Annotated in this window: 219 protein-coding genes, 1 tRNA gene, 1 pseudogene and 2 riboswitches (2 of these 223 only partly in view); of the genes and pseudogenes, 166 read left to right on the top strand and 55 right to left on the bottom strand. The window is 45.7% G+C overall.

Translation table 11 applies throughout. The annotated features are described in order from the left end of the window. Positions 1 to 1,239, bottom strand: the 5' portion of a protein-coding gene (locus tag MKX59_RS21165; RefSeq protein WP_069080980.1) for an Nramp family divalent metal transporter. The gene continues 81 nt to the left of window position 1, outside the view; 1,239 of the gene's 1,320 nt are visible here — the first part of the coding sequence; it begins with the start codon at positions 1,237 to 1,239; its stop codon lies beyond the left edge, outside the window. 236 nt (positions 1,240 to 1,475) lie between these two features. Continuing rightward, positions 1,476 to 1,733 (bottom strand): manganese catalase family protein, encoded by a 258-nt coding sequence (locus MKX59_RS21160; RefSeq protein WP_256026526.1) that lies wholly within the window; start codon positions 1,731 to 1,733, stop codon positions 1,476 to 1,478. 149 nt (positions 1,734 to 1,882) lie between these two features. On the opposite strand from MKX59_RS21160, the gene MKX59_RS21155 reads away from it, so the two are divergent. The 3 genes from MKX59_RS21155 (at position 1,883) to MKX59_RS21145 (ending at position 3,308) form a co-directional block, all read left to right on the top strand. Next, complete coding sequence (locus MKX59_RS21155; RefSeq protein WP_013309264.1) at positions 1,883 to 2,302, top strand: organic hydroperoxide resistance protein; 420 nt, start codon at positions 1,883 to 1,885, stop codon at positions 2,300 to 2,302. A gap of 123 nt (positions 2,303 to 2,425) precedes the next feature. Next, on the top strand, positions 2,426 to 2,752 hold the full coding sequence (locus MKX59_RS21150; RefSeq protein ID WP_025722703.1) for a hypothetical protein: 327 nt from the start codon (positions 2,426 to 2,428) through the stop codon (positions 2,750 to 2,752). 130 nt (positions 2,753 to 2,882) lie between these two features. Then, positions 2,883 to 3,308, top strand: a complete 426-nt coding sequence (locus MKX59_RS21145; RefSeq protein WP_023987611.1) for a thiol-disulfide oxidoreductase DCC family protein — start codon at positions 2,883 to 2,885, stop codon at positions 3,306 to 3,308. 192 nt (positions 3,309 to 3,500) lie between these two features. On the opposite strand, the gene MKX59_RS21140 is transcribed toward MKX59_RS21145, so the two are convergent. Continuing rightward, entirely contained in the window at positions 3,501 to 4,277 is a 777-nt protein-coding gene (locus tag MKX59_RS21140) for a DUF3153 domain-containing protein (RefSeq protein WP_075153921.1), read from the bottom strand. A gap of 236 nt (positions 4,278 to 4,513) precedes the next feature. Between MKX59_RS21140 and MKX59_RS21135 the strand changes: the two genes are divergently transcribed. The 15 genes from MKX59_RS21135 to MKX59_RS21065 all read left to right on the top strand — a co-directional run bounded on the left by MKX59_RS21135 (position 4,514) and on the right by MKX59_RS21065 (position 21,813). Next, positions 4,514 to 5,485 (top strand): metal ABC transporter solute-binding protein, Zn/Mn family, encoded by a 972-nt coding sequence (locus MKX59_RS21135; RefSeq protein WP_023987613.1) that lies wholly within the window; start codon positions 4,514 to 4,516, stop codon positions 5,483 to 5,485. A 14-nt stretch (positions 5,486 to 5,499) separates the two neighbouring features. Further along, entirely contained in the window at positions 5,500 to 6,264 is a 765-nt protein-coding gene (locus tag MKX59_RS21130) for a metal ABC transporter ATP-binding protein (protein WP_023987614.1), read from the top strand. Between the two features lie 5 nt (positions 6,265 to 6,269). Continuing rightward, the gene (locus MKX59_RS21125; RefSeq protein WP_023987615.1) at positions 6,270 to 7,199 is read left to right on the top strand and encodes a metal ABC transporter permease; all 930 of its coding nucleotides are present in this window, start codon (positions 6,270 to 6,272) and stop codon (positions 7,197 to 7,199) included. Continuing rightward, complete coding sequence (locus MKX59_RS21120) at positions 7,196 to 8,083, top strand: metal ABC transporter permease (protein WP_069080976.1); 888 nt, start codon at positions 7,196 to 7,198, stop codon at positions 8,081 to 8,083. Before MKX59_RS21125 ends, MKX59_RS21120 begins: the two co-directional genes overlap by 4 nt. A 219-nt stretch (positions 8,084 to 8,302) precedes the next feature. Continuing rightward, a complete protein-coding gene (locus MKX59_RS21115) occupies positions 8,303 to 10,630 on the top strand; it encodes a histidine kinase (RefSeq protein ID WP_028543032.1) in 2,328 nt (775 codons plus the stop codon). Between the two features lie 517 nt (positions 10,631 to 11,147). Next, the gene (locus MKX59_RS21110; protein WP_339201643.1) at positions 11,148 to 12,314 is read left to right on the top strand and encodes a ParA family protein; all 1,167 of its coding nucleotides are present in this window, start codon (positions 11,148 to 11,150) and stop codon (positions 12,312 to 12,314) included. A 15-nt stretch (positions 12,315 to 12,329) separates the two neighbouring features. Beyond that, the gene (locus MKX59_RS21105; protein WP_339201644.1) at positions 12,330 to 13,577 is read left to right on the top strand and encodes a CpaF family protein; all 1,248 of its coding nucleotides are present in this window, start codon (positions 12,330 to 12,332) and stop codon (positions 13,575 to 13,577) included. Next, on the top strand, positions 13,574 to 14,365 hold the full coding sequence (locus tag MKX59_RS21100; protein ID WP_053324906.1) for a type II secretion system F family protein: 792 nt from the start codon (positions 13,574 to 13,576) through the stop codon (positions 14,363 to 14,365). Before MKX59_RS21105 ends, MKX59_RS21100 begins: the two co-directional genes overlap by 4 nt. Positions 14,366 to 14,371: 6 nt before the next feature. Further along, the gene (locus MKX59_RS21095) at positions 14,372 to 15,256 is read left to right on the top strand and encodes a type II secretion system F family protein (RefSeq protein ID WP_339201646.1); all 885 of its coding nucleotides are present in this window, start codon (positions 14,372 to 14,374) and stop codon (positions 15,254 to 15,256) included. A gap of 13 nt (positions 15,257 to 15,269) precedes the next feature. Then, complete coding sequence (locus tag MKX59_RS21090; protein WP_013309278.1) at positions 15,270 to 15,461, top strand: Flp1 family type IVb pilin; 192 nt, start codon at positions 15,270 to 15,272, stop codon at positions 15,459 to 15,461. Further along, on the top strand, positions 15,461 to 16,129 hold the full coding sequence (locus MKX59_RS21085) for a TadE family protein (RefSeq protein ID WP_339201647.1): 669 nt from the start codon (positions 15,461 to 15,463) through the stop codon (positions 16,127 to 16,129). The genes MKX59_RS21090 and MKX59_RS21085 overlap by 1 nt, the downstream gene beginning before the upstream one ends. Positions 16,130 to 16,169: 40 nt before the next feature. Then, complete coding sequence (locus tag MKX59_RS21080) at positions 16,170 to 18,377, top strand: hypothetical protein (RefSeq protein ID WP_340858874.1); 2,208 nt, start codon at positions 16,170 to 16,172, stop codon at positions 18,375 to 18,377. Next, a complete protein-coding gene (locus MKX59_RS21075; protein WP_028543025.1) occupies positions 18,346 to 19,341 on the top strand; it encodes a TadE/TadG family type IV pilus assembly protein in 996 nt (331 codons plus the stop codon). The genes MKX59_RS21080 and MKX59_RS21075 overlap by 32 nt, the downstream gene beginning before the upstream one ends. Positions 19,342 to 19,434: 93 nt before the next feature. Continuing rightward, positions 19,435 to 19,947, top strand: a complete 513-nt coding sequence (locus MKX59_RS21070; protein ID WP_028543024.1) for an A24 family peptidase — start codon at positions 19,435 to 19,437, stop codon at positions 19,945 to 19,947. Between the two features lie 63 nt (positions 19,948 to 20,010). After that, on the top strand, positions 20,011 to 21,813 hold the full coding sequence (locus tag MKX59_RS21065) for a DUF6382 domain-containing protein (protein WP_076294981.1): 1,803 nt from the start codon (positions 20,011 to 20,013) through the stop codon (positions 21,811 to 21,813). Positions 21,814 to 22,014: 201 nt separating this feature from the next. On the opposite strand, the gene MKX59_RS21060 is transcribed toward MKX59_RS21065, so the two are convergent. Then, on the bottom strand, positions 22,015 to 22,929 hold the full coding sequence (locus MKX59_RS21060) for a TIGR01777 family oxidoreductase (RefSeq protein WP_023987629.1): 915 nt from the start codon (positions 22,927 to 22,929) through the stop codon (positions 22,015 to 22,017). Positions 22,930 to 23,226: 297 nt separating this feature from the next. On the opposite strand from MKX59_RS21060, the gene MKX59_RS21055 reads away from it, so the two are divergent. From MKX59_RS21055 to ppnP, 4 genes are all read left to right on the top strand, one after another. Then, positions 23,227 to 24,354 (top strand): deoxyribonuclease IV, encoded by a 1,128-nt coding sequence (locus tag MKX59_RS21055; protein ID WP_023987630.1) that lies wholly within the window; start codon positions 23,227 to 23,229, stop codon positions 24,352 to 24,354. Between the two features lie 22 nt (positions 24,355 to 24,376). Then, positions 24,377 to 25,276: a formyltetrahydrofolate deformylase gene (gene purU / locus MKX59_RS21050; RefSeq protein ID WP_068939910.1), complete on the top strand. Its 900-nt coding sequence runs from the start codon at positions 24,377 to 24,379 to the stop codon at positions 25,274 to 25,276. Positions 25,277 to 25,692: 416 nt separating this feature from the next. Continuing rightward, entirely contained in the window at positions 25,693 to 27,738 is a 2,046-nt protein-coding gene (gene tkt, locus MKX59_RS21045) for a transketolase (RefSeq protein ID WP_028543021.1), read from the top strand. 215 nt (positions 27,739 to 27,953) lie between these two features. Continuing rightward, positions 27,954 to 28,268, top strand: coding sequence for a pyrimidine/purine nucleoside phosphorylase (gene ppnP, locus MKX59_RS21040; RefSeq protein WP_023987633.1), 315 nt, complete (start codon positions 27,954 to 27,956; stop codon positions 28,266 to 28,268). A 108-nt stretch (positions 28,269 to 28,376) separates the two neighbouring features. On the opposite strand, the gene MKX59_RS21035 is transcribed toward ppnP, so the two are convergent. After that, positions 28,377 to 29,276, bottom strand: coding sequence for an NAD(P)-dependent oxidoreductase (locus tag MKX59_RS21035; RefSeq protein WP_023987634.1), 900 nt, complete (start codon positions 29,274 to 29,276; stop codon positions 28,377 to 28,379). Between the two features lie 251 nt (positions 29,277 to 29,527). Between MKX59_RS21035 and MKX59_RS21030 the strand changes: the two genes are divergently transcribed. The 3 genes from MKX59_RS21030 to MKX59_RS21020 all read left to right on the top strand — a co-directional run bounded on the left by MKX59_RS21030 (position 29,528) and on the right by MKX59_RS21020 (position 32,251). Next, positions 29,528 to 30,883 carry a glucose-6-phosphate isomerase gene (locus tag MKX59_RS21030; RefSeq protein ID WP_013369975.1) on the top strand — a complete coding sequence of 452 codons (1,356 nt, stop codon included), beginning with the start codon at positions 29,528 to 29,530 and terminating at the stop codon, positions 30,881 to 30,883. 148 nt (positions 30,884 to 31,031) lie between these two features. Then, the gene (locus MKX59_RS21025; protein WP_023987635.1) at positions 31,032 to 31,664 is read left to right on the top strand and encodes a YigZ family protein; all 633 of its coding nucleotides are present in this window, start codon (positions 31,032 to 31,034) and stop codon (positions 31,662 to 31,664) included. Between the two features lie 5 nt (positions 31,665 to 31,669). Beyond that, complete coding sequence (locus MKX59_RS21020) at positions 31,670 to 32,251, top strand: TetR/AcrR family transcriptional regulator (RefSeq protein WP_023987636.1); 582 nt, start codon at positions 31,670 to 31,672, stop codon at positions 32,249 to 32,251. 173 nt (positions 32,252 to 32,424) lie between these two features. Here MKX59_RS21020 and MKX59_RS21015 read toward each other — a convergent pair whose 3' ends face one another. After that, positions 32,425 to 32,826: a secondary thiamine-phosphate synthase enzyme YjbQ gene (locus tag MKX59_RS21015; protein ID WP_023987637.1), complete on the bottom strand. Its 402-nt coding sequence runs from the start codon at positions 32,824 to 32,826 to the stop codon at positions 32,425 to 32,427. A 220-nt stretch (positions 32,827 to 33,046) separates the two neighbouring features. Here MKX59_RS21015 and MKX59_RS21010 point away from each other — a divergent pair, with 220 nt between their 5' ends. Next, the gene (locus tag MKX59_RS21010; RefSeq protein WP_023987638.1) at positions 33,047 to 34,108 is read left to right on the top strand and encodes a sulfate/molybdate ABC transporter ATP-binding protein; all 1,062 of its coding nucleotides are present in this window, start codon (positions 33,047 to 33,049) and stop codon (positions 34,106 to 34,108) included. A gap of 165 nt (positions 34,109 to 34,273) precedes the next feature. Continuing rightward, positions 34,274 to 35,044: an MBL fold metallo-hydrolase gene (locus MKX59_RS21005; RefSeq protein ID WP_023987639.1), complete on the top strand. Its 771-nt coding sequence runs from the start codon at positions 34,274 to 34,276 to the stop codon at positions 35,042 to 35,044. A gap of 15 nt (positions 35,045 to 35,059) precedes the next feature. Here the strand turns inward: MKX59_RS21005 and MKX59_RS21000 are convergent, their stop codons facing one another. After that, on the bottom strand, positions 35,060 to 36,553 hold the full coding sequence (locus MKX59_RS21000) for an aminotransferase-like domain-containing protein (protein WP_340858867.1): 1,494 nt from the start codon (positions 36,551 to 36,553) through the stop codon (positions 35,060 to 35,062). A 132-nt stretch (positions 36,554 to 36,685) separates the two neighbouring features. Between MKX59_RS21000 and MKX59_RS20995 the strand changes: the two genes are divergently transcribed. Continuing rightward, positions 36,686 to 37,597: a DMT family transporter gene (locus MKX59_RS20995; RefSeq protein ID WP_013309297.1), complete on the top strand. Its 912-nt coding sequence runs from the start codon at positions 36,686 to 36,688 to the stop codon at positions 37,595 to 37,597. Positions 37,598 to 37,735: 138 nt separating this feature from the next. Here the strand turns inward: MKX59_RS20995 and MKX59_RS20990 are convergent, their stop codons facing one another. Both MKX59_RS20990 and MKX59_RS20985 read right to left on the bottom strand, forming a co-directional pair. Then, the gene (locus tag MKX59_RS20990; RefSeq protein WP_023987642.1) at positions 37,736 to 38,536 is read right to left on the bottom strand and encodes a Cof-type HAD-IIB family hydrolase; all 801 of its coding nucleotides are present in this window, start codon (positions 38,534 to 38,536) and stop codon (positions 37,736 to 37,738) included. 162 nt (positions 38,537 to 38,698) lie between these two features. Next, positions 38,699 to 39,700, bottom strand: coding sequence for a lipoate--protein ligase (locus MKX59_RS20985; protein WP_340858865.1), 1,002 nt, complete (start codon positions 39,698 to 39,700; stop codon positions 38,699 to 38,701). A 161-nt stretch (positions 39,701 to 39,861) separates the two neighbouring features. Here MKX59_RS20985 and cobD point away from each other — a divergent pair, with 161 nt between their 5' ends. The 10 genes from cobD to MKX59_RS20935 all read left to right on the top strand — a co-directional run bounded on the left by cobD (position 39,862) and on the right by MKX59_RS20935 (position 50,329). Further along, the gene (gene cobD / locus MKX59_RS20980; RefSeq protein WP_340858863.1) at positions 39,862 to 40,965 is read left to right on the top strand and encodes a threonine-phosphate decarboxylase CobD; all 1,104 of its coding nucleotides are present in this window, start codon (positions 39,862 to 39,864) and stop codon (positions 40,963 to 40,965) included. Beyond that, positions 40,955 to 41,926: an adenosylcobinamide-phosphate synthase CbiB gene (gene cbiB, locus MKX59_RS20975; RefSeq protein ID WP_340858861.1), complete on the top strand. Its 972-nt coding sequence runs from the start codon at positions 40,955 to 40,957 to the stop codon at positions 41,924 to 41,926. The genes cobD and cbiB overlap by 11 nt, the downstream gene beginning before the upstream one ends. Before the next feature lie 38 nt (positions 41,927 to 41,964). Beyond that, positions 41,965 to 42,723, top strand: coding sequence for a histidine phosphatase family protein (locus MKX59_RS20970; protein ID WP_445669763.1), 759 nt, complete (start codon positions 41,965 to 41,967; stop codon positions 42,721 to 42,723). 122 nt (positions 42,724 to 42,845) lie between these two features. After that, a riboswitch (cobalamin riboswitch) is annotated at positions 42,846 to 43,039 on the top strand. Between the two features lie 208 nt (positions 43,040 to 43,247). Continuing rightward, positions 43,248 to 44,255 carry an ABC transporter substrate-binding protein gene (locus MKX59_RS20965; protein ID WP_160789903.1) on the top strand — a complete coding sequence of 336 codons (1,008 nt, stop codon included), beginning with the start codon at positions 43,248 to 43,250 and terminating at the stop codon, positions 44,253 to 44,255. After that, entirely contained in the window at positions 44,252 to 45,298 is a 1,047-nt protein-coding gene (locus MKX59_RS20960) for a FecCD family ABC transporter permease (protein ID WP_340858858.1), read from the top strand. The genes MKX59_RS20965 and MKX59_RS20960 overlap by 4 nt, the downstream gene beginning before the upstream one ends. Continuing rightward, the gene (locus MKX59_RS20955) at positions 45,295 to 46,128 is read left to right on the top strand and encodes an ABC transporter ATP-binding protein (RefSeq protein WP_023987649.1); all 834 of its coding nucleotides are present in this window, start codon (positions 45,295 to 45,297) and stop codon (positions 46,126 to 46,128) included. Before MKX59_RS20960 ends, MKX59_RS20955 begins: the two co-directional genes overlap by 4 nt. Positions 46,129 to 46,171: 43 nt before the next feature. Next, on the top strand, positions 46,172 to 47,242 hold the full coding sequence (cobT, locus tag MKX59_RS20950; protein WP_340858856.1) for a nicotinate-nucleotide--dimethylbenzimidazole phosphoribosyltransferase: 1,071 nt from the start codon (positions 46,172 to 46,174) through the stop codon (positions 47,240 to 47,242). Next, positions 47,239 to 47,805 (top strand): bifunctional adenosylcobinamide kinase/adenosylcobinamide-phosphate guanylyltransferase, encoded by a 567-nt coding sequence (gene cobU / locus MKX59_RS20945; RefSeq protein WP_053324914.1) that lies wholly within the window; start codon positions 47,239 to 47,241, stop codon positions 47,803 to 47,805. Before cobT ends, cobU begins: the two co-directional genes overlap by 4 nt. Further along, positions 47,802 to 48,671: an adenosylcobinamide-GDP ribazoletransferase gene (gene cobS / locus MKX59_RS20940; protein WP_023987652.1), complete on the top strand. Its 870-nt coding sequence runs from the start codon at positions 47,802 to 47,804 to the stop codon at positions 48,669 to 48,671. Before cobU ends, cobS begins: the two co-directional genes overlap by 4 nt. Before the next feature lie 38 nt (positions 48,672 to 48,709). Then, a complete protein-coding gene (locus MKX59_RS20935; RefSeq protein ID WP_053324915.1) occupies positions 48,710 to 50,329 on the top strand; it encodes a cobyric acid synthase in 1,620 nt (539 codons plus the stop codon). Between the two features lie 219 nt (positions 50,330 to 50,548). On the opposite strand, the gene MKX59_RS20930 is transcribed toward MKX59_RS20935, so the two are convergent. Further along, positions 50,549 to 52,249, bottom strand: coding sequence for a methyl-accepting chemotaxis protein (locus MKX59_RS20930; RefSeq protein WP_023987654.1), 1,701 nt, complete (start codon positions 52,247 to 52,249; stop codon positions 50,549 to 50,551). Between the two features lie 502 nt (positions 52,250 to 52,751). On the opposite strand from MKX59_RS20930, the gene MKX59_RS20925 reads away from it, so the two are divergent. From MKX59_RS20925 to MKX59_RS20905, 5 genes are all read left to right on the top strand, one after another. Then, on the top strand, positions 52,752 to 54,017 hold the full coding sequence (locus MKX59_RS20925) for a PTS transporter subunit EIIC (RefSeq protein WP_340858854.1): 1,266 nt from the start codon (positions 52,752 to 52,754) through the stop codon (positions 54,015 to 54,017). A gap of 205 nt (positions 54,018 to 54,222) precedes the next feature. After that, positions 54,223 to 55,056 carry a BglG family transcription antiterminator LicT gene (licT, locus tag MKX59_RS20920; RefSeq protein ID WP_023987656.1) on the top strand — a complete coding sequence of 278 codons (834 nt, stop codon included), beginning with the start codon at positions 54,223 to 54,225 and terminating at the stop codon, positions 55,054 to 55,056. 170 nt (positions 55,057 to 55,226) lie between these two features. After that, complete coding sequence (locus tag MKX59_RS20915; RefSeq protein ID WP_340858851.1) at positions 55,227 to 57,131, top strand: beta-glucoside-specific PTS transporter subunit IIABC; 1,905 nt, start codon at positions 55,227 to 55,229, stop codon at positions 57,129 to 57,131. Between the two features lie 243 nt (positions 57,132 to 57,374). Continuing rightward, entirely contained in the window at positions 57,375 to 58,772 is a 1,398-nt protein-coding gene (locus MKX59_RS20910) for an L-cystine transporter (protein WP_025724316.1), read from the top strand. A 250-nt stretch (positions 58,773 to 59,022) separates the two neighbouring features. Beyond that, positions 59,023 to 59,721: a queuosine precursor transporter gene (locus MKX59_RS20905; RefSeq protein WP_023987659.1), complete on the top strand. Its 699-nt coding sequence runs from the start codon at positions 59,023 to 59,025 to the stop codon at positions 59,719 to 59,721. A gap of 65 nt (positions 59,722 to 59,786) precedes the next feature. Here the strand turns inward: MKX59_RS20905 and MKX59_RS20900 are convergent, their stop codons facing one another. Continuing rightward, positions 59,787 to 60,875: a M24 family metallopeptidase gene (locus MKX59_RS20900; protein WP_258297394.1), complete on the bottom strand. Its 1,089-nt coding sequence runs from the start codon at positions 60,873 to 60,875 to the stop codon at positions 59,787 to 59,789. A gap of 72 nt (positions 60,876 to 60,947) precedes the next feature. Then, positions 60,948 to 61,676, bottom strand: coding sequence for an MBL fold metallo-hydrolase (locus MKX59_RS20895; protein ID WP_028543006.1), 729 nt, complete (start codon positions 61,674 to 61,676; stop codon positions 60,948 to 60,950). Between the two features lie 203 nt (positions 61,677 to 61,879). Here MKX59_RS20895 and MKX59_RS20890 point away from each other — a divergent pair, with 203 nt between their 5' ends. Further along, entirely contained in the window at positions 61,880 to 62,392 is a 513-nt protein-coding gene (locus MKX59_RS20890) for a GNAT family N-acetyltransferase (RefSeq protein ID WP_023987694.1), read from the top strand. 121 nt (positions 62,393 to 62,513) lie between these two features. Here MKX59_RS20890 and MKX59_RS20885 read toward each other — a convergent pair whose 3' ends face one another. The 3 genes from MKX59_RS20885 to MKX59_RS20875 all read right to left on the bottom strand — a co-directional run bounded on the left by MKX59_RS20885 (position 62,514) and on the right by MKX59_RS20875 (position 64,692). Continuing rightward, positions 62,514 to 62,948: a threonine/serine exporter family protein gene (locus MKX59_RS20885; RefSeq protein ID WP_013309318.1), complete on the bottom strand. Its 435-nt coding sequence runs from the start codon at positions 62,946 to 62,948 to the stop codon at positions 62,514 to 62,516. Between the two features lie 20 nt (positions 62,949 to 62,968). Continuing rightward, entirely contained in the window at positions 62,969 to 63,724 is a 756-nt protein-coding gene (locus MKX59_RS20880) for a threonine/serine exporter family protein (RefSeq protein ID WP_013309319.1), read from the bottom strand. Between the two features lie 113 nt (positions 63,725 to 63,837). After that, a complete protein-coding gene (locus tag MKX59_RS20875; RefSeq protein WP_340858847.1) occupies positions 63,838 to 64,692 on the bottom strand; it encodes a hypothetical protein in 855 nt (284 codons plus the stop codon). A 359-nt stretch (positions 64,693 to 65,051) separates the two neighbouring features. On the opposite strand from MKX59_RS20875, the gene MKX59_RS20870 reads away from it, so the two are divergent. Continuing rightward, positions 65,052 to 65,783 (top strand): HAD family hydrolase, encoded by a 732-nt coding sequence (locus tag MKX59_RS20870; RefSeq protein WP_069081073.1) that lies wholly within the window; start codon positions 65,052 to 65,054, stop codon positions 65,781 to 65,783. Positions 65,784 to 65,919: 136 nt separating this feature from the next. Then, positions 65,920 to 66,600: a serine/threonine protein kinase gene (locus tag MKX59_RS20865; protein ID WP_023987697.1), complete on the top strand. Its 681-nt coding sequence runs from the start codon at positions 65,920 to 65,922 to the stop codon at positions 66,598 to 66,600. An 85-nt stretch (positions 66,601 to 66,685) separates the two neighbouring features. Here the strand turns inward: MKX59_RS20865 and MKX59_RS20860 are convergent, their stop codons facing one another. Both MKX59_RS20860 and speD read right to left on the bottom strand, forming a co-directional pair. Then, positions 66,686 to 68,104: an NAD-dependent malic enzyme gene (locus MKX59_RS20860; RefSeq protein WP_322155896.1), complete on the bottom strand. Its 1,419-nt coding sequence runs from the start codon at positions 68,102 to 68,104 to the stop codon at positions 66,686 to 66,688. A 273-nt stretch (positions 68,105 to 68,377) separates the two neighbouring features. After that, positions 68,378 to 69,184 (bottom strand): adenosylmethionine decarboxylase, encoded by an 807-nt coding sequence (gene speD / locus MKX59_RS20855; protein ID WP_076264349.1) that lies wholly within the window; start codon positions 69,182 to 69,184, stop codon positions 68,378 to 68,380. Between the two features lie 698 nt (positions 69,185 to 69,882). Here speD and MKX59_RS20850 point away from each other — a divergent pair. Beyond that, positions 69,883 to 70,731 (top strand): hypothetical protein, encoded by an 849-nt coding sequence (locus MKX59_RS20850; protein ID WP_075153940.1) that lies wholly within the window; start codon positions 69,883 to 69,885, stop codon positions 70,729 to 70,731. A gap of 84 nt (positions 70,732 to 70,815) precedes the next feature. On the opposite strand, the gene MKX59_RS20845 is transcribed toward MKX59_RS20850, so the two are convergent. Beyond that, positions 70,816 to 71,829 carry an RluA family pseudouridine synthase gene (locus MKX59_RS20845; protein WP_023987700.1) on the bottom strand — a complete coding sequence of 338 codons (1,014 nt, stop codon included), beginning with the start codon at positions 71,827 to 71,829 and terminating at the stop codon, positions 70,816 to 70,818. 223 nt (positions 71,830 to 72,052) lie between these two features. Between MKX59_RS20845 and recQ the strand changes: the two genes are divergently transcribed. The 3 genes from recQ to MKX59_RS20830 all read left to right on the top strand — a co-directional run bounded on the left by recQ (position 72,053) and on the right by MKX59_RS20830 (position 77,372). Beyond that, positions 72,053 to 73,951 (top strand): DNA helicase RecQ, encoded by a 1,899-nt coding sequence (recQ, locus tag MKX59_RS20840; RefSeq protein ID WP_025724305.1) that lies wholly within the window; start codon positions 72,053 to 72,055, stop codon positions 73,949 to 73,951. Between the two features lie 54 nt (positions 73,952 to 74,005). Next, complete coding sequence (locus tag MKX59_RS20835) at positions 74,006 to 75,874, top strand: B12-binding domain-containing radical SAM protein (protein ID WP_028543002.1); 1,869 nt, start codon at positions 74,006 to 74,008, stop codon at positions 75,872 to 75,874. A 184-nt stretch (positions 75,875 to 76,058) separates the two neighbouring features. Continuing rightward, positions 76,059 to 77,372 (top strand): alkaline phosphatase, encoded by a 1,314-nt coding sequence (locus tag MKX59_RS20830; RefSeq protein WP_023987703.1) that lies wholly within the window; start codon positions 76,059 to 76,061, stop codon positions 77,370 to 77,372. Between the two features lie 204 nt (positions 77,373 to 77,576). Here MKX59_RS20830 and MKX59_RS27625 read toward each other — a convergent pair whose 3' ends face one another. Both MKX59_RS27625 and MKX59_RS20825 read right to left on the bottom strand, forming a co-directional pair. After that, complete coding sequence (locus MKX59_RS27625) at positions 77,577 to 77,666, bottom strand: putative holin-like toxin (RefSeq protein WP_007429455.1); 90 nt, start codon at positions 77,664 to 77,666, stop codon at positions 77,577 to 77,579. A gap of 396 nt (positions 77,667 to 78,062) precedes the next feature. Further along, positions 78,063 to 78,338 carry a hypothetical protein gene (locus MKX59_RS20825; RefSeq protein WP_028543001.1) on the bottom strand — a complete coding sequence of 92 codons (276 nt, stop codon included), beginning with the start codon at positions 78,336 to 78,338 and terminating at the stop codon, positions 78,063 to 78,065. Between the two features lie 141 nt (positions 78,339 to 78,479). Between MKX59_RS20825 and MKX59_RS20820 the strand changes: the two genes are divergently transcribed. Continuing rightward, complete coding sequence (locus tag MKX59_RS20820) at positions 78,480 to 78,668, top strand: hypothetical protein (protein WP_028543000.1); 189 nt, start codon at positions 78,480 to 78,482, stop codon at positions 78,666 to 78,668. Positions 78,669 to 78,721: 53 nt separating this feature from the next. Next, positions 78,722 to 79,246 carry a hypothetical protein gene (locus tag MKX59_RS20815; RefSeq protein WP_049828510.1) on the top strand — a complete coding sequence of 175 codons (525 nt, stop codon included), beginning with the start codon at positions 78,722 to 78,724 and terminating at the stop codon, positions 79,244 to 79,246. Between the two features lie 553 nt (positions 79,247 to 79,799). Here the strand turns inward: MKX59_RS20815 and MKX59_RS20810 are convergent. Both MKX59_RS20810 and MKX59_RS20805 read right to left on the bottom strand, forming a co-directional pair. After that, positions 79,800 to 80,405 carry a DedA family protein gene (locus tag MKX59_RS20810; protein WP_023987704.1) on the bottom strand — a complete coding sequence of 202 codons (606 nt, stop codon included), beginning with the start codon at positions 80,403 to 80,405 and terminating at the stop codon, positions 79,800 to 79,802. A 15-nt stretch (positions 80,406 to 80,420) separates the two neighbouring features. Then, a complete protein-coding gene (locus tag MKX59_RS20805) occupies positions 80,421 to 80,996 on the bottom strand; it encodes a class I SAM-dependent methyltransferase (protein WP_053324924.1) in 576 nt (191 codons plus the stop codon). A 288-nt stretch (positions 80,997 to 81,284) separates the two neighbouring features. On the opposite strand from MKX59_RS20805, the gene MKX59_RS20800 reads away from it, so the two are divergent. The 15 genes from MKX59_RS20800 (at position 81,285) to MKX59_RS20730 (ending at position 92,311) form a co-directional block, all read left to right on the top strand. Next, positions 81,285 to 82,121, top strand: coding sequence for a hypothetical protein (locus tag MKX59_RS20800; RefSeq protein WP_068939950.1), 837 nt, complete (start codon positions 81,285 to 81,287; stop codon positions 82,119 to 82,121). A gap of 80 nt (positions 82,122 to 82,201) precedes the next feature. Further along, positions 82,202 to 82,555: a FlxA-like family protein gene (locus tag MKX59_RS20795; protein WP_340858840.1), complete on the top strand. Its 354-nt coding sequence runs from the start codon at positions 82,202 to 82,204 to the stop codon at positions 82,553 to 82,555. Positions 82,556 to 82,852: 297 nt separating this feature from the next. Then, positions 82,853 to 83,281, top strand: a complete 429-nt coding sequence (locus MKX59_RS20790; protein WP_340858838.1) for a GNAT family N-acetyltransferase — start codon at positions 82,853 to 82,855, stop codon at positions 83,279 to 83,281. A gap of 11 nt (positions 83,282 to 83,292) precedes the next feature. Continuing rightward, positions 83,293 to 83,754: a hypothetical protein gene (locus MKX59_RS20785; RefSeq protein ID WP_340858836.1), complete on the top strand. Its 462-nt coding sequence runs from the start codon at positions 83,293 to 83,295 to the stop codon at positions 83,752 to 83,754. A 154-nt stretch (positions 83,755 to 83,908) separates the two neighbouring features. Then, positions 83,909 to 84,400: an 8-oxo-dGTP diphosphatase gene (locus MKX59_RS20780; protein ID WP_023987712.1), complete on the top strand. Its 492-nt coding sequence runs from the start codon at positions 83,909 to 83,911 to the stop codon at positions 84,398 to 84,400. Positions 84,401 to 84,402: 2 nt separating this feature from the next. Continuing rightward, positions 84,403 to 85,401, top strand: coding sequence for a phosphotransferase family protein (locus tag MKX59_RS20775; RefSeq protein ID WP_076264342.1), 999 nt, complete (start codon positions 84,403 to 84,405; stop codon positions 85,399 to 85,401). Between the two features lie 45 nt (positions 85,402 to 85,446). Next, on the top strand, positions 85,447 to 85,968 hold the full coding sequence (locus tag MKX59_RS20770) for a GNAT family N-acetyltransferase (RefSeq protein ID WP_340858834.1): 522 nt from the start codon (positions 85,447 to 85,449) through the stop codon (positions 85,966 to 85,968). A gap of 28 nt (positions 85,969 to 85,996) precedes the next feature. Beyond that, a complete protein-coding gene (locus tag MKX59_RS20765) occupies positions 85,997 to 86,446 on the top strand; it encodes a hypothetical protein (RefSeq protein WP_023987715.1) in 450 nt (149 codons plus the stop codon). Between the two features lie 24 nt (positions 86,447 to 86,470). Beyond that, positions 86,471 to 86,974 carry a DUF1572 family protein gene (locus tag MKX59_RS20760; RefSeq protein ID WP_075153946.1) on the top strand — a complete coding sequence of 168 codons (504 nt, stop codon included), beginning with the start codon at positions 86,471 to 86,473 and terminating at the stop codon, positions 86,972 to 86,974. Between the two features lie 153 nt (positions 86,975 to 87,127). Next, the gene (locus MKX59_RS20755; RefSeq protein WP_023987717.1) at positions 87,128 to 88,162 is read left to right on the top strand and encodes an NAD(P)/FAD-dependent oxidoreductase; all 1,035 of its coding nucleotides are present in this window, start codon (positions 87,128 to 87,130) and stop codon (positions 88,160 to 88,162) included. A gap of 224 nt (positions 88,163 to 88,386) precedes the next feature. After that, positions 88,387 to 89,106 carry a HEAT repeat domain-containing protein gene (locus MKX59_RS20750; RefSeq protein WP_076158116.1) on the top strand — a complete coding sequence of 240 codons (720 nt, stop codon included), beginning with the start codon at positions 88,387 to 88,389 and terminating at the stop codon, positions 89,104 to 89,106. A 52-nt stretch (positions 89,107 to 89,158) separates the two neighbouring features. Further along, positions 89,159 to 89,824: an HD domain-containing protein gene (locus MKX59_RS20745; RefSeq protein ID WP_023987719.1), complete on the top strand. Its 666-nt coding sequence runs from the start codon at positions 89,159 to 89,161 to the stop codon at positions 89,822 to 89,824. Positions 89,825 to 89,994: 170 nt separating this feature from the next. Further along, on the top strand, positions 89,995 to 91,056 hold the full coding sequence (locus MKX59_RS20740; RefSeq protein ID WP_013309343.1) for an SPFH domain-containing protein: 1,062 nt from the start codon (positions 89,995 to 89,997) through the stop codon (positions 91,054 to 91,056). Beyond that, the gene (locus tag MKX59_RS20735; protein WP_023987720.1) at positions 91,053 to 92,054 is read left to right on the top strand and encodes a sugar kinase; all 1,002 of its coding nucleotides are present in this window, start codon (positions 91,053 to 91,055) and stop codon (positions 92,052 to 92,054) included. Before MKX59_RS20740 ends, MKX59_RS20735 begins: the two co-directional genes overlap by 4 nt. A gap of 77 nt (positions 92,055 to 92,131) precedes the next feature. After that, complete coding sequence (locus MKX59_RS20730) at positions 92,132 to 92,311, top strand: hypothetical protein (protein WP_023987721.1); 180 nt, start codon at positions 92,132 to 92,134, stop codon at positions 92,309 to 92,311. Between the two features lie 76 nt (positions 92,312 to 92,387). Here the strand turns inward: MKX59_RS20730 and MKX59_RS20725 are convergent, their stop codons facing one another. Next, positions 92,388 to 93,479: a LuxR C-terminal-related transcriptional regulator gene (locus tag MKX59_RS20725; protein ID WP_340859009.1), complete on the bottom strand. Its 1,092-nt coding sequence runs from the start codon at positions 93,477 to 93,479 to the stop codon at positions 92,388 to 92,390. Positions 93,480 to 93,651: 172 nt separating this feature from the next. On the opposite strand from MKX59_RS20725, the gene MKX59_RS20720 reads away from it, so the two are divergent. From MKX59_RS20720 to MKX59_RS20670, 11 genes are all read left to right on the top strand, one after another. After that, positions 93,652 to 94,455 (top strand): class I SAM-dependent methyltransferase, encoded by an 804-nt coding sequence (locus MKX59_RS20720; RefSeq protein ID WP_340858831.1) that lies wholly within the window; start codon positions 93,652 to 93,654, stop codon positions 94,453 to 94,455. Further along, entirely contained in the window at positions 94,442 to 95,527 is a 1,086-nt protein-coding gene (locus MKX59_RS20715) for a saccharopine dehydrogenase family protein (RefSeq protein ID WP_340858829.1), read from the top strand. The genes MKX59_RS20720 and MKX59_RS20715 overlap by 14 nt, the downstream gene beginning before the upstream one ends. Before the next feature lie 147 nt (positions 95,528 to 95,674). Beyond that, positions 95,675 to 96,070, top strand: a complete 396-nt coding sequence (locus MKX59_RS20710; protein ID WP_023987725.1) for a hypothetical protein — start codon at positions 95,675 to 95,677, stop codon at positions 96,068 to 96,070. A gap of 25 nt (positions 96,071 to 96,095) precedes the next feature. Next, the gene (locus MKX59_RS20705) at positions 96,096 to 96,653 is read left to right on the top strand and encodes a hypothetical protein (protein ID WP_023987726.1); all 558 of its coding nucleotides are present in this window, start codon (positions 96,096 to 96,098) and stop codon (positions 96,651 to 96,653) included. A 250-nt stretch (positions 96,654 to 96,903) separates the two neighbouring features. After that, positions 96,904 to 97,617, top strand: coding sequence for an HAD family hydrolase (locus tag MKX59_RS20700; RefSeq protein ID WP_071558992.1), 714 nt, complete (start codon positions 96,904 to 96,906; stop codon positions 97,615 to 97,617). After that, complete coding sequence (locus tag MKX59_RS20695) at positions 97,614 to 98,201, top strand: GNAT family N-acetyltransferase (protein WP_053324941.1); 588 nt, start codon at positions 97,614 to 97,616, stop codon at positions 98,199 to 98,201. Before MKX59_RS20700 ends, MKX59_RS20695 begins: the two co-directional genes overlap by 4 nt. 223 nt (positions 98,202 to 98,424) lie before the next feature. Further along, positions 98,425 to 98,907, top strand: coding sequence for a ribosomal maturation YjgA family protein (locus MKX59_RS20690; protein ID WP_076158089.1), 483 nt, complete (start codon positions 98,425 to 98,427; stop codon positions 98,905 to 98,907). A 60-nt stretch (positions 98,908 to 98,967) separates the two neighbouring features. Beyond that, positions 98,968 to 100,179: a rhamnogalacturonan acetylesterase gene (locus MKX59_RS20685; protein WP_340859008.1), complete on the top strand. Its 1,212-nt coding sequence runs from the start codon at positions 98,968 to 98,970 to the stop codon at positions 100,177 to 100,179. A 115-nt stretch (positions 100,180 to 100,294) separates the two neighbouring features. Continuing rightward, positions 100,295 to 101,239, top strand: coding sequence for a class I SAM-dependent methyltransferase (locus MKX59_RS20680; RefSeq protein WP_023987733.1), 945 nt, complete (start codon positions 100,295 to 100,297; stop codon positions 101,237 to 101,239). Positions 101,240 to 101,548: 309 nt separating this feature from the next. Further along, positions 101,549 to 102,106 carry a hypothetical protein gene (locus MKX59_RS20675; protein WP_023987734.1) on the top strand — a complete coding sequence of 186 codons (558 nt, stop codon included), beginning with the start codon at positions 101,549 to 101,551 and terminating at the stop codon, positions 102,104 to 102,106. Between the two features lie 26 nt (positions 102,107 to 102,132). After that, positions 102,133 to 102,693 (top strand): GNAT family N-acetyltransferase, encoded by a 561-nt coding sequence (locus MKX59_RS20670; protein WP_034095002.1) that lies wholly within the window; start codon positions 102,133 to 102,135, stop codon positions 102,691 to 102,693. A gap of 2 nt (positions 102,694 to 102,695) precedes the next feature. On the opposite strand, the gene MKX59_RS20665 is transcribed toward MKX59_RS20670, so the two are convergent. Continuing rightward, positions 102,696 to 103,037 (bottom strand): GIY-YIG nuclease family protein, encoded by a 342-nt coding sequence (locus MKX59_RS20665; protein WP_069080685.1) that lies wholly within the window; start codon positions 103,035 to 103,037, stop codon positions 102,696 to 102,698. Positions 103,038 to 103,192: 155 nt separating this feature from the next. Then, positions 103,193 to 103,951: a DUF2087 domain-containing protein gene (locus tag MKX59_RS20660; RefSeq protein WP_340858822.1), complete on the bottom strand. Its 759-nt coding sequence runs from the start codon at positions 103,949 to 103,951 to the stop codon at positions 103,193 to 103,195. Between the two features lie 464 nt (positions 103,952 to 104,415). Here MKX59_RS20660 and MKX59_RS20655 point away from each other — a divergent pair, with 464 nt between their 5' ends. The 3 genes from MKX59_RS20655 to MKX59_RS20645 all read left to right on the top strand — a co-directional run bounded on the left by MKX59_RS20655 (position 104,416) and on the right by MKX59_RS20645 (position 106,530). Further along, complete coding sequence (locus tag MKX59_RS20655) at positions 104,416 to 105,063, top strand: hypothetical protein (protein WP_028542975.1); 648 nt, start codon at positions 104,416 to 104,418, stop codon at positions 105,061 to 105,063. A gap of 79 nt (positions 105,064 to 105,142) precedes the next feature. Further along, positions 105,143 to 105,943: a barstar family protein gene (locus MKX59_RS20650; RefSeq protein ID WP_340858820.1), complete on the top strand. Its 801-nt coding sequence runs from the start codon at positions 105,143 to 105,145 to the stop codon at positions 105,941 to 105,943. A 29-nt stretch (positions 105,944 to 105,972) separates the two neighbouring features. Further along, the gene (locus MKX59_RS20645; RefSeq protein WP_068939982.1) at positions 105,973 to 106,530 is read left to right on the top strand and encodes a hypothetical protein; all 558 of its coding nucleotides are present in this window, start codon (positions 105,973 to 105,975) and stop codon (positions 106,528 to 106,530) included. Positions 106,531 to 106,630: 100 nt separating this feature from the next. On the opposite strand, the gene MKX59_RS20640 is transcribed toward MKX59_RS20645, so the two are convergent. Next, positions 106,631 to 106,852, bottom strand: coding sequence for a helix-turn-helix domain-containing protein (locus tag MKX59_RS20640; RefSeq protein ID WP_010349271.1), 222 nt, complete (start codon positions 106,850 to 106,852; stop codon positions 106,631 to 106,633). 344 nt (positions 106,853 to 107,196) lie between these two features. On the opposite strand from MKX59_RS20640, the gene MKX59_RS20635 reads away from it, so the two are divergent. Continuing rightward, positions 107,197 to 107,601 carry a hypothetical protein gene (locus MKX59_RS20635; RefSeq protein ID WP_340858817.1) on the top strand — a complete coding sequence of 135 codons (405 nt, stop codon included), beginning with the start codon at positions 107,197 to 107,199 and terminating at the stop codon, positions 107,599 to 107,601. Positions 107,602 to 107,642: 41 nt separating this feature from the next. On the opposite strand, the gene MKX59_RS20630 is transcribed toward MKX59_RS20635, so the two are convergent. Both MKX59_RS20630 and MKX59_RS20625 read right to left on the bottom strand, forming a co-directional pair. Beyond that, positions 107,643 to 107,948: a hypothetical protein gene (locus tag MKX59_RS20630; RefSeq protein ID WP_023987743.1), complete on the bottom strand. Its 306-nt coding sequence runs from the start codon at positions 107,946 to 107,948 to the stop codon at positions 107,643 to 107,645. Positions 107,949 to 108,132: 184 nt separating this feature from the next. Next, a complete protein-coding gene (locus MKX59_RS20625) occupies positions 108,133 to 109,404 on the bottom strand; it encodes an MFS transporter (protein WP_076264335.1) in 1,272 nt (423 codons plus the stop codon). A gap of 705 nt (positions 109,405 to 110,109) precedes the next feature. Here MKX59_RS20625 and MKX59_RS20620 point away from each other — a divergent pair. The 3 genes from MKX59_RS20620 (at position 110,110) to MKX59_RS20610 (ending at position 114,975) form a co-directional block, all read left to right on the top strand. After that, on the top strand, positions 110,110 to 113,001 hold the full coding sequence (locus tag MKX59_RS20620; protein ID WP_340858815.1) for a 2-oxoglutarate dehydrogenase E1 component: 2,892 nt from the start codon (positions 110,110 to 110,112) through the stop codon (positions 112,999 to 113,001). Between the two features lie 5 nt (positions 113,002 to 113,006). Then, on the top strand, positions 113,007 to 114,305 hold the full coding sequence (odhB, locus tag MKX59_RS20615) for a 2-oxoglutarate dehydrogenase complex dihydrolipoyllysine-residue succinyltransferase (protein ID WP_028542972.1): 1,299 nt from the start codon (positions 113,007 to 113,009) through the stop codon (positions 114,303 to 114,305). A 139-nt stretch (positions 114,306 to 114,444) separates the two neighbouring features. Next, positions 114,445 to 114,975, top strand: a complete 531-nt coding sequence (locus MKX59_RS20610) for a YfiT family bacillithiol transferase (protein ID WP_076264334.1) — start codon at positions 114,445 to 114,447, stop codon at positions 114,973 to 114,975. A 96-nt stretch (positions 114,976 to 115,071) separates the two neighbouring features. On the opposite strand, the gene MKX59_RS20605 is transcribed toward MKX59_RS20610, so the two are convergent. From MKX59_RS20605 to MKX59_RS20590, 4 genes are all read right to left on the bottom strand, one after another. Next, positions 115,072 to 116,079, bottom strand: a complete 1,008-nt coding sequence (locus MKX59_RS20605) for an alpha/beta fold hydrolase (RefSeq protein WP_053324957.1) — start codon at positions 116,077 to 116,079, stop codon at positions 115,072 to 115,074. Positions 116,080 to 116,104: 25 nt separating this feature from the next. Beyond that, positions 116,105 to 117,079: a type I phosphomannose isomerase catalytic subunit gene (locus MKX59_RS20600; RefSeq protein ID WP_023987749.1), complete on the bottom strand. Its 975-nt coding sequence runs from the start codon at positions 117,077 to 117,079 to the stop codon at positions 116,105 to 116,107. A gap of 169 nt (positions 117,080 to 117,248) precedes the next feature. After that, positions 117,249 to 117,830, bottom strand: a complete 582-nt coding sequence (locus MKX59_RS20595; protein ID WP_076264333.1) for a class I SAM-dependent methyltransferase — start codon at positions 117,828 to 117,830, stop codon at positions 117,249 to 117,251. Beyond that, positions 117,831 to 118,784 (bottom strand): TIGR01212 family radical SAM protein, encoded by a 954-nt coding sequence (locus MKX59_RS20590; protein WP_028542970.1) that lies wholly within the window; start codon positions 118,782 to 118,784, stop codon positions 117,831 to 117,833. Between the two features lie 306 nt (positions 118,785 to 119,090). Between MKX59_RS20590 and MKX59_RS20585 the strand changes: the two genes are divergently transcribed. Both MKX59_RS20585 and trmB read left to right on the top strand, forming a co-directional pair. Next, positions 119,091 to 119,288: a hypothetical protein gene (locus MKX59_RS20585; RefSeq protein ID WP_013309373.1), complete on the top strand. Its 198-nt coding sequence runs from the start codon at positions 119,091 to 119,093 to the stop codon at positions 119,286 to 119,288. A gap of 104 nt (positions 119,289 to 119,392) precedes the next feature. After that, positions 119,393 to 120,106 carry a tRNA (guanosine(46)-N7)-methyltransferase TrmB gene (trmB, locus tag MKX59_RS20580; RefSeq protein WP_023987752.1) on the top strand — a complete coding sequence of 238 codons (714 nt, stop codon included), beginning with the start codon at positions 119,393 to 119,395 and terminating at the stop codon, positions 120,104 to 120,106. A 40-nt stretch (positions 120,107 to 120,146) separates the two neighbouring features. On the opposite strand, the gene MKX59_RS20575 is transcribed toward trmB, so the two are convergent. Together MKX59_RS20575 and MKX59_RS20570 are read right to left on the bottom strand one after the other, a co-directional pair. Then, complete coding sequence (locus tag MKX59_RS20575) at positions 120,147 to 121,280, bottom strand: MGDG synthase family glycosyltransferase (protein ID WP_023987753.1); 1,134 nt, start codon at positions 121,278 to 121,280, stop codon at positions 120,147 to 120,149. A gap of 51 nt (positions 121,281 to 121,331) precedes the next feature. Next, positions 121,332 to 121,859 (bottom strand): phosphatase PAP2 family protein, encoded by a 528-nt coding sequence (locus MKX59_RS20570; protein ID WP_013309376.1) that lies wholly within the window; start codon positions 121,857 to 121,859, stop codon positions 121,332 to 121,334. A 610-nt stretch (positions 121,860 to 122,469) separates the two neighbouring features. Here MKX59_RS20570 and MKX59_RS20565 point away from each other — a divergent pair. The 9 genes from MKX59_RS20565 (at position 122,470) to MKX59_RS20525 (ending at position 131,005) form a co-directional block, all read left to right on the top strand. Then, positions 122,470 to 123,708, top strand: a complete 1,239-nt coding sequence (locus MKX59_RS20565) for a glycosyltransferase family 2 protein (protein ID WP_023987754.1) — start codon at positions 122,470 to 122,472, stop codon at positions 123,706 to 123,708. A gap of 309 nt (positions 123,709 to 124,017) precedes the next feature. Continuing rightward, a complete protein-coding gene (gene infC / locus MKX59_RS20560) occupies positions 124,018 to 124,515 on the top strand; it encodes a translation initiation factor IF-3 (RefSeq protein ID WP_013309378.1) in 498 nt (165 codons plus the stop codon). Positions 124,516 to 124,535: 20 nt separating this feature from the next. Continuing rightward, positions 124,536 to 124,736, top strand: coding sequence for a 50S ribosomal protein L35 (rpmI, locus tag MKX59_RS20555; protein ID WP_013309379.1), 201 nt, complete (start codon positions 124,536 to 124,538; stop codon positions 124,734 to 124,736). A gap of 52 nt (positions 124,737 to 124,788) precedes the next feature. Next, a complete protein-coding gene (gene rplT, locus MKX59_RS20550; protein ID WP_007429517.1) occupies positions 124,789 to 125,148 on the top strand; it encodes a 50S ribosomal protein L20 in 360 nt (119 codons plus the stop codon). 377 nt (positions 125,149 to 125,525) lie between these two features. Continuing rightward, positions 125,526 to 126,563 carry a BMP family lipoprotein gene (locus MKX59_RS20545; protein ID WP_023987755.1) on the top strand — a complete coding sequence of 346 codons (1,038 nt, stop codon included), beginning with the start codon at positions 125,526 to 125,528 and terminating at the stop codon, positions 126,561 to 126,563. A 140-nt stretch (positions 126,564 to 126,703) separates the two neighbouring features. Then, complete coding sequence (locus MKX59_RS20540; RefSeq protein ID WP_069080703.1) at positions 126,704 to 128,242, top strand: ABC transporter ATP-binding protein; 1,539 nt, start codon at positions 126,704 to 126,706, stop codon at positions 128,240 to 128,242. Next, complete coding sequence (locus MKX59_RS20535) at positions 128,235 to 129,314, top strand: ABC transporter permease (protein WP_013309382.1); 1,080 nt, start codon at positions 128,235 to 128,237, stop codon at positions 129,312 to 129,314. The genes MKX59_RS20540 and MKX59_RS20535 overlap by 8 nt, the downstream gene beginning before the upstream one ends. A 1-nt stretch (position 129,315) precedes the next feature. Then, positions 129,316 to 130,275 carry an ABC transporter permease gene (locus MKX59_RS20530; protein WP_010349245.1) on the top strand — a complete coding sequence of 320 codons (960 nt, stop codon included), beginning with the start codon at positions 129,316 to 129,318 and terminating at the stop codon, positions 130,273 to 130,275. A 382-nt stretch (positions 130,276 to 130,657) separates the two neighbouring features. After that, on the top strand, positions 130,658 to 131,005 hold the full coding sequence (locus MKX59_RS20525; protein WP_023987757.1) for a hypothetical protein: 348 nt from the start codon (positions 130,658 to 130,660) through the stop codon (positions 131,003 to 131,005). A gap of 34 nt (positions 131,006 to 131,039) precedes the next feature. Here MKX59_RS20525 and MKX59_RS20520 read toward each other — a convergent pair whose 3' ends face one another. After that, a complete protein-coding gene (locus MKX59_RS20520) occupies positions 131,040 to 131,480 on the bottom strand; it encodes a GNAT family N-acetyltransferase (protein ID WP_023987758.1) in 441 nt (146 codons plus the stop codon). A gap of 613 nt (positions 131,481 to 132,093) precedes the next feature. Here MKX59_RS20520 and ilvB point away from each other — a divergent pair. The 15 genes from ilvB (at position 132,094) to MKX59_RS20445 (ending at position 153,789) form a co-directional block, all read left to right on the top strand. Then, on the top strand, positions 132,094 to 133,839 hold the full coding sequence (gene ilvB, locus MKX59_RS20515) for a biosynthetic-type acetolactate synthase large subunit (RefSeq protein WP_023987759.1): 1,746 nt from the start codon (positions 132,094 to 132,096) through the stop codon (positions 133,837 to 133,839). Between the two features lies 1 nt (position 133,840). Beyond that, a complete protein-coding gene (gene ilvN, locus MKX59_RS20510) occupies positions 133,841 to 134,326 on the top strand; it encodes an acetolactate synthase small subunit (RefSeq protein WP_023987760.1) in 486 nt (161 codons plus the stop codon). 162 nt (positions 134,327 to 134,488) lie between these two features. After that, positions 134,489 to 135,481 (top strand): ketol-acid reductoisomerase, encoded by a 993-nt coding sequence (gene ilvC / locus MKX59_RS20505; protein ID WP_013309387.1) that lies wholly within the window; start codon positions 134,489 to 134,491, stop codon positions 135,479 to 135,481. Between the two features lie 124 nt (positions 135,482 to 135,605). Then, complete coding sequence (locus tag MKX59_RS20500) at positions 135,606 to 137,147, top strand: 2-isopropylmalate synthase (RefSeq protein ID WP_068940004.1); 1,542 nt, start codon at positions 135,606 to 135,608, stop codon at positions 137,145 to 137,147. A 203-nt stretch (positions 137,148 to 137,350) separates the two neighbouring features. Then, complete coding sequence (gene leuB / locus MKX59_RS20495; protein ID WP_023987762.1) at positions 137,351 to 138,427, top strand: 3-isopropylmalate dehydrogenase; 1,077 nt, start codon at positions 137,351 to 137,353, stop codon at positions 138,425 to 138,427. Positions 138,428 to 138,748: 321 nt separating this feature from the next. Further along, on the top strand, positions 138,749 to 139,288 hold the full coding sequence (locus MKX59_RS20490) for a peroxiredoxin (protein ID WP_023987763.1): 540 nt from the start codon (positions 138,749 to 138,751) through the stop codon (positions 139,286 to 139,288). Positions 139,289 to 139,548: 260 nt separating this feature from the next. Then, positions 139,549 to 139,965: a hypothetical protein gene (locus MKX59_RS20485; RefSeq protein WP_013309391.1), complete on the top strand. Its 417-nt coding sequence runs from the start codon at positions 139,549 to 139,551 to the stop codon at positions 139,963 to 139,965. Between the two features lie 337 nt (positions 139,966 to 140,302). After that, positions 140,303 to 141,406, top strand: a complete 1,104-nt coding sequence (locus MKX59_RS20480; protein ID WP_023987764.1) for an ATP-binding protein — start codon at positions 140,303 to 140,305, stop codon at positions 141,404 to 141,406. A 341-nt stretch (positions 141,407 to 141,747) separates the two neighbouring features. Next, the gene (locus MKX59_RS20475) at positions 141,748 to 143,889 is read left to right on the top strand and encodes a bifunctional diguanylate cyclase/phosphodiesterase (protein ID WP_028542966.1); all 2,142 of its coding nucleotides are present in this window, start codon (positions 141,748 to 141,750) and stop codon (positions 143,887 to 143,889) included. Positions 143,890 to 143,996: 107 nt separating this feature from the next. Continuing rightward, positions 143,997 to 144,067, top strand: a tRNA-Gly gene (locus tag MKX59_RS20470). A gap of 310 nt (positions 144,068 to 144,377) precedes the next feature. Then, positions 144,378 to 145,379, top strand: coding sequence for a polysaccharide lyase family 1 protein (locus MKX59_RS20465; protein WP_371917980.1), 1,002 nt, complete (start codon positions 144,378 to 144,380; stop codon positions 145,377 to 145,379). Between the two features lie 368 nt (positions 145,380 to 145,747). Beyond that, on the top strand, positions 145,748 to 147,598 hold the full coding sequence (gene abc-f / locus MKX59_RS20460) for a ribosomal protection-like ABC-F family protein (RefSeq protein WP_068940322.1): 1,851 nt from the start codon (positions 145,748 to 145,750) through the stop codon (positions 147,596 to 147,598). A gap of 449 nt (positions 147,599 to 148,047) precedes the next feature. Beyond that, on the top strand, positions 148,048 to 149,079 hold the full coding sequence (gene pheS, locus MKX59_RS20455) for a phenylalanine--tRNA ligase subunit alpha (protein WP_269321413.1): 1,032 nt from the start codon (positions 148,048 to 148,050) through the stop codon (positions 149,077 to 149,079). A 28-nt stretch (positions 149,080 to 149,107) separates the two neighbouring features. After that, complete coding sequence (pheT, locus tag MKX59_RS20450; RefSeq protein ID WP_028542963.1) at positions 149,108 to 151,555, top strand: phenylalanine--tRNA ligase subunit beta; 2,448 nt, start codon at positions 149,108 to 149,110, stop codon at positions 151,553 to 151,555. Positions 151,556 to 151,764: 209 nt separating this feature from the next. After that, positions 151,765 to 153,789 (top strand): cell division protein ZapA, encoded by a 2,025-nt coding sequence (locus tag MKX59_RS20445; RefSeq protein WP_028542962.1) that lies wholly within the window; start codon positions 151,765 to 151,767, stop codon positions 153,787 to 153,789. Between the two features lie 152 nt (positions 153,790 to 153,941). Here MKX59_RS20445 and MKX59_RS20440 read toward each other — a convergent pair whose 3' ends face one another. Further along, complete coding sequence (locus MKX59_RS20440; RefSeq protein ID WP_023987773.1) at positions 153,942 to 154,301, bottom strand: phage holin family protein; 360 nt, start codon at positions 154,299 to 154,301, stop codon at positions 153,942 to 153,944. A 152-nt stretch (positions 154,302 to 154,453) separates the two neighbouring features. Between MKX59_RS20440 and MKX59_RS20435 the strand changes: the two genes are divergently transcribed. The 4 genes from MKX59_RS20435 to MKX59_RS20420 all read left to right on the top strand — a co-directional run bounded on the left by MKX59_RS20435 (position 154,454) and on the right by MKX59_RS20420 (position 159,427). Beyond that, entirely contained in the window at positions 154,454 to 156,823 is a 2,370-nt protein-coding gene (locus MKX59_RS20435) for an endonuclease MutS2 (protein WP_023987774.1), read from the top strand. A 58-nt stretch (positions 156,824 to 156,881) separates the two neighbouring features. Then, on the top strand, positions 156,882 to 157,295 hold the full coding sequence (locus tag MKX59_RS20430) for a DUF350 domain-containing protein (RefSeq protein WP_013309402.1): 414 nt from the start codon (positions 156,882 to 156,884) through the stop codon (positions 157,293 to 157,295). A gap of 54 nt (positions 157,296 to 157,349) precedes the next feature. Then, the gene (locus MKX59_RS20425) at positions 157,350 to 158,057 is read left to right on the top strand and encodes a hypothetical protein (RefSeq protein ID WP_023987776.1); all 708 of its coding nucleotides are present in this window, start codon (positions 157,350 to 157,352) and stop codon (positions 158,055 to 158,057) included. A 116-nt stretch (positions 158,058 to 158,173) separates the two neighbouring features. Further along, entirely contained in the window at positions 158,174 to 159,427 is a 1,254-nt protein-coding gene (locus MKX59_RS20420; protein WP_023987777.1) for an MFS transporter, read from the top strand. 71 nt (positions 159,428 to 159,498) lie between these two features. Here the strand turns inward: MKX59_RS20420 and MKX59_RS20415 are convergent, their stop codons facing one another. After that, positions 159,499 to 160,737 (bottom strand): NAD(P)/FAD-dependent oxidoreductase, encoded by a 1,239-nt coding sequence (locus tag MKX59_RS20415; protein WP_068940108.1) that lies wholly within the window; start codon positions 160,735 to 160,737, stop codon positions 159,499 to 159,501. Between the two features lie 113 nt (positions 160,738 to 160,850). Here MKX59_RS20415 and MKX59_RS20410 point away from each other — a divergent pair, with 113 nt between their 5' ends. The 12 genes from MKX59_RS20410 to MKX59_RS20355 all read left to right on the top strand — a co-directional run bounded on the left by MKX59_RS20410 (position 160,851) and on the right by MKX59_RS20355 (position 169,585). After that, entirely contained in the window at positions 160,851 to 161,087 is a 237-nt protein-coding gene (locus tag MKX59_RS20410) for a hypothetical protein (RefSeq protein ID WP_013309406.1), read from the top strand. A 34-nt stretch (positions 161,088 to 161,121) separates the two neighbouring features. Continuing rightward, complete coding sequence (locus MKX59_RS20405) at positions 161,122 to 161,508, top strand: spore coat protein (protein WP_013309407.1); 387 nt, start codon at positions 161,122 to 161,124, stop codon at positions 161,506 to 161,508. Between the two features lie 143 nt (positions 161,509 to 161,651). Continuing rightward, positions 161,652 to 162,152, top strand: a complete 501-nt coding sequence (locus MKX59_RS20400) for an Lrp/AsnC family transcriptional regulator (protein ID WP_023987779.1) — start codon at positions 161,652 to 161,654, stop codon at positions 162,150 to 162,152. A 12-nt stretch (positions 162,153 to 162,164) separates the two neighbouring features. Continuing rightward, a complete protein-coding gene (locus MKX59_RS20395; RefSeq protein WP_023987780.1) occupies positions 162,165 to 163,376 on the top strand; it encodes an aminotransferase class I/II-fold pyridoxal phosphate-dependent enzyme in 1,212 nt (403 codons plus the stop codon). Between the two features lie 114 nt (positions 163,377 to 163,490). Next, complete coding sequence (locus MKX59_RS20390) at positions 163,491 to 163,697, top strand: aspartyl-phosphate phosphatase Spo0E family protein (protein ID WP_023987781.1); 207 nt, start codon at positions 163,491 to 163,493, stop codon at positions 163,695 to 163,697. A 101-nt stretch (positions 163,698 to 163,798) separates the two neighbouring features. Continuing rightward, entirely contained in the window at positions 163,799 to 164,368 is a 570-nt protein-coding gene (locus MKX59_RS20385; protein WP_209941460.1) for a hypothetical protein, read from the top strand. Positions 164,369 to 164,386: 18 nt separating this feature from the next. Further along, positions 164,387 to 164,950 (top strand): cob(I)yrinic acid a,c-diamide adenosyltransferase, encoded by a 564-nt coding sequence (locus tag MKX59_RS20380; protein WP_016820526.1) that lies wholly within the window; start codon positions 164,387 to 164,389, stop codon positions 164,948 to 164,950. A 21-nt stretch (positions 164,951 to 164,971) separates the two neighbouring features. Beyond that, complete coding sequence (locus tag MKX59_RS20375) at positions 164,972 to 165,931, top strand: RluA family pseudouridine synthase (RefSeq protein WP_254348199.1); 960 nt, start codon at positions 164,972 to 164,974, stop codon at positions 165,929 to 165,931. 43 nt (positions 165,932 to 165,974) lie between these two features. Beyond that, complete coding sequence (locus tag MKX59_RS20370; protein ID WP_023987785.1) at positions 165,975 to 166,340, top strand: arsenate reductase family protein; 366 nt, start codon at positions 165,975 to 165,977, stop codon at positions 166,338 to 166,340. A 72-nt stretch (positions 166,341 to 166,412) separates the two neighbouring features. After that, on the top strand, positions 166,413 to 167,309 hold the full coding sequence (locus tag MKX59_RS20365) for a 5'-3' exonuclease (RefSeq protein ID WP_013309415.1): 897 nt from the start codon (positions 166,413 to 166,415) through the stop codon (positions 167,307 to 167,309). A 223-nt stretch (positions 167,310 to 167,532) separates the two neighbouring features. Continuing rightward, the gene (locus MKX59_RS20360) at positions 167,533 to 168,411 is read left to right on the top strand and encodes an ROK family protein (RefSeq protein ID WP_340858804.1); all 879 of its coding nucleotides are present in this window, start codon (positions 167,533 to 167,535) and stop codon (positions 168,409 to 168,411) included. A gap of 166 nt (positions 168,412 to 168,577) precedes the next feature. Continuing rightward, positions 168,578 to 169,585: an HRDC domain-containing protein gene (locus MKX59_RS20355; protein ID WP_340858803.1), complete on the top strand. Its 1,008-nt coding sequence runs from the start codon at positions 168,578 to 168,580 to the stop codon at positions 169,583 to 169,585. Between the two features lie 161 nt (positions 169,586 to 169,746). Here the strand turns inward: MKX59_RS20355 and corA are convergent, their stop codons facing one another. Next, a complete protein-coding gene (gene corA, locus MKX59_RS20350; protein WP_053325030.1) occupies positions 169,747 to 170,682 on the bottom strand; it encodes a magnesium/cobalt transporter CorA in 936 nt (311 codons plus the stop codon). Positions 170,683 to 171,233: 551 nt separating this feature from the next. Beyond that, a riboswitch (SAM riboswitch) is annotated at positions 171,234 to 171,359 on the top strand. Between the two features lie 118 nt (positions 171,360 to 171,477). Here corA and metA point away from each other — a divergent pair. From metA to mqnC, 4 genes are all read left to right on the top strand, one after another. Continuing rightward, positions 171,478 to 172,395, top strand: coding sequence for a homoserine O-acetyltransferase MetA (metA, locus tag MKX59_RS20345; protein WP_068940112.1), 918 nt, complete (start codon positions 171,478 to 171,480; stop codon positions 172,393 to 172,395). A 124-nt stretch (positions 172,396 to 172,519) separates the two neighbouring features. Further along, positions 172,520 to 173,704, top strand: a complete 1,185-nt coding sequence (locus MKX59_RS20340) for a PLP-dependent transferase (RefSeq protein ID WP_023987790.1) — start codon at positions 172,520 to 172,522, stop codon at positions 173,702 to 173,704. Next, positions 173,701 to 174,879, top strand: a complete 1,179-nt coding sequence (locus MKX59_RS20335; protein ID WP_053325033.1) for an aminotransferase class V-fold PLP-dependent enzyme — start codon at positions 173,701 to 173,703, stop codon at positions 174,877 to 174,879. Before MKX59_RS20340 ends, MKX59_RS20335 begins: the two co-directional genes overlap by 4 nt. 433 nt (positions 174,880 to 175,312) lie before the next feature. Then, positions 175,313 to 176,446, top strand: coding sequence for a cyclic dehypoxanthinyl futalosine synthase (mqnC, locus tag MKX59_RS20330; protein ID WP_023987792.1), 1,134 nt, complete (start codon positions 175,313 to 175,315; stop codon positions 176,444 to 176,446). 96 nt (positions 176,447 to 176,542) lie between these two features. Here mqnC and MKX59_RS20325 read toward each other — a convergent pair whose 3' ends face one another. From MKX59_RS20325 to MKX59_RS20310, 4 genes are all read right to left on the bottom strand, one after another. Further along, positions 176,543 to 177,418: a YitT family protein gene (locus MKX59_RS20325; protein ID WP_340858802.1), complete on the bottom strand. Its 876-nt coding sequence runs from the start codon at positions 177,416 to 177,418 to the stop codon at positions 176,543 to 176,545. A gap of 72 nt (positions 177,419 to 177,490) precedes the next feature. Beyond that, positions 177,491 to 178,717: a cation:proton antiporter gene (locus MKX59_RS20320; RefSeq protein WP_028542953.1), complete on the bottom strand. Its 1,227-nt coding sequence runs from the start codon at positions 178,715 to 178,717 to the stop codon at positions 177,491 to 177,493. Positions 178,718 to 178,721: 4 nt separating this feature from the next. Further along, entirely contained in the window at positions 178,722 to 179,216 is a 495-nt protein-coding gene (locus MKX59_RS20315; protein WP_023987795.1) for a cation:proton antiporter regulatory subunit, read from the bottom strand. Positions 179,217 to 179,423: 207 nt separating this feature from the next. After that, positions 179,424 to 179,819 (bottom strand): hypothetical protein, encoded by a 396-nt coding sequence (locus MKX59_RS20310; protein WP_025723301.1) that lies wholly within the window; start codon positions 179,817 to 179,819, stop codon positions 179,424 to 179,426. 240 nt (positions 179,820 to 180,059) lie between these two features. Here MKX59_RS20310 and MKX59_RS20305 point away from each other — a divergent pair, with 240 nt between their 5' ends. The 12 genes from MKX59_RS20305 to MKX59_RS20250 all read left to right on the top strand — a co-directional run bounded on the left by MKX59_RS20305 (position 180,060) and on the right by MKX59_RS20250 (position 192,822). Further along, positions 180,060 to 180,941, top strand: coding sequence for a putative sporulation protein YtxC (locus MKX59_RS20305; protein ID WP_028542952.1), 882 nt, complete (start codon positions 180,060 to 180,062; stop codon positions 180,939 to 180,941). A 61-nt stretch (positions 180,942 to 181,002) separates the two neighbouring features. Further along, on the top strand, positions 181,003 to 181,578 hold the full coding sequence (locus tag MKX59_RS20300) for a 3D domain-containing protein (RefSeq protein ID WP_023987798.1): 576 nt from the start codon (positions 181,003 to 181,005) through the stop codon (positions 181,576 to 181,578). Between the two features lie 84 nt (positions 181,579 to 181,662). Continuing rightward, a complete protein-coding gene (locus tag MKX59_RS20295; protein ID WP_023987799.1) occupies positions 181,663 to 181,971 on the top strand; it encodes a hypothetical protein in 309 nt (102 codons plus the stop codon). Between the two features lie 195 nt (positions 181,972 to 182,166). Next, entirely contained in the window at positions 182,167 to 183,753 is a 1,587-nt protein-coding gene (locus MKX59_RS20290) for a S1C family serine protease (protein ID WP_023987800.1), read from the top strand. A 149-nt stretch (positions 183,754 to 183,902) separates the two neighbouring features. Next, complete coding sequence (locus MKX59_RS20285; RefSeq protein WP_013309432.1) at positions 183,903 to 184,592, top strand: response regulator transcription factor; 690 nt, start codon at positions 183,903 to 183,905, stop codon at positions 184,590 to 184,592. 1 nt (position 184,593) lies between these two features. After that, positions 184,594 to 186,072, top strand: a complete 1,479-nt coding sequence (locus MKX59_RS20280; protein WP_013309433.1) for a sensor histidine kinase — start codon at positions 184,594 to 184,596, stop codon at positions 186,070 to 186,072. A 110-nt stretch (positions 186,073 to 186,182) separates the two neighbouring features. After that, complete coding sequence (locus MKX59_RS20275; RefSeq protein ID WP_023987801.1) at positions 186,183 to 187,139, top strand: 4-hydroxy-3-methylbut-2-enyl diphosphate reductase; 957 nt, start codon at positions 186,183 to 186,185, stop codon at positions 187,137 to 187,139. 263 nt (positions 187,140 to 187,402) lie between these two features. Continuing rightward, the gene (gene aroF / locus MKX59_RS20270) at positions 187,403 to 188,440 is read left to right on the top strand and encodes a 3-deoxy-7-phosphoheptulonate synthase (RefSeq protein WP_023987802.1); all 1,038 of its coding nucleotides are present in this window, start codon (positions 187,403 to 187,405) and stop codon (positions 188,438 to 188,440) included. A gap of 271 nt (positions 188,441 to 188,711) precedes the next feature. Beyond that, positions 188,712 to 190,136, top strand: coding sequence for a type I glutamate--ammonia ligase (glnA, locus tag MKX59_RS20265; RefSeq protein ID WP_028542951.1), 1,425 nt, complete (start codon positions 188,712 to 188,714; stop codon positions 190,134 to 190,136). A 265-nt stretch (positions 190,137 to 190,401) separates the two neighbouring features. Then, entirely contained in the window at positions 190,402 to 191,493 is a 1,092-nt protein-coding gene (serC, locus tag MKX59_RS20260) for a 3-phosphoserine/phosphohydroxythreonine transaminase (protein WP_028542950.1), read from the top strand. A gap of 239 nt (positions 191,494 to 191,732) precedes the next feature. Beyond that, positions 191,733 to 192,197: a tRNA (uridine(34)/cytosine(34)/5-carboxymethylaminomethyluridine(34)-2'-O)-methyltransferase TrmL gene (gene trmL / locus MKX59_RS20255; protein ID WP_029516514.1), complete on the top strand. Its 465-nt coding sequence runs from the start codon at positions 191,733 to 191,735 to the stop codon at positions 192,195 to 192,197. Positions 192,198 to 192,573: 376 nt separating this feature from the next. Further along, entirely contained in the window at positions 192,574 to 192,822 is a 249-nt protein-coding gene (locus MKX59_RS20250; RefSeq protein ID WP_013309439.1) for an AbrB/MazE/SpoVT family DNA-binding domain-containing protein, read from the top strand. 99 nt (positions 192,823 to 192,921) lie between these two features. Here the strand turns inward: MKX59_RS20250 and MKX59_RS20245 are convergent, their stop codons facing one another. Both MKX59_RS20245 and MKX59_RS20240 read right to left on the bottom strand, forming a co-directional pair. Beyond that, positions 192,922 to 193,989, bottom strand: a complete 1,068-nt coding sequence (locus MKX59_RS20245; protein ID WP_071558977.1) for a phosphodiester glycosidase family protein — start codon at positions 193,987 to 193,989, stop codon at positions 192,922 to 192,924. Continuing rightward, the gene (locus MKX59_RS20240; protein WP_023987807.1) at positions 193,986 to 194,393 is read right to left on the bottom strand and encodes a hypothetical protein; all 408 of its coding nucleotides are present in this window, start codon (positions 194,391 to 194,393) and stop codon (positions 193,986 to 193,988) included. Before MKX59_RS20240 ends, MKX59_RS20245 begins: the two co-directional genes overlap by 4 nt. 275 nt (positions 194,394 to 194,668) lie before the next feature. Between MKX59_RS20240 and MKX59_RS20235 the strand changes: the two genes are divergently transcribed. Further along, entirely contained in the window at positions 194,669 to 195,325 is a 657-nt protein-coding gene (locus MKX59_RS20235; protein WP_023987808.1) for a response regulator transcription factor, read from the top strand. 50 nt (positions 195,326 to 195,375) lie between these two features. Beyond that, entirely contained in the window at positions 195,376 to 196,629 is a 1,254-nt protein-coding gene (locus MKX59_RS20230; protein ID WP_023987809.1) for an aminotransferase-like domain-containing protein, read from the top strand. A 19-nt stretch (positions 196,630 to 196,648) separates the two neighbouring features. On the opposite strand, the gene MKX59_RS20225 is transcribed toward MKX59_RS20230, so the two are convergent. Beyond that, the gene (locus tag MKX59_RS20225) at positions 196,649 to 197,482 is read right to left on the bottom strand and encodes a DUF2161 domain-containing phosphodiesterase (protein ID WP_071558976.1); all 834 of its coding nucleotides are present in this window, start codon (positions 197,480 to 197,482) and stop codon (positions 196,649 to 196,651) included. A 283-nt stretch (positions 197,483 to 197,765) separates the two neighbouring features. Between MKX59_RS20225 and MKX59_RS20220 the strand changes: the two genes are divergently transcribed. After that, the gene (locus MKX59_RS20220; RefSeq protein WP_023987811.1) at positions 197,766 to 199,661 is read left to right on the top strand and encodes a PrkA family serine protein kinase; all 1,896 of its coding nucleotides are present in this window, start codon (positions 197,766 to 197,768) and stop codon (positions 199,659 to 199,661) included. Between the two features lie 292 nt (positions 199,662 to 199,953). Continuing rightward, complete coding sequence (locus MKX59_RS20215) at positions 199,954 to 200,976, top strand: globin-coupled sensor protein (RefSeq protein WP_023987812.1); 1,023 nt, start codon at positions 199,954 to 199,956, stop codon at positions 200,974 to 200,976. Positions 200,977 to 201,126: 150 nt separating this feature from the next. Here MKX59_RS20215 and MKX59_RS20210 read toward each other — a convergent pair whose 3' ends face one another. The 6 genes from MKX59_RS20210 to MKX59_RS20185 all read right to left on the bottom strand — a co-directional run bounded on the left by MKX59_RS20210 (position 201,127) and on the right by MKX59_RS20185 (position 206,605). Continuing rightward, complete coding sequence (locus MKX59_RS20210; protein WP_076264329.1) at positions 201,127 to 202,023, bottom strand: aminoglycoside phosphotransferase family protein; 897 nt, start codon at positions 202,021 to 202,023, stop codon at positions 201,127 to 201,129. An 18-nt stretch (positions 202,024 to 202,041) separates the two neighbouring features. After that, entirely contained in the window at positions 202,042 to 203,052 is a 1,011-nt protein-coding gene (locus MKX59_RS20205; RefSeq protein WP_076264328.1) for an aminoglycoside phosphotransferase family protein, read from the bottom strand. Between the two features lie 206 nt (positions 203,053 to 203,258). Next, complete coding sequence (locus tag MKX59_RS20200; RefSeq protein ID WP_023987815.1) at positions 203,259 to 203,810, bottom strand: PepSY domain-containing protein; 552 nt, start codon at positions 203,808 to 203,810, stop codon at positions 203,259 to 203,261. A 119-nt stretch (positions 203,811 to 203,929) separates the two neighbouring features. Next, positions 203,930 to 204,523 carry a PepSY domain-containing protein gene (locus tag MKX59_RS20195; RefSeq protein WP_023987816.1) on the bottom strand — a complete coding sequence of 198 codons (594 nt, stop codon included), beginning with the start codon at positions 204,521 to 204,523 and terminating at the stop codon, positions 203,930 to 203,932. Positions 204,524 to 204,545: 22 nt separating this feature from the next. Then, positions 204,546 to 205,907: a sensor histidine kinase gene (locus MKX59_RS20190; RefSeq protein ID WP_068940128.1), complete on the bottom strand. Its 1,362-nt coding sequence runs from the start codon at positions 205,905 to 205,907 to the stop codon at positions 204,546 to 204,548. Then, positions 205,904 to 206,605: a response regulator transcription factor gene (locus tag MKX59_RS20185; RefSeq protein ID WP_023987818.1), complete on the bottom strand. Its 702-nt coding sequence runs from the start codon at positions 206,603 to 206,605 to the stop codon at positions 205,904 to 205,906. The genes MKX59_RS20190 and MKX59_RS20185 overlap by 4 nt, the downstream gene beginning before the upstream one ends. A gap of 306 nt (positions 206,606 to 206,911) precedes the next feature. Here MKX59_RS20185 and MKX59_RS20180 point away from each other — a divergent pair, with 306 nt between their 5' ends. From MKX59_RS20180 to MKX59_RS20135, 10 genes and pseudogenes are all read left to right on the top strand, one after another. Beyond that, positions 206,912 to 208,519: an OPT/YSL family transporter gene (locus tag MKX59_RS20180; RefSeq protein WP_053325044.1), complete on the top strand. Its 1,608-nt coding sequence runs from the start codon at positions 206,912 to 206,914 to the stop codon at positions 208,517 to 208,519. 10 nt (positions 208,520 to 208,529) lie between these two features. Beyond that, positions 208,530 to 209,597 carry a DUF917 domain-containing protein gene (locus MKX59_RS20175; protein WP_076264327.1) on the top strand — a complete coding sequence of 356 codons (1,068 nt, stop codon included), beginning with the start codon at positions 208,530 to 208,532 and terminating at the stop codon, positions 209,595 to 209,597. 72 nt (positions 209,598 to 209,669) lie between these two features. Next, positions 209,670 to 209,855, top strand: a pseudogene (locus MKX59_RS20170) (DUF1177 family protein); the annotation flags it as partial. Positions 209,856 to 209,909: 54 nt separating this feature from the next. Next, complete coding sequence (locus tag MKX59_RS20165; protein WP_034095005.1) at positions 209,910 to 210,605, top strand: AroM family protein; 696 nt, start codon at positions 209,910 to 209,912, stop codon at positions 210,603 to 210,605. Positions 210,606 to 210,631: 26 nt separating this feature from the next. Further along, the gene (locus tag MKX59_RS20160; protein ID WP_028542944.1) at positions 210,632 to 211,582 is read left to right on the top strand and encodes an aminopeptidase; all 951 of its coding nucleotides are present in this window, start codon (positions 210,632 to 210,634) and stop codon (positions 211,580 to 211,582) included. Positions 211,583 to 211,597: 15 nt separating this feature from the next. After that, positions 211,598 to 212,224, top strand: coding sequence for an aspartate/glutamate racemase family protein (locus MKX59_RS20155; protein WP_028542943.1), 627 nt, complete (start codon positions 211,598 to 211,600; stop codon positions 212,222 to 212,224). Positions 212,225 to 212,482: 258 nt separating this feature from the next. Then, positions 212,483 to 214,018 carry a PucR family transcriptional regulator gene (locus MKX59_RS20150; protein WP_028542942.1) on the top strand — a complete coding sequence of 512 codons (1,536 nt, stop codon included), beginning with the start codon at positions 212,483 to 212,485 and terminating at the stop codon, positions 214,016 to 214,018. A gap of 34 nt (positions 214,019 to 214,052) precedes the next feature. Next, positions 214,053 to 214,739, top strand: a complete 687-nt coding sequence (locus MKX59_RS20145; RefSeq protein ID WP_025723943.1) for a response regulator transcription factor — start codon at positions 214,053 to 214,055, stop codon at positions 214,737 to 214,739. Then, entirely contained in the window at positions 214,736 to 216,319 is a 1,584-nt protein-coding gene (locus MKX59_RS20140; protein ID WP_028542940.1) for a sensor histidine kinase, read from the top strand. The genes MKX59_RS20145 and MKX59_RS20140 overlap by 4 nt, the downstream gene beginning before the upstream one ends. Before the next feature lie 122 nt (positions 216,320 to 216,441). After that, positions 216,442 to 217,623, top strand: a complete 1,182-nt coding sequence (locus MKX59_RS20135; protein WP_340858801.1) for a WD40 repeat domain-containing protein — start codon at positions 216,442 to 216,444, stop codon at positions 217,621 to 217,623. On the opposite strand, the gene MKX59_RS20130 is transcribed toward MKX59_RS20135, so the two are convergent. From MKX59_RS20130 to yhbH, 3 genes are all read right to left on the bottom strand, one after another. Next, positions 217,610 to 218,641 (bottom strand): aromatic ring-hydroxylating oxygenase subunit alpha, encoded by a 1,032-nt coding sequence (locus MKX59_RS20130; RefSeq protein ID WP_023987826.1) that lies wholly within the window; start codon positions 218,639 to 218,641, stop codon positions 217,610 to 217,612. The genes MKX59_RS20135 and MKX59_RS20130 overlap by 14 nt on opposite strands. 214 nt (positions 218,642 to 218,855) lie before the next feature. Next, positions 218,856 to 220,298 carry a SpoVR family protein gene (locus tag MKX59_RS20125; RefSeq protein ID WP_340858800.1) on the bottom strand — a complete coding sequence of 481 codons (1,443 nt, stop codon included), beginning with the start codon at positions 220,296 to 220,298 and terminating at the stop codon, positions 218,856 to 218,858. Continuing rightward, positions 220,295 to 221,461 carry a sporulation protein YhbH gene (gene yhbH / locus MKX59_RS20120; protein ID WP_023987828.1) on the bottom strand — a complete coding sequence of 389 codons (1,167 nt, stop codon included), beginning with the start codon at positions 221,459 to 221,461 and terminating at the stop codon, positions 220,295 to 220,297. The genes MKX59_RS20125 and yhbH overlap by 4 nt, the downstream gene beginning before the upstream one ends. A 164-nt stretch (positions 221,462 to 221,625) precedes the next feature. Here yhbH and MKX59_RS20115 point away from each other — a divergent pair, with 164 nt between their 5' ends. The 5 genes from MKX59_RS20115 to MKX59_RS20095 all read left to right on the top strand — a co-directional run bounded on the left by MKX59_RS20115 (position 221,626) and on the right by MKX59_RS20095 (position 225,933). Next, positions 221,626 to 222,345, top strand: a complete 720-nt coding sequence (locus MKX59_RS20115) for a response regulator transcription factor (protein WP_023987829.1) — start codon at positions 221,626 to 221,628, stop codon at positions 222,343 to 222,345. After that, positions 222,342 to 223,412: a sensor histidine kinase gene (locus tag MKX59_RS20110; RefSeq protein ID WP_023987830.1), complete on the top strand. Its 1,071-nt coding sequence runs from the start codon at positions 222,342 to 222,344 to the stop codon at positions 223,410 to 223,412. The genes MKX59_RS20115 and MKX59_RS20110 overlap by 4 nt, the downstream gene beginning before the upstream one ends. 144 nt (positions 223,413 to 223,556) lie before the next feature. Next, on the top strand, positions 223,557 to 224,480 hold the full coding sequence (locus MKX59_RS20105; protein ID WP_023987831.1) for an ABC transporter ATP-binding protein: 924 nt from the start codon (positions 223,557 to 223,559) through the stop codon (positions 224,478 to 224,480). After that, the gene (locus MKX59_RS20100) at positions 224,477 to 225,184 is read left to right on the top strand and encodes an ABC transporter permease (RefSeq protein ID WP_023987832.1); all 708 of its coding nucleotides are present in this window, start codon (positions 224,477 to 224,479) and stop codon (positions 225,182 to 225,184) included. The genes MKX59_RS20105 and MKX59_RS20100 overlap by 4 nt, the downstream gene beginning before the upstream one ends. Before the next feature lie 14 nt (positions 225,185 to 225,198). After that, entirely contained in the window at positions 225,199 to 225,933 is a 735-nt protein-coding gene (locus MKX59_RS20095) for an ABC transporter permease (RefSeq protein WP_013309463.1), read from the top strand. Here the strand turns inward: MKX59_RS20095 and MKX59_RS20090 are convergent, their stop codons facing one another. Beyond that, on the bottom strand, positions 225,934 to 227,295 hold the full coding sequence (locus MKX59_RS20090; protein WP_340858799.1) for a lanthionine synthetase C family protein: 1,362 nt from the start codon (positions 227,293 to 227,295) through the stop codon (positions 225,934 to 225,936). Positions 227,296 to 227,493: 198 nt separating this feature from the next. Between MKX59_RS20090 and MKX59_RS20085 the strand changes: the two genes are divergently transcribed. The 4 genes from MKX59_RS20085 to MKX59_RS20070 form a co-directional block, all read left to right on the top strand. Then, positions 227,494 to 227,646 carry an FDLD family class I lanthipeptide gene (locus tag MKX59_RS20085; protein ID WP_023987834.1) on the top strand — a complete coding sequence of 51 codons (153 nt, stop codon included), beginning with the start codon at positions 227,494 to 227,496 and terminating at the stop codon, positions 227,644 to 227,646. Between the two features lie 76 nt (positions 227,647 to 227,722). Continuing rightward, on the top strand, positions 227,723 to 228,985 hold the full coding sequence (locus tag MKX59_RS20080) for a lanthionine synthetase C family protein (protein ID WP_023987835.1): 1,263 nt from the start codon (positions 227,723 to 227,725) through the stop codon (positions 228,983 to 228,985). 50 nt (positions 228,986 to 229,035) lie between these two features. Then, positions 229,036 to 229,713 carry a winged helix-turn-helix domain-containing protein gene (locus MKX59_RS20075; protein ID WP_023987836.1) on the top strand — a complete coding sequence of 226 codons (678 nt, stop codon included), beginning with the start codon at positions 229,036 to 229,038 and terminating at the stop codon, positions 229,711 to 229,713. Positions 229,714 to 229,822: 109 nt separating this feature from the next. Next, positions 229,823 to 230,686, top strand: partial view of a lantibiotic dehydratase gene (locus MKX59_RS20070; protein WP_340859007.1) — the 5' end (the start) only. Its footprint extends 2,256 nt past the window's final position; only the first 864 of its 3,120 coding nucleotides appear in the window; it begins with the start codon at positions 229,823 to 229,825; its stop codon lies off the right edge, out of view.

Below are 230,686 nucleotides of genomic sequence, written 5' to 3'. Positions count from 1 at the left end.
CCACATTTTATTTGCGAATTCACCCATAATCTTTTTGTCGCTGGTAAAGAGCAGTAATGGAATGATGGCAAAGGGAAGCTGGATGGACAGGATGACCTGGCTCAGCACAAGCAGTTCCTCCGCACCTTTTTCACCTGCGATAGCAGTGACGATGACCGCTGGAATGATCGCGATGAGGCGGGTCACTAGACGACGCAACCAAGGTGAAAGACGAAGATTCAAAAAGCCCTCCATCACGATTTGTCCAGCTAAAGTGCCTGTTACGGTTGAATTTTGACCTGAGGCGAGTAATGCCACCCCAAATAGTATGCTCGCCAGTGTGGTTCCCAGTAGTGGCGAAAGCAGATAATAGGCATCACTAATTTCGGCTACATCTGTTCTTCCTGCCGTATGGAATACAGCAGCTGCCACGATCAAGATGGCGGCATTAATAAATAAAGCGAACATCAGCGCTATACTGGAATCCCAAGTTGCAAATGTAATAGCTTCCCGTTTACCTGCTGAAGTCTGCTCAAATTTGCGAGTTTGTACAATAGAAGAATGCAGATACAGGTTATGCGGCATTACCGTAGCGCCCATAATACCGATGGCAATATACAGCATGCTTGGATTCGTCAAAATTTGCGAGTCTGGTACAAAGCCGCCCAATACGCCGCCCCATTCCGGTTGTGCCAAAAGGAGATTAATGCCAAAACAGCCGGCAATCGTCGCCATCAGCACAATGACGAGTGTTTCCAATGCCCGAAAACCTTTGTTTTGCAGCAGTAAAATGAGCATAACATCAAATGCTGTAATGATAACTCCGTATAGTAACGGTAGACCGAACAGCAACTTCAGCGCAATGGCTGAACCGATGACCTCGGCCAAATCCATGGCTGCAATGGCAATTTCGCACAATAGCCATAAGCCGATCGCGACAGGACGATTATAGGCATCACGGCACATTTGAGCCAAATCTTTACCTGTGGCAATGCCAAGCTTGCCAGATAAGGCTTGCAGCAGGATGGCCATCAGGTTGGAGATTAGAATGACACTAAGCAGCGTGTAGCCGAATTTCGATCCGCCGGCGATGTCTGTGGCCCAGTTGCCGGGGTCCATATAGCCGACTGCGACCATATAGCCGGGTCCAGCAAAGGCAAGAAACTTCCGAAACCAGGTCCCGTCTTTCGGGACGCTCAAGGAACGATTCACTTCCGACAGTGAAGCGATTTCCGCGAAGTTGCCCTTTGTATTTTTCATACGCTTCACCTTCTTTATTGATGTTGAAATATATTATTAGTGACATAACGATTGTGTTATCCCTATTGTACACCCACAATAGTTTTTGTCTAGTGCAACTTTTGTGTGGTCAAGCAAGTTAATCGTATTTTTGAAGCAATATAGCCATCGTATAAAGCTGAACAATAGAAAAACCAAGCTATATCACTCTGAGGGGAGCAGCTTGGTCGTTTTGGATTTTTTTAAAATTACATCTTTTAAATATTGCGGGAGAGCCGTGCAGCCAGTTCCTCAATTTCTTCCGAGGATAGTCCTGGGGAGAACATTTCTGGCTTTTCCTCCAAATCGGGGATGGGAGCTCCTTCGGGAGGACCGTCTTTAACATACAAAGGTTGTCCATCTTCCGGGTGAACGCCGTTCCATATTTTATCAATTTCCTTGTAGTCATTCGGACTGAAACGATAAATAGCCCGGTGCAATCCTTTTTCTTCGAATTTACGCGTTTCAGGTGGAATTAAACGGTAAATAAATCAGTTAACATCCATGTTTTAAATGATTCATTTTGTGTAGTTCGTTTAAAGTACATACGAGAAGGAAATCATGTATTAACATGACGATAGATTCCTGCGGAATGCAAATAATATAGAGAAGGAGAGATGAAATCATGGAAGCATTATACACAGCATCAGCAACGGTACATGGTGGAAGAGACGGTTCAGTCGCTTCATCTGATGGGGTTTTGAAGCATAAGCTCAGTACGCCGAAGGAACTGGGTGGCGCAGGTGGAGAAGCTACGAATCCGGAGCAATTGTTTGCGGCAGGTTATGGTGCCTGCTATGAGAGCGCATTGGCTAACGTGGCCCGAAAGGCTAAGGTGAAGGTGGATAATGTTGAGGTCACCAGCCACGTATCTATCGGCAAGGACCCAAGCGATGGCGGCTTCCAGCTGGCGGTACGTCTGGATGTGAAAATACCTGGTATTGAACGCGCCCAGGCCGAAGATTTGGCACGCCAAGCACATGATTTTTGTCCATACTCCAAAGCAACACGCGGTAACATTGATGTCGAGCTCAATGTCATTTGACTGCATTTCTATAACTTTTACACTCTGGCCGCCGATTTATTGGCGGCTTTTGCACATAGATCTTGATTAGCTGAGATTCGCGACCATTTGACATCATCGCCAAAATTCATTAAGATGGCTTAGGTGATTCTGGTCATCAGGTACGAAACAAATTTGAAAAATACGGGTGATATGATGTCTTACAGACCGAATATTGTTAATTTCACGCTGGCTGGCAGCAACGAAAAAGAAGGGCTTTATGAGTTTAAAATGAGTTTGGCCGATGGAACGGAGTGCCGCGTTTTTTCTCAACGTAATCCGGAGTGGACCTTGACGAATATTAGTCGACTGCTAACGACGCCTTGCCCGGTATGCCATAAGGATTTTATCTGCAAGTGTATGGATAAGTTCCATGAGGAGTTTTTAGAGCAAATTAATACGAAACAGCTGTTTGAGAAAGCATTGAGCTAGTTTTTCGAACAGGTAAAGACTATACATTTCTAAACAAGCGTCGGATACTTTCGGCGTTTTTTTGTTTATATTCATATGGTTGCGTTGCTGGTATTCATGCCGTTGATTTCTCTGGAGGTGAAATGCATTTATGAACCAGTCTGATCATGCCCATTCAGATCATTCCATTGTGTTGGTGGATGGGGTATGCCACTTTTGTCAGGGAGCGGCCCGCTTTATTATCAAGCGTGACCCTAAGGGAACATTTCATTTTGGTTCCCTGCAATCTGAGGCAGGACAAGAACTATTACGTGCAGGAGGACTATCTACAGATCAGTTGGATACGTTCGTGCTGATTGAAGACGGTACGTATTATACAAGGTCAACCGCAGCTTTGCGAATTGCCAAACGTCTTCGTTTTCCATATCCGCTGGCCTATGTGTTCATCCTGGTTCCCCGCTTTGTGCGCAATGCAGTCTATAACTGGGTGGCGCGTAACCGATATCGTTGGTTTGGCAAGGATGAAGAGGATCAATGTCAGATCCCCCCACCAGAAATTAGACAACGATTTTTTTAGAGGTTGTTCAAAAAGTCGTCTTTCCATAACGAAGCTAATCAAGAAGCGGATTCGACGTCGAATCTTGAATTCAGCCGGGCCTTCCGTTGCTCACGTAGATCTGTCTACGCTCCGCTACTCAGTCCCTAGCTTCATCCAACCTTCTCGGTCCTGAAAAGCCGACTTTTTGAACACGCACTTTTAGTTGCTTTTTTAAGTTTCTTTTTTGGAGCGATGTCTACGAATTAGTAAGATCACAGCGATCACGATCAGTATCAGGCTCGTAACAGCTACATACACGATATGTCGTACATTGGGTACGTTAACAGACAATTTTAGCTCGTTAGATTCCAAAGGAGCAATGTCCCAATATAGTGTTTTTCCGTCTTCCGACACACGGTCCGCATTATTGGTAGCAGGTTGGATGGGTAAGGATAGGCTGAAGTTAAGATCCAGCTGCCGCTCCAGTAATTTGCGCGCAAACACATTCATTTGCTCAAATTTGTCACTCAGTCCTTGAGCTTCTTTAGGAAGCATCCGTGGTAGATCGAGCTTCATGGTAAGATCAATATTCGTTGTGAAAAAATGTTGACTCACAGCACGCTTTATTTCTAATCCCTCAGGTAGATTTAATCCCTGACTGGGATTTTTTTTGTTTGTGCTCCAATCTCCTTGATAATGTCCCTTGATTTGATATCCCTTTCTTCCCTGTTCAGCTAGCGGCTGTACATCTACATTGTTGCTTTGAATACGCTTGACTAATCGATCTAGCAGCCCGGGATTGTCCAACATCATCAGTGTCTGGTTGTTTACACTGAACGTTGCATCCATATCTACACTTTGATCGAGATGAACATCTACATGGATGTCACCTCGAGCACAGGAAGTTAGGGCAAGCAGACAGCACACCAGCATAAAAATGAGCAGTATTTTTCGTATCCGAACTTGCCGACGTTTGTTCCGATAAGGGCTGTATCCTGTTGGCTCCATGACCTGCACCTCTTTATATGTATTCTTTGGTTTAATGACTGGATATCTTCTATATATTACACATTGGGAGAACGAAAATCGAACGGTATAACGAAATACACAAGAATTATATTTTATAAAATGTTTCCCTAGGTAAAAACTTTAGTGTATACTCTAAAATATAGTATTGATAAAAAATAATTGAATCAAGGAAATAGTTTGTCCCAAAACGAATATTCAAAGGAGGATTTTAAAACATGAACAAGCAGTTTAAGAAGGCTTTGCCGCGATGGGTAACGACGGTTGGAGTGTTGTCTCTAGCTCTAGTTCTAGCGACTGCATGTACCGATGCTAAGAAGAAGGAACAGGGAACTGCGAGAGAGGCGGGACAAAAAATAAAGGCTACGGCTACCATCGGTATGATCTCTGACATTGTCGGCAAGGTCGGCGGTGATCATGTGGAGGTCACGGGAATTATGAAGTCAGGCGTTGACCCGCATTTGTACAAGGCTTCTCAGGGAGATATGCGCAAGCTGGATCAGGCCGACGTTATTTTTTATAACGGGTTGCATCTGGAAGGAAAAATGCAGGACATTCTGGAGAAAATCAGCAAGCAAAAACCCGTCATATCCGTGTCCAAAAACATCGCCCAGGATCACTTGCGTGCAGGTAGCCCGGAAATGGGATCTGAGCATGATCCACATATCTGGTTTAACGTACAGAATTGGATGTCTGCGGTAGAAACCGTCAGAGATGAATTGTCGGCGCTAGACGCTGTTCATGCGGAGGAATATAAGGCCAACGCAGAAAGCTATCTTACTGAGCTGCGAGAGCTGGATGATTACACGAGAGAGCAGATTGCCAGTATACCGGAAGCCCAGCGCGTGCTTGTCACGGCACATGATGCTTTCGGCTATTTCGGAGATGCCTACCACATTCAAGTGAGAGGACTTCAAGGTATGAGCACAGAATCAGAAGCGGGTTCTCAAGATGTGACCAAGCTGCGAGATTATCTGGTCGAACATAAAATCAAGGCTATATTCGTAGAATCTAGTGTTCCGAGAAAGGCTATAGATGCGGTTATTCAGGGGGCCTCTCAGCAAGGTCATATAATTAAGGTGGGTGGCGAGCTGTATTCGGATGCCATGGGTGAAGAGGGCACAGAAGATGGAACATATATTGGAATGGTCAAGCATAACGTCAATACGATTGTTAAAGCTCTTAAATAAGGAGGCAGAGATACATGGGGCATTCACCACTTGTTGTTCGTGATTTATCGGTAGCTTATCAAAAAAAGCCCGTTTTGTTCGATGTTTCCTTTGAAGTGCCGGAAGGCAAGCTGATTGGTATTATCGGTCCGAACGGGGCTGGGAAATCTACGCTGATTAAGGCAGCGCTTGGACTGATTCCAAAGCTTAGGGGCGAGGTGCTGGTCTATGGCAAGCCCTACAAGCAACAGCTACTCAAGGTTGGCTATGTACCACAGCGGGAGTCGGTGGATTGGGATTTTCCGACGAACGCATTGGATGTGGTTATGATGGGACGGTATGGCAGATTAGGCTGGTTTAAGCGTCCGGGAGCAGCAGATCGTCAGGCTGCGATGGAGAGTTTGGATAAAGTTGGAATGAGCAAATATGCAGACAGACAGATTAGTCAATTGTCTGGCGGTCAGCAACAACGTGTTTTTTTAGCCAGAGCACTCGCGCAGGATGCTCAGCTTTATTTTATGGATGAACCGTTTGTCGGTGTGGACGCTGCAACAGAAAAAGCCATTATTTCATTGCTCAACGATCTGAAACAGCAGGGTAAAACCGTGCTTGTCGTTCATCATGATTTATCTACAGTCACGGATTATTTTGATCAGGTTATGCTGTTGAACGGGCATCTGATGGCGTTTGGAGAGACGACAGATATTTTTACCGAGGAAAATCTGCAGCGTACGTATGGCGGGCGTCTGAGTATACTCAAAACAGGCCCAGATTCCGGTACGATACTCGGAGTGAGGTGAGCAGTATGACAAGCTTGGCAACGCTTTTGACCGACCCAAACATGCAGTGGATTTTGCTGGGCTGCATTTTGCTCGGTTTAAGCAGCGGGGTGATTGGCAGTTTTATGTATTTGCGCAAGCAGTCGCTCATGGGAGATGCTTTGGCACATGCGGCTTTGCCGGGGGTATGTGTGGCTTTTATGATCACAGGTACAAAATCAGTGTTTGGATTTATGATTGGGGCCGCTATTGCGGGGATTGTTGCTACCTTTGCCATCAGTGCATTAACCCGGTATTCACGAATTAAAAGCGATTCCGCGATTGCAGCGGTGCTGTCGGTATTTTTTGGCTTCGGCATTATGTTGTTGACCGAAATTCAGCATAGTGGCGCAGGCAACCAAAGCGGATTGGATAAATTTCTATTTGGTCAAGCTGCGGCAATGGTATTGTCTGATGTCTATACGATGGCGGTAATTTCGGTGGTACTCATCGGAATATGTATATTATTTTTCAAGGAATTTAAGCTGCTCAGCTTTGATCCCGGCTTTGCCCGCGGACTTGGTTTTCCGGCAGGTTTGCTGGATAAGTTGTTGATGCTAATGATTGTCATTGCGGTGGTTGCTGGCATTCAGGCCGTGGGAGTCATTATGATGGCTGCCCTGCTGATTACCCCGGCCGTGTCGGCAAGATACTGGACAGAGAAGCTGGGTGTCATGGTATGCCTATCAGGCTTGTTTGGTGCTATAGCAGGCCTTGGTGGGACGGTCATTAGCTCTCTGGGACAAAATCTGCCTACAGGACCGTTATGCGTGTTGTGTGCGACTGTGGTGTTTGGAGTGAGCTTGATTTTTGCGCCGCAGCGCGGGATGATCTCCAAGGCTATCGTTCGGTTGAACGCCAGAAAAAATCTGGAGCAGACAGTCGGAACACAGCCAAGGGAGGAGCGTGCCCTATGAGTTCATTTTATGTAATTTTGACGGGAATGTTAGTGGCAGGGGGATGTAGTATCGTTGGGTGCTTTCTCGTGCTCCGAAAAATGGCTATGATCGGTGATGCAATCAGTCATGCGGTATTGCCGGGGATTGTCATTGCCTTTCTCATCAGCGGATCGAGGGATTCGGTGTGGATGATGTTTGGTGCGGCTGTGCTGGGTCTTCTAACGGTGTACCTGATTCAGCTATTCCAACAAAGCGGTCTGCAAAGTGATGCTGCCATTGGCGTGGTGTTTACGACATTGTTTGCTATCGGTGTTTTGCTGATCAGTGTGTTTGCTTCCAATGCCCATCTGGATATGGATCACGTTTTGTATGGGGAAATTGCTTATGTGCCGTGGAATACGTTAGAAATAGCCGGCTTCGATGTCGGTCCGAGGGCTGTGTGGATTACGGGCGCGATGTTTTTGATCAATTTGCTCGTGATAGGGGGCTTTTTCAAGCAATTTAAAATCACTTCCTTCGATCCCGCCTTGGCAGCTTCATTAGGCATTCCAGTTGTTTTATTTCATTATCTACTGATGAGTCTCGTCTCACTAACGACGGTGGCGTCATTTGAGAGCGTGGGTGCAATTCTGGTGGTTGGCATGCTCGTTGTACCGCCTCTTACCGCTTATTTGCTGACGGAGAAGTTGTCCCATATGATTGTATACAGCGTCGGATTTGGGGCGATCAGTTCGGTCGTAGGCTTTTACACAGCAAGTGTATTGGATGCTTCTATTGCAGCATGTATGCTGTGTGTATCGGGTGTGTTGCTGCTTTTAGCTTTTCTCTTTTCCCCGTCTCACGGTGTGGTATGGCAAAAGTTATTTCAACAACGGGGGCTCGTTGGCGAAGATAGCAAGTGATTGTAGGAAGTGATCCCATATGAGTTACCCAAAATAGCGTGCATTCAGGCATAAGAGACCTGAATGCACGTTTTTTTGCGCTTATACTGCCCTGTGCGGCTTTTTTTGGGGCAAGCTTGATTGATCATCTTGAATTGATTGGGACACGGGAGTACATTCATTACAACCATATAAGAATGGACGGAACAAACAAGCGGCACGCTGTGGGGAGGAACGAAAGTGGAGAGCTTCAAACGTAAATCACCAGAGGAAATACTGGATTCGATTAACAAACTGCATCGAGGCAGACTCAAAATATACATGGGTGCGGTCAGTGGCTCGGGCAAGACGTATCATATGCTGCAGGAGGGACAATCGCTGCAGCATGAAGGTATTGATGTTGTGATTTGTGCGGTCTCAACCATGCAGCGGCCTGTGACCGTGGAACAGGTCGGCACGCTGGAGCGAGTGCCTAGCATTCATTGGATAAAAGATGGTGAGGAGCAAAAGGATCTGAATGTGGAAGCTTTGGTGGCACGAAATCCCGAGGTGGTACTGGTGGATCATTTGGCACATCATAACCGGAAAGACGCCCTATTTCCAACACGGCTGGAGGATATTCGGTATTTGCTGGAGCAGGGAATTAGCGTCATTACGACGGTCAATGTTTATGAACTCGAGGGAATTACGGAGTGGGTGTATCAGCTGACAGGCTTTGAAGCGGAATATACGGTTCCGGTTGATACACTGGAGCTGGCGGATGAAATTCGTCTGATTGATGCTACCCCGGAAATGATTTTGGAACGGCTGGCGAAAGGCTACATGCATACGCCGAATCCTGAGATGTTTCACCGGGGAAATCTGGGTAAATTGCGTGAGCTTGCCCTGCGATTGGTAGCAGAGGATGTGAACGATTCGCTGGAACGGCACCGGGAGGAGTTAGGCTTACACGGGGCGTCAGGAGCAGCAGAGCGTATTTTGGTACCTGTCCAATATCATTGGAATGGGTCCATTTATGTACGTAGGGGGGAACAGGTCGCCAAGCGGTTGGGTGGAGATATGCTAGTGGTCTCCTTTGTCAGCTCGAAGCGCAAACTGTCCAAGGAATCAGCTGCCTTCAAGCGTTCAATTGAGAAATTGGCTGACAAGATCGGATCAACATTTGAAGAAATCCCGCTTTTTTCCCGCAGAAGGTTGCCTCGTCAACTGATTCATTATGCGGTGACGCACAATGTTACCCGAATTGTTATGGGGCATTCTCGGCAGACGCCGTGGCAGGAGCTGATGAAAGGATCGCTTGTGAACGGGATTTTAAAACGAATGAAAAATATGGATTTGCTGCTGATTGCGGACCGGGCCGAGCAGGAGGGTGAGCGGATTTTGCCAACAATGAGACAGGAGGAGGGAGATAACGATCCGTATCATCGTTTGAGCGTTGAGGAAGCACAGGCTGAGGCAGCCAAAATCCTGCGGGGCAAGCTCAAGGTATACATTGGCGCTGCTCCGGGGGTCGGCAAAACATACACGATGCTGAGAGAGGGGAATGATCTGCTGGAGAGTGGGATCGATGTAGTTATCGGATTGCTGGAAACGCACGGAAGAGCAGAAACACTGGCACAAGTAGGCTCTCTGAAGATGATACCCCGTCAGTCCATCGAGCGCCATGGCGCACACTTGGAAGAAATGGACACGGAATCCATTCTCAGGCGTAATCCCGAGGTGGTGCTTATTGATGAGCTGGCACATACCAACGTTCCCGGAAGTATGAGATCTAAGCGCTATGAGGATGTGCTTACCATTTTGGAACAAGGTATTTCTGTGATATCCACAATGAATGTACAGCATCTGGAGAGCTTGAATGATGCGGTAGAACAGATTACTGGTATACGAGTGAGAGAGACTGTTCCCGACCATATGATGCGTCTGGCCGATGAAGTACAGCTTGTTGATGTGGCTCCCAAATCGTTGCAGCAGCGTATGCGTGAGGGCAAAATATACGATCCTGCGAAGGTGGAACAGGCACTTAGCCATTTTTTTAAACTGGGCAATCTGATTGCGTTGCGTGAACTTGCTTTGCGGGAATTGGCAGATGACGTAGATGAGCGGCTGGAATCCTGGGATCGACACGAATCACTTCGGGGACCGTGGCGCAGGGAGGAAGTGATCTTCGTAGGCGTGACGCTAAGCGAAAATGCTGAAAGGCTGATTCGCCGCGGTTTTCGTATCGCCTTTCGTCTGAAGGCTGTGTGGATTGTGACTTATGTTCATGTCGGTGAGCGTATGCCCGAGAGACTGAACCCTCGTCTGGAACAACTAAAGTTGCTGACCCACCGACTGGGGGGAACCTTTGAGATACGGCTTGTTTCCAGCCGAAGCGAGATTGCCGACATTTTGATTGCTCCAGTGGAAGGATATTCAGGTACGCAGCTCATCGTGGGGCAGTCTTCCCGAAGTAGCCGTTGGGGGAAGGCTGCGGTTGTGCCGAGGATTCTCCGTCAAGCACGTCATATGGATGTTCTAATTGTGGCGGATTATGATCCGGATATTAAGCTGGAGGTAGATCGTTAATTCGCCCAGTAAATTCATAAATAGTCATATGATGGTTACCGATGGTTCGCTGCTTCCATAGTATATTCTATCTCAAAGAAATGGAGGCGAATTAAAAATGTTTAAACATTGTCATTTGCGTAAGCCAAAAAAACGTATCTTTAAGAAGATCATTAAGGTGACTGTCATTAAGTTTAAACCTAAATTTAAACATGATCACCGGAAACATGAAGATTTTGATAAGAAATGTCATTGCCGGAAACGTCGCCATCACCGCCATCATCGTCATCATGACTGTCATCGTCGTCACCACAAATTCTACTAAGATGAAGATGCTAGGAGGCGGGGCTAGACTGCCCGCCTTCTCCTAGTACGAGGATTTTGGAAGATACTTGCACAAAAAATACTTGCTCTAATATAAGCGCTATGCTATTCTACCAGTAAATAGATTGCACGTGACGGAAGCACCGTTCACCAACCGTATGTACTTACGGATGGATGAACGGTGCTTTTTTGCGTTGTTGTGTTAGGGAAAGGGATGAGCGTTATAGTTCCAGTGAAAGTGGTATTGGCCGTAGAAAGCCGGGATTATATTGAGCCGCTGCTGAATTATGTTCACGGAAGCGAGTACGCCAGAAGGCTGAGAATCACGGCTTTTTCGCAACCGGAGGCATTTCATCAATACATGATGGAAACCAGTGGAATGAAAAGACCGGATGTGGTGGTAGGTGAAGCGGCTTTTTTGAATCTATGGACAGACAGGGAAGCTGCTGATATTCCTTGTTTGGTATTGCATGAGGGAGAACAAGTGAGCGAATATGGACAGCCTTTATTAAAGTATCAGCCTTTATCTGAGCTGGTCGGTTTTATTTTGGAAACGGCTAGACAGAGGTCGAACGGTCGGAAAAGTGTAAACAGTCGGGAAGGTGGAATGATTATCGGCATCGTAGCAGCTTCCGGTGGACTAGGCAAGACAACGGCCGCACTCAATATGTCCAAACAGCTGGGGAATGAGGGATATTCGGTATTCTATCTGAATCTGGAGACGGTGGATTCAAGCTCGTTGTTCACTGGTTCAGGCAGTGCTAGCGGAGCAGAAGGAGAAGGGCTGTCCAGGCTGCTCTATGATCTCAAGGCGGAGGGGAGTGAGGACACTCCATTATCCATGGCTTCCTACTGTATTCGTCGCCCTGAAATTCAGGCGGATACTTTTCAGCCTGTCTATAATCGCAAGGAGCTGACGGACATGACTTGTGATGAAGCGAAAGAGCTGATTCGAACGGTTGCCGAAAGTGGGCAGTATGATGTAGTGATCGTAGATGGCGATTCTGAAAAAGGTGATCGGGCTCAAGCCGTGCTTGAAGCTAGTCATAAGCTGATTTGGCTGCTGGCAGACGATTTAATGAGCATGCACAAGTGCGGATTATGGCTGGATGTTTTAGAAACCACGCAGCCTGAAGGGCTTGAAGACATGATATGCAAAACCAGCTTTGTGGTGAACCGCTATATGGGAACTATGATCAACTCATTACCTCGTGACTTCATGGAGCTAAACGGAGCGTTACCCTATATACCTTCATGGAAGCAGATGCAGCACCATGAGCTACTGCTTAGTTCACCGATTTATCAGCGGGAAATTCGTCATCTGTGCCACGAGCTGCTGAATGTGGACAGTGTAACACATCCGCCCGCCGTTTGGTCTTAAAAGGGGCTGATGAACATGAATGAGGAACGGTTTAAGGCATTGCGAGCAGATATCCGAAACGGGCTGGACGTAACGTCTTCGGTAAAGGATGCAGATCTGGTACTGCATATTGAAAATCGAATTTTACACGATGTAGAGCTGGTGGGCTTAACTTCCCGTGAGAAGCATGCACTCGTCCGCAAGATTTTTAACTCTTTCCGTGGGCTGGATGTACTCCAGCCATTGATTGATGACCCGACCGTTACGGAAATTATGATTAACAGTCACCGGGAAATTTTTGTGGAACGGGCTGGTGAAGTGATGCAGGTACCTGATCAATTTGAGTCCCGCGAGCGGCTGGAGGATTTAATCCAGACGATTGTAGCCGGGGTGAACCGAATTGTGAATGAGGCTTCCCCCATTGTGGATGCCCGGTTAAAGGATGGGTCACGCGTAAATATTGTGTTGCCTCCAGTTGCTCTCAAGGGTCCGACGATGACAATACGGAAGTTTCCCGAGCGTCCTATGACGATGGATGACTTGATACAAATGGGTGCGCTTGATGCAGAAACCGCTGCTATGCTCAAGGACTTGGTACGTAGCAAGTACAACATTTTTATAAGCGGAGGAACGGGGTCTGGTAAAACAACTTTTCTGAATGCATTATCCCAGTTTATCCCGTCGTCTGAACGGATTATTACCATTGAAGACTCAGCAGAGCTGCAAATTGTGACGGTCCCTAATCTAGTTTCCATGGAAACACGGAATGCGAACACCGAGGGGAAGGGAGAAATCACAATTCGTGATCTGATTCGTTCCTCCCTGCGTATGCGGCCCAACCGCATTGTGGTGGGTGAGGTCCGGGGAAGTGAGGCATTGGATATGCTGCAAGCGATGAATACAGGACACGATGGATCTTTGTCAACTGGGCATGCGAATAATATTCGCGATATGGTCAGCCGGCTGGAAACGATGGTGCTCGGAGGGGCAGAGCTTCCGCTTGGAGTAGTACGGCAGCAGATCAGCTCGGCCATTGATATATTCGTTCATCTGTCACGGATGCGCGACAAATCCAGACGAGTACTGGAAATTAGCGAAGTGATTGGTTTTGAAAATGGTGAGGTGACGCTTAATCCCCTTTATCGTTTTCAGGAACGAGGAGAAAGTAAGGGGCGAATCGTAGGAGGTCTGGAACGTTGTGGCGAGGGTCTGCAACATACTTTGAAGCTGCAAATGGCCGGGATCAATCCGGAAAGCTGGCACAGGGGAGGAGTATCAGCGTGAAGCCAGGAAAAACGACTGCCAAGCAAGTATCACATGAGATCCCTTCTCTGCCAGATTATACGGTGTATACATTATCGACAGTACAAAAAAGTCTGTGCATATTGTTTAGTGGCGTGCTGTTTGCGATGATCGGCTATCTATTTTATCACCAATGGATATTATCGTTGCTGTGCGCTGCCGGGGCTGGGGTGACGCCTCGTTATTTTAGGCAATTTTTGCTGCATCGACGCAGGTCTGCTCTAAGCATCCAATTCAAGCAGGCTTTATATTCACTCTCGTCTTCTCTTTCAGCGGGAAGGTCGGTGGAGAATGGTTTTCGTGAGGCTGTAGAGGATTTGAGGTTGCTTAGTCCGGATGGAGATCACGACCTGATTTTTGAATTTAACATTATTACCGCCTGTCTCGAAATCGGACAGCCTGTAGAGGCTGCTTTGCAGGATTTGGCCCGTCGGGCGCAAATGGAGGATATTACGAATTTTGCGGACGTATTTGCGGCTTGCAAGCGAACCGGAGGTGATCTGGTGGAAGTTGTACGACGAGCTTCAAGTGTCATTGGTGAGAAGTTGGAAATTCAGCAGGAGATCGGTGTAATGATTGCACAGAAACGTTTTGAATCGAGGGTTATGTTTGCGGCGCCTTTTTTGTTTGTATTGTTTATGACGATGACAGCGGGTGATTACATGATGCCCTTATACAGCGGTACAGGTATGATTTTATCAACCTTTTGTTTATTGGTGCTTGGTGGGTGTCTTGTGTGGATCAACCACATTATGAAGATTGAAGTGTAAGGAGAGATGGGTGTGGTGATGTTGGTTTGTCTGGTCATGCTGGTTCTGCAAGTGGGAGGTTGGGTGGTGCTGAACCAGATGCATGGTGCTAAGTATGCGCATTTTCGCCATATGAAGCTGGAGGGACTGCGGCTGCAAAGACTTTCAGTCCCATTTGTACACATGATTCATGCTTCACGTGCTACTCACAGGCTGCCTTTGCTGATGTTCAAGCTCCAGCGTTCGGTGCAGAAGCTGTATGGTATGCGCAACAGCGGAGAAAAAACGATGCTTTTTCTGGCAGAAATGTTGGGTTACGGATATATGATGGCTGCTGGTGGAGTTATAATATCGCTCTTGATGGGTGGGGATGCGACCGGGCTGGTGCTCGGATTGGGACTTGGCATTCTGGTACCCATCGCGCTGATCAAGGATTTGCATGGGAAAGTACAGAAGCGGGATCAGCAAATTTTAATGGAATTGCCTGAACTGTTGAGTAAAATGATGCTTTTAGTAGGTGCAGGTGAGACGGTACAACGGGCATTGCTCCATTGCGTGGAACGTAAAGGGGCGGATACGGAACATCCGTTGTATCGAGAACTGAGGCAGACGGTGGCGGAATGGGAAAGTGGCTTTTCCTTTCAACAGGCATTTGAGCACCTGAGCAAACGTTGTGGTATTCAGGAAATGACAGTATTTACGACGACAGTTTTGTTGAATATGAGGCGCGGCGGGAGCGATTTTGTGATGGCTTTACGTGAGTTATCCCAGACATTATGGGGCAAGCGGACTTCAATTAGCCGCACAAGAGGGGAGCAGGCTTCATCTAAGCTAGTATTCCCGATGGCGCTGATTTTGCTAACGGTAATTGTGCTGGTGGGCGCTCCGGCTTTAATGATGATGAATATGTAGGAGGAATACAACGATGATGACATTAGTAACAGGCAGTATTCGTAAGTTGTACAAGGATGAGGATGGTCTGGGTACGTTAGAAATGATCCTGATCATTGCCATTCTGATTGCGGTGGCAATTATTTTCAAGGATCAGATCAAGAAAATTGTAGAAGGGCTTTTGAAAAAGGCGGATAAAAAAAGTAACGATTTTATGGATTCATAATGCTGCGCAAATTGGCACAAAAAGAGGACGGGAGCTTCTCCTTGGAAGCTTCCCTCGTCTTTCCCATTCTACTGCTGGTCATTTTTGTGATGTTATTTTTTTGCCTGTACATATATCAAAAATCTATATTGGTGCAGGTCGCTGCTACTGCTTCGGAAAGGGCCGCTTACAGTTGGGATAACAGCTTCAAGGACCCACGTACGGGAGCATTTACACAAGGGCAACGGGATTCTCTCTATTGGCGCCTGAAGGATGATGGTATGCTGGGAGCCCTGTTTGGCTGGACCGGAGCCAACAATCAGGAAAGTGTACAGGTTCCGGGCGGCAATGGCGGAGGCTCGTTACCTGCTCAGAAGCTGTCCAATGCAGAAAATAGAATGCCTGCGGGCATGCAGGGGCAGATGACATATGAGAACAGTATGATTCACCGTAAGGTGACCACAAAGTTAAATAAGATAGTGAAGGTACCTTTGTTGAATCAGTTTTTAGATCAGACAGATTTGCAAGGGAAAATGAGCTCTGGCGTGGTCGAACCTGTGGAATGGATTCGTACGGTGGAGTTGGTCCGTTATTATGGTGCGAAGTTTATGGGCAGAGGATCAGGTGAAAAGGTAGATTCGGCAGTTGTAGGGAAAGTACTGATGCAATATGGTCAAAACGGTCAGTGAGAAGTAAGTAACGGGAATGTAACTGGAAAGGAGGAAGCAGGTGTTTGGTAAGGGACACAATACAAAGGACAGGGAATCAGGTGCTGTCACGGTCTTTTTAATTCTGATTCTGGCGGTCATGTTCGGTTTTATTGCTGTATTTATTGATTACGCGAGAATTGCTGCATTGCATGTGCAGACCGAACGGCTGACCCATGCGGCGGTTCGTTCAGTGATGTCTGCTTATGATCCGACATTACAACAGGAGTACGGTTTGTTTGCTTATGGCGAAGGCGGCGGAGAACAAATTATGGTTAAAGTGCTGAATGACAGCGCGCGGCGTACGGCACACGCGGATACACTCCCGCTGATGAATACGAAGCTGGATTCAAGTTCCCTGCAAATGGAAAGAGAGCTTGGTAAATATGCCATATTTAACGAACAGATCCGTGAAGAGATGAAGTATAAAGCACCTGTCGATTTTACGTTTGAAGTGCTCGAAAAGCTAAAGCCGCTCTCTCAAAACATGAAAGAGGCTTCTCATACGGTAGATTTGCTGAAAAGGCTGCAAAAGCTGTACGACAGACGAGAGGCCCAACTGGATGACATGCTGGAGAAGCAGCGTAAGGCAGGAGCTTATATGGAAGAGGTTCGCAAGCGGATTATTAAACAGAGGGGCACCTATATGCCCAGTCAGTATATATGGGACCCGCTTGAGGTTGTAGCCGATATTGCCGCTCAATATAAGCATTACGTACATGTATATGAAGACAATAAGAAGAGTGTGGACGACGTTAAAATCATGCAGATGGAAAAATATGCACGTAGAGCGAGGGCAGCGCTTGATCGCCTGCGTCAGATCATGGTTCAGGCTGGAGAAGAACATGATAAGCTGCTTCTGGAAGCCAAGGAACCGTTAAATGAGGCCCGACAGATTAATGAAGAGATGCGCAAAGTCATTGCCCAATATAAGCAGAGGGCGGCCAATGCAGGCTACGATGAGGTTTCAGCAGCCCCTACTCCAAGCGGAGCAGGCTCCAACGCAGATCCGTCGGTAGGAAGCGCACGGCAAAAAGCAGAGGATTTGTTGATTCCAGACAAGGAATTTGAGCAATGGGAAGCAGAAATCGAAAAGCAACGGACTTCTACAAATACTGCTAACAATAGAATAACGAGCATGATGCATACCTTATCCTTTTATACAGATCCATTTTTGAATGCAGACATGCTCAAGCAAGAAGTCGCATCAACGCTCAAAGAGATAGATAAATACTTGAATGCGTATGCTTGGGCGGGACCTGCCAATGTACTCGACGGTGAAGTCAAAATGATGGATACGCGACGTGGACCGGACAAAGAACGCAAGAAAATGGAAAAAGAGGCGAAAAACAAGCTCAAACAAGCCTATCGGATCATTGAGGTTCTTTCCAAAGGTAAAGAACAATTCCAAAATCTGGAGCGGTATTACAATGAAAGTATTTCGTTTAACCAGTCTACATCCAGTTCATCTGTATCCGCTGATTTGCCCTATGACACCTATGATGCTGCGGGAGCTTCCATGGATAGTATGGATGGTCTATACGGGTCGGCATCCAATTTACTGACTCAACTGGGAGACGAGTTTTACCAGAATGAATACGCACTTTCTTACTTCCATCATGTGGATTTTAGCCGTTTTGGCAGCTTGGCCGGATCGGGTGGAAATGTGGGAAATGCTTCACAGATTTTGGGAGATCAGCTGGAGGTGAATAATCAGGAAGTTGAGTATATCCTGTATGGCTTCCATAATCCGACGGGTAATCTGGCATCCGCCTATGGAGAAATTTTTGCTATGAGACTTGCCATTCGAACAATGGAGGGATTGGTTAAAAACAGCTCAAAAGGTAATCCGCTGGTCGTTTTGGCGGCAGCTTTGTTATATGGAGTAGAAAAAGCGATAGAAGATATGATTATGCTGGCACAAAAGGGAGACGTGCCATTGTCTGATTTTCTGAAATTTCGAATGACATACAAGGATCATTTGCGATTGTTCCTGATGCTCCATAGCAATAATGAACGAAAAATGTCCCGTATGCTTGCTCTGATCCGCCTGAATACAGATGTCAATCCTGCTGAGCGGCAAACGTATGCAACGGGTGAGGTCAAGAATGGGATGAGGCTGTGGTTTCTACCTGGGGTAATGAAGATGCTCGGAACCGCCTCAAAAGAAGGCGAGAGTATTAAGGGAAGTGTGTACTATGTCACGAAAACAGCGCATTTTTCCTATTAATCGGTGTTTACGGAAAGTTTGTGGGCAGAAGCAATGTGAACAAGGAAGTATTGTTTTAGAAGCGTCACTGGTGTTGCCAATGTTTCTGTTTTTTATTATTTTTCTCATTTATATGGTTCAGATGACGCTGGTATCCACAGCCTTGCAGAACACCGCTTCAGAAGCGGTTAAGCAGGTTTCGACTAAAATTTACCCAGTTTCTCTAGCCGTGGAGGCGGCGTCCGCGAAAATAGATGCAGTCCGTGAACCGCTGGATGAATTGCCCAAGTTATCTGTGAGTGAATATGCAAGCCAATTCGCTGCCCAGTTGCCACCTCCAATTGGTGATTGGGTAGAAAGCGCTGTTCAGGGCGGTCAAAAGCCGATGGAGGAGCTGCGGGGGCGATTTACGGAAGCTGCACTCGATCCTGTTCTGAAGCCGATGCTAAAGCCTTTTATGGAGGAAAGCATTCTGGAGTATGACCGTATTCATATAACGAGTGTACATGTACCTGCTCTTACAGGAACTAAGGACCCTTATTTTAGAGTAGAGCTATCGTATGAACTGCCGATGAAGGTCCCCTTTTTGTATCGCAGCATTGTTCTTCAAGCGGCGGCAGAGGAACGTCTCTGGATTGGGAACACAGGGGAGGGGACAGGTACAGGAGAGGCAACAGCGGATAAGGATGCGCAGCATTCCATACAGTTGCTCGTCAAGCCTGAACCTGCTGTGAAGGGTGTGTACAATTTGATCAAGGCCAAGGTTGAGCCTGGGACGAATGCTAATCTTTCTGTACTTTATAAGTCGGGCCAAAGCACGGCCCAGCATTTGGGCTGGACCTCTGCCAATGCGGACGGGATTATTGAATGGAACTGGTTTGTGGGAACGAACACAACACCCGGTCAATGGAGCTTTGTGATTGAAACAGAGGACGGTCAACGTATAGAAGTTCCGTTTACCGTGGAAAAGCCAGCTGATGGATAGATAGAATCGACTCGACATAGACGGACAGGAATACCTACGATGAAAGTGATTTGGTAGTCTGCTAGTTCTATTTTATAAAGGGGGAAGATCGCATTGACGTGGATGTATATTGTATGCGGAGTTCTGCTCGCGATCGCGTTAGTTACGGATTTACGTAGCATGAAAATCCCTAATAAGCTTACATTGCCCGGCATAGTGGTAGGCTTGGTGTTCAATACTCTGTTTGGAGGGTGGCACGGTTTTTTATTTGCTGTTGCTGGACTGGGTACCGGATTTGGGTTCATGCTGATTTTGTACTGGATGGGAGCTGTTGGTGCAGGAGATGTAAAGCTGTTCGGCTTGATTGGAGCATGGACAGGTGCCGCTTTTGCATGGCAGTCAGCTTTATATTCGATTTTTTTTGCAGGTATTATTGGCATAGGAATTTTGCTGTGGAAGAGGGAAACCATCATGAGACTGCGGCGCGTGGCTTTTAATTTAGGAGGATTTTTTCTATTTCGCAGCGGCAAAGCGCTGACCGGTGGAAATGAAGCGCACCTCAGGTTTCCTTTTATGACGGCAGTCATTCCGGGAGCGATCAGTGCTTATCTTTACTTCTTGCCATGACATGTCCGCTGGGGGAGATCATGCTACCTCACGGAGATAGGAAATTGTTAAGGAGGTCATGAATTGTTTGGTTTAAGCAGGGATTTTGCCCGGAACGGCGGGACATTTATGATTCTAAACAAGGAAGACGGGCTCAAGACCGATGATTTAAATTCCGTACAGACCGGCATGATGACTGGTAATCGGATTCCCGGTCTGCTGGAACTTAGAATAAAGGAAGTCGATTTTCAGATAGAGTTACATTACGATATTTCGGGGCAACGCATGCTTTCCCAGTTATGGAAAGGTGGGAGCGTGTCGACTTCTGATTTCTACCGGATTCTTTTTGAAGTGGCAGATGCCCTCCATCGCAGCCCGCAATATATGTTAGATATCCGCCAGTTTATTTTGCACGAGGATTATATTTTTCTAAGTGGTTCAGGTACAAGGGAAACCGCCAGTTTAACCTATGTTCCTTTACGCAGTTTACAGTATGCAGGGCAAACAGGCAGTCAATTTAAGCAGATGGTTATTCGTTTAATGACTCGTGTGGCCCACCTTCAGGGAGAATATATACAACGCATACTCGATCTGTGTGATAGAAATGAATTTGAATTGGGATTGCTAAAGGAACTGCTATTGCAAGGAATGAAGGCTGGTACAGAGAGTGCTAGCGTGAAGGGAGAAAGTATGGAAGGGCGAGCTTTTTCATCAGCCGACCCTATCATATCTGCTCATACCTCACAGGGGAACTATACTGATCGTGGCGGAACATACGGGCAAGAGCATCGGGAGACTCTGCAGGAGATTCAGGAGCTTAAACGGATCAATCGGCTCAAACCGTCCGTGAAACCAGAGGAGAATTCTGAGCTTGTAACAGAAAACGAAGTAGAAGATGTGGAGCCTGGATTGCAAAAATATAAAACCTACATTACTCTCGGATGTCTGCTCGCTTCGGCCATCGTGTGGCGTTATATTTATCTGGATCATCCAGAGACGGTACCGTTGATCATTTCCGTGGTGCTGACCTTGGTACTTGCCGCTGTTGCTTATATAAGCTGGACGGGGAAATGGGAGCGCAATCGAGCTTCATCTCATATGTACAGCGATTCAGTACCTGTATTGGATTCGGAATGGTTAGGAACTACTTCTTCCTCAGCACAGCGGAAAAATGATCGTTATCAGGTAGATAAGCTGACCGGATTTGTAGCGGGACGTCATCATCAAGACAAGCAATCTTCCGATTCGAGTGATCAAGGGCAGGAGAGCTGGAGATGGACTTTTCCAAACTCAGAATCTAAAAGCGCGGGAAACCGAGTTACGGAAGATAGGGATAACACTTCAGCAAACTATGACCTACACGAGCCATCGTGGAAAGGTGCGGGACGGGGAAATGAATTGGAAGCCAGTGATACCAGTGAGGCTTATTATAAGTCTCTCTCCGGGGTAACGGAGCTGCTAAATGCTGCATCTAAGCAGGAAACGATGCTGCTTCGTCCAGATCAAGAGATACAGATTTCACCTGTTCAGCAATCACCGATTGCTTGCCTGGAACGCAAGCCACTAGGTAGTGGAGGGACCGAGCGCATCCGGTTGCAGCCAGACCAATTCGTTGCAGGCAGCTTTATCATCGGGAGAGATCCGCAATTGGTCCAGTTTGTGGAGCATACGGATGGAGCTTCCCGTTCTCATATTGAGCTTTGCATAGTTACAGGAGAACATAGCCACATTGTTAAGGATTTATCCTCGACGAACGGAACTGCTCTGAATGGAGAGCCTATGGTGCCTTATAAGGAGTACATCCTGAATGAGGGAGACACTTTTAAAATCGCTGGAGTCTCTTATACTTATCGGTTGGACTCTTCTAAATCCTCCAATGCATCATAAATGAAGGTTATATGGATAGATGTCAAGAAGAGGCCTGTTAGATTTAGGGCTTCCTTCTTTATGAATAGTGGACTATTAATAATAATAAAATGAGGCATCTTAAAAACTTGCAGTCTGCTCGATAGATTGTGTCTGACTTAAAAAATGAACCCTAAGCTGGTAGTGACACTACCTACCAGCCTGGAGTTCCTCTTTTTAAATTCAATGCTGTTTTTGGGAAGAATGGAGCTCCTCTAGAGCGTCCTTAAGTGAAGGATAGTTAAACTTAAATCCGTGCTCCAGCGCTTTGTGCGGGAGTACTTTTTGGCCATCCAAGACAAGGGTGCTCATCTCACCGAGCAGTTTTTGAACGAGAATGCCTGGAACGGGAAACCAATGCGGACGGTGGTATACCATAGCTACTGTCCTCCCAAACTGGTCGTTCGTCAAGGGATGTGGAGATGAAGCATTCACTGCCCCGACGATTTCCTTCGTATGGATGCAGTACGTGATCAGACGAACGATATCCGCAATATGAATCCAGCTCATCCATTGATGACCGCTGCCTATTTTGCCGCCGAATCCGAAGCTATAAGGCATCTTCATGAGTGGGAATGCTCCTTTTTTTCTGTCCAGCACAAGGCTAATGCGTAACTTAATTAAACGGGCATCAGAAGGGTAGGCATTGGTGGCTTCCTCCCATTGCTCCACCACCTGAGACAGAAAATCTTCCGAACGACGCGGGCCCGTTTCATCGAATGTTTCGGTCAGGGATGTACCATAGGCGGCGACAGCCGAAGCCTGAATGATAACTTTCGGTTTTTTTTGTAGAGTATTCAATGCTTGAGCCAAACGGGCAACAGATAGCAGTCGTGATTGAAGAATTCTTTGTTTGGACTTATCCGTCCAGCGCTGATTCAGCGTTTCGCCTGCTAAATTAACGACCGCATCTGTGCCTTCCAGTACTTCAGGCTTTTGTTTTAATTCGTTCCAACTCATATATTGCAAGCGGGGGCTCGCTTCGTGTCCTACCAGTGGCTTGCGGGTAACGACTTTCACGGTGTATCCGTCGTCTAGCAGGCTTTTGACCAGTGCACTCCCCACCAATCCAGTTCCTCCACATACGATGATGTTCATGGAGCCAGCTCTCCTTCCGATTCACAAAAAAATACATCTGTTATAGAATATAACCCTTTTTGAGAAAAAAACTTCATATGAATGTACCTTTATACGATTAAGGATGTCAATCCATGATTTTATTTACCCTCGTTTGACTAACATAAATTCTGATGTGTACTTTATCTACGTGTTCCCTTAATAGAGTCATTTAAGAAAGCTGCCATAAAAGCTATGTTGTTTGATTTCAATAATCACGTTAAAATGATTAAATTAAAATAAGACAAGCATAACAGGATAAGGGGATGAATCAGGATCATGCTGAAAATTGGTTCTCATGTGTCCTTCTCGGACAAAGGTCTGCTCAGCGCTACAAAAGAAGCGTCTTCTTACGGGTCCAGCTCCTTTATGATATACACGGGAGCACCGCAAAACACGCGTCGTAAGCCGATGGAGTCCATGTATTTGGAGGAAGGCAAGCAGTTAATGGCTGAGAAGGGAATGGAAGATATCGTGGTGCATGCCCCGTATATCATCAACCTTGGCTCTTACAAAGAAAATACCTATGAGCTTGCGGTCAGCTTTCTTCAGGAGGAAATTCGACGCACACACGCGATTGGTGTGAAAAATATCGTGCTGCATCCAGGCGCTTTTACCGATAAGGATGCAGAATACGGAATCGGGCGTATTGCTGATGGTTTGAACGAGGTACTAAACGGCGTGAAGGAGACAGATGTTAACATTGCGCTTGAAACGATGGCAGGCAAAGGAACGGAAATGGGTCGTAGCTTTGAGGAGATTGCCTCCATTATAGATAAAGTAGAGCATAACGAGCGTCTTACGGTTTGTATGGACACCTGTCACATTCACGATGCGGGTTATGATATCGTAAATGATCTGGACGGTGTATTGGAGCAATTCGACCGTATTGTCGGCTTGAATCGCATCGCAGTTGTTCACATCAATGATAGTAAAAATCCAGTTGGCGCTCATAAAGACAGACATACTCCTATCGGATCAGGCTGGATTGGCTATCAGACCATTCATAATGTGGTGCATCATGAAGCACTTCAAGGGCGTCCGTTTATTTTGGAGACGCCATGGATTGGCAAGGAAGCCAAAACTCAGCGTCCGATGTATGAGGTTGAAATTGCCTTGCTTCGCGGAAATGTAAAGGAGCGCTTTGGGGATGAGTTTGTGGGTCAGGTAGAGCAATTGCATTCGTTTTTCAAAAAACAGGATGTGGATGTCCGTAAATTTGTGCTGGACACCTGGGCTCTGCTAAAAAATGATGCCAAAGCAAGAAAAGCCGATCCACGTGAGCCGTTGGAGCGTCTGTATGACATGATAACGGAAGCAGCACTATTTCCAGATTTGAGCGAAGAACACATTAATCAACGGTTGATTGCCTGGTTTGCCGGCAGTCATTTGCCAGTGACGGTATAAGCTAAGGGGGATTAATAGCCACATGGAAATTCACGTAAAACATCAGCCAAATAGCACTCTGTCTGCCCATGAAAACCGCGCGCGTATGCTTGTATCTTGTCCAGACGGACCAGGTATTGTAGCGGCCGTGTCCCGTTTTTTGTACGAGCATGGGGCCAATATCGTTCAATCTGATCAATATACAATGGACCCGTCCGGCGGTATGTTTTTTATGCGGATTGAATTTGATCTACCGAATTTGAGTGCAACCCAGCCACAGTTGGAGCAGGATTTTGCCGCTGTTGCTGAGCAATTCCGTATGGAGTGGACGATTTCTGCGGTTAGCCGCAAGAAAAAACTGGCTATTTTCGTTTCCAAAGAAGATCACTGTTTGGTAGAACTGCTGTGGCAATGGCAGGCAGGAGATCTGGACGCGGATATTTCATTGGTGGTTAGTAATCATCCGGATATGAAGGAGTATGTGGAATCATTTGGCATCCCGTATCACTATATTCCGGTAACAGCCGATACCAAACCGGAGGCGGAGCGCCGTCAACTAGATGTCATTGGCGAAGACATTGACGTTATCATTTTAGCCCGTTATATGCAGATTATTTCACCCAAGTTTATTGAGCATTATCGCAACCGGATTATCAATATCCATCATTCCTTTCTGCCGGCATTCGTGGGTGGGAAGCCATATGCCCAAGCCTATAATCGCGGTGTGAAAATTATTGGTGCTACTGCACATTATGTAACTGAAGAATTGGACGGCGGCCCGATCATTGAGCAGGACGTGCAGCGTGTAAGCCACGGAGATGATGTAAATGAGCTAAAACGGATCGGTCGCACCATAGAGCGGGTCGTTTTGGCAAGAGCCGTGAAGTGGCATGCAGAGGATCGTATTCTGGTTCATGAGAACAAAACGGTCGTTTTTAACTAATCTTAAAATTTTAGAAAAAATTTGTGAGTATATATTTTTTGTTGAACAAAGCCCGCTGTATAACGGGCTTTGTTTTTTTATGTAAGGATTTTGCAAAATCCTCATGTGAGTTACTCGCCTTAATAAACAGTCAGTACATAATATTTTTTTGTGATTTTATAATTTTTTAAATGAGGTTAATACATTACGGGTATATTTATATGAGGACTCGGTACTACATTTCCACAATCATCTTTATAAACGATCTGGCAAACTTTCACGGCAGATGGTACAATACTTAAGAATGTATAAGTCATATTGAAACATTCAAGCAGATTCACTCACTTCAATAGACATCGTTTCTATATCGGACGGTGATGTTGGAGAGTATGACCGAATGCAATTGACATACTTTATACAATATGAGGAGGCAAACCATGACTGACCAGAACCAAGCGATTCAAAAGGATGAAAACTCCACGATCGACAATTTGTCCATCACAACTATTCGTACGTTGGCAATTGACGCCATCGAGAAAGCAAACTCGGGACATCCTGGGATGCCGATGGGCTCCGCGCCAATGGGATACCAACTTTTTGCTAAAACGATGAATCATAATCCCGATCAACCTACATGGGTTAACCGTGACCGTTTTGTATTGTCCGCAGGACACGGTTCCATGTTGCTATACAGCCTTCTGCACCTGAGCGGCTATGATCTTCCTATGGAAGAACTGAAACAATTCCGTCAATGGGGCAGCCTTACACCGGGACACCCTGAGTTTGGGCACACTGCTGGTGTAGATGCTACAACTGGACCTCTGGGACAAGGTCTCGCAATGTCCGTAGGTATGGCAATGGCTGAAGCTCAACTGGGTGCAACATATAATAAAGACGAATTTAAAGTTGTAGATCACTTCACATATGCGATCTGCGGCGATGGCGATCTGATGGAAGGTATTTCCCACGAGGCTGCTTCGCTGGCTGGTCGCTTACAACTGGGTAAGCTGATTGTATTGTTTGATTCCAATGATATTACACTGGACGGCAAGCTTAACCTGTCCTCTTCCGAAAGTGTTGCCAAACGCTTTGAAGCTTACAACTGGCAAGTACTGCGCGTAGAAGATGGTAACGACCTTCCAGCCATCCAAAAAGCCATTGAAGAAGCGCAAGGCGACTCGACACGCCCTACGCTGATTGAAGTGAAAACAGTCATCGGCTACGGAAGCCCGAACAAACAAGGTAAAGGCGGACACGGTGGTACTCATGGTTCCCCGCTGGGATCAGAAGAAGCCAAGCTGACTAAAGATTTCTACAAATGGGTATACGAAGAGGACTTCCACGTACCACAAGAGGTTCGCGAGCAATTTGCTAAAGTAAAAGAGCGCGGTATCGCGGCGAACAAAGCATGGGATGAACAGTTCGCGAAATACAAAGCTGCTCACCCTGATTTGGCAGCGCAGTTCGAAACAGCTGTAAACGGCGATCTTCCAGAAGGATGGGATCGTGATCTTCCGAAATACACGACTGGAGACAAAGCCGTTTCGACTCGTGTAGCATCTGGTAATGCTCTGAACGGATTGGCTCCAAACGTACCTTTCCTGACAGGCGGATCTGCCGATCTGGAGAGCTCCACGATGACACATTTGAACAACCTGACGAACTTTACGCCAGAAGACTACGCCGGCCGTAACATCTATTTCGGTATCCGCGAATTTGGTATGGCTGCTGCGATGAACGGTATGGCGTTGCACCAAGGTGTAAAAGTATTCGGCGGTACATTCTTCGTATTTACAGACTATCTGCGTCCAGCCGTTCGTCTGGCAGCTCTGATGGGATTGCCTGTAACCTACGTTTTGACTCACGACAGTATTGCTGTGGGTGAAGATGGTCCGACTCATGAGCCGATCGAACAATTGGCTTCCCTGCGTATTATCCCGAACCTGACAGTAATTCGTCCGGCGGACGGTAACGAAACTTCTGCTGCTTGGGCTTACACGCTGGAAAACAAGAAAAACCCGGTTGCTCTGGTATTGACTCGTCAAAACCTGCCAATCCTGGCTGCTAGTGCTGAGCATGCACGCGAAGGTATCAAACGCGGTGCTTATGTGGTTGCAGATGCAGCAGACGGCAAACCGGTTGCTCAAATTCTGGCTACGGGCTCCGAAGTACAATTGGCTGTTAAAGCTCAGGAAGCACTGGCAGAACAAGGTATTCAAGTACGTGTTATCAGCTTCCCAAGCTGGGATCTGTTCGAAAAACAAGACAAAGCATACAAAGATTCCGTTCTGCTGCCAGAAGTGAAAGCTCGTTTGGCTGTAGAAATGGCGTATCCACTGGGCTGGGAAAAATATGTTGGCGACCAAGGCGACATTCTCGGTATCAGCACATTCGGCGCATCCGCACCTGGCGACCGCGTGATTAAGGAATACGGCTTTACGGTAGAGAATGTTGTTAGCCGTGTGAAAGCTTTGTTGAAATAAAACACTGGAGCATCTAAAACAGACAGTCGTAACCTGAGAAAGGCTTACGGCTGTTTGTTTCATACAGTTGATGTTTTGCAAAAAAATCACTATTGAATTCCAGTGTATAGCATACGGTGATACAGTGTGTATTTTCATACTGAAGCTGGAATCAAATCTATGTTATGATGCACAAATATTCATTCAACCATTGAGAGCAGATGAGGGGATAACGAATGACACAGTTTGATGGAGTAAGCGTAGTTAAAAAAGCAAACGTTTATTACGATGGTCAGGTTACAAGCCGTACAGTCATCCTGGGTGACGGAAGTAAGGTTACACTGGGTATTATGTTGCCAGGAACGTATGAGTTCGGCACGGATTCCCGTGAGATCATGGAGATTTTAGCAGGGGATTTGAGAGTGTTGCTTCCAGGTACTGAAGAATGGCTGGAAATACAAGGGGCGGCAACCTTTCACGTACCTGCAAAGTCATCATTTAAGCTGGAAGTACGAAGTGTAACTGATTATTGCTGTTCTTATCCCGAATAATAAGCCAAAACGGGTAAGCACACTCAGCTTTCAAGCCAAGTGTGCTTACCCTAAAGCTATGCCATATGTACACAAGCACAGCCGTATGGTTACAAAGAAAGGTACAGCTTATTCGAGAGGTTGACCACCAATGGTGCGGCCAATCCATGCTTCGTATGTCTTCACGACAGCGGATAGATCCTCGTCGCCGTAGCCTTGTGTTTGCCCGGCTTGAAACAGGCTTTTGGCAATGGATAACATAGGTGCAGGGATGGACAGGCTGTCTGTTAGTGAGGAAGCAAGCTTCAAGTCCTTAAGCATCAAGGCAAGTGAGAACTGGTTGCTAAAATCATGTTCAATGATTTTGCGCCCTTTCAGGTCAGCGGCCTTGCTGCCTGCCGATCCGAGTTGTACCAATTCAAGGAAGCTGTCTGCCGGGATGCCGGATTTAGCCGCGATAGCAAAGCCTTCAGCCAGAGCGAGGTTATGAATACCAACCATCGTATTATGAGCGAGCTTGGCTACGGCTCCGCTGCCATTAGGTCCCATATGAAGTACCTTTTTGCCCAACGTATCAAAAACATCTGATTGTGCCGCAATGGCTTCTGCATTACCGCCAACCATGAACACGAGTGTGCCGTCTACAGCGGCGGGCTTACTGCCTGTTACGGGTGCATCAATGAAGGAACAGCCCAGCTTGTCCGCTTCGGCGGCCAGTTGTTTAACCAGCTCAGGTGAAATCGTGCTGTTGTCCATCACAGTCATGCCAGCCGTAAGACCGGCAAACACGCCGTCTTCGCCGTAATAGATGTCACGAATGGAGTGATCATCGCTGACCATGGTAATGACCAAGTGCTGACCTTCAGCTGCTTCACGAGGAGTTGAAGCTGTACGTGCGCCTTGCTCTGCCAGTGGTTCGCAGCGCGAAGCGGTACGATTATAAACTGTGACTCCGAATCCCTGCTTTAGCAGATTGGATGCCATCGGGGCGCCCATGGTGCCCAGTCCGATAAATCCGATGTTTTTCATTGCTAATCACCTTTCTTGTTGGAAGTTGCCGTCCGATGCAGATTGCGAGTTCGGCTTGAATTGAATATTGAAACAGGTTGATCTCAGTTAATTGTAGCATGGGCATGCTACCCTATCTACAAGAAGGGCTGTCAAGCACAGGATACACAGGTAACGCAAGCTTGTCAGGCCCAGCAAATTAAAGTATCCTATTCCTAAGTCCTTATGTTCGTATTCATGGTCTTAGTAATACCAAACAGGAGGTTCCAAACATGTCTAAAAAAGTTATTTTTGATTACACTAAAGCACTCTCCTTTGTAGGTCAGCACGAAATTGATTATTTTGCAGAGCCTATCAAGTTGGCTCATGAGCAACTGCACAACCAAACCGGTGTAGGTTCCGATTTCTTGGGTTGGATTGACCTGCCTACTAATTATGATAAAGAAGAGTTTGCGCGCATCCAAAAGGCTGCTGCTAAAATTCAAAGCGATTCCGAAGTACTGATCGTAATCGGTATCGGCGGTTCTTACCTTGGAGCACGTGCTGCGATCGAAATGCTGTCGCATTCTTTCTACAATGCGCTGCCTAAAGATCAACGCAAGGGTCCAGCTATCTATTTTGCAGGCAACAACATCAGCTCTACATATGTAAATCATCTGTTGGAACTGATTGAAGGAAAAGACTTCTCAGTGAACGTCATTTCTAAATCAGGTACGACAACAGAGCCAGCTATCGCATTCCGCGTATTCCGTGCAGCTCTGGAGAAAAAATACGGTAAAGAAGAAGCACGCAAGCGTATTTATGCAACGACGGATAAAGAACGTGGTGCTTTGAAAAAACTGGCTAACGAGGAAGGCTACGAATCCTTCATTATTCCTGATGATGTGGGTGGTCGTTATTCCGTGCTGACAGCAGTAGGCTTGTTGCCGATTGCTACTGCAGGTATTAACATCGAGGAAATGATGCAGGGGGCGGCAGACGCTTCCAAAGAGTACAGCAACCCGAATGTGGCTGAGAACGAGGCTTATCAATATGCAGCCGTTCGTAACGCTTTGTACCGCAAAGGTAAAGCAATTGAAATTCTCGTAAACTACGAGCCGTCTCTTCATTTTGTATCCGAGTGGTGGAAACAGTTGTACGGAGAAAGCGAAGGCAAGGATTACAAAGGCATTTATCCTGCTTCTGTTGATTTCTCGACAGACCTGCACTCCATGGGACAATTCATTCAGGAAGGCAGCCGCAACATTTTCGAAACGGTAATCCAAGTTGAAAATGTACCTAGTCACATCACCATCGAAGCAGATGAGGATGATCTGGACGGACTGAATTTCCTGGCAGGCAAAACTGTGGATTTTGTAAACAAAAAAGCATTCCAAGGTACATTGCTGGCTCACACAGACGGACAAGTACCGAACCTGATTGTAAATATTCCTGACTTGAGCCCTTACTCTTTCGGCTATCTTGCTTATTTCTTCGAAAAAGCTTGCGGCATCAGCGGCTACCTGTTGGGCGTAAATCCGTTCGATCAACCGGGCGTAGAAGCTTACAAGAAGAACATGTTTGCGCTGCTCGGCAAACCAGGCTTCGAAAAAGAAAAAGCTGAGCTTGAAGCGAGATTGTCTGAATAAGAGTGCTGTAATCTCTGATGCGAAACAGGATTTCGGTCAGAAGTGTTATAGTGTATAGCATTAATTAAAGTACAGGAAAGCAGTTCACCAGCTGCCAGAAGCGGGGGACTGCTTTCTTGTAAAATGAAGTAAGGAAGGTTATACGTGTATGTTGGAACAATACCGAACCGTACGCGGTGCCGGCAACAAGGAAATTGTGATCCGAAAATCTCGTTTTATCGGTCATATTCAGCCTGTTCAAACTGAGGAAGAAGCAACTGCTTTCATAGAACGTATCAAAAAAGAGCATTGGAACGCTACCCATAATTGTTCTGCTTACATGATTGGGGAAAGAGACGAAATCCAAAAGCAATCGGATGACGGAGAACCGAGTGGTACGGCTGGAAAGCCTATTTTGGAGGTGATCCGCAACCAGAAGCTGAAAAATGTCGCTATTGTTGTTACCCGTTACTTTGGTGGGATTTTGCTGGGAGCAGGCGGTCTGATTCGCGCATATTCAGATGGTGCTGTTGCAGCAATCGAGGCAGGGGATGCAATTACGCGTGTGCTGCATCGCGAAGTTTTTGTAGAATTGGATTATACCTGGTTGGGCAAAGTGGAAAATGAATTACGCAATCGCAGCATCCGCACTGGAGAAACAATGTTTACGGATAAAGTTACCTTAACCTGTCTGCCGCTGGCTGGTGATGCGGAATCCTTCAGCAACTGGATAACAGACTTGACGCAGGGGCAATCGCTTGTGTCGGAGGGAGAGCAGCTTTACTTTATTGAAGGGGAATAAATAATATGGCTAGAAGAGCAGTAGAACAGGAGTTGTCAAGAGGGCGGATTCTGGAAGCGGCCAGGCACTTGTTTATTACCAAGGGCTACCGTGCGATTTCAATGCGCAGCATTGGCCAGCATCTGGGTTACAGTCATGGTTCGTTATATTATCATTTTAAAGAGAAGGCTGAACTGTTCTATGCCATTGTGATTGAAGATTTTAATACATTGCGTGGGATTCTACTGCAAGCAGCAACAGGTACGTCTGATGATGGCTTGAGCAGACTGGAGTACTTGATGCTGGAATTTATCCGTTTTGGTTTGGAAAATCCATATCAGTACGAAATTATGTTTATGATGCACGATGAAGAACTATTTGCATACTGTCGCACAGAGCAAAATCGTTGTGTGGAACTATTTGCGTCTATGATCCGTCAAGAATTGAGTGGTCAGGGGCATTCGGAGGAAGATTGCTCAAGGGTACCGAAAAGCCTGTTTTTATCCATGCATGGCTTTGTATCCTTTTATATTCAGGACGGTTTAACATTTGAAGAAATTAGGCCCGCTGCTTTAGCGCATGTAAAGCTGCTGTGCAGACACCTATGAGCGTACCTGCATTCACACGCTTCAGCCATGAACATGTAGGGCGCTTTTCTGGGTGTATGCACTTCATGACGGTAACTTATCATTACGGTACTTTGCGAAAGCGACTGAGGATTTAACAGACGATGATGCATCCAGCAGGAAAACATCATGGTCTGTTTTTTTTACCCGGTCCGTCAGCCCTCCATGATCTTTACATGGTATTGGCGTCTGCGTGGTCCGTCGAATTCACAAAAATAAAGTCCCTGCCATCGTCCGAGCAACAGCTTTCCATCATGGATGATGATTGTTTGTGAGGGGCCTGTCGTAATGGATTTTAAGTGGGAAGCTGTATTTCCCTCCATATGGCGATATTGGGGATGCTCCCACGGATAAACTTCATCTAGTCTTAACATCACATCATGTTTGACATCTGGGTCTGCATTTTCATTAATGGCGATGCCGGCTGTCGTGTGTGGACAATAAACAAGTGCGGTTCCTTGTTGTACCCCGCTTTTTTCGATCAATGAAGCAACCTCTCGTGTAATATCGCGCATTTCATCTCGCCGTGTAGTGGATAATTCTAAAGTATGCAGCAATGACTCCATCTCCTTTCTTCTTAATACTTTACCCTTTTAATTCCTAAGATAATATATAGAGTTGACGAAAATTACTTTCCTTTGATAAAGTATCACATAAGAAAAAACAAAGTATATGCATTGGAATAATTAAATGTTTCAAATGAGGTACGTGCTTTGCGGTAAGCAAGGCTGCTGCTGTGCCTGAACAGGTCCAGAAGCGGAAAGGAAGTGTACGAATATGCATGTGGAAGTAAGAGGATTAAACAAGCATTTCGGTAATTTTCATGCAGTAAAGGACGTATCTTTTGATATTCAGGCGGGCCATCTTATTGGCTTACTCGGTCCAAGTGGTGGGGGGAAAACTTCCATTCTTCGCATTTTGGCGGGTCTGGAGCAACCGGATGCGGGAGAAATTCATTTTCATGGAAAAAGGGTAAACGAGCTGTCCCCGCAGGAACGTGGAATCGGATTTGTATTTCAAAACTATGCTTTGTTCAAGCACATGAGCGTCTACGACAATATTGCCTTTGGCCTGAAAGTGAAAAAAAGCTCCAAAACCCGCATCAAGGAACGGGTCACAGAGTTGGTCGAACTAACGGGGCTCAAAGGTTTTGAGCATCGTTATCCGCATCAGTTGTCAGGTGGACAACGACAGCGGGTTGCTTTTGCGCGTGCTTTGGCACCAGAGCCTCAACTGTTGCTGCTGGATGAGCCTTTTGCGGCTATTGATGCCAAGATTCGTCAGGAGCTGCGCACCTGGCTGCGAGAGTTGATTGAGCGGGTGGGCATTACTTCAATTTTTGTCACCCATGATCAGGATGAGGCGATTGAAGTAGCGGATGAAATTATGGTGATTAATCAGGGACGACTGGAGCAGAAAGGAACACCTTGGGATATTTATAAAAAACCGGGTACCCCGTTCGTGGCTTCCTTTATTGGGGAATCTACAGTGATTGAACAGGCAGGCAGTCTTAGAGGCTTCGAAGAAGCTGCTGGAGTGGGAACACGTGCCTTGATCCGTCCGGAGTATATTGATGTCGGGCCAAGCGAGGAATTTACGCTTCTGTCGGCGACCGAGGAAGGCATAGTGAAGCATTTGCATTTTCGTGGAAGTGAGTGGATGGTTGAAGTACAGGTCGGGGATCATCGTCTCATGACATACCGCTCACTGGAGAAGTCTACGCTGGAACCTGGTCAGCAGGTGCGAGTGTTGGTGCATCGAGCCTATCTCTATAATGACCAGTCCAGCTGGATGGTGGAAAACCGCCTGAAGGAAGATCCAATGCCTATCATCATCTAAAAATAAATACGATCACGCATGAGGGGATGTCTAGCCTGATTTCACGGCTTTGGGCATGCTCCTTTTGGCGTTGGAAGCTGGAAGGATTTACGCAGATGATTTACGTAGAATCGGTCTGTTCGTTATAATAGTAGTAAAAAGACCCATATAGATAGGAGTTAAACCATGAATCGGCTTATTTTTCTTGGCACGGGGGATGCAATGGGGGTTCCGCGTGTATATTGTGATTGTCTCGTATGCACAGAAGCTCGCACGACAGGGGCGAATGTAAGATTGAGATCGTCTGTGCTGATCGAAAGCGAGACGGAGGACTTTATGATTGATTGTGGCCCGGACTGGCGCAGACAGCTAGAATTGCGCGGTCTGCGTTTTATCCCTACGATCCTTGTGACACATGCACATTTTGACCATATTGGAGGATTACCAGAATGGGCAGATGCCTGTCGCTGGACTGGGAACAGAGGTCGCTTGTACGCGCCACAGGAAGTGATTGACACGATCTTGCGTCAATTTTCCTGGCTCTCTGGAAACTTGGATCTTATTCCAGTAGACCAGGGAGCCCAACTTGGCGGATGGAATATCCGGGGATGGCGTGTGAATCACGGGAAGAACGGATATGCCTACGCTTATCGTCTGGAAAAGGACGGCTTCTCGTGGGCTTACTGTTCGGATTCGATTGGCTTGAATGAGGCGGAAATTCTGCCCTTGCACAATCTGAATTTGCTCGTCCTGGGAACGAGTTTTTATCATGAGGAGGCCGAGTATGCCACCCGTTCCGTATATGACATGCTGGAGGCTCAGGAGCTTATAGGAAGGCTTAAGCCTGAAAGCACGGTATTTACACATATGTCCCATGATGTGGATGTCACACGCAACTATGGGCTTCTGGAAGGGATTAGCTTGGCACACACCGGCATGAGTTTGCCGTTAGAATAAAGGTGCCCTTTACCTTTACATCGTTCGACTGATACGTAGAAGTGTGGAGATTCCTTCTTTGATTTGTAGCTCGTTGGCGTATGAATAAGACAGCCGTATATGCGTTTTACCCTCTGCGCCGATGGGATCAAACACATTGCCGGTGACAAAGGATACGGACTCTTGTATACCTTTGGCAAGTAATTCATTAGGTTTCAACGTAGAAGGCAGCTGGAGCCACAGGTTGAGTCCCCCTGCCGGGCTGGTCCACGTCCAACCGGAGTCGCGGAGACTGTCTTCCATCGTTTCCTTACGAATCTGGAGCGCGATACATAGCTTTTTAATATGCTGCTGCATACGTGGAGATTGAAAGTATTCTAAAAACAGCTTTTGATTCAGCAGTGGCGATCCATTGTCCACTAACGCTTTGACGTTCAGCAGGCTGTTCATGAGCTGTGGTCGGCAGGTCACGGCTGCGATTCGTAGACCGGGTGCGACATATTTACTGTAACTTCGAATGTAGACGACGCTTCCCGAAACATCATAGGCGAAAATCGGAGAAGGGGGCTTTTGCCCAAAGCTAATGTCATAGGTGCTGTCATCCTCAACAATAAGGCAGCCATAGCTCTCGGCTAGTTCAGGCAGTCGTTTGCGCTGCTCATCGGGGACCGTAAAGCCCGTCGGGTTGTGGAATGTTGGATTCATATAAAAGAGGCGTGGTTTTTCCGTTTTCATGCACCACTCAATCTGGTCCATATCATAACCTTCTGGTCGAATATCAGTCATAGTCAGACGTGCGCCTAGTCTACGGAATATTTCCATAGCGGGGCCATAGGCAGGGCGTTCGATCAATACACGGTCTCCTGTACGGAGCAGAGATCGGGCAATTAAATCAATGGCTTGCTGTGCTCCAGAGGTAATCAGCACTTCATCCGGTGATAAAGCAAAATGCTTATCCACGCTAAAATGCTGCGCCATGGCCTCCCGAAGCTCGGCATCGCCCTGTACAGCGGAATAGGTGGCCGCTACTTTTGGATGCTTTTCAAATACCTGCATCATCAGCTCTCCCCAAAATCGGTTGGGCAGGAGAGAGGGGTCAATCAGCGCTTTGGAAAACTGGAAATTCGCATTTACCGATTGAACGCGGCTAAGTCCATCCATTCCTCTCCAGGCTGAAACTGACGGATCATCTGCCGCATGGGCAGATTCGGAGTGAATCGTGAGGTCAATGGACGAATGTCCCGAGTAGCCAGCATATTTTGCATGCCCAGTCGCTTGGGAAGCATGAACGTAATATCCTGATTTGTCTTTTACATAGACCAGTCCCCGTTGCTTCAACTCCTGATATGCCCGGAAAACAGTTAGCCGATGTACACCCAGCTCCTGAGCCAAGCTTCGTACGGACGGCAGCTTCATGTCTGTTTGCCAATCCCCGCGATCAATCCGCACAGTTACATAATGGATAACCTGCTCATACAGCTTTAAGGCATGATCGGCTGGAAAGAGTAGTTCGCTGTTGTTCTTACCCATGCTGTCCACGCTCCTTTCTGTGTATTGTACTATATAGCACTTTAAAAACGTATACAACTGTTCTGTAGTTATACATCTGTTCTGTTCGTCCCCCTGTATGCTTAAAAGCAACTGAAGGGAGAGGGACGTATCATGATAGGTATCGCGTTTACAGTAATGTGTCTTATTTTTGGCACAACGTTTTTGGCCATAAAAGTGGGAGTGGAAGCCGGACTTCCACCATTCCTATCGGCAGGTGTACGTTTTTTCGCGGCAGGGGCGATATTGTTCATTGCTATGAAGCTGACCGGAAAAGTACGATGGTCGTTATTATGGCGTAAGGAAATGTTGCTGATTGGAGCAGGAACGACCTTCGGTACATTTTCAGCCTTGTATTGGGCAGAGCAATATGTCAGCTCGGGGATCGGAGCTATTTTGTCAGCTACCGGGCCGATGATGATCGTCATTTTGCAATCTGTACTGCTACGGCAAAAAACGTCACGGATTACGGTCGTTGGCTGCATGATCAGCTTTCTTGGTGTGGTACTGGTTGTGCTGCCCGGATTGGCGGTTCAGATCAGTGGTCTGTGGCTGGCGGGATGCCTTGTCATTTTGCTGGGGGAGCTGTGTTATTCCGGGGGAGCTCTTTATTCCAAGCGAGTGATGGATGTATTTCGTGAAACGAACCCAATTGCCCTGAATGCGGCGCAAATGATCCATGGGGGATGGATGCTGCTGTTACTGTCTGCGATCACGGAACCGTGGAGTTCTGAGGGGTGGCAGTACCTTCCTGCCATGGGGTCTTTACTTTATCTGATCCTGTTTGGTTCAATGATTGCACATACACTGTTCTACTGGCTCATGGAGCGTACAAATCCCCTGTTTCCGACGACGTGGCTGTATATATCACCGCCGATTGCGGTGGGCTTGGGAGCGTTGTTGTATGGAGAGCATGTAAGCTGGTGGATGCTGGCTGGGGTGCTGCTCATTGTGACCGGACTAATCCTTATGAACAATGGAATTATCCGTCTGGTGAACAGGCGCAAGGTACGTTCTGCTGCCTGATATTTTATAGCGGTCAGGTTATTATATGATCTGACAGAAAAGGCCTCCAAACTGTCGTATGTTACTGATCATGCGACGTTTGGAGGCTTTGTTGTTGTATTACTTTATTTAAGTATTATGGGAGCAGGCACTTTTTGCTTATTCAACATTGAGTACGAATTTGTCGATGGCGTGTTTTACACCGTCTTCGTTATTGCTACGAGTGATGTAATCAGCCAGCTTTTTCAAATCAGGAATGGCATTCTCCATCGCTATGCCGAGACCAGCACATTCAAGCATTTCATGGTCGTTCCAAGAGTCGCCGATAGCAATCGTTTCCGACAGTTCACAGCCAAAATGGTTTGCAAGGAAGGTAAGCGCATGGCCCTTGGTGCCTTCATGATGCATAATTTCCAGAAAATGAGGCTTGGATTTTGTAATGTGAACTTCATTGCCAAGCAGTTCGCGAAGTTCAGGAATTAATTCATCCAACACTTCCGGCTCGTCGATGATCAGCAGTTTAGGAGCCGGTTGCTCTATAACTTTACTGAATACAGGCTCTACAAAATATTCCGTGTTGTTCAGTTCTGTGTAATCTTTGATTTTCTGATTATCTTCACGTGTGTACAATTTGTCATCTATATACGTTTGCAGATGCAGATTGCGTTCTACGCAGAATTCATACAGGCGACGTGCAGCCACGAGTGGAACATAACGCTCATACAGCACGTTTTCGTCCAGCAGGTTTTTAACCAAAGCTCCTTGGTACGTAATGATTGGCACGTTCAAACCAGTCTGACGAGCAATTTTATGTGCAGAGGCATAAGCTCGTCCAGTAGCGAGGGTAACCACCACACCTTTCGCTACAGCAGCTTCTAATGCCTGTTGTGTCGCTGGTGTAACTTCTTTCTGGTCGTTAATGAGTGTATCATCAATATCAATGGCAATTAATTTATACATATCGGTATTCTCTCCTTTATCTCTATCATGGGGCAATGTTAAAATTGTATCTTATAATATTCAAAATGACAATATCGCAATGAAAAGGGGACGGCCCCTATAAGAGCCTGTCCCCTTATAACCACTGAAGTATTGGCTTGAAACGATGGGAAAAAGTAACGGTTAGTCTTCCAAAAATACAAGTCCAACAAAATCGTCCAGCTCAATATTACCAAAATAGTGCTTCAAATCGAGAGAGGATAAGGCTTGACGTACCTCACCTTCATCATAGCGCTTGCCACGCAGGATATTTTCAATATCAGCAACGTCACCCACGCCGAAGAAATCCCCATAGATTTTAATATCACGGACATAGCCTTCCTTAAGATCCATGCGGATATCAATAATGCCGACCGGAAATTTACGTGTGTGCTTGATATTGCTCTCGGGGGATAGACCGTAGTTCCAATCCCACGATTGGTAGCGTTCTTTGGATATTTCATGGATTTTGGCCCAATCGGTATCGGTGAGCTTATATTGAGGTACCTGATCCAATTCTGCACCGAATATGAAACGCAGCAGTTCCTCGCGAAATTGCTCTATGGTCATCTCACTGTCCATCAGTTCGCTGATGTTAGCCACGCGACTGCGGACGGATTTAGTGCTTTTGGATTTGAATTTTTCGGGATTAGCATGCAACGATGCAGCCACATTGTCCAGATTCAGGTTAAACATCAATGTACCGTGGCTGAACATCCGTCCGCGTGTGGCAAATTGGGCGTTTCCTGAAATTTTACGTTCTCCGACCTGTAGATCGTTGCGGCCTGTCATTTCAGCTTCTACTCCCATTTGGCGCAGGGCATCAATAACAGGTTGCGTAAATTTGAGGAAATTATGAAAGGACTCCCCGTTATCCTTGGTAATAAAGCTGAAATTTAAATTACCGAGGTCATGATATACAGCCCCACCGCCGGACAGGCGACGAACGACTTGAATATTGTTATCTCTAACAAACTCGGCGTTGATTTCTTCAATAGTATTTTGATGCTTGCCTATAATAATAGAAGGCTCATTAATATAAAACAGCAAATAGCTGTCATCCAGCGGTAGATGCTTGAGCGCGTATTCCTCAATAGCAAGATTAATGGCTGGATCGTGTATGCCCTGGTTGTCGATGAACAGCATGTCCATTCCTCCGTATATAAACTGTGTAATTTATGTGTGCCTCCTTCTATTGTAACCCAAGTGAGCCATGTACACAAAAGCTCATTTGCATTGACGGGACGCAAAAAGCAGCCTCATAATGGAGCTAAATGATTGGGAACGGCCGGAAAGGATGAGAGGTAATGATAGAGGTTTACGGTCATGGCGGTGACAGGGAAACAGCTGCGGCGACATTCGGCGGGGCTGCTGCTGATTTTGTAGATTTTAGTGCAAATATTAATCCGCTTGGTCCACCGCCGGAGGTGCTTGAGGCGCTGCAACACTCATTTGACACTGTGATTCGCTATCCAGACCCCGGGCATCGGAATTTTAAAAATATGCTCGCACGGCGACTGCATGTTCCACCGGAGTCGCTAAGTATCGGAAACGGAGCGGCTGAAAGTATGGCGCTCCTGCTATTGGGACTGGCTCCTAAGCGTGTGGGTACAGTGGAGCCGTGTTTTTCAGAATATGCGGAGCTGGCTGGCAAATTCGGAGCTGAGGTCAACCGGGTGTACGGGAAGGCCTCGCTTCAATGGAAGGCGGACGTGGAGGACATCCTTCAGCTCATGGAGCAGGTAGATATTTTGTTTCTTGGGCAGCCGAATAATCCAAACGGTGTGCAATATGGTAAGCAGGAGCTGTGCGAACTGGCAGAAGCGGCTGGCAAAACGGGTACCGTGCTGGTGGTGGATGAAGCATTCATTGATTTTATCCCGCTGGAACGGCGAATCTCACTACTGCCTGTGCTGGATCGTTATCCTCATGTGATTTTGATCCGGTCAATGACCAAATTTTATGCCATTCCTGGCTTGCGATTGGGCTATGCGATTGCTCATCCAGATTATATCCGGCGAATGACGGCCAAACAGGTGACCTGGAGTGTGAATGGATTGGCGTTGCTGGCTGGGGAGGCGTGTTTGAGAAGTGGGCAAGCATATGAGCACCAAACACAGGAGCTGATTGCTACGGAGCGCAACCGCCTGTTGACCGCCTTGGCGGAATGGGGCTGCGGTGTCGTTCCCGGCGAAGCCAATTACGTGCTGGCAAGGGCGCCGGGTACGTGGAGCGCATCGGCGATTCAGCAGGCGCTTGGACAACGCGGAATTCTTATACGTAGCTGTGCTATGTATCCGGGACTGACGACGAGCCATTTTCGAATTGCGGTCAAGGATGCAGAAGCCAACGACAGGCTGCTGTCTGTATTGGGTGAAGTGCTGGAGGAGGAGCAGCGGCGTGACAGTTAGCTTGATTATCCTGGCAGCCTATCTTTTGGACAGGCTGATCGGTGACCCGAGGTGGTTGCCACATCCAGTCATCGGTATGGGATATGCCATTTCAGCATTGGAAAAAGCGATTCGCCGCCAGGCCCGAAGTGACCGGGGGTTGAAACGTGCGGGTATACTGCTTCCACTCATTGTGGCGGGAGGCTCCTTTACGCTCGCCTGGGCGCTATTGCACTTGCTTGCCTGGATTCATCCGTGGTTGTCTGTCGGCGTAGAAATGGTGCTGATTGCGACCACGATTGCTTCCAAAGGACTAAAGGACGCAGGAATGGCAGTATACCGAGCGTTGCAGGCGGATGACCTGGCTGCGGCACGGCGGGAGCTGGGCATGATAGTTGGGCGAGATACGCAACAGCTTGATGAGCCTGAGATTGTACGCGGTACCGTCGAAACGGTCGCTGAAAATATCGTGGACGCGATTATTTCCCCGCTTTTTTATGCCTTGATCGGGGGAGCACCCTTGGCGCTGGCTTATCGTGCTGTGAATACGCTCGATTCCATGGTTGGCTACAAAAATGAAAAGTATCTGCATTTAGGCTGGGCTTCAGCACGTCTGGATGATGTCGCTAACTACATTCCGGCACGCCTGACAGCGGCAATGCTTGTGGTAGCGGCGTGGATGTACAAGCGAGATGCTGCAAGAAGCTGGCGCACAGTCAAGCGAGACGCTCGTCTGCACCCAAGCCCGAACAGTGGCTTCCCGGAATCGGCTGTTGCCGGTGCACTGGGGATTCGTCTTGGAGGCTATAATGTGTATCATGGCGTGCGCTCCTTTCGTGCATACATGGGCGATTGGATACGACCGCTAGAGTCGAAAGATATACGGCATACGATCCAGTTGATGTTCGCCGTGTCCAGTATGTTTGTAGGATTGTGTTTGTTAGGAGCCGCAGGTTGTTTTGCCTTGGGATGGGTGCGGTGAGGAGTGACACACTGAATAATGATCGAGCAGGAAGTGACATGATCTTGAAACAAGATATAGCAGCAAAAAGGACAGTAGAATACGCACAAAGTCCGAACTCACAGGAGGATAAGGTGCCGTATGATGCTAAAGAAGATCTGCATTGGGACATGGAACTCGTGTTAGTTCGTCACGGCACAACCTTATGGAACAAGGAACGTCGATATCTAGGACACTCCGACTTAGGTTTGCTACCGGGAGCAGAGCAGGAATTAAAGCCTTTGCAAGAAAAATTGCAAGGGCAGTCCTTTGCTCGAATCTATTGCAGCGATTTAATGCGATGTCGCCAGACCTTGCAGATCATTGTGCCGGAATCAGAATTGACGTCTGGAGGTTCCCTATCTACTACGTCTCCTATGATGGAACCACGTCTGCGAGAGCTTCATTTTGGTGAGTGGGATGGAAAAACGTATGACATGCTCAAGGATGTGTCGTTGTATCGCGCTTGGATTGATGAGCCGCAACGGATAACCCCTCCTGGAGGAGAGTCTTGGGCAGATTTTGTGAATCGTCTACGGAAATTTCTTGACTCTCTGTATGAATGGCGTGTTGCTATGGAAGTTCAACCCATGGATTTGACTGCTGCGCCACCCTCTGTTTTGGTCGTTACGCATGGTGGCGTAATTCGTCAGTTAGCTTGCATGCTGATACCGGGCCATGATTTTTGGAGTTTGAATCCGAAGCCGGGAGAAGCATTTAGGATTCAATTGAGGCTGGCAGGACGGCACAATTACATAGCAGAAATGCTTCCTCATTAGGTTAGACACCAGCGGATAAAGAGGCTGTTTGGGTTGTAAGCCGCCTCTTTTTAACCTATAATCATCAAGTAAAAGAACGGCTTGACTACCACTACATCAAATATCCAGCAGACGAGGTCGGCGCAGCGTGATGAAACTATGGTTTCCCTTGCCTGCGCTGTTAAAAGGGAAGTCGGTGTGAGTCCGGCGCGGTCCCGCCACTGTAAATGGAAACATGCCCGTTAGTCCTGCTTTATGTGCTACTAAGCATATGAAAGAATTTCAGGACATGCATTTTACCATAAGTCAGGATACCTGCCCGTCCGCCTGTCACCATAATCCTTCGAGGAAAGGATGACGTGTTCGCAGTGACTGTCCATGCGGAAAGAAGCTGCCGCCTGCGCACGATCTGCGCTAACGTAACCCCTGTGTCCTGATATGAGGATGCGGGGTTTTTTTGATAGGAAAAGAAGGCTGGATTTAGAAGATATCTGATGATGTTCAAGTAACGCTCTTAACGATTTTTTTATGAAGGGGTGCAAATCATGGCAGGAAAAAAAATAAAGGTTTGGACAACAGGTCTATTGGTTCTGATTTTGGCAGTTGTGCTGAGTGCATGTGGAGCTAATGGGAAAAATGCTGAAAATAAAGAGAACCAGACTTCTTCACAGCAGCCGGGACAGACCGTAACCGCACAAGAGCCTCCGGGCAAAACAGTTTACCCACTCACAGTTAAGGATGCAACAGGACAGGAATTTACATTCAAAAAAGCGCCGGATAAAATCGTTTCCGTCTCCCCGGCAGAAACCGAGGCGCTGTTCGCCATCGGGCTGGATAAGGAAATTGTCGGTGTCTCCGACTACTCTGATTACCCAGAAGCAGCTACGAAAAAGCCTAAAGTGGGCGGTATTATGAAACCGAACGAAGAGGCGATCATTGCTGCTAACCCGGAAGTCGTTTTTGCAGGGATATCACTTAGTGAACAGGCTACGACCAAGCTGCGCGATATGGGAATTATGATTTTTAAAACGGAACCGAAGACAGTTGAAGATGTCATGGCTAACATCGAATTGTATGGGAAAATCACCGATCATCAGAAAGAAGCGAGAGCGGTGACTGACAAGATGAGAGCAGATGTAGCTGAAGTGAAAGAAGGAATTAAAAATATCGGTAAAGGGCAGAAGCTGCGGGTATACGTCGAGTTTTCACCAGGCTGGACAGTTGGTAAAGGCGAGTTTATGGACGAGCTGATCACGTTAGCGGGCGGCGAAAATGTAGGTGCCACGCAGAAGGGGTGGTACCAAATTAGTGAGGAAAATATTATTGCTGCGAACCCTGACGTGATTTTGTACAGCAAAAGTGTCAAGGACGACAAAACTGGTCAAACGCTCGGCGAAATCATTAAAGCTCGCAGTGGATGGGATCAAATATCGGCTGTTCGCCACAACCGGGTATTTGCCGTGGATGATAATTTGATTAGTCGTCCGGGTCCACGCGTAACGGAAGGTCTCAAGGAAGTGGCCAAGGGCGTGTATCCTGAAATTTTCAAATGAACCGTAAACTGATCGGCTTTGGAGGAACAGGTCTTGTCCTGCTGTTACTGACGCTACTGTTCTGTCTTGGCATCGGCTCGGCCAAGCTTCCGGTCAGCCAGATCACGGGCATTCTGGTTAACCACCTTCCATGGTTAGGCGATACGTTTACACCGGATTGGAATACATCCTCAGAGCAAATTATTTTGAAGGTCAGATTGCCACGAGTGTTACTGGGAATGTTGGTAGGAGCAGCGCTGGCGCTGGCGGGAGCCGGATTTCAGGGTGTGCTGCGTAATCCTTTGGCTGATCCGTATACACTGGGGGTATCCTCGGGGGCTTCGGTAGGAGCGGCAGTACTGATTTATTGGGGCCTTCAATTTTCATTTGTTGGCATATGGACGCTGCCGCTAGTGGCATTTACGACCGGAATGCTGACGCTGTGGATGGTGCTGACGTTGGCACGGGAAGGTGGAAAAATTCCGACACAAAGTCTCATTTTGTCGGGTGTGGTGATGCAATCCTTTCTGGGGGCGGTTGTTTCCTTTCTGACAGCCATGTCGAAGGAGACGGTCAATGAAATATTGTACTGGACGATGGGAAGTCTTAGCCTGCGCGGTTGGTCATATACAGGAATCCTTTTACCTTATGTGGTCATAGGACTGGTATTTCTATGGAACCGGGCACGTGTGCTGAATATTTTGGCTTTGGGTGAACGTCAGGCGGCTCACATGGGAGTTCATGTAGATGCGACGAAGCTATCTGTTCTGATCATTTCCACGCTGCTGACAGCAGCCGCTGTCTCGGTATGTGGAGTGATTGGCTTTGTGGGACTCGTTGTACCGCATATCATTCGTCTGGTGACAGGGCCTGATTACCGGATGATTGTTCCATTATCTGCGCTCGGTGGAGCTATTTTTATGGCTTGGGCAGATACGGCGGCTCGCACGTTGTTAGCCCCCACGGAAATTCCTCTGGGCGTGATGACGGCCTTTGTTGGGGCACCGTTCTTCGCATATCTCCTGTACCGGAACAAGAAGCTGCGCAGGGGGGAAATGCTGTGACAGAACAAAGTGAATCACAGAAGGTACATGATCGGGCGTTAGAGGTAGCGGGTCTAACACGTGCCTATGGAGAGTTCCATGCGTTAAAGAATATAAGCTGGAGCGTCGACGAAGGAACTTGGTGGGGGATTATTGGTCCGAACGGCAGTGGAAAATCCACCTTGCTGCATTTGCTTTCCGGTGTAGATCAGCCAACTTCGGGAAACGTTCATATCTATGGCAAAAAGGTCGGTAGCTACAGCAGAAAAGAGCTTTCCCGACTCATAGCCGTACTCCAACAGGAAGGGCTTCCTCCAGTGGGATACACCGTCAGGGAAGTCGTAGAAATGGGACGTTTTCCTCATCAGGACTGGCTAGGCAGGGAAAAGGGTGTTGATGTGGAGGCGATCACGGATCGCGTGCTAGAGCGATTGGGTCTTACCACGCTGGCGGACAGAGCATTGGACCGCTTGAGTGGGGGACAGCGACAGCGTGTAGCTTTGGCAAAAGTAATGGTGCAGGAGCCACGAATATTGCTGCTGGACGAGCCTACGACCTATCTGGACTTGCGCTATCAGCTTGAATTTATGGAACTGCTGGCAGATTGGCGCCAAGAAACGGGTGTGACGATCATTGCGGTCTTGCATGATCTTAACTTGACAGCCCAATTTTGCGAAGATTTGCTTGTACTCAAAGATGGAATGGTTGAAGGATTGGGAGCTTCATCGAAGTTATTAACCGAGGATCGGATTCGACGAGTATACGGTGTTGAGCCTGTGATGCTTCCGCATCCCGATAGCGGTGTGCCGCAGCTCTTGCTGCGCAGGAGTGCTTCGGATACAGCAGATTAAATAAACGATGAAACACACTTAAAAAGAGCAGGGAGTGGAAGTTATGAACAACAAGCTGCGTCAGCTGATCGATAGCATTGCCCAGCCGGATGTGGTGGCGGCCTCGGCAGCTTCATCCCATTTGGACCAATTAACAAAGCCACCGGGAAGTCTTGGAAAGTTGGAAAGTGTGGCCATCAAGCTAGCAGGAATTACAGGAGTGGACAAGCCTGAATTTGATCGTAAAACGGTTATGGTCATGGCTGCGGATCACGGTGTGTGTGAAGAGGGAGTCAGTGCCTTTCCGGCTGAGGTTACACAGCAAATGCTGTATAACATGCTGTCAGGTGGCGCGGCAATTAATGTGCTGGCACGCCATGCGGGCGCAGATGTCAAGGTGGTAGATGTTGGCGTGAATGCGGATGTCGCTCACGTGAATCTGGTGGACCGTAAGGTACGCATGGGTACTTCGAATATAGCTAAAGGGCCAGCGATGCTGCGTACGGAAGCGGAACAGGCGGTTTTGGCCGGAGCTGAAGCCGTAGCAGAAGCGGTCAAAGGTGGCACACGGCTATTCGTTACCGGAGAGCTGGGCATCGGGAATACGACAGCCAGCGCTGCGGTCGTATGTGCTCTCACCGGACTGGAGCCGGAAGTTATCGTAGGCCGGGGGACGGGTGTAGATATGGCTGGGCTTACCCGTAAAATATCGGTTGTCTGCCGCGCATTGGACGTGAACCAGCCAGATGCAAATGATGCGCTCGACGTGCTCACTAAGGTCGGCGGTCTGGAGATTGCCGCCTTGGCAGGAGTCATCCTCGGGGCAGCCGCACATCGCTGTCCAGTCGTGTTGGACGGCTTTATTTCAGGCGCAGCCGCCCTCGCAGCGCGTGCACTTGCGCCTGCAAGCGCTGCGTACATGCTTGCTTCGCATGCCTCGGACGAGCGCGGGCACGCGGCGGTGCTCCGCCAGCTCATGCTGGAGCCCATGCTTCATTTGGACATGCGGCTCGGGGAGGGCACAGGCGGTGCGCTTAGCTTGCACCTGATTGATGCGGCGTGCCGCATTATGCGCGAAATGGCGACCTTTGCCGATGCAGGCGTATCGGACGGTCAGGGAGCCGCGCAGCGATGAAAGCGCTCGTGACCGGCGGGGCACGCAGCGGGAAAAGCGGCTTTGCCGAGCGATTATGCATGTCGCGCGCGCCTGGCGCCTGCTACATTGCAACGGCGCAAGCCTATGACATGGAGATGAAGGAGCGCATCGCCCTTCATCGGGTCCAGCGCGAGTCTGCCGGATACGACTGGCAGACTCTGGAGGAAGCGCAGGCGCTGCCGGAGCTGCTGCGACGGCTTGGCGGCGATCAAGCGTCGCAGCCATCACCCGCGCCTATGGTGCTAGTCGACTGCCTAACCCTGTGGCTGTCGAACGTGCTGCTGGCCGCAGGCGAGGACGGCGAAGCTGCGTCCAGAGCTGCCATTAATGAACTGGCGGCAGCTGTGGAGCAGTATCCGGGGCAGCTCGTCATCGTGACCAACGAGGTTGGTGACGGTATTGTGCCCGAATATCCGCTTGGTCGGCTGTATCGGGATTTGAGTGGGGTTATGAATCAGCGGATTGCCCGTCTTTGTGATGAAGTATTTTTGGTGACGGCGGGCATTCCCGTAGAACTCAAACAGTTGGAATATAAGCTATGAGCCGCGAACGTCAGGCTGTTGCTGCGGCTTTTCAATTTTTAACGCGTCTTCCGGTGAAGGCGGAATTGGATTTTTCCCCGGATTTGCTTAAACGCAGTGCAAGTTATTATCCGCTGGTCGGAGTGGTTATTGGCATCATTGTCTGGGGCTTTGCGGCGCTTACTTCTATGGTGTTGCCGCCGTTGCCGTGTGCGATTCTTACGCTTGTTGTCTGGGTTTGGTTGACGGGCGGATTGCATTTGGACGGGTGGATGGATGCGGCTGATGCCTTGTTCAGCTACCGATCCCGTGAGCGGATGCTGGAGATTATGAAGGATAGCCGTGTAGGAGCAATGGGCGTTATTGCTTGTGTGTTGCTACTCATGCTCAAGGCTTCTTTGCTGTATACAGTGTTGGTTGAACGGAATGTGTCTGGCTTACTGCTGCTTCCGATGGTTTGGAGCCGCTGGTTTATGGTACATGCAATGAAGCGCTGGCCTAAAGCCCGTAATGATGATGGGCTGGCTGCGCGTTTTGCTGATATGAGTGGTGGACGCGTAGGGTTAGCCGTATTCTGGGCTGTATTAGTGACCCTGAGTGCTGCCGTAGGACAATATCTTCTGGCAGGTTTGGCTACAGCAACAAGGGATACTGGGAATCTGTCGTTGGCAGGATCAACCATACAGACGTTCCTTTCATATTCTGAGAGCCTTCCAATCTCGATAGGTTTTGTGTTGATTCCGGTCTTGGCTTACGGTGTTGGAACCTTCACGGCAAACCGTATTAACCGCCGCTTGGGTGGACTTACGGGAGATATATACGGAACTTTAAACGAATTGCTGGAGACTGTTTTATTGTTGTTTATTGTAATTTTGTACGGGTTGTGACCAGATTTGAAATGAATTCGTTAAAGGGGAAGAGGCAATTGTCAACTTTCGAACCGTCCTGCACGAACCCGGCAGCCGTATTGATGCTTCAAGGAACAGCGTCGGATGTGGGCAAAAGCGTGGTGACAACTGCGCTTTGCCGTATTTTTACGCAGGACGGATATCGTCCCGCACCGTTTAAGTCGCAAAATATGGCGTTAAACTCTTATGTTACCGAGGACGGCAAGGAAATTGGACGCGCTCAGGGGGTGCAGGCTGAGGCCTGCGGTATTGAGGCCACGACTGACATGAATCCGATTCTGATTAAGCCAGTCAAAGATATGCACTCACAAATTGTTGTACACGGTGTACCTTATGCCTATATGAGCGCCTCCGATTACCGGAAGGATTTTTTGCCAAAAGCCAAACAGACCGTTATGGATGCTCTGAATCGGTTGCGTAATACCTATGATATTGTCCTTATGGAAGGGGCAGGCAGCCCGGCAGAGATTAATTTGAAGGACCGAGATATCGTAAATATGAATTTGGCAGGTTGGGCGGATGCACCAGTGTTGCTTATTTCAGATATCGACCGGGGCGGTGTTTTTGCTTCTCTCGTAGGAACCATCGAGTTACTGGAACCCCATGAAGTACAGCGTATCCGCGGATTTATCATTAACAAATTCAGAGGTGATCTGTCTCTGCTTCAACCGGGATTAGACTGGCTGGAAGAACGGACGGGCATTCCTGTACTCGGTGTATTGCCCTATCTACCAGACATTCGCATTGAAGCAGAGGATTCGGTAGTACTGGACAAGAAGCCCAAGCAATCTGCAAAAGGTAAAGAACTGGATATTGCGGTGATACGATATCCGCGGATTTCCAATTTTACGGACACGGATGCTCTGGCCGCAGAGCCGGATGTGAGTGTTCGTTATGTCACAGAATCCGGACAGTTGGGCGTACCGGACGCCATTATCTTACCGGGGACCAAAGACACCATTGGAGACCTGCTGGAATTGCGTGAGAGAGGTCTGGAGAAAGACATTCGGCAGGCTATGAATACTGGACGCACACAGCTAGTTGGCATTTGTGGAGGTTATCAGATGCTGGGTACAGCGCTATTTGATCCCCAAGCCGTCGAATCTGGGTTGCCGCAGCAGGCAGAAGGGTTAGGTTGGCTGGCTCTATCCACGACTTTTTTAAAGGAAAAGCAAACCGTACGCGTACAGGGAACCCTGTCTAATCATTGCCCGCTTTTGCTTAGTACTGCGCCTGATTCGGGTTCTGCCTCTAAGCCAAGCATTGAAGGCTATGAAATACATATGGGCGTTACGGAGTATGTTACGGAACCATACGAACCTACAGATATAACTTTTAACCTAAGCGAAATGAAAAGGTTATTCCATATCCGGCGTGGCGAAGGAACAGCTTTTGAGGAAGGCTGGGGTACGACAGACGGTAAAGTATGGGGAACCTATTTGCACGGTGTGTTTGATAATGACCGTTTTCGTCGGTGCTGGCTGGATGGATTGCGACAAACCAAGGGCTTGGCACCTTTAGAAAGCACTTTTACTGTACGTGAAGCCAAGGAACGAGAGTTTGACCGTGTCGCAGAGGTGGTACGGGCTCATTTAGATATGGAGCAAATTTATCGTATTATGGGAATGAATTCATAAACTTCATGGATGATTATTAAAATCGCTTTTAAAAAATAAAGAGGTATTTCTACAGCCATTTTCAAGACTGTGAGATACCTCTTTTTATTCAGGATTTTGCAAAATTCGATTCCAGTCGCTCTGAAGTGCAAGATATAGACGAACTAAACCATTTCGATCTACATCTTGTCCATTGGAAGTCGTTTATGGGATTTTTGCAAAATCCTCTATTGTATCGGCTTACGTAATTTTAAATTTTTGAACTGCCTTTTGCAGCTCGGTTGCTTGTTTGCTTAATTGGCGAACAACCTCGCTGTGGCTTTCCATTTCATTTAGTTGCTCATCGGCGTTAAAACCGATTTCTTGAATCATATGCTGTGCATTGGCAGCGATGAGAGCTGTCTCTTCCACGGAAGCAGATACTTCCTCCGAGCTGGCGGATACTTGCTCCGTTGCTGCAGATACCGTTTGAATCGTAGCATTGATCTTTTGCATAAGCTCACTTAGCTGGTTAAAGGCTGAGCTCGCTTGTTGAACCATTTCCGTTCCCGAATGAATTTCACGGCTAACCTGGGTCACAGAGTCCACAGATTGTTGCGATACTTCTTGAATGGTAACCAAATAGTCAGAAATTTCTTGTGTGGCTTCTTTAGATTGCTCGGCAAGCTTGCGTACTTCTCCAGCTACTACGGCGAAGCCCCGTCCATGTTCGCCCGCACGGGCAGCTTCAATGGAGGCATTCAGGGACAACATTTGAATTTGCTTCGTAATATCGAAAATAGCCGAAACGATACTGCCAATGGCTTCTGAACGCTCATTCATACTATGGATGTATCGAAGCGATTCATCGGCAGCATGTCCTACCTGTGACATTTGAGCTACAGCTTTTTGAGCGAGCGTATTACCGTTAACCGTTTCTTTCGTTGCTTCACTGATTTGATCGGATACATCATTGGCAGAGGAGGCGATGTGCTGAACACCTTGAGCGATTTCCTCCATAGCCTGTGCATTTTCAGCAGCAGTTGTAGCTATGCTGGTACTGCCCTTTGCTACTTCCTCTGCGGCAACTGTAGAGTCCTGCACTTTTACACTCATAGCCTCAGTCCGACGAAGCAGCTCGTCCGATCCTTCAACAACCGCACCGGATGTAGAAAGCACATGGCCGATCATTTCTTTCAAGTTATGAGACATTGATTGGAAGCTGCGGGCAAGTTGGGCAATTTCATTGACTCCATGAACTTTCGCTTCTTGTGAAAGATCACCTTGAGCGATTTTTTCGCTATGACGAACCAATTCAGCAATGGGTTCTACAACTTTACGTATCACGAGGGTAGAAATAATTCCGCCCAGCAGGAGCGTTGCCACTGTAATACCTATGCAAATCCATAAAATTTGTTGGGATTTTTCCTGTACGAATCCGACATCTTCGTTCACACCCAGAACTAGATTACTACCCGATATAGCAAAGAAGGCGGTTTTGTGTACTCCGTACGAATCGCTGTAAATTTCACTGATATTCATCTCGCCTTGTTTTGCTTTTTTAATATCCTCTACAGGAATGAGTGCATCCTTGACCTTGTATACTGATTTTACATTCCTTGCGACGACTTCGGCTTTACCATCCTTTACTACTGCGATATATGCCGATTCTAATTTGAGAGTATCGACCTTGTCCTGAAGATAGGATTCCATCTGTATAGCGGAGCCGGAATCAGAACCGCTTCCTTGTTGGGCCTGAACCGCTAAGGAAATATTGAGATCCTGATACACATTTTTAGCTCCAGTTTCTAGCAATTGGTCTACTTGAGGCATGACACTGTTATTAATGATACTCATGGATATTGCATAGAAACTGATGCTGAACAAAAGGGATGCAAAGAGCTGAATCAGCAAAAACATAATTCGTAATTTCGCGCCAATGGAACGATTAAAACTCTTCATGAAAATTCTCCTCTCACATGATGGTAATAAAATCAGACGAATTCCCCTGCTTGATGTAGGCCGCTTGTCCAATAAGATACTAGGCACGCCATGATCTACTTGTTTTCCTCTCCTTGCTTGAAGAAAAGACTGAAAATGTTCGGATTCTATGTATATTTCAGCTGTATTCAAGGGACAAGAATGTGAAAGGGAAGTAATCCATGATTTACTAAAAAGTAGGTTAGACCTATTTTACATAATTAACAGGCGGTTGAATAGTCATATTTGCCCAAAAACAAACAAAAAATATATAACTATGGTCTTAGGTGTTTAGATGTAAGTTAGATGTAAATTATCAGGTGCATAAAAACGAATAGATTACTCCTTCTTTAAAACTATTGTAAAAAAGAAGTAATATAAGTAGCATAAGGAATACCGCTTTTATTACAATATTCTTCTAAGCTTGGTTTGGTAAGTTCGAAAGTGGTCTTCAATATACATATAAAAAGGGGAAAAGGTAGTTATGAATCGGGATTTACTTTCCAAAGAAATGATTTCGCAGGTCAGGGGAGAAGATGAACAGGAGCAGACTTCCGGAAGTTACAGAGCTGCCACAGGGAGAAATCCGATAAGTCGTCTATTAGATTATGTATCAGGCGTATTCACTCCGATCTTGCCGGCAATGATTGGGGCGGGAATGATAAAGGTATTAATATCTATTTTCATGTCCTTAGGTTTTTTGTTTTCAGACCAACAGGTATTTACTAGTTTGTTATCTGATCAACAGGCGTATACCATTTTATTGGTTATCAGCGATGGTTTATTCTATTTTTTGCCCATTCTATTTGCGGCAAGTGCGGCAAGAAAGCTGAACAGCAATATGTTTGTTGCGGCTGCCATCGGAGCATCAGTATTGCATCCCCGCCTGACAGAGTTGTTCCAGTCTGGTGAGGAGGTTCGCTTTGGCGACTTGTCAGTCATAGACGGGCAGTCTGCTTCTTCCATAATACTAATGCTTGTTGTCGTTTGGATGGCGTCGTATGTGGAAAAATGGTTAGACAAGCATACCCCCTATTGGCTTAAAGTAGTGGCTGTCCCGACTTTGACTCTGATGATTTTTATACCTTTGATGATGTTCGTTCTTGGCCCGTTGTGGGGGTATCTCGGTCAACATTTATCGGATGGACTCGCATGGTTATTTGATAATGCAGGAGTGTTTGCAGGGCTGCTGCTCGGGGGCGCGATGTCTTTGCTTATTATGGCAGGTATGCAATATATAATGGTACCGATTATGATCAGCTCGCTTGCAACACTGGGCTACGATCATGTCTTTCCTGTGGTAGTGGCAGCGGTACTTGCCCAGGCAGGTGCAGCATTTGGCGTGCTTTTTAAATCCAAAAATGTCAAAGTGAAAACGCTGGCCTTTTGGACAGGCTTGCTTGCCATGATGGGGGTGGTTGAGCCGGCGATGTATGGAGTCACAATGCGCTTTAAGAAGCCTTTTGTTGCGGCGTTGATCGGAGGGGCTCTCGGTGGTGCATTTATGAGTTTATTTGGAACTGAAGCAACGGCTATTGGTGGTATATCAGGTCTGCCCAGCTTGGGATTATTCGTCGGTCCTACATTTATATATGCTATTTTGGGAATGTTAATCTCATTAGTTACAGCTGGCGTAATTACGTATTTTATGGGCTTTGTGGATGAAAAAGATGAGCATTCGCAAGTAGTGTCCACATCTGGTATGAATGCTTCTCCGAACTCGGTTGTGGAAAAGAGCCCTGGCAGCTAAGGCGTGCCAATGCCCAAAAGCCTCATGAAAGTGTTTACAAAAAAACTTGTCACCTCAGTCTTTATATGATATTATGGTGTCAGTTATTCAAAACTGCACAATCGTGGATTGTTACTGAGCGTATCGGGCAAAACCATAAGCAGGCACTATGTGTCAGTTTTGGTATTGCCTTTTTTTACTACTCCAAGCGGCTTAAGGTGATGGAATGAAGATAGCAAAGGTGCTGAATAATAACGTCGTAACGGTCATTGATGAACAGCAGAAAGAATTAGTCATTATGGGAAGAGGAATTGCTTTTAAAAAAAACACAGGCGATGAGATTGAAGAAGAGAAAATCGAGAAAATTTTCAAACTTGAAAGTACCGAGGTTTCCCGCAAACTCATGACCCTGATGTCTGATATCCCTATTGAATATGTTGAAATTTCTGATGAAATCATCCAATATGCCAAAACGATACTTGGTGTAGAGTTGCATGACAGCATCTATATTTCGCTGACGGATCATATCCATTTTGCCATAGAGCGTTATCGCTTGGGTATGGATATCAAAAATGCACTTTACTGGGAAATCAAGCGAATGTACCGCAAGGAATTCACGATTGGGACCAAAGCACTGCACATGATTCAGGACAAGCTGGGAGTTACACTTCCAGATGATGAAGGAGCATTTATCGCCTTACATTTGGTGAATGCACAGCTTAATAGCGAAATGCGCGAAACGATAACCCTGACTAACATTGTCAAGGATATCATAAATATTGTAAGTCGCTTTTTTGTAATGGATCTGGATGAAGAGTCGTTAAGCTATTACCGCTTTATTACACATCTCAAATTTTTTGCTCAACGGGTAATGAATGGGACCCCTGTACAAAATACAGATAATTCCCTTCATGATATGGTTAAGGTTCAGTATAAGAATGCTTACGCCTGCGCGGAAAAAATAAGAGATTATACGACTAAAATCTATGGTCGAAGCTTGTCCCAGGATGAGATGTTGTATCTCACCATTCATATCGAGCGTATCATTAAAAATCAATGATTTTATGTATGATCAGGGATTTAGGATTGCTACTTCTAAACCAGAAGGCAAAACCTGAATGCTGAAAGAAGATTGGCTTTTTATTAAGCTGTCTGCTTTCTGTATTCAGGTTTTTTTATTGCCCATTTGCGCATTTTATTTTATACCTTAAAAGAAAAGAGGAACACCTCATGGATCGAAATCAATTATCCAAAGAGATACTTACACTAGTTGGTGGTGAAGAAAACGTAGAGCAGGTCATTCACTGCATGACCCGCTTGCGCTTCAACCTTCATGATGATAAGAAAGCTCAGAAAGAGCAGTTGCAGAAAACGGATGGCGTCATGGGAGTCATGGAGAGTGGCGGCCAGTTTCAGGTTATTATCGGTAATGATGTAGCTAACGTGTACAAATCGTTGGTGAGCAACATGTCCAAGGCTCCGCAAAGTGACTCAGGAGCAAGTACTGCATCTAAGAAAAAACAAAACCCGATCAGCAAACTGTTCGACTTTATAGCGGGTATGTTTACACCGATTTTGCCAGCGATCACCGGCGCAGGTATGATCAAAGGGATCATTGCTCTTTTAGTGGCCATGAACTGGATGTCCGATAAGAGTCAAACCTATACGATTTTAGCGGCAATAGGTGACGGTGCGTTCTACTTCCTGCCTATTATTCTGGCTGTCAGTGCTGCTAGAAAACTCGGCAGTAATATGTTTATTGGTGCGGCGATTGGTGCTTCCATTTTGCACCCGACGATTACAGCTTTACTGGCATCTAACGTGAAGGTTAGCTTTATTGGTCTTCCGGTGACAGCGGCCACGTATTCTTCGACCGTTATTCCAATCGTTATTGCGGTCTGGCTGGCATCTTATGTTGAAAAATTCATTGATAAGTATACACATGCATCACTGAAGTTGCTCGTTGTTCCGACATTGACTTTATTGATTATTGTACCTTTGACTTTGGTTGCTGTAGGGCCGCTCGGCTCCATTATTGGTAATGGCCTGTCAGGCGGTATCTCTTGGTTGTTTGAAAATACAGGTGCACTTGCAGGTCTGCTGCTAGGCGGTACCTTCTCCCTGATCATTATGACAGGTATGCACTATGCGTTGGTTCCTATTATGATTGGATCGATTGCAATGTTGGGCTTTGACTACATGATTCCAATTATGGGAGCAGCCAACTTGGCACAGGCTGGTGCTGCACTGGGTGTATTCTTAAAATCAAAAAATGCCAAAGTCAAAACAGTGGCTTTCTCGACGAGCTTGACAGCTATTATGGGTGTAACTGAGCCTGCAATGTATGGTGTAAATATGCGGTTTAAAAAACCATTTACTGCTGCGTTGATCGGCGGAGCTGTCGGCGGGGGCTTCATGAGCTTGTTTGGTACAAAAGCGTATGTCATGGGTGGATTGGTTGGTGTGCCTGGTCTGGCGATGTTTATTGGACCGACTTTCTTATACGCAATCCTTGGTCTCATTATTGCATTTGTGGTTGCTACGATTGTTACCTATTTGATCGGCTTTACAGATGAAAAGAACGAAGAAGCACCACAAGCAACAACAGACGCTGCCGGAAACATCTCTACTGATGAAATAGCACAATCTGCTGTGTCCTCACTGCCGAAAGGTGAGAAAATCCCGGTATACAGCCCGATTATGGGTGAAGTTAAGCCGCTCAGTGAAGTCAATGACCCTGCATTTTCTCAAGAAATCATGGGTAGAGGTTGGGCTATTGAACCATCCGAAGGCCGGGTTGTTTCCCCAGTGGATGGCACAGTGTTCTCCATTTCCAAAAGTGGGCATGCTGTTGGATTGGTGAGTGATTCAGGACTTGAAATGCTCATTCACGTTGGGATGGATACGGTTAAACTAAAAGGACTTCATTTTACGCCTCATCTTAAAGCAGGAGATCGCGTGAAGGTAGGAGACCTCGTGCTGGAGTTTGATCTGGTGGAAATCCGCAAGGCTGGTTACGAAACGATAACGCCTGTTATTGTTACGAATGTAGCTCAGTTTAGCGAGTTGGAGTCCGCTGATAATCAGCATAAAGTGGTTAAGGAACAGGAACTGCTATACACAGTGATCGTCTAACGGCTGATAAAAATTTTACGCCTAAGTTGAATACATGTCGTTGTGTTCAGGACAAAAAACAGCAAGTCTTCGAAAGATGAAGGCTTGCTGTTTGGCATTTTCAATAAAACCCAAAGTGGAAGCTGCTTAACTATTTTATTGTTATAAAACCTACAAAAATAGTTGGTTTTGTGATATAGTAATCTTCGGATTGAAGGATCACCTTATAAAACATATTAAGTATAAGTTTGGAGGAAATAATACATGGATACCTTCTTTATTATTTTAAATGTTATTGTGCTGCTTTTGCTGCTAGGCGTATTGGTCTGGATGCAGAAAAAGCACATCTCCTTTACAAAAAGGGTATTTGCCGGACTTGGCTTCGGACTGATCTACGGGGCTGTTCTACAATATGCCTATGGGGCAGGCTCAGAGGTCATTACAAAATCAGTTGATTGGTTCAACCTCGCAGGTAATGGTTATGTCCGTTTGCTGCAAATGGTAGTTATTCCGCTTATCATGGTGTCGATTATTTCGGCTATTATGAATTTGAAGGGAAGACAGAACCTTGGCAAAATCAGCGTGTCCATTATTGCAGTACTACTGATTACAACGGCAATTGCTGCTTCAGTTAGTATTGTAACCAGCTTGTCGTTTGATCTAAAGGCAATTGAGATTCAAGGTGGGGAGAAGGAACAAGCACAGGGCTTGAAGATGGAAGAGCGCCTTGGAACAGTTCAGGACATGACCATTCCACAGCAGGTGCTGGAATTTATTCCTTCAAATCCTTTTGAGGATATGACGGGAGCACGTCGTACGTCGACGCTGGCGGTGGTCATTTTCTCGGCCTTTATCGGTGTGGCTGTGCTCGGATTGGATCGTAAAAAACCAGAACAGGCGCAAACCTTCCGTAAAGTGATCGATGCAGTGTACGCTGTAGTGATGCGGATTGTAACTCTGGTGCTGAGATTGACTCCTTACGGCATTTTAGCACTGATCACTAAAGTAGTAGCTACGACCAATCCGGATGAAATTTTGAAGCTAATCAAGTTTGTGCTCGCTTCTTATGTGGCTCTGTTGGTCATGTTTATCATTCATCTTATTTTGCTGGCCTTGTTCGGCTATAATCCGGTGACGTATGTGAAAAAGGTATTGCCTACATTGGTTTTTGCTTTTACTTCTCGTTCCAGTGCAGCGACCATTCCGTTAAATGTTGAAACACAAACGAAAAAGCTTGGTGTGTCCGACGGCATCGCGAATCTGTCTGCGACCTTGGGAGCGACTATTGGGCAAAACGGCTGTGCTGGTATTTATCCGGCAATGCTGGCGGTCATGATTGCTCCAACCGTGGGTATTGATCCAACGAGCTGGGATTTTATCCTCACGCTTATTCTGGTCGTTACGGTCAGCTCGTTTGGCGTGGCGGGTGTAGGCGGTGGTGCCACTTTCGCTTCCCTGATCGTGCTTTCCACCATGAATCTTCCAGTGGCATTGGCAGGATTGCTCATCTCAGTCGAACCGTTGATTGATATGGGACGCACAGCGTTAAATGTCAATGATTCTATTACCGCAGGTCTCATTTCAGGCAAGGTGCTCAAGGAGAACGATCAAGACGTGTTCAACAATCATGGCATGGATTTGGATGCAACGGCACACTCCTAAGTAAATGATAAACGAAAGGTGTACGATGCCTTCCCCTATCGCATCTGTAGCCTATATAACACACGTACAGAATGTACTCAATACAAAGAGCCGGCCATAAGGTCGGCTCTTTGTATTGAGTTTAGGACAGTGTAAATTATAGCTGTTCACGAATCCTAATCTATGATACATTAAAATAATGTTTTTCCGGCTTGCTTCGGATGAACCGCGGTTCGCAACCATCCCGCGCTATCAAAACTAGGAGGATTTCATGTTTAATCTGTTATGGGGGGCAGCTTTTGTCCTCGTCAATTTTATGTTCTTTTTGTTATGTTTTCGGTTGTTCGGTAAAAAAGGGCTGTACGCCTGGATTGGTGTTGCTACTGTACTAGCCAACATTCAGGTAACCAAAACGATTGATCTGGTCGGTATTACCACGACATTGGGAAATACGATGTATGTTTCTATGTATATGGCCAGTGACTTACTGAATGAAAAATATGGGCCTAAAGAGGCGCGTAAAGCTGTGTGGTTCGGCTTTTTTACTCTGATTATGACGACGATAACGATGCAAATGGTGCTGCAGTTCCAGCCTACTGCAACGGATTTTGCCCAGACACCGATGCAACAGCTGTTTGGATTGTTGCCAAGGCTTGCGCTTGCCAGCTTGACAGCCTATGCGGTCAGTCAATTGCTGGACGTGCGTCTGTATGCCTGGATTCGCAAGTTTTTTCCGGAACGTCATCAGCTCTGGATTCGCGGCAATGGCAGCACGATGATCAGCTCGTTTATAGATACGCTCATTTTCTGTACTATTGCCTTTTACGGTTATGCGTGGGGGATATGGCTCGAGATATTATTCACCACCTACATCTTAAAATTTGTACTGACCGCGGCGGGTACACCCATTTTGTACATCGCACGCAATTTCCGCTTTATAGAAGAGGAGGAGCAAACCCTCAAGCCATAATGGCTTGGGGCTGCCCCTCCTTTTTTCATACTTTTTACATACCGATATAATGAATAGCGATGTTTTTATCCCAGCACTGTCAGTTCTTTTGGAAAAGAGGTAAGCACTTCAACACCATCAGAGGTGACCAGAACGTCATCTTCAATCCGCACACCGCCGAGGCCTGGCACATAGATGCCGGGTTCGATTGTGAACACGAAGCCTTCATGAAGCAGATCACTATTGCCTCCGTGTACAGATGGATATTCGTGAACACTCATGCCAAGGCCGTGTCCAACTCGATGGTTAAAGGCAGGGCCATATCCAGCGGCTTCAACAACAGCCCGTGCTGCCTGATCTACGGATGCGCAGGAAACTCCCGGGCGAATGGCGGCAATTCCCGCTTCGTTCGAGCGAAGAACCGTATTATAAATCGTTTCCAGCTCAGCCGATAGCTTTCCAAAAGCAAAAGTACGTGTAATATCCGAAGCATAGCCATCGGAGTATACGCCCATATCAAACATGAGCAGATCGCCATGCTGTAGCTTGCGGGTGCCTGGAACACCATGAGGCAAGGCTGTTTTGGGTCCAGACAGTACTGTTGTGTCAAAGGACGGGCCCTCTGCGCCGATCTTTTTCATCTGGTATTCGATTTCGGCCACCAGCTCGACTTCCGTCACCCCTTCACGCACATGGGTGAGACCGTGACGAAGAGCATCTTCTACCAAACGAGCTGCATGTTTCAGACGTTGTACTTCCTCAGGAGTTTTTCTCACACGCATTTCTTGAAGCACAGGGCCTAGATCCACATATTGAGCCGCGCCAATGGCAGTATGTAGCTGTTCGTAACGGAGGACGGAGACGTGCTCCTTTTCCAGCGCGAATGCTTTCACACCGGTGCCTGTACGTTGACGCAGCAGATCATATGGATTGTCTGTATCGGTGTGGGTGGATATACGAGTCACAGAAGAAGCAGCTTGGGCGGCTTCTGCATCCAGGGCGGGTACGATCAGTTCTGGTTCTTGGTCCCGAAGCAACACCAGACCAAGAAAACGCTCATGCGGATCACTGGCAAAGCCCGTCAGATAGTAAATATGTTTAGGATCGGTCACAAGCAGGCCGTCCCAAGACTGTGACTTCAGTTCATCATACAGTCGGGTTATTTTCTCATTCATAAAGTCTCATTCCTTTCTGTCTATTTATTCATTATAGCTCTTCATACATAATTATTTATAGCATTGAATGACTTATTCTCTTTCCTGACATAATGTTTGCAGTCGTGCCTGTACATTCTGATCATAGTAACCACCATGGTAGCAGAGTACCTTCTCGACATCCAATACAGTTAGTTTATCGAGGCTCTTCAGGGCCAGCGGCATATCCGGCGTAGCCGACTCTGCAGGCCCGACCAGTTCACCTTCGACTACCAGCAGTTCATCTGCTGCCAATAGTAGCTTTTGTGCGGGCACATACAAGCTGATATGCCCGGGCGTGTGACCGGGTGTATGAATAATCTGTATGCCCCCACCATAAGGCAGATGCTCACCGTCCTCAAGAATATGAGCAAAGCGCAAATCTGGCAGGCGGCGAATCATATCCTCTGCTTGCTGCTTGAGCACAGTATCCATTTGTTTAATCCGTTCGGGCGTCAGCTTCACAAACGGTCGCTCTCCTGTCATGTAAGGAACGTCATCCTTATGGGCTAACAGGGCAGTATTCGGCAGCAGATCCAGCAGTGCATGAACATTTCCGATATGGTCAATATCCTGATGTGTTAAAATAATTCTTTTCACGCGGCTGATATCCTCACCCACATCTGAGATAGCCTTGCGTAATGGCTCCAATTGGCCAAGCATTCCCGTGTCAATCAGTGTAAGTCCATCCTCGTCCTTGAGCAGTACAGGATAAATAGTCGTTTTTCCAAAAAAAGATTCCATAGGTATTTCCAAAATCAAGAGTTGAGTTCCAATATTCATATTAAGCTGCTTCAGAATCCTTAACTCCGAAACATACCTCCCGTCTCATCGTGTTAAATCGCTTTCCCCGTTTTTATTTTTCCTTATCTTCAGGCTCTATTATAAAACCCTTTGGGACTAATCCGCAAAACAACTCGATATGGCTGATCGGGCGCTTGTCTTGTACAATAAATAAATCACACAATAGGAGGCGGATACGAATAATGAATAAGGACCAATCTTTTTCCATTGAATTTGCGTGCAAAGAGGATCTTCCCGATATTGTGGACATTTATAATTCTACGATCGCAGGACGAATGGTCACGGCAGATCTGGAACCGGTGACAGTGGAGAGTCGCATTCCATGGTTTGAGGCTCATCAGGAGAACCACCGCCCTTTGTGGGTATTAAAACAAAAGGGTGCAATTGCCGGATGGGCCAGCCTTCAGTCCTTTTATGGGCGTCCAGCTTATAACGGTACAGCAGAAATTAGCATATACGTCCATGAGGATTCTCGTGGAACAGGAACAGGAAGTCGACTGGTACAGCACTTGCTAAATGAATGTCCGAGACTGGGGATTACAACGTTGTTGGGATTTGTTTTTGGTCATAATGAGCCAAGTATTGGGCTGCTGCAGAAGTTTGGTTTTGAGCAATGGGGATACTATCCGCGTGTAGCTGTGCTCGACAGCATAGAGCGAGATTTAGCGATATTGGGTAAGCGAGTGGATGAATAATAGCTTATGACAGTTAAATATTCTTTGTAATGTGTACAGAAAAAGGCTGTTTCCAAAACCTTCTCAAACACTGCGGATGATTTTAGGAGCAGCCTCTTTTACTTTGCTATTTTCATCGCTTTTAGCGCTGTGGTTTAAAACGTATACTGTGAAAAATTTGATTAAGCACCTCAGACAGCACCAAACCGACAGCAATAGCACCTGCGATCATCAGCGTGCTCATGGCCAGCTCCAGTGCCTGAGGATAATGTTGTTGTACGAACTGGCGCATGGCATTATAGGCCATTCCCCCTGGAACGAGCGGAATCATGCCTGCCACACTGAAAATAATCACAGGCATTTTGTACAGCCGCGCAAAGCCTTGACTGACGATGCCGATGAGAATCGTTGCCAAAAGGCTGGCGCTCACAGGCCCCATGCTGTCCGTGGTTGAATAATAGACAAGCCAGCCTAGCATACCAACAAAACCGCATTGCAGTAGTGAACGCCGGGGGGCATGGAAAAGTATGCCGAAAGCAGCGGTGGCAATAAAGCTTGTGAATAATTGTGCAAGCATAGACTTGAATCTCCTCCGAATCACATATAAGAAATGATAACCGCAACGCCAGCTCCAATGCCGAAAGACGTCAGGCAAGCATCGGCTCCCTTGGAAAGACCCGAAACAAGGTGCCCGGACATTAAATCACGGATGGCATTTGTAATTAACAAGCCTGGAACCAGTGGCATGACAGAGCCAATAATAATTTTATCCATCATCTGTCCCCAGCCTACTATCGTTAATAGAGCCGCCAACAAGCCGATTAGAAAAGATGCAGAAAACTCTGAGAAAAACTTAACCTTAACGAGCCTGTGAAAATACTGTACAGCTGCAAATCCGATACCTCCGCATAACACAGCTGCGGGGAAATCTCGCCAGACTCCACCAAACATGATCATGAAGCAACCGCTGGCCAACGCAGCAGCCATCAGCTGTACACGGTTGGAATAGCGGAGGGGGCCACGTTCAATCTCCGAAAGCTCCTTGACGGCAGCGCGAGGAGACAAATCGCCTGTGCTGATTTTACGTGAAATGGAATTGACCTCTGTCACCTTGTGCAAATCGGTAGTCCGCTCTACGATGCGGATAAGCTTGGCAGGCTCCGAGTCATTAATGGCAAAAAAAATCCCAGTTGGTGTTACATAGCTATGGGACTGGGATATGCCATAGGCCGAAGCAATGCGGGACATCGTGTCTTCAACACGATAGGTTTCGGCTCCATTTTGCATCATCAGTTTGCCCGCCAACAGACAAACCTCAATGATTTCAGGAGTAGGATAGGAATGATTATTCATACTCGCTCTCTTTCATTCGTACCGGGCCGTTCGACCCTATTATTTTCATTTATTGTAGCACAAAAAGCCGCCTTTTCAGAGGCGGTTATGTTAGGCGGAAGCCAAGGATTTCATCAAGATTCTATCATATCGGGAATAACGGTATAGTAGGACTCTTCCAGATATGTTGCGGCCTCAGACAGACCCATCACCTTAAGCTGTCCAGCTACAAAAGCACGAAGGGCAGAATGGGTGAACAAATGCCGTGTCTGGGCATCCCGAATAAAAGCCAGTCTGGCTTCACGCGAACCGTTGTGGAACAACTCACGCACAGCTTCGCCTTGTTGTTCCCAAAGGAAAGGCTCCGTTACGGTCAAGAGGGCACTCTCCATAGAAGAGCTATTCTTCGCAGAAGAAGATAACTGAATGCCCAACCCGTTTAGCGTAGGAGCTGCTTCATTGTGCTTCCGTTCTGTTCGCAAGCTGTCGATATACGCAGCCATATCCTGAATCGGTTCGATACCAAAGCGTTCGCGAAAGCATTCGCGTACAAACGCGGTGCGTTCATCTACAATCTGAGGCAGTCGCTGACCTGCATGTCCAGAATAGTCATCTCCACTGGCGTAGTATCGTTTTAATGAACTGTTCTCTGTATAAACAACGCTTAAAAAATCCTGCAAATGACGGGCAACCACCCATACACCCGTCCAATCGACGGGAGATACACATACTATAGGGGCCCGGGAAAGGTCCTTTTCAAGCCCAAAATCCGTTAAAAAGCCATAATGTATTCCGTCCACCCCTGCGTGGGCAAAAGGAACAACATCTGGTGGTGTAGCCATATATCGTGGCGCGTGGCCCTGCTCCATAATCAATCCCAAATCAAAACTCAGAGAATGCCGGTTCGCTTCGAGCTCTTTTTCAAATTCTATAAGTGCCTCAATCAAAGGTGTAGCTGATCCATAGGCTAGGTTAGAACCGGAATCCATCGTGTATGCCTCCCTTATCCAAGTACATCCGTAAAGCGTTCATCCCTAAAAGGTACGTGATTTTACACGAAATGTAAACCTGTATGACGAATATTTTCAAAAATGTGACCTTTTACCCGTGTGTTGTCAAATAAAACGCTTTCGGGCAAAGCAGGACAAGATACCTATGTTAGCTCGGTAGAGAAGTAAAGTGAGTTTGTGAAAATGCGGTCTTTTCAGTGTATGTTAGCAACCGTGAAGTGTGATTGCAGGATGCGCAGTGTGAAGGACAGGGTGCAACGTAACAGGCCAACGGGTATAATATCAGGACAAGGTGAAAAGGAGCGTCATCCGAAGATTTAACAGAAAGAAGTGGGCATATGAACTTGCAAAAGAAGGCTGTTTTTTTTGATGTAGATGATACGATGTACGATCATTTGCACCCTACACGCGATGCATTGCGTACAGTATTAGGATTGAGTGATCGTTTTCCTTATGAGAAAGCCTACCATCGTATTCGCTATTACAGCGATGTACTATCGGCTAAAGGAGGACTATTGGAGGGGAAGGCAGGGCCGGATGAACTGGATGAGATGAGGGAAGGCCGTTTCATTCTGGCTTTACAAGAATTCGGGGTAGAAATTACCCGTGAGCAGGCAGTACATGTTCAACAAGAATACTTGGATCGTCAGTACCGAATTGAGCCTTTTGAGGGGGCAACCTCGTTAATAAATGATTTGAGCTCGGCTGGATTTTTAGTTGGATTAATTACAAACGGTCTTGAAGAACACCAGATGAACAAGATCAAGGCCATGGCACTGGAAAATCATGTTGCAGCAGAGCATATCTTTGTATCTGGGACCGTTGGCTATGCCAAGCCTGATCCGCGCATTTTTGAAGTAGTGAACGAACGGACAGGAACGTTAGCAGAGCACTGCTGCTACATTGGGGATTCCTGGCGTAATGACGTGGCGGGAGCTATAGCTGCGAATTGGCAGGTGATCTGGTTCAATCACAGGAACGCTCCCCCGGAGACTGACGTGCTGGGGATCTATAAAACAGCAGCAAGCTATGCAGAGTTAAGAAGGTTGCTTCTGCCGGACGCTCGTTAGACACGGTACATACCGTATTTATAAAAGAATCAACCTATTTTGAAGCCATTCCAAAAGATAACCCGTAATACTATTTATCTGTTATAGAACTAACTTTATTGGTATTGGTTTAGAACAGAGAAGGAGGGGATCGCGCATGGTAGAACAATGGAGGCAGGCAGAAGACATCATAAGTCAAGTGACCGTATACAGTACGGAGGATAATGATCCGGTTACCATTAAAACAGGCACTCAAGACGTCCGCTGTATTGGCATCGGGACAGATGCGGCCGTATTTACGCTCGATACGTTGCCAGGCTACGCGTTCAAGGTGTACTCAGACATGGCGATCGAGAAGAAAGATGCGGAGGCCGACGTATATGAGCGTTTGCGAGGGTCTGACTTTTTTCCTCATTATTACGGAAAAGGCGACAAGTATATTGTCATAAGTTATGAATCCGGTATTACGCTGCTGGATTGTCTGCTGCAAGGAATTCCTGTGCCAGAGCAGGTCATTCTGGATGTGGAAAAGGCGAGGGAATTTGTCCGATCCAAGGGGCTGAATCCCCGTGATATTCACCTCAAGAATGTACTCATGCAAGACGGACGTGCCAAGGTATTGGATGTATCTGAATACGTGAAGGAAGGCGATGACAAGCGCTGGGAGCATTTGGTGTGGGCGTATCATACGTTTTATTCTGGTATCTCGGAGGTTAAGGTTCCCTCATGGATTTTGGATACGATTAAAAAATGGTACTACAAGCTGGACAACTCCAACTTTAATCTGGAGGAGTTTGCCCAGCGTGCCAGTCAATTGTTCTCTAAATGGAGGTCATAACCGCTGTAAAGAAAACGGATATGCAGACTGACCTTTCCATAGCAAAAAGGATTGCACCCGTATTTAGGGGAGCAATCCTTTTCTTTTATCTGAAATCCCGAGGCACTCTTCTGGCTGTACCGCTCGCAATCGCGGCTTGAATCACCTTTTCACGCACCCGTTGAACTGCACTCTCGTTAAATACACCAGGGATAATATACAGCTTGTTTAGTTCTTCAGGACGGATCGTGCCTGCGATGGCCTCTGCGGCCGCCAGCTTCATCTCTTCGTTGATTTCACGGGCACGGCAGTCGAGCGCCGCTCGAAAGATGCCAGGGAAACAAAGCACATTGTTAATTTGGTTAGGATAGTCCGAACGTCCGGTGGCGATGACACCCGCAATGTCCTCGACGTCCTCTGGCGCAATTTCGGGAACCGGGTTAGCCATAGTGAACAGCACCGGGGCTTCTTTCATACGTTTCACGTCTTCTCGTTGCAGTAGTCCACCTGCCGACAGCCCGATAAACACGTCAGCATCCTTCAGAACCTCGGACAGCGTGCCCGACAGCCGTTCAGGGTTGGTATGCTGCGCATACCAGTTCCACATCGGATGCTCGTATGTTTCATCAGCTGTAAGCGCTCCGTGACGATCTACGCCAATGATGTTGACTGCTCCTGCAGATAGCAAAATTTTCGTACAGGCCACACCCGCAGCCCCGATACCACAGACGACAATTTTGACGTCAGACAGGGCTTTGCCGACAACCTTGAGCGCATTGATCAGCCCTGCGTATAAAACGACAGCTGTGCCGTGCTGATCGTCATGAAAAACAGGTATGTCCAGCTCTTTACGTAACCGCTGTTCAATCTCAAAGCATCGTGGCGACGAAATATCCTCCAGATTAATCCCGCCAAAAGCTGGGGCCATTTGTTTAATGGCCTTAATGATCTCTTCGGTGTCCTGCGTATCCAGACAGATTGGAAAGGCATCGACGGAGCCGAGCTGCTTGAACAGCATGGCTTTGCCTTCCATAACCGGCATGGCTGCATAGGGACCGATGTTACCTAGCCCGAGAACAGCGCTTCCGTCAGAGACGACAGCGACCGTGTTGCGCTTGATCGTCAAGCGGAAAGCTTTGTCCGGTTCCTCGTGAATCGCCATGCATACGCGTGCCACATCGGGGGTATATACCCGGGATAAGTCATCGCGGTTTTGAATTGGGACTTTGGGCTGCATTTCAATTTTGCCCCCGAGGTGTAATAGGAAGGTACGATCAGAGATGGATAATACCTTAACACCTTGTGCTTTTTTAATGCGAGCAATCATTCGGTCGATTTCTGCTGGATCGGCAATGGTAACTGTAATATCCCTCACAGTGACCTTCTCAGAGGTGCTAATGACGTCAATGGCAATCACATCTCCGCCATGTTCGTTTACCAGCGTAATCAATTGACCAAATTGGATGTATCCGGTGGAAATTTCCAATCGCAAAATGATGTTTTTACCGCCAATACCGCCTTGCATACAAATTCCTCCTTTGTCTTCCATAACAAAATCATACGTAGGATCAATTGATTGCGCTTACAATGAGAAGCGGATGTAAAATCTATGCTGATATTTTAAATTAGTGGTTTCTTCCCCTATCATAGTGAACAATCTCTCGCTTGTACAGATCAAGTTGAGTAATATCTATTATTTTGTATTTAAAAAAGGACGAAAGCCCGGCTGTATTCCAGTCCAAGCGATCATCCTTTTTTTCAATGAAATGATCTGTTTTATTTTTACGCATTCGATCTGTTACGTCATATTTTTACCGTAGTAAATTTCGTCCATTTCGATTTTGAGACGTGTTGATATATTTTGTTGCTCTTTTTCACTCAGGCTTTCCTTGATGTAGCCGAACAGGTAATTGTCCAGATCGAATTGTTTTAGCTTACATTTGGTATGAAAAATATTTTCCTGATACACATTCACGTCGATCATGTCATACTGACTGCGCACTTCGTCTGGAATATAGTTTTGAATGGAGGCGATATCATGGTCGATGAAAAGCTTATGTCCATTCGTATCACGTGTGAAGCCGCGTACCCGGTAATCAATCGTCATAATGTCGGTGTCGAAAGAATGAGTCAAATAGTGGAGTGCCTTGAGCGGGGAGATTTCCCCACAGGTAGAGACATCAATATCAGCTCGAAACGTACTGATCCCCTCGTCTGGATGATATTCCGGGTAGGTGTGAACCGTAATGTGGCTTTTATCCAGCTGTATCACGACAGATTCAGGTAGGGGGCCTGGTGACTCGGCATAAGATTCAGTCGGTACCTCCACAATGGGTCCTTCTGATATAAGTACTGTTACGCTGGCTCCTTGAGGTACATAATCCTGCTGGGCTACGTTGAGTACGTGGGCGCCGATAATGTCAGATACATTTTTTAAAATAGCTGTCAGCCGATCTGAGTTGTATTGTTCATCAATATATTCAATATACGCCTCGCGTTCTTCTTTGGTTTTGGTGTAACAAATATCGTACATGTTGAAGCTCAATGATTTGGTCAAATTGTTAAATCCGTGCAGGGTAATCCGCTGTTCCGGTGTTATGGTCATAGGCTATTTCCCCTTATAGTCGCAGTATTCATACATAATATTCCCAACACTCCTTTTCATATACCGATTCATAAAATCAGTTCTGTAGCTGTTAGATTAAAGCCTTGAACAAGTATGTCTTACCCGTTTGGCATAATTAAAAACAGGCAGGGGAGCGTCTTTGTTTTTACATGTATGGAAATTTTAACGTATATATACTTTATTTCTTACTCAGCGATTTTTAAGTAACAGGACTTATAATGTAGACTATGCATAGGGCGAAGGAACTGAATGGACAGAGGACTCGTAGTAAAACATAAGAACCGGGTTAGTAATTCATTAATTTAATGTGTGTCACCTTCACAATGCTGAAAGCTTAACCGAATATGATTATAGACCCGAAAAAATAGTGATTTTGTATATTGCGTAAATCGAGAAAAGCAACTTCAGCTAATAATGTGCGTATAATGAAATAAACGTAAGAAGCTGAGAATTATGAAGTTAAAATGAATTTTGATAGCAAAATTTAATTTACAAACCGATCCCATGTTACTGTCAGGATTTTGCAAAATTCGATTCCAGTCGCTCCGAAGTGCAAGATATAGACGAACTAAACCATTTCGATCTATATCTTGTTCATTGGAAAGTTCATTGGAAGTCGCTTATGAGATTTTTGCAAAATCCTCTACTGTAAAAAAAACGGTGAAAGGAGTATCAAGATGCTGGCTTTGTCCGATCCGGCCTGGACTCTGCTCCAAGGCCCCTACGGTTCTTCTCAATACGTCCCAGAAATGTTGAAGCAGCTCCAAGCCGGATATGACGGCGAAATGGCTGACACCTTGTATTGGGAGGAACTGTATCACCAAAATACGTTGTATACTTGTACATTTGCGGCTGTACCTTACCTTGTAGACATTGCGTTAAAAAGTTCTGATATAGGGATTCGTGCAGATATATATAACATTTGCGGAATATTCGAAGCGAAGAATAACAATCCTCTACATACCAAAGTTCCATTGGAATTTACAAGGGATCAGGTGAAAGTGGATTCTAGTCTGGCTGAATATATTTATGCGCAATATCGGAGTGCCATTGTCCGACTTGCAGAATTGACTGAAGAAATGGTGCTCTATGCGAAGGAACACGAAGGAGATATCGGTAAACGCTATGTTCTGGCTGCGGGTGCTGCTTTTCAGGGTTATCGCTGCGTAGCTTATATGCTACAAAGCTTCGATACAGGTGACGAATATACGCTGGATTGTCCGCATTGCGGTACCCCGCTCTATATTTGGCCTGATGAACAGAATGACACCCTGGTTGTCTATGATAAAGATCCTGTAAATTCAGACAATCTGGTTCCCCATCCGATCCGCCCCCGTTCATTGGACCGTAGAGGTGCTAATATGCAGTGGTTACACGAATATGCCCAAAAAATTGAAGAGAACAAGCTGCTTGCCCAATTACCCTATTTAAACGGTTGGGTAGATTGTCCAGTGTGTAATACGCCCATATATATATGGGATGAGTTGATGAAAATGGCTGATGGTGTTCGGAGGTATACCGCTTAATCAATCAAAAAAGGGTGCTGTCTTCTACAGCCCCCTCATTTCCTCTTATATTTTTCCATCTAATCTCCGTATGCTTTGCCAATTCTACTCCCGAAACGGATTCAAAAAGGTTTTAGGAATGTCGGATTCAAAACGCAGCAATACTCCGGTGACGGGATGAATAAATGACAATACCCTCGCATGTAGGCCTAGACGCCCAATCGACTTGGATTTGGAACCGTATTTTTTATCTCCAACAATTGGATGGCCGATATCCTCCATATGTACGCGGATTTGATTTTTGCGTCCGGTTTCCAAACGTACTTCCAGCAAAGAAAAATGCCGATTGGCTTGAAGCAGCTTGTAATGAGTGACTGCGTGCTGTCCGTCATTCGGATAAGGACTGGAATACATTTTTAGCGTCTTGCTTTCTTTCAGCCATGAAGTGATCGTACCCTCAGCTTTTTTAACTTGTCCTTCGACAAGAGCAATGTATGTTCGTTCATACACAACTTCCTTCCACGCTTTTTGCATTTCCTGCTGTATGGCTTCGCTTTTCGCAAACATCATCACTCCTGATGTATCACGATCCAAACGATGCAGTACAAAAATACGATTGTACGGATGTTCGCGCCTCACATGGGCCGTAAGCTGGCGATATGCTGTTACTTCCTGCTCCTGCGCTGAAGCCACGGACAGCAACCCGGCATCCTTATGGATAACGATAATGGCTTCATCCTCATGCAAAATACGTAGCCCAGTCAGTGGTACGACGGGAGTTATTTTTTCCTTGGAAAGAGCGACAGTCTGACCTTGCTCCAGTGGAAAATTATGCACGGTACGCGGAATGCCGTTGACGGACACCTGCCCACGAGCCAGTGCTGATTTAATGGAGTTACGACCCATGCCAGTCACATGTTCTACTAAAAAGCTCAATAGCTCGGCAGGCTCCTGGACGATGTATGTTTTGGCAGGGGCTTTATCTAAAGCATTCGTTCTCCGTTGAGCTTCCGGTTTATGGGAGCCAGATCTTCCGGCAGGTTTATGACTGCGTTTGGAATGGCTTGCGTTTGACGTAGATTTTGTATGATTTTTCCGTTGGGGTTTCCGATTGTTCATGGATTCTTTCTCCTTCTTGGAACCGTGTCTCTTCATAGTTATGGACAAATTTGCGGCACCGTGTTCACTATATCATGAGAAAACAGCGAGCGCCATAAGGGACTAAACCAGATTGGCAGTCTTCTAGCGGTTGAACATTACCCTGAACCCCGGTAAACTAAAGGTAACGAAAGAAAAGCCGATATGCGTCAAGGACGCTAGAAATATGAGGAGTTTTGAAACTATGAGTGTACAAGCACCAACATTGGAACGGGCGCAGGACTTGCTGCAAAAATTTTATGGCTATCCCGATTTCCGGGAGGGACAAAAGAAAATTGTGGCCAGTATGCTGGAGGGCAACGATACGTTGGGCATCATGCCGACAGGAGGCGGAAAATCGATATGCTACCAGATCCCCGCGTTGTTGCATGAGGGGCTGACCATTGTCGTGTCACCGCTCATCTCGCTGATGAAAGACCAGGTGGATGCGCTGACCACAATGGGGATTGCTGCTGCCTACATCAATAGTACGTTGAGTGGTCGAGAAGTGAATGACCGCATACGAGCTGCACGAAATGGTGACTTGAAGTTGCTGTATGTCGCACCGGAACGACTGGAACTGGACTGGTTTCGCGATGAAATGGCTCAGTTGCCAATTTCCTGCGTTGCGGTAGATGAGGCACACTGCGTATCCCAGTGGGGCCATGATTTCCGTACCAGCTATCTGGCTGTGGCTCCATTCGTGGACGGGCTGTACGAACGCCCAATCGTGGCGGCGTTTACGGCAACGGCGACACCGCAGGTCATGGATGACATCGTGCGCCTGCTTCGTCTGCGCTCACCGGAGACGTTCGTTACAGGCCTTGGACGGCCCAATTTGGCGTTCAGTGTGCTGCGCGGGGAAGACAAACGCAGCTTTTTACTGAATTATGCCCGTGAGCATGAGGGTGAATCGGGCATTATTTATGCGGCGACACGTAAGGACGTGGACGATTTGTACCAACGGCTGCGTGACGCAGGCATGGCAGCCGGGCGCTATCATGCCGGGATGACAGATCAGGAACGTGCAGATAGCCAGGAAGGGTTTTTGTACGACGATATCCGTGTCATTGTAGCAACCAATGCCTTCGGCATGGGGATAGATAAATCGAACGTACGCTATGTCATTCACTACAACATGCCTAAAAATATGGAGGCTTACGTGCAAGAGGCGGGACGCGCAGGACGTGATGGCGACCCGAGTCAATGTATTTTGCTGTTCGGACCGCAAGATATTGTGACGCAGAAGTTTCTGATTGAGCAAAATCCACAGGATGAAGACCGCAAGCGCAACGACTACCGCAAGCTCCAGCAGATGGTTGATTATTGCTACACGACTCGTTGCCTACGTACGGCACAGCTTGAGTATTTCGGAGAAGCGGAAGAGCATGAAGCTTGCGGTATATGTAGTTCATGTACAGATGAGCGGGAACTGGTTGATATGACCATAGATGCGCAAAAGATTTTTTCGTGCATTCATCGCATGCGGGAGCGTTATGGGGTCTCGATGGTCGCCTCGGTCTTGAAAGGCTCGCGTAACAAAAAAGTGCTGCAGTATGGTTTTGACAGCCTGCCAACCTATGGCGTGATGGGCAACCGGACGGAAAAAGAAATTGCCGAAATTATCAATGTTCTTGTTTCGGAAGGCTATCTGATGTTGTCCGAGGGACAATATCCGGTCGTACGCTTGCAGCAGCTTGCGGCTGAAGTGCTGAAAGGCCAGCGAGAAGTCATGCAGCGTGTGGTGCGACATGCCACGGCTTTTGCAGGTGGAGCAGGTTCACGCGGACGACAGGGACGCGATGCATACCCGGCTGCAGTCAACGAAACCGTGTTCGAGCAATTGCGCCTGATCCGCCGCGATCTGGCCGCTCAGGAGCATGTACCGTCTTATATCATTTTCAATGATGCGACGCTGCGTGAGATGAGCGTAGCGAGCCCGCAATCCGAGGCAGACATGTTGCGGATCAAGGGTGTCGGCGAAGTGAAGTTCCGCAAGTACGGCAAGCCGTTTCTTGATTTTTTTCAAAATCAGGGGAATATCGGGGGAACGGTAAGCGAGGACGAGATTTATGCAGACGATGTGTACGAGGATTTTGAATAGCTATACTAAGGCAAGGATAGAACAGTTCATGCAAACTATAAAAGGTTGTGACCTATGAAAGTCATTTTATCAACGTTAAATGCAAAATATATTCATACCTCGCTGGCAATTCGATGCCTCAAAGCCTACAGTGAAAAGGACTTTGATATCGAGCTGGCGGAGTACACAATTAAGGACCCGGTGATGAACATCGTATCCGATTTGTTTCAACGGGGGGCAGATGTTATCGGCTTTTCCTGTTATATTTGGAACATTGAAGAGACGATTAAAGTCATTGATGTGTTGAAAAAAATTATGCCCGAGGTCAAAATTGTTCTGGGTGGTCCGGAGGTATCCTACGATACGGATCACTGGATGAAGCGTTTGGCGAATGTGGATTTTATCGTGGTTGGTGAAGGAGAGGAAACATTCCATCAACTGCTGCAGGAGCTGGAAGGGGATCGCAAGTTCCATTTTGTATATGGACTGGCTTACCGTAAGGGAGAAGAGGTTATTCAGATGCCCGGCCGCCCGAAAGCGGACTTGAACGAGCTGCCGTCGCCCTATCGTTTTGCAGAGGATATACCGGAACTCGGGAAACGGGTTGTTTATTTTGAGACGAGCCGGGGTTGTCCGTTCAGCTGCCAGTTTTGTCTGTCCAGCATTGAGGTTGGGGTACGTTATTACGATATCGAGCGCACAAAGTCAGATATTTTGTATCTGATCGACAATGGGGCCAACCTAATCAAGTTCGTGGATCGGACGTTTAATATTAAACGCGATTATGCACTGGAAATGTTCAAATTTTTGATTGAAAATCACCGTGGCTGTGTCTTCCAGTTTGAGATTACGGCAGATATTATGCGTCCTGAAGTATTGGATTATTTGGCGGAAAACGCGCCGCCGGGCGTATTTCGTTTTGAAATCGGCGTCCAATCAACGAATGATCCCACCAATGAGCTGGTTAAGCGTCGCCAGAACTTTACCAAACTTTCCCGTACTGTTACCAAGGTCAAACAAAGCGGTAAAATCGACCAGCATTTGGATTTGATCGCCGGATTGCCCTTGGAGGACTACAACACATTCCGTAAAACGTTTAATGACGTTTTTGCGCTCGGCCCGGAAGAGCTTCAACTTGGCTTCCTCAAAATGCTGCGTGGCACCGGACTGCGTATCGACGCAGACAAGTATAACTATACGTATATGGATGTTGCGCCGTATGAAATGCTGAGCAATGACGTCCTTTCCTTTGCCGATATCGTCCGGCTCAAGCGCTTGGAAGATGTATTGGAGAAATACTGGAACTCTCATCGTATGGATCATACAGTCAACTATCTGATTGAGCGTGAATTCTCGTCCGCTTTTGATTTCTTTCAGGAATTCGGAGACTACTGGGAAGGACAGGGCTGGCAAAAAATCGGACATCAGCTCGAAGACTTGTTCACGCGTCTCCAGTCCTTTCTGGAATCGCGTGGAACAAAGCGAATGGATATGGTGCTTGGACTGATGAAGCTTGATTATTTCCTGAACCATAAATACAAGCCGCGTAAAATCTGGTGGGAGCATACCTTGGAGAAGGACGATTGGTCCAGCTACATGAAAATGATTCTCCAGCACCCGGACGCGCTGTTGTCACCTGCGGTTGCAGATTTAGTGGCAGATGCGAGCAAGGAGAGTACAGGTGAGGCGAATGTAGGCAATCAACAGCCTCAGCCATACCGCGAGATTATTCCAGCCTTTGCTTCATTGAAGCTGAGTGAAAAGGAACTGCAAAAGCACGCGGTGCTGGATGTACTGCCATTTAGTCTGGATCATATCCTGAGTGGGGGAAGTCCATTGACAGCCGAAGGCCGCACGCTTCTGCTTGTAGTCTATCAGCAAAATGGACAGCAAAAACCGCTCTACTACACCATGCCGATCGGCAAAAATATCGCCGCCATTTAAATATAGACGCCAGAGGGCATCGACTTTGATAAACCAAGAGTCGGTGTCTTCTTTTGTTTTATAAAAAACAGGTGGTCACTCCAAATTTTACATTCGTGTAATCTTTTGCTTTACGATGCTTTACAAAGCAGATATATGATTACTTTATCATATATGAATATTAAATTTATTGGAGTGTGACCTTGTGAAAAAGCGTTCGATGAAAAAGAGTATCCTTGCTTTCGGTGCCATTACCGTTTTGAGTGCGCCATTGTTATCTGCTAATATCCCTAACGCTTTTGCAGCCTCATCTAGTACCAAGTCTACTACCGCACAGGTATCCAAAGGACTGAAAACCTCGTCAGCGAAAGTCGATGCTCCTAAGAATGTCATTCTCTTTATCGGCGATGGTATGGGAGAAGCAAGTCGCAACGCGATTCGCTTGGCGACGGTAGGGAAATCGGGATTACTTGAAATGGACAACATGCCTGTAACTGGCTTGGTTAGCACAAGTTCAGGGGATAATCTTGTTACGGATTCCGCCGCCGCTGCGACTGCAATTGCAACAGGTGTGAAAACGTATAACGGCGCGATCGGAATGGATTTGAATAAAAAACCAGTGACAACGATTATGGAGCTGGCTAAAAAGGCAGGCATGTCTACAGGTGTTGTGACGACAAGCCAAGTGACAGACGCAACGGGGGCCGCCTTTGGTGCGCATGTCGAAAAACGCTCCGCTCAAAGCGAGATTGCCAAGCAGTATCTGGAGAAAAGCAAGGTGGATGTTATTCTGGGCGGTGGTGAGGATTTCTGGTACCCTGCAGGAACAGTAGGCAAACATCCAGATGCTCCGGCAGAAGATCCTGAGGAAGCTAGTAAGGGAACTCAAGGAAATTTGGTAGAACAAGCGAAGAAGCTGGGTTATAGCTATGTGACAGATCAGACAGAAATGAAAGCAGCTAAAGGTTCTAAGTTGTTAGGGCTGTTCGCCAATGAAGAGATGTTTCAAGCTCACAACAAGCTGGGTAACTCTTACAACCCAACGGTTTCTTTACCGGATATGACGGCTAAAGCGATTGATGTTCTTTCCAAAAACCAAAAAGGTTTTTTCCTGATGGTAGAGGAAGAAGGAACGGATGAGATGGCGCATGACAATGAAGGTGAGTTAACGATTAAGGCTGGGCAACAGCTCGATAAGGCCGTTAAAGTAGCTAAAGAGTATGCCAAAGCGCATCCAGATACATTAGTGTTGGTGACGGCAGATCATGAAACGGGCGGTTTGGCGATTGAAGGCGAAGATGCGGAGGATGAATCCGGTGAAGGCGTCTCCAAAGAGGATGGTCCTTTTACTGTAAAAGGCTCTAATGAAAAGTTTTATATCGACTGGACCACAGGAGGACATACATCTGTTGATGTGGCGTTAACCGCGATGGGCCCCGGATCTTCTCAGTTTAGCGGGAATTACCCGAATACTGCCATTCATGACAAGCTGGTTAAGCTGCTTCAATTAAAGAAGTAACGTAGGGTGAAAGCTGCCTCTTAAAAAGATTTTCCATATTGGCAATATGGTTTTTCCTGTGATAAACTAAAGCTAATAAGTATATACTAAAAAAGAGTAAGGATGCTACCAACATCCTCACTCTTTTACAACAGCCGCTTATAAGGGCGGTGGCTGTAGGGTTGGATTAGTAAAATAGACCGCTAACCTTTTCCGGAGGGCGGTCTATTTCTTTTTGTTGAAGGAAATAATCAAGATCACCAACGTTGCAAATTGAATCATCAACATTAATGTATCTTTAACCTCCACAGGCATCACCTCCTTTGCAGGAGACTAGCCGACCGCCCATCTAAGCCATTCTGTTGTTAGTTTATAGTATATCATATGGATAGTATTGCTAAAAAGGACAAACCTGAACTAAAAAGTTACCTGTCGTGCCACTGCGCAGTCGGATGGTGCTTCCCATCGCCACCGCCCCCGGATTTCTTGAATTAGTCTTTGTTTAAGGTGGAAATCCGGGGACAAAAGCGACCGCTTCGCTTGTACAGCACCATTCCGCCTACTCCGTTTTTGTGTTTCATTTTTCGAGTTCAACTTATTTAGCCGAATTGACAATTTTGACGCAAGTAGAGCGCGCAGTTTTGGTCAAGAATATTATTTGGGCTAAAGTTCTCCTAACAGGGATAGAAGTTTCTTTTTAAAGTGAAAATATTAATCAGATAAAATTTGGTTTAAACAAACGCCATCTTTCAAGCCTTGTTCATACATAATAGATTCAACCATGCCTTGGAGTAGAGTAGTATTGGTATCATAATCGTAAAGAGTTTGTATGTATTCCTTTGGCAAGCAATCATGTAAAATAGAAAAGAGTTGATTACAGTCTTTCATTAAGTCTTTGTATTCTGGAGAATTAGCCAGCATCGACCCAGCTACATGTTCCAGGCGAATAGAAACGAATTGATTAAGGGCTTCTTGTATAGCTTTCATTTATCTTCCTCCATTATGGTGACATCAAAGTGAGATCATAATCTTATTTTAAGGTGACATCACTTTGATGTCAATAGGGTGCGTAAATGGGTTATCACAATGCTATAATAATGACATCACTATTGTGAGGAGTTTTAAACAATGACAACGAATAAAAAAGCATTTACTTTGCGATTAAAACCAGAAAACTTTGAGAAGATCAAATATATAGCTGATAAGAACAAACGATCAATTGCTAAACAGATTGAATATGTACTTGAACAGCATATTGAAGAGTTTGAAGAAAAAGAAGAAAAAGATAAGAAAGGTGATTCTATTACACAAGAATAACTTAGGGTTAATTAGTGTGGATAAAAATAAAAGATGTGTGAGGGGGAATATGCGTGAACGCTATATTAATTAATTCACGCCAAATTCCCTTTTTTACTGATCTAAAGTTGGTTTTCGAATCCATAAGTAATATCCAAACGGAATATAATTGGCTACTTACTGGGTTAGAACTGAATTGGATACCGGACGATCTTTTGGAGTATGTCGAGCAGAATCTGGCTTTTGAAGAAAACGGGTATGGAAACACGAAGTTATGGATGACTGGGGAACAACTGACACGTCTTGTACATAGATATGAGATTCAATTTATTTGGGGAATGCTCATGGGATTTGAAAAATCTGAGGCTGCAGATGTTGGTGCATTAGCTATGCAGTCCTATTCAAATGCCTATGAGGGCTGGTGGCAACTGGAATCGACAATGCAACATCCCAAAGCGAAAATTGAAGTTATTTGCTGGGATTCAACCTTAACTTTATTTCTCAGTAAGGATCAAACCGTAGTCCAGAGCTTTAAGGCTTATTTTAAAGACGCAAGAGATTTGGATGAGTATAATTTTGAGGCTAGTAACCGAGTTTAGAACAGAAGAGAATAATGAGATCTTTACCAACTGCAGTTAGCAAGCGACCATTATGGGCTGATCCTATAGCTCTGTTCTTTCATGTGAGGAATAAAGTCTATATAAGCTGAACTGAAGAAATGTACATGGAAAACGGAGTAGACGGAATGGTGCTGTACAAGCGAAGCGGTCGCTTTAAAAGCTTTCCGTAGGAAAGCTCGCTTCGGAAGCATCACCTCCCCGGATTTCTACCTATAAAAGATTTTACTTGAAGAATCCGGGAGCGGTGGGAAGCACCATCCGTCTGCGTAGTGGCACTAAGGTAACTTTTAAATTCGCTTATATAATTATCCAAGCAATAAAAACACGTAATTACGTAATATTGGTTATAATGAGGTAAGAATAATTAAGGAGCCGTGCTCTAACGCGGCTCCAGCATACAGCAACTGCATAAAGAGCAGTCGGCCGCGTAAGATAGATCGAGAATAGACCGTTGACCTTTGGTTAGGGCGGTCTATTTCTTTTTCATGTAGGTAAGTAACGCCAAAATGAACATGCCGAATAAGCTCAACCTTTACTCCTCCGTTGTTTTCTTCCCCCACACAAATTTCATTATAAAAAATATAATTGTCAGCATGATGAGAAGCAATGCCATCTGCAGGCCATAACGATGGATCAGTTCTCCTGCTGCTTGTACATGATCGCCAAAGATACGTCCGAGCAGAAAGAAGATCAGCGTCCAGATCAAGCCCGTTGAATAAGAGAACAAAGCATAGCGCTTGAAGCTCATTTTATTGATTCCGACAATATATGGAATAATGTGACGGACGATCGGTAGCAAATAACTGATGCAAATAGTGAAGTTTCCATACTTATGTACTAATTTTTCCGAAAACGTAATGTACTTGTCCATTTTTTTCTTCCGGCGCAAACGTTCTAGAATCGGTGTACCCACGGTTCTCCCCAATACATAACCTAAGGACAAGCCTGATATAACCCCAAGATATACAATTAAAAAAGCGGGTAACGGGTGAAGTATGCCCATGCTTGTTACAGCCCCGCCAGTCATCACAATGACTTCGTCCGGGATGGGCAGACCTACAATTCCGAGCCATAGAGAAAAGAATAATGCTGCATAGCCGTATTGTTCGATGATGGAAATTAAATATTCCACGTCCATACGCATACTCCTTTCTTATGCTTTCTTTCGGCATACATACACGAATGCGGGTGGAACGTTCATAGGCACAAACTTGATTTCTTCAATATCAAACCATTCACCTAACTGTTGCTTCATCTGTTTAGAGTATTGAAAGGCGACAAACATTCCTCCATCCCTGAGTGATAGATGAATTTGTTCTACAATTTGATTTCGCATCTCTTGTGGAAAATTGAAAAATGGCAGCCCGCTAATTATGCAGTCAAGCTGTTCTATTTGGGCATTTTTCATAGCAAGCTGAAGCTCACGCGAGTCGGAATAGCACAGATAATTCGGGAATCTTCTTTTTAAATTCTGCTGCATGGCCTGGTCCTTTTCAAAGAGTAAAACCTTGGGTTGAAATTTAGCAGCACAGGGGATGTATTGAGTAATTGCCCCCGTGCCAGCACCAAGCTCGGCAACAGCATGAACTTCACTCCATGGAATGGATTCTATCATATTTTTAGCTAAAAATCTGGAACTTGGTGTTACACTACCCACATATGCAGGCGAGTACAAAAATTTGAATAGGAACATAAGTCTCTCGTGAACCAAATGGCTAATACGGATCATACATCATTCTCCTACTTTCAATTTTTAGAATACGTTTATTTATTCTTTGCTAAGAGTAACAAATTATCCCTTTACTTACTCCTGTCTCGAGTAGGGTTAATCCCCCCGTCCTGCGGAGGGGATTTTCCTTGACTATGGTCTAGGAAATAAAAAAAAGGATTACGGTATTAGTGAGTCTGTATTTATTCAGTTATCATTCAGCATACCCTCAGGTTGCATTCATATTTGCTGCCGATGAAAGGTAGGTGGGCAGCTAAAAACATTATGTACACTGAGAGGGGATCTACTTTGTCACTATCCATTAACAGGCATCTCATCACGACTTCCTATGATCAATCGAATACGGTGAAGTCAAATGAGAATGGACTAAATACCACGGGTCATACCACACACAAGAAATCTAACGATTCACTCGAATTGAGCAAGGAATTTATGGAATACACGGGAGGAATGCAGGCTCCGCTTCCTACGGAAAACTACAGTAATGATTACAAGTACGACGACCAGGATACCATTGCACTAACTACAGACCAACAGAAAATGCTGTTGTCTGATCTGCAAAGTTATCTGATGTCTTCAAGTGCTTCCTCTGATACAGATGAACTCACCAATAGCACGAAGAATCCATTGGCTTCGGTTAACGATTTATTAGCCGGTGTGGATCTTTCGACGGCAACAGATGAGGAAGTATCGGAGCTATTCGATAAGATAGCAGAAACGATCCAAAATAATCGTCCTGCACCGCCGCCTGAAGGAGACCCGTCCCATCCTGAAATGGATAGCAGTGGTCTGCCTCCTATGATGCAGGCAATGGGTGGAATTATGCCTCCATTCGCATGGAATATCCAAGAGACTTCCAATCAAGAGGATAACAGCACTACATCTGAGAAAGAGCTTACAGTAGATGAAAAAAGATCCTTGCTGAGTGATTTGCAAAGCGTTCTGAGTTCCAGTCTTATATCCGGGTCAACAGCTTCGGACAAAGATCAGGAAACAGATCTGCTTTCTACATTAAAAGACGCGTGGGGAAATACAGACGAATCAAATGCCACAGATGAAGAAATATCGGCTTTATTCGATAAAATCGCTAAGACTTTTGAACAATCTATATCATCGTCGTATTAGTCATTAGAGTGCAATACCATAGCTTAGAACCGGTTAGCCCACACGTGTAAACTCATACTTTTATAAAGGGGAAATCTCGTATGAACATTTCATCCACTTCCAGCAGTTCTATATCTGTTGCAAGCACTTCGTCTTCATCCAGTACCAACGAAACAGCTAGTCTGGAAAAGCAAAAAGCTCAACTTGAAGCGGAGTACAACAAGGTACAGCAAAGTAAAGATAATAAAGATACAAAAGAAACAAAAATGAAGCAGCTTCAGCAGCAAATTAAACAGATTGAAGCTCAAATTGCACAGCAAAGTTCGCAATCCAGCAGCACGTCAACTCCAAAAATGGAAAAGCCCGCTCCAAGTAACACGGAAACAACTCGTATCAACAGCGTTAACAGTAGTGATATTACAGGAGTTGGGAAATCACTGGATATTTCAATTTAATCATCCCATCTTTTTTCCTGTAGGACAGACGATGGATACAAACGATAGCAGGCTCTCCGTTTCAGAGGGGCCTGCTTTTTTCGTTTACTAAATATTTTGCATGAATCCAGGGAGCGACTTTCAATCAGCGCTAATTAGATCGGGAATAATTCTATCCGTTAAATGAATCATGTGACTAAACATAGAAAAGTATATACAATATATAACAGTAGGAAGATGAAAGTATTTTAACCCTATTATTTTCTATATTTAAATCAGTAAGTGCTAGTAATCATTTTAAATTGGAGGATTTATGCCATGATGCTGGAACCTCAGATGAATCGAAGTAGTAGAGCTGAAGCGCGTTTAGTCAGAAACGAATTGATTGAGTTTAATGCGAAACACGTCCCAGCAGATATTCGAACCCAATACGAAGAGATTAATCTTACGCTCAAAGATGAAGACGGTCAGGTCATGGGCGGTCTCCTAAGTGTACTATGTTGGAACTGGGTGGAGGTTGATATTTTGTGGGTAGATCAGCGTTACAGAGGAAAGGGCTACGGTTCACAACTGCTTGGTGAAATCGAACAGATTGCTAGAGATAAAGGGTGTAATTTTATACAACTTAATACCTTTACTTTTCAAGCGCCCAAATTCTATGAAAAGCATGGGTATGAAGTCGTTGGTGTTATTGACGATGCTCCGAGAGGCTTTAAACACTATTATTATAAGAAAAGTATCTACTGAGGACTCTATATATGCGCGTACAGATCAAGGAAATAAATAAAGACCAGCATATCATCATTCGTAGTATTTGCGAGGAAAAAGTATACGGCTACTGGACATATTTTTGGCATGAACTGACTTCTGGATATGCGTATGTTGTCCCGTATGAACAAAGCTTGGATAAGTTGATTCCCGGTTGTGTGATTTCGGTCGAGACTTCTCAATCCAATATAGAAGGGTTCAGAAGGCTGAAGTCTACTGAAGAGACAGGGATTTTTCGGCCTCAACCAAAGCTAGGCGACTACTGGATTCAAGGAACGATACATCAAGTGATGCAGGGCGAAGCAGGCGAGATAGAATGTCTGGAGATTATAGTAGGAGACACTACGTTTATTTTGGATTCTGAAGAAATGAATGGTGATGTCAACGTTAAAGCGGGCGACGGCGTCGCCTTTGAAATCATAGGCCTACAGTTGTTTGACGAGGGACTGTGATCGCTCCAGGTTACCCTGCTAATCTAGTCTATGGTTAGAGTTATTGCGCTCTACAAAATAACGAGTTAAAGTATGGTAAATTCCATATTTAACCACAGTATGTCGGTGTGAAAGTTAAAAGCTAGATTATAGTGAATCGTGAATAAAGAAAGGTATGATCGGATTGACAACAGAAGTGACACACAAAATATATACCATGTGTATGATTCAAGACGGAAGTAAGGTATTGCTTATGAATAGACCAAATCGAAAGGGGTTTCCGGGTTATATTGCGCCAGGAGGAAAAGTAGAGTTTCCAGAAAGCATTGTGAATGGGGCCATTCGTGAAGTAAAGGAAGAAACAGGCTTAACCGTTACGGAAATTGTATTTAAAGGAATCGACGAATATTGTGATCCAAGTCAAGGGCTGAGATATATGGTCTTTAACTATTTGGCTACAGCCACTGAAGGTGACCTATTAAAAAATCCCCCTGAGGGAGAACTGCTGTGGGTGGATATGAAGGAGGCGCTAAATCTGCCGATGCAGGATTGGTTTAAGCGGAGATTTCCATTGTTTTTCGAGCCGGGAACGTTTGAGGTTAGTTTCGTTTGGCTAGCAGATACGGATGAAACCCTGGAAGCAACGATTAAGAGCTATGGTGTGTAGAGATGACGACGACCATTTATTTTTCGTCTAATCGGCTAGGCGAGGTAACAAATGATCAAATGCAAAGGATGCTGAATCGTTTTGATTTGGGACGTTTGCTGTCTTACGAAAAAACGGCAGAAGGTGTCCTAGGGCAAACTCTCTATGTTTCCTCAACGGCTGGGCAGTTTGTGCTGAAGGGGAACCCGCTTTTTCTAGGGCAATGGATAGAAGAAAAGTTTATGGTGGAGCAAATACAGACACGGACTCCAATACCCGTGCCAACACCGTATCTTGTGGATCATACGGAGGACATTTTCGGCTGGAGCTATGCAGTTATGCCCCGTCTATACGGTCAGCATATACATACACCTGAGTTGCAAGCAAAGCTGACCTCGCTGGATAAACAGCAAATGGCTGAAATGCTTGCTACTGTTCTGTTGGAGCTTCATAGCTGGAAGGTTAAGAACAGTGGAGAGCTGGATACAACAACTCTAGCTATTCGTCCTTTTGAAGTTTCTTATCGAGTATGGTTGTATGGGCGAATTCGATATTGGCTAGAGGATGCCAAAAAATACTCGAATATTTCTGTACAGGATATGGAATGGGTAGAGGAAATATTGGAAGGCTCCCGTCAAGCATTCGATCAGCTGGAAGCTGCGACCTTTGTAATGGGGGATTTTAAACCGCAAAATTTCCTTGTGCAGAATGGGGATAAGGGCTGGAGAGTCAGTGGTCTTTTTGATTTTACGACAGCCTATTTTGGGGATGGGGTTGCAGATCTTCCGAAAATAACCACCATGTATCTGGAGAACGGCGAAGAAGAGTTGGCAAAGGGTTTTCTTACTGCTTACGCACAAGGGATGGAAGCCAAAGAAGGATTTACTGAGCGTTTCCGGGTGCATATGCTGCATCAGCAGATTCTAAACTGGGGATGTGCCAAAGCGATGAAGCGAGTCACTTGGGATAATAAGCTCTCTTTTGCAGATTGGGCGCAAAAATTTATGGATATTGAAATATAAGCAATAGCAGATGAATTGAACGTTTAAAGAGGAGGCCGTGAGTGGATGCAGACCGTCAGATTGGTACAGCCGGATCAGGACTGGAAGGAAGCTTATCTTTCATTTTATGAGGAATGGAAACAGATCCAGGAGCATATGGTACCTTGGGTGATCTCTGTAGAGCCGTACGATTTTGAAGGTATGTTGACGCTTTTAAGTAATCAGGAAAATGGAATTAACCTGTCTGAAGGCTGGGTCAAAAGCTCAACATACTGGCTTGTGAATGCGAATGAACAGGTTGTGGGAGCAGTGAATATCAGGCATGACCTTAACGAACACATAATGAATGCCGGAGGTCATATCGGTTACGGTATCCGTCCTTCTGCACGAGGGAACAGGTACGCTGTTACAATGCTGGCCTTGGCGTTAGAAAAAGCAAAAGAGCTGGGGATTTCCCGAGCCCTGGTTGTATGCGACTCCGATAATATTGCCTCCAAAAAAACAATCATACAAAATGGCGGAACGCCGGACAAGGATTACATAGAGGAAGACGGAAACCGTGTAAACCGGTTTTGGATCGAACTGTGAGTGAGAAAGAAGGGAACGCGAGAAGCTCATGAAATTATGGCCTGAATATGCGCAAAACATCATTGTTGGTGTTATCTTTGAAGGGGAATGGAATTGGTATGTGACGGAAAGAGAGTATTGGTTTTTGAATACCGAGATGGAGGAACGGTTTGGTATCCCTATTTTGGATGAAACCACAGTGGGAGCATTTTTGGATCACATCTGTGAATATAAGGTGGCTACTGGGGAACTAACTTCAATGCTCCAGTTGCTTGATGGTGCTATTCAGCATCAGGATGAAGTGTTGGAGTTCTGTCCTGCTCTGTATGTTAACTTTGATGAAAAAGTTCTCTATTCGCTATTTCCTGAGCCAGCCTCGTTTGAACACTATGTCCCAGCGGGGTGGAAAGGGGAATATCAAAACTTTTTGAACGAGGTACCTTCACCTGAACAGTATTGGATGATCGAGGGAAGTAATTTTTTTGAGAAATTCACTTGATAGGACGAAGGAGGAAATAAATATATGGATTCTTCCATGCATGAGTTTAAAATCATATCCAAGCACAGAATGTACGATCAATATTTGGTAAAGTTGCGGGCATGCATTGTGCTTTTGGATGAACAGGTGCTATGGCGCGTAGGTGAGACGGAAACGAATAGCATTGGTGGGATCATCAACCATATCATGGTACATGTGCGCAGAAACGCAGCCAAGCTCATAGATCCGACGATTACATACAAGCAAGGAATGGAGGATAGCTTTATACCTTCCATGCAAAACAAGGAACAACTGATGGATGAGGTAGAAGAAGCTTTTTCATCCTTCTGTGCAGCATTGGACCATACGGGGGCGATAAATATGTATGACGTATACCATGTGGTGGAGCATACGGCTTATCATCTGGGGCAGATCATAGACCGAGTTCAGAGATTGGCAGATCACCGTTTTCAATTTGTACAGACAGGACTTAATGAAAAAGCATTGCATGCGATAGTGCAGCAATCCTTGCATAATCTACGAGAATAATGGAATCAGTAGCTATATAAACCTATAAAATGTAGTTCTAAGGTCACAAAAGCCTCTCTAATGGTCATGTTTTTATTTCTTAATTGATATTGATAATTATTATCACTTATAATAGAAGCAGACATATTACGTTATGATAGGGAGAGTTGCAGAGTGACAGTGTCCTTGGAATTATATGATGTAACGATCATCGGCGGTGGTCCTGCCGGTATGTATACCGCATTTTACAGTGGAATGAGAGATATGAAAACCAAGCTGATCGAAGCCAAGCATGAGCTGGGCGGACGAATGCGCATATACCCAGAGAAGATGATTTGGGATGTCGGGGGGGTTACCCCGGTTTTATGTGAAAAGCTGATTGATCAGCTGGAGCAGCAGGCGCGGACGTTCGAGCCTACCATTGTGCTGGGACAGCAGATCACTGGTTTGGATCGGCAAGAGGATGGCACGTTCCTGCTAACTTCTGCCACAGGGGAACAGCATTGGACACGCACGATCGTTCTGGCAGTAGGCTATGGTATTCTCAAAATGGCTAAGCTGGAGATTGAGGGGGCGGACCGCTATGAGGTTACGAACCTGCATTATACTGTACAAGAGCTGGAGCCATTCCGGGGCAAGCACGTCCTGATTTCCGGTGGAGGCGACTCGGCGGTGGATTGGGCAAATGAACTAGAGTCTATTGCGGCGAGTGTGACCGTCGTACATCGTCGGGATCACTTTGGCGGACATGAGAAAAATGTAGCTCGTATGAAATCATCCTCGGTCCGTGTCCTCACACCATACGCGGTGAGTCAGCTACATAGCAACAATGGAGAGACGATTGAACAGGTGACGATCAGTCATGTAGATACGGGCGAAATACAGGTGTTGAATGTCGATGCTGTCATCGTAAATCATGGACTTAAATCCGACTTCGGCCCGCTTCGGGATTGGGGGCTGGATATGGGTGAGTGGCATGCCCGAGTGAGCGAAAAGCTGGAAACGAATCTGCCAGGTATTTTCGCGGCAGGCGATTTTGTCGAATACGGAAGCAAACTGTATCTAATTGCCGGTACGTTCACAGATGCCGCCCTTGCACTGAACAGCGCCAAGCTGTACATTGATCCAGCAGCTGACAAAGCGGCATATGTATCTTCTCATAACAGCCGATTCAAGGAAAAAAACCGCGAGCTTGGTGTCGTGGAGTAAGAATACGGAATAAGTTATATAGGATTAGAAATAGGGTAGGGAAAATGTAAAAGAACTTCCGCGACTACGATTTGTGTGGTTTTGGAGGTTCTTTTTTTGTCAGGTTACTGACTTCTCGTTCTAAAGGTTGGATAGCATACACCATATAGAATAAAATGAAGAAAGCCTGTCCTTTTCGGTTTTATATAGTAGATTTTGAGTAGAGAAGATAAGGAGCGTGAAAAATGAGCTTACAAGAGGTACTTGAACGGCTAGCAATTCATCTGCCAGACGACATGGTGGAAGCTTTGCATGTACATAGCAAGGAACGAGAGGGACGGAACGTTCAGCTTCAACTCATGAATGAGCAAGAGCTTGCCGAGGGCATCAAGTGGATGGGGCAGATCGAGGTATTTAAACATATCGTCCCTCTATGGACGGATGACCATTCTAATTATGTTGGCATATATGTGGAGGGGCCGTTAGCATATAAGTTGTGTTATATAAGTCACGAGGAAACGGATTTGTCACCGGCGTACAGAAGTGCGTTTTCTCTGATTGCAGAGTTGGAGCAAAATCCAGCACTGGAGTGGGAACAGCTCCGTAAGGATTATCCGTCCGGCGAGGACATTAGCACAGAACAATTAGCGGAAGATATTCGCTGCATGAATGAACTAAGAGCCTTGCTAGAAAAGGATTCACCTGTGGATGATGATGTGAGATGTCAGCTTCTTTACAGCCTAATGGCGATCACGCCTATCTGCGAACTAGACTCATTGCTTCCCTATCTGGACGATGAGGATATGTATGTACAGGAACGAGCATGTGTCCTTTTGGGACATCATGGATATCAGCCAGCGACCGAATTATTAAAAGAAGTGGTGAAGCACGGAAGCCCGAATGGGAAACTGGCAGCCCGTAAGGCGCTCTCAATGATTCGCAGTAAGCAGATGGCCAAGCATTAAAAAATTAAACGAACCTACTATAGAAAGTATGGACGGGATTGAAAGGTGACATATGGAGAGACGAACGGAGCAACAGGAAGCGATTTTGGCAGATATTATTCAAAAGGCGGAGCCCTTTGTACAGCAGCAGTTGGAGCATGATCATAGTGGTCACGATTGGTTTCATATAGACCGGGTGAGAAAGCTGTCCCTTAAAATTGCTGCCAAAGAGGGCGCAGATTCGTTTATTTGTGAACTGGCAGCACTGCTGCATGATGTAGCGGATGAAAAATTAAATGATTCCAAGCAAGCGGGCCTGGATAAAGTAGAGCAGTGGCTGCTTCTGCATGTAAGTGATCCAGATGTGATCACGCACGTGATGACTATTATAGCTACGATGTCCTACAATGGTGGACAAAACCCGCCTATGGAAACGCTGGAAGGTCAAGTTGTGCAGGATGCGGATCGGTTGGATGCTCTTGGAGCGATTGGGATTGCAAGAACCTTTATGTATGCTGGCTCAAAAGGCAGTATGATGCATCACCCGGATAAAGACTTTTCACAGCATGAGTATCGTGCCGCAGGTAAAAGTGCCATATACCATTTTTACGAAAAGCTGCTCAAGCTCAAGGATTTAATGAATACCGCTTATGCTCAAGAGCTGGCGGAGGTCCGGCATCAATGGATGGAGATGTACTTGGAGCAATTTTATAGAGAATGGAATGTGGATGATAAATAAAGTGTTTCAATAAGGCTGTTTCCTCTAACCGAGCATATCGGAGGGGAAATGGCCTTTATTTTTTTATAAATGTCATATTGATATTATCGAAAATGTGTGTTATTTTATTGTTAATAACAAAATGATAATAACAAAATATTATAAACTATAAAGAAAGTGAGGAAGTGGCTATGTTTGGATTTAATTTTGTTAAATTTCAGCCCAGTGAATATGTGATGAAGGTGAAAAACGGGAAGGTGGTTCGGGAGGGTGTTGGATTATCTTTTTATTACTACGCCCCGACCACCTCGGTTGTTGTCGTGCCCGTTTCTTCCATTGATGCGCCGTTCATGTTTGAGGACATGACGAATGATTTTCAGGCGGTGACGGTGCAGGGGCAACTGACTTATCGAATTGTGGATTATCGGAGAACGACGCAGATTTTAAACTATACGTATGACTTGAAGGAACGACGCTACATTTCGGATGACCCGAGCAAGCTGGCCCAACGGGTGATTAACATCGCCAAGGTGCTTACCAAAAAGTATTTGGAGCGTGTCCCGCTCAAAGAAGCTGTTCAGTCCAGTGAACGTCTGGCCCAAAATATGACGAAGGATATTGCACAGCATACGGAAATGGAAAAGCTCGGCATTGAGGTTATGGGGCTGTCGATTTTGGCGATTCTACCCAATAAAGAGACGATGAGAGCGCTGGAGGCTCAAGCGAGGGAAGAGATTCTTCGCAACGCGGATCATGCTTTGTATGAACGTCGTAATGCATCTATTGAGCAAGAGCGGCGTGTGAAGGAAAACGAGCTGAACACTGAGATTGCAGTAGAGACGAAAAAGAAACAAATCCGCGAAACTCAACTCGATGCCGAGCGTTCTGTGAAGCAAAAGCAAAGCGAGATGAAAGAGGAGCAGCTACGATTTGACACAGCCTTGGAGGAGAAAAAACGCGAGCTGATTGAGCTGACTGTAACAAATAAAAAGGCGGAAGCCGATGCCAAGGCCTATGAGCTGACAGCAGTCATGAAATCGTTGCAGGATGTTGAGCCGAACGTACTTCAAGCTATGGCCAACATGGATATGAGCCCGGATAAGCTAATTGCGATTGCATTCCAGGAGCTTGCAGAAAATGCAGGCAAAATCGGTCAGCTGAATATTACGCCGGATCTGCTGCAAGGTCTCATGTCAGATACGGGAGCTAGCGGATCAGCAGGATCGAGAGGGTCTGGAGGAAGAACACGATGAGCAGCCGAATGACAGAGCAGAAGATCATTTTGGTGAAGCGTAAAACGCGACTGGAGGAACTGATTGTCCGATACAATACGGTGCAGCAGGCTCGCTTCTTTATGGAACGGTTGGGTGCGGATTTCAGTGATTATGTGCTGGAGGACGAAAATTACCGCAGGGCGGTGGCAACGGCAACGTCGGAGTTAACAGCCTTGGGTCGTGTTCAGATTGTGGAGCGGGAGCATGTGCCGAACTTTATTTTTGGTGAGCAGGATACAGTGGTGGTGTTGGGTCAGGATGGGCTGGTAGCCAACACGTTAAAATATTTGACCGAGCAGCCACTTATCGGTGTGAATCCAGATCCATTGCGCTGGGACGGGGTATTGCTGCCGTTTACTGTATCCGACCTGCGCTGGGTGGTGCCGGATGTGTTCGTGCACAGACGGCCAATTAAGGAGGTTACGCTGGCTAAAGCCCAATTAAATGATGGCCAATCCTTGTATGCTGTAAATGATTTGTTCATTGGGCGCAAAACTCATGTCTCCGCGAGATATGAGCTAAGGCTGGAGGATCAAGTAGAACAACAATCATCCAGCGGCATTATCGTTTCAACCGGATTGGGAGCGACAGGCTGGCTGACCAGTGTGCTGGCTGGAGCGGCCGGAATTGTCGGCAGTGCTACACGGCATCCAATCTCGCTGACTCCAGGCCAGCTGATGCCCGGTGTAGCCTTCACTCAGGAAGAGGCAGCAGACGGAATGAGTCATGATCATCGTGCAACTTGGAGTTCGCCATCGCTTTATTTTACGGTGAGAGAACCATTCCCCAGTCGAACGACTGCTGCGGAACTCGTGTTTGGTCAGGTAGCAGCCGAAAAACCGCTACGGATTGCATCGCAGATGCCGGAAAATGGAGTTATTTTCAGTGATGGAATAGAAAGCGACTTTCTGGAGTTTAATGCTGGCATTGAGGCGGTCATTGGACCGGCGGAGAAAAAAGGGCATCTGGTCGTGTAGAGGTTTGTACAGGACGGCAATGGGTAATTATGAGTAAAGTACAACCATCAGATGAAATTAAAAAAGGAGGAATCAACATGAGCGACTACACTCAAGACGAAGCGAAAATCCGCAACAAGAAGGACGAGGACGGAGATTCCTTGATGGAGAAAACGAAGCTGGAAAATGGCGTGGATATCGAGCCTGAGGCTGATGAATGGATTGCGAAGCCCTCACCAGTGTCATACGATGATACGAACTCCTCTTCGAAGAAATAAGGCTCTTGCGTCCAAATAGAGCAGTGATGCAAAGACAGATGATCCCTAATCGGGTCATCTGTCTTCTTTACATAGGTTAATTGAATCTAGAATATACCTTCCATACTAGCTCACGACGGCTGCTTACATCTGTTTTCAAGAAAATCGCTTTCAGATGATCCTGCACCGTGTAGGCAGTAATATGAAGTGCGCTAGCCAGCTCCTTGGTCGAAAAGCCCTGAACAATGAGTTGGACAATTTGTCTCTCTCGTTCGGACCATGAGTACACCTCGGTCATAAGCGGTAGCATGTCAGTTGCTTTAGCAGCCTCAAACCATACGGCTAGCTGCTTCTGACCCGTATGCTCCTGTCCGCCTTGCAGAAGGGTGGCTCTGATGGTTACCCATGGGGTGCCTGCGTCTGCGGAAGGGATACATAGTCGGGCTGGTGCAGTGGCAGTGGATAGCGCTCGCAGGCATACCGCCCGGACAGGAGCCGGAAGGCTGTCTTCATGGATTCCCTCCTGCTGCCGAAGCAGATGTAGCCACTGCTCTGCTACTGTATTGGACGAGATCGGTTCTAGCTTATCGGAAAGCATTAGAACCCCTGGCTCAAGTTCATTTTCCGTGATCATGGCAGGGGCTGGAGATAAACCGACACTGGCCTGACGCAGATGGTAGGCTATGGACGGCGCTAATGCTTCAAGCAGTTGTTGCTCTTCCTCGCTGAATACAGGCTTTCCATGATGACGGAACAACGTAAGAAATCCCCAACAGCTCCCTTTGTACATAAATGGAACACGTAGCTCGTCCCCGAATCCGGCGGGTTGCAAAACATCTCTATATCGTGTGCTCCGATCCGGTTGGCCTTGTGTAGACCCATGTAGCGTCGCTACAGACTGTCCTTCTCGCACCAACTGATCATATTTCATCATATCGTCGTGTAGATATTCGTATTCCAGCAGTTTGTTATGAATGTCCTCCACACCCGACTCTGTAAATGCCCCCGTGGAAAGCAGCGTACGCGGATCTACTGAGGTGCAGCACGCCGCATCGAAAGCAATCTGAGTACGCAAGCGGTCGATTAGGGTGTGCTTGTACGTTAGGGATGAGGGTGCTTTTCCCCCCAGATCAATGATTTGCTGTCGGGCGTCCTTAAGTTGTGCAAATTGCGTGTAGTGTGCGTTCATCATTTACTCCTATCGTGAAAGCTGGAGATTCTCAAGCGCGATTATTAAATCCCACATTTATGGGATGGTGGATATTCGTATTGTATTTATAATTGAGAATGATTCTTAATAAAATCTACAATAAACGAATGGTCTGAGAAGATCAAGGCTAAATGTTTGGAGGAAAGCACATATGAGACATACCCCTATTGGAAATACGGACTCAAACCAACCTATGAGCTGGAATCATCCGAATGTGCATAAGTACGCGGATACGATTGCTTTAAAAATACCTGGATATGCTCATTTGTATGAGATGACAGACTGTCTGATAACCGCACAGCTTGAGGCACAAGCTCATACTAGAAATATAGATCCAAATATGCTAATTGTCGGTGCTGGAGGCGGTCAGGAATTGATAACGCTCGGAGGGCGCCATGGAGCATGGTCCTTTACGGCAGTCGATCCCTCTGAGCACATGCTGGATTTGGCACGTAAGCGTGTGACACATGCGGGCATCAGTTCAAAAGTATCGTTTGTTGCAGGTACGTTGGAAGAGTTGTCTGGAGAACAGCACGAAAAGCACGGCGAAGAGTCATGCAGAGAACCGGTCTATGACGCTGCTACCTGCCTGCTGGTGCTTCATTTTCTTCGGAGCTTGGAAAGTAAACAGGCATTGCTACGCCAGATATCCGCTCGACTCAAGCCGGGTGCACCTTTTTGTCTAGCTTCTATTAATGGGAATCCGCAGGAGCCTTCTTTTTCCATCCAAATGCAGGCATGGAAAGGTCATATGCTGAGTCAGGGCATTTCACTCGAGGATTGGGAACGATTCGCTGCTTCCATCGGTCGTGAGTCAAACCCGGTGTCCAATGCGGCAATACAGGAGCTGTTGATAGAGGCAGGCTTTACCCACATCACCCGGTATTATGGCGCTTTTTTAGTAAATGCATGGTTTGCGGTTAAAGAGGGAGAGACGACTTATGACAAAGGATAACATCATCATCATTGGCGGGTATGGCCATGTTGGAAAAATTATATGCACGGAGTTAAGTGAAATGTTTCCCGGCAAGGTATTTGCCGCAGGTCGTAGTCTGGAGCGGGCCACTGAATTTAGTAGACAATCGAATGGTAAGATACGGCCCTTGCAGCTAAATATTCATGAGCCGATGGACCCGTCGATATTAGAGCAAGCCAAAATGGTTATCATGTGTCTGGATCAGGACAATACGGCCTTGGTACGTGCCTGTCTTCGACATGGGGTGCATTACATGGATATTACCGCGAATGCGGCCTTTTTGAGTCAAGTGGAGCAGTGTCATCAAGAGGCTCGAGCTTATCAGGCCACAGCCCTGTTAAGTGTAGGATTAGCTCCGGGGCTGACCAATTTGTTAGCACTGCAAGCGACACAGCTCATGGATCAGACGGATGAGTTGAATATATCTTTGATGCTGGGCTTGGGGGATCGACACGGTCAGGCTGCCATTGAGTGGACAGTAGATCAGATTCATGCCGATTTGGAGGTTATAGAACAGGGACGCCCTGTGACTCGAAAAAGCTTTACCGACGGAATAGTAGCAGACTTTGGTGCAGGAGTGGGTCGTCATCGGGCGTATCGATTTCCTTTTTCGGATCAGCAGACACTTCCTCGTACGCTCAAAGTTCCTACGGTTAGCACACGCCTTTGCTTCGATTCGCGCTTGACCACCCGGCTTCTGGCAGGGCTTCGAACGATAGGAGTATCAGGTTTACTCCGACAGAAAACTGTGCGTGATGCTGTAGTTCGCAGCTTTGGCAAGATACATCTAGGAGGGAATGCTGTAGCGGTCAAGGTAGATGCCCGAGGAACGCTCAATGGCAAGGAGACGAAGGTCGAATGTCGGCTGAGGGGGCACCATCAATCTGATTTAACCGCTAAGGCAACCGTCTTTGCAGCGCTCGCCCTGTACCGTTCAGAACTTCCATATGGTGTATTTCACATGGAGCAGGTTTTTTCGTGGAATCGCATGCAGGCTTGGATGGGGCAGCAAGTAGCCGTAGATATTCAGGTGAACGGACAGCAAGTATAGAAGTCATATATATTATAATAAAGGACTCTCATATAATCCAAGCTTATTCAGCAATGTATTGCGGATAGGTCTTGGATTTCTTTTCCTATTGAATTACACTAGAAAGAAGTACATATTTTTGGAAAAGACCTAAGGGGATGATATGAAATGTGGAACCCCTATGAAAATAGCAGACAGCATACGCACGATTTTACAATAAAGTATCGATTTTACACGCCGGAAGAAGGAGGCAGGAAACAGCTGCCTATTCAGGGGTACCGCTGCGATTTTGCCTATGAGAGCGATGATATCACGACGACGGGAATTTACGCCATACATCCTGAGTTTGAAGATGGAGATGGTCAATTGATCATGGATACCGAGCGTCCGGTTCACCGGGAAGGACAGGCGAGAATGTGGGTTTTGTTTGGAGAAATGAGGGAAAAGGTACACCGACACCGGATACAGGTAGGAACGAGGGGATATTTTATGGAAGGCCCGCGCCGTGTTGGTGAAGTTGAAGTTACAAGCTTGGTAGGCCTCTTGACCAATCCGGTCAACTAGCTAGCTGCTGAGGAGTCGATAAGAGATGGATATCGCTTATATCATAGATTTATTACGTAAACACGATGTGACCCTAGCTCCAGGCTTATCCATACAAGAGGTTACCGACGTCGAAGACAGGTATGATATTCACTTCCCGCCCGATTTGAGGGAGCTTCTGATGAGTGTTCTTCCCATCGGTAAAGGCTTTATCCCTTGGAGAGATACGTCACCACAGCGGATGGGTGTAATTCGGCAAAGGTTGAATTGGCCACTGGAAGGTATGATTTTTGATGTAGAGCAGCATATATTCTGGCCTCCCGAATGGGGCGAAAAACCGACAGATTCGGCGGAAGCCGTTGATATATGTAAACGTGAGTTTTTACGTGTGCCCAAGCTAATCCCGATCAACGGACATCGATATATCCCAGAGCAGCCATCTGAAGAAGGAAATCCGGTATTTTCAGTGTATCAAACGGATATTATCGTGTATGGGGAATGTTTGCAGGAGTATTTCAAGCTGGAATTTGGGGAGAAGCCTTATGAACAAATTGATTTTAATGCCGTAAAAAAAGTGCGTTTTTGGAGCAACTTGTGTGAGTGAGTGTCAGGAAGATGAATAAGTCGAAACGAAGGAAGGGGAGCATGATGTGAAGGTGGAGCAGGATTTGGAAGAAATCAAAGAAAGGTTGACCCAGATCGAGATCAAACTGGAACAAAAGTCGACCTCCAAGAGAATCTTGAAGTACATGATCATCGTTTTCTTGTCTGTTTTTTTTCTTTTATTTCTAATAGGAATTATTCAATTTGTTTCAGCCTAATCGGTGCAAGAAGATGAAGGAAGGGAGCTATTTATGTCCATAGAAGCGATTATTTTTGATCTGGATAATACTCTTATTCATCGTAAACAGGCGTTTGCGGCATATACAGAGCGCTTTATTGAACGATTTATTGTGGCAGAAGAACCGGCGAGCCGCGCGGCTGTTGTTGAACAGATACGTTTGGCGGATCAGGACGGGTACCGGGATAAGAGGGAACTGTATACCGAGCTGCATGCAGACTTGGAACTGAAAAATTCCGATACATCAGTACAAGAGATGCTGGGCTTTTGGTATGGTGAATTTCATAAGTTTACGGTGTTGATGGACGGGGCCAAGGAAGTGTTGTCCGAACTGCGGTCGCGTGGCTTGAAGCTGGGTATTATTACCAACGGCTCACTCCGCACGCAGCAAGCGAAAATCGACCGAGTTATGCTGAGGGATTATGTGGATTCTATTATCGTATCGGGCGGCGTCAACATCCAGAAGCCTAATCCTCGAATTTTCGAGTTGGCTCTGAATGAGCTGGACATTGTCGATCCCGGCCATGCCTGTTATGTAGGCGATCACCCGACAAATGATATTCGTGGTGCACAAAGTGCAGGATTGCATACCATCTGGCTGGAAGGCTTTATGACGTGGCAGGAAACAGGCATTGTACCGGATTATCAGATTGGGAGTTTGCGTGAAATCACAGGTTGGCTGGATCGTCGCAGTTATTCAACGAATAAGGAGGAGGGTGCATCATGAGTATGGAGCAGCAACCGAATCCCATTCTCTTATCGTTCCCTGACCAATTCCAGACGGAACGATTGACCATACGCGCTCCGCAATGGGGGGATGGGGCGGCAGTCAATGAGGCGATGAGAGAGAGTGCGAATGAACTGCGGCCTTGGCTTCCGTTTGCAAGAAATCTTCCTACGGCAGAGGAATCTGAAATCCGTTCGCGCCAAGCCAGACTTAAATTTCTGGATCGGTCTGATATGATGTTGTATATATTCGATACGGTTTCGGGAGAATTTGTAGCCAGCAGCGGTCTGCATCGTATTGATTGGGATGCACGAAGATTTGAAATTGGGTATTGGCTCAGAACATCATGGACCGGAAAAGGCATTATAACAGAGGCCGTGCACGGTATTACGGATTTTGCCATACAGCATTTGCATGCCAATCGGGTGGAGATTCGTTGTGATTCCAGAAACACGCGCAGCGCCAAGGTAGCGGAACGTGCAGGTTTTACACTGGAGGGGATTTTAAGAAACGTCGAGTATGATGAAGAGGGAAGCATGGTACACCAAATGGTTTTTGCCAAGGTGCGTGGTATTGAATTTTAGTATCCTCACACGAACAGTTTGGAAGTTGCTGATACGTTTGTACGATATTACGGAGGCTTATTATGATTAATTATATTATGAAAAATACAGACAAGTTGGTGTGCATACAATATGACATCAGCAAAAGGTTCAGCAATCTTGCAAGCGCTATCCAAGAGAGGATGCTTTACGAATTTCCAGCAGCTTGGCGGAGATGTCCCAGCATTAGGACAGGTGATTTAGCATGAGGAGCGTTCGTAAGAGCGTCATCAGGAAGGCCAATCGGGAAATAAAGGCGAAATTCAGCTGGAAGGCTCGCGCTGCGTACCTAATTGCTGTGCTGGTCACGATTTTGTTGGGTTTGGGAAGCCGGGTTTACTCCTCCCGGTTGCCTGAATTCGTTGCTGATCACTTTGGGGATGCCTTGTGGGCGTGCATGATTTATTTTGGGCTGAGAATGTTGTGGGTGAATCGTCAATTGTCTGTAGCCCTGTGGGGCAGCTTGCTGTTTTGCTTCGCCATTGAGTTCAGCCAGATGTACCAGGCTCCCTGGATTAACCATATTCGGGCAACGACGCTGGGCGGCCTGGTGCTTGGGAAAGGGTTCCTAACCGCGGATCTGATCAGGTACACGGTTGGCATTGTGGTATCCTGGGCACTGGACCAAGGCTGTCAAAAGCTGGCGGGGATCAATACACGTATAGACAATGATAAACCACTCAAATAACCTGAAAAGCGAGGGTTGCGCTTGAAACAAAAGGGAAAGCGTCACAGGTTGTTCGGTAAGATGATTGGATTATGCGCAGGGTTCAGCTTGTTGTTTGCAACCATACTTATCCCAGGGCAGGCACTGGCCGAAAGACAGCTTGCGGCGCCTCTTCGATTTGACTTTGGCCCTGGGAACGTAGCTGACGGCTACACCCAAGTCACTGCCAAGGATGTTTACACGCCTGAGCGAGGCTATGGATTTACCGATCTTTCCAAAGTGAATGAAGAGGATCGTGGTGGAAGTGATGCTATACGCTCAGATTTTGTTCGTGTTCAAGGATCATCATTTGTCGTCAATTTACCACCTGCGGATTACACGCTTTCCCTAATTGCCGGAGATACTGCCGGAAACACAGACATTACGGTTAAAGCCGAGTCCATCGTCAAGGTAGAACCTACTGCCAAAACAGCAGGACAATTTGTCGAGGCTGGATTTGAACTTGCACTCATCGATGGGCAGCTTGAATTGTATTTCTCAGGTAATGAAGCGAAGATTAACGCTTTGGTTATTACTCCAAAGGATGCTCGAACGGCTGGAGAACACCCTTCGGTATACCTTGCGGGAGATTCTACGGTTCAAACCTATAAATCCGCGATGAAGCCTCAGGCGGGCTGGGGGCAAATGATTGCTCCGTTCTTCACAGATGAGCCTATTTTTGTGAACCGTTCTATTGGTGGACGAAGCACGAAAACCTTTCTGGTACAAGGGCGGTTAGATGATATTTTACGCAATATCCGTCCAGGAGATTATCTGCTCATACAGTTTGGGCATAATGATGCCGCGATCAACAACCAAGAGCGTTATGTTTCACCCGCGGATTACAAAGTTTATTTAAAAACCTACATCCAAGGAGCTATCCAACGCGGTGCAACGCCTGTGCTAATTACTCCTGTTGGCCGACGGGATTATGATGCGGCAAGTGCCTCGTTTCGGATTAGTTTCCCGGAATATGTGCAGGCCATGAAGGAAACAGCATCGGAGACAGATGTTGCGCTGGTCGATCTTAGCCGCTTGAGTGTAGCGTACTATGATACACTTGGCCTCGAAGGAACACTCCCGTTATTTTTACATGTGGAGCCAGGGGTGTATCCTGCATTTCCTGATGGAGTGAAGGATGATACACATTTTCAGGAATACGGTGCGGAGCAAATAGCTCGGCTGGTAGCTCAGGGAATACGTGAGTTGAATATTCCTTTATCCTCTTATGTACAGGCGGAAGATTCGCAATAAAACATTATTTCCATAGTCATGGTATACTTAGAAAATAAGCTGGCCCTACCCAAAGATAGCATTGCTTAGGCTTGGGTAGGGCTTTAATGTTCTGGATCTTAAGGAGGAAGCGAGAATGACAGTCGCTCAACTTCATAATCTTATTAACGGTCAACTCCTGTACAATCAGCATCGGAGTTTATTTTATATGCGCGAGGGTTCTGTTCTGTTAGGACCTTCAACGGAAATGACGTACTGGCTGACGCAGAGAAGCTCGGAACTGATCCTCATGCTTCAAAGCTTGAAGCGCCAGCAGACGTATAACGCTTTTGTGACGGATGTAGCGGCTAAAATACTGTCCCAGTTTGTAAATACCAATCAGTATCTACATTTTCACACAGATCATGCGAGGGAGCTTACGGAGCTGTATGATCGACTTTTCACCCGGATTGAAAAACTGTTCCAGAAGAAATTTATAGATAGAGCAACCCTGGACTTGCTGCTTCAGCAGCATTACGGGCATTTGAGAGATTTTTTAACTCGTACCAATGGACGTGAAATGTTTGCTAAGTATGCAGAGTGTGAGTATACCTTTTGGATACCTTGTGAGGAGTATACGCCGGAGTTGCAAGCCAATCTACTGGGATTGGACATTGCTCGTTTGCAAGAGCCTGTTCTAGACGTTGGTTGCGGATCTGAGGCACGGTTAGTTACTTATTTACGTGCCTGTGGAATTGAAGCTTACGGAACAGATCGGTTGGCTGAAACAGAAGGTTGTGTCACTCAAGGAGATTGGTTAGAGATCACCTTTGGAGAACGTACATGGGGAACGATCGTTTCACATATGGCATTCTCCAATCATTTTATACATCATCATCTGAAGGCAGATGGTAATATTCATGAGTACGCTCGCAAATATATGGAATTGCTTAGAGCCATTCGGCCAGGAGGGAGTTTTATTTACAGTCCGTGCCTTCCGTTTATGGAAGGGCTTTTGGATGCTCGAATGGGTTATCAAGTAGAGTATATCCAGTCATCAGAAGGTTACAGGGCCACGAAAATAACGCGTATACATTCATAAGCGCAAGTAGTAGTTCATTCATTTGTCAGATTCATTCTTGGAATGGTAGTATAAGGATAGATATTACTCTATTTGGGATTCTGTTAATGATAGAGATTCTCATGACGCTAATTTGACACCATTATCGGATGATCATTAGCAGTATGGCTGCACTGAATAATAATGATTAGCTTACGGATAACGGAATTTTCAGGAAAGATTAAATCATATTTTCCTAAAAGCCGATATATGGGAATGAGGCGAGAACATACTGTTATTATACCCGCCCGAAAATGGAAGTATATAATTTGGGTTAGGAGAGTAGAAGAAGTGTCAGATCTGTATACGAAAAAAGAAGTAGAAGATTATGTAACGAACGTGGTTTTCGAACGACCTTTAGGTGTAAGCATTTCAGCCATTTTATTGATCTTTAATGGAGCACTTCTGTTGGTGACCCAGCTATTGACGCTTAATGCATTAAATGAGGCTTCTACGTTAGTAGGTATTTGTAGGGGGATGTTTCAAGGGTTTATCGCGTTACTCGGTTTGGCAGGGACCACTGCTGGTGTCGGCATGTTATTTGGTAAGAAGTGGGCTTGGTGGCTGGCAGTATTTTATTTTACATATGAGACCATGCGTTATACGTGTGCAATTCTGTTTATTCCGGATGTCCCTCCAACGTTGGGCGGTGTACAGCTAAACCCTGCTCTATACTACGTAAAATATGGTATGCGTATTATTTGGAATTTGTTGTTTACGTTGTTCATGTGTCGTAGTAAAGTGACTGTTTTTTTTCAAACAAGTGAAAGCAACAAGTGGAGAGCATGTATTGTATTATTCTTCATAAATGGAGTGATGGTTGGGATTGGCTGGTGGCTGATAAGATAGGTTCTTCGATGTGAAGGAGATGGATAATGTCAATGGAAACGTTTCCGATTTTAGAAACCGATAGGCTTCGTTTAAGACAGCTTACAGTAGGGGATGCGGAGGATGTGTTCGGCTATTTCTCCAAGGATGAGGTCACACAATATTATGACTTGGAAAGCTTTACAGAAGTAGAGCAAGCCGAAAAATTTATTCGTTCGATGCTAACCAGATATGAGAAGCAAGAGGGCTTTCGTTGGGGGATTACGTTAAAAGAAGCTCCTGAGCGGATCGTGGGTACAATTGGATTTCATAACTGGCAGAAGAAGCACTCCCGTATTGAAATCGGCTATGAGCTGGCACCGGAATATTGGCGGCAAGGTCTGATGACAGAAGCGATGAAGGTGGTCGTGAATTATGGCTTTCAATTGCCGCAGGTTCACCGTATAGAAGCCTTCATTGATCCAGATAACGAAGGCTCCAGACGGCTACTGTTCAAAAGTGGCTTCACTAAAGAAGGTCACCTGAGAGACTATTTTTATGAAAAAGGTCAGTTTGTCGACGCTGTTATTTTTGGCTACCTTCGGAAGGAGTTTTCCGTGGATCGGTAAGTTTACAAATATCCCTTGTCTCCGTATGGCTGGAGTCGATCAAGCCAGGTCTGCTCCAGCTTTGCTAGTGCATCTTTGACATCAAAGAACGCTGAGTCCTTTTTCTTCAAAACGTCCAGCACTTCAAATTCAAACGAATCTTCGCCATACTCATTCCATTCCTGTTGTAGTTGTTTATTCTTAAATCCACCCATGTTCAACTCAAAACGCCGTCCATTCAGCGACTTTAAATTCAGCGTTGAAGAGACGAAAATTTTTCCATTATGTGTATTGCGAATACAATAGATTCCTGCCTCTGTCTTCATCTCCATGTACTGCTGCACCAATTCTTTTCTTCGATTCATTGTCGAATCCTCCTATTTGAGCATTTTGCATAAATCCCATGAGCATTTTCAAATCAGCAATGTATAGATCTAAACGATTTAGTTCGTCTATATATTGTACCTACGAGCGTTGGAAATCGAATTATGCAAATTGCTGATTTTATAAACGTTGAGATTCAAGATTCCTTCAACCAATATTCACTGCCATCCGGCTTACGATCCAATAGATTGTATTCAATCATATATCTTCGCACCGTGACATAATCGTCATACACTTCCTGTAAAATCGCATTGATATCCTTCTCATGATATATTTGTCCCTTCACAAAACGGCCCGAAATTTCACGCAGCACAATCAGCTTGTGCTTTTCTTGCATTTTAAAGGTTTTCAGGCGTCCGTCTGTCCCATTCGGAAAATACTTCGTGAGTACTTTTTGCCTTTCGTCTTCCGTAATGTTGTAGCGTTCGTCCACCATCCGTGCTCCTATGGGTACTTCTACAATGGCGGGAGCGTGGCGGTCCTTCTCCTTTAGCAGCTCCATTAATGTGAGAAATACCTTGGCCTGCCGTTCTTTTTCTTTGAGACCAAAGCGATGATTACGTATAGTGGATGCGCTGCCGATTCCAGTTTCCTTTTGAATATCCGCATCGCCCATGCCTTGATAAAATAACTGAAGCAACCGATTCTGATGATCCGTCAGTCCAGTCAGCTTTTTGTCCAGACCGATCAAATAGTCAAAGACTGAACCATACGTCCGCTGAATATGAAGTCGCATATACCGCTCTGCGTCATAAAATACCCCTTGATCCTGATATATGATGCCTTGCTCATATCGCTGTCCGTCCAGCAGGCAAATGACCTGCTCTTCTTGGCGAATATATCCTCGCTTCAGTTCTTCGATACCAGCATTCCAGAATAGTTCGGAATGATCCATTTTAGCAAACACCTCAATTAAATGATGATTATTTTATAGACAATATAACATTTTGTTTATTTTAAATCAATGAGTGGATATCTCTTTAGGGTCTCGACAATGTTCGCTATATACAAAAGAGACATCGGATTGTTATCATATGTAAATTACCTCTTATCGACTTGTTAATAAATCCAAAGACCAAGGGGAATAGAGGAACACTGTTATATGCTTTAGAATTTTTTGACGTATCTACTCATGTTGTGGCGCTGGTAGATTTACTGGATGATACCTTTGAAGCGAGTAGACAATCCTATCAACTGATAAGTACCGTACAAGATAAAATTACTAAGGCGCAAAAGGACATATGTAGACAAAAGATAAGAAGAAAGCTAGCCGATTATAAAAACAAATATAAGCGTGACTTTTTGCTGGAATCTTTAGAGCTTTTTACATGATTCTTTTATTAGAGAGGTTTGGTTGGAGTGGTAAAAAAAACTGTTTTATTCGTGATCATCATTGTAATTGCATATACAGTTGTATCCATTACAACAGGAAGTCCGATAGAAAGAGTCCAATTTCGGAGTAACGTCACTGACTACCTACATAAAATGTACACTATGAACTGGAAAATTGATTCAGTTGATTATGATTTTAAGAATGATAAATTTATAGCAAATGTGATCTCTGACTCAGGGATTTCTTTTTTGGTGGAAGAAGACTATTATAGGCAAATGATGGATAACTATGCCTCTTCTGTGTGGAGGGATGAGCTAAAGACGGCAGTGGCCCAAAAAGTAAAGCAAGTTACAGGATCAGATGCAGAAGTCATCATAAATGTTTCTCATATGGGGCGGGATGCTTTAACCTACCATGACGAGGTTCCAAGATATTCTAAGGTTAGTCAAAAACTCTCCTCAGAAGCTTCAATTTATATTAAAGGTAACTTTTCAGCCACTCATTATCTTCAAGAGATGTTGGAAATAAAGCAGTGGATTGTTGAAAAGAAGTATGATGCTTCGTTAACATTTAAGTCCGAAAAGGAAAAAATTTATTTTGCAATACCTGCAGAAGATCTAAAAAAGATAAAAAGTGTAGAGGATCTCAATCCTTATCGGCTTCAAAATAATTGATTAATTCTACCCAAGAAGCTAAAAGTGATGCCTTAAAATGCTAGATTCCTTGAAATATTGTGAGGAGGTATGATATAAAATGAGGCCGAGATTTGCTGTCATTGACGATGAAAGTTGGCTCACAGTTGGCTATTGTAGAGATGTGGTTGGCTTAACGGGTGATATCATTGTCGAAACATATGAAAAGGTCATTTTTGAGCAATTTGTCTTTAATGAGGATTTCATAGGAAACATAACAAAGACAAAACAATCTGTACACAACTTGTACATTGCTATTTTAAATGATGAAGAAACAGTGATTGGAATATATTGTTATCACCTACCTGAATCTTACATAATCCATAAACTAAACTATAATAAAGGAAACTTCAATCTGGAGTTAACAGGTATACTTGAAGCGAAGCCCTCCCCTGTGGAATTAAGATTATGGGAGTTTTTAAAGGGTGCTCAGTCGCTTGAAAATAATATATGGCAAGGTTTTTCTAAAGAAGAACGGTCCGGGTGGCTAAACGTGACTAGAATACATTCTGCATCTAATCATTTTGCTAGACTGGATAAACGAGGAGAAGTCTACACCTTGGACGGCGAATACATATCTGATTTTACAACATTTTTCATAGCACTTGGTGAAGCGATTAATGGGCCCGGAGGGTACTATGGATTTAGCTTGGACAGTATATCGGACTGTCTCTGTGGAGGTTTTGGGACAGTAGGACCGTTCACGATCCATTGGAAAAACGTACATTATTTCTTGGAAAGATTCGAGGAAGAATGGGATCAAGAAGGGAGATGTTATAGATTTTCACCACAGCAATATTTTACGGATCTTCTAACGATCTTAGTATCAGGTGGTGTTACCGTGAATTTTTCTTCGAATTAAGATAGCAAAGCAAGAAGGGAATTTTTGAAATGAAATATAAATTAATGCAACCACCTTTTGTCATGAAAGAATACTCTGAAATGAGTAAAAACGAAGCTAAGGAACATTTTAATTGGTTTAAACAACAAATACCTTCGCGTTTAGAGCAACTTGGCGCATTTTCACAGATACATCTGGATTATAGTGATCGTTCGCTCATAGATATTTGGGAATGGTATCTAAGGAATGTGCAGATTCAAAGTAAAAGTGCTTCAGAATTAAAAGAGGAGCATTCAGAGACTGAAGAATGGTTGAAGAGCTATATATATGAGAATAAACTCGACACAAAATCCCAAGCTTTTACACTGGATATTTCCATTTATCTAGGGGAAGTTGTAAAAAGTAATCATAGCGGGTTGGATTGGGGCATTATTTTTAAACCAAAGTCTTATATTAGCGTAAATCGTCCTGTTATCACTGGTTTGACTAAGGAAACAGATATGGATGTGATCATGATCGTAACGAATAAAATGTTTGCAGTATTAAAGGGACAACGTAACCCTAATGCTTTATTTGACATTTATCATACATGGAAAGAGTTTATTTGAAATCGTCGATAGGAAGGGATTATGATCTTCTAACCTAATTTAGTGGGAAGATCGGTAAAAAATTTGAATATTGTATAAAAAACAGAGGGCCGTAAGCATGTTAACGGCTCTCTTCGTCGTCTTCTGGCAAGTATTCGATCAGTTCACCAGGGAGTACGCCAAGGGTTCTACAAAGTGTATTCAAGGTTGGAAAGTCAATTCGGGCGTTTGCATTGGAGGCCAAAGCTTTAACCGTATTCCTATTAATTCCCGTAATAGAAACAATATCTTTCTGTTCGAGTCCACGGTCCTTCATAATTTTATCAAGAGAAAATCTAATCACAACAATTCCTCCAAAAAGTAATCAAGTAAACTAGTTGACATGTATGAAACATAAGTGTATATTTGTAATCGAGTAATCTAGTTAACAAGATTATAAGTAAACTAATTTGATGCCTTCATAGTATCAAAATGCTTTAAATTTAGCAACAGTCACTATTTTGATAATCCTAAAACAATTAATGCGTGAGGAGGCTTAAAAATCGTATAGAAGTTTCCTTATAAAATTCATATAACAACGTTATAGAATAATTTTGAGCGGTTTTTAAAATGGATAAATTGTAATACAGGTTAATATTTCATCGAACTAAGCTGTGATAAATGAACAAAGGAATGGAGCGAGGATGTATGACAGAATGGGTAATGGGATTGGAACGGGTATCCATGGTTCAGGGGCCATATGATTTACCTCATATGTATGAGATATGCGAGGGGATTCTGTATGACCATCAATATTTCTTTTACCTCGAAAATGGCATACTGTGTCTGCGCCATGTGAAGAAGGTGGAGCAATCATATCATACGCATCTTTATCTGGATGGAGAGAGCGGAGGCTTGCAACTGGCAGAGGGTGTACAAGGGGAAGTTATGCAAGTTGTCATGGAGATCATCGAACGCTTACGCGCTAAGGATGGACTGACATTTTTATTCGATGAACTGCTGTGGCTACATGGTAGGGGACCCATTGAATTAAACCTTTTCAATAAGAAGGATGAAGTGACCCCAAGTGGCAGACAACTTGCTACGAAATAAATGATTTTTATGCTCTATATCATGGAACTTGTAGAAAAAAATTATGATTTCAGTGAATGTACCAGTTGTTGACTGATAAAAATGAGCGGATACCGAATCAATATGGTCAATTCCACCACAACAGCATCACCAGAGGGAGTAAATCCAAAATCACCTCCCAATAATATGTTTTGCTGCTGCTTTGATGAAGGAAATTCCGGTTCATCCAAGCCATAATGTTCTTTGAATCTCTCTTTCGTTTCATGATCTATGACAAGGTTATCCTGTGCAAAGGTATAGCACATAGGAACACTTAACTGTATTAAAAGAAGTAATGCAACGGGTATAAGCACTTTTTTGCTTTGCATGGTTAGCTCCTATGATCTCTGTTTTTGACCTCTTAACTTTTGTATCTACCATAATTGTATGTACTTGTCGAGCATTTGAGGGGAGATATGATGAAGCCGCCACTTCTGCACTGGATTCGGAGGCAGAAGTGGCAACTCAACAATCCCTGGCGGAATGGTCTGCTGTATGACTTTTTTAATTTGCCTATAAAGATTCCTGAAGGGCTTTAGAAGAAGTGCTGTAATCAGCATAACGGGGAAGCACAATAGTGTAGTATATTCCTACAATAACGGTACAGACCCCAACTAATAAAAACAAGAGCTCAATTGGAATAAATGAAGGGAAGCTTACAGCAATGAAACCTAATGTAAGAGACTGGGACAGCATCATTAACGGATTAATCAAACCTTGCACTCGTCCCATCATTTGAGGATCTACAATACGAGGAAGCCATCCTCCTATACCAATGTTAATGAACGGAAGTATCAGTGCAATGACAAAGTTGATAATCAGAAAAGCATAGAGGTGGTCAACAAATCCAAGTGTGCACATACCCATTCCGGCTACCAGAACTCCCGCTGCAATCATTTGGTGTAGCTTTAGCTTGGCGGAGATGAGAGATGCGATTAGGGTACCAAGCAACACACCAGCTCCAAAAATAATACCTGTCCATACCATATACTGCTCATAGTTGTCTGGAGCTAGCTTATATTTAAGAATAAACATCGGTAAAACGCTAAAACCACCATTTAAAATACCAAACATGAAAAAGCCTGAAACCAACCAAAGCAATAGTCTGTTGCGTAATATGTAAAGAAACCCTTGTTTAAAATCGATCATGACAAGTTTGAATTTTAATTGTTTAAATTGATGTGCCCCGTTCGGAAGGCGTACTTCCTTTGGAATTTTGCAGGAACGAATAAGCAGTGCAGACACAATAAAAGAAACAGCATCAATTAGGATGGCTCCAGTAATTCCAAAGTGCCAGTAAACGACGGCCCCTAGAGTTCCTCCAAATAACATGAAAAGACTCCCCATCATTTGGTTGAGGCCTGCGGCAATGGTGTAATCATCTTCGTTTAATATCCCCTGTATAATGGCACTTTCGGCTGGAAAGAAAAATTTGGAGGCAGCACTACGGATGAAGAGGAGGGCAAATATCAAAGGAATCGAATCGACCCAAATAAAAATAAGCAAACATAAGGATAAAAAAGCGCTGATCCAGTCACAATTAACAGCAATTTTTTGTCGGTCCATCCGATCTGCTAGCACTCCAACCACGAGAAATACTACCAGCATCGGAAGCGAATACATTAACTCGGCAAGCGTTGCATAGTATGGCTGATTGGTAAACCGTTTCAACAAATAAAACATGAATGCAGTAACCCCGATAATTCCTCCCATTTGTGAGGCGAAGGTTGCCAGAAAAAACCTGACATAATTTTTGTTTCTGAGTACTTGTTTTAATCCAGTCACAGTTCCATCCCTTTCGCTTTCAAAGCGGTTTTTAGATGCCTAATTAAAATAATAGTGAAAAGTAGGAATATTGTACAGAAAAGTGACTTTAATGTCACTTTAAGTTTGAATTTGCATCGTATCGGACCCTCTACCTTTTAAATTCTGCTGTTAACGTAATCATATTGGGGTGGACTGGGAAGTTGTTTTCAAAATGGTTTGGCGTAGTATGAGAGCAACATAAACTTAAATAACCAGCCGTCGGTTGATATCTGACGGCTGGTTATTTAAGTTGCCAGGTGTTTGAGTCTGACTCACAAATGGGTGTCAGTCTTCAATCTTAATGAAGCTAAATCCTCGCCATTTGTAGTGATTACTTTTTTATACCAATCAAAGCTTTTCTTCTTTTTGTGGAATGGCCTCTTTTAATTGTCCGATATGTTGTCTGAAATAATCCATACGGTAATCGTCTATAATGAGGGTGTAAGAATTACAGAATAGCCCGATTCATCTCATTTACGCATGGATATGTTGAGAAAAAGGAAATGCTCATAGCTAGAAAACTTTATACAATGGAAGAGGAATAAGAATTGTGAAATTCGACTTTTGATGAAGGATTTCATATAATGTGAGCATATTGTGAACAGCTTAAATTGAAGACTTAATAAAAAAATGAAAATGATTTCCGTCCAGCTATGAATTTCAAAATTTGACGGAGGGAACGAGATGACAATGGAAGAGAGCAGCAGACAGGTACCTTGGCAGGCGTATTACGGACCTAATCTAGGTTATGTGCAGGACCAGTATGAAAAGTATGTAGCGGACCCCGGAACAGTTGATCCGGCTTACCGCGAGCTGTTTGATCAATGGGGTGAGCCGCCACAATCCGAATACTCGGCTGCTTCCATGATAGACAACAAATTGCAAGGCCCCCCCACAAGTGCTTTGGGGCACCTTGACTCGAACACATTGCAGAAAGCGGTTACAGCGGGGAAAATGGTGTGGAATATCCGTGAATACGGACATTTAGCCGCCCAAATCGATCCGCTGGAACTGGATGCAGAGCAGGATACACGCCTGCTTAATCCAGCATCTTACGGTTTAACTGAACAAGACTTAAAGGCTTTTCCAGCCTCTTTAATATGGGATAACGCTCCTGCGGGAACACTTAACGGATGGGAAGCCATTCAACGGTTACGTGTAGCATACACGGGTCCGATTGCCTATGAATTTAGTCATATTCATAACGAGGAGGAACGCCGCTGGCTGAACAGCTATGCAGAATCCGGCTGGTCCTCCAAGCCACTCACAACACAGGAACGCAAGTCGTTGCTGGGCAGATTGGTAGAAGTAGAACAGTTCGAAGAGTTTTTGCATAGAACATTCGTCGGACAGAAACGTTTTTCGATTGAGGGTAATGATGTGCTTGTCCCTGTACTCGACGAGATTATTCGTCTAACCACAAATGCAGGAGCAAGTCATGTCCTGATGGGTATGGCGCATCGCGGCCGTTTGAATGTACTGGCTCATGTGCTGGGCAAGCCTTACAGTAAAATTTTCTCTGAATTTCATCATTCGCCGAATAAAGATTTGATCCCGTCGGAAGGTTCCACAGGAATTAACTACGGCTGGACTGGCGATGTGAAATATCATCTGGGTGCTGATCGTTTTGTAAAAGATGGGGGAGCGGTGCAGGCCCGTCTGACATTGGCGAATAACCCAAGTCACCTGGAATATGTGAATCCAGTGGTACAAGGATTTTCACGAGCTGCACAGGAAGACCGCAGTGAGGCTGGTTATCCGAAGCTGGATGTGAGCAAGGCAGCTACAATTATTATGCACGGTGATGCGGCTTTCCCAGGTGAAGGTATCGTGGCAGAATCACTTAATTTCACTAATTTGCGTGGCTTCCGTAATGGCGGCACGGTCCATATTATTGTGAATAATCGTCTGGGTTTTACAACGGAAAGTGTCGATTCCCGTTCGACCCGTTATGCCAGTGATCTGGCTAAAGGCTATGAAATTCCAATTGTGCATGTGAACGCGGATAATCCCGAAGCTTGTATTGCAGCTGCTCGTATGGCTGGCGAATACCGCAATCGTTTCAAGAAGGATTTTCTGATTGATCTGATTGGTTACCGTCGTTATGGTCACAATGAATCCGATGACCCGGAAACAACACAACCGCTGGTATATCGTAAGGTGAAGAATCATCCGACGGTGAGCAAATTGTATACTCAAAAGCTGATGAAGCAGGGGGTTGTGGATGAAGCGTTTAGTGCCGGCCTCATTGAAAAGGTCCAAACCAGACTGAAGGAAGCGCATGAGCATGTGAAGAATCAACCGGAACAAGAGCCGGAAATGACTCCTGTGAAGGCGAAAAAGAATCAGAGTTCTATGGTACGTACTGCAGTGGAATTGAAAAAGCTGCGCCAAATCAATGAAAACTTGCTCAAATGGCCACAGGCTTTTCATGTATATCCGAAGCTGGATCGAATTTTACAGCGTAGAAAAACCGCTCTGAACGAGGGAGAAAAGGTAGATTGGAGCTTGGCGGAGACGCTGGCTTTGGCCACCATTCTCGCAGACGGCAAGCCTATTCGTATGACAGGTCAGGATGCGGAGCGAGCTACATTTGCTCACCGTAACCTCGTGCTGCATGAGCCTGAAACAGGCCGTACACATTGCCCGTTGCATACTTTGCCGGAAGCACGTGCTTCGTTCAGTATTCATAACAGTCCATTGTCTGAGGCATCTGTCCTCGGCTTTGAATACGGCTATAACGTGTATTCTCCTGAAACGTTAGTGATTTGGGAAGCGCAATTCGGCGATTTTGCCAACTGTGCACAGGTTATTTTTGACCAATTCATTTCTGCGGGCCGTGCTAAATGGAGACAGAAATCGAGTCTGGTGATGCTGTTACCGCATGGTAGCGAAGGACAAGGACCAGAGCACACGAGCGCACGTCTGGAGCGTTTTCTCCAGTTGTCCGCACAAAATAACTGGACTGTCGCTAATTTGAGCAGTGCCTCTCAGTATTTCCATCTGCTGCGCCGTCAGGCTGCATTAAGCGAAAGTGAGGAAGCCCGCCCGCTTGTGATGATGTCGCCGAAGAGCCTGATTCGTAATAATCGTGTCGCTTCGCCTGCTTCCGAATTCAGTGAAGGAGCATTCCGTCCTGTGTTGGAACAGCCTGGTCTGGGTGCACGTCCGGATCGTGTAGAGCGCATTGTACTGTGCAGTGGAAAGATTGCCATTGATCTCGAAGAAGCATTGGAAAAGGATAAGAATGAGGCAGAAGAGCGTCTGCATATTATTCGTGTGGAGCAGCTATACCCTTTCCCGGAAGAGGAAATTCGGAATATTTTCGGCCGCTTCCCGCATGTTAAGGAGTTCGTATGGGCTCAGGAAGAACCTAAAAATATGGGGGCTTGGAGTTACATTGAACCTCGTCTGCGGAATGTAGTGCCACAGGGAGCGGAAATTCGTTACGCAGGCAGACCAGATCGTTCAAGCCCGGCCAGCGGTTATCAGCAAGTACACAGCCTAGAACAACAGCGAATTATTCAATCGGCGTTGAAGCAGGATTCCAAAAACAATATTACACTTGGGAGGTAGCGGCTGTGAGCGATATTATAGTGCCAGCAATGGGAGAATCCATCACGGAAGGAACAATCTCCAAATGGCTTGTGAAGGAAGGGGATTCCGTAGGACAGGGAGATGTTCTACTGGAGCTGGAAACCGATAAGGTTAATCTGGAAATTAGTGCGGAAGAAGCAGGTGTGGTCCAGAAAATCCTTCGTCAGGAGGGAGATACTGTGGTCATCGGTGAAGCTGTTGGCTTGATCGGAAGCGGCAGTGGTGATGCGGAATCAACCGGTGCTGGAGAAGTTGCAGCGACTCAAGCGCCTGAAGCACCGTCCGTAGCGACTTCACCGTCTTCCGTAGGAGGCGGCGTTAAAGCAGAAGAAAAGTCTGCACCGCCTATTTCATCGAATGGCGACGGGAATGGCCAGACCGCATCACCATCCGCCCGGAAGTTGGCGCGTGAGCGCGGGATTGATCTTGAACAGGTACAGGGAAAGGACCCGCTCGGACGTGTTTTCCAGGAGGATGTAAAAACGCATAACAGCGCTGAAGTGTCACGTGCAGCATCTGTACCTGCGTCTCCCGCTACTAGCAAGCCTGCGCCTCCGTCTCCAGCACAAACGGAGTACAGCAAGCCTGTGGAACGCCAGCGGATGTCTCGACGCAGAGCGACGATCGCTAAGCGTCTTGTTGAAGCACAGCAAACAGCTGCCATGCTCACCACTTTTAATGAAGTGGATATGACTGCCATTCTCGATGTGCGTAAACGCCGTAAAGATAAGTTTAAGGAAAAACATGATGTAGGCTTGGGTTTTATGTCCTTCTTTACAAAGGCAGTGGTTGGTGCACTCAAGCGCTTCCCTACCGTGAATGCAGAGATTAATGGCGATGATATCGTACTGAAAAAATACTATGATATCGGGATCGCTGTATCTGCCAAGGAAGGTTTGGTCGTGCCAGTTGTAAGGGATGCTGATCGTCTCGGCTTTGCTGAGATCGAGAAGAGCATTGCAGATTTGGCTGGCAAAGCTCGCTCCAATTCGCTTTCTCTGGCCGACTTGCAAGGAGGAACGTTTACTATAACCAATGGAGGTATTTTCGGCTCCTTGCTGTCTACGCCAATTCTCAATACGCCGCAAGTGGGTATTTTGGGAATGCATAAAATCCAACTTCGCCCGATTGCCATCGACGAGGAACGCATGGAAAATCGTCCGATGATGTATATCGCGTTGTCCTACGATCACCGGATTATTGATGGTAGTGAGGCGGTTCGTTTCCTGGTAACGGTCAAAGAATTGCTGGAAGATCCGGAATCATTGTTACTGGAAGGATAAAATAAATCGGGCAAGTGTATCTCCTCTTTACGTGTATGACAAAAGCAGACTCTTGCGAGTCTGCTTTTTTTCCTGCATAGTTATAACATAAGGCGACTGACATTACAGGCAGTAAATGTAGAGAAGGGCGGGAACTGTTTTGGACAAAGACTTGCGCTACCCGATAGGATCATTCGTTGTTCCAGATACCATTACAGAAGAACAGCTTATCGCATGGATTCACGACATTGCTGAATTGCCTGCACAGCTACGTCAGGCGGTCGAAGGACTGAATGAGCAGCAGTTAAATACGCCTTATCGCGAAGGGGGCTGGACGATTCGGCAGGTAGTTCATCATGTGGCAGACAGCCATATGAACAGCTATATCCGTTTTAAGCTGGCACTGACGGAGGATACGCCGACGATCAAGCCATATGATGAAGGGCGTTGGGCCGAAATACCAGACGCCAGGGAGCTTCCGCTGGAACCTTCGTTGCAACTGCTGGAAGGATTGCATGAACGGTGGGTGACCGTGTTGCGATCGTTGGGAGAGGATCAGCTGCACCGATCGTTTATTCATCCTGAATCGGGCCAGACGATCCGCCTGGAGCGAAACATCGGCATCTATGCCTGGCATGGCAAGCATCATACAGCTCATATTACTTCCTTGAGCGAACGAAATGCATGGTGATTTTTAAAACTATACCCAAATGAAATATAAAGGAATTAAAAAGAAACCTTCAATCCCACTTTGATCGTGGTTTTAAAGGTTTCTTTTCTTATTTCCTCACAAGGCTGATGACTTGGGCGAGTTTGATTGTTCAGGTGCCTCGGAGGCTCCAGACAATGCGGAAACAGAGGTCACCCCTGTGTTAACATGACGGTCGAGCCAGTCTACGATGTCACTCATCACCTCGTCGCGGTTTGTTTCATGCAGCATCTCATGGCGACCGTCAGGATAGAGGCGATACTCCATGTCCTGAAGCTCTAGGCTTCGATACATTTCCACTAGTGACAACACACCTTTACCGAACAAACCCACTGGATCACGATCCCCGGCAAAAATATAAACTGGCAGTTTGGGATTGATGTGTTTCAGCGAGGAAGGCCAGTGGATTTCTTGCAATAGCCTGAAAAAATCCAGAAAAAAGCCTGTCGTGCAAATAGCTCCACATAATGGGTCATGTACGAACTGATCTACTTCCTCAGGATCACGGGACAGCCAGTCAAACGCCGTACGCACTGGACGAAAGGCGCGGTTAAAGCCGCCAAAGACCATAGCGTTGAGCAGCATGCTGCGATGATCCATTCCTTGCAGCTTGGCTTGCAGTAGAGCAACTTGCTCTCCGAGCTTTAGGAGACCACGTCGTCCGTTGGTTCCCGATAAAATAAACCCGTGATACGTTTGCCTATCATCATACATAATTTTCTGGGTTAAAAAGGACCCCATGCTGTGACCCAGCAAAAAACGAGACTGATCAGGGAATTCCTTAGCCGCAATTTCGCCTAGCTCCAGCATGCCGTTTGCCATTCGATTAAACGCATTAGCTCCCGGCATACCCAGCTTATCAGGATCACCAGCCGTGCGCCCGTGACCGATATGATCGTTGGCATACACACCATAACCGCAACCAGTAAGCTTTTCGGCCAGTCGAATGTAGCGATAGGATGTCTCGCACATACCATGCGAAATTTGAACAATCCCCTTAATGGGCAAATTCTGATCAGGCAGCCAGCGGTAGGCAAAAAGCTCTGTTCCGTCATTTTCAGCGATGGTGAAGGTGTATTCCCGCATAATTAGACATCACATCCTTTAAGCTTTAAGGAAGATAAGATCTAAGTACGGTCATTCCGTCATTCAGCGTGTAACCGCTCAGGTTAGCAGGCAACAGGAAGCAATCTCCAGCTTTACAGGAAAGAGACTCGGTATTATTGTTCCATGTTATGGTCCCACTGCCTTCACAAATCACGAGAATGGTGAAGCTGTCTTCCGTTGTAGAAAGTGCCCAACTTCCATCTACGATACCCTTTTCCACAACAAAATACTCACAGGCAGCCAGCTGGAGCCATTTTCCAGGCTGTAAGCCGTCCGTTTTCATCGTTGTTGCACCTGCACCCTCGTAGGAGGTTACATTGAGGGAATCCTCGATATGCAACTCACGAGGCTTGCCGTCTAGTCCGGGGCGATTGTAGTCATATAAGCGATAGGTAGTATCCGAATTTTGCTGGATTTCAGCAACGACAACGCCTGCACACAGTGCATGTACGGTTCCGGCGGGAATGAAGAACGTATCGCCTGCTTCGACTGGAACCTGGCGCAAACTGCCGAGGATGTCCCCACTTTCAAGAGCTGTGCGCAGACTCTCGCGAGTTACACCTTCGGTCAGACCATAAATAATCTTGGCATCTGGCTTGGCATCAAGCACGTACCACATTTCAGTTTTCCCTAATTCTCCGGCTGGAAGTCCTGCGTAATCATCTGTCGGATGCACCTGAACGGATAAGTCATCATTACAATCCAGTAGTTTGATCAAAAGTGGAAATCGTCCGCCTTTTTCCGATACACCCTTGGCCCCGAGCCAATCCTGCCCGTAGGTCTCGCGGATTTCATCCAGTCCTTTGCCTGCCAGCTCACCATTGATGACCGTTGTTGTTCCGTTTGGATGATCGGCAATCATCCATCCTTCCCCGATATGTCCTTCTGGTGGGGTTAGACCAAATTGCTCTAAGGCCCGTCCTCCCCAAACTCTCTCTTTGAACTCAGGTTGAAATTGCAGTGGGTATGGCTTTAGCATAATTTCTCTCCTCCATAATGAGTAATGAGTGCGACCTAACAGAATAGGGAAATCAATAACGTGCCGCTGGGGCAATAAACTGGGATGAATAGCGCCCAAACGAGCTTGAAAAATGATATATGTAAGGCGGCTAAAAAAGCCGCTCATAACCTGAGTTTAAAATCCGACATTATTTCTTTTCAACCGCCACTACGTAAGGCGAAGCGGCTCGTTGTAATTGACGATAAATAATGCTTTGACCGCTGGAGACTGGGAGAGCAGAAGCCCATTGAAGAACGGCATCTGCTTCTTCAATGCCTCCAGCGTGCCCTGGATAGAGTACGGCAGTCAGAATGCCGCGTGGTCGCAGCAATTGTAAGGCAGCATCAAGTGCGACGAGCGTGCTGTCTGTATGGGTGATGACAGTAGGATCGGCGCCTTCGGAAGGCAAGTAGCCGAGGTTAAACATGACCGCAGCGACTTTGCCATGCAGTATGTCCGGAACGGCCTCCTGCATTTGCTCATGACCTTGTAGCAGTAGCGATACTTCTGCTAATGAAGGCGAAGCGTTTTCTTCCAGTCGACGACGGGCGCAATGCAGTGCTTCTTGCTGGATGTCGAAGCCATAGACACAGCCCCGTTTGCCAGCAACTTTTGCCAGAAACAACGTATCTGCTCCTGTGCCGACGGTGGCATCTATAGCAGTATCACCTGGCTGCACCCGCGCGGCCACCAATTGATGAGCGTAGCTCAGGACGGATAGGAACCCCATTTAAGGTTGCCTCCAGTATTTTCCCTGCCACGTTTCACGTGACTTCAGTTCATGATCGATGGCATTAAGCACTTCCCATTTTTTAAGCGACCACATGGGTCCCACTAGCAAATCGCGTGGGGCATCTCCGGTTAACCGATGAACGATCATTTCGGGAGGTAAAATCTCCAGCGTATCAACTATCAGCTTAACGTATTCGTCCTTTTCCAGAAAGCGTAGCAATCCCGCTTCATACTGCTTGACCATGGGCGTTTTGCGCATGAGATGCAGCAGGTGGATTTTGATGCCCTGCACATCCATAGCCGCTACTGCACGTCCCGTATCGAGCATCATTTCATGCGTCTCTTGGGGCAGACCATAAATAATGTGGGCGCACACGCGGATATTCCGCTTGCGCAGCTTTTCCACCGCATCCAGATAGCATTGAGTATCATGAGCACGGTTAATCAGCTCTGAGGTCGATTCATGGACAGTTTGCAGCCCCATTTCGACCCACAGGTACGTGCGTTCGTTTAGCTCGGCAAGGTAATCCACTACATCGTCAGGCAGGCAATCAGGACGTGTAGCGATGGACAGACCGACAACGCCGGGCTGCTCCAGAATAACCTCAAAGTATTCTCGCAGTTCCTCAACCGGGGCATACGTATTAGTGTAGGCTTGGAAATAGCCAATATATTTGGCGTTTGGCCATTTTAGATGCTGCCGATCCCGAATCGTATTGAACTGGGTGACCAGATCATCACGACGACGCCCAGCAAAATCACCCGATCCGCGTGCGCTACAAAAGGTGCAACCCCCTTTAGCGATGGAACCATCGCGATTCGGACAGGTAAAACCCGCATCCAGCATGACTTTGAACACTTTATTTTGAAATTGCTCACGCATTTCGTAATTCCAAGTATGGAACCGTTTATCTCCCCACAGGAGAGGAGCAGGCAATAAATCTGTTTTCATGGGTGTACTCCTTTTTTTACGATCACCCTATTGTAACAAAAATCAGTCTTCATTGGGAATCATTTGACCGAACAAGTCAATAAAATGTGCGGATTTTATGGCGTTGCGGATTGAAAAAGGTTACACAATGTGTTATATTGTAAGCGGTACCAGACATACAATAAAAGGACTGTTTTCGATCCTGAAGATAAAAGTTATCCGTTGCTAATGATTATTCTTCAGGGAGGCAGCTATGCTGTTTCTATCGCCTGTTTTAGGGTAAGTGCACGTCGGTTCCATCACAAATAACCCGTGAGGTGATCTTTTATGAATGCGCAGGATAAGACGCGTATGGATAAAGTTACTGTTGAGTTAACCTTTGATGAGGCGTTGGCATTGACTGGTGTCCGTTTTGGGCAGGATCGTCAGATTGGAACGACCGCACGTCAAAAAATCAGAGCGGCTTGCCAAAAGACAATTGATTTTTCACCTGCTGATGGGGTAGACTATGAACAATTAAATTAGTTGGACCCCAATCCAAATATATTGAAAAAGGAATTTCATTTCCGTATCTTCAAGCGGGGGTGAAATTCCTTTTTCCTTGATAACAGAGTATATGGAGGAGTAACATGCGTTTACGCGGAAGAAAAGGAATACGGGAAAGTCTGGAAGAACAGCAGGATCTAGTCATCTTGGAGCCGGCACAGTATAAGGGGAAATGGCAGCAGGTTTTTGGTAATGATCGTCCCATTCATGTGGAATTCGGTATGGGTAAAGGGCAATTTATAAGCCAAATGAGCTTCCGGAATCCGGAGGTTAACTATATTGGCTTTGATATGTATGATGAGCTGGTTCGCCGTGCAACAGAAAAGTCTCGTCTGGCCTGGAGTAATTCAGAGGTTGATACGCCGCCTAATATCAAATTGGCACTGGCAAACATTGAACAGATCGAGAATGTTTTTGAACCAGGAGAGATTGAACGCATTTATCTGAATTTTAGTGATCCCTGGCCTAAAGCCAAGCATGCACGTCGTCGTTTGACGCATCCGCGTTTTTTGGACAAGTACCGTCAGCTTTTGAACAGCAAAGGACAAATTCATTTTAAGACCGATTCGGAGACACTGTTTGAGTTTTCTCTGAATTCGTTTGCCGATAGCGGTTTGCAGATGACGAATATTTCGTTAAACCTTCATCGTGAGGGGATCAACGAAGAGCATGTCATGACGGAATATGAACAAAAGTTCATGGGCAAAGGTATGAATATTCATCGAGTCGAGGTGCTGATCGGCAAAGATGCTTTGGAAGAGTACGGAAAAACACGTCTCGAAAAGTATGGGAAATAAAAACAGATCAAACGGATAAAATAAGACAGGGTGCTTCCTTTTAGGAAAGCACCCTGTTCGGTTCCAGTATATCCAGAATACTCTGTGCGCTCTGAAGAGGATAATATCGCGCTACATTATGGACGTGCTCCTGTCGCTTGCGGACGATTTCTGGAAAATCGTGTAGCAGTCGGTTCATCCATTTAACGACAACATCCAGCGAAGTAATCGGTTCTCCGAAGCCTTGAGCCGTAAAGTATTGACAATTTTCCTCCTCCTGTCCAGGGAGAGGTTTGTGAAACAGCATCGGAATCCCTTTGGCCAATCCCTCGGTGCATGTCATTCCGCCGGGTTTGGTGATGAGCAGATTCGATACCTCCATTAATTTGTCGATTTCCCGTGTAAATCCGAAGATATGAATATTTGGATGATTAAACCTAGGATCCAATTGCATTTTACGACGAATTTTATCATTATGCCCCAAACAAAAAATAAATTGAATGTTTTCTCTCCACTGAGTAAGCGAACGATGTATGACTTCGTCATTCATAAGGCCCCAGCCGCCACCCATAACGAGTACGGTCGGGATGGGTTTAAGTCCAAATTGTTCTCTAATTTCATCGTGCCCAGGATGTTCCCAAAAATTTGGATGAACGGGAATGCCGGTCACCTGGATTTTCGAGACGGGTACTCCGCGCGCGCGCAGCTTACGCATGACTTCAGGCGTAGATACAAAGTACCGGTCAACCTCGGGACTAATCCATGTTCCATGTGCATCGTAGTCTGTAATGACAGTACAAAGCGGAACATGTAAACCTAAGCGCTTCAAACGTGAAATTACCGCGCTTGGGATGGGGTGAGTACATACCACCAAATCGGGACGAAGCTGCCGGAGAATGTTTCGGGTCTGCGTGTAGAACAGACGGTGCAAAGCGAGCGTTGTAAGACGGTTTAATGATTTTTTGTACTGATGACGGTAAACCAATCCGACTAGGCGAGGCTGCGATACAACAGTCTTCTTGTATGCTGTAATAATAAGCGGGGCCATTCTTGGATTCAAAAAACTCCCCAGCTCCAGCACTCTTGTCTGCACATTCGGAGAAAGCTTCCGCAAACTGCTTGAGAGCGCGTAGGCAGCTTGAGTATGTCCGGCACCGAAACCTTCCGATAATAATAACACTCGTTTTTTAGCCACTCTCATTTCACCTGTTCCTGCTGGGATGTTCTCAATCATACCATATCGGCTTTAAGGCCAGAATGCAACCGTTCCTATTGCTGCAGACGTTCCGATGACCGCTCCTGCGAGTACATCCGTTGGGTAGTGGAGACCCAGATAAATCCGAGAAAAACCTACAATTGTCGCTACAGGCAACAGCAACAGTGTTAGCATCGGTGACTGTAGCATAAAAGGCACGGTAGCTGAAAAAATAGCGGTCGTGTGCCCTGAGGGAAAAGAATGGTCCGACAAGGGGTTGCGGAATGTATTTGTACCTGGTAGTGCCAAATACGGGCGAATCCGCGGATACAGCCTTTTAACGATAGCTACGGGGATGTGACTGACCCCGAGAGCGATGGCTCCCTTCATACCGGAATCTTTCCACGGATTCGGAGCGAGCCACCAAATAAGGAGTGTGGAGGCTATAGTAAAGGTAGCCCCACCTAAATGTGTGAGATAATAAAGCCAGAAGTTCAAAAAACGGTTGTGTAAGCGTCCGTTGATCCATTTGAACAACTGCTGCTCCAGATTTACAAGTTTTACGACTAGACGTTGCATTTGGTTTCCTCCGGTTGCCGGTTCAGGTCAGTCGGCAAATATTTTGAGTCATTTTGACATAATCAGACCATAAGTAATTATTCTCTTGCTCTCATCATATTTTTAAACGCTGTTCATTTCAAGAATCACTAAAGATTCATAAATTACTTGGTTCAATTCTACACAAAAATGTTAATGGAATATAAGCCGAATTGTATAACTTTCTTTGCGTTCATCCGTCTAATAAGATAGAGTGTTTAGAAGTGGTTGCTAATTGGCCCACAAAAAGGAGGGACCAAAGAAATAAAAAGTTAGCAAATGGATGAAAATAAGACCTAAGCGTCATGAATGAGAAGCCCAGCGCCGCATTCCCGGTTCAAACGGGAGTTTGTTGTGTTTTTTTGCTGCTGAGACCAGTTTAAGGGCTTTGACAAAAGATTGAAAACCAACGAAAATCGTAATGGCATTCCTGTGTCAGCCAAAAGGGGGCTGCGCACAGCCAATGAAGAAAGCAAGGGTCGGGTCAAAAACTACAGAAAAGGCGCGCAAAGCGCCGCAACTTGCGCTACACAGATAGAAAACAAACAAACGCAAGATTTTAAGGGGTATAAAAAGGGGGTAACAAGAGATCATGTTAGACGCTATTTTCGTGACGCTCCAGATCATACTGGCGGTGATCGCAGTCTATCAGTTTGCATTCTCCTTGTTCGGATTGGTTCGCAAGAAAAGGAAAGAGCACGCGGCTCCAGAAAAATCATTTGCCATTTTAGTCGCTGCTCACAATGAAGAACAGGTTGTCGGAGCATTGATGGAAAATTTGAAGCAACTTGATTATCCGAAGGAACTTTACGATGTGTTCGTAATCTGTGATAACTGTACAGATAAGACTGCGGACATCGTTCGCGCTCACGGCATGAATGCTTGTGAACGTACGAATCCGAATCTGCGTGGTAAAGGCTACGCTATTGAGTGGATGCTCAAGGAATTATGGGCTATGCCGCGCCAATATGATGCTATTGTCATGTTTGATGCTGACAATTTGGCGCATACCAATTTCTTGAGTGAAATGAACAATGATCTGTGTACAGGTGCCCGTGTTATTCAGGGGTACATTGATACTAAGAATCCTGAGGATTCTTGGATTACAGCGGCATACGGGGTATCTTATTGGTACATCAACCGTTTGTGGCAGCTGTCACGTCACAATCTGAACATGGCTAATTTCCTCGGTGGTACAGGCATGTGCTTTGAAACAAATCTGCTTAAGGAAATGGGCTGGGGTGCGACAAGTCTGGTAGAGGATTTGGAATTCACCATGCGCTGCACACAGTGCAACGTATATCCAAGATTTAATTACGATGCCAAGGTATATGATGAAAAGCCGTTGACATTCAAGGCCTCGTCAAGACAGCGTCTGCGCTGGATGCAAGGTCACTTCACTGTTGCTCGTCGTTATTTCTTCCCGTTGCTGTGGCAAAGTATCAAGCATAGAAGCCTGATTAAATTCGATATGGCTCTTTATGGTCTGAACGTGTATATCGTACTGCTCACCTTCTTGATGACAGTAGCGATGTGGATAGATATCGCCTTCTTTGGTGGACCTAATATCGAGAACATCTATGTACAGTTACCAGCTTGGACTGGTGTTATAGCTATTGGTCTGAATGTTGCTACTTTTGTGATCGCAATGATTTTGGAAAAGGTCACATTCAAAAAAGTATATCTGTACTTATTGCTGTTCCCGATCTATGCGATTTCGTGGTATCCGATTACGGTCTATGCGTTCTTTACACAGAACAATAAGCAATGGAGCCATACCCAGCATACGCGTGTCGTTCGCTTGGAAGAGGTTCAAAGTAAGCAAGGTTAATTGGACGGTGAAATAGGACTGAAGATCGGTGTCATTCATTTTTCATTAAAGGGTTGACACCACGATTGCACCGTGATAAGATATTTGAGTATGTTAATTGAAAAGATGGATTAACAAGTAGAAGGTCCGACTTCTCACCTGCCCGGTATTGCCGGCTGGTCATGATCCAATGATTTGTGAATTGAACTTTCATGATGAATTGAGTATCAGACAGGGATGTCGGCTGTGTAGTCGTCATCCCTTTTTTGTGCTTAAACACAATACAACAATAACAGGTTCTGGAGGTGGAGGGTTATTAGTAAGGAACATATGATCAATGATGAGATTCGGGTGAGAGAAGTACGTCTAGTTGGTGCGAATGGGGAACAAATCGGGATTACACCGACGCGTGAAGCTTTGCAAATGGCGATTGACGCAAACTTGGATCTCGTGAACGTGGCGCCTCAAGCGAAGCCGCCCGTGTGTCGGATTATGGATTACGGAAAATTCCGCTATGAGCAACAGAAGAAAGAAAAGGAAGCCCGTAAAAACCAGAAGATCGTTGACATCAAAGAGGTATGGTTCCGTTCCAACATCGAGGAACATGACTACCAAACCAAGTTTCGCAATGTGGTGAAGTTCCTGAATGAAGGGGACAAGGTGAAATGCTCCGTTCGTTTCCGCGGTCGTGAAATTACTCATGCTAATGTGGGTCAAAAAATTCTCGAACGTGTGAAATTGGAAGTTGCTGATCTTTGTACCGTGGAGCGCCAACCCAAGCTCGAAGGACGCAGCATGATTATGATATTGGCTCCAAAGAGTCAATGACAAATTAAGGAGGAAGTTCAATGCCTAAAATGAAAACACATAGCAGCCTTAAAGGCCGCTTCAAAATTACCGGTACTGGTAAAGTAATGCGTTACAAAGCTTACAAAAACCATTTGCTTTCCCACAAATCCAAACGTGCAAAACGCGTTCTGGGTACTAACCCTGAGATGGCACCTGGGGACGTTAAACGTCTGAAACAAGGTCTTGCTAACCTGAAATAGCACTAGCACTGCAATGAATGAAGTATAAACATTATTTGGGAGGTCTATTAATATGGCAAGAGTAAAGGGCGGATTCGTCGTTCGTCGTCGTCATAAAAAAGTATTGAAGCTTGCTAAAGGTTATTTTGGTTCCAAACACCGCATTTTTAAAACAGCTAACGAGCAGGTAATGAAATCGCTTGTTTACGCATACCGTGACCGTCGTCAGACGAAACGTAACTTCCGCAGACTGTGGATCGTGCGTATCAACGCAGCAGCTCGTTTGAACGGTTTGTCTTACAGCAAATTGATGCACGGCCTGAAATTGGCTGGTGTGGACATTAACCGCAAAATCTTGGCTGATCTTGCAGTCAATGATATTAATGCATTCAACTCTTTGGCAACTGTTGCTAAAGGCAAAATCAACGCTTAATTATTAATAATGAAGCGTGGAAACCGCGAAAGTGGTAAAAAGGTATCCCAAGCAGTACGCTGTGTAGGGATGCCTTTTTTTGTACATACTCAATGTTACGGTAAAGACTTCGTTTTCTCCAAAATACGAATAAATATGACGTGAGATGGAAGAATGTATGTTTTTTTTAACTTTGTAACGCTTACATTGATGGAACTTTAAAAAAAATTGACCCAAGGTTATTAATTGTCTAGATTTTAGCCGATCATAATTGTATAATCTCTAAAGTAAGTCTTCTGTACGATCTGTCTCGTCAGTAAATGACATGCATGAGCATGTACATGTTCAAAGAAAAGAGACAGTCCAGGGATCTAACACTAAGGGGGAACAGTATCAGCATGAAGAAAATGTTCAGTATGTCTTTGGTTATGCTGCTGGCGATCTCGGTCATTCTCGCAGGCTGCGGTAACAAAAATCAAGGTGCGTCCAACGCAAATGGTGGAGACACAGGTGGTTCTGCCAAAACATCGAATGTCCAAATTGGCATGGTTACAGATGTGGGTGGAGTAAACGACAAATCGTTTAACCAATCTGCTTGGGAGGCACTACAAGCCACTGAGAAAGAATCAGGCGCTAAAGTTAAATACCTGCAAAGTAAATCCGATCAAGATTATATTCCTAACCTGAACCAATTTGTTAAGGGTGATTTTAACTTGACTTGGGGAATCGGTTTTAATCTGGCGAATGCGATTGGACAAGTAGCGAAAGACAACCCAAGCAAAAACTTGGCGATCATTGACAGTGTCGTGGATGCGCCTAACGTGAAATCGGTTGTTTTTGCTGAAAATGAAGGTTCCTTCTTGGTGGGGGTTGTAGCTGGTAAACTTACCAAAACAAACAAAATTGGTTTTGTGGGTGGACAAGACAGCCCGTTGATCAAACGTTTTGAAAAAGGATTCGAAGCAGGAATTAAAGCTGTAAATCCAAATGCAAAATTGGAAGTTAACTACACAGGTGCATTTGATAAGCCGGACCTGGGTAAAGCAGCAGCTGCGACGATCTATAACAGCGGTGCGGATATTATTTTCCATGCAGCTGGCGGATCTGGTACAGGTGTATTTAACGAAGCACTCGCACGTAAGCAACAAGGTCAGCAAGTATGGGTTATTGGCGTAGATAAAGACCAATCGCTTGAGTTTGGTGACGACGTAACATTGACTTCGATGGTAAAACGTGTAGATGAAGCTGTAAAACGCGTATCTAAAGAAGTGATTGACGGTAAATTTAAGGGCGGTGTCGAGACACTGGCTCTGAAGGATAATGGTATTGGTTTGGCAGACACATCAACGAAAAACGTACCTAAAGACGTGCTTGATCTTGTAGAACAATACAAGCAAAAAATTATTAAGGGCGAAATTACAGTTCCTTCGAAATAAGTTTGGCTTGAAGAACATATAGGTGGCGACAAGGCTGGTTCATAAGACTAGCCTTGTTCTTACGTCTGGAGTTATATGGATTATAACGGGCAAAATCAGCTCATTGGAGCACATACTATAAAGTGTATAAGGGTGATCTCATGGATGCAGCGACCCCCGTCGTTGAGTTAAAGCAAATTACAAAACGATTCCCCGGCATCGTTGCCAACGACTCCATCAGCATCAAGCTGCACAAGGGAGAAATTCATGCCCTTTTGGGTGAGAATGGCGCGGGTAAATCTACGCTTATGAATATTCTTTTCGGACTGTATCAGCCGGATGAAGGGACAATTGAAATCGGAGGTAAACCCGTACAGATTGATAGTCCAAATAAGGCGATTGATCTGGGGATTGGCATGGTGCATCAGCATTTTAAACTCGTACAGCCGTTTACCGTTACCGAAAATATTGTCCTGGGCTCGGAGCCACGTAAGGGTCTGAAAATCAATTATAAAAAGGCTGCCACAGAAGTACAGCGGTTGTCTGAGCAGTACGGCCTTCAGGTAAATCCGAATGCCAAAATTGAGGATATATCTGTTGGTATGCAGCAACGTGTAGAAATTATCAAAACGCTCTATCGTGGTGCAGATATTCTGATTTTCGATGAGCCTACAGCTGTACTGACACCGCAGGAGATCACTGAGTTGCTGGACATTATGAAACGCTTGGTCGCTGAAGGCAAATCAATTATTCTTATTACTCATAAACTTAAAGAAATTATGCAAATTGCAGATACTGTTACGATCATTCGCAGAGGTCAGGTTATTGATACGGTCAAGACGTCTGAAACAACACCCAATGAGCTGGCTGAAAAAATGGTGGGCCGTCGTGTGTCCTTTAAAGTGGACAAGCAGCTTGCGCAACCAGGACAGACGGTACTGGAAATGAACAATGTAATTTCTAAAAACAAGGATGGCATTAATGTTCTAAATGAGTTGAACCTGCAGGTTAAGGCGGGCGAGATTTTGGGGATTGCCGGAGTAGATGGTAATGGACAGAGTGAGCTGATCGAAGCTTTGACAGGTTTACGCAAGGTGGATGGTGGGAGCATTCGTTTGCTCGGACAAGAGGTGGCCAATCAGCCACCACGCAAAATTTCAGAGGCAGGCGTTTCACATATACCGGAGGACCGTCATAAGCATGGGTTGGTGCTCGATTTTTCTATGAGTGAAAATATGGTGCTGGAGACGTATTACCAGGCGCCTTACAGTAAAAATGGCTTCTTGAACAAAGATGCTATAGAGAAACAGGCCAAAAGTCTTATCGAAAAGTTTGATGTAAGAACACCGGATATTCACACGAAGGCAAGAGCATTATCTGGTGGGAACCAGCAGAAGGCTATCATTGCGCGTGAAATTGATAAAAATCCAGACCTTCTCATTGCAGCACAGCCTACACGCGGTCTGGATGTCGGAGCTATTGAATTTGTCCAGAAACAACTGATTGCCCAACGGGACCAAGGTAAAGCTGTATTGCTCATATCTTTTGAACTGGACGAGATTATGAATGTATCCGACCGAATTGCTGTCATCTATGAGGGCAAGATTGTCGGGGAAGTGCTGCCAGAAGAAACGAATGACCAGGAACTGGGACTGATGATGGCAGGAAGTGCAGTGAAGAAAGGAGTAGAGAATGGCTAATCTATTGAAAATATTCACAAAAGACTCCTTTGTACTGGCGCTGGTCTCTATTATTTTGGGTCTCCTTCTGGGTGCTATTGTGATGCTGATTGGCGGGTATGACCCTATTGTGGCCTATTCTGCTTTGTTTAGCCGTGTATACGGAGATTCCTACAACTTTGGAGAGGCTATCCGTGAGATGACTCCGCTGATTTTAACGGGGTTGGCATTTGCTTTTGCGGCCCGCGCCGGTTTGTTTAATATCGGCGGCGAAGGTCAGTTTCTGGTAGGTATGACAGCTGCTTCGATTGTGGGCATTAAACTCCATGGGTTGCCAGCTATCATTCATGCACCGCTAGCTGTAATTGCAGGGGCCGTTTTTGGAGGTCTGTGGGCTGCGATTGCTGGCTATTTGAAGGCCAAAAGAGGTGTGAATGAAGTTATTACATGTATTATGATGAACTGGATTGGTTTGTATTTGGCTAATTTGGTGATCAATCAGTTCGCACTTATGGATGGTGAAAATCGTTCTGTGGATATTCAGCCTTCTGCTTCAATTTCCATCGAATGGCTGTCCCAGATGATGGGGAATGCTCGGGTACATTGGGGCACAGTTATTGCTGTGCTGGCAGCAGTCTTTTTCTACATTTTCATGTGGAAAACAAAGCAGGGCTATGAGCTTCGGGCTGTCGGATTTAATCAGGATGCATCCCGTTATGCAGGTATGAATGTAAATCGTAATATCATAAAAGCGATGTTTATTAGTGGGGTTTTTGCCGGATTGGCAGGCGCCTTTGAAGTGCTGGGAGTATTCCATTATCAATCTGTCATGGCAGGATCACCGGGAACGGGTTTTGATGGTATCGCTGTAGCTCTGATTGGGATGAATAACCCATTCGGTGTGCTGCTCGGTTCTGTTTTGTTCGGAACGCTTACGTATGGTTCTGCGGGGATGAGCTTTAGCGCAGATGTACCGCCCGAGATTATCCGGGTTGTCATTGGCTCGATTATTTTCTTCATTGCGGCCCAAGGTATTGTACGTTGGGTTGTGAAGCCGCTCTACTCCAAGCGTAAGAAAGAGAAGGTGTTGTAAAATGAGTTGGTTAACACTTGGTGAATTAATCCATACAACGCTCGTTTTTGCGACGGCGATTATTTTTGCGTCTCTCGGCGGAGTTTTTTCAGAAAAATCCGGTGTAACGAACCTCGGGTTGGAAGGACTTATGGTATTTGGAGCGTTTGCAGCGGGTGTTGGCGGATTTTATGCCGAGCAAGCTGGACTAGGAGGCACCTCTGCGGCTTGGGTAGGTGTGCTGTCAGCTGCCGTGTTCGGTATTTTGGTTTCGCTAATTCATGCTGTAGCCTCTATTACGTTTAAAGCCGATCAGGTTATAAGCGGTATAGTTATTAACTTTCTGGCAGCAGGTAGTACACTGTACATGGTTAAGCTTTTATTTGAGGGAGATGGTGACACCGGTCGGATTCAGGGTTTCAACGAAATATCCATCCCTTACCTTGTGGATATCCCGATTGCAGGAAAAGCCTTTTTCCAAGCTTACCCAACGACATATCTAGCCATTCTATTAGTTATTATTGGCTATTTTACTTTGTATAAAACACCGTTTGGCTTGCGTTTGCGTTCCGTTGGGGAGCATCCAGGAGCGGCTGATACAGTGGGTATTAAAGTAAATCGTCTTCGTTATATTGGTGTTATGATCAGTGGGGCGTTGGCTGGGATTGGTGGAGCTACAATCACTCTGACTACAACCAACATGTTCTCGCACAATACAGTTTCGGGGCAGGGATATATTGCTATTGCCGCTATGATTTTCGGTAAATGGAATCCGCTCGGCGCTTTTGGCGCAGCAGTGTTTTTTGGTTTTTCACAAGCCATTCGCAACTATGTGCAGCTGTTCGCATGGTCGCAAAGTATTCCCCAGGAAATTATTTTTATGTTGCCGTATCTCCTGACGATTATTGTACTGGTAGCGGCTGTCGGACGTTCACGCGCTCCGGCCGCTTTAGGTCAACTTTATGATCCAAGCAAGCGTTAAAACTTATAGACAGCTAATGTGCATGTTTTGAAAAATGTACATTGGTGTGAGGATTTTGCAAAAATCCCATAAGCGACTTCCAGTGAACAAGATATAGATCGAAATGGTTTAGTTTGTCTATATCTTGCTTCGGAGCGACTGGAATCGAATATCGCAAAATCCTGGTGTATAAAAAATCTGGTATCTGCATGTGCAGGTACCAGATTTTTTTATATTGTGCAGGCATTTAAACATACGCTACTGGCATGAATGGAATAGACTGTGCTATGCAGATTGGACGGGACGCTCGGCCCCTGTCAGCTCCGGTCTATTTTGTGGTGGTGATGAGCTATCAAGGAGCCGTTCAATCTGTCCATCCGTTGAGAAAGAAGGAGGAAATACGATGAAACAGGCAGTAACCAGAAAGCAGGTGGAGAAGCTTGTCGGCAAAGTCATCTTTGCTACTCGTAAGGATGGTTCCCAGGTCAGCGGCAAGCTGATTCGCATTTCGGGTAACCGACTGGTTCTTCAACCAAACCGCAAGAAAAAGGTAAACACGAAGGCGATTATTCCTCTGGTGCTGTTTGACTTGCTTGCCATCGGCACAGCTCCATACATTGGTGCCTATGGTGGGGGATATGGAGGCTACGGTCCAGGTTATGGAGGACCAGGATATGGTCCGCAGCCAGGCCCGTATACAGACGGGGGATACCCCGGAGTAGGATATCCGTATTACCCTAATTTATTTTAGTCATACAAAATCTTGAGCCCGAAAAAGATACTTTTTACAGTGACTTTTCGAGTTCATGGCATCGGCTCAGAGCTACGTATCGCAGTATTTGATATTGATGACGCAGATAAAAATGGATCCCCCTGATATTGTCTTCGTCCACCATAACTTTAGCCCGCTTGCAGCGACGTAGTCGTCCGTAGTGTTCGGCATGCTCCAGCAGTTTTTTTCCGTATCGCATACCTTGATGAGCCGAAGAGATTGCAATCAAATCAATGTATAATAGTTCGCCATGCAGCATAACATGAATGAAGCCAACAACCTGTGCATTATCCGGTCTGCAAGCTACAAAAGTGATGCCCCGGTTTAAGCGCCGGGGTAATTCTTTGCGTATTTGTTTCATTTCTTGGGCACTTAAATGCGATAGGGGGACAAGCTCTTGCTCGATTAGACGAAAGATGATGGTGTCATCTTGAGAGCTGCGTTTTCGAATCATAAACGGGCCTCCTTTTCTACCCTTTTAACAAGATAAGACGTGGCTTTGGAGGAGTGCACTGTCTCACCGTGTGGTCTTTTTTATAATATGCGGGTACCTCTTACAAGCGTGCGACTCTGAGGTGCTTCAGAAAAGAAACATAAATTTTTATGAAATATGGGTATTGACTATCCCAGATGAGAGACATATAATGTGTCTAAACATTTGAAAGAATGACATGAACTCAACGGCAATGAAGAGGACGAAGTGATTAGGGCTCTTTTGTTCAGAGAGTGAGGCATTAGCTGCAAGCTTCACCAAAATCCCTTTTTAACGAGCTCACCTTGGAGCTGTTTTCCTGAAAAGTATTTGGGCCCGATGATATTAACGGTGCGCTGAATCACCTATTAGGGAAAATCGTACGGTCTACGTTACAGACGCCAGATATGGAGATCCTTTGCGATTTCTGTACCTGCCAAGGTTCGATATTGCGAAATATCGGGCAAACACGGGTGGTACCACGGAAGCTACAGCCTTTCGTCCCTCAGTAACAGCAAGTCTGTTCTAGGGATGAAAGGTTTTTTTGTTTTTACAAATGTCAGATGTATGTAAATTTTGTAAAGGAGGATGACCAATGAGTGCACAAATTCCTGAAGTTAGGTCAACCAATGAATTACGTGAAAAGTGGATGAAGCCTGAAGTGATTACAGGTTCGGAAATTTTACTCCGTAGCCTGTTGCTGGAGGGAGTAGATTGTGTCTTCGGATATCCAGGTGGTGCAGTGCTTTATATCTATGATGCCATGTATGGCTTTAAGGATTTCAAGCATGTCCTCACTCGTCACGAGCAAGGAGCTATTCATGCGGCAGATGGTTATGCACGGGCGAGCGGTAAAGTGGGCGTATGTATCGCGACTTCCGGACCTGGAGCGACAAACCTGGTAACTGGTATTGCGACGGCTTTTATGGATTCGGTGCCGTTGGTGGTCATCACGGGTAACGTTATATCTTCCCTGATCGGTACGGATGCTTTCCAGGAAGCCGATATCACGGGAATTACAATGCCGATTACGAAGCACAGCTATCTGGTAAGAGATGTAGAGGATCTGCCGCGAATCATCCATGAGGCATTTCATATTGCCAACACAGGGCGGAAGGGACCGGTGCTGATTGATATTCCGAAGGATATTTCCGCAGCCCAGACGTTGTTCGTTCCACAAACGGGACCAGTGACCATGCGGGGTTATAACCCGAAAGTGCTGCCCAACAAAATTCAACTAGACAAGCTAACTCAAGCTATTTCCGAAGCAGAACGTCCATTCATTCTGGCAGGTGGAGGAGTTGTATACTCCGGTGGACATGAAGCACTTTACGAGTTTGTTCGTAAAACGGAAATTCCTATTACGACAACATTGCTCGGATTGGGTGGTTTCCCAAGTGGACATGAACTGTGGACGGGGATGCCGGGGATGCATGGAACATACACCTCCAATCAGGCGATTCAACAGTCAGATCTGTTGATCTGTATCGGAGCCCGCTTCGATGATCGGGTAACAGGCAAGTTGGATGGGTTTGCTCCTCAAGCTAAAATCGTCCACATTGATATCGATCCTGCTGAAATTGGAAAAAATGTTGCAGCAGATATTCCTATCGTGGGTGACGTGAAGGCAGTGCTGGAATTGCTGAATCAGGATGTGAAACGCGCGGATCGAGCTGATGCATGGAGAGCACAAATTCAGCATTGGAAGAATGAGAAACCTTATTCTTATAAGGATTCTGAAACGGTGCTTAAACCACAATGGGTTGTTGAGTTGTTGGATGAAACGACCAAGGGCGGCGCAATCGTAACGACGGACGTGGGACAGCATCAAATGTGGGCAGCGCAGTATTACAAATTCAATCAGCCACGCTCATGGGTCACCTCTGGTGGACTCGGTACGATGGGATTTGGTTTCCCTTCTGCAATCGGTGCTCAGATGGCCAATCCCGACAGATTAGTAATATCGATTAACGGGGACGGCGGTATGCAGATGTGTTCGCAGGAATTAGCCATCTGTGCAATCAATAACATTCCGGTTAAAATCGTTATTATCAACAACCAGGTGCTTGGAATGGTTCGCCAATGGCAGGAATTGATCTATGACAATCGGTACAGTCACATTGACCTGGCTGGAAGTCCGGATTTTGTGAAACTTGCCGAAGCATACGGTGTCAAAGGGCTGCGTGCTACGAATAAGGAAGAGGCACGTCGGGCTTGGCAGGAGGCGCTTGATACACCCGGACCGGTCGTTGTCGAGTTTGTAGTCAGCAAGGAAGAGAACGTATATCCGATGGTGACGCAAGGTTCGACAATTGATCAAATGCTGATGGGGGACGAGTAAAATGACAACAAAAAATACCATTGCTGTACTGGTAAATGATCAACCCGGCGTTTTGCAACGTGTGTCCGGCCTGTTCGGTCGCCGAGGCTTTAACATTGAGAGCATAACTGTGGGACAATCGGAAGAAGTTGGATTATCCCGTATGGTCATTGTGACTGTAGGGGATGAGAACAACCTGGAGCAGATTGAAAAGCAGCTTTACAAGCTGGTTGATGTGATCAAGGTCATTGATCTCAGTTCCAAGCCGATGGTAGCTCGGGAATTGGCGATGATAAAGGTAAAGGCAGAACCGCCTCAGCGGCCAGAGATCATGGGCGTGGTAGAAACATTCAGAGCAGCTGTAATTGATGTTGGAACGACGAGCTTGATCGTACAGGTCATTGGCGATACAGAAAAAATTGATGCCATGATCGAGTTGTTGAAGCCTTACGGTATTCGGGAGTTGACTCGAACCGGGGTTACAGCTATGATACGTGGCAATGCTTAATATGGAGCTTTAACGAATTACCGCTTATAGCGCATTACATCAATAAAGAACCGCCCGCATAAGAGCGGGGGCTCGAAGAGATTTTTAGATACTAATCACGAGGGAAGTCTCTTGGAGTACCCGCTCATTATGAAGGGTCCAATTAAAAGGAGGAAATTAACCATGGCAGTTACAACGTACTACGAAAAAGATGCAGAACTCAGCGTATTGAAAGGAAAGACAGTGGCCGTTATCGGTTACGGTAGCCAAGGACATGCTCAGGCACAAAACTTGCGTGACAGTGGTGTGAATGTTGTTATTGGTTTGCGTGAAGGCAAATCAGCTGATGTCGCAAGAAACGACGGTTTCGAAGTTCTGAACGTAGCTGATGCAACAAGCCGTGCAGATGTGGTTCAAATTTTGTTACCTGATGAAACTCAAGCTTCTGTGTACAAAAATGAAATTGAACCTAACCTGAAAAAAGGCGCAGCTCTTTTGTTCTCCCATGGTTTCAACGTTCATTTTGGACAAATCGTAGCTCCTAAAGATAGCGATGTATTGCTGGTTGCTCCAAAATCCCCAGGACATATGGTACGTCGTACCTATGTAGAAGGGTTTGGGGTACCGGGGTTGATCGCAATTGAGCAGGACGCAACGGGTCAAGCCAAAGAAATCGGTCTTGCTTACGCAAAAGGCATTGGCTGTACACGTGCGGGCGTAATTGAAACCTCCTTCCGTGAAGAAACGGAGACGGATCTGTTCGGTGAGCAGGCGGTATTGTGTGGCGGCGTGAGCGCACTTGTAAAAGCGGGCTTTGAAACATTGACTGAAGCGGGGTATGCTCCTGAGATGGCATACTTTGAATGCTTGCATGAGCTTAAGCTGATCGTTGACCTGATGTATGAAGGTGGATTGGCAACGATGCGTGATTCCATCAGTAATACAGCGGAATATGGCGATTATGTAACTGGACCACGCGTGGTAACGGAAGATACGAAGAAAGCCATGAAGGATGTATTGACTGACATTCAACAAGGTAAATTTGCTCGTGACTTCATCCTTGAAAATCAATCTGGACGTGCATTCCTGACGGCTACTCGTCGTAATGAAGCTAACCATCCGATTGAAGTGGTGGGCGGACAATTGCGTGAAATGATGCATTGGATCAAAAAGTAATAATCTTTTGTACTATGAACTCGACAACATGAATTATTTATAAATATTAATTACAATGCGGCCCTGCTTATTGCGTGAGCCGCATTGTAATTTAAGGGTCCTAATCCTGAGGAGGTGCGTTAGGTTGCGCAAAATATATATATTTGACACAACGTTGAGAGACGGAGAACAGTCACCTGGCGTGAACTTGAATACTCGTGAGAAAGTGGAGATCGCTCATCAGTTGGAGAAGCTGGGAATCGATCGTATGGAGGCTGGGTTCCCGGCTGCTTCTCCGGGTGATCTGGCGGCTGTTAATGCAGTAGCAAAAGCTGTAAAAAATTCGACGGTTATTGGCCTTTCACGTGCAAGGGAACAGGATATTGATGCGGTTCGCGAGGCACTCAAGGGAGCTCAGGACCCGTGTATCCATATCTTTTTGGCAACTTCTCCTATTCACCGTCAGCACAAGCTGCGGATGGAGAAGGCACAGGTATTGGAAACCGCTCGTGCTGCCATACGCTATGGGTTGAAATATTTGCCTAAAGTGGAGTTTTCTTTGGAGGATGCAGGTCGTACAGAGCTTGATTTTGTGGTTGAAATGGTCACTATGGCTGTACAAGAAGGGGCTTCTGTCGTCAATATTCCAGATACGGTAGGTTACTTGACACCCTACGAGTATGGAAATATATTCAAACACATTAAGGAAAATGTGGTCGATGTGGAGAAGATTCAATTGAGTGCACATTGCCACAATGACCTGGGAATGGCTACCGCTAATACACTTGCTGCCATTCTGAACGGTGCGGATCAGATTGAGGGAACCATTAACGGTATCGGTGAACGCGCTGGGAACACGGCTATTGAGGAAATCGCTATGGCACTGGAGACGAGACAGGAATTTTTTCAGGCCAAAACGTCTCTGCAATTGTCTGAAATTGCGCGCACGAGCCGTTTGGTTAGCCGTTTGACGGGGATGGTAGTGCCGGGCAACAAGGCGATTGTTGGAGCCAATGCTTTTGCGCACGAATCAGGTATTCATCAAGACGGTATGCTGAAAGAGAAAACGACCTATGAAATCATGACACCAGAAAGTATCGGTCTGAAAGAAAGCAAACTGGTACTCGGTAAGCACTCAGGTCGTCATGCTTTCCGTGAGCGTTTGATCGAGTTGGGCTACGAATTGAACGAAGAAGATCTGAATCGCGCTTTTGGGCAGTTCAAGGATTTGGCTGATAAGAAGAAGGAAGTTTCGGACGATGATATTTTGGCATTGCTGGAAGAAAAATTGGCCGATGCACCTGAAGTTTTCAAGCTGGAAACCATCTTTGTTACCTATGGGAACAAGGCTACGCCTTCCGCACAAGTGCGTCTGGTTGACGATAAAGGTCAGGTTATCGAGACAGAAGCTGAAGGAAATGGTTCAGTCGATGCGATCTATAATGCGATTGACCAAGCCAGCAGCGAGAGCGTTGTACTTTCAGATTACTCCATCAAGTCTGTTACCCATGGTAAGGACGCTCTGGGTGAAGTCCATGTAGTACTGACGCAAAACGGACTGTCTGTACAGGGACGCGGGGTAAGCACCGATATTCTGGAAGCAAGTGCTCGGGCTTACGTGGATGCGCTGAATGGTTTGATCGACAAGCGTAAAAACTACAGTAATCGCGTAGATTATAAATCTTAATTTTATGTAGACTTAGAGTTGGATATATACAGGATCGGGTGTTTCCGGTCCTGTTTTCTTTTTCTCTGATGAAAAAACAAGCTTATAGGCTGTGCCTATTGAATTGATAGATTCTATATCTTGGTCAAAGCCCTGCCATGTATGTTACAAAGAAGGTATGAAAAATACAGTTGTATAGCTGTATAACAAGAGGAGTGTACGTGATGGCAGACGTTAAAAAGATTGCGGTAATAGCGGGAGATGGAATTGGACCGGAAGTGGTCGCAGAGGCAGAAAAAATATTGAAACGTACGGAAGAAGTGTTCGGCCTTTCATTTGAAACGGAGCATGCGCTGTTCGGCGGGATTGCGATTGATAAGAAGGGCACACCATTGCCAGAAGAAACACTGGCAGTATGTCAAACTGCAGATGCCGTTCTGCTGGGAGCGGTAGGAGGACCACAATGGGACAACAATCCAAAGGAACTTCGTCCTGAAACTGGACTGCTGGGCATTCGTAAAGAGCTCGGTCTGTTTTCGAATCTTCGTCCTGCTGTCGTCTTTGACTGTCTCAAGGACGCATCTACATTGAAACCGGAAGTGTTGGAAGGAACGGACCTGATCGTGGTGCGCGAACTGACGGGCGGCATTTATTTCGGCGAGAAGTTCAGACGAGAAAGTCCTCAAGGTGAGGAAGCAGTTGATACTTGTGCATATAATGTAACGGAAGTAGAGCGTATTGTGCGCCAATCTTTCGAAATTGCACAAAAACGTCGCAAAAAACTTGCATCGGTGGATAAGGCTAATGTACTGGAAACCTCCCGTTTATGGCGTGAAGTAGTTAACCGGGTTGCTGTAGACTACCCGGATGTCGAGTTGGAGCATGTATTGGTCGATAACTGTGCCATGCAATTGCTGCGTCGTCCATCTAGCTTTGACGTCATCGTGACGGAAAATATGTTTGGTGACATTCTCAGTGATGAAGCGGCTATGCTGACCGGATCCATCGGCATGCTCTCCTCCGCATCACTTGGACAAGGCAGCTTCGGCCTATACGAGCCGGTACATGGCTCGGCGCCTGACATTGCAGGTCAAGGACTGGCGAATCCCATTGCAACGATTTTGTCCGTTGCTTTGATGTTCCGTCTCACCTTCGGGTACGAGAAGGCAGCTGATGCCATTGAGAAAGCGGTAGCTGAGGTACTGGATGCAGGGCACCGTACAGCGGATATTGCGGTGGATAAATCTCAAGCGATCTCGACAACTCAAATGGGCGATCTGATCGCAGCAGCTATTCGTTAAAAGCTCCATAAATGTACCCGTTCTGAAAAAAAGCTTCCTATTATATAGTAAGGTTATACAGTACAGCCTTTTCGGCAGATGTTTGGCACAGTAGCTCCTGAGCAATCAGGAGCTACTTGTATATTCGAAAGTTCAAAATGTGAATAAGTTGTGAATTTTTAAGCTAGTTTAAAATAATTATAAAAAAGTAATGGTTACAATATTGACTTTGATTTCAGCGAATGATAACATTTATCAAGTAAGTTGTTCATTACAATACAGATGATTGAGGAAAGCACATTCGGTGTTTTTCTTACATATTTTAAAGGAGGATTTCATATTATGGCAGAAAGATTGGTAGGAAGACCCGCCCCTGATTTTGCATTGGAAACAGTAACTGGAGACGGTCAAGAATTTGGTTCGGTGAAGCTTTCCGATTACCGTGGCAAGTGGCTCGTATTCTTCTTCTATCCACTGGATTTCACTTTTGTGTGCCCTACGGAAATTACAGCATTGAGCGATGCTGCTGACCAATTCAAAGAGCTGGATACTGAAATTCTGGGTATCAGTGTAGACTCCGTGCACAGCCACAAAGCATGGATTAACACAGCTAAAGAAAACAACGGTCTGGGCAAACTGAACTTCCCATTGGCTTCTGACATCACGAAAAAAACAGCAAGCGATTATGGTGTTCTGATCGAAGAAGAAGGCGTTGCATTGCGCGGCTTGTTCATCATTGATCCAGAAGGCGAATTGAAATATCAAGTGGTTAACCACAACGACGTAGGCCGCAGTGTGGAAGAAACTTTGCGTGTACTGCAAGCTTTGCAATCCGGTGGCTTGTGCCCAATGAACTGGAAACCAGGCGATCAAAATCTGTAATATAAGCTTCACAAGTTGAAATTAAACAAGCAAGCCCCCAACTAGCGGTTACTCTTCCGTTATTGGGGGCTTGCTTGCCTGCTCTGTGCAGCGGAAGATGTGAGGATAGCCTGTTTGAATGAGACAATACAGAGTGAAGTAACAAATAATTATGGAAATGTTGTTGTGTTCTGGAGGAATTTTGCCTGATGAAAGCGAATAAGGTATTGTAGAAGATAAACAAGGCAGAACAGGTTTTGTTCAGAGGAGGCTGAGCCCGGATGAGTTATTGCTGTGGAGCAAGCATGGTAGGAACCAAGGGAACGCTGAAGCATTACCGCACCCAAGTTCATAATGTTCCTTTGCTGTTTTGCCCGGTATGTCGTCGCATTGAAGTTCATTATAAAGTCGAAAATGAGTATGAAATTCTGGCTGAATATGCACATGGAGATGGGGCAACCGAGATTGATTTTCAGGATTATGTCATGGAAGACGATGATACGATATTTGAAAATTGTGTGAATCGTGAAAGTGAAGATGCGTTTGAAATTGTGAAGCGTCAAATTGACATATCCCTGGATTTATTGATGGTAGCCAAACAGATGAATGATGAAAAATGGCAGGGAGAGCTTAAGAGAAGACTGGCCGTTATGAGCCAAAGACGATCCCGGCTTCAACATAATAAGAGCGGCAGTTGACATCCTACACACCAAAGAAGCTCTCAATTCTGGAGAGCTTCTTTGGTGTGTAGGGCGCTTGTTCCTAACGTAATCTTTCATTTTGGTAATGTTGCGCAGATATTATGACGAAAGAAAACAGGATAAAAATGTGGATTCGACACTTTTTCCGATTGACTGCGATCCTTAATCTTGTCTATCATAAAATAAGACTCGAATTGGAAACAGATGGTCGGATTTCTGTGAAACTGTTTTCTACACCATTGAAGGGTAGTCGATAGATGCCTTTCTCTTCTTCAAGATTATTACGCGTCCGATACGGCCAGTTTGTCATTCCGAAACAAGGGGGAAGCCTGGCATGATCAGTGAATTCCAAGAAGCCTTGCTTGATACCGTGGGAGCTTGTCCTTCCACACAGATCGCCAATAACAAGTATGAAAATGTGCTGGAGAACCTGGATAGTGGTATCATGCTGTTTGACAGTGACGGGGTACTGACCTTTATTAACGTGCAAATGGCGAAATTGCTGGAGCTACCACGGAGTTCGCTAGCAGGTCGCAATTTGATGCAAATTTTGCATCATCCTGAGTTAAGTCGGTTTAAGAAGAAGAAAATCATGCGGATTTATAAAGAAACTATCTTTCATAGAAAGCGCTATCATGAGTTGATTGATGAGTATGGTCGGCATTGGTTGATAACAGTGACCTACGGTGATCAGATGGATGGCGATTTTTTGTTTAGCGTTAAGGATGTGTCGGATTATAAGCAGATTGAGCAGACGGCGTATCAAAACGATAAGTTGGCGATGCTGGGACGCATCTCTGCCTCTATCGCCCATGAAATCCGTAACCCGCTTACCGCAATCCGGGGCTTTATTCAATTGCTTCGACCGCATTTGGTGGAGTTGGGCAGGGATGAGTATGCTCGGATTATATTAACAGAGATTGATCGTGCGAACGACATTATTTATGAGTTCTTAAATTCGTCCAAGCCTTCGGCTCCGCAAAAAACGGCTGTATCTGTGATGGGGCTACTGAAAGAGGTAGTGATGCTGACAGAAAGCGAAGCATTGATGAAGGGTTGCCAGATTGCATTGGATGAAAATGATGAGCTCATGAAGGTTTCCATTGACGTGAAGCAGATTAAGCAGGTTATCCTCAATATGATTAAAAATGCGATGGATGCCATTGAAAGCATCGGTGGGGAACGAGAGGGCTGCATCGATATCCATACAGTGCTTGAGGGCAATTATGTTCACATTTGTATTGAAGATAACGGATTAGGTATGGATCACAATACATTGGCGCGTTTATTTGATCCTTTTTTTACAACAAAAGAAAGTGGAACCGGATTGGGACTGGCTGTGAGCTATCGAATTATCAAAAATCACGGAGGCTTCATACATGTAGACAGTAAACATGGAAGTGGCACACAATTTAAAATTACGCTTCCTGTAGTTTAATATGGGGAGGTTTTCGCAGAGGGGTCCTGTACATACTATTTCTTTTATGTTGTGCAGCGTTGGGGTATAGGTATCACCTTTTTGGAAAAGGTTGTCTGAAGCGCATAATCTGACAAGATGATGCGCTTTTTTGGTGCTGTAAGCTCGGTTATTTGCGTAAATGCGAAAATGAATTCACGAATTTAAGACAAAAAAATGATTCACCTTTCACAGATTAAATGCTATTATATACCAGAATACAACATTATTTTTGATACTATAGACTTAAACAACGGCTTCCAAAGCTGTCAAACGTCTTAGATGATCGGAATCTCCGATATGCAGGGGGCTGAAGAGGCTGAATGAGTATACGGCTGGAAGTAAAAAAAACGATAGGTATCGGCATTGCTTCGATAGTTTTGTTTGTCTTGGTTCAGTTATTTCACGTAACTTTGAATAAGATATACTCCCATAATGTTTTTTTCTTGTTATATCCGATTGTAGGATTTGCCTGTGCTGCGATTTGTTTTTGTATTTTTTATCAATCCTGGTCCGTTTTACTGGAACAGTTATCTTTGCAGAGGCTTCTTATTGCCCCGACGTTTTTGGTGGCTGGTCTGCTTTACCTTGTTCATATTGTTTCGTTTAGTTTCGTAAGCCTGACGGACTTTGCTTTGTCTCCGGGCATTTCGTTATGGCTGCTGTTTGTAAATCGTGCCTTTACCGCTGTCTTGCTCTTATGTGTTTGTTTCCTCCCGTTTAGCAAGACGAAGTCTGAATACAAAACAGTGGCTTTGTGGGCGGGGATAGGCTGCACTTTGCTGATTCTAGGAGTTATTAAGACATTTGGTGCAGGCTTACCAGATCTACGTATACGATACGAAATAGGCAACCTGGGCTGGACGTTAAATCTGGCTGTGATGTTACTGCTTGTGCTCACTTTTATTTTCGGGGTGAGAAAATATCGGAAAGCCCGCCCGGCAGAGTTGGGCATGTTGCTTATTATTCGTGGGATTGGGCTGTGTGTTGTGAGTCAGTTGTTCTATTTATTTGCTGAGCAAATGAGCGATATTAATCACCTTCTGGGACTTTTGACCAACGCGATAGCATTTTATAATATGTTGAGCGGGCTGGTTCGGTTGATGGTTCTGGTTCCTTATCGTGAAAAGCAGGCAGCAGAATCTGAGTTTAATCACATTGCTTATAATGATGATATAACAGGACTCCCCAATCGTCGTCGCCTTTCCCAACGCTTAGATAAAATATTGCGCAAATCATTAAAATCGGATGAGACAATAGCGCTTTTAGTGCTAAATATTGATCGTTTCAAGGCGATTAATGATTCGCTTGGACATATGGCAGGGAATTATTTGCTGTATGCAGTAGGCGAACGCTTGGGGCATTTTAGCCATGAAGGGGAAGCTGTCTTTAGCATGGGCGGAGATGAATTTGCCTTTCTTCTAACGGGATACGAAGATACAGATGCTATGAGAAATCGTATTGATGATATGGTGAAGCTGTTCGATCAGCCTTTCGATATTGATGGAGAGTCTTATCATGTGACGGTGAGCGTTGGTATAGCTTTATACCCGTTGGATGCGAATCAGAGTGAACAGCTTATTCAGCAGGCGGATACGGCTGTCCATAGTGCCAAAGAGCAGGGAGTGAATTTTCAGCGGTATGCCAGCGCGATGCAGATGCGAGCGCATGAAAGACTCCAGCTGGAAAATGATCTGCGGCGAGCGCTTGAAAATGAGGAATTTTCATTGGTGTATCAACCACGTGTCCACCTGCAAAGTGGTGAGCTCACGAGTTTGGAGGCACTGGTGCGCTGGAATCATCCTCATCGTGGGATGGTGATGCCGGGCGATTTTATTCCGGTGGCTGAAGAAAGTGGTTTAATTGTGCCCTTGGGGGAATGGGTGTTACGGGAGGCTTGTCTGCAAAATAAGCAGTGGCAGGAGCTCGGGTACCCAGCAATCCCGATTTCGGTCAATTTATCCATGCGCCAATTTCAGCAAAAAAAGCTGGTGGATGTAATTCGGGGCATTTTGACCTATACGGAACTTGAAGCACGCTATCTAGAGCTGGAGATTACCGAAAGTATGACCTTTGATAAGGATCGGGCCTTTGAACAGTTGAAAAAAATAAAGGCTATTGGTGTTGCAATCAGTATTGATGATTTTGGAACTGGCTATAGCTCATTGCATTATTTGAAGAATCTCCCGATTGATCGTCTAAAAATTGACCGTTCCTTTGTAAATGAGGTACTGGTCGACAGCAAAAATGCGGCAATTGTATCTACTATTGCCTCCATGGCTCACCATTTGAAGCTGAAGGTTACGGCTGAAGGGGTGGAAAATGAGGAGCAACTTCATTTTTTGCAGGCACAGGATTGTCATGAGGGTCAGGGATATTACTTTAGTCGCCCCATTCCGGCAGAAGTCTTTGAAAAATTGTTTTTACGTAAACCTATGAATTGGCTGGCTCAGGATAGTATGTAGTATGCTTGCATTTTGCTGAAAGGTAAGTTATACTAAATAACATCCTGATTCAGCTGGTTGACGATAGGTTAAGCGTGTCATACATAAGAATCGCGATGTTATAAAATGCGGGTGTAGTTCAATGGTAGAACTTCAGCCTTCCAAGCTGATAGCGTGGGTTCGATTCCCATCACCCGCTTACTGTTTTAAGAAGTTCGGAATCCTTGTGACGCAAGGGTTTTTGTTTTATTTGGAGCTAGATAAATACATTATAGCCGGGATGCCAACGGGGTATCACGGCTTTTTTGCGTTCTTACGAACTATTTTTACATTGCTGCACAAAATAAAATATAAAATATTTATCTTATATGCTATAAATAAACAGATAAAAAGAACTATTTACCAATTACTAAAAAATAAGTATAGTCGCATTGTTGGGATTTAACTAAAAAAAGGATGGTGTAGCTGCAATGAGGAAATTTTCTTTTCTGTTTTTAGCATTAACTTTGATGCTGTTTAATTTTCCAGCTAGTTCTACGTTCGCCGCTGCTGATTTTCCAAATACGTCGACGAATGGAATGACTGGTTTTGCCGGACAGGCTAAAAGTGAAAATGGAGCTACGAAGTCTGCCGCAACGGGGGGAAAAGGTGGTCAGGTCATCTATATCAATAATCTAAACGATTTGAAAAACCAGTTAGGGGATTCAACCCCTAAAATTCTGGTAATCGAAAAAAATATTTCTGCCTCCTCTAAAACCGTGGTCAACATTGGTTCCAACAAATCACTCATTGGTTCTTACGCGCAAAACAAGCTGGTTAACATTCATTTGAAAACAACAAATAATTCGGGAAATGTGATCTTTCAAAATTTAACTTTTGAGCACAGTGCCAACATTAACGGTAACGATGACATCCAACTTTATCTCACGGCAGGTACAAATTATTGGATTGATCATGTTACATTTGCAGGTCACAATTATAATGCGAATGGCTCGGATTTGGACAAACTTTTGTACATAGGTCAATCGGCTGATTATGTAACCATTAGTAACTCCAAATTTGCCAATCACAAATATGGTCTCATTTTGGGATACCCTGATGATGGCAATAAAAATTATGATGGCATGCCCCATATCACGATCGCCAATAATTACTTTGAAAACTTGCTTGTACGTGGCCCAGGACTTATGAGATATGGATATTTCCATGTTAAAAATAATTATATCAATAATTTCCAGCTTGCTTACACCATTGCTATGAATGCAAGAATCTATTCGGAGTACAACTACTTTGGAAAAGGTAGTGAAAAGGGCGGTATTCTTGATGATAAAGCCAATGGCGAGTTTAAAGATGTGGGGAGTTTACCCGCCATCAACAACCAAAAATCGCGTGTAACCAACTGGAACCCAAGCAAAAACTATAGCTATCAGGTACAGACTCCTGAATATACTAAAGAGTTTGTAACGAAATATGCAGGTTCGTCCAATACAACTTTGGTATTCGGAAAATAACGCGGGTTATTTGCAAATGTGTTGTGATCTGCTATACTGACTGCAAGTAAGTATCCCATGAAAAGGAAGGTAACCATACGTCCGATGAAGTAAGCACACTGATTTTCCCACTTAACTGCACAGTTACTGGCAGGCGGCTGTAAGCTGCAACGGGAGAAGTGTGTCTGAAAATGAATGTAGGGACGTATGCGTTTATTCCGGAACGGGATTTGGCTTATTCGTTTGCGGTGTTATTTTTCATAAGCGTATGTTCTGAAACGATTCATAACAGTCATTCTATATTCCTTGTATGCAAGCCGCAGCCTTCTGCGGCTTTTTTTTATTGCTTCCGGGATCAAAAAACCGGACTGGGAAAGGATGATCGTGGTATGAGAACAATTTTGCGTATTCGCAATGTAGTAAAGGATTGGAACGGGACATCTTTATTTGAGAATGTGTCGCTGGATGTGATGGAAGGAGAACGGCTCGCACTGTTTGGAAGAAATGGAGCAGGTAAAACGACGCTATTGCGAATATTGCTGGGAGATGAAGCGCCAACCTCTGGTCAAGTAGAGCATGATTTGCCACTGGAAGAGCGGGGCTGGCTGAAGCAGCAGGATACGGTGGCTTGGTCTCGAACCGCACTGGAGGCCGCACAGCAGGCCAGCCCTCGGCATTGGCGTCTCAAGCAAGCGTTGGGGCAGCTGGAAGCTGACCTAGCCGATGCTGGGAAGGATATGGAGCATCATTTAGAGCGTTACGGCGAGCTAATGGATGAATACGAACGCCTGCAAGGCTTTGCCTGGGAGTCTGAGGTGGAAAAGGCGCTCACTCGAATGGGAATGCCTGTCCAGACGTGGTCCATTGCTTATGGTGACCTGAGTGGCGGCCAGAAGACGAGAGTGCGATTGGCCGGACTCATGGTCAGGCAGCCGAAGCTGCTGGTGTTGGATGAGCCGACCAACCATTTGGATGCCGAAAGCTTGCTTTGGCTGGAGCAGTGGCTGTCTACGTATCCGGGAACGCTGCTGTTTGTGTCGCATGACAGAGCCTTTTTGGATCGGGTGGCTACGAGTATAGTTGAGCTCACATCGACAGGTATTGGGCGCTATAAAGGCGGCTATAAGGAATATAAAGCGCAAAAGGAGCGGGAACTGCGAGAGCAGGAAGCTAGCTATCGAAAGCAGGAGTTGGCGAAACAGGCGCTGGAGGAAACGATTCGAAATTACAGGGAATGGTTTCATCAGGCGCATCGTGGCGCATCCAAGGTTGAGATGGCCGTTACGCAGAGCTTTTATAAGGCCAAGGCTAAAAAAAATATTTCCCGTTATCATGCGAAGGAGAAGGAACTGGAGCGACTGGAGGCCAATAGAGTAGAGCAACCGCGTGAGGCTGCGTCTTTGCACATGAAATTAAGTGACAGCGGGTTTCAGGCAAAATATTTGCTGCGTGCTGAGCAGGTTGACTTTAGCTACGACGACCGTATCATTGTGAAAAATCTAAATCTGATCGTTGCACGTGGAGACCGTCTGGCTGTTCGGGGGCCCAATGGAATTGGTAAAACCACGCTGCTTCGGTTATTAACAGGTCAACTGGAGCTGCAGACAGGAAAAATCACAGCCAACCCACAGTTGAACATCGGATATTTTTCACAGGAGTTGGAGCAGCTTCCGGAGGATCAAACGTTGCTGGACAGTCTGCTTGCGCTCCCGACGATGACCCAAACAGAAGCGAGAACGGTGTTAGGCTGCTTTCTTTTTGCGAAAGAGGACGTGTTTAAAAGGATCGGGACACTTAGTATGGGAGAAAAATGCAGGGTAGCTTTTCTTCGTCTGTACTTTAGTGGAGCCAATTTGCTGGTGCTGGATGAACCGACGAATTATTTTGACATTGAAACCCGTGAAATTGTAGAGGATTCTTTGCGTAACTATGATGGAGCACTGGTGCTCGTCTCACATGATCGGGAGCTGGTGAGGTGCACGGCAACTCGGTTACTCGATATGAAGCCAGGGGGCGGATATGAAATCTATGAGGGGACAGCCGACGAAAAGCAAGAAGATGAGCTAAGCCGTCAACGGGAGCCAGAAGACCAGGAGCGGCGTGAGGAACGTCTTCGATTACAATTGCGTCTTACAGAGTTGATGGGAATGACGGGCACGAATGACGAAAATGAGAAGTTGTTGAGCGAAATCAGGCGCATTCGTGCAAATCTGGAGCGGTTGGATGATCTCGATATCTAAAGAAATGAACGTATGCCCTGCTTGCCAAAGCGCGGTAGTTTGCATATAATAATGAACAATAGTTCGAATTTTTGAAAATGTCTTGATGGAGAAGAGTAGACAGTGTCCGATTGAACAGGGAGGAAGCGCCGTAGGATTGAGAGCGTTTCTGCAAATACTGGGCTGTTGAAGTTCGCTCCGGAGCAGTTCCTTGAACCTCAGGCGCCATGTGAATGGCGAATGTGCAAGTAGGGGATACCGGTTCACGACCGTTACAACGTGCAGAGCGAGACGATGATGCATAGCATGAACAATCACCTGTAACTAGTTGCCGTAAGGCAGAACGCCGGGTGAGCTGAGCTTATTGTCTAACGAGGGTGGTACCACGGTCTTTTCGTCCCTTACCGGGAGAAAAGACCTTTTTTTGTTGTCTGAAAAGCTGGATATGAAGAAAGGGGACTGAACAGGCGATGAGCGAAACCATCCAAATGAAGGAACATTTGCTGGCCTTGAAGGAAGAAGCACTGGAAGTATTGGAGAAGGTGGCAACACCCAAGGAGCTGGCTGATTTACGGGTCAAATATTCGGGGAAAAAGGGCGCACTGACTGAAATCTTGCGCGGTATGGGCAAGCTGAGCGCGGAAGAGCGTCCGGTTGTTGGACAGGTAGCCAATGAGGTGCGCGAGGCGATTGAAGAAGTCGTTAACCGTAAGCAGGACGAGTTCACGAAAGCAGAAACGAATGAGCGTCTGCAAGCGGAAAAGATCGACGTTACGCTGCCTGGACGCGCGTTGCCGCAAGGTGGACTGCACCCGCTCAACAAAGTGATTGAGCAAATCGAGGATATTTTTACAGGTATGGGCTATCGAGTGGCTGAAGGCCCACAGGCAGAGACGGATTATTATAACTTCGAAGCATTGAACCTGCCTAAAAATCACCCAGCACGGGATATGCAGGATTCATTTTACCTGACCGAGGATCTGTTGATGCGTACCCATACGTCACCGGTTCAGATTCGTGCGATGGAAGCGATGAAGGGCGAAACGCCTATTAAGGTTATCTGTCCGGGTACAGTTTTCCGACGTGATGATGACGATGCAACGCATTCTTTTCAATTCCACCAAATTGAAGGGCTTGTCATTGGAAAAGACATTCGTATGAGTGATTTGAAAGGAACCTTACTTCAATTTGCACGCGAAATGTTCGGAGAATCGACCGAAATCCGTTTGCGACCAAGCTTCTTTCCGTTCACAGAGCCGAGTGCTGAAGTAGACGTGACTTTTGTGAAGAAAAATGGCGAACGTGTATGGATCGAAATTTTGGGCTGTGGCATGGTCCATCCGAAAGTGCTGGAGATGGGCGGTTTTGATCCCGAGGTGTACAGCGGCTTTGCATTCGGTATGGGTGTAGAGCGGATTGCTATATTGAAATACGGTATCGACGATATTCGTCATTTTTATAACAGTGACCTGTCGTTCCTGAAACAGTTTGCGCGTCAATAAACAACTATATCAAGGGAAGTGAACCCATATGAAAGTATCATTCGAGTGGTTGTCCGAGTATGTATCGCTGGACCAGGTAAGCGCGGAGGATCTAGCAGAGAAAATCACCCGTTCGGGTATAGAAATTGATGAGGTCGAGCAGCGCAATCAAGGGATTACTGGCGTCGTTGTCGGCTATGTTAAAAGCAAGGAAAAGCATCCAGATGCTGATAAGCTGAATGTATGTATTGTCGATGCAGGTCAAGAGGAAGATCTGCAAATCGTGTGTGGTGCCAAAAATGTGGATGCAGGTCAAAAGGTTCCTGTTGCAGTTGTAGGGGCAAAGTTGCCGGGAGATTTCCACATTAAAAAAGCCAAGCTACGCGGTGTTGTATCTATGGGCATGATCTGCTCGGCCAAAGAACTGGGCATGAATGACAAGCTGCTTCCAAAGGAATTGCAAGAAGGAATTTTGGTGCTGCCTGAGGATGCTGAAATTGGTATGCCAATTACGAAGCTGCTGGCGCTGGATGATCAGGTACTGGATTTTGATCTGACACCCAACCGTTCGGATTGCCTGAGCATGCACGGAGCAGCATATGAAGTGAGTGCGATTCTGGGACGTGACATTTCGCTAGCTGATCCGGCTAAGGATCTGGTGGAAATTAGCGATGCAGCAGCAGATCATCTGTCCGTGAAGGTAGATACTCCTGAACTGTGTACGCACTATGCGGCCCGTTATATCACAGGTGTAAAAGTGGCGGCTTCCCCATTATGGATTCAAAACCGTCTGATGGCGGCAGGTGTTCGTCCGATCAACAACATCGTAGATATTACGAACTACGTCATGCTGGAATACGGTCAGCCGCTGCATGCTTTTGATGCGGATAAGCTGGAAAATGGAAATATTGAAGTTCGACTCGCTCGTGCCGGCGAAACATTGATTACACTTGACGATCAGGAGCGTAAGTTGGAGCCGCATATGCTGCTGATTACAGACGGTGTGAAACCAATTGCATTGGCAGGCGTGATGGGTGGAGCCAACTCCGAGGTTACGGATGCGACGGTCAGCATTGCGCTGGAATCTGCGAAGTTTGACGGCGGTACAGTTCGCAAAACGTCTCGTCAACTTGGACTGCGTTCAGAAGCAAGTCTGCGTTTTGAAAAAGAGGTTGATCCGGGCGCTGTTGTGCCTGCTGTGAATCGTGCAGCTGCGCTGATTCAGCGTTATGCGGGAGGCACTGTACACCAGGGCATCGTAGAATCTGCGTCTGCAAAAGCTGAAAACCGCATTATCAAGCTGTCGCTAGATAAAATAAACCGATATTTGGGAACCGAACTGTCGCTGCTTGAGGTGAAAACGATTTTCGGTAGACTTCATTTCGGATGTGGCGACGCAGAGCAAGGGGTACTGGAAGTTGAAGTACCTACACGCCGTGGAGATATTACCATTGACGTGGACTTAATCGAAGAGGTAGCTCGTCTGTATGGTTACGACAATATCCCGACCACGCCGATTGAAGGGCCGACAACTCCGGGAGCTTTGACAGCATCGCAATCATTGCGCCGCTCCCTGCGCAGATTGCTGGCTCATGGTGGTTGGCAGGAGACGATCAGTTACTCTTTTGTACATCCGCAAAGTACGGGGTTATTTAATGCCCTGACAGAAGGTAGCCATCCGGTACGTTTGGCTATGCCTATGAGCGAAGACCGTAGTGTTTTGCGTACGAGTATCATTCCACAGATGCTGGATACAGCAGTGTACAACATGAATCGCAAGCAAGACAATCTGGCGATTTTTGAGATGGGAACGGTATTTTATACAGAGGAACAAACATTAACCCGTCAGCCGCAGGAAATTCAAGTGCTTAGTCTACTGCTGACTGGGGTACGCCGTGAAAAACAATGGAATATTGGTGCTGAAAAGGTTGATTTCTTTGATATTAAAGGCGCGCTTGAAACGGTGTTTGAGTATTTCGGGTTGAGTGCCAGCATTCGTTATGTGGCTGACCAACCGCAAAGCTACCATCCGGGCCGTTCCGCTTCGGTATGGCTGGATGTGAATGGGAACTCTCAACGGATCGGTACCATTGGGCAGATTCATCCGGAGCTGCAACAATCTTATGGGCTGAATGATACGTATGTAGCGGAAATTGCGTTGCAACAGGTCGTTGAACACGCAAACTCTCATATTCAGTTCAGAGAGCTGGCTCGCTTCCCATCCGTGGAACGTGACATTGCCCTCGTGGTAAATAAAGACGTTGAGGCAGGTGAACTGCTTCGTGTTATTCACGCTGCAGGCGGAGAGCTATTGCAGGATGCGCGAGTGTTTGATGTATTTACAGGCAGTAAGCTTGGTGAAGATAAGAAGAGCGTAGCTATCTCTCTTACCTATCGTCATTGGGAGCATACGTTGACGGATGAAGAGATCAATGCGGCGCATACTCCTGTCGTTACGTCTCTGGAACAAACTTTTGGAGCGGAATTGAGAAAGTAGCAGGAAATGCGGGAAGCTGTATCGAATCTTAGTGACAGAGGTTCGATACGGCTTTTTGGCCTATCATCATAGGAGCTCTCTTACTCTGATATTTACCCGCTGCGGGGAAGCCGGACTAATAAGGTTGAACGCTTCACGGAAGGCGGGTTACCATAGTACCGGACACACCTTAGAATCAACATACAGTAGTATTGAAGGAGGGCATAATTGTGACTACACCAGATCGTACTCGCGTCACTGTAGAGATCTACGGTACTTCTTATAAACTCGTCGGCAGCAATACCGATTATATGAAGCAGGTTGCCAATTACGTGGATGAGCGTATGCACAGCATTTCTCAAGCTCATTCGCGTCTGGATATGCCCCGAATTGCCGTGCTGGCTGCGGTTCATATGGCAGAAGAAGCTGTACAAATCCAGGAAATTCAGAGTCATATGAACCGCTTAGCAGCGGAACGAGCAGAGCTCCGGGGGGATCTGGCGCAACTCCAGACGGCTCTAGGGGAACAGCAGCAAAAAAATACAGATATGCATCAATCTCTTATTCAACTAAAGGAAGAAAAGGAAGCAACGCAGAAGAAGCTGATGGAAACCGAATCTGTATCAGCCAAGGAGATTGCCCAATTGAAGGCAAAGCTGGAACAGCAGGAGAAAAAAGCGGCTGAACTTGAAAATGGACAAAAACAAGCTAAACGTGAATTAGAGGAGTCTCGTCAAGAAGCTTCTCGCAAGCTGAAAGAGCAGCAGGAGGCGGCCAATGCTCGTATCCGGCAGATAGAAGAGCAGATGAAGAAGGAAGTGGCTGAAGCGGCTAAACAGGCTGAAGCCAAGCTGTCAGCTGCAGAGAAGACTCATCAGGAGCAAAAGCGTACAGAACTGGACAAGCTGCGATCTGCTTTGCAGCAAGAGCATAGTAAGAAGGTAAGCGAATGGCAGACCAAGTGCTCCGGGCTGAATGAGCAGCTGGAGCAGGAACGTAAACAGGCTGAATTGGCGTTGAATGAAGAAAAGCTACAGCATCAGGAAGCGCAGAAACGAGCTGATGAAGCTGCACTGGAGCAGGAGATTCGGGTCGAGGAGCTTCAGGAACAATTAGAACAAGTACAGGCAGGCAGTAGAGAGCTTTCTTCTCGTCTGGGAGAGGCTCAAGAGCAAGCAAGAGTACTGAAGCAACAACAGTCCGAGCTGGAGTCTGTGCTGGAAACACAGCGACAGGTTGCGATAGAGCGAGAGCAGGCAGATACGCTTGCGCGTGAAGAACTGCAAAGCCGATATGATCAATTAGAAGCTGAAGCCAAGGCTACGCAGCAGCAGACGGCTAAGCTGGAGGAAGAACAGCGGCGGATGCAGAAGCTGCTGGAGCAAGCTCACGTATCTTCTCGCAAGCTGCAAAGTGAGCTGGCTACGCTAGCTGAAAGCGAGAAGTCATGGAAGAAACTTGCAGAAGAACGCCAGTTGGCAGTTGATGAGCTGGAGCTCTCCCTGCTGGAAGCACGTGAACAGAAGGAAGCGATACAGGAGCAATTACAGCACGCAGCGGCTGAGCTCGAAGCTATTAATGATAAATTTGCTTCACAACAGCAACGGCTAGTTCAACTCGAAGCGAGAATCAAGGAGCTTTCACCTGAGCTGATTCGTGTTCAGGATGAGCTTGAGAAAGCCAAAGTCCGAGAGCAAGAGGGAGCGAAGGCGTATCAATCGCTTCAGGAGCAATATGGAAGCATGAAGAGCCGAGCTGGACAGCTGGAGCAAAACATCAAGCAGCTTCAACAGGAAGATCACGAACGGCGGAGTAAACTGGAACGTGCTGAGGAAGAATCTCTGGAGTGGCAACTTAAATACGATCAGTTGAAGGCAGAAGCGGAACGTCTGGAAGCTGAAGATGCTGCCCGTAAGGAAGAATTTGCATCTTGGGAACGTGAAATAGCGGTAACAGTTGAACAAAAGGAACAGCTTCAGGAGGAGACTCGTTTGGCGGTTGAAGCTGCCAAAACGGCGAAAGCTGAACAGCAGTCCATAGAGCAGGAACGAATGGCCTTGCAGTCTGAATTGGACGAAGTGGGTCAAAAATATGAAATGGCGGCGCATCAGCTTCGTTTGTTACAAGTACAACAGGACGTAGATCGGGAAAATACGGAGAAGATTTCTACAGAATTACGTCAATTACAGGAAGAATACACTAAGCTTCAAACGGAGTACAATGAATGGATTGAACTTATCGAACAGGATCAGTAGATACGGATTATAAATGTATGGCAATCCCCGGCTGCTCATCGCCGGGGATTGTTTGCTTATTGTATCCACTCAGAAGTGTTGATGACAAAAAGCTGTCCTTTGGCAGACGAAATTCTGCTTCGGGACAGCTTTGCCGGGAGGGTCTACTGAAATTATTTCCCGTCTTTGCGACCGGCTTCAAACGGTGTCGATACCGGAATGAACAGGTCGATAATCCCGATAACCAATGCAGCGAGCAATGCGCCCAGAACGGAAACACTGACATTGGTCACCACATACTGAGCGATCCAGATAACCAGAGCGCTCACTAGAAAACCTACGATACCGCGTCCAAATGGAGAAACGCGTCGGCCGAACACTGCCTCGATGATGTAACCAACCAAGGCAATGACAATGGCAAGAATCAGCGCGCTCCAAAAGCCGCCTACACTAAATCCGGGAACGATCCAGCTTACGACCATCAGCACCAGAGCGGCAACGATGAAACGTACAATGTGCCCGAGAATGCTCACGGAATAACCTCCTTTGTTTTTTGAATTTACAGGGTTAGACAAAGGTTAGTGTGTGGCATGAAGAGCTTTCTTATGTGTAAAACAGAGTTGGCAAATAGCGTAAGTTTGCTGCTTTCGGTATAATATAGATATAAGTGAAAGGAGTAGTGAAGTTGGACTCTAAAATTTTCAAAACCCTTGAATATCAAAAAATTCTAAATAAACTAAGTCACTATGCCCAAACGGCAACGGGACAACAGACAGCCCTTCGACTACAGCCCAGCGATGATTTGGAGCATATCAAGAAAATGCTGAAAGGCACGGATGAGGCTTATGCTGCTGATCGCCTCAAAGGAGTGCCTTCATTTAACGGAGTAGTAGATATCACTCCGGCGGTGAAGCGTGCCCGTATTGGTGGAACGTTAAGCCCGCAGGAGTTGCTTGGCATTCGGACAACAGTTCAGGCCGCACGCCGTATACAGGTATACGTGACAAGTTTGCATGAGGAAAATCCTGTCGAAACATTGCTGTATTGGAGTGAGCAGCTTTCGGAGCAGAGAGGTTTGGAAAACTCCATTAAAGGCTGTATTGACGAGAATGCTGAGGTGCTGGATTCTGCCAGCACAGAGCTTTCTCAAATCCGTCGGGAGCTGCGCTCGGGAGAAGTGCGTATTCGTGAAAAGCTGGATTCCATGATTCGTTCCTCAACTGTCTCCAAAATGCTTCAAGATCAGTTGATTACGATTCGCGGAGATCGGTTTGTGATCCCGGTTAAGGCCGAATACCGTTCTTATTTTGGCGGAATTGTTCATGATCAATCCGGGTCTGGTGCAACATTGTTTATCGAGCCTGAATCCATCGTAGCCATGAACAATAAGCTGAGGGAAACAAGGCTGAGAGAAGAGCGTGAAATTGAAGTCATTTTACAAAAGCTGACCGCACTCGTCGCAGAACAAGCAGATATGTTGCTGTATGATGTGGACATTTTGGGCAATCTTGATTTTATTTTTGCAAAAGCGCGTCTCGCCCGTGAAATGAAGGCAACCTTACCTTTAATGAATGACCGCGGATATTTGAAGCTGAAAAAGGGCAGACATCCTCTAATTCCGTTGGAGCAGGTCGTTCCCATTGATGTGGAGTTAGGCAATTCATACACCTCTATTATCGTTACCGGACCGAACACAGGGGGGAAAACCGTTACCCTGAAAACCATTGGCCTACTTAGCTTGATGGCGATGTCTGGACTGTTTGTACCTGTTGAGGATGAAAGCCAGCTGTGTGTATTTGATGCAATCTATGCCGATATTGGTGACGAGCAGAGCATTGAGCAAAACTTGAGTACATTTTCCAGTCACATGACCAATATCATTAGCATCCTGAAAAATATGACGCCAAAAAGTCTTGTATTGCTTGACGAAGTGGGGGCAGGAACGGACCCCGCGGAAGGTTCGGCTCTGGCTGTATCCATTTTGGAGCATATACATGCAATGGGTTGCCGCATGGTTGCGACGACTCACTATAGTGAATTGAAGGCGTATGCCTATGAGCGCAAAGGAATTATTAATGCAAGCATGGAGTTTGATGTCGCTACATTAAGCCCGACTTACCGCCTTCTGGTCGGTGTACCCGGACGAAGTAATGCATTTGCCATTGCCGAGCGATTGGGATTGCCAGGGCGTATTTTAGACTATGCCCGTGGTGAGGTAACGGAAGAAGACCAGCGCGTTGAGCACATGATCGCGTCACTGGAGCAGAACCGTTTGACAGCTGAGCAAGAACGGGAAAAAGCGGAGCAGCTACGTAAGGAAATGGAAGCATTGCGTAGCCGTCATCAGATGGAGCTGGATAAGCTGGAGTCCCAACGGGACCGTATGCTGGAAAAAGCTGAGGACGAAGCAAGGGTTCTCGTGGATAAGGCTCGTAGTGAAGCAGAGAAAATCATTACTGATTTGCGTAAATTGGCTCAGGAAGAAGGGGCCTCGGTTAAGGAGCATAAGCTGATTGCAGCTCGCAGAGAACTGGATGAGGCTGAACCGAAACAACGCAAAAAAAGTACCGTCAAACGCCCGGCTGCTACGCGTACTCGTTCTATCATGGCTGGCGATGAAGTATCCGTCCACAGTCTAAATAAAAAAGGCCACGTGGTTGAACTGTCCGGTACCAAGGAAGCTGTGATTCAACTGGGAATCATGAAGATGAAGGTCAGTCTGGATGATCTGGAACTACTGCAACCTGCACAAACAACGACTCCAAGAGTTCAAAAACCAGTGACTGGCGTTAAGCGGACACGGGATGATAACGTACGAAGTGAACTTGATCTTCGGGGGGCGAACGTGGAGGAAGCCTTGATGGAAGTGGACCGCTTCATGGATGAAGCGTTTCTGGCCAATCTGGGTCAGGTACACATTATTCATGGTAAAGGTACGGGTGTCCTGAGAACCGGTATTCAGGAGTACCTCCGCAAGCATAAGCATGTGAAAAGCTACCGTATCGGTAATTACAATGAAGGCGGCACAGGCGTAACAGTTGCTGAATTGGAATAGCTAGGGGTTGCCGGCTTTGCCCGGGAACGCTTGGTAGAACGGGAGGGACGAAGTGAAGATGGCGATTGATGAATTGCTGTCACATCCGTTGGGGATGATGCTGGGTTATTTCTCGGTGGCGGTGCTGGAGCTAATTGTATTTTTGTCGTGTTTTGAGCTGGTAACCCGCTATAAATGCTGGGAAGAGATCAAGCGCGGCAATGTTTCGGTAGCCATGGCTACGGGAGGGAAAATGTTCGGTATTTGCAACGTACTCCGCTTTGCAATGGAAGCCAAATCCAGTGTGTATGATACGATGATTTGGTCGTTCGTTGGCTTTTTACTGCTTCTTGCGGCGTACTTTCTTTTTGAGTTTCTGACACCAGTATTTTCTATCGATCAACAGATTAAAGAGGATAATCGTGCTGTCGGCTTGTTCTCCATGATTATTTCCATATCTTTATCTTATGTGATCGGTGCCAGTGTAACTTAACACATCTTGTATACTAGAGCTTGGTATACGCTTGGAACGGAAGGATGATAAAGCTTGGAAATGACTATTTGTCCATGGTGTAACATGGAAATTATTTGGGATGAAGAATTAGGACCTGAGGAAGAATGTCCTTATTGCCATAATGATCTGAAAGGGTACTCTGACATCACCGATGATGAAGATGAGTCTGTTTCTCCACCTGTTCATAGACATGCCGGTGAGCATGGACATGAAGAGACGAAACATGATCATGTGGCTTCTGTAACCCCGGCGCCCCACTCTCATGGAAAAGAAGACCTGAAGGGTTATCGGACATTGAGTATTCAGCTCGGTGATGATGAGGAGCAGGATATTTTATATGAGGCAGATGATGAAATCGTAGTTGAAAAACCGGTTGATGCACCGTTGTTGCAGGATAATGAGCTTCATAAGTTGCCTGTGCTGCATACTTTGCAAAAATTTGAAGAAAGCGGTGCGGATCTGATGGCTTATGAACAAGGCGCTGAACAAATACTCGACAGACAAGATGAGGTTCTTGAATGTTCTCAATGTGGGGAGTACATGCTGCATGCAGGTTCGCAAACCGTAACCAGAGAAGGTTTTGAACCGTCGATGTCTCCAGCGCTTGGCAAGCCCGTTCTGGATTTGCCGTTCGTCTTGAATGTTTATGTGTGCCCTAGCTGCTTCCATGTCCAGCAGACACTGTCAGAGAATGACCGACTGCGGATGCTGGAGAAGCTCAGCGGTATTTCCAACAATTAAATAGCAATTCCCCGGATAGGCCCAAGCTCAATACGGGCATCTTAAATCGAAGAAATCTTTGAACAAGCTGGCTTGAAATAAGCTGATTGGTGATTTTTCGGTTAGGGGGAACTGCATTGAAATCAAACCTGAACGGACAATCCATTCTGCTATTAAGCTTGAATGGATTGTTTGTGTTTGCAGCAGCATTGTCAGGCACATTTCTTAACGTGTATTTGTGGAAAAGCAGGCAGGATTACGCGATGATCGGCTGGTTTAATGTTAGTCAACAAATTGCACTGGGAATTATGGTCTGGGTGGCTGGAAAGTGGGTCAAGGAACATAACAAAATGAATGCCCTACGCGTGGGGACCGCATTATCAGGCCTATTTTATCTGATCGTGTTATATACGGGACCGCAGGCTGTGAACTACATATGGCCGCTCGGGATGCTGCTGGGTGCAGCATTAGGTTTATTCTGGCTGGCGTTTAATGTGATTTTTTTCGAAGTCACGGATCAGGCAAGCCGTGATCATTTTAACGGATGGGTGGGTCTGCTGGGCTCGTTTTCTGGTATAGTGGGTCCTTGGCTGTCCGGTTGGATTATTGCCCGTATGGAGGATGACGCAGGTTATCGCGTGATATTCAGTATTTCCTTGGCCTTTTATGTCGTAGGAGTGGTGCTTAGTTTCTTTCTTCGCAAACGTAAGCCGACAGGAAATTACAATTGGAAAGAGCCCAAGCAACGATTGTCACAAAAAGGGAGTATGTGGCGTCCGTTGTCGTTATCGCTTATTGCCCAGGGCATCCGTGAAGGGGTGTTTGCCTTCCTGATTACGCTGCTCGTATATGTAGCTACTCAACAGGAATGGAAGCTGGCACAGTTTTCACTTATCACCTCGGCGGTATCATTTTTCAGCTTTTGGGCTGTCGGAAAATGGCTCAAGCCACACTATCGTTCGGCGGGTATGCTGTTGGGTGCCGTGTTGTTGGTGATCGCGCTATTACCGTTATTGTGGCGTATGGAGTATAGCACACTACTGATTATGGGGATCGGCACCGCTTTATTTATGCCTTTATATTTAATTCCCATGATTTCTGCGAGCTTTGATTTAATGGGGACGAGTAAAGGAGATGCCAATCAGAGAGTGGAACTGGTTGTACTGCGCGAACTATGCTTAATGGTAGGCCGATTGACCGGAACACTCATTTTCTTGGGTGTCCTAAGTATCAGCAAGGCTCCTACGGCGATGATCTGGTTGTTGATTGGCCTTGCATTGATGCCAGTGCTCGGATGGTTTTTTATGCGAAGTGTGCTGAAAATGGAACAAAAGACGAAGCAGAGCAAATCTCATTCCCATGCACAACGCTGGCACAAGCAAACCGAATAGTTTGAAAATACATTAAAAAAGACCTCCAGACCCAATTAGTAGGGGAAAGAGGTTCTTTTTGTATTCATATGTTAAACCATCGGTTCCGTTGTTTCAGGCGAGGGCTTGGTAGTACGGTTTAGAGAATAAAGCTCCATTTCAGGTCGGTGTGTGCCCGTCAGTTCATCAGCCAATAGCTGTGCGGCCATCATACTCGTAACCGTCCCATTTCCCCCGTAACCCTCCAAAAAATAGCAGTTTGGAAAACGTGGATGTGGACCAATATACGGCAAGCCGTCGTGAGAGGAGCCGAATACAGCCGCCCAAGCATAGTCGATCTGAAATGGAACACCCGGAAAATGCTCCTGTAGCGTTTGCAGCAGCTTTTGCTGTTGGTGTAGCAGCCTGATTTCACGTTGATGGGCGTCCAGTACAGGTTCATCCAAACCACCAATAATGATGCGTCCTTCCGGTGTTGAGCGTATGTACAGATAAGGACGAGCAGTTTCCCAGATCAGACACTGCTCATACCACAAGGGAACATCTCCGATTGGATTGGTGGCGATAGCATAAGAGCTTTCTAGAACGGCTCCGCGATCTGATTTAATCTCCTGTGTTTCATAACCCGTTGCAAAAATGATTTTTTTCGCTCGGATAATTCCACCGCTGGTATAACAAACAACTTCATTTTCATTAAATTCAAAATGCTTGGCTTCCGTATGCTCATATAAGCGTACACCGAGACGGCTGGCGGATTGCAACAGTCCTTGGGCAAACAAAAATGGATTAACCTCGGCATCTTCGTGCGTGTACAAGGCTGCTGATTTTCGAAAAGGAAATCGGGCTGCAATCTGTTGCTCATCCCAGTATTCGACGGGAAATCCAAACCGGGTTAGCTGTTTGTACTCTTCCTGAAGGATCTGCACATCCTCCGATGTACTTGCATAGTACAGGCTACTGCGGCGTATAAAGGACGGATCAATTTCCAGCGTGGTAGACAGTTTTTCCAACTGATCCAGAGCATCTTTGCACATACGGTAAAACAGTACACCGTTCGTTTCACCAAACGTATTGATGAAGGAGGTTAAGGTCTTATCATTGCTATATTGCAGCAGTCCGGTATTGGCCGAAGAACTTCCATGTACCAGCTTGCGTTTGTCAATAACCACGGTGTCTACCTGTCGTTCTCCCAATAGCCGGGAGCAGATGGACCCACCCATCCCGCCTCCGATGATCAGTACATCACAATTTAAATCCTCTGCCAAAGGCGGAAAATCCGATGTTTGCTCCAAGGTACTCGGCCAATACGTATTCCCGCTAATCAATTCCATATAAACAGCACTCCTTATAGGCAATATGTAGTATCTCTTATGTGTACATAGTATTTCGCCAAACGGACAAGATAACCAGCGTGCAACAAAACATTTAAGGAGGCACAGAGACTATGCAATCTACCAACATGCAACCCTTGACAGGCAAAGAGCTGGAGTACATCGTGGACTCCATTTCCAATGAAGAACTGCTGCTCAAGCAATGTACGGCGACAGCAGCATCCATTCAGCATCCAGCCATTCAGCAAGCTTGTCTGCAATTCGCGAGAACTCATGAGAACCACCTGAACCTGCTTTCCAATGCACTTCAACAGCACCAGCAGCTTGCTCCTATGCAACCGCAGCAGTAATTATGGATTAACCAATAAAGGAGGTAATATCACGATGTTTTCACAGAACAATACGTCATTTATGCCCGAAGAAGATTTGCTCTATACCATTCTTGCCGATATGAAACGCACGGTGGGAGAGTATACAACAGCGACAACGGAATCCAATTGTCCGTCTGTGCGTCAGATGTTCACCGACCTTACGAACGATACGCTGCGCCTACAAGGCGATTTGTATCGTCTGATGAGTCAGAACAATATGTACTCCACTTCGTCAAAAGCACTGCGCATCGATTTGGACAAACAGATTCAAGAAGCTCGCAAGACCCAACACGAATGCCAACAGTTCATTCAGCAAAAGTCGTCATCAGCGGGGGGATATGGTCAACCTATGCATCAGCAAGGGCAGCCTACTCACCAAAATAACCCTTACTATATGTAAACGGGATATTCCGTTTTTGAAGCAATTTCCCATAACAGCCGTCCGTCTGCCGGGTTTACCGGGGCGGACGGTTTTTCTTTGCAGGTTTAAAGTGCGTATTGTATGATGTATAGTAATCTCTTTCGATGGAGGCCTTATGTAGAATGACAGAGCTAAATGGTTTGAAATTAAAAGTACTGGAATTGTTAAAAGAAGATGCAAGAAGAACACCGACTTTGTTGGCTACTTTACTGGGGGTTGACGAGCAGGATGTACGCACCTCAATTAAAGAGCTAGAAGACCAACATGTAATCGTTAAGTACGCCGCCGTAGTCAATTGGGATAAAGTCGACGACGAAAAGGTTACTGCTTTGATTGAAGTACAGATTACACCCGAGCGTGGAAGAGGATTTGAAGGTATTGCAGAACGGATTTATTTGTATCCGCAAGTTAAATCGGTTTATCTCATGTCTGGAGCATACGACTTGCTGGTAGAAGTCGAAGGCCGCAACCTCCGTGAGGTCGCTAATTTTGTGTCGGAGAAACTGTCTCCTATTGACTCGGTCTTGTCCACCAAGACTAATTTTACGCTTAAAAAATACAAGCAGGACGGAATTATCTTTGAGGATCATCAGGAAGATAATCGTCTGGTGATTTCGCCGTAAAGGAAGATCATGATGAATCTCAAAACAGAAGCATTTACCGACAGTAACAAAGCCATGAGTTCCTATTTGTCCCCGTTGGTGCGCGAGATCCCATCTTCGGGCATTCGTAAGTTTTTTGACTTGGTGGGTGGCAACAAGGATATTATTACCCTTGGTGTAGGCGAACCGGATTTTACAACCCCTTGGCATATGCGGGAAGCCTGTGTCTATTCATTAGAGCGAGGTTTTACCAGCTATACGTCTAATGCGGGAACGCCAGAACTGCGTGAAGCGATTAGTGATTATCTGAATGAGCAATTTGAAGTTAATTATGATCCTAAAAATGAGATTATTGTGACCGTTGGGGGAAGCGAGGCGATTGATCTTGCCTTGCGTGCGTTAATTGTACCTGGCGACGAAATTCTCGTGCCCGAGCCGTGTTACATTTCATATTCTCCAATCACTTCAATTGGAGGCGGGATTCCGGTAGGTATTGAAACATTTGCTAAGGATGAATTTAAGCTGACGGCTGAGGCGTTGGAGGCAAAAATTACACCTAAATCCAAGGTGCTGATTTTATGCTATCCGAGTAATCCAACTGGGGCTACGATGACTTATGAAGATTGGCTTCCGATTGCCGAAGTCGTGGAAAAGCATGATTTGATCGTCATTTCTGATGAAATTTATGCTGAATTGAATTATGGAGAGAAGCATGTTAGTTTTGCCGCTATGCCTGGTATGATGGATCGTACGATTCTCGTCAGTGGTTTCTCCAAAGCCTTCGCCATGACAGGCTGGCGTATTGGATATACATGCGGACATCCAGATCTGATTGCGGCTATGCTCAAAATCCATCAGTACACCGTAATGTGTGCGCCTTCTATGGGGCAAGTTGCGGCACTGGAAGGCTTGCGGAATGGTTTGGGTGAGAAAGATCGTATGGTAGAAGCCTATAATCAGCGTCGCCGTCTGATGGTTGAAGGGTTCCGGGAAATCGGCCTGGAGTGCCATGAGCCAAGAGGGGCTTTTTATGTTTTCCCTAGTATTCAAAGCACGGGACTTAGCTCAGATGAATTTGCACAGCGTCTATTGGCAGAGGCTAAAGTTGCGGCTGTACCGGGTAATGTGTTCGGTTTGGGAGGCGAAGGCTATCTTCGTTGCTCATACGCGACTTCTGTTGCTCAGCTGACGGAGGCACTGGATCGGATTGGTCATTTTGTAGAAAAAGTAAGAAAAGAAGGTTAAAATTATTTTTTTATGGGTAATTCATAAAAAATAGTCTTTTATTTCTAAATTTCTATGCTATAATTTGAATTCGAAAGCAGGAAGTTCAATTTTTCAATTGTAGGAGGAATGCTCATGTCATATGTTGGATATAATTCGTCTAGTTCAATAGGATACGACATTTCCCTAGAAGATGAAATTTTGTTCCTGCGCAATGAGATGATGCGGACGTTTCAGGAAGAGCAGTCCTTCACCTCTGATCTTGTCATCGAGATTAGTTGCAAGCTCGATTTGAAAATCAATGAATACATGAAAATGTATGGTACGGAATGCAAGGTTTAACCGTGTGAAGTCAGCCAAAGGTAAGAAGGAGGCCGTAGGGCCTTCTTTTTTTGCGTTCACAACTTATGATATATTAATGGCATGGAAGAGGGGGCATACATATGAGAGCAGGGCTAAAAAGGCTATCGCCATGGATCATCGGAATGTTGGCACTTGTATTATTGGCTGGATGTGGGGGACGGGACAAGGACAGCTTCTCCATTTTTATTATGGATAAAGGGGATGCTTCAGTCATCCGTGAAGAGCTGGCACAAAAGCTTAAGGATAAGCTGGGCGAACAGGCTCCGACTATTGAGATTTCAGTCAGTCCGCTGTATAACCAGCAGAAGCTGGTTGTAGAATATGCGGCCGGGGAGCATGATCTGTTTCTTTTGCCGGAAGAGGACATGAAGCTGTATGGACAGAATGGTTCGAATCTGCCGTTAGATGATGCTTTTGACAAGAAGACGTACGCTCGGGGCGTGTTCGAGGGCGGCGTATTTAAGAAGAAGGGGCAGGAGGAAGAAGAAACAGATGTAAGCAAGGAAACTCATTTGTTCGGAATTCCGGTGGAGCAGATGAAGATGTTTAAGGAGCTAAAATATAACTCAAAAACATTATTTGCTACCGTGCCGCCTCGTACAAGCAATAAGGAAGAAGCCATCAAGGTGCTGAAAGCACTTACGGAATGATAAGGGGGATGGAGTAATATGGGGATCTATACCAGAACAGGTGATGAAGGACAAACTTCTGTGATTGGAGGTCGAGTGTCCAAAGATGATGACCGTGTGGAGGCATACGGTACAATTGACGAGCTGAACAGCTTTGTAGGACAAGCGATCAGCTTTGCCGAAGGGGAAAAGTTTGCGGATATTCGGACTCAATTGGAGGAAATACAGCAGGAGCTGTTTGATTGTGGTTCGGATTTGGCGTTTGTTAAAATCAGTGAAAGCAAATATAAGGTGAAAGACGAGCTGGCAGAGCGACTGGAAGGCTGGATTGATGCATGTCAGGAGGAAAATCCGAAGGTGGAGCGTTTTATTATACCGGGTGGTAGCACATTATCCTCAACGCTTCATGTTTGCCGTACGGTTTGCCGACGCGCGGAACGCCGTGCTGTTACACTAGGTAAACATACGGACATCAATCCGGCGGTACGTCGGTATTTGAACCGTCTTTCCGATTATTTCTTTGTCGTTGCTCGCACAGCGAATGTCCGTCAGGGTGTGCCTGATGTCGAATATGTGCGCAGCAAAAAAGTGTTCCGCAAATAAGGAGGCAACCGGGAATTTGTGATGAGCTTGTACTATGAACCTATCGTATATACGATCCCTCCTGAGGAGGAGGGCATGCTGTTGAAGACTATTTTACAAAAACGTATGAACATTTCTCGAAAGTTAATATCCAAACTCAAGCTGACCGAGCAAGGTATTATGCTGAACGGGACACGTGTGTACATCAGCGTTAAGGTAAAGTCCGGGGATCAAGTAGAAATTCGCATGGAGCGCGAGCGTTCTGATGATATTTTACCTGAACCCATTCCTTTTGAGATATTGTTTGAGGATGAACATTTGTTAGTGGTGAACAAGGCGGCGGGTATGATTGTCCATCCGACTCACGGTCATTACACAGGAACACTGGCTAATGGGGTTGTGCATTATTGGCAGGCCAAGGGAGAACTGTTCCGGTTTCGTCCTGTTCATCGTCTTGATCAAGAGACGACGGGTGTGCTGGTAGTAGCCAAAAATCCGTATGTACACCAGCATATTTCTGAGCAGATGATTGCGGGAACGGTGGATAAGCGCTATACGGCTCTGGTGCATGGGCGTCCTGAGCTGCAGGAAGGTAAGGTAGACGGACCAATTGACCGCAGCCCGGATAATCCGCATTTACGTATGGTGACCCCGGATGGTTATCCTGCCCTTACGCTGTATAAGCTGGAGGAAGTGTGGAACGGGGGAAGTCGCATCGGACTAAAGTTGGAATCCGGGCGTACGCACCAAATTCGAGTGCATATGACTTATATCGGTTGTCCGTTGATCGGAGATAAAATGTACCGGATTACACCCGATGATGCTGCGCAACGTGAGCGATATGATCAGCTTGATGCCAGGATGCCTCGACAAGCCTTGCACGCCTTAGAGCTTTCCTTGGAGCATCCTGTAACCGGGGGGCGGCTGACGTTCTATGCTCCTCTACCTGAAGATATGGCTGAAATGCAGGAGCTATTAAGAGCGCAATATTTTTCAGAATAAAATATAAATAAGCTATCGAAACCAAATGGAGGTTAATCTAGCGATGAGCCAACTGAAAGTATATCAGTATTCTAAATGCAGTACCTGTCGTAATGCAGTGAAATGGCTGCAAAACAAGGGACATGAGACGGAACTTATTCCTATTTTTGAACAGCCGCCCGGCCCGGAGGAATTGGAAGATTTAATTCGAAAAAGCGGGCTGGAGCTAAAAAAGTTTTTTAATACAAGCGGTGAGGTGTATAAAGAGTTAAAGCTGAAAGATAAGCTTGGAGACATGAGTCGTGAAGAGCAAATTTCGCTTTTATCCTCGAATGGAAGATTAATCAAACGCCCGATTGTAACCGACGGGAACAAAGTAACGATAGGATTCAAAGAGGAAACATTTGAGGGCACATGGGAAGCTCAATAACGCCCAATTTACACTCACGATATGTTATACTGTGGGGGTTAAATATTATGATGAATGGGAGCAATACAATCTGTGACACAACGCAATGAACAATCCGTAATGCTGGTTGACGGCATGGCCCTGCTATTTCGCGCTTATTATGCAACCGCCGCAAACGGTTATATCCGTCGTACAAAAGCTGGGGTGCCAACGAACGCCATATATGGTTTTATTCGATATTTTTGGGACGCAGTCCAAACGTTTAATCCTACACATGTCATTTGCTGCTGGGATATGGGCGGAACGACATTCCGTGGGGAACATTTTGCTGCGTATAAAGGAAACCGAGCCGACGCACCGGATGATTTGATTCCCCAATTTACATTGATTCGTGAAGTGACGGACAGCCTCGGCATTCCCAACATTGGAGCGGAAGGCTTTGAAGCCGATGATTGTATCGGTACGCTTGCACGTCATTATTCGCAAAATGAGGACATGGATGTAATGATTCTCTCAGGAGATCATGATTTACTTCAATTAGTGGATGAGCGGACACGGGTCATTATTATGAAAAAAGGGCACGGCAATTATATGGTATACACCCCGGAGACCCTGCTGACTGAAAAAGGGCTTAAGCCACGTCAAGTGGTGGACCTTAAAGGCCTGATGGGGGATGCAAGCGATAATTATCCAGGAGTACGAGGTATTGGTGAGAAAACGGCACTCAAGCTGGTTCAGGAATACGACTCTATTGAGGGCATTCTGGAGAATCTGGATCAATTAACACCCTCGGTCCGTAAAAAAATTGAGAGTGATTTGGATATGCTGCATCTTTCACGCAAACTTGCTGAAATTCACTGTGGTGTACCTGTAGCATGTGCTTTGGATAGCTGTCTGCTGACGCTGGATCACGTGCAAATTGTAGACAAGTTTGAGCAGCTTGAAATGAAAAGCTTGTGTACATTGATGGGTGTCGCAACCGGATCTTAATAAAGCTGTTAGGCTTGATACGGACAATTTAAGTAAAGTAAGTAATATAGGGATGCTGACGCTTGGTGCGTTAGTGTCCTTATTTATATACCCATATGTCGACGGAGTTATATAGTCATGTGAAGGATTATATACAATTGTGATAAGGGGATTGACCTCAGGTACATTTCAGGTGAATATAGTGGAGAGAGAACCGGATTATCGAAAGGGGACAACAGCAACTATGACAGTATTGGGAGCAATTGAGGCAGGCGGTACCAAATTTGTATGTGGAATTGGCAACGAACGTGGAGAGGTAATGGAACGGGCGAGCTTTCCAACAACCACCCCAGCAGAAACAATGGAGAATGTCATCGCATTTTTTGAAGGCAAGGGCATTGAAGCATTGGGCGTAGGCTCGTTCGGGCCGATTGATCCTATCGAAGGTAGTGATACATATGGCTATATTACAACAACGCCAAAGCCACATTGGGGAAATTACAATCTGATTGGCAAACTGAAAGAGCATTTTGATGTGCCTATGGGGTTTGACACGGATGTGAATGGAGCAGCACTTGGTGAGTCTATTTGGGGTGCCGCCAAAGGATTGGACAACTGTCTGTATATTACGATAGGTACAGGCATCGGGGCGGGTGCTTTGGTTGGTGGAAAGCTGATACATGGATTATCCCACCCGGAAATGGGGCATATTCTGGTACGTCGTCACCCAGAAGATACTTACGAGGGGACATGTCCTTATCACGGAGATTGTTTGGAGGGACTGGCAGCAGGTCCTGCGCTCGAAAAAAGATGGAAGGTTAAAGGACATGAGCTTTCTGTCGATCACTCGGCCTGGGAAATGGAAGCGTACTATCTGGCACAGGCTTTAATGAGCTATGTATTAATCCTGTCACCGCAAAAAATTATTATGGGCGGGGGAGTGATGAAGCAGGACCAACTGTTCCCGCTCATTCGTACCAAGCTTCAAGAACTTTTGAACGGATACGTACAGCATTCGAGTCTGGCAACAGATATTGAGCAATATATCGTATCTCCGGGATTGGGTGACAATGCTGGATTGTGCGGTGCTCTGGCATTGGCAAAGGAAAAGCTGAATCATTAGAATTTATGGTTGACGGCACTCCAAGGTACGGTTATTATATAGGCAACAGTATAGTACGGCTCAAAAAGGGAAGCACCTTTCTTGCGAATACGCAGGATGGGTGCTTTTTTTTGCGTTTTTGTGTTGTGCGGGACTGTCTTTCAACGATATGAGGGAGGAAGAAATCATGGATATTGTATTTTTAAATCGCTTGTCCAAACGAAATGAACAGGGCTATGAGGACTTTGCTCAGGTATGGATTGGGCAGCATGAAGGGGGATGGAGTGCAGGCTGGAGCACACAGCATGTCCCGGATGAAAGTATAGACGACCTTTGGTATGAGGGCAGCTTGTGGCAGGAATTACTACATGTATACCGTCATGAGCTGGCGCTCAAAATGGCTGAGGGCTATAGGCCCTTAATCCATGGCGTATTTCATGAGCAAGAAGGATCATCAGGACGAGGACAAACGCTGCAAAAGCTGTATTGCTACAGTGATTTGTTTCCACGTGATGAAGTGTATGAGCAGTTGACGATGTGGAGACGGCAAAAGGCAGCAACGGAACGAAAAGCACCTTATTTTATCGCTACGAATCGGCTGCTTCGACTCATTAGCGTCTATCTTCCCCATACCGAAGAAGAACTGTTGGAACTGCCTGGTATCGGGCAGGGTAAAGTGTCGCAATATGGGACGGAGCTATTGGCTATTACGACACAAAATGACCGGACCACACCATTTCCGTTAAACTGGGTAACAGAGACGCTGGAAGAAGAAGTTTTTTTGTCATGGCTATACAAGCAAAAAGAGAACCAGTACAGGCAGGAGCTGAACAAATTCAGCCTAACTAGAACGATTATCGAAGGCATTTCGGACGGTCTTTCACTGGAGCATATCGGAATGAAGACAGGTTTGCATCGTAGAGAGATGATTGAAGCTGTGGAGCATTTGGACAGGGATGGCATTGATATGGAGAAGCTGATCCGCAAGGAGTTGGTGAATGTATCTGAGGAGGAGCAGGCAGCCATCTGGTCTGCTTATGAAGAGTTGGGGGATACGCTGCTCAAGCCCGTCATGCTGAAAGTGTATGGGGAAGAAAAGGCAACCGAAACAGGACTGGATCAAATTTACGAGCGTCTGCGTCTGATCCGTATACGGTTTCGTCATCAGCAGGTACCCGACCGACATGTTGGATAATATAGAACTGATTGAATAAAGCTAAAGTATTAAAGTACATTCAGGGTTCAACATACTAAAAAGCAGCAGCGAGTTCCACACAGGACACGGCTGCTGCTTTTTATGACCAAGCTGAAAATCGAAAAAAGTATCCAACTCGGTACTTTTCCCCCCTGTTCTTTTTAAACCCAGTCTTTCTTGCGGAAAATACAGAACATACTGACACCTAATGCCACCATAATACCAATGACGACAAAATAGCCATAACGTGTATGAAGCTCAGGCATATTATCGAAGTTCATCCCATATATTCCGGTAATGACTGTCAATGGCATAAATACGGTCGTAATTGCCGTAAACACACGCATAATTTCATTGGCACGGTTGGCGATACTGGATTGATAAGCTTCTCGAAGGTTACCCATCAAGTCGCGGTAAGTTTCAAAAGTCTCCGAAATTTTCACAGCATTTTCATAAATGTCGCTGAAATATTTTTGCAATTGATCGTCGATGAGCCGCAAATCCCGTTTGTTCAGGGTATTGATGACTTCTTTTTGTGGACCCAGCACTTTTTTCAGCCACAGAATCTCACTTCGTAAGCCGATGATTTCGTTCAAATGCGACTTTTTCGTATGCATTAGAATATCTTCTTCCAGCTTCTCAATGCGGACCTCAATCCGGTCACCAACCAGAAAATAGTTGTCAACAATCAAGTCGACCAACAGATACATAAAACGGTCAGGCTGGCTGACTTCTTGCTCCCACAGCATAGGCTTGAGGGTACGAAGCTCATTTATTTTCTGCTTGGTCACCGTAATGATAAAATGGCGGCCGAGAAAAATGTTCAAAGCTCGCAAAAATATTTCTTCATCATCAAAACGAATGCTATTTACAACGATAAAATAATGGCTTTCATAAATTTCAATCTTCGGACGCTGTTCTTCTTCACTCAAACAGTCTTCTACTGCAAGATCATGCATGGAAAATAAAGGCTGGAGCACTGTCAAATCATCGACATCGGCATCAATCCAATAAAAACCTTCTGCCGGTGCAGTAAGCGCCATTTCAATTTCTTCGACAGGGGTAAAAACCCCGTTGTTGACCAAACGGATTTTCATATATGTCACTCCTTATGCTCCGTCGTAACGGAAATACGTTTACCTTAAGCATAAGGAATGGACTCAGTTAGCCAGTTAGCCGGTGCGGGTAAGCGTGCACTCCCATCAAAAGCCGGAGGCTTTTGGAGCATGCAGAGCCTGGCGTCCCGTCTTTCGGCAAGCTGAAGTCATTCCTATGCTGTTGTTCAGGGATCGCCGCCTATTCGGACTCGGGTCGCCTTCCATTCCGGATTCACCTCTCAAATGTTCTTTTTTAGATTGCCACAGTATCGCAGGAAACACTCAAATCTGCACTACTACTCCATATTTCTGCCTAATAGCACTTGTATAGTATAACGCTCGGCCTACGGCCTTTCAAGCGCAAAATCATGGGCTAAATCAACAGTAGTGGCAAGAGCTTCAACGATAGGAGGGATATGATTTAACCTATGGAAAAGGTAGACAAAATGTGAATGCAGGGTACAAATTTAAAAGTCCCATCTTGACGAAGCCCAGCCGATGCATTAAAGTGAACAACAAGAACTTTGTGAACCTAAAATGAATATAGCGAAATCTTATCAAGAGCAGGTGGAGGGACTAGCCCGATGATACCCGGCAACCGGCGATTTTAATCGCACGGTGCTAATTCTTGCAGGACGCGCGCTTTGTACAAAGAGCGTTGCCCTGACAGATGAGAGAGGCGCATATGGATACAAATATGACCTTTCTCTAACCTGAGAAAGGTCTTTTTATTATATGCCCGGCATCTCAACAAGACGATTTTCGCAAAACTTACCGAACAAGGAGTGAGTTTACATGCCGATTAAAATCCCAGACACGCTACCTGCCAAGGAAGTGCTGGAGGGCGAAAATATTTTCGTAATGGATGAAAGCTTGGCTTATCATCAGGATATTCGTCCGTTGCGTATCGCCATTTTGAATTTAATGCCTACAAAGGAGACGACGGAAACCCAACTGTTGCGCTTGGTCGGCAATACGCCGCTGCAAGTGGATGTCACGCTGGTGCACATGAAGTCTCATGTATCCAAAAATACATCGCAAGAATATTTGAACATGTTCTATAAAACGTTTGACGAGATCAAGAACAGTCGTTTTGACGGCATGGTCATTACAGGAGCCCCGGTTGAACAGCTTGAGTTTGAGGATGTTAACTACTGGGAGGAGATCCAGCAAATCTTTGAATGGACGAAAACGAATGTAACTTCGACCATGCATATCTGTTGGGCCTCACAGGCAGGCTTATACCATCATTTCGATGTCCCTAAATACGGGCTCGACTACAAATGCTTTGGCGTATTTCCACACACCGTGATTAAACCTAAAGTAAAATTGCTACGCGGCTTTGATGAATTGTTTTATGCTCCTCACTCCAGACATACGGAGGTTCGGCGGGAAGATATTGATCATATTACCGAATTAGAAGTTTTATCCGAATCCGAGGAGGCTGGAGTGTACCTCGTAGCCACGCTTGACGGTAAACAAATTTTTGTAACTGGGCATTCTGAATATGACCCGCTTTCCCTGAAATGGGAATACGACCGCGATGTGGGCAAAGGAATGGATGTTGAAGTCCCCAAAAATTATTTCCCTAATGATGATCCCAAGCGCACACCACCCTCAATCTGGCGGGCACACGCCAATTTATTATTCTCGAATTGGCTGAACTATTATGTATACCAAGAAACACCTTACGATATCGGGCCCCAGATTTAAAAAGGGGCTTGTAGTTTACCCTTGTACAGTACCACCTTGCAGTAGCGCAGCAGTATAGTCTTTGACATCCATTTTTGCAGGATATGTTATAGCACCCACTATGGAAGTTAACAGGAGGATTCATATGAGTGAGAAACAGTGGAAAATCGAAAGCAGATTGGCACAAATCGGTTCAGTAGAGGAGCCAGTAACCGGGGCTGTTAATTACCCGATTTACCAATCTACGGCGTTCCGCCATCCCCGTCTAGGTCAAAGCACAGGATTTGATTACATTCGGACGATCAATCCTACGCGAAAGGTACTGGAAGAGGCTTCTGCTGCACTTGAATCGGGTGATGCAGGTTTTGCATGTAGCTCAGGTATGGCGGCGCTGCAAACGGTATTTGCATTGTTTGGACAGGGAGATCACCTCATTGTATCGCTGGATCTGTATGGCGGGACATATCGCTTGCTGGAGCGTATTTTATCTAAATTTGGTGTAACAGCAAGTTATGTGGATACGAACGATCTTGAAGCACTCGAACAGTCATGTCGACCGAATACCAAAGCTGTATTCATAGAAACACCTACAAATCCGTTAATGATGATCACTGATATTCGAGCGGTTGCCGAGTGGGCATCACAACATCAGTTGCTTACCATTGTAGATAATACGCTGCTAACCCCATATTTCCAGCGGCCATTGGAGCTGGGCGCGGATATTGTGGTACATAGCGCAACCAAATATTTGGGCGGACACAACGATGTGCTGGCAGGGTTGATCGTAACCAAAGGCAAAGAGCTATCAGCTGAAATTTCCTTCCTGCACAATTCCATAGGGGCCGTGCTTTCCCCGAGCGACTGCTATCAGTTGATGAAGGGGATGAAGACGTTAGCGCTGCGTATGGACCGACATCAGCATAATGCAACAGTGCTATCTAACTATTTACTGACGCATCCGGCGGTGGCGGAAGTATTTTATCCAGCTCTCGAAGGCCACCCAGGTCGTGAGATTCAAAATAAACAATCCAGCGGAAATACGGGTATCTTCTCCTTTAAAGTAAAGGATGCTCGTTATGTGGAGCCTTTGCTTCGTCACATTAAGCTCATTGCGTTTGCGGAAAGTCTCGGCGGTGTGGAATCGCTAATGACCTATCCCGCTGTGCAGACACATGCGGACATACCAGCAGAAATTCGGGATGCAGTCGGGGTAGATGACAGGCTGTTGCGTTTCTCCGTCGGCATTGAGCATACAGACGACCTAATTGAAGATTTGCGTTCGGCGCTGGAAGCGGCACGTCAAGAAGTAGAAGGAGGGGAGCAGCAATGATAGAGGATGCGAGAAGGATCGGCCAGGATCTGGACAAAGAGCGGAAGTTCGCTACCAAGCTGCTGCATTTCGGCTCTGAAATTGACAGTGTTACGGGGGCTTCGAGCGTCCCGATCTATCAAGCTTCTACCTTTCACCATCATGATATTTTTAATCCTCCACAGCATGACTATAGCCGTTCAGGTAATCCGACACGACAAGCTTTGGAGGATTATATCGCCTTATTAGAAGGCGGAGCTAGCGGTTTTGCCTTTGCATCAGGTATGGCGGCCATCTCTACTACATTTATGCTCTTGTCTGCTGGAGATCATGTCATTGTTTCCGAGGACGTATATGGAGGAACATATCGACTGCTGACCTCCATTTTGAAACGGATGAATATCGAAACGACCTTCGTTGACATGACGGACCTCAACCATGTGAAAGAGGCGTTGCAGGAGAATACAAGGGCTGTATATATGGAAACCCCGTCCAATCCGACACTCAAAATTACCGATGTAGCAGGAATAACCTCTTGGGCACAGGATAACGGACTTTTGACGTTATTGGATAATACTTTTATGACACCTTATTATCAACGTCCGATTGAGCAGGGTGTCGATATTGTATTGCACAGTGCGACCAAGTTTCTGGGCGGACACAGCGATGTGCTGGCAGGACTTGCAGTAGCACGTACCGAATCGCTGGGGAGACAAATCAAGCAGCTCCAAAATGGACTGGGTACCGTGCTGGCTCCGCAGGAGTCATGGTTGCTCATGCGCGGTATGAAGACACTGGAGGCTCGTATGGCTCACAGCGAAAAGAGTGCAGCAAAGCTCGCCAATTGGCTGAACGAGCGCAACGACATTGAGGCGGTGTACTACCCGGGTCTGGAGAATCATCCAGGACGTGAAGTTCATGAGCGTCAATCCAGCGGTTATGGTGCAGTGATATCGTTTGATGTGGGTTCTGGTGAGCGTGCAAAAGAAGTCCTCAGTCGCGTACGTATTCCAATTGTAGCGGTGAGTCTGGGAGCTGTGGAAAGCATCTTGTCGTATCCGGCGATGATGTCACACGCGGCTATGCCCCATAGTGTACGATTGGAGCGCGGGATTACGGACGGATTACTTCGTTTCTCCGTAGGTCTGGAGGATATTGACGACCTGATTAGTGATCTGGATGAGGCGCTGCGCTAGAGCGTTAGCACATCAGTAGTATCTTTGTCGTTTTCAGGCAGGGAGCAAATATGTACAGTACTAAACAGCAAGTTTCCATTCATTCAGGAGGCTTGCTGTTTTCTATAAGAATGACATGAAAGACAGTGTGAAAAAATGCACTTTTCAGTTCTGTTTTCCTATTTCTTGTCTATATGCAATGTTGAGATAAGCTTGGCAGTTGCCTGTTTTCCTAGGTGAAAAGCAGAAAGAAGCGGGAATAAGTATGGTTCCTTACCTAAAGATATGTTAGTATTATCATTAGGTTTTACTATGCTAAATAGCACAGACAACATACAAGGCCAGTCATGAACATACATTACGGCAGGGTTCGAACGCAGGTTTGTGAAAGCATTCTCGTTCATAAGTCCTGTCTTTCATTTCGTCGCCCTGTGACAGCGAAGGAGGATACACCATGAGTGTAATCGACCATATTTTAGATAAAGCCCTACGCGGCGAACGCCTGAATTTAGAGGATACCGTTGCTTTGTTCGAATCAGATGAGGTAGAAAAAATAGGTCATGCGGCGAATAAAGTTATGAATCGCATGCACCCCGATCCCATTAAAACCTTCGTCATCGGACGAAATATTAACTATACGAACGTATGTGACGTATATTGTCGCTTCTGCGCTTTTTACCGTAGACCGGGTTCTGATGAAGGTTATGTTTTGCCGGACGAGGTGATCTTTCAGAAGATCAAGGAAACGCAGGATGTAGGTGGCACCGAAATTCTAATGCAAGGCGGTGTGAATCCGAATCTGCCGTTCAGTTATTATACGGATTTGCTGAAAGCTATCAAGGAGCGTTTTCCCGATATTACGATGCACTCCTTCTCGCCAGCTGAAATTCACAAAATGAAGGAAAAATCCGGTCTATCCATGGAAGACACGATTCGAGCCATTCATGAAGCTGGATTGGATTCGCTTCCGGGTGGAGGCGGAGAAATTTTGGATGACCGCACACGCCGCAAAATTAGCCGTCTCAAAGGCTCTTGGCGTGATTGGATGGATGTGATGCAAACGGCTCACAAGGTTGGGATGAACACGACTGCTACGATGGTTATCGGCTTTGGTGAGTTGATGGAGGAGCGTGCGCTGCATTTGTTGCGTGTTCGTGATGCTCAGGACGAATGCATTGAAAACAAATATAATTCTGAAGGATTTTTGGCCTTTATTCCTTGGACCTTCCAGCCAGACAACACCAATCTGAAGAAGGAACGCCAGACGCCGGAGGAATATTTGAAGACCGTTGCGATCAGTCGTCTTGTATTGGATAACATCAAGCATATTCAGTCTTCATGGGTAACCATGGGACCTGAAATCGGTAAAAAATCGTTGTACTACGGTTGCGATGATTTTGGCAGCACCATGATTGAGGAAAACGTAGTTTCTGCTGCAGGCGCAACGTATAAGGTTAACATCGAATCCATTTTACAGTTGATCCGCGAGACGGGTCACGTTCCGGCACAGCGCAATACCCGTTATGATATTATTCGTACTTTTGACAGTGCCAGCAGTATTGAACATGATTTTATCATGCAAAATTAATATCCGTTAATATATTGTTAATTACAAAACGCTTATCCATCACTAATCTATGTACAAGGATTAGTGTAGATAAGCGTTTTTTGATGTGTTACTTTGCTAAGCTTTCCATCGTTTCATATACATGATCTCAGCCTGCGGGTCTGCCATTTGGATGACTGCCTTAAAGCGCTGCAAATCCAACAGATGAACGCTGTAAACGATGACCATTTGTTCTTTTTTATCCTCAGATTCGCTTTTAATCTTGCCCTCTATCTGGGCAGAGTCTACAACAGGCGTGCTGTGTATACGCAGCCTGCGATATATGGCATCTTCGATGGTTTGCTGTTTCTTGCTGACAACACAAACCATACGCGTCAGACCAGTAAACATCAGCCGGGTCGTTTCATAGGCGGCGAGGCAGGATAAGGCTGAATAGAGAGCTGGCTCCCAGCCTAGCACAAAGCCAGCCGTAATGAGCAGCAGACCATTACACAGCATAACAATCTGTATTAACGGAATCTTGCGATGTGTTAGCAATAATGTGGATGGACGGCCATCGTCTGACTCGTTAAGTCCTAGTGAATCGAGCAGACCACCGTGACGAGCTGCCAGCCCTGCGCCAAGCCCTATACAGATTCCGCCGCCCAAAGCGCATACGACCGGATGGCCACTCACTGCCGGAAAAGGCGAAAGAATAATGGCTGAGCCCGAAAAGGCGAACAAGCCGGGTAGTGCACGGAGCAACATGGGTTTGTGAGTAAACAGAGAATACAGCAGCATGAGTGGCAAGTTCAAAACGAATAGCAGTAACCCAAAATGCTCTTGTGTATAAAGCGACATGAGTCTAGAGATCCCCGTGACGCCTCCAGCGATCATATCATGCGGATGCAAAAACAATTCCAGACCGACGGATGCCGTAATTCCGCCAATCACCGTATAAAAGACAGGGAACCTGCTCGCATCTCCTGAAGCGGGCTTGACAAGCCGCCTCATAGAGTTTCGGCATGTTTTACAGCGTGCGGCATAGCCTTCCCTCCTATGGATTGTCGTATCCAGCTTTTACAATTACGCCGATTTACTTTCTTCCTTTCGTAGGCGGGGGTCCTTGAACTTAAATATTTTGTTTAACATATTAAAAATAGGTTTTGACTGCTTTGTCAGAAGTGGTCCAAGAATCGCCAGTATGAGTACATAGATGGCTGCAAAGGGTTGAACAATATCAAGCAAACCGCCTTCTTTACCCAAGTTGGCCATGATAATCGAAAATTCACCCCGTGCCACAATGGTCAGGCCGATATTTGCTGACGCTTTGGGAGATAAGGAGGCCGTACGCCCAGCCAGCATTCCTGCCCAAATGTTACCAAACAACGTGAGGACGACTGCTGCCAGTGCAAGCCATATCGCGTTTCCTCCCAGGGACAGTGGATCAATGGATAATCCAAAGCTGAAGAAAAACAGGGCGCCAAAGAAATCGCGGAAAGGAACAATTAAATGCTCGATACGTTTGGCATGTTCCGTTTCGGCCAGTACCAGACCGACTAACAGGGCGCCGATAGCTTCCGCCACATGAATCGTTTCCGAAAAACCAGCCACCAGAAACAGAGAGCCGAAAACAACAAGTCCGAATACCTCATTGGAGCGAATACGGAGAATCCGATTTAACAGAGGGACGGCCTTACGGCCGATAATAATGACTGCAAGCATAAAGCCTAGCGCGATTAGCGCTGATAGCAGCACACCACCGAGCGAGGATGAATCGCTAAGAACCAATCCGGAGAGGATGGAGATGTATACGGCGAGGAAAACATCCTCGAACATAATAATGCCCAAAATCATTTCAGTTTCAGCATTGGCGGTCCGCTTGAGATCTACCAGCACCTTCGCAGCAATAGCACTGGATGATATTGTTGTAATTCCGGCGATAACCAGTGTCTCTGCTACAGGAAAGCCGCTCAGGAAGCCAAGAGCCAGCCCCAGTGTAAAATTGATGCCAATATAAATGGTTCCGCCCACGGCAATGGAACGGCCTGATTTAATTAACCGACCTACTGAGAACTCGAGACCCAAGTAGAAGAGAAGAAACAGCACTCCGATTCTTCCCATAAAATCAATAAATGGGGCGCTTTCGATAAAGCGAAAATCAAAATGCCATAGCTCCATCGCATGTGGCCCAACTGCCATTCCGATCAGGATATAAAAAGGGATGACCGAGAAGCGCAGTTTGGAGGAAATAAGTCCGGCTGCAGCGATGAGAGCAATAGCCAATCCAACCTCAAATACCAGATGATCCATCCAATCACCCGCTTCCGTTCATAAGGATTTGTTTAAAGCGTTTTTGCTGATCGCGTTCCCCAACAACGACTACAGTGGCATCATCGTTAATCATCACTTCAGGACCAGGATTTACATATTTCTTTCCTTTTTTCTCCACAATGGCAATAACAGTGGCTCCCGAATTTTGCCTTACATCCAGCTCACCGATGGATTTGCCGACACTTGCATAATGAGATTCCACTCTATACCATTCGATAATAAAATCGTCAAACGTCATTTCTACACTTTCAAGCTGTTTGGGCTTATAGGTCATACCACCGATGATGGAGGCTACCAATCGCGCTTCCTGATCATTCAGGGTTGTCATAGAAATACTTTGTTCCAGATCCTCGTAATCAAAGTGATACAACTCGCGCCTGCCATCATCATGAATAATAATGACAATTCGGTCGCCACTCTCTGCATCTATTCGATACTTAATCCCGATTCCTGGCAAAATAGACTCTCGAATATCCATTTGTAAAGCCTCCTGTATGATACGTTATTTAAATGAATGGTATGGGAAATAAATCACATACTTTGGGAGTGACATGGAAACTTTCTTTTTGTATTAAATTTTATAAATTAACATAAAAAACCTGATAAATACACTTTACGTATTACACTTATTGGGACAGGTTAACAAATAGACATGCAAATGTGGTGATGTGCATGCAAAGGGAGGTTAAGCCACATAACTAGAGGTAAATTTGATGGGGAACAAGTACAATTGCTTCTTTAGTTTGCAAATGACAGGAATAAAAGGCAGACGTAGTTTAGGGATGCTCAATAGCAGCACAAGCGCTATCAAAATGACAAAGGGAAGTGATTTGGCCGCAGCGATCACCAGATGAAGTAAAGGGGAGGACTTGCGTATAGCTGGTTTGGAATGATGCTCCAGACCGTGAGAGTCTGTTTCTAACGAGGAAATATCAGCATGAGGCATAAGAGAAGATCCCGCCGTAAACTGAAGGGATTGAGTGGTGTCTTCCGCATGAAACGTCACAGGAAGGGACAAAATCTGAACGAGGCTCAATATGACGATCATGAATGTACGCAGCATGTTCAGCATCGTTGACATCTTATCTCCTCCCTCTTGTGAAAAATTCATATTACTATAACCTTAACATACCCCACCCTAAATATTCAAACGTCTTTCGGTTTTTTTCCTATATCACAGTAATGTTTATAACACGCCAACCGGCTTTTTGAAACCAGATCATCCTCTTTTGAATATGTCTTTCTGTTTCCAGTCGTTCACTTCGTATAACCCTTCAGAGGCCGCCATATACTGAAAGCAGTGATCGAAAGGAGTGAGCCAATGGAACTGTTTACAGTGTGGACCAATACAGACGGAGATCAGGAAACCGACCGGTTTTACGAAGTGGTCAAAAGTAGAACAAAGGGACTACATATGTCACGGCGCGGATTTCGATTCACTTTCAGACAGCTGGATAACAAAGTGGCATGGACCTGCAAGGGCACAGAAAGCAATTCGGCGTTTGAAAGCTTTCTCCCCTGTGTATACAGCATCATGTCTTCGGCAATAGCGGATTATATTATCGAAGTCAAGGAGTGGGGGCTGCTCAATCTCATTCTCACCAAAGCCTGTTCGTTGCTGGAGAAAGAGGATGCAGAGCAAATTCGCAGTATGATTCGTTCACTGTTAAACGATGATGGCCCCAGAGGTCGTTTGAAGCGTCATGGTAAGCTGACTACTCTCCTGGAGAAGGATTTCAAGGAGCTTCGTGTGATCAATTTGGAAGGGCTGATTCAATTTAGGCTCCATGCGTATAAAAAAGAGCTTGAAGAAATCGTCGACTATGCTATGGAAGAATTCTGGGCAGATCGGCAATACGAAGAATTTATGGGGCTGCTTAAATATTTTGTTTTTTTTCAGGAAAGCAAAGTTCCGCTCGTACACGTACTTCACCAAGGCGGACATAATTTTACGATTCTGGATAGTGCCATGGTGCCCATACCGATTCCTGATGCAGATGACATCATTGTCGAGATGCCAGGCATTGAATTGGAAATGGAGGTCGAGGATCGAATCGTGAGCACCCTTATTTCGATTTCTCCTGCTTCCATTATATTGCACACAGACGATGAACACACCCCCATAGTGCGGACACTCCTGCATATTTTTGAAGATAAAGTGAAACTGAGCAGACTTTATCCAGGTCAGGATGTTCAAAAATAATAATCTGTTCGTATAAACTAATGGATTTCTGGAAAGCCTTTGCCTCAAGGGGAGGTTTTTTATGAGATCCATGTTGGTATGGAAACGGATTTTGGGAACCGTGTTAATTGCAACCTGTCTGGTATTGCCCGGCAATGAAGTTTACGGTCACAAAGAACCGGTCCAGCATAAAAAATGGCAGTCCACACCTGTTTTAGCTCCACGCGAAGAGCAGGTTATTACGACCATGACGGTCACGGCAACAGGATATACAGCAGGCTATGAATCGACTGGCAAACGGCCAAGTCATCCCGGTTACGGTATTACGTATTCCGGTGTAAAAGTGCGTCGTGACAAGAACACACTGTCTACGATTGCGGCTGATCCCAAAACGTTTCCTTTGGGAAGCATATTGTACATTCCAGGTTATGGATACGGGATTGTAGCAGATACAGGTTCTGCGATTAAGGGCAATAAAATTGACTTGTATTTTAAAACAACCCGGCAGGTATATTCTGAATGGGGCAAGAAAGATGTGGATGTTCAAATTATAAAAAAAGGGAACGGAAAATGTACAGAAAAGATGGTCAAATCGCTCCAAAAGGTGATAGAAACGCATAAAACTATTCCGACCGCGACACTGGATGCTTCCATATAATCCTTGAATATTGTTTTTTCCAACATCACATACTATGTTGCGGGATGAGCTTATCCCGCAAAACATACTGGGAGGTTGAGAATTATGCCAAATCAAGGCGGAAGTTCTTTTACGAACAAAGGCTTCAAGGCAAGCGCAGGAAATCAGTTCAAAGCGGAATTTGCACAAGACAATACGGTAGGTGTCGTTTCACAAAAGGTAAAGCAGTCTGAACAAAATAAAATTCAAGACAACTTTCAGACACCAAATGAGAAGTATGATGAAGAATTTGCAACAGAACAAGGCGGTACAGGTGCTGTAGCTCAAAAAGTTCAAAACTCCAGTCGCAACAAAGTTCAAAACAATGCTCAAACACCGAACGAAAAGTTCGACGAAAACTTTAACACGAAATAAAAAAGCATATACAATTGATAATGCTCCGGATTATATCCGGGGCATTTCGTTTTAAGTGAAAGTGAATAGGTACAATAGGTCTAAGGTTTTATCTCCTTTTTAATTGTTTTTAAGGTGGAATTAAGGTTTAAAGTGCAAAATAAAGTCAGTTAAACAACACCACCTTGAAGCATAGGGTTTGGGAGGAGATATACAATGGACGAATTTAAAAATAATAACTCCGGACGCCGGAACGACAACGATCAGGTTGATACCGATAATGCAACTCGGCAAAACGATTCGAACGGTTCCTCATATTATTATTCTTACGGCCCTTTTTCTTCAGTTCAATCGGACGGACAACGTAAGGAAGGGCAGTCGGTGGAAAAGGATGTTGAGATTACGCCACCACAGGCAGTGAGACCTCTTCCTCCCTCATACCATCGCGCTATGCCTGAGCAACAGGATGGTTCGGGTCGGAATGGTGGCAACTGGCAATTCAAACCGAATAAGCCCAAGTCGCAGGTGAAAACAATTTTCTTATCTTTTTTGGCTGGGATGCTGGTCATTACGGTATTGATGTACACAGCTGACCGAACAAATATGTTCACACCCGAGACGGCGTTAACTTCGGCGGCAGCTGAAAGTGGAGAAACGACTAATTCAGGAACAACTGGCTCGACTCCAAGCGCAGTTCCGGCTGTGATGCCTTCAGGTACCGCTGATGTTCAATCTGTTGTGGCCAAGGCTGGTCCGGCAGTCGTCAAAATCGAAACGCTTGCCAAACAAACCAGTGGTAGCAGCGGCAGACAAAGCAGCCCTTATTACAATGACCCGCTGTATCAATACTTTTTCGGTAATCAGTATGGTGACAGTGGCAGTAGCGGTAACAGTAATGAAAATGAAGGTAGCAACAGCGGGCAGCTGACTCCGCTTGGTATTGGTTCCGGTTTTATTTTTGATAAATCGGGTTACGTCCTAACCAACAACCATGTTGTTGAAGGCGCGAGTGTGGTTCAGGTTACAGTAGAGGGAACTAATAAGCCTTACGAAGCCAAAGTCTTGGGCAAAAATGCTGATCTTGATTTGGCGGTACTTAAAATTGAAGGCAAAAACAACTTTCCGACAGTAACTTTGGGTGACTCCGATAACGCTAAAGTCGGCGAGTGGATGGTCGCAATCGGCAACCCTGAAGGCTTTGAGCATTCGGTAACAGCCGGGGTGCTAAGTGCGAAAGAACGTACGATCACCATTAATAGTGAATCGACTGGAAAACCGACGCAATACAAGCATCTCATTCAGACGGATGCGTCCATTAACCCTGGTAACTCTGGCGGACCGCTGTTAAATCTGCAAGGGCAGGTTATCGGTATGAACGTAGCTGTTAGTGCAGACGCACAGGGAATCGGGTTTGCGATTCCGTCCAATACAATTTTGGAAGTCGTCGATAAGCTGAAAAATAACCAGCCTATCCCGAAAGAACCTGTACCTTTCATTGGTGCAAGTCTGTTAAATTTGAGTCCTGAAGTAGCCAAAGAATTGGGCACATCCCTAACCGAAGGCTCGGTAGTACGGGATATTATATACAAATCGCCAGCTTATCAGGCCGATCTGCGTCCTTACGATGTGATTATCGGAGCCAATGGCACGCCTTATAGCACATCACAAGAGCTGATCCAGTTCATTCAAAAACAAAAAGTGGGTACAGCACTGACGCTTAACATCGAACGAGCTGGGCAGAAAAAAGATGTTCAGCTGAAAATAGGCAACAAAAATGACTTTAGCTCGACGCTTCAGCAATAAGCTGATAACTCTACAAAAATGAACATGTGCACGCAAGAAACGGAAGGAAGATCCCTTCCGTTTCTTGCTGTATGGAGCAGCCAGATGCTACACGCGTCTACTCCTGCTACAATAGAGGGAAAAGAAGAGATAAAGGAGTTCGATCGTGTATGCGTTCTACTATTCTGATTATTGATGACGATGAAAAAATTGTTTCCATGCTACGCAGAGGGCTGGCATTTGAAGGCTATGAAGTGCTGACAGCCGCCAATGGAGCAGAGGGATTAAATAAAATGCTGACAGCTGAGCCTGATGTGGTCGTGCTGGATGTAATGATGCCGCAGGTCGATGGTTTTGAGGTATGCCGTCGCATGCGGGAGGGTGGAAGCACGGTACCTGTCCTGATGCTTACAGCCAAGGATGAGGTTGAGAATCGGGTTAAGGGCTTGGATCTAGGGGCCGATGATTATCTCGTCAAGCCGTTTGCTCTGGAGGAGCTGCTGGCGCGAGTGCGAGCGCTTTTGCGGCGTAAAACCGAACAACAGGACAATAACGGAAATCGGCTTACCTTCGAGGATTTACAACTGGATAACGAATCCCGTGAAGTGGTTCGTGGCGGCAAACGCTTGGAACTGACAGCCAAAGAATTTGAACTGCTCCATTTGTTCATGCAAAACCCCAAGCGTGTTCTGTCGCGTGATCTGATTATGGACAAAATTTGGGGCTATGACTATAGCGGAGAATCGAATGTGCTGGAAGTATATATTGCCATGCTACGACAAAAAACGGAGCAGGATGGCGGTAAACGGCTCATTCGTACAATTCGGGGAGCTGGCTATATTTTAAGAGGTGATGTGTAATATGTCTATTCGGTGGCGGCTGACAGCTTGGTATTCGAGCATCTTGGCTATTGTACTTGTCATTTTTGGTCTGGCTATTTACGGACTAGTATATTACTACACATATAATGAAGTGAAAAGTCAGCTTATGACTCAGGCGCCACAGATTAACAAGCAATTACGCCTTATTATTAAAGGGGGATTGTTTGAAGTCCCTAACCTGGATTTAGGATTGGAGCAGGGGCGTGGAATAGATGACTCACAGCTATATGTACAAATTTACAATTATACGTCCGGGGTTACCAAAACCACCCAAAATATGAAAGACCTCAATATCACCTTCCCTGTTCCATCTACAGCGGCAGGAGCAGTTCAAAATGAGGGGATTCGACGTGTGAACGTAAATGGGGATTCCTTTATGATTTATCAACAGCCCATTAAGTCCGAGGAGTTGGGGTTGGTGGTCGGGTTGCTACAGGTAGGACAATTCACGGGCTCTCAGGATCGACTCATGAACAGGTTACAAAATGTGCTTGTATACGGTTCGTTGTTTGCATTACTCGCTGCTGCGACCTCAGGTCTCTTTCTGGCTCGCAAGTCTATGAAGCCGCTGGTCAAGGTCATTGAGGGGGCAAATCAGATTCAATCCAGTAATGATTTGAGTGTACGGATTGAATATGACGGACCACCAGATGAAATTGGACAATTAATCGGGACGGTTAACAACATGCTGGGGCGTACAGAGGTGTTTTACAAGGAGCTGGAAGATGCGTACGGTGCACAGCGTCGTTTTGTGGCTGATGCTTCCCATGAGCTTCGTACGCCGCTAACGACGATCCGTGGCAACGTTGATTTTTTGCTCAAAATGTGGACTACCGAACCAGGAGAGCGACCGAATATGGATGAAGAGATGATTCGCGAGCTTTCTATGGAGGCATTAAATGACATGGCGGATGAAGGCAAACGGATGAGCCGTTTGGTGAGTGATATGTTGTCACTCGCGAGAGCGGACACAGGGAAAACGTTCGATAAGACTCCCGTTGCGTTGGAACCGCTTGTAAGTGAGGTTGCCCGTCGTGCTCAGTTTTTAGAGCGAACGGCCGAATGGAATGTGGGAGATTTTTCGTTGCTGAATGGTATTTATATGGATGGCAGCAAGGATTATTTGCAGCAAATGCTATTCATTTTCATTGATAATGCATTCAAATATACACCTGAAGGCACAGTCCGATTTGATGCCATTATTTATCAAGGACAGGTGGGGCTACGGATCAGTGATACGGGCATTGGAATGGATAAGAGTGAGGTTCCCTTTATTTTTGACCGCTTTTACCGGGCAGATGAGTCACGCGGGGTGACGGAGGGAATTGGGTTGGGGCTATCTATTGCCAAGTGGATTATTGATGAACATCACGGGTCTGTGGAAGTGGTTACGCGCCAAGGAGAAGGAACGACATTTGTCATCTGGCTTCCGGTCAGCTTTTCCGCGCCTTTGGAATAGGCTATAATAGGAAGGCAACTACATCATAGAATTGGCCGGTAGAGGCGTGGAAGCCCACAGCTACCCAGTTTTGGAGCTGTATACTGTGTCGAAGAAAGCGGGGGCTCATTTTGGAAGTACTCAGAATTTCGCCCCGGGGTTACTGCTACGGCGTAGTCGATGCCATGGTATTGGCACGTCAGGCAGCCAGAAATCTGGACTTACCCCGGCCTATTTATATATTAGGCATGATTGTGCATAACAGTCATGTCACCAATTCCTTTGAAGACGAAGGGATTATTACACTGGACGGCCCGAACCGTATGGAGATTTTAAGCAAGGTAGAGAGCGGCACTGTTATCTTCACTGCTCATGGCGTATCACCAGAGGTTCGCAAGCTGGCACGAGACAAGGGGTTGACTACGGTAGACGCGACTTGCCCTGACGTCACAAAAACGCATGATCTGATTCGGGAGAAGTCTGCCGAAGGCTATCAGATTGTTTATATTGGCAAAAAGAATCATCCAGAGCCGGAGGGAGCTATCGGTATTGCTCCTGACCATGTTCATCTGATTGAAAAGGAAGAAGAAATCGACAGTCTTACGTTACCAGCTGGCAAAATCCTTATTACGAATCAGACGACCATGAGTCAATGGGACATCAAGCACATTATGAAGAAGCTGCTGGAGAAGTTCCCAGGTGCTGAGATACACAATGAAATCTGTTTGGCGACGCAGGTACGTCAGGAAGCGGTAGCTGAGCAGGCTGGACAGGCGGATCTGGTGATCGTTGTCGGTGATCCGCGCAGTAACAATTCAAACCGATTGGCTCAGGTTTCGGAGGAAATTGCTGGTACAACAGCTTATCGTATTTCTGATGTGACCGAGCTGAAGAGGGAGTGGCTTGAGGGAGTAGCCAAAGTGGCTGTGACTTCTGGGGCTTCCACGCCGACACTGATTACCAAAGAGGTTATTACGTATTTGGAGCAGTATGATGCGGCTAACCCGGATACGTGGGAGATTCAGCGAACCATAGATATGAAAAAACTGCTGCCTCCTGTACGGGAGAAGTCAAAAACGACGAAATAGTTTGTGATTGATTACAGCCGTTATTCGGATACAACCATCCGGATAGCGGCTTTTCAAATTGTTTTAATTTATAGATATTATTCGGTTAGCTTCACTAAGTTAGAATATTGAATAATTCGGGATAATTAAGCCTTGACGAGTATAGCTAAAACAGGTATAGTTGCTTTAACGAATAAAAGCTTAAAAGCGAACAAGCGTCTAAGTGTCATAATATCAATCTATAATGGGTTAATAAAATATGTATCATAGAGAGGAAGAAAAAAATGATCGTTATCGCTGGTGTTCAAACACCTGAAGAACATATTCAAGCTATTGTTGAAGTTATTGAGAAAGAAGGATTGCAGGCTCATGTATCAAGGGGATCGGATCGCACGATCATCGGACTGATTGGTAGCGTAGAGCCCAAGCTGGCTGAACATCTGCGTCAAATGAAAGGCGTAGAAAATGTGGTTAAAATATCGAAGTCCTACAAATTGGCCAGCCGTGATTTTCATCCGGAAAATACGGTTATCTCCATTAAAGGTGTAAATATCGGCGGGGGCGAGCTTGTCATTATGGGTGGACCATGTGCCGTTGAATCTGCTGCACAGATAGATGAAATTGCTGGATTGGTCAAAGCAGCAGGTGCGCAAGTTCTCCGTGGAGGTGCTTTTAAGCCGCGTACAGGGCCTTATAGCTTCCAGGGAACTGGTGTAGAAGGTTTGATCATGATGGCTGAAGCAGGCCAAAAGCACGACCTCCTGACCATCACAGAGGTCATGACACCTGAATACGTAGACATTTGTGCGGAATATGCCGATATCCTGCAAGTAGGTACACGGAATATGCAAAACTTCGATCTACTGCGTAAGTTGGGTACTTGCGGCAAGCCAGTGTTGCTCAAACGCGGCTTTAGCTCGACTTATGACGAGTTCTTGAATGCTGCCGAGTACATCTTGGCAGGTGGCAATCCGAATGTTATGCTGTGTGAGCGCGGTATCCGCACATTTGAAACCTACACCAGAAATACACTCGATTTGTCTGCGATCCCTGTGTTGCAACAGTTGAGCCATTTACCGGTTATTTCTGATCCTAGTCATGGCACGGGTAGACGTGAATTGGTTGTTCCTATGACGAAGGCTTCGGTCGCTGCCGGAGCAGACGGACTAATTATTGAAATGCATACAGATCCCGATAACTCGATGACGGGGGATGGTGTACAATCCCTGTTCCCAGATCAATTTTCAGATTTGCTGAAAGATTTGGAAATATTGGCTCCTGCTGTGGGGAAAACATTTCACACGCCTAGTACCATTGCTTAAAACCAATGTTTAACATTAATGCATAAAAGTTTTGCTGCAACGCAGTAATGAGATTTAAATTACCTAAAAGCCCGATGTTTCGGGCTTTTTGTGCTATTCAAATGTTATCAAGGGCGTAAGCATATCTAACATTAGTTTAAAAAATACCTTACATAGCTATTGACCCGTGTCATGTTTGAGATTTATAATGACGACAGAAAAAAACATTCGATCATGAACATTTCAGGGTTGTATAAGACTTAATGTTCGGAAAAATTGGGAGGAAGAAGACATGTCCGTTGAAAACGTATTGAAAACAATTCAGGAAAATAATATTGAGTGGGTAGATTTTCGTTTTGTAGATTTGTCTGGTCGTGCTCACCATATTTCATTGCCAGCTTCCGAAGTAGATGCAGAAACATTTGTTAACGGTGTTGCTTTCGACGGTTCTTCCATTCCCGGCTATCGTGGCATCGAGGAATCCGACATGGTTATGCTGCCCGATCCAGAAGCGGTTTTTATCGACCCTTTCACTCAGCATCCTACACTGAATATTCTGTGTGACATTGCTACGCCAGATGGCGAAAAATACGACCGCGATCCTCGCGGCATTGCAAAAAAAGCTGAGGCATTTCTGCAATCCGCAGGAGTGGGCACAGCAGCATTTTTTGCACCTGAGTCCGAATTTTTCATCTTTGATGATGTTCGCTACGAAAGCGGCATGAATAGCTCCTCCTTCTTCGTAGATTCCGAGGAAGCAGCTTGGAACACGAACCGTAAGGAAGAAGGCGGCAACCTGGGCTTTAAAGTGGGAGTGAAGGGCGGATATGTACCTGTAGCGCCAGTAGACACCCAACAAGATATCCGTAGTGAAATGTGCCGTTTGCTTGAAGAAGCAGGTCTGAGAATTGAGCGCCATCACCATGAGGTAGCTACGGCAGGCCAAGCGGAAATCAACTTCCGTTTTGACACACTCAAGAAAACAGCAGATAACCTGCTCGTCTATAAATACATTGTACACAACACAGCTCGTCAATATGGTAAAGTGGCAACATTCATGCCGAAACCAATTTTCGGGGACAACGGAAGTGGTATGCACGTTCACCAATCCATTTTCGATGGTGACACTCCTTTGTTCTACGAAAAAGGTGCTTATGCTAATCTGAGCGAAATGGCTCTTCATTATATTGGCGGTATTCTGTACCATGCACCTGCATTGATCGCTTTGACAAATCCAAGCACAAACTCGTTCAAACGTCTCGTTCCTGGCTACGAAGCACCAGTTAACCTGGTATTCTCCAAAGGTAACCGTTCTGCGGCTGTACGTATTCCAGTAGCGGCTGTTACTCCAAAAGGCTGTCGGATCGAGTTCCGTACACCAGACTCCACTGCTAACCCTTACCTTGCCTTCTCAGCGATGCTGATGGCGGGTCTGGATGGTATCAAGCGCAAATTGAACCCAATCGAATTGGGTTATGGTCCACTTGACACCAACATCTACGAGCTGTCTGACGCTGAAAAAGGTAAAATCCGTAGCGTACCTGGTTCATTGGATGAGGCTTTGGATGCTCTGGAAGCTGACTGCGAATTCTTAACTGAAGGTGGCGTATTTACGAAGGACTTTATTGATAACTATGTAGAGTTCAAACGTTCTGAAGCTAAATCGGTGAACATCCGTGTTCATCCACACGAATATAGCCTGTATTTTGACTGCTAATAACTTGATTGCTTAGCTGCTTTGAATAACAACCACTAGCTTACGGGTAACAGTTGTTATTCAAGATAGGTCTCCGGTCTTATGCCGGGGACCTTTTAATATTAAAGTGAAAATTACAAAATAAAGATGTTAAATACGTTAACATTCACAACTTTGTCACATCATAAATGAAATTGAAAACATTTTTATACAAGTCTTGAACGCATTTATGAATACTGCTATCATAGCGATAATATCCACACCAGAGTAGAGAAGGGATGGGAATTTGTTGAGTAAGAGAGCCTACAATTTTAATGCAGGACCAGCGGCATTGCCGCTTAAAGTACTGGAACGTGTACAAGCTGAATTCGTAGATTTCCAGGGAACAGGGATGTCGATCATGGAAATGTCTCACCGTGGAGCTGTGTATGAATCTGTTCATAATGAGGCGCAGGAACGTCTGTTATCTCTGCTGGGCAATCCACAAGGCTACAAGGTGTTATTCCTACAAGGGGGCGCAAGTACGCAGTTTGCAATGCTGCCTTTAAATTTCTTGCGCGAAGGACAGACTGCGAGCTATGTAATGACAGGTAGCTGGTCGGACAAGGCATATAAAGAAGCCAAGCTACTGGGCAAGGCTCATATTGCCGCATCCTCCGCTGATGAGAAGTACATGCGTCTTCCGAATGTGGATTCCTTGGACTTGCCTGAGAATACTGCTTATGTGCATATGACGTCCAACGAAACGATTGAAGGTACACAATTTAAGCAATTCCCGGATACGGGGTCCGTACCATTGATTGTGGACATGTCCAGCGATATTTTTTGCAAGCCTTTTGATGTTACTCAATTTGGATTGATTTATGCTGGCGCACAAAAAAATCTGGGACCTTCTGGTGTGACGGTCGTGATTGCCCGTGAAGAGTTGCTGACTTCCTCACCGGACAATATTCCTACGATGTTGCGTTATAGCACATATGAAAAAAATAACTCTCTCTACAATACTCCCCCATCCTTTGCCATATACATGGTGAATGAAGTGCTGAAATGGATTCAGGAAGAAGGCGGTTTGGAAGGCATTGAGCGTGTGAACCAGCAGAAAGCTGCTTTGCTATACGACCGTATTGACAGTAGCGAAGGCTTCTATCGTGGTTGTGTGGACAGCGCTGATCGCTCTATCATGAATGTAACCTTCCGCCTCGCGAATGAGGATCTGGAAAAACAATTTATTAAGGAATCCGAACAGGCCGGATTTATCGGACTGAAGGGACATCGCAGTGTAGGAGGGCTTCGGGCCTCGATCTACAATGCTGTTCCACTGGAGAACTGTCAAGCATTAGCCGAGTTTATGGACGGATTCAAGCAACGTAACAGTTAATTACGCGGACATATATTTCGATACACGATATTTAAAATCGAAAAAGTAAATGTAGAGCCTTCCCTGAATGTGTATAGGGGAAGGCTTTTAGTGGTGTGGGTTGAAATTTTTGTCGTTTGATGTTCATATCTGTCTGATTTTGTTAAAATAAAAGAATGTGTATGTTTTTAATGTATACACTTTGGTTAAACTGTAGGTTATTTGTCTGATGAATTTAATGATGAAGGGAACGAAACGTGATGCCATTACATATTGTGCTTGTCGAGCCGGAAATCCCGGCTAACACAGGTAATATTGCCAGAACGTGTGCTGCAACCGGAACTCATCTGCATCTGGTGAAGCCACTGGGCTTCCGTACCGACGATGCCACGTTAAAACGGGCTGGACTTGATTATTGGTATGCTGTCCACATTGAATATCACGAGTCTTTTGCTGAAGTGCAGGAGAAATATCAGGAAGGCCGCTTTTTTTATGCGACGACCAAAGCGAATCAGCGATATAGTGATATTGCATTTCAGGATGGAGACTTCTTGGTATTTGGTAAAGAAACGAAAGGTTTGCCTCCAGAGCTGCTAGCTGCTAATCCAGATACATGTATCAAGATGCCTATGTCTGATAAAGTAAGATCTCTAAACTTGTCGAATTCCGCTGCGATTATTGTATATGAAGCGCTGAGACAAATGGATTTTCTGGATTTATCATAAAGAGCATCGAGTGAACAAGTATAAATGCGAATAAAGAACCAGGACCTTAGTTGCTAATAAGAGTTTCACCTTTGTTGCTCAAAGGTACATGACAGTGGAGCTTAAATAAAGGTTGTATGGTCGAAAATTTGCGAAATTTCTCAGCGAGGGCTAATGATAATTGGCTTTCCGGTCGATAAAAATATTATAGACATTCTGTACCATACTTTGATATGGTTCATGATTTTATGAAAAAATGTAATAAAATTTCCTGTGATCAGCAGGATTCGACAAAAAGACAGCGAATACTACATAAAGAATAGTGTCTTTGTACCTAGTTTTTCGCATGGTAAGAAATTTGTAAGTTATTACTCAATAGGAGAGGTGTACGATCACGATGAAACCTGCCGGTGTGGTACGTAAAGTTGATCAGCTGGGGAGAATAGTTTTGCCTAAGTCACTGCGTAAAAGGTACCAAATGAATGAGGGAGATCCTGTCGAAATTTTGGTTCAGGGTGACCACATTATTTTGGAGCGTTACCGTCCAAAATGTGTATTCTGCGGGTCAGTAGAACAAGTGAACGATTTCAAAGACCGTTATATTTGTGCTCAATGCCTGACAGAAATGACACAGTATTCCTCCTAAATGAGGCAAAAGCATCACGACATTCGTTCGTGATGCTTTTTTTCGGATAGAGCCGTACGTCGGCTAGCATATTTAATTTAGTAGTAGACTATTAGGTAGCTATTTATAGAACAAAAAATGAGTAGGGACTGGACGCAAATTACCATCTGACGGTTTGTTTACGACTCGACCGTTAAGTATAAGCGACGAGGAACCGCCTCCGTCCAAATTATAGGCATCTTGAACACCTAGATTGTACATTTTCCCTTGCAGTTCTTCGAGCGTCGCGCCCGAACCCCCGCTTTCATTGTAGCCGTCTACGACAATAATGAGCAACTGATCATCTTTATAGTTGCCAATGACCGTACGCGGGGCCCGCTTGGGGGAGACTTTCCATTTGTCAGGAATAGGCATTTTTTGTCCCCTTTGCAGCAGGACGGGAACGAAGGTAGCCCCAAAGGCAGGCTTTAAGCTGTCAAGAGCACCTTGACTGTAAAATTTGCCACCGATAAGCTTGCCATCGTTACTCAGTCCGACGAAGGATAAATCCTTAAAACTGGACTGAAAGCCAGTAAGGTAGTGGCCGTTCAAGACAGTAGTGCTTAATGGATAGCGTTTGCCGTCTCCATCCGCAAAGCCGCCTGCATTGATGCCTGCAATAGCTCCGTGTCTCAAGACTGCACGCATGGTGGTTTCGGAGCCACCCAATTTGTCACTTCCCAAAGACATTTTCATAGCAGTAGGATCTTTAAGTTTGACCTTCATAGCGTAGCCATGATAAATTCCCGGGTTTACCTTAAACAATTCAATGGTAATCCGGTTGCTATCTACCCGCTCATAGGGAACCCCCAGTTTGGCGGTGATACGTCGATCATAGATGATCGCGGGCCGCTTGGACTGCGTAGAGGCAGTCACGACAAGCTGATTAATCGTTTGGGTCGTTTGCTTGTATAGCTCAGAAGTCCGGTGAATCGTAGACAAGGTGTATGTTGCCGTTTGCTTGGCTTCATCAAGCTGCTTGCCTACTGATTGCGTTTGTAGAGTGACTTCAGCTTTTTGCAGACTCGAAGAAGTAGACCCAGGAAAGCTCAATGAGGGATGCACTAACAAAATACACCCCAACAAACCGATAAAAGGAGCAAGGGCCAACATAAAGAACCGGTTCACTTGTTTTGCGTCTACATTCATTTTAGCAAGTCCATTTTTTTCTGAAGTGTATTGAGTTGCTGCTTGACTTCGTTTAATTGGGTATACAGTTTATTGCTGTTATCGGTCTTATTGTTTGCATTATCCTTCGTAAAGGTCAGTAGTTCATTGAAGGACTGGACTTTTCCCTGCAATCCGCTAACTTCCTTGGAAAGAGCAGTCAGTTGCTTTTCATAGTCAGATTTGAGTGCTTGAATCTGTTGGTCTGTATGGGTTTGCATCTCGTTTAGCATTTGCTGCTTCAAGTGATTGCTATACAGATAGGTTGCGAGAGCACCTAGTATAATAAGAATGAACCAAAATAGCAGAAAAGCCTTTACGGGTAACCCCTTTCTTGAATTGCTCCGCCGAGCTTCGGTAGGAGGACGTTCAGGTGAAGCTTGCATACGATTTTCAACTCCCGTGTAAAGTCAAATTTCCAGTCTTTATTTGCAGTACCAATTCTATCATGGGCCTATTTATTTCGCAAAAGCGAAATAGTCGTATAAAAATATTGGAAAAAGAGATTGCATCGGAAGGAAGTCCTAGGATACAATTTCCTTAAACGTTTTTCGCTTCCTATACGTTCACATTCGCGCAATTTCTACATATGCAATCCCCAATTTTAGAATTATTTTCACTACTAACTATGTATTTTTTTGTAAAATCAGGAGGTTTAGATATGAGAAAAGTATGGCAGGTGGTCATCATAGATATCCATCCTACAAGTATGCTGGGAACAAAGCTTATTTTGGAAGACCAGCAGGATTTGCTTGTCAGAGGGATGTCTTCCTCCGGAACGGAAGGCTTGGAGCTGGCTTGTTCCATTCGACCGGAAATCATTTTAATGGACTACAGGTTGCCTGAGGGAACGGCGGAACCATTTTTGACACAAATGCGGGCCTTGTCTCCGGACAGCCATATTGTTATTATGACGGATGAGGATAATATTACGTTGTTTCAGCAGCTAATTTCGCTTGGAGCAAATGGAATGTTATCCAAGCAGGCATCACCGAGCCAGTTAATCCATCTGATCAACGGTTTACGCGAAGGATTTGCTTCTTTACCAATGGACTGGATTCGGTGTGGAAACTGGCCCTTTATGCCGTTAATGGCATCCGAGCCTTTTGACGAATTGACACAAACCGAAGTGTTTATTATGGAACGTATTGTACAAGGTATTACATATGACAAAATTGCTATCGAGATCGAAGTTAGCCGGCGCTCCATTGATAATTATCTACGTAAAATTTATGCGAAATTAGGCGTGTCCAGCCGGGCGCAGGCGATTGAACGTTATGCCTTATATGCGCGTCAGATGAAGCAGCTATATGCCTGACGCGTCAGCCCGGAGATCATGACCTATTTTTCAGGAGAAGGAGGATGTTCATGCAATATTCCTTTGCTTCACGAACGGCTGCGATGTTGGCTTCTCCAGTGCGTCATATCCGGGAAAATGCGAGAAGACACTCCTTTATATCTCTGGCTGAAGAACTACCTGCACAAGAGCTGTTTCCGGTGAAGTTGCTGGAAGAAGCGGCCCATGATGTGTTTGGCTCCGGCCCTGACGCCCTCCAGTATGGTGAACCGGAGGGCTATTTCCCTTTGCGGGCATGGCTTGCGGGAGAGTGGGAACAGCGTAAAGGAGTAAGAGTACCACCAGGTCAAATCCTTCTCACGACAGGCAGTCAGCAGGCCATTGACCTGATCATAAGACTGATGGTGGATGAGCGTGATCCGGTATTGGTCGAAAACCCTACATCTCCTGGATGTTTACAAGTACTATCTATGCAGGGTGCGCAGATCGTTCCTGTAGAATCAGATGCGGAAGGTGTCATTCCTGATAAGCTTGAAGCTTTAATGATCCGTTATCGACCCAAGCTTTTTTTTGCCACGCCAACGTTTACAAACCCGACGGGCTCCTTGTGGAGCGCGGCAAGGCGGCAGGAAATTTTGGACCTGTGCAGGCATCATGAGGTGCTAGTAGTTGAGGATGATTCTTATGGTGAATTGCATTTGAAGCAAAAAAATGAGTCCCATGACAAGAGTCCGCATGGTCAGAGTCGAAAATTTGCAGAGACTTACCCCTCACTATTTGCGCTGGATCATGCGGGCCAGGGAGGTCAAGTACTCTATATTGGTTCGTTCAATAAAACAGTTGCTCCTGCGCTGAGAACGGGTTGGGCTGCTGGTCCTGCACCGTTAATTGAAGGGATGTACGCCTTGAAGCAGCTGGCTGATATGCAATCCAGTACGATGAACCAACGGCTGCTGTTCCAATTGCTGACCAGCTCGCGTTTTCAATGGCACGAGCACTTAGCGATGCTGAACAAGGAATATTCGACTCGACTTCAATTAATCTTGGAGCTGCTCAAGCGCCCGTTTTGGAAAGACGTGACGTATCATATTCCGTCCGGTGGCATGTATGTATGGGTGCAGTTGCCCGATGGGCTGGACAGCGCATTGCTGCTAAAGGCGGCGTTACCCAAAGGCGTAGCCTTTATGCCCGGTGCGCTATGTGCGGTTGGCAGTGAAGGCGCGTCCCATATCCGACTCAATTTTAGCCATCCGGGCCGTGAGCAATTGCTTATGGGCATGAATCTGATCGGTGAGACGATCAGTGAATTTACTGCGCGGAGCTAGCAAAAACCATCGCCCCATGTCAGTCATCCTCCGCTTCCGCAGCAACAGTGGAGTAAGTGAATGGCGCTTCCGCAATCTGGCGCTGTCCACTGTCCTCGTCAAGCTCTGCATCCATTCCAGTGGCCGTTTTAATGCCATGCTCTTGCAGTACTGCCGCATACTCGTTCAGGGCAGCTTCGCCAAACGGAGTCAGTCGATAGCGGCCGCGGGATACGCGCTCAAACCAGCCGTAGTAGTTGTGCTGAAGTACGGCAGCAGCTGTGCTGACGGCTGCTATGCGGGCTAGCTGCGCCGGAGCGGCTTCCCCCAAGCTCTGCAAGGCTACGGCTACGCGCAGCGCTTTTTCCCGATAGGCAGTGACCAGCTTGCGTCGGGTGCTGCCGCCGATATTGTGGTCACCGCTGCGTGCGTGAAATTCCCGCAGCAGCTTTTCCTTGCGCGAGCCGGGGCGTACCTTTGCTGCATTGTGGACATTGTCGCTAGGCGCCGCAGGCTTACACAGTACCTCAACGAGTGGCGGCTTAGTTTTAAAATGGGTGACAGTGAGCAAGCCAAGTCCTAACTGGCGGCACAGTCCTACCAGCTCGTTCCAGCGCTGATTCACGGCTCCTTTTTTTGCACGATTTCGTTCTACAGCTACATATACATTGCTGCTTAGTTTCAAACGCTGCATGCCTTGCAGCACAAGCGCCAGGTTAAACGTCTTTTTGATCTCCACAATCAGTGGTGTCTGTTGTCCTGGCTTGATACCCACCAAATCGCAGTTGCGTACCTCTCCTTTGACTTCATATCCCAAGTTCTCAAAAAAGGCTTTCACCGGAGCGTACAGCTCCGTCTCATGCCGAACCGCCATGACTTCTCCCGCTCCTTTATCCCATTATTCCGAGCTTATATTGTACCATAATGCGTCAGGTCCGCGTCGTTGTTGTATATTTTAGCACAGTGTATCCCTTGGTTTTTTCGAAAAAGCAGAGAGACCTGTCATAAAAAATAGGTCAATTCTTAAATCAATCTGCATAGGTATGTATTACACTTTTTTTAAGGGGATTGCATCATATCCTGAAAGGCGTGACGAGTGTAGCCATAATCATCAGGAGTGGAGGATAGTCATTACGCAGTCATGGGAGGAACCGAGCATGAATATTTTTGAACGCGTTGCGGAGTACCGGGCGGAAAACAACCGTCTGGCCTGGAGCGGCACTTTTAGAGAGTATATTGAGATACTCAAGAAAGACCCGACGCCGGCGATGACAGCTCATGCACGGGTTTACAAGATGATTGAATCTTTTGGTGTAGAAGAGGTTGGGGGACATAAGCGATACAAATTTTTTGAGCAGGAGATCTTTGGACTGGATCGAGCGCTGGAAAAGTTGGTGGAGGAATATTTCCATTCATCAGCCAGGCGGCTCGATGTACGCAAGCGTATCCTTCTTTTGATGGGACCCGTCAGTGGGGGGAAATCGACACTGGTCACGTTGCTAAAACGTGGTCTGGAGAAATTTTCGAGAACGGATCAGGGAGCTGTATACGCGATTGAAGGCTGCCCCATGCACGAGGACCCGCTTCATCTGATTCCTCATGAGCTGCGTCCCGATTTTGAAAAGGAGCTGGGTGTACGGATTGAAGGTAATCTCTGCCCATCCTGCCAGATGAGATTGCGCACGGAATTTGATGGCGATATTGAAAAGGTCCGCGTGGAGCGGGTATTTATATCGGAAGAAAACCGGATTGGTATTGGTACGTTCAGCCCTTCTGATCCGAAGTCACAGGATATTGCTGATTTGACGGGCAGCATCGACTTTTCCACGATTACGGAGTATGGTTCGGAATCCGACCCGCGTGCGTATCGGTTTGACGGAGAATTGAACAAAGCGAATCGTGGACTGATGGAGTTTCAGGAAATGCTGAAATGCGATGAGAAGTTTTTATGGAATTTGCTTTCTCTGACCCAAGAGGGAAACTTCAAGGCTGGGCGGTTTGCGCTCATCAGTGCAGATGAACTGATCGTGGCTCACACCAATGAATCCGAGTATAAAAGCTTTATTGCAAACAAAAAGAACGAGGCGTTGCAATCACGGATGATTGTAATGCCGATTCCTTATAACCTGAAAGTATCTGAGGAAGAAAAGATTTACGCCAAGCTCATTGAACAAAGTGATATGAAACATATCCACATTGCGCCTCATGCGCTGCGAACGGCTGCCATTTTCTCCGTGCTTACCCGCTTGAAGGAGACGAAGAAACAGGGGATGGATCTGGTCAAAAAGATGCGCATGTATGACGGTGAAGAGGTCGAAGGATACAAGGAAGCCGATCTGAAAGAAATGCAAAGTGAGTTTCTGGAGGAAGGTATGTCCGGGGTAGACCCGCGGTACGTCATTAATCGTATTTCTAGTGCATTGATTAAGCAAAATGTGGAATCCATCAATGCCCTGGACATTTTACGAGCAATTAAGGATGGTCTGGATCAACATGCCTCCATCACAAAGGAAGAACGAGAGCGCTATCTGAATTTCATTTCCGTGGCTCGTAAGGAATATGACGAATTGGCTAAAAAAGAAGTGCAGAAGGCCTTTGTGTACTCTTTCGAGGAATCAGCCAAGACGTTGTTTGACAACTATTTGGATAACATCGAAGCTTTTTGCAATTGGGCGAAAATTCGCGATCCGCTCACAGATGAGGAACTCGACCCGGATGAGCGGCTCATGCGCTCTATTGAGGAGCAAATCGGGGTATCGGAAAATGCGAAAAAAGCATTCCGTGAAGAAATATTAATCCGTATTTCCGCGTATTCTCGCAAGGGACGGAAGTTTGAGTATCATCATCATGATCGGCTGCGAGAAGCCATTGAGAAGAAGTTGTTCGCCGATTTGAAGGATATTGTGAAGATTACAACTTCGACCAAAACGCCTGACGCTAATCAGCTCAAACGGATGAATGAAGTGATTAAGCGACTGATTGAGGAGCATGGCTACACAGGAGCCAGCGCTAACGATCTGTTGAGGTATGTAGGTAGCCTCCTGAATCGGTAAGACGAAATAATAAACAAGTACAGTATGGTGAAACCATGGGTTGATCTGGATGGTGCCACACGGTTGTGAGGTATCCGATCAACGTGTTTCGTAGAGGGAATTCGGCAAGCACAGGGGATTACAGGTGCTGTCGGATTCTTTTTTTGTATTATCAGGCAGTTGTGATTATGTATTTTCTGAAATTGCTATGAAAAAAACCATAATCAATCTTCTACTTTTTTAACATTTTCTAAAAAGTTGCCGATAAATATGGTAATGTAAAATATATGTAAACTATTATTTGGAGGAACTTATGATTCATGTCGCGGAGAGTAGATTAAAACAGATACAATATATTGGTATTACTGATGATGATTTGGCTTTATTACATCATTATCAGGGACTATTCCAATCTATTGTGAATGAGGTGGTCGATCGGTTTTATGAGCATGTAGAAAAGGTTCCGCATCTCATGTCGATTATTTCCAAATGGTCGAATATTGAACGACTAAAACAAACACAACGTGAATACTGGCTTTCTCTCGCAGATGGAAAAATAGATGATCCGTTTATCGAACACCGTCTTTTTGTGGGGCAGGTACATTCCCGAATCGGATTGTCTTCCGATTATTATTTGGGCACGTACATTGCTTATCTTGATATTGCAGTGGACATTTTAAAGCGTTCGGGGATAGAGGACTGGTTTTTTATTGTGCATGCTCTTTCCAAAATGTTCAACCTGGATTCCCAGCTTGTACTGGAAGCTTATCAGGAAAAGGAAAAGGAACAAATCAACGAGCTGGCCGACGAACAAACGCAGGTGCTGACCGTTGTGTCCCGAATTGCGCAAAATTTGACCGGGATGATTGCTGAGCTTAGGGAAAATACGGATAATATCGCGGAGAGTGCCTGCAACACTGCTTCTTCGCAGGAACATACAGAGGAATTGGTACAGCATTTGAGTGACGAGATTAAGCATATTGAGCAGATGAGCGGTACGATCCGGGAACTGTCCGATCAGACTCATCTGCTGGGACTGAATGCGGCGATTGAGGCTGCCCATGCGCAGGAAGCAGGGCGCGGGTTTCAAATTGTGGCACAGGAGGTGCGAAAGCTTGCATCTAATTCGAAGCAAGCACAGGAGCAAATTCAGCGCAAGGTGCTGGATATTGCCCGTATGCTTGACAGTGTACAATCCGAAACAGCTGCCACAACAGCCAGTGCCCGGCAACAGGCTTCCAGCTCAGAGGAATTGGCTTCGTTCACAAAGCTGATCGAAAACATGGTGAAGGAATTGGAAATGCTGCAGCACTCCTCGGAAATGCTGCAGGTGTAAGATGTGGCTTGAATGTACTATGGGGGCAGCAAGTCGATTGGCTTTAGCGGCATGCGCTTTTCCTGTAGTTGTTGTCAGAACACAAAAAAACAGACCTTTTCAGCGGGTCTGTTTTTTTTTTTTTTTTTTGTTTAGTTCCAAGCTGACAGATTATAATAACGATCTAAGTTCACGTCGGTATTTGTTCAAATGCACGAACGACGGAATGACTCGCTTGGCAGAACGGAAGCCGCCTATTCTGATATTGCGGACTACATGATAGGGAGAGATCAATAGTGCGTGAAGCAGATGCAAATCATGGGTGCTCAATGGACGATATCGTTGATAGTAATCTATCGCGCGCAGCATCTTTGTCCCATTCCAAAGACAATTCCGATGAAGAAGATGGGAGAGATCTTTCATCCTTACATGTAGGGAGCAATTTTCAAAGTCGATCAAATGGATTTTGAGCTGTTTGTCTTTAATCAGATTGGGATAATTATAGTCGCCGTGTATAAATGCGGCGGCTTTTTGCTCCTGAGCAATAGCTTCTCTAACTTTGGGCTGCTGTAGGCGATGGGACACTTCTTCACAAAGAGCTACGAGATGTGCTGTGCCTCTGTATGGGATGAGGCGTTTTTTGTATCCAGATATTTCATCGCTCAAGCCTTCATAACGGATTCTGGATGGCGGAGCTTCAGTGATAGGAAAGCTAACGGCACTGGAATGGAATTTGGCTAAAGTAGCAATTCCCTTTTTGAAGTCTATTCTTTTTGTGAATTCTGGTCTGAGTCCATGAACCCAATTGGTTAATGTATACGAAACACCTTCATAGGTCATGTAAGCCGTTTGTTGTACTGTTGGATAGACCTTTTGGCTGCGTGTAAACCCGCGCTCATCCAAGTAGGACAAGACACGTGTAATAAAACGGATCTCTTCTTCCGGAAATTTGTAGGGTTTTAAGCAATAAGTCGTATTAGCGGTCTCAATCTTGTGAATGTCCTTCATTTGACGGGTACGCTGAATTTTGATTCCGTACATCTGCTCAACGTTCGATAAAATCGACATTTTGATCCTCACTTTCTTTTATACATGAGCCCACTCTTGCAAAATATGGATGATTTGTAATCGAAGAGGCCACGACTGATCCCAATTGTCCAGGATTTCACGATCTCTTGAACGATTCGGGTGTCGGGAAGCATGCCAGGCTTCTCGTGGTAGTTTATATAAAGCTGTAACAATCTTCCGTTCAGTACGGCTTAGTGGTTTACGCTTTTGGTATCCCTTCAGCAAGGATTGCACAAATTCAGGATTGAATTGAGTCGTATTCATAAGGGCCTTTGCCAAATCAGCATAGATTGAGCCGATTTTAGCCCGATCCCAATCAATGATTTTGAGATGACCGTCATCCGAAATAATGACATTTGGGGTAGTGATATCACTGTGTATCAAGGAGGGATGCCGATGTTCCATCCGAAGCAGCCTTATGATGGATGCATCCTGCAAATCCTTCCATGCTCGCCTGGATAAACGTTTGCAGTTTTCGCCGTGAGCATTGTACCAGTTGCGGTACGTTTTATCATGGCGACTGTTTTTTATCATTTTTCTTTGAAAAAGACGATCCTGGTTTTTCCATATCCGCAATTGTTGAATGGTCGGAGGGGACTTTCCTTTATCCATCCGATGCAAGCCGGTGGAGGTGGCGTGAAGTGTGGCAAGTGCCCGCCCCAGTTTTTCGAAATCTTCAGCGGTTTCCAGTCCCCGTCCTTTGATCCACTGACTTACATAAAATGGCGTTCCTTGATGTAGAGTCCATAACTTGCCGGAATGAGTGGGGAGCCATGCGGGCATGTAGGTATACTTTCTCTTTTTCAAAAGCCTTATATGACTCGCAGCTCGTTCCATCTGTTGAATCGTATTTGAACGGACCATCTTTGTACGACTAAAGGGCTTTAATGCATAAGTTCCCTTTTTCGTTTTCACCTGGATCACTGCATTTTTTCGGTATAATGATGAGACTAAGCTTGATTTTAACGGGATCAGGCCGAAACGACGGGTGATTTTGCGAATCTGTGCTTTAGTATAGGATTTCGCCATAAGAACCTCACTTGACTTTGGATTGAAGAAAAAGGTAATCCTCTGTTAGTTATCAGTCTATTCATGAAGAAATAATAGGTGCAGTTTTATGAAGCCATCTTCGTTCTTTTCCTATGTCACATTGGTCAAAAAAACGGAGCAGCGAAAGTTCGCTGCTCCGTTTTAATTAGCTCTGTATTTAGTTACCCTGATTATGACCTGGGTGATTAATATTCGTTGTCATCATCATCTTCGTCTGTATCCACGATTGCGCCAGATGATGCATGGATTTCAAGCTCAACGGTTCCTTCGTTGGTGAGTACCTTTACCTCGTAGATGAACTGTCCATCTTCCTTATCCAATTTAGAAGACAAAAGGGTACTCCCGGGTACGTGCTTAAGCGCAATTTGTCCAGCCTGTTTTTCAGTCAGGGTGATGTGATTTGGCTTGTTAAGGGAGGACTCGTCATTCGAGTCATGATCAAGCTCAGAATGGGAACGGATGGTTTTCCCAGTATAAGCATCAACATCTATATCCCAATCTTTATCCCCTTGCTGGAGATCCACCTCATAGTAGACTTTTCCGTTCTTGCGCTCCAGTTCGACATCTTCAACTTGTGCATTATTCCCCACAGCCTTCTTGGCAATGTTGGCAGCGGCGGTCGCTCCAATAAGGCCCGTAGGTTTAGCGGCCCATACGGCATTCGCTGAGACACCCGTAACTGTAACTCCAAGCAGAACCGTGGCTGCCATAATTCCTAATGTATAGTTTTTTTTCATTACATAATTCCTCCTTGTGCTATAAGCATGAATACAGCTTATCTCTTGAACATGAGAGGAACATAATAGAATCATGAGAAAACTATGAGAAAACATGAGCTGAGATGATCATCAAGTCGTCATGATTCGTTGTGCTCCTGTTTTTCTTTTTCCCACGTTATAGAGTCGATAGAGCCCGATACTGCATTGACCTGTACTACTGCTTCACGCCCATCTTTTACCTCAACCTCAACCAGATAGTAGAGGCCTTTGTCGTTGCGATGAAGCTCAATATCATCGGATGTTCCGTTAACTGCTTTGGCAGCAAGCTTGGCTGCTTCTTTCTCTGTAATAACGAGAGAAACCGGGTCAGGTTTATTAGCTGGATTCGATGTGTCTCTGGTTGGTGAGGTACCGGGTTTGTGATCTTGGGGCTCCTGCTTCGCATCTGTATAAGCCTGTGTCCGCTTAATGGAGTCGATGACACCGTCATAGGCATTGGCTTTTATATCGTACTTCCCTTTGGCGCGTTCCAGCCTGATCAGATAAAAATCACCCAAGCGTTGGGATTCGAGCACCTCGCCGGGATACTGATGCAAAACGGATTGGATGACGGCTTTTTCTTCCAATGGAGAAGCTGCTAACGACCGTGCCCAAGGCCACTGTAAAAGACAAATTGTAATCAATACAGCCGCCAGCGTACCCCCAATCATCCACACATAGATGGCTTTCATCGTTATTCCCTCCTTTGGCTTATTATTTTGGAACGGTAGGGAGGATGATCGTTGCAGTTGTTCCGCTCCCCTCTACACTTTCTAGCCCAATTTGAGCATGTATAGCTTGTGCAATTCCTGTAGCCAATGATAAGCCTAGCCCAGCCCCACCTTCCTCGCGGCTTCTGGCTTCATCCACACGATAGAAGCGGTCGAATACTTTAGATAACTTTTCTTCCGGGATTCCAATTCCTTGATCTGTGATTCTTATGCAAGGTTGAGCTGTACCGCCCACCGTATCAATCATCAGGTGTATCGGCTCGTCACTGTATTTGCGTGCATTATCCAAAAAGATAAATAGCAGCTGCTTCAGCTTATTTTCATCGGTATAGCCAATGCAGTCTGTCTGTACATCCAGTTGAATTTGTCGGGCGAACGCATTTTCAAATGTAGCTTTTAATTCTGTCGCTATTCTGGTCAGGTGTACAGGCTCCAGCACGACATTCCATTGTTCTTCGTTTCTGGCCAACAGAAGAAGCTGCTCTGCCATGTCCTTCATTCGGATCGCCTCGGAATGAATCGCTTCAACGGATTCGGCGAAAATGTTGGGATGCTGCAACCCCCGCCGTTTGAGCAGGCTGGCATAACTTTCAATAATGGTGAGCGGTGTCTTCAATTCATGGGACGCATTAGATACAAATTGTTCTTGCCTGACGAAATTCCGCTCCAGCAGTTCAATCATGTCATTAAATGTTTCTCCCATTTCGACCAGTTCGTCGCGTGATGATGAATTGAGCGGAAGGCGTTTAAATTTCCCGCTGCGCTGAATTTCTTTCATCGTGCTAATCATAGATGTAATTGGACGTGTGATCAGTCTGCCGAGCAGCCTTCCCGACACCACAACAGGAATGAGCGCAATTCCAGTGACAGCCACAAGTACAATTCTGAGTACCTGTAGCGTCTGCATCGTCGGTTGCAGACTTTCGGTCACCTGGAGATTGACAACCTCGCCATTGGTCCAAATCATGGGGAGCGATACAAGAATGTAACGATTGCTTTCATAGGTAATCATGCGAACCTGCCGTGTTTCATCAAAAACGCCCTTCATCAAGCTAAGAGATTGCTCGGAAGAAGAGGTGATAGGGGGAAGAAAGTCACCTTCTGGTTTCATCAGCCGAAGCATGCCATCCAGCGGTACATAGGCTCGGAGAAGATCCTCAGCGGCTACGGATACCGGAGCACGTTGAATCCCACGAACTATGTTCTCTGCTGCGGCCTCTACCTGGTCTTTTCGATTGTCTATCGAAAATTGGCTGAATAGGAAATAGATCGAAAAATTAATGGCTACAAGTAAGACCGCGAATAATAACGAGGTGTACGTATGGATTTTGTTTTGTAGCTTCATAAAGATTCCTTCAGTACATAACCAATTCCGCGTACAGTATGGATCAGCTCAGGGAGCTGGCGCGTAGGGTCGATTTTATTGCGCACGTAGCGAATATACACATCGACCACATTGGTATCGCCCATATAATCTATGCCCCATACATTTTCCAGTAATTGTTCACGGCTAAGTACCTGCCGCTGGTGTCTGAGTAAATGAACGAGCAAGTCAAACTCTCGCGGTGTAAGCTCAATGTTGTGCTCTCCTCGAAGAACTTCACGAGTACCTTCATGGAGACGTAAATCCCCGGCACTAAGCCATTTATCTACCCCTTGTGGAGCCATGTCTTTCGTTGCACCCACTCTGAGTGCGGCCCGTACACGTGCAAGCAACTCTTCGATCACAAATGGTTTGGTAACATAATCATTGGCTCCCAAATCGAGTCCCTCGACCTTATCTGCAATGGAACTTTTAGCCGTCAGCAAAATGACAGGAACGTTCGCATCATGCTTACGAATCCTACGAAGTAGCTCGATGCCATTGAGACCGGGAATCATAATATCCAGCAACACTAGATCCCAATTGCCTTTGCAATACGTCTCCAGCCCATCAATTCCGTTTTTTTCTTTACATACTTGATAGCCTTCAAATTGAAGTTCGATCTCTAGAAGCCGGGCAATCTTTTCTTCGTCTTCTACGATCAAAATAGATTGTTTCATGATCATGCCCTCCTGTAGGCGAATAGCCGATACGGAAGTATTTTAGCATATACGGACAGGTAAGGCACTTCAAAGCGCAGGGCAGTGAGGGAAGAGATGTTTATGCTGCGTTATATTTCTTGACATTAAAAAGGAATAAAATGTAATGGTGGCGCTATGATTTTGTTTTTTTATCCTTTATGCACAACAAACAAGCCTTTGTTTTGGTCAGGACGAACATTGTCTATGTGAGGAAAGTTGCAGTAACATAAGTTAAAACTATTCACCAGAACCGAAATACATCATTTCTAGTCACAGGAGGGTCATATGGAAAACGAACAAGAAAAGCGTCATCCGAAAACATTTGAGCCTTTTGCATTTATTCTGATTGTGGCTACGAGCATTCTGGGAGCGATTATCGGGATGCAGATCGTCACCAGTCTTGGCGTGACCCCGAATACGGCCATCATTGGAGCGTTAGTCGCGATGCTGATTGCACGTATTCCAATCAACTGGTTTTTGCGCTATAAATCTGTTCATCGTCAAAATTTGGTACAAACTGCGATTTCCTCTGCTACTTTCGGGGCGGCCAACAGCCTGCTCATTCCAATTGGAATCCCTTATCTCATGGGTACGCCTGATTTGATTGTACCGATGCTGCTGGGAGCGGCGTTAGCTATGTTTGCAGATGCAACGATACTTTATAAAATCTTTGATTCCAAGCTGTTTCCTGCCTCAGGTACCTGGGCACCAGGTGTTGCAACGGCAGAATCCATTAAAGCTGGAGATAAAGGCGGTAAACGTGCCGGCTTGCTGGGTATTGGGGCACTCATCGGGGTAGTAGGCTCCTATCTGAGTATTCCAATGTCTGCGTTTGGGGTTGCGTTTATCGGCAATATCTGGGCACTTGGTATGTTTGGGGTCGGTCTATTGATTCGCCAGTATTCCATGCCACTGTTTCAGATTGACGTTAATGCGCTCTACATTGCTCATGGCGTGATGATCGGGGCGGGCATTGTGGCGTTAGTTCAGGCTGCTATACTCGTGTTCGGAGTTTCCGGCAAGAAAAAGGGCGACACCGCTACACGTTCGGAAAAAGCTTCGGATGCAGAATACACCCGCCCGATTGCAGAAGCCCGTCGTACGCTTGGACTCGGGTTTATCGCTTATCTGGTCATTTCACTGCTGATTGCCATTATCGGTGGATTGGTTACGCACATGTCGATAGGTATGTTGATCGGCTTTATTGTATTTGCGGCCTTTGCCGCGTTTGTGCATGAAATTATCGTCGGCATTGCGGCTATGCATTCCGGTTGGTTTCCTGCCTTTGCGGTCGCTTTTATTACTTTGCTTGGCGGAATGATGATTGGTTTTCCACCTGTGGCACTGGCATTGCTGGCTGGATTTAGCGCAGCTACTGGTCCTGCTTTTGCTGATATGGGCTTCGATTTGAAAACAGGCTATATCCTGCGCGGCAATGGTAAAGATAAAGAGCTGGAAAGGGAAGGAAGAAGGCAGCAGTATATAACGGCTCTGATTGCTTTTGCAGTTGCACTGGTGACCGTGGCACTGGCTTACCCGAGTTATTTTGCACAAAATCTGGTTCCGCCGATTGATAAGGTGTATGTGTCCACAATTCAGGCCGGGGCAACACCGGGTGTTGCAAATCAGCTTTTGCTATGGGCGATTCCCGGGGCAATTCTCCAGCTCATCGGTGGCTCTAAACGCCAATTGGGTGTCATGTTCGCAACGGGGCTGCTGATTGCCACAGCAAATGCATGCTGGGCCGTGCTGGTCGGTATAGCAATCCGTTTTCTCGTAACTCGTTTTGCAAAACAGGAGGCCGTGGCTTCCATGACGATTCTGGCTGCTGGTTTTATTGCAGGAGATGCACTCTACAACTTCTTTAACTCGGTATTTAAACTAAAAAAGTGAGATGATACAGATGGACGCTTTGAAACTGGATGAAAGAATTGTTGAATATGCCGTTTATGGCGGTGCTGTCTTGGGCGGTGGAGGCGGAGGCTGGGTTGAGGAAGGGCTGCGAATCGGAAAGCTGGCCCTGGAAGCAGGACAGCCGCTGCTGGTGCCTATAGACAGTTTTGCAGACGACGATCTCTTTGTCACTGTGGCTGTCGTCGGTGCCCCGGCTGCGCCGGATAAATATGTAAAGCCCGTTCATTATGTAAAAGCGCTGGAAATGGTGTCTTCGATGACAGGAAAGGTTGTTCGGGCTTTACACACGAATGAAAATGGTGGTGAAACAACCATTAATGGCTGGTTTCAATCGGCCTTGACTGGGCTCCCGGTTGTGGATTTTGCATGTAATGGCCGTGCGCATCCCACAGGAACGATGGGGTCAATGAACTTGACTGAGTTGCCGAATTACGTTAGCCATCAGGCTGCGGTAGGTGGAAGCGGAGAGCACTATATGGAGGTAGGCATTACAGGCTCCTTAGATCATGTAGCTTCGTTAGTTCGTAAAACCTCGGTGGAAGCTGGAGGATTGGTAGCGGTCGCGCGGAATCCGGTGACAGCTGCTTATGCGAAAGCTAATGGCGCCCCGGGAGCCATTTCCCGGGCAATCGCTGTCGGAGAAGCGATGCTGGCACATCAGGGCGAAGCTGCAATTGCTGCTGTGACTGCGGAACTGGGCGGCAAGGTTATCGCTGCTGGTGAGGTCACGGAGTGTAGGCTCGAAACATCAGGAGGGTTTGACGCGGGGGTGGTTCGTATAGCGGATAGCGGTCGGACCTACGAAATGACTTTTTGGAATGAGTATATGTCCCTGGAGCTTGATGGTGAACGGCTAGCAACATTTCCAGACCTGATCATGACATTGGATATGGACACAGGAAGACCTGTTATCACAGCTGCTGTAGTCCAAGGGCAACGCCTGGCAATCATTGCAGTACGAAAGGAACAGCTCCTGTTAAGTACGACTATGTTTAACAGAAAATTGTTGCAGCCGATTGAGGAAATTATCCATAAACCCATACTGTCCTATTTATGAAATGAGCGGGAGGAACGCAACTATGGCACTTCAACAAACATTGACTGTATTCGAAGCGCTGGATAGCGCCTATGTGAACGGAGAGCGAGTCATGAGATTGATATTGCCACTGCCGTGAGATTTTCAATTGAGACTGCCAAGGAATTTACGAATGGGACGTGTAGTTCTTATGATTCGCTCGAATTTTTCAAAATCACCGAATTGTACGGCTCCATGAAAATACTTCAAACAGCAGGTAGTGCTGAAAGCCGCGGCTGATGCACAAAGGGCAGACCGCGAGCTTGCCCTTTGTCGCCAGGAGCGTAAAATAAAATGAAGCGAAAGCAGGGATTCAAAATGCATAAGCTTGGGATGATTACGATTGGGCAAGCCCCCCGGTCAGATGTGGCCCCTATCGTAGAAAGGGCATTGGAAGGACGGGCAGAGCTGGTACAGGCTGGTGCGCTAGATGGGCTCTCATTGGACTATATACAACAGCATCTATCACCGTCACCGGGAGAATATGTATTAACCTCGCGCTTGACGACCGGGGAGTCGGTGGTCATTTCACGCGAAAAAATCCAGCCACTGCTCCAGGACAAAATCACACGTTTGGAGGAGCAGGGCATACGTACTATTTTGTTACTCTGTACCGGTGTGTTTCCTGGGTTGCATACCCGAAGCGCTTTTCTAATTGAGCCAGATCATGTGCTTCCTCCTGTACTAAAGGCCATGTCCAGCGGAAGAAGGTTGGGTCTCATTGGACCGCTCGAAGAACAGAAGAACAACCTCAAGCTTAAATTCAGCCCTTATGGATTGAATCCAGAGTTTGCGGCGGCCTCGCCTTACAGTGGCAGTGAGGAAGAATTTCGCCGAGCAGCAGGACAGTTCAAGAATCAAGCCGATCTGATCGTACTGGATTGCATGGGCTATACGGAAACGCATAGAGAACTAGCGGCGCATTACTCAGGGGTTCCCGTTGTATTGTCCAATGCCTTGATTGGCAAACTGGTATCGGAAATGGTGTAAGGAGCTAAAAATTGGAGGTAAGAACTATGAGTCAACAACGTATTGAAATCAGTAAAAATGTATTGCAAAAATGTTTGGGACTTACCGCTGGAGAGACGCTTCTGGTCGTAACCGACGATGATAAAAAAGAATTGGGCGAGTCCATATATGAAGCTGGCAAGGCACTGGGGGCAGAAGCAGCTATTTTGACGATGAAGGTTCGTTCCAAATCGGGCGAGGAGCCTCCAGCCCCTGTTGCCGAAGCCATGCTTCGCTCCAACGTTGTTGTATGTGTCACCCGGTATTCGCTGACACATACAAGTGCCCGTAAGCAAGCCGCAGCTGCTGGAGCACGCCTGGCGACCATGCCTGGCATGACAGACGATATGTTCATGAATGGAGCAATTGCTGCTGATTATCCGAAGGTCAAGGCGCTGACCGAAGAGGTGACCGCATTGCTGACTGCTGCCAAGCAGGTACGGATTGAAAAGGATGGATATAGTCTGAACTTTACCATAGAAGGGCGCAACGGTGTTCCCAGCACAGGTATGTATTTGAATCCCGGCGAATCGGGGAACCTGCCTTCCGGTGAAGCGTATATTGCTCCGCTGGAAGGAACGGCACAGGGTCAGATTGTGGTGGACGGTTCTGTAGCGGGAATCGGTGCCTTAAAAGAGCCGCTGCTGCTGACGGTGCAAAATGGAAGATTAATCGCGGCAGAAGGGGAAGCCGGACAGTCCCTGTTGGATATGCTCGGCGAAGGCGATGGTAGAATGCTGGCCGAATTTGGTATTGGAACGAATGATAAAGCCCGCATTACAGGTGTTGTGTTAGAGGACGAGAAAGTATATGGCACGATTCATGTCGCTTTTGGCAGCAATAATACCTTTGGGGGAACTGTCGCTGCGGGTGTACATATTGACGGAGTCGTACAAAAACCGGATGTATATCTGGATGATCGTCTGATTATGAAGGCTGGTCAGTTGCTAGAGCGATAAAGGGAGGAAGTTATCATGCTTGGAATGATCAGAGTGCTTACCATGCAGGACAAAGCAGCTATCGACCTTCACGGCCGGGTCATTGAGCAGCGCTACGGGCTACCTGTCACCAGTGTATGTATTCCCGATCAGCCGAAAGGGATCTACGATGATATCACAGACCGGGAAGCGGTGCCTAAAATTGTGCTCGCGGCGCAACAACTCGTTGAACAAGGCTGTACGTCTATCGGTATTAGCTGCGCGGCTGATCCAGCGCTAGAGGAAACTCGTCAGGCTGTATCTGTACCTGTATACGGGGCGGGGTCCTGTGCGGCACTCTTGGCTCTGACATCGGCCAGCCGTGTAGGCGTGTTGACCATTTTGGAGGAGGCTCCGCCGCTGATTCGCCGCATTTTGGGCGATTCCTATATCGGTACAGAGCGTCCCATAGGTGTGCAGACGACACTGGACTTGAACACTCCACAAGGTAAAGAGGCAGCTATGGCAGCAGCGTTACGGCTTCAGGAGAAGGGGGCTGAGGTAATTGTACTTGCCTGTACAGGTTTTGTAACAATGAACTTTGCGCCAGAGCTGGAGCGTACACTAGGGATTCGGGCTATTGACCCGATTGTGGCGTTGGGTGCAGCTGTTTCGGTACGCTAGCAGACACTTCGTGTGGGGTACAAGCAGGATAGTTCTTAAACTTCATTATAAATAGTTGAATATTAAAATAAACCGCCTTTTCCAGAAAAGGGCGGTTTATTTATGTTCCATTGAGCTCCTAAAGATAGGAATGGGCTGGTGTGGATAGATTTGACCAAGCGGTAAAAGGTTTTGTTTTGTACACTTTTTTGGTACACTATCCTGAAAATTAGATGAACTAAGGATTTTGCAAAATAAATAGCAGGGTGGTCTGTCTTTATGAAAATACCGGGTGTAACAGTTCAAGAGCTCATGGCAATACCCGTGTTGAAGGAGGCGAAGGTATTAAGCGGAGAACAAGGGCTAAGCCGGGTTGTCCGGTTTATTGACATTATGGAAGTCCCTGACCTGAAAGGCTGGGTCCGGGAAGGTGTATTATTAATGACAACGGCTTATTCGATCCGTCATGAGCCTGAGGTATTGTGTCAAATTATTCAATTACTGCATCAGGGCGGGGCGGCGGCGCTTGTGATCAAGCCTACCCGCTTTCTCACGGAAATTCCCCATAGTGCGCTTGAAGAAAGCAATGCCTGTGGCCTTCCTGTGATTGAGATTCCAGCCGATATTCCCTATACGGATATTACGCAGCGTGTCATGGATATGGTGTTGAACCGACAGGCAGAGCTGCTGCGACGTTCGGAAGAAATCTATCGAACGTTAACGACGATGGTGCTGGAGAACAGTGGCATACAGGCTGTAAGCGATAATATAGCAGAGCTTTTTAAAGCTCCGGTTGCTTTGGTTGATAATGGTGGTCAAGCCATTGTCACTTCACCACAAGATTGGGATTGGGCGAAGGTACAAGATGCTCGTCATTTTCCAATTAGTGTGGATAAACGTACAGTCGCCAAGTTGGTCATTGCCCGCAATGAACTGGATGATATGGAGCAGGTTGGTATTGAGCAGGCACGGCTGGTGATGGCGTTAGAATTAATGCGTGAAAAGGCAGTAGAAGATACGGAAAGCCGACTACGGGGGAATTTTATAGATGAGCTCATGACACCTCCGTTGCCGGTGCGGCATGAGGTTGAGCGGAGAGGTCGTCAATTGGGATTCAACCCGGAATATAACTGGGAGGTGGCTGTACTGGAAAGTGCTACGGCTCCGCCAGAAGAGATTCTTTCTGGGTTATTGAGTATGGAATCGACCCGACGGCGTGTGGTGTCTCATATTGAGTTCCGTTCAAATCGTGCGATATTATTTCTGCCGACTCTTCAGCCGAATGATCATCAGAACGCACCTGGCTCTGATCAGGAAACGTCCTGGAGTGATACGCTGAAAAACTGGTCAACTGAAAAAGCCTGGGGTACCGCCGATTATTATTTAGGCATCGGAAGTGCCAAAAAGTTATGGGAGCTGCTGCAAAGCTACAATGAAGCACGTCGTGCCATTACTGTAGCCCAGCGGCTGTATCCTGATAAACGTGTATGCAAATACAGCGATATAGAGATGCACTATATGCTTGGAGAAGCGATGGACAAAGAGGAATTTTCAAATTTGTTTGAACGCAAGCTGGGGAGACTTCAGCAATATGATCGCTCACATGGCAGTGACTTACTCAAAACGTTATTTTATTATTTGGAAAACAGGGGCAGTCTGGTAGATACAGCCAATTATCTTTTTATACATCGTAACTCAGTAAAATACAGATTGGAACGGATACGCGACATGACGGATTTTGATCTTAACGATCCACGTGAGCAGTTTATATGTCATACATGTCTGATTCATTATTATTTGCGGGAACATAGGTAGCTGGAGCGTTTTTTTAATGCAGGGAGGGCAGGACATGGATAAAAAAATACTGATAGCGGACGATGAGGCAAGCATTCGGAATGCGCTGGCTTATGCGTTAAAGCGAGAGGGTTTTTTGGTGGAAACCGCTGTTGATGGGGAGGACGCCTTGGAAAAAGTGCGTTTGTTCCACCCGGATGTGCTCATACTGGATGTGATGATGCCCAAACTGGGTGGATATGAGGTGTGCCGCCGTTTGGAAAGTCGGAAGGGCATCGGTATTTTACTGCTGACGGCCAAAAACGATATTGTTGATAAGGTACTCGGGCTGGAGCTGGGTGCGGACGATTTTATGAGCAAACCGTTTGACCTAAGGGAGCTGCTCGCTCGTATTAAAGCATTGGTACGGAGACTGGAGCGAGAAGGAGCGCCTGCCCCGGAAGGAACAGAAATGGTACTCGGCCCATTACGGGTACGTCCGTCCAGCCGAACGGCTGAACTTGGAGCCATAGCGCTGGATCTGACCCCCAAGGAGTTTGATGTGCTGGCGCTGTTGGTGTCTCATGCCGGGAGGGTGTATACACGGGACGAGCTGCTAGAGCAGGTATGGAGCTTCGATTATGTGGGCGGAACGCGTACGGTGGATATTCATATCCAGCGCTTGCGCAAGAAGCTTGAGCCGCATCAGGCGATATTGCAGACCGTGTATGGTATCGGCTATAAGGCAGAGAAAATGACGTGAACGAACATCATTCACTCCATCAGCAAGGAAGCTTGCGGTCCACCGACCAACAGAAGCGCAAACGCAAACCTGTAGGCTTAAGCCTGCGTTGGAAATTTCCCCTGGTACTGGCGGCTTTGCTGCTGTTTACTGTCGGTGTGCTGAGCTGGCTCGTGCTTACTGGCATTCGCGCTAACCAGACAGACCAAATGGAACGCAGCTTAAAGCGCCAGGCCGAAATTGTAGAAATGCGTGTAAAACAGTCTTACCTGTTGGGAGTGCGCCAATCACCGGAAGGCTTCATGAAGAAGCAGGCGCCCCAACTCGCAGTGGAACTGGGCGTATCCAGCAATATGCGCGTTATTTTATATGATGGTCAGGGGCATGAGGTTGGCAATTCTCTACCGCTGGCTTTTAGAACAAATGTCAGCCAGGCCCTTTCCTATGCGCTCCAAGGCAAAATTGCGTATATTACGGAAGGTAGCGCAGTCACCTATTTGGCTCCGCTTCAAGGTCCGGACGGCTTACTGGGAGTGGTACAGCTTCATAGCTCAACAGAAGCGCAGCAGCAGTTCTACCAGGCCATTGCCCAGTTGTTTCTATGGACAGGGGGTGCGGTGCTGGTATTGAGCTTTATTTTGGGCTTAGGCTATGTCAGCCGCCAGACGAGAGATATCGGACGACTGACTCGCGCTTCCGAGCAGATATCGACAGGGCACTATCCAGAAGCCAGACTGCTGCGGCGGCAGGACGAGCTGGGAAGGCTGGATGAAGGAATGCTCCAGATGAGTCATGTGATTCGGGAGAGCATTACCGCGCTGGAAAACGAAAAGCTTCGGCTGGAAGAAGCGGTTCAGCGTTTGAGAGAGCTGGAGCAGCAGCAAAAATCTTTTATTGGAAATATCAGTCATGAACTAAAGACTCCATTAACCTCTATTCAGGCTTATGCTGATTTACTGGATATGTATGGGGATGATCCTGAACTGGTGCGTGAAGCGAGAGAAAGTATCAGTAAGGAAACAAAACGGTTGTACGAGCTTGTCGAGGACTCGCTGCGGCTATCTGTGCTGGATAAATATGATTTTGAATTGCATACAGAGGCTGTGAAACTGCATTCGTTGCTGGAAGATGCAGGGAGCCGTATTCGAGGAAAAGCGGCAGCGCGTAGGCTGAATTTTTCGATAGATACCGTTCCTGCCCAGGTGTGGGGAGACCCTAAGCATCTGATGCATATTGTACTGAATTTGCTGGATAATGCAGTGAAGTACAATCGGGACGGTGGATGGATTACGTTATCGAATCGAGTAGAACAGGACACCGTGATTGTGTGTATACGCAATTCCGGCCCATGGATTCCTAGGGAGCAATGGGACATGATTTTTGAGCCGTTTGCTACCTTAAGTCGTGATCGATCTCGTCAGGACAGCGGTACGGGACTCGGTCTTCCTCTGGCGCGCAGACTAGCGGAGCGCATGGGGGGAGAGTTGCAGCTTACAGCTTCAGATCATAGTGGGTTGGAAAATGACAACGGGCATACAAATGTAAGTGGGAATGAATTTTCGCTTAGACTCCCTCTCTTGGTTCACGATGGCTCCCTGTAAACGGCCAACTGTTAGCACAGGGCTAAAATGGTGTCTTGTTTACAATTTGGAAACAATCCGATGTATTCATGAGATGTTCGGGCATTAAAATGGGGGTATCGTTAACAAGGAGGCCGTTGTACATGATAAAGAAAAACATAGGCAGCTATGGGCAAAAGAACGGCTCCTCTCATCGCGAAGATTCCCGTACAAGAGTTTTCAGACAGAAAGCCACGGGGGTGCTCATGGCCGGCTTAATCGCCGGGGGATTGTTCAGCGGTTGCGGCATAAAGAGCGCAGGAGAGACAAATCCAGCATCCGGTATGAAACCGGGGCAACAGCTTACTGTGATTGACACGGATGCAGCCCAGCAGCAAGTAACGGACGAGCTGGTGGTATCGTCTATCGACAGGCTGGGGGATGTCTACGCGAGGTCTTGGCTGAGCGACGAAGAGCTGATTGTGGAGCGTAAAACCCAGCTGTGGATTCATAATGTAGAGACAGACAAGGAGCGGATTTTAACACCAGGTCGTAAGGCTCCACAGTTACTTGCTGTGGTATCACCGGATCAGCGCCATGTCTTTTTTACTGAAGGTAGCACCAGCAGCAAATATGATATTCAGGGCTACATTTTGGAGCTAAGCAGTGGTAAGGTTACATCGATCGGCAAGCTGGATATGACTAACGAAGTGAGCTGGAGCGATGAGAATGATCTCATTACAGGCACACCGGATGGTAAAATCCAGCTGATTGGTCTGGACGGAAAAGCTAAAGAATTGAGTTTTCAAGATCCAAATCGCTCTGAATTGATGTCTCATGTCGAAAAAGTGGGTAACGCCATATTTTATACAGGCAGTGATAAACAAGGGTATTCGGTGCTGAATCGGTTCACCCTCAATCATCCTCAGGCTGTGACCATTGCAGAGGGGGCCATGTCCTTTGCCGTGTCGCCTGATGGTAAGTCAATTGCCATTGAAAAACGGAAATGGAATACATCCGAACCAGCCCGTATGATCATTTTGGATGAACAGGGCAAAGAGAAAGGAATCGTCGGTCAAGGCACTTTAATGAGTCGTGGAAGCTGGTCCAGCGACGGGTCCAAGCTTGCTTATTCCATTTATGATGAGGATCAGCAAGGCATGAGAGGGCTGTATGTGTTTGACCAGTCCACGGGTAAAACCACTCCGGTTACGACCGATATCCAATCCTATGACAGCCCAACGGTATGGAGCCCATCCGCCCGGTTTTTATCCATGTACCAGAACATCTCGGAAGGTGGAAAACAGCTCAATCAAAGCTACATCGTCGAATTTAAGAGGAAGTAGTTTCTGGACCCAGTCGTACACGAGGCTCATCGTTGACAAGGAAATCATACCAGCGGTTGCGAAACCGAACCTGAGGTCCATCAGCGGGGACGTGTGCCTCCATTCGCAGCGCTTCTGGGATTGGACGCGGATGCTGGCTTTCCACCACAGCCCGATCCTCTTCCAGCACCTTGCCACTGTATCTGGAAAAAATGTGGCTCATACCCGGTACAAATCTGGCAAAATTACGTCCAGCCAGTCCGTAGATGGCAGTTAACTCTTGCTCAATCGGAGTGAAGGTGACGAAATTAATAAACTTGCTGCGTCCTTCCTTGGCGGGAGTCAAAATCCATTGCTGTGGAAAGGTATATTGTAATAAACCTTTCCCGTTTTTTACTCGAATATGATTGTCATCCGCTTCAAACTCGATATGAATGTCGGTGGAGGATTTTTTACCGATCGTTTTGTTATGGACAATTGGCAAATGAGCGACATCCAGCACGCTCTCCACAACTCTCGTCAGATGTGCCTTCCACACGGAATCGTAGGGAGACAAAATGAGAGAGGGGTCCTCCAGCTCGGGGAAAATCTCCAGAGGAGGGGGGGATGTGGATGTTCCCAACCCTGAGTTTATCTCAGACTTTGAGCCAACGGCCTGAGGATATACCCACAGCAGGCCGGCTTTTTCAATCACGGGATAGGCATAGGTATGAGCAAACTCAGGAATAGCCCGTCCCGGATGTGCCGGAATATCCACACACTGCCCACTCTCATCGAAAGACCATGCATGATATGGGCATGTGATGTGCCCGTTTTGACAATAGCCGAGCGACAAATCAGCTCCTCGGTGCGGGCAATAAGCATGGATGGCATGTACCTGACGATGATCATCACGGTACAGGACAAAATCTTTGCCAAGCAATCGCTTTTTAAGCGGTTTATTTTTTAGCTCCTTGGACCAGCCAACGGCGTACCAGGCAATCGGGAATACCTGCTGGTCACTTTCACGAACTTCACGAAAGCTGGGATGGGTGTTCATCTATATCAGCGCTCCTCGTTCTGCTTCTCAATTATGACCCGTGGGTCATTTATTATATTAGTATAATACACCCCTGATCCAAAACGAAACAGGTGTCCTGAAATTGGCAAGAAACGAAGGTCGCTTAAGGTTGTATGAAATAGTAAAAAAAGGTGCATATCCTTTTTAGGAATGCCCCTTTTTTAAATTAGGCTGGCTATTTGATTTTGTATGACTATACAAACTTACGATGATGTTTCTTACCGTCATATGAGAATAAGGCAAGCTTACCCTCAATCAAGGTTTCCAAATGAACGGTGCGCCCCCACAGCTGATATACATACGGAAGTGTGCGCTCCATATATTTTAAATCCAGCTCAATGCCTTCGTACTGGTGCTTGAGCTTCAACTCGCCCGTATGCAGGTAATCTCCATCCTCGACGACGATATAAGGGGAGCCTCCATTCACACGTGAAAACACGAGCTGATCCCGTATGTTTTCCCAGGATTTATCGGTGATTTTCCAATCGGGTCCCCGTTTCTCAAACACGTACAGATCCAAATCCTCTGTCAGTTTCTTGGTCATGTAATTGCGTATAAAAGAGGTGTCTGAGTCGAACTCTCGTACCTCGAACATTTTAGCGCGTCCTTCGCCCGGTTTGCGTCCTTGTCGCTCTTGCTCCTCACGGGTTGGGTTATCCCATCGTTTTTCAATATCCTCAAATATTTTCAGTCCCAAATAGTACGGGTTCAGGCTTTGCTTGGAAGGCTGTACGACAGAAGCGTTCAGCATCGCAAATTCAACGGTTTCCTCCCCGGTTAAATCCAGTTCCCTTACAATCCGCTGGTGCCAATAGGAGGCCCAGCCTTCATTCATGATTTTGGTCTCCATTTGGGGCCAGAAATACAGCATTTCGTCCCGTAGCATCGTCATAATATCCCGCTGCCAGTCCTCCAGCACCTCCGAGAATTCCTGAATAAACCAGACGATATCTTTTTCAGGTTCCGGTGGGAACTTGCGTACCTTGATGCCCTCGGTCTCGGTCGGATCATGCTGCTTCGCTGTTTCCAGTGACCATAGATCATCGTAAGGCCCAGGAGGGCGCTGGCGTTTTCCAGGTTCTTTCTGCTCCCGAATTTTGAGCTCCATGTAACGCTGTTTATCCAGATGCCTTGGTTTGATGATCTGTGGGTCTACATGCTCTTGTATCGCCAGTACAGAGTCAATGAAGGATTCCACAGCCTTTGACCCGTATTCCATTTCATAGCTGTTGATTCGATCTGCTGTGGCCGACATACTTTCCACCATATTGCGATTAGAAGCTGAAAAGCGAGCGTTGTGTTTAAAAAAATCACAGTGTGCCAGTACATGGGCGACAATCAGTTTATTCTGCACCAAAGAATTTCCTTCCAGCAGGAAGGCATAGCAGGGATTGGAGTTAATGACCAGTTCATAGATTTTGCTCAATCCAAAATCGTACTGCATTTTCATCTTGTGAAACGTTTTTCCAAAACTCCAGTGGCTGAAGCGCGTGGGCATACCATAGGCTCCGAACGTGTATACAATATCCGCCGGACAAATCTCATACCGCATCGGGTAGTAGTCGAGCCCGAATCCATCGGCAATCTCCATAATTTCTGATATCGCATATTCTAGCTCCTTCTGGTCGGTACTCATCCCACCGATCCCCCTTCCCGTTTGCGAAAAAAGGTACGTAAGGCTTGGTATACCTCACCTTTTTCCTTGATGACATAGTACATAAACTGATCCTTTTTAATATTCTTGTAGGCTGACATCAGCGTGCTGCTGCGATTATATTGATTCACTTCTCCATAGCCGAACATATTGCTCCGCTTTATAAGTTCCTCGATTAGCTTCACACACCGCTCATTGTCCGAGGTCAGGTTATCGCCATCCGAGAAATGGAAGGGATAAATATTGTAGCTGGAAGGAGGATATCGTTTGTCGATAATCTCCAGTGCTTTCAAATAAGCGGAAGAGCAGATCGTGCCGCCACTTTCTCCGCGGGTAAAAAATTCTTCTTCCGTAACCTCTTTAGCCTCGGTATGATGCGCGAGAAAGACAATTTCCACCTTTTCATACTGACGGCGCAAAAAGCGGGTCATCCAGAAAAAGAAGCTGCGAGCGCAATATTTTTCAAAAGAGCCCATCGAACCTGAGGTGTCCATCATAGCTATAATCACCGCGTTGGATTGGGGAATGGTCTTCTCTTCCCATGTTTTGTAGCGAAGATCGTCCGGACTAATATGATGAATGCCCGGTTTCCCCTCACGGGCGTTGCGGCGCAGATTTTCGAGAATGGTTCGTTTCTTGTCAATGTTCGCTTGCATGCCTTTTTTACGTATATCATTAAATACGATAGATTCAACCTCAATTTGATCCTTATCTTTTTGCTGTAAATTCGGCAATTCCATTTCCTCGAACAGCATATCTTCCAGTTCTTCTATGCTGACTTCCGTTTCCATAATATCGTGTCCCGGCTGGTCGCCGGCTTTCTCACCTTTACCTGGCTTCTGGGAAGCAGGATCACGTCCAATGACATCCCCCACCTGACTGTCGCCATCTCCTTGGCCTACATGCTTTTGCTTTTGATAGTTATAAATGAAGCGATATTCATCCAGACTGCGAATCGGCACTTTAATAATCTGTTGACCGTCCGACATAATAATATTTTCTTCCGTTATCAGATCGGGTAGATTTTGCTTAATGACATCTTTGACCTTCTGCTGATGACGTTGCTGGTCCTGGTACCCTTTGCGATGCAGCGACCAATCTTCGCGGGATACGACGAATGAATATGGCTGGCGTGGTTCCGGCATTATTAGGCACCCCCCAAGTGGATACACGGCACAGTTTGGCCTTGTTGGTTATTAAGTATATTCACGGGGATGAACGATATGTGATGGAACTCGATTTAAATTCTGCCCGTTTGCTTTTATAATGAAAGTAAAAAATGTAAAAAAAGAATGGAGAACCTTGGGTTATGGAAGAAATTGCAGTACTTATAGTAGACGATGAGCAGGGGTTGCGGGATATGCTGACAACGGTGTTAAAAAAAGAAGGATTCCTTCAAGTCAAGCATGCTGCAACGGGTCGGGAAGCGCTGCAAGTCGTGATGGAATCTCATGTGGATGTGATTGTACTTGATGTTATGCTGCCTGATAACGATGGGTTTGAGGTGTGTCGTCAAATGCGTCTATATACGGATGCCCCTATTCTTTTTTTGACGGCAAGAGATACAGACCTAGACAAATTAATGGGGTTTGGTATCGGAGGGGACGATTATATTACCAAACCGTTTAACCCGCTGGAAGTCGTTGCGCGTATGAAAGCTCGAATGAAATATCGGAAAGTTTCGACAGTGGCCATGAAACCGACCTTACGCACTTTAGATTTTGGATATTTTCGTCTGGAACTGGAATCCGGTGTATTGTATGTGGAGGACAAGCAGGTCGATTGTCCGGCACGTGAATGGCTACTGCTGGTATTTCTGTGCAAGCATCCTAACCGTATTTTCAGTGTACGGCAGCTTTATGAGGCGATATGGAGCGAGGCCTTCTTGGGTGATGAGAAGACTGTAGTGATTCATATCTCCCGTTTGCGGAAAAAAATAGAACCTGATCCCAAGCACCCGCAATTTTTAATCAATGTAAGAGGACTTGGTTATAAAATGATGTCAGTCAAGATGGAGGAGCAAGAATGAACTCTCTAGTTAAGATGTCCTTTCGTTTTATGAAAGTAACATTATGCTTTGTACTGGCCTATGTCCTATGTTTTGTTATTTGCACGATCTTATATATTTTTATAAAAAGTATATTTGGAGCATCTCAAAATATAAATATTGATCTATTCTGGACAGGACTTGGTATCGTGCAGAGTGTTGTGTTCATAGCTGCCTACGGATGGTATATAGGCAAACCTTTGGTGTATGTAATTAAATGGATTGGAAATATTGCGACAGGGGAATTCCAAGCGCCGCTAAGTGAACTGGAACTGCCAGAGGGCAAAAAAAATCAGAAAAATAGTTATAAACCTCCGTATCAATTGTATAAAGAAGTTTTTGAACAAATGAACATCTTATCGGCTCAATTGCGCAGCAATGAGGAAGAGAGAGTGGAATTAGAGAAACGAAAACAGCAGTGGGTAGCAGGTGTAAGCCATGATCTCAAAACACCATTATCTTATATTGAAGGATATGCGGCTATGCTAACTGCTCAAGAGTATGACTGGTCTGATGAAGAAAGAAGAAGCTTTAGTATGGGTATCAGTGAGAAAGTGACGGAAATGAAGCAGTTGATTCAGGATTTGAATGCTTCTATGCAGCTTAAGGAAGGTCCATTGCCAATCCAATTGGAGAAGGAGGACATTGTGGAGTTTCTACGTAGTGCGGTCATAGATATCGCTAACCATCCTTCAGCCGAGCAATACGAATTTTCTTTTACGTCAATGGACGCGGCATGTATTATGCCCTTCGATAGTAAATTATTAGGCAGAGCGCTCCAGAATTTTTTGATTAATGCTATCATTCATAATCCTCCAGGTACACACGTTTCCATGGAAGTAAGCAAAGCGAACGATAAGCTTCATATTTCTATCGAAGACGACGGAATAGGAATGAATTCCAATGAGTACATGCAGGTATCTCATTCCCAAGGGCATGGAATACCTATTGCCAAAAGCTTTATTGAGGCGCATAACGGAACGCTTCATATCCTTTCAGGCAGTAAAGCGGGTACTAGGATGGAGATTTCACTGCCGCTAAACATCTAACTTTTTAACATTTGATCTCACATTTTGCAGTTTGCTCGGTTTTTTTGCCTGTTGTTTAGGGACTGTTTACCTGATGTTTACTTTACTTCAGTAAACTGTATGTAACTTAAGCTTCAGCATTAGAAGTCGAGAGGAGATCAGGAAATGTCTGAATATGTAATACATACACAGCAGCTAACTAGGCGTTTTGGAAAACGGGAATTTGTAAAACGAATAAATCTCCAGGTACCCGGACAGCAGATTTATGGATTTTTAGGACCTAATGGAGCGGGTAAAACAACCACGATTCGTATGCTACTTGGGCTGATTAAATCCACATCCGGGGAAATTGAGATTTTTGGGAAAAAGCTGAAGGATCAGCGTATGGAAATATTGAAGGATATTGGTTCCTTGGTTGAATCACCTGCCTATTATGCCCATTTATCCGCATATCGAAATTTAGAAATCGTTACAACCATGCGTGGACTGCCGACCCGAAGAATTCATGAAGTGCTGGATTTAGTGAGATTAACCAAGGATGCGTATCGTCCGGTAAAGGGATATTCCTTGGGGATGCGACAAAGACTGGGGATTGCTATGGCGCTTATTGCCAACCCCAAATTATTGATACTTGATGAACCGACGAATGGTTTGGACCCGTCTGGTATTCAGGAAATTCGGGAGTTAATTATGAGCCTCCCTGGCGCTTACGGAATGACGGTACTAGTTTCGAGCCATTTATTAAGCGAAATTGAGCAGATTGCAACCTATGTAGGAATTATTAATCAGGGTGAAATGATCTTCCAGGGAACGATGAAGGAACTCACCGCCAAAAGCAAGCCTCAATTATTCATTGAAACCCCAGATCCTGTTCTGGCTGCCGGTGCACTGATTCAGCATGGGTGGACGGCCGGAGCTGAATCGATTGAACAAAATGAGGTCGTGACTCCTATTGTAGATCGGCAACAATCTTCGGAGATGATCAAGGTGCTTGTGGAACACAATCATCCCATTTATCGGGTCACAGAGAAGAAAAAAACATTGGAGGAGATATTCCTGGAACTGACAGGTAAGGAGCGAAGCTTATGATACTCCGGGTTATAAAGGCAGAGGGGCTTAAGCTGAAGAAAATATGCTGGTGGATTCCTCTTATACAGGGGTGTGTACTTACAGGCATGACTGCTGTGGAATGGTATCTTTACTTTCGGCAAGGACCGGGAGGTGTCTACGCTGGTTTTGCCGTTATGTTTATGTTCCTTTCGTTTGTGATGCTGCTTGGCGGTACACTTTTGGCGAGCATTATGGCCGGTACAGAGCATGATACTCAAACATGGAAGCAGCTTATGGCCATGCCTGTTCCCAGAAGTTATATCTATTTATCCAAAATCGTATGGATTGTGATTCTGCAGTTGGGTACCGCCTTGATCACTGTAGCAGGTATGAGCCTCATCTGGGTGTTATATACAAACGAACCCATTCCTTGGCGGATCATGCTGTTACAGCCGATTAATGCAAGCTTGGCTACCCTACCAGTACTTGCAATTCAACTTTGGCTGTCTACGCTTTTCACTAATCAGGCATTCCCATTAGCGTTTGGTATATTCGGTTCAATTGCAAGCTTGTTTTTGGCACGCACAAGTATTCTGTGGATTAAAATATTGCCTTGGTCGTACCCTGCATTATCAAGTCCTCTGATGAAGGAACACATGATTTGGGTGATCGTTGCTTTAAGTGCAGGAGTCATCTTTACGGGACTTGGTACACTACAGTTTACCAAGCATGAATTCAAATAGAGAGGAAAAGATACATGGGCTCTATTTTACGCGTGGAGACAATAAAGCTTCAATGGATCATGGTTTGGATTCTCATTATATTGGATGCGATCATAAATTCTTTAATGGGAGTCCTGGAACTGAATGATTTGAAGCAGTTTTTTTCACCCAGTTGGTTAACTTTATATACTTATTCAGCGCAATTTCACTCTATGTTTTTTTATCCGCTCTATTGTGGAATTATTGCTTCTCTTTTGTGTGCGTACGAGCATCGGGATGGGGGATGGAAGATTTTATTAAGCAGCCCGTATCCTCGTCAGCAAATTTATTATGCAAAATATATATTGCTCATTCTCATACTGGGTCTGGATCAGCTTATATTTATAGTAGGCTATTTTGTAAGTGGAAATATAGCAGGTGCTCCAGGAGAAATCCCTTGGTCTGTCGTTCTTTCTACCGGTTTGGGAGGGTGGCTCGGGATTTTTCCCCTGGCAGCACTACAGCTTATGCTCTCGATAAAAATTCGGAATTTTGGAGCTTCTCTAGGAATGTCCATTTGTTGTGTGGTTCCTAATATTGTCATAACAGGCTTTCACTCTTCCATAGGTGCGTGGTTTCCTTTTACGATTCCTTATTATATTATGATGCCGCAAACAGCGACTTATGCACCCAGAGTTGAGCCTTACAGTCTCGGACTGATTGTCATTTTTACGTTTTTAGCCTATCTGTATGGTGGAAGAAAGATGTTTGTGAATAGGGACTGGTTGTAGTTAGGATAGCATGAGGATGTAATCCCAACCGATCTCTTTGTTCTCAGAAACACTTAATAAAGCAGCTGCAATCCCAGCAACGCCTTCAAGCATGCCCGCTTTTGTCAGCCATACTAGAGAGCCATCTGCCCTTGGCTCGGGGTCCAGATATCCTAGTGGGCTATCCATTTGAAAGCGATCAAGCAGACAATTCGTTAACTGTTGAATAAGCGGGAGAAAAGCAGGCTCTTTACTATGACACCACATTCGCCAAGAGATGGTAAGTAATCCGGCAAGACCGTGACAAAGTGCAGAAGAGTCCATTTCCCGCTTAGCTATCTCATAGGAGATTGCACCGACACAAGCTTTCACAGCCAATTTTTGCAGTTCCTCATTATGGAGAGCCCTTCCGGCAAGAAATAGGGTACAGGCAATGCCAGGGGTACCGTAACACCATGCTTCTCTTGCTCGTTCCAAATCAAACCGTAGAGAGCCTGTTTCAGCTTCGAATGGAACAATATGAGGCCAGTAGCTACCATATTCATCTTCATATTTATACTTAAGCAACCATTCCGCAATGGTTTCAATCGCTTGATATTGGCCTTTTACTTCAATTCCAGCACTGTAAGCTACAGATAATAAAGCCAACGGTCCAGGAATACCGTGTGCCATTCCACAATTAAAATTGCCCAGAGGATAGTTACGTTTATCCCGGTCTAAAAATTGAAACTTTTGCGGGGAGTACCACCCTGGGATATAACGATTGTGAATATGTATGGGATGTGTAAGATCGGTAAGAAATTGAAGAATTGGCTCAACAAGAGGAGTACAGATAGGATCGGTTGAGTTCATCAAAATATATCTTCCAATCCCTGAAGCTCCCGAAATGGTGTCAAAGGCTTGCATGGGCATACCTTCGTGAAGGCTTAATTTTTCTGTGTTCGACTGAAGCCATTGCTCTGTAAGAGGCATCATCCATTGATGTATTTGCTGTAAGAAATTACTGTAGTACTTTCCATGATTAGAAGCCTCTCTTACGGACGAAGCGATGCCTGCCCAGCCACTGTAAAGAGAGAGATCGTGAAGACCATTTTTAGCAAGTGAGGATTGGATCTGAGCCATGTTTGAATGTATGGCTCTATTCCAATCATACGAAGGGTCTGTAGCACGCCATTGCGATAGTAAATGAATGTTACCAGGATAACCATGCGAAAGTGAAGTTTCTCCCCATGGGTGGTACTTTGTTTCTGGCGAAACATTGTGTTCCGCATGGACTGCTGCATAGACGGATTCGGGCTCGCATAGACGTAAAGCAATTTTTTTACTAATATCTCTTGCACGAACTTGGTCGGATTGTTGTATAACAAAACTATCAATTTTCATATGAAAGCCTCCATTATTTTTTTCTTCATTATATTGTCACTAAAATCTAGTGTGTTGTCCTTAAAAATACTAAAAAATAATGAAGGTTTATCTTAAATGTACTCGTTGAAATTAAGACAAATGTAAGAATTATATAAAGTCTAGTTAAGATTATATAACTTATAATAAAATTGTAAAAAATAAAAAGGAGGTAACAAGATGAAAAATCAATTTGATCTGGACTTGCAAGTAGCTAAAAATGAGGTTGCTCCAAAAGGAGTTCAACCAGCCAGTGGTATTATCTGTACTCCTTCATGTGCAACAGGTACTTTGAATTGTCAAGTTAGTCTTACCTTCTGCAAAACGTGTTAATAACGAAAATACATGGAAAAAAGGCACGGTTTCTATAACCGTGTCTTTTCCAGTTACGAAAATGAGGGAAGGATTTATGGTTGAAGATTTGAAGGGGAGATCAGTTGAAATCAGTAAGTATATAGCACAAAAGCTAATAGACCTATCATATACAGAAAAGATAGTTAATCATACAAACAACCTTTCACCTTCACGTGGAAATCCCCCTTGGAATCCTGGCTCGCTTGCCGATGGAATTCCGGGTGTGTTTGCGCTGTTGTCCGAATGGGGTTACCTGGAGCCAGATCAAAATTGGGCAGAGCATGTGCATAGTCAGTTACGATACTTAGATACTAACTCTCTATTATTATTGCCTCGTATTTCTCTTTATTATGGAACAACAGGAGTAGCTTATGGCATATTATTAGCTTCCAATAACAGAGCTAATTATAACAAACTAATCTCTCAGCTTAATAAGTATATTGAAGTAAAGTGGGGGGATTTACCTGTAATTGGCACAATTACAGAGTTCAGTAGGCAAATGGATATCATCAATGGGCTGCTCGGAGTGGGCAGATACACTCTGGAGGTTGCTGAAGACAAGACGATGTGTGATCTGTCTCGTCAATTATTAGACACCATTACGCACTTTATACCTGAATATATACATTTGTCGTCAAGGGAAGATTCGGCTTCAATCCATCTAGGTTTGGCGCATGGTATCACCGGAATACTTGCACTGCTTGTCACTGCCCTACAAAAAAAGATCAAAGTTGAAGGACTACATGAGGCTATAAAACATATAGCTGATTTTTTGCTTATTCAAATTCAGGAGGATCAATATGGCTGGTATTGGCCTGTAAACTCTCAAGCGTCTTCAATGAACAAGAGAGAGAAAAAAGTAGGGATGAGAGAAATTGAAGGCTGGTGTCATGGAACCTTTGGAATAGCTTGGACATTATTCAGAGCAGGAATTGAGTGCAGTAATGAAGAATGGAAAAAGATAGCGGAAAAAGCTATGCAATCCATATTTTGCTTAGATGATGAGCTACTAAACGCGCTATCCCCTACTTTCTGTCACGGGTTGGCTGGTTTGCTTCATATGGCTCATAGATTCTATAGCTTAACCGGTAATATAGCAGCCTTACACTTTGCCGATCAGATAGCTTTAAAGTTAGTAAATTTATACGATGAAGAGCTCCCATTTGGATACCGGGATTTGGAGGGGACAACTCATGTTCATAATGTAGGAATACTGCAAGGAGCAACAGGGATTGCGTTAAGTTTGCTGGACTATGGAATTGGGAAAGAACATCCTAAATATTCAGGGAGATGGAGTGAATTGTTTCTAATTTCTTAAGGGCGCTCTACCTTATTGCTTATCTGAAGCATTGGTTTTGGGGGGATTAGATGAAACAAAAATTTATGGTTATATCATCTTTTAGGAAGATTAAGCATTTTTTTGAGACTTTAAGCACTCCAGAAAACATTCGAATCATGTTTTATGATTCGCTTTACCAGGCTCTACCGGAGATTGATGAGCAGTGTATCGGTGTAGCTTTGAATCAGGATCATATAACGCTAGAGGACTTGTCTTACTGGCACAGCATTAAAGAAAAATTTACAGTTCCATTTATCTTTCTTTCCTATCATAGTGATGACCAACGGCAATTGGATCTCCTCAAACAACTGTTTTCAATGGCTTCATCTGCATATGAAATGGAAAGAGAACAGCAGGCTATTAGTTTATCACCTAATGTCATTTTTGATCCTGCTGGAAAGGTTATTTGGAAGCAAGGGCATGAGCATATGCTGACTATGATGGAATTCCGATTATTAATGTATCTTCTTACTGCAAAAGAGTGTGCTTCTACGATTGATCACATTATAGACAGAGTCTGGGGAGTGGATGCTTTTACTACGTCTAATACGGTGTATGTGCACATCCGAAAATTGAGAGAGAAAATAGAAGATGATCCAAGTCATCCAAAAATTCTGGTAACATGTCATGGAATCGGTTACAAGTTGAATATATTTCCTAAAAACTTGGAGGTGGTCAGTTGTGAAGAGACAACTGCATTACACTGATGCGCATAAACTACATAATGAAGTGAGAGATCGGGATGAAAGATGGTTTAGTGCATGTGATTTTTTTCTAATCAGAGCTCCATTACTATCGCTAGACCGATATTTTCAGGTGTTTTCGGATCAAGATGTGGACAGCCAGCTTACGTTGGAGGAAATAACTCTTCGATTAAAGTTGATATCCCAAGAAGCTGTTGTTCAAGAAGCCATATCATTAGCCTCTCCGTCCCTAATGCAGTTTTTACATTACTTGAATGATGGTCATGCTTTGGATGATAAAGGAGAGCTACAAAAGTATGAGAAGACGCTGAATAGCTTTTATCGTTATTTTATTCGGATGACTACCCGAACGACTCCATTTGGGTTATTTTCAGGAGTGGGGCAGGGGATTTGCGGGAAGACTACCGATCTGGATATTGGTAGCTATCCTAAGCATCTGAAGAGAGCTAGACCCGACATGGAATGGATATATAAACTGATTCAAAAAATAGAAGCTGATCCGGCCATATTTAATCAACTAAAGGTTTTCCTAAACAAAACGGTTATGATCAAAGGAAATCGAGCCAAATTACCATTCCGACCTAAGCATGGAGCAGCAGAAGCTGATGATTCGGCAGAAATTTTTAATTCCATTCGGCTTACTGACGTTGTTCGAATGACGTTTGAAGCTGCGGAACATCCAATTCGGGTGATGGAACTGAAAGAAATACTATTAAAGGCATTCCCTGACGCTACTTTGGAAATCATAGCTGATTATTTGCAGCAACTAGTAGAGCAAGAGTTTATTTTGAGCGAGCTTAGACCTCCGTTAATGGATCATTCACCCTTTCATTACATATTCGAAAAAATTAAAAAACTGGACATTTCCGATCCTTGGATTCACATTTTACACGAAATTGATACTTTATTACTTCAATATAATCAATGCACGATTGGAGAAGGAGAGAAGGTCTACCGGAAATTATGTGACAAAATG

The organism is Paenibacillus sp. FSL R7-0340, assembly GCF_038002205.1.
Classification (GTDB): Bacteria; Bacillota; Bacilli; order Paenibacillales; family Paenibacillaceae; genus Paenibacillus; species Paenibacillus polymyxa_B.
The sequence above is the reverse complement of the archived record's forward strand: the minus strand, read 5'-3'. Positions and strand labels throughout refer to the sequence as shown.

Excerpts from the sequence above, each read along its gene's own strand:
- MKX59_RS20410 (WP_013309406.1), top strand. The coding sequence starts at position 160,851 with ATGCAATCTACCAACATGCAACCCTTGACAGGCAAAGAGCTGGAGTAC.
- MKX59_RS20635 (WP_340858817.1), top strand. The coding sequence starts at position 107,197 with ATGACAGAATGGGTAATGGGATTGGAACGGGTATCCATGGTTCAGGGG.
- MKX59_RS20525 (WP_023987757.1), top strand. The coding sequence starts at position 130,658 with ATGAAACAGGCAGTAACCAGAAAGCAGGTGGAGAAGCTTGTCGGCAAA.
- MKX59_RS21145 (WP_023987611.1), top strand. The coding sequence starts at position 2,883 with ATGAACCAGTCTGATCATGCCCATTCAGATCATTCCATTGTGTTGGTG.
- MKX59_RS20320 (WP_028542953.1), bottom strand. The coding sequence starts at position 178,717 with ATGGATCATCTGGTATTTGAGGTTGGATTGGCTATTGCTCTCATCGCT.
- leuB (WP_023987762.1), top strand. The coding sequence starts at position 137,351 with ATGGCAGACGTTAAAAAGATTGCGGTAATAGCGGGAGATGGAATTGGA.
- MKX59_RS20785 (WP_340858836.1), top strand. The coding sequence starts at position 83,293 with ATGCGCGTACAGATCAAGGAAATAAATAAAGACCAGCATATCATCATT.
- MKX59_RS21020 (WP_023987636.1), top strand. The coding sequence starts at position 31,670 with ATGGCTAGAAGAGCAGTAGAACAGGAGTTGTCAAGAGGGCGGATTCTG.
- MKX59_RS21035 (WP_023987634.1), bottom strand. The coding sequence starts at position 29,276 with ATGAAAAACATCGGATTTATCGGACTGGGCACCATGGGCGCCCCGATG.
- MKX59_RS20780 (WP_023987712.1), top strand. The coding sequence starts at position 83,909 with ATGATCGGATTGACAACAGAAGTGACACACAAAATATATACCATGTGT.
- infC (WP_013309378.1), top strand. The coding sequence starts at position 124,018 with ATGATCAATGATGAGATTCGGGTGAGAGAAGTACGTCTAGTTGGTGCG.
- MKX59_RS20370 (WP_023987785.1), top strand. The coding sequence starts at position 165,975 with ATGAGCCAACTGAAAGTATATCAGTATTCTAAATGCAGTACCTGTCGT.
- MKX59_RS21025 (WP_023987635.1), top strand. The coding sequence starts at position 31,032 with ATGTTGGAACAATACCGAACCGTACGCGGTGCCGGCAACAAGGAAATT.
- ppnP (WP_023987633.1), top strand. The coding sequence starts at position 27,954 with ATGACACAGTTTGATGGAGTAAGCGTAGTTAAAAAAGCAAACGTTTAT.
- MKX59_RS20570 (WP_013309376.1), bottom strand. The coding sequence starts at position 121,859 with ATGCAACGTCTAGTCGTAAAACTTGTAAATCTGGAGCAGCAGTTGTTC.
- yhbH (WP_023987828.1), bottom strand. The coding sequence starts at position 221,461 with ATGCCGGAACCACGCCAGCCATATTCATTCGTCGTATCCCGCGAAGAT.
- MKX59_RS20910 (WP_025724316.1), top strand. The coding sequence starts at position 57,375 with ATGGATACCTTCTTTATTATTTTAAATGTTATTGTGCTGCTTTTGCTG.
- MKX59_RS20740 (WP_013309343.1), top strand. The coding sequence starts at position 89,995 with ATGTTTGGATTTAATTTTGTTAAATTTCAGCCCAGTGAATATGTGATG.
- MKX59_RS20480 (WP_023987764.1), top strand. The coding sequence starts at position 140,303 with ATGATCAGTGAATTCCAAGAAGCCTTGCTTGATACCGTGGGAGCTTGT.
- MKX59_RS20545 (WP_023987755.1), top strand. The coding sequence starts at position 125,526 with ATGAAGAAAATGTTCAGTATGTCTTTGGTTATGCTGCTGGCGATCTCG.
- MKX59_RS20355 (WP_340858803.1), top strand. The coding sequence starts at position 168,578 with ATGGATATTGTATTTTTAAATCGCTTGTCCAAACGAAATGAACAGGGC.
- MKX59_RS20645 (WP_068939982.1), top strand. The coding sequence starts at position 105,973 with ATGAAATATAAATTAATGCAACCACCTTTTGTCATGAAAGAATACTCT.
- MKX59_RS20820 (WP_028543000.1), top strand. The coding sequence starts at position 78,480 with ATGACAACGAATAAAAAAGCATTTACTTTGCGATTAAAACCAGAAAAC.
- abc-f (WP_068940322.1), top strand. The coding sequence starts at position 145,748 with ATGAGAACAATTTTGCGTATTCGCAATGTAGTAAAGGATTGGAACGGG.
- MKX59_RS20865 (WP_023987697.1), top strand. The coding sequence starts at position 65,920 with ATGGTAGAACAATGGAGGCAGGCAGAAGACATCATAAGTCAAGTGACC.
- MKX59_RS20145 (WP_025723943.1), top strand. The coding sequence starts at position 214,053 with ATGGATAAAAAAATACTGATAGCGGACGATGAGGCAAGCATTCGGAAT.
- MKX59_RS20110 (WP_023987830.1), top strand. The coding sequence starts at position 222,342 with ATGAACTCTCTAGTTAAGATGTCCTTTCGTTTTATGAAAGTAACATTA.
- MKX59_RS20190 (WP_068940128.1), bottom strand. The coding sequence starts at position 205,907 with ATGAAGCTACAAAACAAAATCCATACGTACACCTCGTTATTATTCGCG.
- MKX59_RS21125 (WP_023987615.1), top strand. The coding sequence starts at position 6,270 with ATGACAAGCTTGGCAACGCTTTTGACCGACCCAAACATGCAGTGGATT.
- MKX59_RS20695 (WP_053324941.1), top strand. The coding sequence starts at position 97,614 with ATGAGTATGGAGCAGCAACCGAATCCCATTCTCTTATCGTTCCCTGAC.
- MKX59_RS20590 (WP_028542970.1), bottom strand. The coding sequence starts at position 118,784 with ATGAAAACAGATTTATTGCCTGCTCCTCTCCTGTGGGGAGATAAACGG.
- MKX59_RS20490 (WP_023987763.1), top strand. The coding sequence starts at position 138,749 with ATGGCAGAAAGATTGGTAGGAAGACCCGCCCCTGATTTTGCATTGGAA.
- cobT (WP_340858856.1), top strand. The coding sequence starts at position 46,172 with ATGAACAACAAGCTGCGTCAGCTGATCGATAGCATTGCCCAGCCGGAT.
- recQ (WP_025724305.1), top strand. The coding sequence starts at position 72,053 with ATGAGTGTACAAGCACCAACATTGGAACGGGCGCAGGACTTGCTGCAA.
- MKX59_RS20335 (WP_053325033.1), top strand. The coding sequence starts at position 173,701 with ATGATAGAGGATGCGAGAAGGATCGGCCAGGATCTGGACAAAGAGCGG.
- MKX59_RS20825 (WP_028543001.1), bottom strand. The coding sequence starts at position 78,338 with ATGAAAGCTATACAAGAAGCCCTTAATCAATTCGTTTCTATTCGCCTG.
- MKX59_RS21010 (WP_023987638.1), top strand. The coding sequence starts at position 33,047 with ATGCATGTGGAAGTAAGAGGATTAAACAAGCATTTCGGTAATTTTCAT.
- MKX59_RS20285 (WP_013309432.1), top strand. The coding sequence starts at position 183,903 with ATGCGTTCTACTATTCTGATTATTGATGACGATGAAAAAATTGTTTCC.
- MKX59_RS20105 (WP_023987831.1), top strand. The coding sequence starts at position 223,557 with ATGTCTGAATATGTAATACATACACAGCAGCTAACTAGGCGTTTTGGA.
- MKX59_RS20670 (WP_034095002.1), top strand. The coding sequence starts at position 102,133 with ATGTCAATGGAAACGTTTCCGATTTTAGAAACCGATAGGCTTCGTTTA.
- MKX59_RS20665 (WP_069080685.1), bottom strand. The coding sequence starts at position 103,037 with ATGAATCGAAGAAAAGAATTGGTGCAGCAGTACATGGAGATGAAGACA.
- MKX59_RS20085 (WP_023987834.1), top strand. The coding sequence starts at position 227,494 with ATGAAAAATCAATTTGATCTGGACTTGCAAGTAGCTAAAAATGAGGTT.
- MKX59_RS20630 (WP_023987743.1), bottom strand. The coding sequence starts at position 107,948 with ATGCAAAGCAAAAAAGTGCTTATACCCGTTGCATTACTTCTTTTAATA.
- trmL (WP_029516514.1), top strand. The coding sequence starts at position 191,733 with ATGCCATTACATATTGTGCTTGTCGAGCCGGAAATCCCGGCTAACACA.
- MKX59_RS20540 (WP_069080703.1), top strand. The coding sequence starts at position 126,704 with ATGGATGCAGCGACCCCCGTCGTTGAGTTAAAGCAAATTACAAAACGA.
- MKX59_RS20960 (WP_340858858.1), top strand. The coding sequence starts at position 44,252 with ATGAACCGTAAACTGATCGGCTTTGGAGGAACAGGTCTTGTCCTGCTG.
- MKX59_RS21140 (WP_075153921.1), bottom strand. The coding sequence starts at position 4,277 with ATGGAGCCAACAGGATACAGCCCTTATCGGAACAAACGTCGGCAAGTT.
- MKX59_RS21090 (WP_013309278.1), top strand. The coding sequence starts at position 15,270 with ATGATGACATTAGTAACAGGCAGTATTCGTAAGTTGTACAAGGATGAG.
- MKX59_RS20405 (WP_013309407.1), top strand. The coding sequence starts at position 161,122 with ATGTTTTCACAGAACAATACGTCATTTATGCCCGAAGAAGATTTGCTC.
- MKX59_RS21105 (WP_339201644.1), top strand. The coding sequence starts at position 12,330 with ATGAATGAGGAACGGTTTAAGGCATTGCGAGCAGATATCCGAAACGGG.
- MKX59_RS20315 (WP_023987795.1), bottom strand. The coding sequence starts at position 179,216 with ATGGATATTCGAGAGTCTATTTTGCCAGGAATCGGGATTAAGTATCGA.
- MKX59_RS20735 (WP_023987720.1), top strand. The coding sequence starts at position 91,053 with ATGAGCAGCCGAATGACAGAGCAGAAGATCATTTTGGTGAAGCGTAAA.
- MKX59_RS20130 (WP_023987826.1), bottom strand. The coding sequence starts at position 218,641 with ATGAACACCCATCCCAGCTTTCGTGAAGTTCGTGAAAGTGACCAGCAG.
- MKX59_RS20985 (WP_340858865.1), bottom strand. The coding sequence starts at position 39,700 with ATGCTGTTCATCGACAACCAGGGCATACACGATCCAGCCATTAATCTT.
- MKX59_RS20795 (WP_340858840.1), top strand. The coding sequence starts at position 82,202 with ATGAACATTTCATCCACTTCCAGCAGTTCTATATCTGTTGCAAGCACT.
- MKX59_RS20325 (WP_340858802.1), bottom strand. The coding sequence starts at position 177,418 with ATGAGGCGGCTTGTCAAGCCCGCTTCAGGAGATGCGAGCAGGTTCCCT.
- MKX59_RS20295 (WP_023987799.1), top strand. The coding sequence starts at position 181,663 with ATGCCAAATCAAGGCGGAAGTTCTTTTACGAACAAAGGCTTCAAGGCA.
- MKX59_RS21075 (WP_028543025.1), top strand. The coding sequence starts at position 18,346 with ATGTCACGAAAACAGCGCATTTTTCCTATTAATCGGTGTTTACGGAAA.
- MKX59_RS20300 (WP_023987798.1), top strand. The coding sequence starts at position 181,003 with ATGAGATCCATGTTGGTATGGAAACGGATTTTGGGAACCGTGTTAATT.
- MKX59_RS20850 (WP_075153940.1), top strand. The coding sequence starts at position 69,883 with ATGCTGGCTTTGTCCGATCCGGCCTGGACTCTGCTCCAAGGCCCCTAC.
- MKX59_RS20395 (WP_023987780.1), top strand. The coding sequence starts at position 162,165 with ATGAATCTCAAAACAGAAGCATTTACCGACAGTAACAAAGCCATGAGT.
- MKX59_RS20215 (WP_023987812.1), top strand. The coding sequence starts at position 199,954 with ATGATTCATGTCGCGGAGAGTAGATTAAAACAGATACAATATATTGGT.
- MKX59_RS20885 (WP_013309318.1), bottom strand. The coding sequence starts at position 62,948 with ATGCTTGCACAATTATTCACAAGCTTTATTGCCACCGCTGCTTTCGGC.
- MKX59_RS20660 (WP_340858822.1), bottom strand. The coding sequence starts at position 103,951 with ATGGATCATTCCGAACTATTCTGGAATGCTGGTATCGAAGAACTGAAG.
- MKX59_RS21110 (WP_339201643.1), top strand. The coding sequence starts at position 11,148 with ATGAGCGTTATAGTTCCAGTGAAAGTGGTATTGGCCGTAGAAAGCCGG.
- MKX59_RS20760 (WP_075153946.1), top strand. The coding sequence starts at position 86,471 with ATGGATTCTTCCATGCATGAGTTTAAAATCATATCCAAGCACAGAATG.
- MKX59_RS20900 (WP_258297394.1), bottom strand. The coding sequence starts at position 60,875 with ATGAATGAGAAAATAACCCGACTGTATGATGAACTGAAGTCACAGTCT.
- MKX59_RS20585 (WP_013309373.1), top strand. The coding sequence starts at position 119,091 with ATGAATGCGCAGGATAAGACGCGTATGGATAAAGTTACTGTTGAGTTA.
- MKX59_RS20080 (WP_023987835.1), top strand. The coding sequence starts at position 227,723 with ATGGTTGAAGATTTGAAGGGGAGATCAGTTGAAATCAGTAAGTATATA.
- MKX59_RS20115 (WP_023987829.1), top strand. The coding sequence starts at position 221,626 with ATGGAAGAAATTGCAGTACTTATAGTAGACGATGAGCAGGGGTTGCGG.
- MKX59_RS20225 (WP_071558976.1), bottom strand. The coding sequence starts at position 197,482 with ATGGCGGTTCGGCATGAGACGGAGCTGTACGCTCCGGTGAAAGCCTTT.
- MKX59_RS20605 (WP_053324957.1), bottom strand. The coding sequence starts at position 116,079 with ATGCGGGAATACACCTTCACCATCGCTGAAAATGACGGAACAGAGCTT.
- MKX59_RS20290 (WP_023987800.1), top strand. The coding sequence starts at position 182,167 with ATGGACGAATTTAAAAATAATAACTCCGGACGCCGGAACGACAACGAT.
- MKX59_RS20805 (WP_053324924.1), bottom strand. The coding sequence starts at position 80,996 with ATGATCCGTATTAGCCATTTGGTTCACGAGAGACTTATGTTCCTATTC.
- MKX59_RS20875 (WP_340858847.1), bottom strand. The coding sequence starts at position 64,692 with ATGGATTCCGGTTCTAACCTAGCCTATGGATCAGCTACACCTTTGATT.
- MKX59_RS20730 (WP_023987721.1), top strand. The coding sequence starts at position 92,132 with ATGAGCGACTACACTCAAGACGAAGCGAAAATCCGCAACAAGAAGGAC.
- MKX59_RS20245 (WP_071558977.1), bottom strand. The coding sequence starts at position 193,989 with ATGAATGTAGACGCAAAACAAGTGAACCGGTTCTTTATGTTGGCCCTT.
- tkt (WP_028543021.1), top strand. The coding sequence starts at position 25,693 with ATGACTGACCAGAACCAAGCGATTCAAAAGGATGAAAACTCCACGATC.
- ilvC (WP_013309387.1), top strand. The coding sequence starts at position 134,489 with ATGGCAGTTACAACGTACTACGAAAAAGATGCAGAACTCAGCGTATTG.
- licT (WP_023987656.1), top strand. The coding sequence starts at position 54,223 with ATGAAGATAGCAAAGGTGCTGAATAATAACGTCGTAACGGTCATTGAT.
- MKX59_RS20280 (WP_013309433.1), top strand. The coding sequence starts at position 184,594 with ATGTCTATTCGGTGGCGGCTGACAGCTTGGTATTCGAGCATCTTGGCT.
- MKX59_RS20240 (WP_023987807.1), bottom strand. The coding sequence starts at position 194,393 with ATGCAAGCTTCACCTGAACGTCCTCCTACCGAAGCTCGGCGGAGCAAT.
- MKX59_RS20770 (WP_340858834.1), top strand. The coding sequence starts at position 85,447 with ATGCAGACCGTCAGATTGGTACAGCCGGATCAGGACTGGAAGGAAGCT.
- MKX59_RS20860 (WP_322155896.1), bottom strand. The coding sequence starts at position 68,104 with ATGCAAGGCGGTATTGGCGGTAAAAACATCATTTTGCGATTGGAAATT.
- MKX59_RS20965 (WP_160789903.1), top strand. The coding sequence starts at position 43,248 with ATGGCAGGAAAAAAAATAAAGGTTTGGACAACAGGTCTATTGGTTCTG.
- MKX59_RS20380 (WP_016820526.1), top strand. The coding sequence starts at position 164,387 with ATGGGGATCTATACCAGAACAGGTGATGAAGGACAAACTTCTGTGATT.
- cobU (WP_053324914.1), top strand. The coding sequence starts at position 47,239 with ATGAAAGCGCTCGTGACCGGCGGGGCACGCAGCGGGAAAAGCGGCTTT.
- MKX59_RS20915 (WP_340858851.1), top strand. The coding sequence starts at position 55,227 with ATGGATCGAAATCAATTATCCAAAGAGATACTTACACTAGTTGGTGGT.
- trmB (WP_023987752.1), top strand. The coding sequence starts at position 119,393 with ATGCGTTTACGCGGAAGAAAAGGAATACGGGAAAGTCTGGAAGAACAG.
- MKX59_RS20165 (WP_034095005.1), top strand. The coding sequence starts at position 209,910 with ATGAAGCGAAAGCAGGGATTCAAAATGCATAAGCTTGGGATGATTACG.
- MKX59_RS20155 (WP_028542943.1), top strand. The coding sequence starts at position 211,598 with ATGCTTGGAATGATCAGAGTGCTTACCATGCAGGACAAAGCAGCTATC.
- mqnC (WP_023987792.1), top strand. The coding sequence starts at position 175,313 with ATGAGTGTAATCGACCATATTTTAGATAAAGCCCTACGCGGCGAACGC.
- MKX59_RS20535 (WP_013309382.1), top strand. The coding sequence starts at position 128,235 with ATGGCTAATCTATTGAAAATATTCACAAAAGACTCCTTTGTACTGGCG.
- aroF (WP_023987802.1), top strand. The coding sequence starts at position 187,403 with ATGATCGTTATCGCTGGTGTTCAAACACCTGAAGAACATATTCAAGCT.
- MKX59_RS20720 (WP_340858831.1), top strand. The coding sequence starts at position 93,652 with ATGAGACATACCCCTATTGGAAATACGGACTCAAACCAACCTATGAGC.
- MKX59_RS20680 (WP_023987733.1), top strand. The coding sequence starts at position 100,295 with ATGACAGTCGCTCAACTTCATAATCTTATTAACGGTCAACTCCTGTAC.
- MKX59_RS20790 (WP_340858838.1), top strand. The coding sequence starts at position 82,853 with ATGATGCTGGAACCTCAGATGAATCGAAGTAGTAGAGCTGAAGCGCGT.
- pheS (WP_269321413.1), top strand. The coding sequence starts at position 148,048 with ATGAGCGAAACCATCCAAATGAAGGAACATTTGCTGGCCTTGAAGGAA.
- MKX59_RS20750 (WP_076158116.1), top strand. The coding sequence starts at position 88,387 with ATGAGCTTACAAGAGGTACTTGAACGGCTAGCAATTCATCTGCCAGAC.
- MKX59_RS20530 (WP_010349245.1), top strand. The coding sequence starts at position 129,316 with ATGAGTTGGTTAACACTTGGTGAATTAATCCATACAACGCTCGTTTTT.
- MKX59_RS20150 (WP_028542942.1), top strand. The coding sequence starts at position 212,483 with ATGAAAATACCGGGTGTAACAGTTCAAGAGCTCATGGCAATACCCGTG.
- MKX59_RS20775 (WP_076264342.1), top strand. The coding sequence starts at position 84,403 with ATGACGACGACCATTTATTTTTCGTCTAATCGGCTAGGCGAGGTAACA.
- MKX59_RS20220 (WP_023987811.1), top strand. The coding sequence starts at position 197,766 with ATGAATATTTTTGAACGCGTTGCGGAGTACCGGGCGGAAAACAACCGT.
- corA (WP_053325030.1), bottom strand. The coding sequence starts at position 170,682 with ATGAAAATCCGTTTGGTCAACAACGGGGTTTTTACCCCTGTCGAAGAA.
- MKX59_RS20125 (WP_340858800.1), bottom strand. The coding sequence starts at position 220,298 with ATGAGTACCGACCAGAAGGAGCTAGAATATGCGATATCAGAAATTATG.
- pheT (WP_028542963.1), top strand. The coding sequence starts at position 149,108 with ATGAAAGTATCATTCGAGTGGTTGTCCGAGTATGTATCGCTGGACCAG.
- MKX59_RS20700 (WP_071558992.1), top strand. The coding sequence starts at position 96,904 with ATGTCCATAGAAGCGATTATTTTTGATCTGGATAATACTCTTATTCAT.
- MKX59_RS20340 (WP_023987790.1), top strand. The coding sequence starts at position 172,520 with ATGAGTGAGAAACAGTGGAAAATCGAAAGCAGATTGGCACAAATCGGT.
- MKX59_RS21060 (WP_023987629.1), bottom strand. The coding sequence starts at position 22,929 with ATGAACATCATCGTATGTGGAGGAACTGGATTGGTGGGGAGTGCACTG.
- MKX59_RS20685 (WP_340859008.1), top strand. The coding sequence starts at position 98,968 with ATGATTGGATTATGCGCAGGGTTCAGCTTGTTGTTTGCAACCATACTT.
- MKX59_RS20075 (WP_023987836.1), top strand. The coding sequence starts at position 229,036 with ATGAAACAAAAATTTATGGTTATATCATCTTTTAGGAAGATTAAGCAT.
- MKX59_RS20650 (WP_340858820.1), top strand. The coding sequence starts at position 105,143 with ATGAGGCCGAGATTTGCTGTCATTGACGATGAAAGTTGGCTCACAGTT.
- MKX59_RS20930 (WP_023987654.1), bottom strand. The coding sequence starts at position 52,249 with ATGAAGAGTTTTAATCGTTCCATTGGCGCGAAATTACGAATTATGTTT.
- MKX59_RS20745 (WP_023987719.1), top strand. The coding sequence starts at position 89,159 with ATGGAGAGACGAACGGAGCAACAGGAAGCGATTTTGGCAGATATTATT.
- MKX59_RS20705 (WP_023987726.1), top strand. The coding sequence starts at position 96,096 with ATGGATATCGCTTATATCATAGATTTATTACGTAAACACGATGTGACC.
- MKX59_RS21000 (WP_340858867.1), bottom strand. The coding sequence starts at position 36,553 with ATGGGTAAGAACAACAGCGAACTACTCTTTCCAGCCGATCATGCCTTA.
- MKX59_RS20475 (WP_028542966.1), top strand. The coding sequence starts at position 141,748 with ATGAGTATACGGCTGGAAGTAAAAAAAACGATAGGTATCGGCATTGCT.
- MKX59_RS20205 (WP_076264328.1), bottom strand. The coding sequence starts at position 203,052 with ATGGCGAAATCCTATACTAAAGCACAGATTCGCAAAATCACCCGTCGT.
- MKX59_RS20090 (WP_340858799.1), bottom strand. The coding sequence starts at position 227,295 with ATGAAAATTGATAGTTTTGTTATACAACAATCCGACCAAGTTCGTGCA.
- ilvN (WP_023987760.1), top strand. The coding sequence starts at position 133,841 with ATGACAACAAAAAATACCATTGCTGTACTGGTAAATGATCAACCCGGC.
- MKX59_RS20180 (WP_053325044.1), top strand. The coding sequence starts at position 206,912 with ATGGAAAACGAACAAGAAAAGCGTCATCCGAAAACATTTGAGCCTTTT.
- MKX59_RS20810 (WP_023987704.1), bottom strand. The coding sequence starts at position 80,405 with ATGGACGTGGAATATTTAATTTCCATCATCGAACAATACGGCTATGCA.
- MKX59_RS20565 (WP_023987754.1), top strand. The coding sequence starts at position 122,470 with ATGTTAGACGCTATTTTCGTGACGCTCCAGATCATACTGGCGGTGATC.
- MKX59_RS20835 (WP_028543002.1), top strand. The coding sequence starts at position 74,006 with ATGAAAGTCATTTTATCAACGTTAAATGCAAAATATATTCATACCTCG.
- MKX59_RS20485 (WP_013309391.1), top strand. The coding sequence starts at position 139,549 with ATGAGTTATTGCTGTGGAGCAAGCATGGTAGGAACCAAGGGAACGCTG.
- MKX59_RS20095 (WP_013309463.1), top strand. The coding sequence starts at position 225,199 with ATGGGCTCTATTTTACGCGTGGAGACAATAAAGCTTCAATGGATCATG.
- MKX59_RS21085 (WP_339201647.1), top strand. The coding sequence starts at position 15,461 with ATGCTGCGCAAATTGGCACAAAAAGAGGACGGGAGCTTCTCCTTGGAA.
- glnA (WP_028542951.1), top strand. The coding sequence starts at position 188,712 with ATGTCCGTTGAAAACGTATTGAAAACAATTCAGGAAAATAATATTGAG.
- MKX59_RS20175 (WP_076264327.1), top strand. The coding sequence starts at position 208,530 with ATGGACGCTTTGAAACTGGATGAAAGAATTGTTGAATATGCCGTTTAT.
- MKX59_RS20310 (WP_025723301.1), bottom strand. The coding sequence starts at position 179,819 with ATGTCAACGATGCTGAACATGCTGCGTACATTCATGATCGTCATATTG.
- MKX59_RS20400 (WP_023987779.1), top strand. The coding sequence starts at position 161,652 with ATGACAGAGCTAAATGGTTTGAAATTAAAAGTACTGGAATTGTTAAAA.
- MKX59_RS20185 (WP_023987818.1), bottom strand. The coding sequence starts at position 206,605 with ATGAAACAATCTATTTTGATCGTAGAAGACGAAGAAAAGATTGCCCGG.
- MKX59_RS20970 (WP_445669763.1), top strand. The coding sequence starts at position 41,965 with ATGATCTTGAAACAAGATATAGCAGCAAAAAGGACAGTAGAATACGCA.
- MKX59_RS20100 (WP_023987832.1), top strand. The coding sequence starts at position 224,477 with ATGATACTCCGGGTTATAAAGGCAGAGGGGCTTAAGCTGAAGAAAATA.
- MKX59_RS21120 (WP_069080976.1), top strand. The coding sequence starts at position 7,196 with ATGAGTTCATTTTATGTAATTTTGACGGGAATGTTAGTGGCAGGGGGA.
- MKX59_RS20520 (WP_023987758.1), bottom strand. The coding sequence starts at position 131,480 with ATGATTCGAAAACGCAGCTCTCAAGATGACACCATCATCTTTCGTCTA.
- MKX59_RS27625 (WP_007429455.1), bottom strand. The coding sequence starts at position 77,666 with ATGCCTGTGGAGGTTAAAGATACATTAATGTTGATGATTCAATTTGCA.
- MKX59_RS21095 (WP_339201646.1), top strand. The coding sequence starts at position 14,372 with ATGGGTGTGGTGATGTTGGTTTGTCTGGTCATGCTGGTTCTGCAAGTG.
- MKX59_RS20390 (WP_023987781.1), top strand. The coding sequence starts at position 163,491 with ATGTCATATGTTGGATATAATTCGTCTAGTTCAATAGGATACGACATT.
- MKX59_RS20725 (WP_340859009.1), bottom strand. The coding sequence starts at position 93,479 with ATGAACGCACACTACACGCAATTTGCACAACTTAAGGACGCCCGACAG.
- cobD (WP_340858863.1), top strand. The coding sequence starts at position 39,862 with ATGATAGAGGTTTACGGTCATGGCGGTGACAGGGAAACAGCTGCGGCG.
- MKX59_RS20465 (WP_371917980.1), top strand. The coding sequence starts at position 144,378 with ATGCTGTTTAATTTTCCAGCTAGTTCTACGTTCGCCGCTGCTGATTTT.
- MKX59_RS20200 (WP_023987815.1), bottom strand. The coding sequence starts at position 203,810 with ATGAAAAAAAACTATACATTAGGAATTATGGCAGCCACGGTTCTGCTT.
- MKX59_RS21030 (WP_013369975.1), top strand. The coding sequence starts at position 29,528 with ATGTCTAAAAAAGTTATTTTTGATTACACTAAAGCACTCTCCTTTGTA.
- MKX59_RS20990 (WP_023987642.1), bottom strand. The coding sequence starts at position 38,536 with ATGTATAAATTAATTGCCATTGATATTGATGATACACTCATTAACGAC.
- MKX59_RS20710 (WP_023987725.1), top strand. The coding sequence starts at position 95,675 with ATGTGGAACCCCTATGAAAATAGCAGACAGCATACGCACGATTTTACA.
- MKX59_RS20925 (WP_340858854.1), top strand. The coding sequence starts at position 52,752 with ATGAATCGGGATTTACTTTCCAAAGAAATGATTTCGCAGGTCAGGGGA.
- MKX59_RS20620 (WP_340858815.1), top strand. The coding sequence starts at position 110,110 with ATGACAATGGAAGAGAGCAGCAGACAGGTACCTTGGCAGGCGTATTAC.
- MKX59_RS20880 (WP_013309319.1), bottom strand. The coding sequence starts at position 63,724 with ATGAATAATCATTCCTATCCTACTCCTGAAATCATTGAGGTTTGTCTG.
- MKX59_RS20160 (WP_028542944.1), top strand. The coding sequence starts at position 210,632 with ATGAGTCAACAACGTATTGAAATCAGTAAAAATGTATTGCAAAAATGT.
- rplT (WP_007429517.1), top strand. The coding sequence starts at position 124,789 with ATGGCAAGAGTAAAGGGCGGATTCGTCGTTCGTCGTCGTCATAAAAAA.
- MKX59_RS20765 (WP_023987715.1), top strand. The coding sequence starts at position 85,997 with ATGAAATTATGGCCTGAATATGCGCAAAACATCATTGTTGGTGTTATC.
- MKX59_RS20195 (WP_023987816.1), bottom strand. The coding sequence starts at position 204,523 with ATGAAAGCCATCTATGTGTGGATGATTGGGGGTACGCTGGCGGCTGTA.
- MKX59_RS21055 (WP_023987630.1), top strand. The coding sequence starts at position 23,227 with ATGCTGAAAATTGGTTCTCATGTGTCCTTCTCGGACAAAGGTCTGCTC.
- MKX59_RS20230 (WP_023987809.1), top strand. The coding sequence starts at position 195,376 with ATGCAATATTCCTTTGCTTCACGAACGGCTGCGATGTTGGCTTCTCCA.
- MKX59_RS20995 (WP_013309297.1), top strand. The coding sequence starts at position 36,686 with ATGATAGGTATCGCGTTTACAGTAATGTGTCTTATTTTTGGCACAACG.
- MKX59_RS20845 (WP_023987700.1), bottom strand. The coding sequence starts at position 71,829 with ATGAACAATCGGAAACCCCAACGGAAAAATCATACAAAATCTACGTCA.
- MKX59_RS20870 (WP_069081073.1), top strand. The coding sequence starts at position 65,052 with ATGAACTTGCAAAAGAAGGCTGTTTTTTTTGATGTAGATGATACGATG.
- MKX59_RS20305 (WP_028542952.1), top strand. The coding sequence starts at position 180,060 with ATGGAACTGTTTACAGTGTGGACCAATACAGACGGAGATCAGGAAACC.
- metA (WP_068940112.1), top strand. The coding sequence starts at position 171,478 with ATGCCGATTAAAATCCCAGACACGCTACCTGCCAAGGAAGTGCTGGAG.
- MKX59_RS20905 (WP_023987659.1), top strand. The coding sequence starts at position 59,023 with ATGTTTAATCTGTTATGGGGGGCAGCTTTTGTCCTCGTCAATTTTATG.
- MKX59_RS20600 (WP_023987749.1), bottom strand. The coding sequence starts at position 117,079 with ATGCTAAAGCCATACCCACTGCAATTTCAACCTGAGTTCAAAGAGAGA.
- MKX59_RS21130 (WP_023987614.1), top strand. The coding sequence starts at position 5,500 with ATGGGGCATTCACCACTTGTTGTTCGTGATTTATCGGTAGCTTATCAA.
- MKX59_RS20360 (WP_340858804.1), top strand. The coding sequence starts at position 167,533 with ATGACAGTATTGGGAGCAATTGAGGCAGGCGGTACCAAATTTGTATGT.
- MKX59_RS20250 (WP_013309439.1), top strand. The coding sequence starts at position 192,574 with ATGAAACCTGCCGGTGTGGTACGTAAAGTTGATCAGCTGGGGAGAATA.
- MKX59_RS20415 (WP_068940108.1), bottom strand. The coding sequence starts at position 160,737 with ATGGAATTGATTAGCGGGAATACGTATTGGCCGAGTACCTTGGAGCAA.
- rpmI (WP_013309379.1), top strand. The coding sequence starts at position 124,536 with ATGCCTAAAATGAAAACACATAGCAGCCTTAAAGGCCGCTTCAAAATT.
- MKX59_RS20595 (WP_076264333.1), bottom strand. The coding sequence starts at position 117,830 with ATGGGGTTCCTATCCGTCCTGAGCTACGCTCATCAATTGGTGGCCGCG.
- MKX59_RS21135 (WP_023987613.1), top strand. The coding sequence starts at position 4,514 with ATGAACAAGCAGTTTAAGAAGGCTTTGCCGCGATGGGTAACGACGGTT.
- MKX59_RS20210 (WP_076264329.1), bottom strand. The coding sequence starts at position 202,023 with ATGTCGATTTTATCGAACGTTGAGCAGATGTACGGAATCAAAATTCAG.
- MKX59_RS20715 (WP_340858829.1), top strand. The coding sequence starts at position 94,442 with ATGACAAAGGATAACATCATCATCATTGGCGGGTATGGCCATGTTGGA.
- MKX59_RS20690 (WP_076158089.1), top strand. The coding sequence starts at position 98,425 with ATGAGGAGCGTTCGTAAGAGCGTCATCAGGAAGGCCAATCGGGAAATA.
- speD (WP_076264349.1), bottom strand. The coding sequence starts at position 69,184 with ATGACCATAACACCGGAACAGCGGATTACCCTGCACGGATTTAACAAT.
- MKX59_RS21005 (WP_023987639.1), top strand. The coding sequence starts at position 34,274 with ATGAATCGGCTTATTTTTCTTGGCACGGGGGATGCAATGGGGGTTCCG.
- ilvB (WP_023987759.1), top strand. The coding sequence starts at position 132,094 with ATGAGTGCACAAATTCCTGAAGTTAGGTCAACCAATGAATTACGTGAA.
- MKX59_RS20430 (WP_013309402.1), top strand. The coding sequence starts at position 156,882 with ATGGCGATTGATGAATTGCTGTCACATCCGTTGGGGATGATGCTGGGT.
- MKX59_RS20135 (WP_340858801.1), top strand. The coding sequence starts at position 216,442 with ATGATAAAGAAAAACATAGGCAGCTATGGGCAAAAGAACGGCTCCTCT.
- MKX59_RS21155 (WP_013309264.1), top strand. The coding sequence starts at position 1,883 with ATGGAAGCATTATACACAGCATCAGCAACGGTACATGGTGGAAGAGAC.
- MKX59_RS20235 (WP_023987808.1), top strand. The coding sequence starts at position 194,669 with ATGAGAAAAGTATGGCAGGTGGTCATCATAGATATCCATCCTACAAGT.
- MKX59_RS20375 (WP_254348199.1), top strand. The coding sequence starts at position 164,972 with ATGAGCTTGTACTATGAACCTATCGTATATACGATCCCTCCTGAGGAG.
- MKX59_RS20895 (WP_028543006.1), bottom strand. The coding sequence starts at position 61,676 with ATGAATATTGGAACTCAACTCTTGATTTTGGAAATACCTATGGAATCT.
- MKX59_RS20385 (WP_209941460.1), top strand. The coding sequence starts at position 163,799 with ATGAGAGCAGGGCTAAAAAGGCTATCGCCATGGATCATCGGAATGTTG.
- purU (WP_068939910.1), top strand. The coding sequence starts at position 24,377 with ATGGAAATTCACGTAAAACATCAGCCAAATAGCACTCTGTCTGCCCAT.
- cobS (WP_023987652.1), top strand. The coding sequence starts at position 47,802 with ATGAGCCGCGAACGTCAGGCTGTTGCTGCGGCTTTTCAATTTTTAACG.
- MKX59_RS20890 (WP_023987694.1), top strand. The coding sequence starts at position 61,880 with ATGAATAAGGACCAATCTTTTTCCATTGAATTTGCGTGCAAAGAGGAT.